Genomic DNA, 230686 nt, shown 5'->3' on the forward strand with positions numbered 1-230686 from the left:
ATCCATTGCTCTTCAAAGTATTGTCTTAAGATTGGAAAATCAGGGTTCAGCCAAATGGCCAGTGGGTAGCCTTGAAGCCAATCGGGGTTAAGTTTTGCGACCCCACCAAAGAAATACGGCACTGCTATAATGAATCGGATCAACCAAAGTGTCCAAAGCGGAGCCAGCGGAGTTCTAATTCGCTTCCATATGCGCATATCGATAGAGAAATTTCTGTGCGCAGGCAAAAATATCATCAGAAAGCTGATGAGTATTACCAAATAAAAGTGGTTTAAGTATCTGGCTTGCTCAAGTAAGTAGGTGTAAGTAAAAAGCAGAAAGAATAAAGTGGCCGAAACTCTGTAGAACAAGCCCAATGTTATACAGATCGCTAACAGACCAAGCAACAACCAAAGCACAAACATACCATCGCCCGGAAGCGGCTGAAAGTTGAAAGGAGCATAACTAAAGTTGAAGTAAGGCTCTATCCAGTAGCGGTTTATCCAACCGTATCGGAAGTAGCGAGTTACTTCCCAAAACATAATGGCTCCGAACAAAATTCGGAACAGCACCAGAAAGGAATTATCAACGGGTTGGAAGAGGTTTTGCTTCCAATTTCGAGTCCAGATTTCTGAAAAAGCGCCTGTTTTGAGCTGGTTCATTGTAGAGTTGAGAAGGATAAAATTAATTATCCTCTACAATCTTCAATAGCTTTCTCTAAAATACCGAGAATCTTATCGGCATTCATTCCGATCATGGTAGCCGGAAAACCAACTTCTAGATTCTCAATGGTTAAAGTTTGAGCACTTTCATCGAAAGCATAATCTAAAGAAATGCCATTCTTGCTTAGGTAACCTGAATTCCCTGCCATTTCTAACCCCTGACTTTTTAGCTTGGCGGCCAAACAGTCGAATGTAGATATTGATATGTTATTGTACTTCTTCGTCATCTTCTTCTTGTTCTACTTCTGCCACAGGTCTGAAATTACCTTCAGGTAATTTTTCTTCGCTAGTGTGGTGGAATACTTCTAAGATAGGAGATTCTTTAATTTCAGGCACGGCAAAGCTCACCAACATATTGTTCAAAGACTCATGGATTCTATCATAAGCCTCACTCACGTTTTTCGCGTGAATGATCATCATGTTCGTTACTTTCTTCTCCTTACCAGAATCGGCATCGGTAAGTAGGTAGGTAATTTTCACCTGATAGAATACATCGCCACCTGGATATTCAAAAACATCGATAATCTTACTTTTGGTAATACTAGTAACCAAGAATTCACCCATTACCCGCTGGCCCATCTCTTCATAAATACGAGCTTCCGCTTCAGTGAAAGAAAGAGCATCGGTTAAGTAGGCTTCGTTTACATTTTTAAGTCGACCCTGTTCGTCTTCTTTTTGATATTTTACTTTGCAGGTAAACCAGGTTTTCATTCGATGTATTTTAAATGGACTGCGAAGTTACGAGCGTAAGCATGAAAATGAAATCTTTTCTTAAGCTCTCAGGTGTTTTGTTGGTGAAGCTTTTATAGTCTCTCTTCTTTTCAGTCTAGCAAGTTTGTTCTGGTTACGTCACTGCTTCGCTCCGAGACTTCGGGGCGAAGCAGTCTCTTGGTCCTCCAAACTTGGAGATTGCTTCGGTCGTACCTTCCTCGCAAAGACGTTCCCGATATTATGCTGCTAAGCTCATATGGTTGTCAACTTGGTCCGGCTTTGAACTTAGAGCATAAGGTGGGTGTGTTTTAAGTTAGAATACAAGTGGCGTTAATTGACAGATATTCTCTGTTTTAACCCCTATGTTATTCCCTTTTCTACACTCAAGTATCGGCTTCGTCACTGCGAGCCCCGAGACTTTGGGGCGAAGCAGTCTCTTAATCTTCTAGTTTGGAGATTGCTTCGTCCTACGTCCTCGCAAAGACGTTACCGATATTGCACTGCTAGTCTTAGGAGGGGTACAAGTTAGTTAAAGAAGGAGAAAGCTTTAGGGTGTTTCCCATTTTAAGAAATAGCTTATGCCTTAAAGTTTAAGAGTAATTAAGCATCGGCTCCGTCACTGCGAGCCCCGAGACTTCGGGGCGAAGCAGTCTCCAAATCTCCAAAGTTTGAGAAATGCGAATATCTGCATTCTTGCAAAGACAATGACGTTGCATCATCGAAATGAAGAATTACCAATATTGAACTTCGGTGAGAAAAAGATTGTCCCAGTTAGGATTCATCTCATTAATTAGATCAAGTTTTTGTTGTCTTGACCCTCCTTTCAGCCTCTTCTCCTCAGTAATTGCAGATTCGATATGATCGAAAACTCTATAGTAAACCAGCTTAAAGCAATTGTATTTTGAAGTGAATGATTTTGGGAAATGTTGTTCGCGATGTTGAATGACTCGTGAGACCAAATCCGAAGTGACACCTACATAAAGAGTAGTGTGGTACTTATTGGTCATTATGTAGACGAATCCTCCTTTTGGCATTGTGTGAATGAAATATAACTAATTGAATTGGTTTACTTTCAAGCTGTACTCGATATGGCTCCGTCACTGCGAGCCCCGAGACATCGGGGCGAAGCAGTCTCAACTATTTAGGAGATTGCTTCGTTCTACGTTCTCGCAAAGACGTTACAGATATAGTTCAGCTAGGAAAAATTGTTGAGGATAGTCTCATTAGTTGAAAAATTTTTTAATCCACCTTTTCTTCCGAATTTCGCCCCAATGAGTTCAGTCTTTCCCTACAAATCGGCCATAGTAATTACATGTTTTCCACAGCAAAGCCCTTGGTTAGCCAAAGAGGTAGAAGCCCTCGGCTTTGAGGTGAAATCAACCGCCATTTCAGAAGTAGAAACTGAAGGCTATATGGATGATTGCCTTCGGCTGAACATGCAGTTGAGAACAGCTAGTAGGGTGCTCTTCCAAATTCAGAGGTTCAAGGCACACGATGCTAATGAACTCTACAAGAGAATTAAGGCTATTCCGTGGGAAAACTACCTGGATAATGATGGCTACTTCTCCATCACTTCTTATGTGAAGAACGATACCATCCTTGATGATAGATTTGCCAATGTTAGGGTGAAGGATGCCATTGCCGACCGAATGACCGAGAAAACTGGCAGTCGTCCTAACTCTGGCCCGAATAGAGATAAAACGGTGATTCATATTTATTGGAAGGATGAAAAAGTACGCGTGTATTTCGATACTTCTGGAGAAACAATTGCCAAGCACGGTTACAGAAAGTTGCCGTTTAAGGCCCCTATGATCGAATCTTTAGCGGCTTCAACTTTATATGCAACTGAGTGGGATAAGGCTTCTCCATTTATCAATCCAATGTGTGGTAGTGGAACTTTGGCCATTGAAGCGGCTTTGATAGCCATCAACAAAGCTCCAGGTTTGATGAGAGATAACTTCGGCTTTATGCACATTAAAGGATATGACGCTAACTCATGGGCAGATTATCAGCGTTTGGCTAAACTGCAAATCAAAGAACCACCAGCAGGTTTGAAGATTATTGCATCAGATATGAGCAAAAGTGCTTTGTTCTGCGCAAGAGGAAATGCTAAAACTGCCGGAGTTGAACACTTGATCGAATTTGAGCATGGCGATTTCAGAGAAACCACCGTGCCAGATACTGATGGCGTGGTGATGCTCAATCCAGAATATGGAGAGCGATTAGGAGAAGAGGAGCAACTAAAAGAAGTGTATCAGGCTATTGGAGACTTCTTTAAAAACAAATGTCAGGGATACAATGGGTTTATCTTTACTGGTAACATGAACCTAGCTAAAAGTATTGGACTAAGAACATCGGCAAGAATTCCTTTCTTTAATGCCAGAATTGAATGTAGATTACTGAAATACGAGTTATATAGAGGTTCTAAAAAGGCAAAAGCTTGAAAGCATTAAATGCATTTTATAATTCATTCCCAATCAAGCTTCTGCTGGTTCATGTAAAGTATAATCAGTTTCTCCTTCTTTATTGGTTTTTCCTTTTTTCGATTGTTGCCGGAGGTTTCGGCAAGGCCCTAGGGATTCCATACTTGTTTCTCGACCCCATTTACTTAGACTCAGTAGGGTTTAAAGGCTTTTTTATTGTTGGTGTAACCTTAGGAGGCTTTGCCATGGCTTTCAATATTACCTCCTATATTCTAGATGGTTTTCGCTTTCCTTTTTTGGGTACATTACCGCGTCCTTTCACCCACTTTTGTCTAAATAACTCAGTAATTCCATTCGGCTTCCTCATCTTTTATGTGGTAAAAGTAGTAGAGTTCGCGAGAGATTACGGCCTCTACAGCGATAGACAGATACTGTATTCTGTATCTGGTCTGCTGGCTGGGTTTATAGCTATGCAAGCCCTATTATTTATCTACTTTACCATGACTAATAGAGATATTAGGGTGGTGATGAGAAGAAGAGCGAGAAAGCAGGTTAAAGCTGGTGCTAAGCAAAAACAAAATGCTTTTAGAAGACTACAAAGACTAAAGAGGTCGACAGTGCCTTGCAACAATTATCTATCTATCAATTTGCGTTTTTATTCCACTAGGCGCTATGAAAAGTATTACGATAGGGTGGCCATCTTAGGTATTTTCAGGCAGAACCAGAGGAATGCTATTATTGCTGAATCGTTTTTGTTGATCGTCATATTTGCTTTAGGCCTATTTCAGCAATCTCCATTATTTCAGATACCCGCAGCAGCTTCGAGCATAATCTTGCTTACTGTGATCATTCTGGCTACTGGTGCCTTGAGCTTTTGGTTGAGGTCTTGGGTGGTTTCTGCGGCTTTTCTGCTTTTGCTATTTGCTAACGTCATTTCATCGGCCTTGAACTTGGGCTACGAGTACCCTGCCTACGGATTAGATTATTCTCAGGAAAAGACACCATATAATATTAACAGCATCAGGGCAATTTCTGAGCAATCCGATGTAGATGTTTCTACAGACTATTGGCTGCAAATGCTTAAGAATTGGAAGGCTAAAACTGGGGAGGAAAAGCCAGAGATGTTTTTGGTTGCGGTAAGTGGAGGAGGTCAACGTTCTGCGCTTTGGGCAACAAACGTAATGCAACATATCGACTCAGTGAAGCAAGGCACGCTGATGAAGAATACCTTTTTGATAACAGGTGCTTCTGGAGGCTTGGTGGGAGCTGCTTTTTATAGAGAGTTGTATTGGAAGTCGGAAAACCCAAGGCGCAGAATTCACAGGTCGGAGATTGGGAGTGAATTATTGAACCCACTGATATTTAAGCTCTTGGTGAATGATATTTTCTTTAAGGTGAAGAATTTTGATTACGCAGGGCAAACTTATAAGGTAGAGAGAGGTTACACATTCGAACAAAACCTTTCTAAGAACCTTAATGGAGCTCTAGATAGGCCTTTGGCTGCTTATCGCGACCCTGAGTTTAACGGTGAGATTCCCGCCTTGCTTTTAAGTCCCCTGATTACCAATGATGGCCGAAAACTATATATATCGCCACACCCTGTGAGCTTTTTGAATTACAGTACTGAGAAGAATACGGTTATTCAAGGGGTAGACTTTAGGGCTTTACTCAAGAATCATCAGCCAGATAGCTTGAGATTTCTAACGGCTATTCGAATGAGTGCTACCTTTCCTTATGTGGTGCCAACAATTACGCTACCAACTGAGCCGCCAATTCAAATAGCTGATGCTGGAATTTCCGATAACTATGGAATTGTAGATGCGCTAATCTTTCTCAATGTTTTTAAGGATTGGATTAAGGAGAATACTAGTCAAGTAACATTGATTACCATCCGTGACTCAGTGAAAGAAGAAGAGCTTTCTGCACCAGAACCTCAAAATATTATGGAGAGATTCTTTTCACCTATCCAGTCTGTTTATAAGAGTTGGGATAAAGTGCAGACCATCAAAAACGACCAATGGTACGAATTAACTAAAGAGATTTTTAAGGATCACCTCAATCGGGTAGAATTCGAATATACCAATGGAGATGACGATCGGGCTTCGCTCAGTTGGAGACTTACTGAGTTTGAAAAGCAGAACATTATTGAATCTATTCATCAGGTGGATAACCAACGCGCTTTAGAGAAGTTGAAACGTTAGCCTAGTCTGGAATCAATTTCCAAACTGCACTTCCTAACAACTGTTAGGAAAAAACTGTTTTATACATAAATTTGCAAGCTGAGATAAGAAATACCTATGGAACAAGCAGCTCCTTATACACCAAAAAACAAAGTTAGAATTGTAACTGCCGCTTCACTATTCGATGGCCACGATGCTGCCATCAATATCATGCGTAGAATTATTCAGGCCACTGGTTGTGAAGTAATTCACCTTGGTCATGATAGAAGTGTGGAAGAGGTAGTAAATACTGCTATTCAAGAAGATGCTCAGGCAATTGCCATGACTTCCTATCAGGGTGGTCACAACGAGTATTTTAAATATATGTATGACTTGTTAAAGGAAAAAGGGGCTAGTCATATCAGAATCTTTGGTGGAGGTGGAGGAGTAATTCTTCCTGAAGAAATCAAAGAATTGATGGACTACGGAATTACCAGAATCTATTCTCCAGACGATGGCCGTTCAATGGGCTTGCAGGGAATGATTAACGACATGGTAGAGCGTTGCGATTTCCCTACGGGTGAAAACCTTAATGGTGAGGTTAATCATCTGAAAGACAAAGAAGCCAAGTCAATTGCTAGGATTATTTCTGCTGCAGAAAACTTCCCAGAAGACTCTCAAACTGTTCTGGAAGAGGTTCATAAAATTGCTGACCAGGTTAAAACACCAGTTTTAGGAATTACAGGAACAGGTGGTGCTGGTAAATCTTCATTGGTCGATGAATTGGTAAGAAGATTCTTGATCGATTTCGAAGACAAGAAAATCGGTATCATCTCGGTAGATCCATCGAAAAGAAAAACAGGCGGAGCTTTACTAGGAGATAGAATTCGTATGAATTCCATCAACAATCCGAGAGTGTACATGCGCTCTTTGGCCACTCGCCAGTCTAACTTGGCGCTTTCTAAGCATGTTCGCGAAGCTGTTCAAGTGCTTAAAGCTGCTGAATATGATTTAATAATCCTTGAGACTTCAGGTATTGGACAGTCAGATACAGAGATTCTAGATCACTCAGATGTTTCTCTATATGTGATGACTCCAGAATACGGTGCAGCAACCCAATTAGAGAAAATCGACATGCTCGATTTTGCTGACATCATTGCGCTCAATAAGTTCGATAAAAGAGGTGCTCTTGATGCCTTGCGCGATGTTAAGAAGCAATATCAGAGAAACCACGGTTTGTGGGATGCCAACATAGACGATATGCCAGTATTTGGCACTATAGCTTCTCAGTTCAACGACCCTGGAATGAACTCTCTTTACAAGTCTATCATGGATAAAATTGTAGAGAAAACAGAGGCCGATCTGAATTCAACTTTTGAGATCACTAATGAGATGTCTGAGAAGATATTCGTGATTCCTCCAAAGAGAACTCGCTACTTGTCTGAGATTGCAGAGAGTAATCGTTCTTATGACGAAACGGCACTTTCTCAAGCAGAAGTAGCAGATAAACTTTATGGACTTCAGCGCTCAATAGATACATTAAAGGAGTCTTCAGTAGCTGATAAAGACAGACTGATTAAGGGAATTCAAGAGTCTTTTGAGCAAGTTAAAATGGATCTCGACCCTTATAACTGGCAAATTATTGAGCAGTGGGAAGAGAAGAAAAAGAAATATAGCGATCCTGTATACAGCTTCAAGGTTCGAGATAAAGAAATTAAAATTAAGACTCACACTGAGTCGCTTTCACATACTCAAATTCCAAAGGTTGCTTTGCCTAAGTTTAGAAGCTGGGGAGATGTAATTCGTTGGTCTTTGCAAGAAAATGTTCCGGGAGAATTTCCTTACACTGCCGGAATCTATCCTTTCAAAAGAGAAGGTGAAGATCCGACAAGGATGTTTGCTGGCGAGGGAGGCCCAGAAAGAACGAACAGACGTTTCCACTATGTGAGTTTAGGAATGCCTGCGGCACGTTTGTCTACGGCTTTCGATTCAGTAACGCTTTACGGAAACGACCCAGATTACAGACCAGATATCTACGGTAAAATTGGTAACTCTGGTGTAAGTATTTGCTGTTTAGATGATGCTAAGAAGCTCTATTCTGGCTTCGATCTGTGTGCCCCATCTACTTCAGTTTCCATGACAATTAATGGTCCTGCACCAATGTTGTTGGGCTTCTTTATGAATGCTGCTATCGATCAGCAATGTGAGAAATACATCAAAGAAAATGGACTTGAAAAAGAGGTAGAGGCGAAAATTGCTAAAATCTATAAAGACAAAGGAGTTGAAAGACCTCATTACCAAGGTGACTTGCCAGAAGGTAATGATGGTTTAGGTTTGATGTTACTTGGTGTAACAGGAGATCAGGTGCTGCCTGCTGATGTTTATCAAGAAATTAAAGCCAAAACACTTTCAGTTGTAAGAGGAACCGTTCAGGCCGATATCTTGAAGGAAGATCAGGCACAAAATACCTGTATTTTCTCCACTGAGTTTGCTCTAAGATTGATGGGTGATGTTCAGGAATACTTCATCCAGAAAGCGGTTAGAAACTTCTACTCTGTATCTATTTCGGGTTATCATATTGCTGAAGCTGGGGCTAACCCAATTACACAGTTGGCATTCACTTTGGCTAACGGGTTCACTTATGTAGAATACTACTTAAGTAGAGGAATGGACATCGATAAATTCGGTCCGAACCTTTCATTCTTCTTCTCAAACGGTATAGATCCAGAGTATGCTGTGATTGGTAGAGTAGCAAGAAGGCTTTGGGCGAAAGCGCTGAAGAATAAGTACGGAGCCAATGCCAGAGCTCAGATGCTGAAGTATCACATTCAGACTTCTGGCCGTTCGTTACACGCTCAAGAAATTGACTTCAATGATATTAGAACTACTCTACAGGCACTTTATGCCATTTACGATAACTGTAATTCGCTTCACACCAATGCTTATGATGAGGCTATTACCACTCCAACTGAAGAGTCAGTAAGAAGAGCCATGGCTATTCAGCTTATCATCAATAAAGAGCTTGGTCTGGCTAAGAATGAAAACCCAATGCAAGGCTCGTTCATCATTGAAGAATTGACAGACTTAGTGGAAGAAGCGGTACTAACCGAGTTCGATAGAATTACCGAAAGAGGTGGTGTGCTAGGCGCTATGGAGACAATGTATCAGCGTAGCAAGATTCAGGAAGAGTCGCTTTACTATGAAACGCTGAAGCATACTGGTGAATTCCCTATTATTGGAGTGAACACCTTCTTGAGTTCTAAAGGGTCACCTACCGTATTACCGAAAGAGGTGATTAGAGCGACAGAAACGGAGAAGGAATATCAGATCAATATGTTAGGTAACCTTCAGAAGGGGAATGAAGATAAAGCTTCTGAAATGCTGAAGAGAGTACAACATGCAGCTATTCAGAACGAAAATATGTTCGAAGAGTTGATGGAAGCTTGTAAGTACTGCTCATTGGGTCAGATTACTTCTGCCTTGTTTGAAGTAGGCGGGCAGTACCGCAGAAACATGTAATGTTTCCACGCAAGTGATCAGTTAATCGGTGATCAGAAATCAGGGGCTAAAACTTCATTGTTGGGCATCCCTTTAGGGACTGAGGGTAATTATGTTGGAAATCAGGAATCATGTCTTCGGTACGTCATTCTAGCGTCCCGAGGCACCGAGAGCGGCAATCTCCTCATCCTAAATAGAAAAGTAGGAAGCCGATCGATTAGGAAACGTTCAAAATGCACTACTGGTCAGACCACTCGAAGTGGTCTGACCAGTATAAGGGTGACAAGCTTAACCTTATTCTGTCATCGTAACGTAGCAATATGCTAGTTTGTTAGTGCCCACGGAGAAACTCCGACTAGGTTGGCACTTAAGTCAAAATTCGATCATTACTTTTCCACTTACTTGCCCTTTTTCTTTCAGCACTTTACCAAAGTTTGGTTTGCCTTGTTCTTGGTTGATTCTAGAAATGGTATCAATATCACGATCGTCATAATAAAGTTCAGCATAGCCTGAGAAACTCATTTCAAACCGTGATTCATTCATTTTAGTTATAGTAACAGAACCATGTTTAATATCTAGCATATACTCCATATGAGAGTCTTCATAAGGGAGAAAGAAAATCAGAGAGAAATATGGCTTTTTTGATGTTGGCGAATCTGGGATATTACCAATCATTTGTTCACTTGCGTTCTCTGCTTTTTCAAGCTCGGAATTCAGTAGAGCCTCAAGTTCGGCCAATGCTTTTTGATCTCCTTTGGCTACTTTTTCTGAAAGTTCTTTAATCTTTTCCTCTTTCGATTTGTAAGACTCACGTATCGCCTGACCAGTTTTAGCAGAGTTTTTGAATTCGCTAGAGTTGGCAAATTTTTCATTGTACTCTTTCTCATCTTGCCCATACTGCAATGCTGAATAGCTTATGGTTATAGGGTTTTGAGTTGAAGGAGTAGGGAGTTCATGGTGGTTTTCAACAGAAAAAACCATTCTCAATCCGAATTCTGGAAATGTTCCTGGCGGAACTTCTTCAGGTGAAGGAATTCGTAATTCACTTGTGGAGATAAGAATGTGAGGGTGAGAATTGCTGTAGTTCTTTTCTTCAATATCGGATTTATTGACTTGTGTAGAGTTAAATGAAAATTGAATAAGGTCCTGAGCATTGAGTAAAGAACTAAATAGTAGCAAGAGGGTCAAGAAGCCAATTTTTTGATGTACCATGATGTTTTGTTCTGTGAATCATTATCAATATAGCCAGATGTGAACTTTGAATCAATTGCTGTTACTAAACGATAAGGCAGCTAAGAAGTGCTGGGTTTGTTAAGTCTCAGTCAGTATGCTTTTATTGTGAGCAGATGATCAAAGTAGGTAACCAATCGATTAGGAATCTGTCAATAATGCACTACTGGTTAGACCACTCGAAGTGGTCAGGCAAGTATGTTACTGCATTGACACCAACATTTAACTATTGGTAGAGTTAATCCTTTATGTCGAAAGATTTTTCAGATCAGTTCTACGATTTTTTAACTGAAGAGGACGAGCCAAGGGCTTGCAGTGCTATTCCTGATGAAGCATGTGAATCGAGTCCAAAAAACTTCACCCTTAACGTATTTAACGGGACGCTCACAAAGCTTGCGGAAAAGATCATCAGCCCTGATTTAACGCTCAGTTGGGTGATGCAAAACCTGGGGGCTTCTGCAGGGCTAATAGGAATGCTAGTTCCTGTAAAAGATGCAGGTTCACTGTTACCTCAGCTTATTGTTTCTGGTGAAATCAGATCATATAGTATTCGAAAGTATTTCTGGGTAGTTTCTGCCATTGTTCAGGCCGTTTGTTGGGTTGTGGCTGCATTTCTCGTTTATAAGGAAGTAGATAACCTACCTATTCTTTTAGTCGCTTTGTTGGCGGTGTTCAGCATGGCCAGTGGGGTTGCGTCTATCAGTTTCAAAGATGTATTGGCTAAAACCATAGATAAGAAGGTGAGGGGACAGGCCTTGAGTTACAGATCGACCTTCGGTGGCGTAATGGGGCTTGCGGCTGGTGTATTGCTTATTCTCTACGTAAAAGAAAAAGCCAATACGGAGGTGTTTGCATTACTGTTTTTGGTGGCAAGCATATTATGGTTTGCTGCTGCCATGCTGTTCTATTTTATCGATGAACCCAAAGGAGCCACAGAGGGCGGACGCAACCCAATCGATGAATTAAAAGAAGGTTCTAACCTGATTTCTAGAGATGTAGATTTTAGAAGGTTCCTGATTGTCAGGGCTATGTTAATGGCTATTCCTTTGATCCAGCCGTTTTATGTGCTTTCTGCTGAAAAGTTTGAGGCATCAACCTGGAGCTTGTTAGGCTTGTTGATGCTGGTTAGTGGTTTGGCACAGATTATCAGTAGTCCTATATGGGGAAAGGTTGCAGATCAATCTTCCCCGAGATTAATGAGGTTGTCGGCATTGGTAGGTGTGCTGGGGATTGTAGCAGCTATTGTAATGCGCAATTTCACGGAAGATCTAAACGTACTCTATTTCTTGCCCGTATTGTTTATTAACGGTGTAGCTTATGCCGGAGCGCGTTTAGCCAGAAAGACCTACCTCGTAGACTTCGCACCAGAAGATGATAGACCAACATACGTGTCCATAGCCAATACATCTATTGGAGTATTCACCTTGATTGCCGCTAGCTTTGGACTCATAGGTAATTACTTTGGCTTAAACGCTCAGTTTGCCTTTTTCTTTGCCATGCTTATGGTAGCCTTTTTCTTATCCTTTAAGTTAAAGAATGTAGAAGGGGAGTAGTACAAGTTACATTCAGAAGTTTTAAGCCTTACTGATAATGATAGAAGTGGAAAATCTCTCCTGATGAATCAAAGTTTAAAGTTAATTCATTTTCTTTTATTGAATAGGTCATGGTGTTACCTCTCAACTTGGCAATAAGTTCGTTTTGAAAGTTGATTAAGGATTCCGAGGTGGCAGTGCTTTGATTCACATTAAAGTCTGAAAAAGTAACAGAATTTCCATCAACACTTAAACCCATAACAATTTTAGTACCTGGGCCTAATATTTGTAATTGATTGTTTTGAGTGGTATATCTCAATGTAATTACCCTATCGCATGGGGGTAAAAGAGTAGGGTCATTATTGGAATCTAATATTTCTGCTAGTGCCCAATAATTATCTTCCAAATCAAGGCTTTCGCTCTGCTTTACAATGGAGTAATTTCTAGAACAAAACGGATCCAAAGAGATGTCTATGCCATTAACTGCCCCATCATAAATAGTTGCTTCTGCATCACCCGATGGAGTACTTGCTGTAAAATGAAAAAATGCCTCAAACTCAGTGCTGTTAATGTCAAACTTATCTATTCTTAAAGCACCGCAATTAGCAGACATGTACTTTAAAGTAGAGTAGTCTAGAATTGTGGCCTCTACAGTGCTTGTGTTTGATATTTCGTGCACTCCTAATTCAGGTGATGGAATCATCATTTGGAAAGCATAAAACTTGTTCTCTCCACCAACATATAATGTGTCGTTAATATACATGCTGAAATATCCTTCATTTAGGTTCTGTGATGAATTATCAACCTTAATGCTCAAAGGAACGGATGTTACCGGATTACGAATAGAGCTACTGCAATCACTTTCCAAATCTTCAAACAGATTGGTGTCCTCCTCGTCTCCACACGAGACCATTAGAGCGAAAAAGAAAAATGCTAAAGTAGTTTTAAGGATATTTTTACTCATGTTATATGGGTTATTCGGACATAAAGAATTTAAACACTACTCCATCATCAATTCTTGAAAGAGTAAGCTCGTTGTGATTAATTGTATAGGAATAAGAATTGCCTTTTAGGTTACCAATAATTGAGCTTTTTAGCTCTGTCTCGGCAGGTGTTTCGTTAACAAAATGGGTAAGATGGTTATCAGCAAAATCTATTGTGCCGCCATCTATATTGTAGCCTAATGTTTTGACGTTTTTAATACCGAAAATATTCATTTGCTCATCACCTTCAGAGAATGAAATACTCACACCGCCAGACCAAGAGGTGCAAAGTGGTGAGGCAATAATTTCTCCTGAGCTATCATAGGCGGCTGAAAACTTCCACCAAGTGTCGTTTAACTGGATGTTTTTTACTGAAGTATCCACTTCAAAATCCATTTTACAAAAGTTGGAAGTGGTGATGAAAACATCGTTAAGTATTCCGTTGGATATAGCGATGCTCGGTTGGTTGTTCACAGAGGTAGTTGTAAAGTGGAATAGACCCGAGAGTGTTTGGCTGGTTAAATCGAACGAGGTTACTTTGAAAACTCCACAGTCAATTTGTGAAGAAGTTGAGTTTTTCAAATCTGTAACTTCTCCAGAAAATTCTAATTGATCTACTCCATCATTTTTGTAGAGCGCCTGTGAAGGGTTTGGAATAGTTACTGAAACACTGTAATCGCTATTAAAAGCTCTTATGTGGAGATTGTTGTCGATGAATTGGGTATGAAATTGCCCGTTTTGAGGAGTTATTTGTGTGCCTTCTAATTCTAGAGAGAAATTAGAATTTGCTTGAGTAGTGTTGATGTAGCTTGAACAAGAGCTTTCTAACTCCTCGAGCTCATTTATGTTTTGTGTTTCGCTCTCATCGCATGCTGCTAAAAGAAAAAACAACCCTATTCCAATGAGTACATAGTGCGTTTTCATAATTAGTTTAGTTTAAATAGGTTGGTTTATATACAGTTGAAAATTGTGTAACCCCTTAGTTTTAATTGTTTAAAGTACTGAATGTTTGATGAAAACAGAAATTATATATGTTTCTGATTGATAACGATAAATGGTGAAATAGAAACAGTTCCTAAGGCTTGGTTACGCTTATCATTTCTATATACTTTAATCAATATCGTATTTTAGATACCTTAACCTATCATTTGCCAGCCATTAAGCTCGCGAAATTGGCTCTTTAGATATACCTTATTTTGATTCTCCAATTGAAAAAGCGACCAACATCAAAACCATCGAAGTAGCCAAACGCTTCTAAGTACATCTTTAGTCGATGGTCACGCTGATGTAGGGTACCGACCCTCCAGGGTGAGATGTTCTTTAGACTGATAATGTCCATACAGATGTCATCATTGCAGGGATGAAAAGTGACACAATTTTTTGATAGACAGTAACCTCTTTGTTGCTGGCAAGTAGTCATGTCGATTGCAAATCGACTTCTCAGCAGTCATTGTTAAAAATGAGGAGTTGGTTGGGTAGTTCACTTAGTTGGTAAGAAACCAGTCAATTAGAAATTAAGGGCGACACAAATCAGTGATCTAGCCAGTGTATTTTGAAACAGTTTCAAGTTCTAAATCTTCTAGCCTTGCTTCAGGAATCCCTCACTAACTCGATATGTCGATCTAGTTCTTCAAAAGTAAGCCCACTTTGATCAAATAGCTTTTTGATTTCAGGAAGTGAATCTTTTAGGCTTTTATATTCCCCACTGAAGTTCACTTTATCCTCAATTTTCGAACGATCCATATTTCTAACTTCATTTCTAAAGTGCTTACCGATGCAAAAAGTCATATAAATGTGAGTATAGTAGAGAATCGTAAAGTCGTTGTCAAAGGTCAGTGTATTGATCTCAAGAGTAGTATCAAGGTCAAATATAGACTCTTTACCTTTGATTCTTAAATTATGAGCAACAAGTGTGTTTCTGTGAGTTCTTCTGTCAGTCCATCTGCGAATAATTTTAGAGCTGGTTTTATTTCATTCTTGAACTGGAGTATTCTTTCTCTGTGTTCAGGAAAAATCTGTGGATTGAGTATCTGATCGTACTCTTCAATAACAGATTCACTCTTAATGAACATTAATTCAAGAGAGGCTTGGGCTAAGGAGTCTCCCAACGGTATCTCTTTGTCAAAGTCAGAGATGTTGATCCGGTTAAGCATAGGTCGGAGCTCAACTCTGACTGTAACAAATTGCGTGTATAAGATTTTTATCTGTGTGACTAAGGTGAGTATGTTTTTCAGGGAGTTTTCAAAAGTTAAATTCTAAATTGATTTTGGCTTTTACACTTTAACCCTCAATTAAGTTATGCTTACAATTTGAGTTCAAAACTAAACCCTTAAAATAGTTTCAATAATTATAATCAATGTAAGAGCCATTTTTTCACTTGTGGCTGTATAGAGAATCAGAAGTAAATTGGTTAGTTGTTTCATTCTTTTGTGAATTTTAGCCAATAAAAAAAGGCCACTTGAATCCTTTCTTTTTAAGGATTCCGGTGGCCTTTAAGGGCTTATTTATAATTTTTTCTATCAGGGTGTTAATACCCGATCACTGACAATCTTAAATTATTTTTCGGTAAGAACAATGTGAAATCTTACAAAATTTTAGATGATCGAATAATTAGTCCCAGCCCCAGCCCCATGCTTCTCCACCAAATTGGCTTTTACCATTTGAGCCAATAATCTTTTTACCGTTGATTTTGGGAAAATGATACGATTTGTATAATCTCTATTCCAAGTCGCATTACGCAATACTTATGTCTCAATACATATATCCCAATACCCTTTACCCCCGCTTCACCGAATTATTCGAAAACCTAAAGTTCTTTGCTGATTCTGGTTCGGCTAAACCCGGTTTGTTGTCTGAGTTAGCTACTAGTTTTCCAGGTTGAACCTCTAGTTCCAAAACTCCAGCCCAGATATCTAAATCCATGTCGGCTGCTTCATCTGCAGCTTCTACTTCTCTGACTTTAGCAGAAGCATCCTCAATGTCTATTGCCATCACTAGTGTAGCATCCAATTCTTTTTGGTTCGGGATTCTGGCTTCATTCCATCTTCCAGCAATGATGTTTTCGGTGATAATCTCCAAAGCTTCCATTTTTTCATCATCAGCTTCAATTAATCTGGCTTTCCCAAAAACATTGACCGAGCGGTAATTTACGGAGTGATGGAAGACTGATCTAGCCAACACCAAGCCGTCTAAGTGAGTAACATTCAAGCTTACTTTTTCTTGTTCCAGAAGAGCAAGCATCATTCGGTTTTTGAGCGATCCATGAATAAGTATAGAATCTTCTTTTCTGCCATAGGCGGTTGGAATGACAATAGATGTTCCTTCGAAAACATACGGAATATGGCAAATGAAGTGTGAGTCTAAAATTTTATAGACTTGCTCCTGATCATATCGGGCTCTTTTCGAACCACGAACAATTTTATTGATGGGCTTCTTTTCGAATGTTTTCATGTATTGACCTTTCTCTCATAAAGTTGAAAAGTTTTCTCTAATTTCTGTCCCGAATACTCAAAACGTTCGTCAAACCCACAAATCGCGATTTTTAAAACGAATTATCAACTCATAATTTTTAGAACAATGCAAAAGTATTTATACCTGTTTAGAGGTGGTGACGCCAGAATGGCGGAAATGTCTCCTGCCGAAGTAGAAGCTCATATGGATGAGTGGAGAGTTTGGATGGAAGGCCTAGCCGAAAAAGGTCAACTCATCGATGGTCTTCCATTGAAAGCTGAAGGTAAACAAGTCTCTAAAGGTGGTTCAGTGGTAACTGATGGCCCATTTGCCGAAGGTGCTGAAATAGTTGGAGGTTATCTTATGGTCAATGCTACTTCACTAGAAGAAGCGACTGAAATGTCCAAAGGTTGTCCGATCCTCGATGCTGAAGATGGCCACGTTGAGGTTAGGGGAATTGCTGATATGTAAACTCAATTTTTCAAGTCATTCCTGGGTTTGGCTAAAAAGCTGCAAATTGACTTCGGGAATGACTTTTTTTATGCCTACTGCAGTCAATCAAAAGCTAGATCATCTTTTTCGCCATGAGTATGGTAAGCTGGTTTCCATGTTCGCTAATAAGTATTCGCCTGAGCTGATTGACACCATAGAAGATGCGGTGCAAGAGTCGCTGTATAAAGCGGCTAAGCTTTGGTCTTTTCAGCCCATGCCAGATAACCCTTCGGCTTGGCTGTACAGAGTTGCGAATAATCAAATTATCGACTATCTGAGGAAGGACAATCGGTCTGTTTCATACGACTTAGCCATTTCTACCAATCATATTGAGGAGGAGGAAAACGTACTTCCGGAGGAGAGGGCAATTGTTGATGATCAGCTGAGAATGATTTTCGCTTGTTGTCATCCGACCATGAAACCAACGGAGCAATTGATGCTCAGCCTTAAACTCCTTTGCGGTTTGTCTGTGAAGGAAATCGCTCGGGCTTTTTTGAAGCAGGAGGAAGCGACTAAAAGAGCCATTACTCGAGCTAAAGTTAAGTTTAGAGAGGAAGTGGGGGAGTTGAAAGTACCAATTGGTGCCGACTTGGAACAACGTTTGGAAGCGGTGTTGCAAGTCATTTATCTACTTTTCAACGAAGGTTACAAGGCAACAGAGGGGAACCAACTGATAAAGCAAGAGCTTTGCGAAGAAGCAATACGACTAGCCTTCTTACTAACCAATGAGCCAAGTTGTGACAATGGAGAACTGAAAGCACTCATTTCTATGATGCTGCTCAAAGCAGCTCGTTTCCCTGCTAGAATAGATGAAGCAGGAAATCTCCTGACTTTGGAAAAACAGGATAGAACCAAATACGATGAAGACCATATCAAATGGGGCTGGCAGTTTTTGCACGATTCATCAAAGTTTGAGGGCTCATCGGTTTATCAGTTGGAGGCGGCTATCTCTTGCTATTACACCACTGCGGCATCCCATGAAAAGACAAACTGGAAAGCTATTTTAAGCTTATACGACACACTTGTTAAGTTGAAGCCAGTGCCTGTGGTTCAAATGAGCAGAGTCCTTGTTTTGAGTAAGGTGAAAGGAGCAAGTTTCGCTCTAAACGAAATGGAAGGTCTAGAAGAAATTATAAATGGGAATCAGTCTTTTCTGGCTCTTAAGGCTGATTTATATGCTGAAATTGGTGATTGGTCTGCTGCCAGAGTTCATCTGCAAAAGTCCATCAGTCAGGCTTTGAATATTACAGAAAGAAGGTTTCTGGAAAAGAAGCTCCAGAGTTGGATTGGTAAATAGCCTTCTGTCATTCCCACGTAGGTGGGAATCTCAGTCGTTTGCGGAATAATAGGGAGATCCCTGCCTGCGCAGGGATGACAGCGTAAACCAAAACTACTTCTTCCTCACACTCTCCAGCATAGCATCCATATCAGACTTTGTATAGACCTTACCCTGAAGTACCATACCACTAATGTTCTTGCTGTTGCTAATGTCTTCCAGCGGATTGTCATTCAGAATTAGCAAATCGCCAGACTTGCCTGTTTTTAGACTTCCATAGAAACTATCCACTTCAAGAAATTTTGCGCCATTTATTGTAGCAGCTTTGAGAGCTTCAATTTCTGGAAGCCCCGCATCTACCAAAGCTTTGAGTTCCCCATGAAGTGATTCGCCCGGATAAACGTAACTATTCGAAGCGCCACAATCGGAGCCAGCTAGCAGTGTCACACCAGCCTTATGCAGTTTCGGCACAAGATTTACGAAAGTATTGTTGAGATCAATTCGCATTTGAGTGAACTCTTCATTGGCGTTCAACGCACTTCTAATTCTTCCCTGATAGGTGTCGATAATACCATCGCCAACATAGTTCAAATATTGGTCATTGGCGTGGTCTACTTCTTTTAAATAAGTGAGAACATTGCCGATATAAAGCGTAGGAGTAACATAAGTGTTGTTATCTCTTAATAGGTTAAAAGCAGCCTGCTCTTGCTCCTTAGTTGTAGTAGCCATTAACCTGTTCATTGAGCCCCAGAAACTTGCTTTGCCAGCAATCACATCATCGGTGACTTCCTGTTCTTCGGTAGATGTCCCCTTAAGTACATAATAAAGGTGCTCCACTGAGCCTAAACCGGCTTCAACCGCTTCATTGAGCAAGACGCTGAATGGCATGTGGCCAGAGGTTTTAATGCCTCTTCTTTTTGCCTCTTCCAAAATCCAGATGTAAGCATCGCGAGATATTCTGCTGTCGTAAAGTTTTACAAAGTCGGAACCCAGGTCGATTAATGAATCCACTGCCTCAAAAGCTTCTTCTTGGGTGGTTACGGGGATAGATCCTGCCCATGTACCACCAGGCCCATCTAGTTTAGGGCCAGAAGTGAAAATCTTCGGGCCTTTCATAGTTCCGGCTTCGATAGCATCTTGCCATTCGAAAATCTTTTGAGTCATATCGCCACCAGCCTCACGTACACCAGTAATGCCATTAGCGAGAAAGAGTGGAATAAGACTTTTGTTCTCTTCAACCAATTCTTCTCCACCCCGGAAATGAATGTGCATATCCCAAAGTCCGGGGATTACATAGTTGCCATCGGCTTCAATGGTTTCTTTTGCATTGTAGTCTTTTGCGTCATCATCCGAGATGAAGACAATTGTTCCATCATTGATTCCAATCATCTGATCAGACCAAATTTCACCAGTTTCGACATCAATTACTTCTGCATGAGTAATCAGAATGTCTACAGATTCTTTAGGCTGGCAAGCAATAATGGTTAATGCGAAAAGGAGAAAGAAAGTTCTGGTTTTCATTAGGGTGATGTTCTTAAAAATAGTTGAATTCTCATTTCCATTCAGACTGAATTTTTTGAGTGGAGGAAACAGAATTAATATTCTTTAGAACGTCATTCCCGTGAAAACGGGAATCTCATTGTTGCCATGTTGTAGAAGATCTCTGCCCATGGCTGCGGCATGTAGATGCCCAGGGGATGAAAAATTCTTAATTAGGATTCTGATTTGAGTCTCTTATAACTAGTTTCAAATTCATGTTTAAAGTCATTCTTCGTTTTGGGTTAATTATAGCAGCTTTGCTTATACTTTTTCAGCTGAGCAAAATGTCTTTATTTATCCCAGAGATGTCTCAAGATCTAACCATTGGTCTTGTTGGGGCGGCATTCATTGGGCTAGGGGTTTATCTCGGTTTGAAATTTAGGAAAGTGGAGATTATAGAAGTAAGTCCATCGATAGAAATAGATCATGACAGAATTCAAAGTCTTGGTCTTACCGAACGTGAGATGGAAGTGTTACATCATATTGCTGAAGGTTGCTCTAACATTGAGATAGGAGAGAAGCTCTTCGTTTCTGAAAATACTATCAAAACGCATGTATCAAATCTATTTGTAAAGCTCGATGTAAAACGCAGAACACAAGCGGTTACTAGGGCTAAGGAGTTGAGGATTATACAATAACTCCGGTTATGCGTCATTCAGAGCAAAGCGAAGAATCTGTTTGTTGGGTGCGCAACTAGTGGAGATTCTTCAGTCGCTCATTTTCGATTAACATCAAAATGTTCTTCTTCTGAATGACGAGAATTCTGTAATTTCATACTAAAGTATGAGCCTTAATTACAGCAGAAAGGGCTGTTTTGAGAACAAAAAAAATATCTGATGAAAAAACTGATAATTAAATTCGGACTTATTGGAGCCTCTTTAATAGTAGGTGTTCCGCTTCTTTCAATTGCTATTGTAGGGCTCGGCCCAGACAGTTTTGCAGTTGGTGAACTTATAGGCTATTCTACGATAGTTATTGCTATGCTGTTAATCATTGTAGCCCAACTTAATTATAGGAAGGAGCAAGGTGGGCAGCTATCATTTGGAGACGCTTTCAAAATTGGTCTAGGAATTTCAACCATTGGTGGCTTGGCATTCGGTTTGTATAATACGGTATATGTTTTGTTCATCGACCCTGAGTTCAACGAGAAGTATTTTGCGTATTCCATGGGTTTAGAAAGAGGGACTCCAACATTTCAACAGCAATATGCCGAGGCGCTTTCTGGCAATAACTTTATGTTTTCCATAGAAGGGCAAGCTTTGTTGATGTTCTTAACTGTTTTTCTGATAGGCTTCGTGATAAGTATAATTGGAGGTCTTATTTTGCAACGGAAAGGAGTTGTTAAAACTGTATAGAGGCTTGAATAGATTAATTTTGATGATATCGCTAATCGCTATTCTTGGTGTGGCTCACGCTCAGGAAGCTGATTATTTAAAGGAGATTAAGGTTTGGCAGGAAGATTTGAATAAAGAGTATCTAGACCCTGTTAAGTCACCTTTATCTAAGAAGGAAAGAAAGGATTTTACGGGTCATCTATTTTATCCTGTCCAGGAGAGTTATAGGATTGAGGCGAAATTTGAGCCGACTCCAGATTCGAAACCTTTTCAGCTTGCTACCAGTACTGGTGGTGCAAAAATCTACAAGCGAATAGGGATTCTTCATTTCGAATTACTTGGCGAAAACCGCACTCTTGAAGCTTATGTTGAGCAGAAGAGGTTCAGTTTACCTGGTATGCCGACCTATGTTTTTCTTCCTTTAGTAGACGAAACTACTGGCAATGAAACCTATGGTGGCGGACGTTATATGCATTATGAAGGAATTCCTGAAGGAACAATCTGGACAGTAGATTTCAATAAGCTATATAACCCTTACTGCGCTTATAATGACAAATATGAGTGCCCTAAAGTACCTGATGCCAACTATCTGCCTATAAAGGTAGAGGCAGGAATAAAGGGGTATTAAATAGTACAAAGTATTGAGACTAATTACCTTCGAGTGCCTTTGCAATTTTATGCACCTTCTTTCTTTCGAATACTTTAATAAAAGCAGCAACTACTCGAAGGAACCTGCCGGGTTTCATAATGTCCTTACCTAGCCATGCAATGGAAAAATCCCGCTTTGATATCAAGGTTGGTCTTTGTGAAGCTTCTGCCTGATTATACTCATTGGCAAAATCCCAAGCACCGTCACGTGCGATTTTGATAGAAAAATCTACTAGTCTTTCATCTAGCTTGCCAGCTAGCAGGTCCAATATTCCGATAACTGGAGAAATTCTACCAATTTCTTGCTGAACTCCTTCTGCCATAGAAGCCAATAGAGAATTGATTTTGTAAAAGTCCGCTTTTAGAGAATGCAAATCAGAGTCCGCAATTTCCGCTGCTGCAATGCCAAGGTCTAGGTTAATGTGAGCATTGATGCCAATTAATAGGTGTTGTAGGGCTATGGGCCAAAAAGCATGTGCCTCATCAAAGGCTATTTGCCAAGAGTCTGTTGGTTTTTCTCCTGCTTTAAACTGCTGGTAAGCGGTTAGGTAACGATTAGCAAAAACTACATCGAGCTTTTCCATTCGCTCGTTGTCATCGAAGTCTTTTCTTTCAATGCCCTCTTTTACCGCAATGGTTACCTTTCTGTAGAGGATGGGGAAGAAGGCTAGTTTAGAATCGTCCGCCAGACACTCTTCGATTATCCTGTCTAGTTGATCAATTACTTCATCAATTGATTGTGCGTGCATGATTCAAATTAGTCAATCTCTTAATATTTATTAATTAAACTTTCAGAAAGTATTGAAAGTTAAAAATAAACTATTACCTTAGCACTATGCAATACGACAAAGCAAAAGATCAGTTCATTCAGGCATGGGGTACACTAGGGTCGGCCTGGGGTATTAATAAAGCCATGGGGCAGATTCATGCACTTCTACTAATTACAGAAGAGGCTTTAACCACTGAGGATATTATGGAAGAATTGAAAATATCCAGAGGTAACGCCAATATGAACCTGAGGTCTTTGATGGATTGGGGTATTGTTCAGAAAGTCTTAAAGCCTGGAGAGAGGAAAGAGTACTTCACCACAGGAAAGGATATTCTAGAACTGGCCAGGCAGGTATCGAGAGAAAGGAGAAGGAGAGAGATTGAGCCAGTGATGCGAGTTTTGAATGAAGTACAAGAAATAGAAGGGGATACTCCTCAAGTAGAGCATTTCAAGAAAGTAACGGGTGATTTATCAGGTTTTACCAAACAAGTAGATGGGGCTCTGGATAAATTTATTCGCTCAGACAAAAATTGGTTCTTTCAAGTTCTGATGAAGATGATGCGCTAAAAAATTTGATTCAAACTTTCATAAAATATTGAAAATAATAAAAGTATGAGAAATTATAGATTTTATACTGCGGTTATAAAGATCGTTTTCGGCCTAGTTTGTCTTTTGTTTTTGCTGGCTTTTTTCAATGAAGATTTTAGTCAATTAAAGCTTGTAGCCTTAATCATGATGCCATTGGGGATATTTCAATTAGCTGTAGGGTTTCATTTTATAACTACTCTAGAGAGAAGGAGTGAGGTAGTAAGAGCAGGTGTTCGAGTTTATTGGTTTTCAACGTTGGGGTATTTCTTGGGTCTTTATATAGCAGTAGATTCAAAGAAATTCATGAAGACTTTTACTGGGTTTACTTATTGGTAGTGCCTTGGTTTATAGTGGCTTATCAATGTTTTGTGGTTCAAAAATCTTACAAGGAAAGAACTAATTCTCAGATCAAATCGACTATGTCATGAAAAGGAAGGTCGTCATTTTCGGAGGTACTGGATTCCTTGGGCTTTCACTGGCTGATTACTTGACAGACAGAAGTTTTGGAGTCGTTTTGGTTGCCAGAAAAAGAGTGGTTACTCAACACAAACTTCTACTGTGGGATGGTCACAGTCTCGGTGATTGGGCGGATGAGTTTAATGATGCCTTTGGGATTATTAACCTTGCCGGAAGGAGTGTTGATTGTGTAAAGACTCCTGATAACTGCGATTTGATTCTCCGATCTCGGGTGGAATCTGTCAGAATAATTGGGTGTGCTTTAGCCAAAGCAAAAACGTGTCCCAAGGTCTGGATTCAAATGTCTACGGCACATATCTATGGAGATCCACCATTCAGGTTTTGTGATGAGGAGGCTCCATTAGGGTACGGATTGGCTCCGCAAGTAGGAAAAGCATGGGAAACAGAATTTGACAAATATTTGAATAAAGAGACAAGAGGGGTAATTCTAAGAACTGGTTTCGTGATCGGTAAGAATGGAGGAGCGCTTCAAAGCTTGTCCAGATTGGTGAAGTTGGGTTTGGGAGGAAAAGCTGGCGAGGGTAAGCAAGGCATGAGCTGGATTCATCAGACTGACTTTAACGAAATTGTATTTCAAGCTTTGATGAATTCTGGTTTTAGTGGAGTTTATAATATTACTTCACCTAACCCTGTTTCTAACAAGGAATTCATGAAATCCTTGAGGAAGACGATGAAAGTTCCTTTTGGGCTTTCAGCACCAGAATTCATCACTCGTTTGGGTGCTAAATATATTTTTAAAACTGATCCAGAATTGGCTCTCTATGGCCGCTTTGTTACACCGGATCGGCTTCTCGCAGAAGGTTTCAAGTTTAAGTTCCCTGATTTGAATCAGGCCTTACAAGATCTTCTGATGCAATAATTTCTAATCATCCATTTAAACAATACAATCATGAGTTACGCAATTACATCTTACGTTCTGTACTTAGTTTTAACCATTGGACTAACCATTTGGGTAGCATCAACTTTGTTCAAAAGTGGCAGAGTTTTTTTGGTCGATATTTTCTCCGGTAACCAGGAGTTTGCCAATAGTGTTAACAGGCTGTTGGTAGTTGGGTTCTACTTAATCAACTTAGGTTTCGCGGTATCATCTCTAGATGCAATAGGCTCTGTAAATGATCTATCAGACCTTTTCATTCGATTGTCTAAAAGAGTGGGGATAATCACATTGATTTTAGGCGGAATGCACTTCCTAAATATTTATGTATTCTTCCAAATTCGAAAAAGCGGGAAGGAAAACAGGCTTACACATGTCTAAGGTTGGGTTTAGGCATATTTGGGCAGACAGAAGCTTCCGTGTCTCAATAATTCAAACTACCGTTTTCCTTGGCCTAGGTATGTTGTTTTTGCATCAGGGTTGGGCAGCATATGGTTGGGTAATGTTTCTGTGCTTTCCCGTGATCCTCGGGCTTAGCTTAGGGGTTCATCCGAATAAAAAGGCAATGTTTTATGGGGTCATTTTGGCCCTTGCCCTCTTTCTGTTTTTCATCATTATAGCGGGAATTGAAGGAATGGTTTGTGTGATTTTTTTACTTCCTCTGATTATTGTACCGTTATTTCTGGGTGTAATTATTGTTCACCTGATAGAGAAATATCATAAAGTTAAAGAGGAGGTAAGGGTAAGAGTAATTTGGTCTCCACTACTCATTTTCATTCTAGCAGTGCCTTTAGAAAATGGCATGCTTCAAAATGAGCAACATATAGAATCGGTTTCTACCGAAATCATATTGCCATACTCTGCCATTGAAATTTTTGATGCCATCAAATCGGTAGATACGCTGTATGGTGCAAAGCCTTTTCTTATGAAACTTGATTTGCCCGTTCCCTTCAAGTGCATTTTAGAAAAGGAAGAAGTTAATGCACTTAGAGTCTGTTACTTCGAAGGAGGTCGAATTATTGAAAAAGTTACTGCCTATGAACCTGGCGAGCTGCTACAAATGGATGTGATAGACTATGAGTTGACGGGAAGAGTATGGTTAGGCTTTAAAGAGGCTATTTACACTTTTGATTCACTTGCGCCCGCCAAAACTAAAATGACCAGAACTACCACTTATACTTCTAAGCTGTATCCTAGAGCTTATTGGAGAGTTTTCGAAAAACTAGGCATTTCTCAAGAACACGATTATGTATTTCAAAATGTGCAAAGGAGCCTTATAGAACCTTTCTAAGTATGTAATCTATTTCTGGCAATAACGCTCATTTCTTTACATATTAAAGAATGTAATTTTCTATTATTGCCAATGCTCGAGCTCCTCCGACACGTTTTTGAGAACGACTTCATGCCTCATGGCCATTGCTATTTCTGGGAAAAAGACATCCTAATTCCCATAGTAATTGGTGATTTACTCACCTTTTTATCCTACATGACCATTCCAATACTACTTTGGAAGTTTGTTAAAAACAGAGAAGATCTGAGGTTTGGAGTGGTATTTAAAGCCTTTGCTGCCTTTATCTTTTTTTGTGGAATAGGCCACCTTATTGATGTTATCAATATTTGGGAGCCCTACTATAGGGTTTCTGCTATTGCAAAAATGTGTACGGGCTTGGTTTCTTTAGGTACAGTTTTAATGCTTTTCAAACTGTACCCGAAAGCCTTAAAGCTTCCTAGTGTTTCTCGACTTGATAATATAAATGATGAGCTGAAGAGAAAAAACAAGGAACTCGTTGAACTGAATGAGATGTATGACGATACGATGAAGGCAGTTCGGTTGGGCTATTGGCATCTTGATGTAGAATCAAATGAACTGTATTGGAGCGATGTAGTGTATGATATTCACGAGATGGAAAGAGGTTGTAATGTAGATGTAGCCTCAGCGTTGAACTTCTATCATCCAGACCATAGAGAGGTGATATCAGAGTTAGTTACAAATGCAATTCAAAACAGTGAACCTTTCGATGTTCAACTGAAGATAATAACCGCTTCACAAAATGAACTATGGGTAAGAGCTATAGGTAAGGCCGAATTGAAAGATGGAAAGCCTGTAAAGCTTAAGGGACTCTTTCAAGATATTGATGATTTAAAGAGAAAAGAAGAGCAGTTAACTCAGAATGAATCTGCTCTTAAAGAGGCAGAAGATTTGGCGCAATTGGGTAATTGGAGGTGGAGTTTTGATAGGCAAGAGCGCTATTGGTCCGATGGCCGGTTTAAAATATTGGGCTACGAACCAGGGGAAATCGAACCTTCATTGCAAGTAGCTTTGGATTCGGTTCATCCTGAAGACAGAGAGCGGGTAGAAGGTACCATTAAGCAGGCAATTGAGAAAGATGAAGATTATGAATTGAGCTATAGAATTATCAACCAAAGTAATGAGGTGAGAATAGTCAAAGACAAAGGGGTCTTTGTCAACCTGCCACACACCAAGGGGCAATATTATGCTGGTATTGTAATGGATATTACAGATGAGTCTTTGAAGGAACAAAAGCTACAAGAGTCTCTTAAGGCACTAGAACGTTCAAACCGAGAGCTTCAAGACTTCGCCTATGTAGCTTCTCACGATTTGCAAGAGCCTTTACGTGTTATTACTAGCTATCTTCAGCTCATAGAGATGAGTTATGGTCATTTGCTCGATGATGAAGGCAAACTCTTTATAGAAAGTATTATTAAGGCCTCGGCCCGAATGAAGACTTTGATAAATGACTTACTAGTACTTTCAAGGTTAGAAACAAAACAGAGAGATGCCGTTCCTGTAGACTTAAATAAGGTAATCAATGTAGTGAAGGAAGACCTGAGTCTAAAGATAATTGATTCCAATGCAGAGATAAAACACCCCGAGTTGCCAGTAGTTTATGGTGATGAAGGTAGAATGAGACGACTGTTCCAGAATTTTATTGGGAATAGCATTAAATTCAGAAGACCTGATGTTGATCCGAAAATAGAAATTGAGTGGTCTGATGTGGGGGAGAAATATCAATTCAAGATAAAAGACAACGGAATTGGTATTAAAGAGGAGTATTTTGAAAGAATTTTTACCATTTTTCAGCGATTACATACTCGAGAAGAATATGAAGGTACGGGTATTGGTTTGGCTATTTGTAAGAAGATTGTGGGTAAACATGACTCAACCATTCGAGTTGAAAGTGAATATGGTAAAGGAAGTTCCTTTATCTTTGAGCTAAATAAGAGCAAAGGATGAAAGAGGAGTTTAGAATCTTATTGGTTGAAGACAGTAAAGAAGATGTAATGCTCACAAAAATGGCATTTGCTAAATCTAAGGTAGATGCAATTATAGATGTGGTGAATGATGGTGAACAATGTCTGAAGTTTTTGAAAAAAGAACCGCCTTATGAAAAAGCCGTTATTCCTGGGCTTATTTTGTTAGATCTTAACATGCCAAAGGTCGATGGTAAACAGGTGCTCGAAAGAATTAAATTCGATAAAAACCTGAAAACAATTCCCGTTGTAGTGCTTACCACAAGCCAAAACGAAAGAGATGTGGAAGAAAGCTACGAACGCTTTGCTAATAGCTACATTTCCAAGCCAATGGATTTTATTGAATTTCTTGACTTAGTTAAGCAGATTGAAAAATTCTGGTTTAAAACCGTTAAGCTACCGAAATCTTCTGAGTGAACTGGGCTAATTAGTTAAGCCCAGTTAAATTATTTTTGAACGAACTCATCAGCAAGAATGTCCGAAAAAGTTAGAATTCTCATTGTTGACGACCATACAATGATAAGGGTCGCCATTAAGAATTATTTCGTTAATGACGATCAGATCGAAATAGTAGAGGAGGCTGTTAATGGGGAGGAGGCATTGGCTAGGCTTGTAGATACCCAAATAGACTTAGTGCTTACCGATATAAGTATGCCAGTAATGGATGGTTATGAATTGGTTGGTAAGATTAAGCTTAAATATCCAGAGCTAAAGGTTGTTGCTTTAAGCATGATTAACGAATCTCAGCAGGTCAAGAAAATGCTGGAGACTGGTGTGCATGGTTACATTCTAAAAAACTGTGATAAAGAAGAGCTTAAGGCTGGCATTATTCAGGTAATGAATGGTGAGGACTATTTTAGTAATAGTGTTGCTCATGAAATTGTAGAATCATTGGCTAAGCGTAAGGGAGCCGAAGGTGCTTTAGTTGAAATTCCTCTTTCTCAGAGAGAAAAAGAAGTTTTAAGGTTGATGATGAAGGAGTATAGTAATGGAGAAATAGCTAACGAGCTTTCCATTAGTACAAGAACAGTAGACGCCCATAGGCGTAATCTAATGGAGAAAACAGGTTCTAAAGGGGTTGTAGGTCTTGTAATTTATGCTATTGAGAAAGGGTTAGTTTAGTCCTTTGGTTCATTTGATAGATTCTTCTCAAAAGAGATAAACACGTTTGTTCCCTTTCCTGGTTTAGAGTCTACTTCTATACTACCGTTATGCGCACTTACTCTGCTCTCAAGACTGGAGAGTCCGAAACAGTTTTTGTTTTCTTGCACTAAAGATTTGTCGAAGCCTTGTCCGTCATCTTCTACCATTAGTGAGATGTAATCTGGGTACTCTATTAGTTGAATAAAGATTGAATTAGCTTGAGAGTGTTTTAGCGCATTATTTACTAGCTCTTGCACTATTCTAAAGATGGCCAACTTTAGATTTACTTCAGGTTCATTTTCCAGATTTACTAAATAGTGAAAATGAATATTGGAGGCCTGCTCCATATCCTCCACTAAAGACTCAAGAGATTCTTGAAGTCTCATCTCAGTAATCACCCTCGGCATTAGACTATGAGAGATGTTACGAATTTCGTCTATGGTGAGTGATAGGTTTTCGGAGCATCTGTTATAGTGTAGAAGGCTTTTTTCATCAAACTCAGAAATGGTTTTTTGTAGCATGCCTAAACTCATGGATACCACCGTAAGGCTCTGAACTACTCCATCGTGTAGTTCTTTGGCTATTCTCGCTCTTTCGCTGTCTTGGGCTTCCAGCACCGAATCGATAAGGCGCTCCTTAGATCTGTTGTTTTCCAACATGAGCTTGTGTCTTTCAATAGAATATTGAATGGATTTCTCCAACAGCCTCGGATTGTATTCTCCTTTTACCAGATAGTCTTGAGCACCTTCTTGAATGAGCTTTCTACTGAGTTTTACATCAGATAAGCCTGTAAGAATTATTATTGGAATATTCCCTGCATTACGTTTAACCTTAAAAAAACTTTCTTCACCATAAGAATCGGGGAGAGATAAGTCTAGTAAAATAATGTCCGGAGTCTGTTGCTGAATTAGATCTAATGCTTCGGCAATTCGCACAGCCTCAAGTATCTTCCAGTCTCTCAGACTACCAAAAGACAAGAGCTTTTTGAGCAAAAACCTGTCATCGGAATTGTCTTCAATTAAGAGGATGGATTTATCTGACATTACTATTTGGAGTTGTTTTTTGGAAGGATAGCCACTTTTAACCAGAAATCCACAATGCTTTTGGACATATTTGTTAATTCCGATAAGTTTTCTGGTTTATTAATGAAGCAACTAGCATGTCGTTGGTAGCTTTCGTCAATACGACTTTCATCAAAACTCGAGGTAAGCACAATTACTGGAATGGTTTTTAGTGTGCTATCGGCTTTTACAAATTCAAGTAACTTCAAACCGCTGTCTTTTGGTAGGTTCAAGTCTAATATAATTAGGTTTGGGTTAAGGGCATCTTCAAAACCATTTTCTTTACGCAAATAATTAATCCCTTCCTCTACTGTTTCAACCACCTCAATATTCACTTCTAGGCTCTCGGCTTCAATGCCTTTTTTCAGAAGTACTATGTCCGTTTGGTTATCTTCTACTAATAAAATCTCTAAGTTCTTAGCCATTGCCTGCGTGCATTAAATTAAAGCAGATAAAAAAATAAAGCTTGAATTACTGTGACTCACAGAAGTCTACAATTTTAGCTGTAATAAATATAAGATCATATCTTAAACTATCATTATGTATGTGTATAGCGTATTGTTGCGTGCAAACCACTTATCCCTGATTTTAACCTTGTGGATCAATTTAAGTCCATGTAAATGAAGGAATAGGACAATTTATGGATACTTTCAGAATTCTATGATGGTATTCAAGATCTAATTCTAATTCATAATCCATATCCTTCATTTACATTAAGATAGTTTTTTGTAGGTGTATCACCTAATTTACGTATTCAAGATGGTTTTTTATATCTGATAAATAGGAAATGTTCTGAGCATCTTTTTCATTCAATAAGTCAAGATGAGAGTTTAGTGCTCATCATTTGTATTATCTGGGGAAGAAAATGAGGGCCATGGAACAACCAAATATCAATCAGTCAGCAGGAGTAGACACTGGGATATTTTCCTTGCAGCGTCAGTTTCAAGAGATGGAAGAGCTGAATGCAGCAATGAAGTGCGTAAAGCTGGATCTGCATAGTGTTAATACTATTCTTCAGTTTCTAAGTACCAATGGAGTGTCGGTGACCAAAAGGGGAGAGTTGACCTCCGTGGTTGGGCTTGTTAAAGTAGATATGAGCTTGTTAGAGAAAGGCTTGAGAGCTCTAACTAGGTGTTTAAACAGAAGGTCTCAAGGTGTACTTACTATTGAAGTAGAAAGCACTGAAAACGATATTAGTTTAGTGATTCCCACCTACGACTCCAGCGTAATAGAGAATTCTATTGTAGCTACTTATGCTGTTGAGGTTATAGAGAAGATGGGTGCAAAGGCTCACTTAAAGAAAGAAGCCATTTCCCTTACTTTTCCTATGAGCAAAGGGCAATAGGCTTCACTTAATCACTTTTATTGGTCACAAAAAGAGTTAAAACTATACACTTTAGTGCATTTCGCTTTAGCTTCTAAAAAGCACCCTGGAATTTATCATGTACAAATTTTGTTTGACGTCAATCGTAAATCTAATCCCGAAACTTTCGGGACGTACCTTTTCTAAGTCCGCCATTCAAAGTGACTTTCAGCTGCTTCTAAAACTATGGTGCTTTCAGTCCATGATGGTTTATTCTAGACTGCAACTTCCGTTGAAATCCGAAGCATCAAAAAAGGTGTTTGAACTACCTTTTAAGGCCCCTTTGTTAGCTTCAATTGTCAGCTGATTGCTTCCGTTTCTTTTGGGTGAGCAATATTCTAATAAATAATAGCTGTTCGCTTTTCCATTAATCAAGTCTCCTATTTCCTTAAACTTGTCTAATAGCTCTCCAATATTTACAGCCGAAACAAAGCTTGTTTTTCCAATAGACTTGAGTGTAGGCTCGTCAATCTCTTGTCCTAGCCCTATGGTGTAGATAGACATGTCTCTGTCGGCCTTTTTTACGGCTTCTAGCGCTTGTCCTTTAGTGTTTCTGTTTGCTTGGTCTGTTCCATCCGTGAAAATGACCACAGCGCTGCTGGCGATTTCATCTAATTGACGGGTTTGAGACAGCTTTTGCGAGGCCACTCCTATGCCCTGTATTACAGCACCGTAAAGGTTTGTTGAATTATCTGAGCTCATTTGAGCACTGATGTTATCAATGGCAGCTTTCAGCGTAGTTCGGTTGGTAGATGTGCCCTGTAACTGCTTAATGTTCTCTGAACCATCGAACCACCAAATCTCCATTTTTACCGCCTGAGCATTAACAGCACCTTCGCTAGGTACAACCTCATCTATAAAGCTCTTGGCGGCTGTTTTTAGTCCACTTAAACTTTCTCCTCCTAAAACACTTCCACTCAGATCTAACAACAAAGTGATGTGGTAGTCAAAAACTTGTTCATTGGGTTGGATCTTTCTTGTGGCTTCAAACTCAGAGATTTTCGCCCCGTTTTCATAAATGGTAAAGTCACTTTCCGATAAACCGGCAACTCCATTCCCTGCCCCATCTTCTACCCTGAAAAATACAGAGACGTTAGAAGGTAGGTTAACAAATTGATCTTCAATGGTTACCACTAGACCTGTGCTGGTATCGTCATTCCCTGAGCAGGAATAAACAAGGCATAAAAGCCCTGCTAGAAGTATTTTGAGGTTCGACATTTTCATGGTTCTTAGGTTTTGAGTATACCGCAAGAACAGAGAAACTTATTTCCGTATTGTGTGGTTGGGTGTGAAAATGATTTAATTTTGCATCCGTTTAGCAATTCAGCAATATGAAGACAACCACCACGTTACTTGGAGATTACGAGTTTGAATCGGTTAACCCTAATGGCAATAAGGTGCATATAGATATGCGTCCTGCAGATGAGAAGAATGGGCAATCGCCAACCGAATTACTTCTTTCTGCTTTGGCAGGCTGTGCCTCTGTAGATTTAGTGCAAATGCTAAAGAAGAGAAAAAAGACCGTGAATGGGCTTAGAATTGAGACTGAAGGTACTCGTCAAGAAGAGCAACCACGCTTTTTTACCCACATCAAATTGCATTTCATTCTTGAGTCTCCAGATGCTACCATGGAAGAGTTTACTAAGCTCGGACATTTGGCAGCCACAAAGTACTGCTCTGTTGCCGGAACATTGAAGAGTGAAGTTGAACACTCTTTCGAGATTATAAGAGACTAAGGGCTCAAAAAAGACTTATTTAGGAATTTCACCTGAGATTACCCTACCTTCAATAGTAGAATGGCTTCCTGGGTGTTTTTTGCCTAATACCTCATAGGTTAAGCCAGTAGGTGACCTTTATAACAAGCGCTCGGTTTTTATTGATGAAGTCATCTGGGAAATAGTTGTCTGTATAGGCTATGAATACATCAGATACTGGTTTGAATCTCCACTGAATTCTTGAGTTAATGTTCAGGTTGTCTATTTGATTATTGTATTGAATAAAGGTAGTCCAGAACAGTTTCTTGGTGAAGGTGATATCCAATCTTGGGCCAATAAGGAATAAATCTGCTTCTCCGTATGGTTCTGGTAGCCTAATCCTATTGTAATTAAAGTCCATAGTAATGAGGCCAAGGGGTTGGATTCTGTAATTCAGGCTTCCTCCTAGTCCAATTCTGTTGCCGTTGAAATATTGACCTGCATTTGCATTTAAGTTAAGATAAAACGGATTACGGGTGTCTCCTCTATAGTTAAGCCGTAAGTTGGTGTATCGGTAATCTGTACCTTCAGGGAGCTTCTGGTTACCATTTCTTGTAGGGTCAAAATCATTGAAAAGATAGAGGTAGGTTTGGTTTACTTGAATGCTGAAAGAACTAGTGTTTAGCATAGAAAAGTCAGTGCCAATACCTATTTGATAATCAGTTAATCCTAGTGACTCGTTAGCATAACCTTCATAAGATATTGTAGGGCTGATTCTTTGAATCGATTCGGATTGAGGGTAGAAGTTTTTCTGGAGACTTAAACTATTTCGGTCATATCCGTTTCTTCTAGCAAAACCTACCTCAGGACTATAGCCATCGCCAACTGACTGCAAAAGTGCTTCTATTTGCCAGTTTATTGTAGAGTAAAGTATGTTGCCAGAAGCTGCGTATGAATCGTCAGCCCCACCTTTCTCAAAGCTCCTGTGATAAAAGAACTTGCCGTTCCACTTATTGTCTGCTGAAGCTAAGTTGTAGTCTAGTCCTAATACCCTATTATATTGGTTGAAGCTAGAGTTGCTTTCATTGGCTAGGTCTTGCTTATTTACGAAAATAAAACCCAGATTAGACCTAGAAAATACTTTCCGTTGAAGTGCTGTAACCGTGTAATTGATCTCTGGTAAGTCGATATTCTCAAGTGCTGCAGCTTGCATGTTCAAGACTCCAAGTCGCCAATTGTTGTTCAGCTTCCCGCTCAAGCGAGCTCCAAAGTTGATTTTATTTTGAACGTTTACTCCTGTGCTTTCATCTCTGCTAACCCCAATTCTGCGTGAGAAAAAAGGACGTAAGCCTTGTGCTCCGAATTCACCAAAAAGGTCAGCATTTTCAAGAAAGAACTGTCTTCTTTCCGGGAAGAATATCTCGAACCTGTCAAGATTGGTTACTTGCTGATCTACCTCTACCTGAGAAAAGTCTGGATTTACAGTAATGTCTAAATTCATAGATGGCCCAAGGGCAATCTTTGCATCGAAGCCAGCATCAAATCCCGACTCCGTATCTCTAGGCAGCTCAACGCCATCATCTCTATTAAGAAACCCACCAGAAGCGGCAGCATTGGCCGAAATGTAAGGGATCACCGAAATATTGGCTCCAGGTTTTTTGGGTGCTTTATCCCAAATGAGTTGACCAGTATGCGCTTGTGAGTACAGCGCAAAGTTTTGTGGAACAGGATTCCAAATAGATCGTTCGCCAGTGTTAGAGTCAATTCTATATGAGTTAATATTCCAGACTAAGTTCCCTTCCTTATACCGGATACTTTTAAAAGGAATTGCAAGTTCTGCTACCCAGTATGCATCGGTTCGGGTTACTTCTCCATACCATTTGTTTTCCCAGTCTAGTGATAGATTCCCTCTCTGTGCGCCACCATTTACCACGAGCCCTTCTCTTCTTACCCCAAACGGATTAATGCCAAACTGAAAGGCATTGGTGTTGTCGTCAAATGTATCGAACGAAATGGTGAACATGTCATTCCCTGCTCCCCTAAAGTCTCGCCTTAAAGAAGGGGTTACATAGCCTGGGTTTTCTACATTATACATCTTCGCACCAATGTAAATGAACTTATCATCATAGGTGAACATGAGTACGGTTTGGGTAGAGGCTAGGAGGGTGTCTGTAGGAAAGTTCATCCAATAATCAGAACTCTTTTCGGCTTCAAGCCAGCTTTGTTCATTCAGCACTCCGTCAAGCGTTATTGGGGTAGAAGCTTCTCTGATATGAATGCTCTTTTGTTCTTGTGCCAGTATTCCGCTGTACACCAAGAACCCTAGAAGGGTGAAAAATTTTAGTCTCAAGGTTGAAGAAAGTAACTCAACTTTAAGCTTATTTATTTAATTATGAAAGAGTTAGGTTTTCTTTCTGATAAATGGCCATTTGTTTTCTAATACTTTTGGTTCTTTATTCGCAACTATGAGAGTTGTTAAGGAGTATTTGGACAAGCCTTGTAAAGTGACTGTGTTTTCTTGGAATGGTAAATACATAATAAAACTAGAAGAAGGGCCTTTTGAACAAACCTTTAAGGTGAGTGAGTTAGATGTGCTTGAAGAAGAATTGGAAGATATTTTGAATGAAAATTTTTTAAATCAGGCTTTAGATCGATTTAAGGAGATGGGAAGCTCTTTAAAAAGTGCCATGAATTACTAAATTGAGCGTCCGTTACAACTACACTCAACTAACATGACCTACGCTCTGATTTTTGCAGGTGCGCTCATTATTTTTTTAGCTGTTCTTTTGTTCATTGAGAGAAACCGTAAAAATCGACTTGAGCAAGAGAATGAAATTATTACGAAAAGGAAAGATTCCCTCCGACAGTCATGGGAATTGCTCATGGGGCATTCTTCAGACTTCTACTTTCGATATAACAAAAATGGCGAAGTACACTATACATCTAGCAATGTAGAGAGATTGCTAGGGTATAAGAAAGAAGGTGGCCCATTACACTTTCGGCAGTTTATTACTGAAAATCCTGTTAATCAGAATCTCTACCATCATATTGAAAAACTCTTCAATCTAGAGTTTGACGAATTGAAACCCTATTTTCTAGAGATTAAGGATGGTAACGGTGAAACACATATGCTGGAGGTTTATGAAACCCCACAATTAGACTCCGAGGGCAATGTAGATTACATTAATGGAATAGCCAGAGATTTAACCAGTGTATACAAGGCTCAGCAAGAGCTTAAAGAAAGTGAGCGACAACAGTTGCTGGTATTGGATTCAATTCCTGACCCCATGTTCACTATCAATAGAGATTTATGCTATAGCGATTATCAGGTGGTTAAGGAAGATGACCTATGGTTTAAGCCTAGCGAGTTTATTGGAAAGCGGGTTAAAGATGTGGTGCCTGAACAAAAAGGAATCTATTTTGAAGAGGCCATACAAAAAACGTTTGAGAGCGGTCAGGTTCAAACCTTGGAATACGACTTTGGGGAAGGAGATGAGCAGGAGTTCTTCGAAGGCAGAATAATTAAGCTGGACGAGGAAAGAGTACTTGTTATCTCTAGGGATATTACCCCACAAAAGAAGCTTGAAAGGGAGCTACGAAAGGCTAAAAGCGCTGCAGAGTCTGCTGCTCAGGCCAAGAGTAATTTCTTGGCTACTATGAGTCATGAAATTAGAACACCAATGAATGGTGTGGTCGGTATGATTAGCCTTTTGGCAGAAACAGACTTGAATGAAGAGCAAAAAGAGTTTGTAGAAACCATTCAGTCTAGCAGCGATACCTTATTGAGAATAATCAATGATATTCTAGATTACTCTAGAATTGAATCGGGTAAACTTGCCTTTGAAGAGTCTCTTTTCTACCTGAAAAAGGTAATAGATGATTCCATTGGGCTTATTAAGTTCGAAGCACAGCGTAAAGGAATTCTCATGAATGCTGTGGTAGATGAAGATGTACCTAACTTCATTCGTACCGATAGGGGAAGGTTGCGTCAGGTGCTGTTAAACCTGCTTTCCAATGCTGTAAAGTTTACTGAGCATGGCTCAATTGTATTGAGGGTGAGTGTTGAAAGGCTTACTGATAAGAACGTAAACCTGCTATTCAAGATTAAAGATACCGGGATTGGCATTCCTAAAGATAAGCTTCAAGGATTATTCCGTGAGTTCACTCAAGTAGACTCTTCTCATACCAGAAAATTTGGTGGCACAGGCTTGGGCTTAGCTATTGTAAAGAAGCTAGTCAAAATGTTGAATGGCAAAATAAGCGTTGAGAGCGAAGTAGGGGTTGGTTCTGTGTTCACCTTCAGTATTCGAGCAAAATTAGCGAGTAAAATGCCGGCTAAGCCAGAAGATCAGGCTGAAGAAGAGGCTCAACAAGATTTTATTGGAGAAGACTACCCAATGCGTGTGTTGATGGCGGAAGACAATTCCGTAAACAGAAAGCTAACTACCTTGTTCTTGGAGCGAATGGGGTATGTCCCTGAAGTGGTGTCTGATGGTTTAGATGTAATTAAAAAGCTTAAGACAAAGACCTTCGATGTTATTCTCCTAGACATTGCCATGCCTCAGATGGATGGTTATGAAGTGCTAAAACTAGTGCGCCAAATGGACTTGGAAAACCAACCTAGAGTCATTGGAGTTTCCGCCAATGCGTTTAAGGGAGACATTGAAAAAGGAATGTCCTTGGGCTTAGACGATTACCTGGTAAAACCTTTGCGCTTCAACGAACTGAAAGAAAAACTCATAGCTTCTTATAAGACCATTCACAATTCTAAGCCTTAATTTTGAGGCATGAATTACTTTGTTACCGCCATTGGCACCGATAGTGGCAAAACACTAGTGTCTTCCATTTTGGTAGAAGCCTTAAAAGCAGACTATTGGAAGCCTATTCAAGCTGGTTTTCCTACAGATACGGAAGAAGTTAAGAAACTGGTGAGCAACTCTATAACACAGTTTCATCCAGAAACGCATCAGTTAAAGTTGCCAGCCTCTCCTCATGCAGCGGCTCGTTTCGAGCATCTTCATATTCAACTGGATGATTTTGTGGAGCCAGAAACTACTAATGAAATTGTGGTAGAAGGAGCTGGCGGAGTATTGGTGCCTATTAACCAAGAAGACTTTGTAATTGATATTGCGAAGGAATTGGAGATGGAAATTATTCTGGTAGCCAATTTGTATCTGGGAAGTATCAACCATACACTGCTCACGGTAGACTATTTAAAGCGAAATAACTTTAACGTGAAAGGCATCATTTTCAATGGAGATGGTAACCCAGAAAGTGAGCAGATTATTCTAAAGCATAGTGGGTATAGGCCGCTATTGCACTTGCCAAAACTTGGTAAAGTTACGCCAGAAGTAATTCAGTATTGGGCAGATCAATTGATGTTAAGCTGGTATGAGTAGTTGGTTAGAAAGAGATAAGAGTGCTATCTGGCATCCTTTTACTCCACTTAAAGGCATGACCGAACCGGAGATGTTAGAGAGGGCCGAGGGGGTGAATTTATACACCAAAGATGGAAAGAAAATTATCGATGTAATTTCTTCTTGGTGGGTTAATATTCATGGGCATAGCCATCCTTATATTGCTCAGGCTATTGCAGAGCAAGCCAATAAGCTTGAACATGTGATCTTTGCTGGTTTTACTCACGAACCAGCTATTCGATTAGCGGAGAGACTCCTTGATATTTTGCCCGATAACCAGTCTAAAATTTTCTTCTCAGATAATGGAAGTACAGCTACTGAGGTGGCCATCAAAATGGCTTTTCAATACTTTCATAATCAAGGGATTGAAAAGAAGAAAATCATAGCAATTGATGGTGCCTACCATGGAGACACATTTGGTGCCATGTCGGTGGGTGATAGAGGGCCATTTACAGCTCCTTTCGATCCGTATCTATTTGAGGTAGAGTTCATTGATTTTCCGGATGCTGATAAGGAAGATGAGGTGTGGAAACATTTCAAGGGGCTTGTAGAATCTGGAGATGTAGCTTCTTTTATTTTCGAACCAATAGTACAAGGAGCTTCTGGTATGAAGTTCTACTCTGCCGAGTTGCTCGATCGTATGATCGCTTTGGCTCAGGGGCATAATGTGATTTGCATTGCAGATGAGGTAATGACAGGCTTTGGCCGATTAGGACCCCTCTTTGCGGCAGACCTGCTAGAGCATAAGCCAGACATTATATGTTTGTCTAAAGGACTTACTGGAGGTGTTTTACCAATGGGTGTAACTTCTTGTACTGAGAAAATTCAAGAGGCATACCGGTCAAACGATCTGATGAAGACTTTTTTTCATGGGCATTCATTCACTGGTAACCCTATGATCTGCGCAGCAGCCAATGCTTCTTTAGACTTACTGTTAACGGATGATTGTAATAATAATCGCGAGCGGATCAATCAAAGGCATTTGGCTTTTCTGAAACAAATAGAGAATCACTCTATGGTTAGAAACGCGAGGGTAATCGGTACCATTTTGGCCTTCGATATCAATACTGAAAAAGATACATCATATTTCAACGAGGCCAGGCATCACCTTTACCCTTACTTTATTGAAAAAGGGCTCTTAATTCGTCCATTGGGGAATGTGATCTACTTAATACCACCATACATTATTTCTGATGATGATTTGGACTACGTTTACACTACAATTTTAGAGTTTTTGAATAGCTACTAGTGTGTAATATTACTGATAGCGTTTAATGGGTTTACTACAATAGCTTTCCACGATTGTTTGATGATAAGACCCGCAGAAAGAATGCAGAGAATTAAGATAGGCACAATGAGCATTAAGGGTTGTAGTTCTATTCGGTAAGTGAAGTTACTCAGCCAGTTTCTGACTCCTATAACTATTAGAGGAATGGAAATGGTGCTGCCTATAAATATGAGTCTTATAAAATCATAGATTAAAATATACAGTACTTGGGTAACTGTAGCCCCAAGTATTTTTCTCATTCCTATTTCTTTAGTGCGTTTTTGTGCTGTAAATGCAGATAGCGTGTATACTCCAATGCAAGCAATGAAAATGGCTACAGCAGTGAAGAGTACGAACAGACTTAGTAAGTTCTTTTCCAATTTAGACTGGTTTTCAAAACTCCTTGTAATGAAGTAGAACTTTGGTAAATCATACTGCAAGTCATTTTGAAATTGAGTTAATGCGGAGTTTATTTTTTCAGCAGAACTTCCTTTTACATTTAGGGAGATGTTAAAGTAGGTTGGATACCTAAAGCCTGTAACATAGACCATAGGCGGTTCATTTTTAGTCTCATTTTGGACAACTCCTTTAATAGTAAGCATGCTATTATACTTGCCTACTTCAGCTCCAATTGCACTTTCTGGGTTGTGAAAGTTCATCTTCTCTAAAGCCGACTCATTAATAATAATGCCTCTATAATCTTCTCCGAATTTTGAGCTAAAGTTAGTCCCGCTAATAAAGTGGGTAGTGTCGTTCTTCCAGTAATTGTGATCTATTAAAGAAAGGATAAACTTACCCTGAAAAGAGCTTGAGTCACCTTTTTGATACAATGGTTCAATTTCTTGTCTCATATTAATTTGACCATTGTATAAATTGGACACTTTGAACGAGTTAATTTTCTCCTCTAGAACTGCCTCATAAAGGTAACTCATGTTTAAGTCGGCAGCATATTCGTTTGCCCCAGTGAGCCCAGGAAACTTCCCTAGTACCTCTATCACTATGTTTCTATTATCCTTCTCTTTAAGAAACTCAAGTTGCTTATAAACTACATAGGCTCCTGAAATAAATATCAGACACATTGCTAATTGAAAGACAAGCAGGCCTTTCATAACTCGAGCTCCACGAGACGATTGTTTTGATTGAAAAATTAAATTCTTGCCTTTTAAAGCTTGAGTTAGCTTCAAAGAATTTAGTAGATATGAAGGGTAGGAGGCCGTGAGAAAGGTGCTAATGGCTACTAAAAATGCAACAATCAATACCAGAAGCGTAATCCGTTCAGAGTTTAAACCCACAGGGTAGCCTATATCTATAAAAAGGTCAGCAGACTTTTGGCCAATCATAAATATAACTGTACCGAGAATTGCGGCAACAAGGTTAATGAGCAGGGCTTCGTAAAAAATGCTTTTGCGTAAGCTGTTAGGTGTTACTCCTAGTAATTTTCTTATGCCAACCTCTTTTGCTCTGCCTAATGCTTTTATGATGGAATTATTGGCATAATTGGTTGTAGAAAGCAACAGCACGATAATGCCAATAGCCCCTAAAAAGACTAGAAGAATTGAGCTTGTAGGAGGGGAGGGTTGATTGGACGTTTGGTGACCAAGGTGTATTTTTTCAAAAGGGAAAAGCGCTGAGCTGCTAAAGAACGCACTTGGATTTTGGGTGTCTGTTTTTTCTTTATACAGTTGACTATTTAGGGTTCGATAGTCTACATTTTCATTTAGTAATACATAGGTATGTGTGTCTAGTATCTTGGTGTCTACTTTATAAGGATGACTGCTTTCAATAGAGAAAAGTGCATCGAAATGTAGGTGTGAGTTTTTAGGTAGCTGATTAAAGACGGCCACTACTTCATAAGGCTCAGCAAGTTTATCGAGAGATTCGGGTCGAACTTTTTCACCCAAAATGGATTGTCCAGAGTTGAATTTTTCTGGAAACAGCATTTCTGCCACTTGGGCTGAAATGGCAATGTTATTTGTTTTGGCTAGAAGGTGTTCTCTTTTTTCAATTATATCTATGTCTAGCAAGCTAAAAATGCTAGGGTCAGCAAAGTATGCTGTTTCAACATAATTGGTTTTCTTCTTGATGTTGGGGTGGGTTTTTAAGAAGACTGAGCGATTTTCAGAGTAAGGGATTAGTCTAAAATATCCCGATATTTCATTGAATTCATCAGTTAGCTTAGGTCCTTCTTCAAAGGGTGTTAGTGCATCTTTTTTGGTGATGTCTTGAAAATGATAACTATGGGTTTCTACCCTGTAGAGATTACTTGAGTTAGCATGAAACCTATCGAAGCTAAGTTCATGTATAATGAAGTTTGAAATGAAGAGGCAACTAGCAATCCCCAAAGCTAAACAGGTGATGTTTAACAGTGTAGTGCTATTCTTGCTCCACATACCTCTTAGAGAAATAAGGAGAAAGCTTTTAAGCATGTTTATTGTTTTCTATCCAACTACTATGCTTTCAAGCATTGTGCCAGCAACAAAATGCTTGAATTCATACAATATGATGAGGTTTTGTGTTTTTTTACTGAACAGTTTCGAACTCTAGAATGTCCATTATTGTGACAGATCAATAATGCGCTATGGCTTTTACAAGCTCTGGTTGTTGATATTCGTGTTTGGTTCAGATTGAGCTTGCTTGGGGTTCACCGCAAATATCTCCACAGTTTCTGTTTTTCCTCTCAAGGGAACATCACCTATTAATTTGAACTCAAAATGGCTCGATTTAACTAGTCTTCTTAAGTTTTCAGAGATAAGGATCATTTCATTAAACTCATTGCATTTGGCCAATATTCGGGCAGCTGTATTGAGTGTGTCTCCATGGTAGGCAATTTCCTTTTTATATCGCCCAACTTCGGTTGCGGTAACTCGTCCACAGTTAAGAGCAGCTTTAAAAGACGGAGCGGTATCGTACTTCTTTAAGTAATAGTCTTTTTTTCGTTCAAGAGTCTCTATAAAAGCAAAGTAAGAGTTGAGACATTGGTCTTTATTTAGCCCTTTGTTTAACTCCCAAGTAAGCACGGCTTCATCGCCTACATACTGATAAATTTCAGCTTCATATTCGTCTACCACCCCTAAATCATAAAAGCAATCTTGTATTAGCTGACTGTATTTAATATGGCCTAGTTTTTCTGCAATTGAGGTAGAAGACTGAAGGTCTAAAAACATAAATATTCGCTCTTCTTCATGCGGAATGTACAGCTTAGCAGTCAGGAGTTTGGTGAGGTTGCCTTCTCCTAGCATTAGGTTTACCTGACGAAGCCGGGTCATAAATATGTCTACCGTTATAATATAAAAGTATACTGGACCACTTCCTTCGTCCATTACAAATGTCCAAAATGCTATGTTATGTTTAAATACCACTTTGGTGACTATAAAAGCCAAAACAATAAACAGTACCAGGAAGAGAATTATGAAAGCCCCTTTGGCCAAACCGAGCTTAAGCACAGAAGCTTTACCGTAAATTTTCTCTTCTAGTATATACTGAAGACTACCAGAAATTATACCTCCAATTACTCCAAAAGTAGCAGCCAGAATAATAGACATTGTAATGCCTGGGTCGAAGGAGCCAATTTCTTCGGTACCAATACTTCTAACTATAGTAAGAAAAACAAGAGCGGGAGGCCAAAACAGCGCATACTGACGAATGATTCTTTTCTTTCTTCTTTTTTGCGCGCTGTCAAACTTACTTTTCATTGACCTGTGTTGTGACAAGGCGAAATTAGGCCTTTTCGTTTAAAAGACTCCCGTAAACACCCTCTAATTGCCCCTTTTGAGGCTTTAATTCTGCCTTTTAGATGTGTTTTCTGTGCTTATAGCTCTTAGGTTCTAAAACGCGTGGATAATTGATAAATATAAGGGCATGCCTAGTGTTATGTTGAGTGGAAAAGTAATAGCCAGAGCCATAGGCAAATAAAGGCTAGGGTTGGCCTTAGGTGCTGCCAACTTCATGGCTGCTGGCACTGCAATGTACGAGGCGCTTGCCGCTAAAATGGCAAATAGAAACTGATTGCCTTCTGAGCTGGTAACCCATTGACTGATAACCGCCACAACACATCCGTTGATGAGTGGTACTATGATGGCAAAAGCCAGAGCAAACCATCCGTTTTGCAGAAACGAGGCTAACTTCTTTCCGCTGGTAATACCCATGTCTAGTAGAAATACCGCTAAAAACCCTTTGAAAATGTCTGTAGTAAATGGCTCTATTCCTTGTGCCTGTGCATCATTTGCCAAAAAACCAATAATCAAACTACCAATAATTAGTATAACACTTCCATTGGTTAGCGCATGCTTTAATACATGTCCAAAAGACACTTTGTGCTCAACTTCTTTATTGAATAGGTTGAGTAATAGAACACCAACAATAATTGATGGGGCTTCCATTAAGGCCATAACTGCCACCATATGACCGCCAAAGTCTATTTCTAGCATTTCTAGAAATGAAACTGAAGTAACAAAGGTTACAGCACTCACCGAGCCGTAAGAGGCAGCAATGGCACCAGCATTCCAGACGCCCAGTTTTCTTTTCAGAAAAAAGAATGTGTACAGCGGTATTACTAAGGCCAATAGAATGCCGAAAAGTAAAGACCACATAATTTCTGAGTCTAGCTGGCTGTGAGCTAGTTCTTGCCCGCCTTTAAAGCCAATGGAGAATAAGAGGTATAAAGAAATGAATTTGGAAGAAGTACCCGGAATCTCTAGATCTGACTTAAGTTGAACCGCTAAAAGACCAAGAAAGAAAAAGAGAAGAGCCGGGTTTGTAAGGTTGTCTAGTAAAAGCTGTAATTCCATTTTGCTGCTACGGCAGTTTTACTTGATAAGATTGAGTTCGAACTTCAGGCTAAACTGAACATCGCAACCAAGGCCTTCTGCCTGACCGATTCTGTCGTTGAGCTCTTGCTGTTGTACTTTTAGCTGAGAGAGTTGGGCTTGAAGAGAAGAGGCTGCTTGACCGTTTACGCCTTTTTCAAATTGCTCCAGACTCTCCTGATTCAATTGTTGATTAATTTTTGAAATTAAACCATTGATACTCGCTTTGGCTTTTGCTGGAGAAAGCTCTCTACTAAGAAGCTCCACCTTGTTTTTTTGTTCTTTGATCATTTTACTTCTGTTTAGGACTGATTACATAATTGATTGCTACTAAGAATATGACAGCAGCTGCCGATAGTGCTGGGCCAATAAGAGCGCTGCTTAGCCTGCTCACTGGTACTAGCCAGCAGCCTAACGCCATAATTACTATGCCCAGAAATAAGACTCTTGCAGAGTACTGCTGAACACTTTGGTCTAGTCGGCTAGAAGCCTTCTGATCGGCCGCTTTTTGTGTAAGTTTTGAAGTAGAACTATTCATCTGCTATTCTTTGGTTTCGGGCACAAAGATGTGTAGCGACATTGATTAATTTTTATTTATATTTGATATGAAAAGCATAAATAAAATTTATGGATTACACACTTCATCAACTCAGGATATTCCATAAAATAGCTCAGGTTCAGAGTGTTACAAAGGCTGCGGAAGAGCTGTTTTTAACCCAGCCAGCCATCTCAATTCAGCTTAAAAAATTTCAAGAACAGTTCTCTGTACCCCTGTTTGAAATAGTAGGAAGGCAGCTTTATATCACTGATTTTGGAAAAGAAATTGCAGAAACAGCAGAGAAAATTCTAAACGAAGTACAGGCCATAAACTACAAAACACTCACTTATAAAAATCAACTGGCGGGAAGACTGAAGGTGTCGGTTGTATCAACTGGCAAGTATGTAATGCCCTACTTTCTATCTGAATTTATGAACCACAATAGGGGAGTAGATTTGGTGATGGATGTTACCAATAAAACACGAGTTATTGAGAGTTTGGAGCGCAATGAAGTAGACTTTTCGTTAGTGTCTGTGGTGCCAGATCAGCTAAAGGCCGAGCGGGTGCCACTGTTAAAAAATAAACTCTATTTGGTGGGTAGTCCTCAGTTGAAAGTAGAGGCTAAAGACAAGAAGATGGGCTTCCTTAAAAAGTATCCTCTCATATACAGGGAGGAGGGCTCAGCTACAAGAAATGCAATGGAAGAGTTCATTCAGTCCAGGTCAATTTCTACCTATAAGAAACTAGAATTAACTTCCAATGAGGCCGTTAAGCAGGCGGTTATTGCGGGATTGGGATATTCAATTATGCCATTAATTGGCCTGAAAAATGAACTTAAAAGCCATCAGTTGGAAATTATCCCCTTAAAAGGCCTACCAATAATTACTCAGTGGAACCTCATTTGGATGAAGTCTAAGAACCTATCGCCAGTTGCTAAAGCATATTTAGAACATATAGAGCAGAACAAAGATCAATTGATCGGTCAGCATTTCGATTGGTACGAGAAGTATTAGTATATAAGCTTCTGCTAGTAGATATATTCCACCTACCTATGGTCTTTTAGTGGATAATTCGATTCATGAAAAAATGTATCTTTTTGGTTTTCAGTGATGTGTGGTGCAGCTGCACTAAACAAATCTTGACCTTTCATTCTTAATAGTGTAAATTCTAGTTCATAATTAAGTCCGATAGAGTATAGATTATATAAATATGAATGACATGTTTATTGTCTTTTTATATCGGATCTTTAATACTGTTGAACGTAAAAGAAAATTATCAATATGGAAAGTAACAAACCTCATGGTAAGCTGGGCGATATAAACGATTGCCCATTTTTTGGTGGTACAGCGCCTAAACAAGCAGCAGGCGGTGGTACGAGAAACAAAGACTGGTGGCCCAACCAGTTACCCGTGAATATCCTTCGTCAAAATTCATCTTTATCTAACCCAATGGGTGAAGATTTTGACTATGCAGAGGAATTCAAAAAGCTCGATTACGAGGCACTTAAGAAAGACTTGACAGATTTGATGACCGACTCTCAAGAGTGGTGGCCAGCCGATTTTGGTCATTATGGAGGTTTGTTTATTCGCATGGCTTGGCATGCTGCCGGAACTTACCGTATTGGTGACGGTCGTGGTGGTGCAGGTACCGGTCAGCAACGGTATGCGCCATTAAATAGTTGGCCAGATAATGCCAACCTAGACAAAGCAAGAAGGTTGCTTTGGCCTATTAAGCAGAAGTATGGAAACAAAATTTCTTGGGCCGACTTAATGGTGCTTACTGGAAACGTTGCCTTAGAATCTATGGGCTTTAAGACTTTCGGTTTTGGAGGTGGTAGAGCCGATGTATGGGAACCAGAAGAAGATGTTTATTGGGGTTCGGAAACCACTTGGCTTGGAGATAAGAGATACTCGGGAGAGAGAGACTTGGAAGATCCGTTGGCTGCTGTGGTTATGGGGCTTATTTATGTAGACCCAGAAGGTCCTAACGGAAACGGAGATCCTGTTTCTGCTGCTAAAGACATTAGAGAGACCTTTAAAAGAATGGCCATGAACGATGAAGAGACCGTAGCGTTAATTGCAGGTGGTCACTCTTTCGGTAAAACCCACGGAATGGCAGACCCAAGCAAGCATGTAGGTTCTGAACCTGAAGGAGCTTCTATTGAACTTCAGGGGTTTGGGTGGATGAGCTCACATAAAAGTGGCTCTGGTCCTGATGCTATTACTGGTGGTCCAGAAGTTACTTGGACGCAAACGCCTACTCAATGGAGTAATAAGTTCTTTGAAAATCTTTTCGCTTATGAGTGGGAAATGGAAAGAAGCCCAGCAGGTGCTAAGCAGTGGGTTGCTAAAGACGCAGAGGCTACAATTCCAGATGCTTTCGACCCAAACAAGAAGCATAAGCCAACTATGCTAACTACAGACCTTTCGCTCAGAATGGATCCTGAGTATGAGAAAATATCGAGGAGGTTTTTAGAGAATCCTGATCAGTTTGCAGATGCTTTTGCTCGAGCTTGGTACAAGTTGACACACAGAGATATGGGGCCAATCTCTAGGTATCTTGGGCCTGAAGTACCTAGTGAAGAACTAATTTGGCAAGATCCGCTTCCTGAAGTAGATCATGAGCTGGTAGATGATAAAGATGTAGAAGAACTAAAAGGGAATATTTTAGCCTCAGGGCTTTCAATTTCTGAACTAGTTTCTACTGCGTGGGCATCTGCCTCAACCTTTAGGGGTTCAGATTTTAAAGGGGGTGCGAATGGCGCTAGGGTGCGTTTAGCTCCACAAAAAGATTGGGAAGTTAATAAGCCTGAGCAGTTGGCTAAAGTGTTAGATACTTTGGGCAGCATCCGAGAAGAGTTTAATGCCAATCAGTCTGGAAATAAAAAAGTTTCTCTGGCAGACCTCATAGTGCTAGGTGGCTGTGCTGCAATAGAAAAAGCGGCTAAAGATGGTGGATACGATGTAAGCGTACCATTCACGCCAGGCAGAACCGATGCCTCTGAAGAACAGACGGATGCTGAAGCTATGCAATACTTAGAACCATATGCCGATGGTTTCAGAAACTATAGAAGAACAAGGTTTGAGGTGTCTACAGAAGAGCTTTTGGTAGATAAAGCTCAATTATTGACCCTCACTGCTCCTGAAATGACGGTATTAGTTGGTGGTATGAGAATGCTAGATACCAACTACGATGATTCTAAGCACGGTGTGTTTACCGAAAATCCTGGTCAACTTTCAAATGACTTCTTTAAGAACTTACTGGATATGTCTACTGAATGGAAGCCTAAAACAGATGACAATGAGGTCTTCGAAGGTAAGGATAGAAAGACTGGTGAGGTGAAGTGGACTGGCACCCGAGCCGATTTGATTTTCGGTTCTAACTCAGAACTTAGAGCTTTAGCAGAAGTTTATGCTCAAAATGATAACGAATCGAAATTTGTTAATGATTTTGTAGCAGCATGGAATAAGGTTATGATGGCTGATAGGTTCGATTTGGCCTAGCTGCTTGAGTTATAAATAGTTTAGAGGCTGTCTCAAAAAAAACGCTTGTCTTCATCATTCCCAGCTTGGCTGGGAACCTCCATCGGGCCTGAATGCCGACTTGGTATGCTCAAGATTTACCTAAGTGGAGGAGAGAATGACTGTTAGCTTTTTGAGGTAGCCTCTTTTTTACTTAAGCTTTAAGTGCAAAATAGGGTAAGGCTTTCCTTGCGGGTCGGTTTCAGACCTGCCTATCACAGCAAAACCCTGCTTAAGGTAGAAGGCCGTGGCCTCAGGGTTCTGTTCGTTAACATCAACCTTCTGAATTCTTAATTGCTCTATGGCGTAGTTAAGCAATAATTTCCCCAAACCTTTTCTTCGTAAGTCAGGGTGAAGAAAAAGCATTTCTAAATTTCCTTCGGCTGCTCCCAAGAAGCCGACAATTTTACCATCCGAATTTTTTAGACTTCTAAGTTCTACCAAGTCAAGGTACTGGTTGAGAATCAGTGGTTTGAAATACGCGATATCTGCTTCAGATAAAAAGTGATGTGTAGCTCTTACAGATGCCTCCCATACTTCAATAATGCTTGTATATTCGCTTTTATCAACGGTGTTAATGATGTAGTTCATTAGAGGTGTTCTTTAATTGGAGGCCGAAATTATTTTGTCCTTGTTGAGTAGAAGCTTAACCGTTTCTCCTTCAGGATCAATGAATTTTAAGGTGATATAGGTGTAACCTTCTTCGTGCTTATCTCCAAGGCTAGCCGAGAATAGCCCTAGCCTGTTTGTACTTCTGTTAATACGCGAAAGTGCTTCTTGAATTTTAGGGAATATCGTGTCCTGATGGTCTATTAGATGGTCAATAGCTCTCACTTCTTCTTCGAGCGCATCGTGAACAAAGTCGGCTGATTTTCCATCGATGTAGAGTATAACCAATCCGTTTGTTGGCTCATCTAGGTTTATGGAGTATTCATTTCTATCTACTAAACGTAAATCTGTAGAACCAAAAATGGAAATGGTACTGTCAAATTCTCTCATGTTCTTGCCATCCTATTAGAAAGGGCAAAGTACAACAAAAGCAAACTTCATATTGTCTGAAAAAGTTTATTGTTAAACCTGGTTGTAAAAGAAAATGACAGTAAGCCTGTTTTAGGATGTTCTGCCTCAAAGGTCTGAGGCAGAACAATTATTCTAATGTTTATACTGTAGTACTTTTGAAGGCTTATTCCAAATACCGGTTCGTGCTGTTTTTTCTGCGTAGCTTCTAAAGTTGGTTGCTTCCCTACCTAAAACCTCATTTATGTCGTGAGATATGGTCTGGTTTTCCGCGTTGCCTAACACTTCTTTAAATAGGTAGGAGAAGAGCCAAATGTAATCTTGCGGCAAGCCTGCCTCTTTCATCATTTTTGCGTAGGCTTCTATGCTCACTCCTTGAAAAGCGATGTTTCTACCCGTGGTATTGGCAATTTCTTGCACAACCTGTTTGAAGTTCAGTTTTTCTGGGCCAGTAACCGTTAAGGTTCGGCCATTCCATTTGTCGTTGAGCAGCGCTTGTACAGCTACTTCTGCAATGTCGTTGGCATCTACAAAGGGTACTTCGGCTTCGGCCATGGGTAGTGCCACTTCGCCTGCCAAAATTGGGTCTAATAAAAAGCTCTCGCTAAAGTTTTGGTTGAACCAAGAGGCTCTTACCAAGGTGTGTTTCAACCCTGAGTTGGCCACTATTTGTTCACAAGCCTCAGCTTCTTTTTCGCCTTTTCCGGAAAGTAGAACCAGTTTTTCTACATTCGCTCGTTTGGCTGCTTCAGTTAGTTGCTCAATAGCTTCTTTGGCTCCAGGTACGGCCAAATCTGGATAGTAAGAGATGTAGACGGCATCCATTCCGGCCAATGCAGCCTCGTAAGATTCTGTTTTTTGCCAATCGAATGATGGGTTTTCAGACCTGCTTCCATTTCGAACGGCATGCCCTTCTTCTTTCAATAGCTTAGCTACTCTACTTCCTGTTTTACCAGTAGCGCCAATAACCAAAATTTGTTTTTTCATAACCTTGTTGTTTTTGAGTTTTAATGAACCTTTCGGCTCAGGTATAATTGATTTTAATTTTTATTCTGAGTGAGTAGAGCTACTAAGAGAAGTGAAAAGGAGATTACCGAAAACACTGTTCGTATGAGGTGATATCTATTCCACTTAACCTCATAATTGGCTCTAATTTCTACTAGTCGTAAGTCGATTAAAGCAGTGAGATTAATGGAGTCTAACCAATTGTTAAGCGGAACATTTCCTGCGGCAGTCACTGCGAACGTACCTCCTGCATAACTTAGTGTGGCCAAAAGGAGTAGTATGAAAACACCTTTATCTACCATCTGATAATGGAGGTATGTGCTCCAAATTAAAAAGGCCAAAGCACCAATAAAGATGAACATGAACCAAGGGTTAAGAATGGCTCTGTTAATATGCTGCATGGTTTCTAGATAGCTCTGATCTGAAACTCTTTTGGTGCCAGAAATTACCGAAACCTGCCATGCATAAAATAGCCCGGCCGATAGCCCTGTGGTGAGTAGGGCTAAAAAAGTGATGATTGTTCTAAGAGGTAGCTCCATGCTGCTTGCTTTTTAACAGCAGCAAAATTGGGGCTGATATAGATGGTTTTATTGATTTTTCGCGCCAGCTTTTTGACACTTTGTGCCAACTGGATATTTCTATTGCGATTTTCTAAACTCTACTGGTGAAGTACCAGTCCAGCGTTTAAAGGCCCTGTTGAAAGCACTTTGCTCTGAAAAGCCTGTTCTAAAAGCTATCTCTCCAACTGAATTGTCGGTATTTCTTAGTAGGTCCTCTGAAATCTCTTGCTGTGTCTGGCTCACCAGGTTTCTATAATTATAGCCACTTTCTGATAGTCTTCGGTTTAAAGATCTTTTACTCAGGCCTAAGGCCTCGCTTATTCTCTCTATGCTTGGTATGCCACTGGGAAGGGCGTTTGTCACCAGTTTTTTAATATCTGCCAATAGTTTGTATGCACTAATTTCTATTCCTTTTGCTTCTTCGTCCATACGCTCACTCAAAAACCGATTAATACTTTCGTCAGCTTTAGCGGTTCTGGTGTTTAGGTCGGTTCTGCGGTATGTGATGTAATTATGAGGCTGCTCAAAGTTTATCGGACAGCGAAAGGTTTCGTTGTATAGGGCTAGGTTTTCGTGTGGTTGGTGTTGAAAGGAAACCTCAACGGGAAAGAATTTTTCCCCCGTTATGGCCTGAACAACCGTAACTGTGGCAGAAAAAGTGGCCTCGTTAGATCTTGCTACTCCCATTCTGTAGGGTTCTCTATGGAGATAGATCCGAGAGTGTTCTCCAATGTCTTCAACTTCAAATACATAAGTATTCGTGAGCAGGTTAAAATACCTGACGCTTCTATCGAAGAGGTCGCGTGCTTTAGAGCATGTCTTCCAAGAGAGGCCTAATACTCCATAGTCATCCATTTCCATATTAGACCCAACCCTGAGGGCACACCCGGTTGGTAATTTCTCATGAGCTATTTCATGAAGCTCAAAGAATAGGTCTGCTGGCACTGCGTCCGGTCTTTCATTACCTTCCACCAAAGGAATACTTGGTATGGCCTCTTTGGGCAAGCCTTCGCTTAAGACTTGCTTTACCATTTTGTCGTATAGTTTGATGGAAGTAAACTTCATTTTCCTGCTTTTAGTAGGAGCCAAATAGCAAATGCCATTTCTCCCAAAATACTCGGTATGGCTACTAGCATTAAGAAGACATCAGCATATTCTGAGTAGTTGGGCATAATAAAATGTGCAACAGTATCTACCATATACATGATTCCCGCGAGCGTAAGAAAAATCATGATCCACTTAGGTGGCTTGGCAATTCTAGCTAAGAGAATGAGGTGGCCTCCAAAGAAAAATAAACCAATAAGCCACATGTTATTGAATGCTTCAACCTGATGTAAAATGGCATCGGCAGTTGTTGCTTTTAGAGCTAAAGGAAGAGCAAAGATGGCGGCTCCCATTATAGCCGCATGCATTATTCTTAAATAGGTACTTAACCTTGTAAATACATGCTCTTTGTACATTTCAAAAAGTGCCCAAGCGACTATAACATCAAAAAAGACAGTGAGAAGAAAGGCTACTATTCCGAACCTTACGGTTATCTCGTTGTTCTGAACGGTTTCTAAGGGAGTAGCTAATAGTGCCTCCAAAACAAAGAAGTTGGCAAAAATGGCAGCAAAAAATATTACTATATAGCTTATGCCAGCGGTTTTGGCTAAAAATCTGATATTCATGATGTTGTATTTGTGTTGAAGAAAAAATCCAATGAAAATAACCAATGAATGTAGCCTATGCAAATACATGATTTAGCCAGGATGAGCTGATCAACAGTGATGAGAAACACAACCTGAATTACAAATGAGAGCCTTATTCTTTAGGGATTGGGAGGCCATGCATTCTTAAGAAAGAGAGTTTGTCCCAGTAGCCCCTTTGCAGTTTAATTTTGCCATTTTCAATCTGAAAGAAACCACACCCTCTTAGTCCTAAAGGATCTTTCCATTCTAAAATGGCCAATCTTCATCTTCAAAGATGTTTTCTACAATGCAGGTCATTTCTGCATTGTCAAATTCAGACTGAAACATGGTACGGATATGCTCTCTACCTTTTACTGGTGAGTTGGCTACCTGATGGTTTATTGCGTCTTCTGTATAGAGCGCTGCGAGCGCATTGGCATCTGCTTGGTTAAAGTGTTCAACAAAACGCTCAACAATCTGCTTAGGGGGCATAGTGGGCTTTTGGGTAAAAGTGATCAATTAGCCATTGTAAATCAATACAATACAAGCTTGATTGAATTCAGTCTAAATTGAGATTGCTTGATAGTCAAACAATTACAAATTTCTGGGCGTATATTGAATAAACTAAAAAGGAAAAAAGATATGTCAATAAGATTAGCCTCTAATTGTTCTCATTGCGAATCGTTATCTACTGAGAACATGTGTTCAGTTCATAAACTGAAAGTAAATGAAAATTATACCTGCGATAGATTCTCGCTTATTTTCAAGCTAGATTTAGATAGAGATTGTAATAATTGCTTAAGGAACAATACAGACTCTTGTGCTCACCCTCAAAAAGCTGCAGAAGGCATGTTGTGTAGCAGTTGGGCTCCTCAGGCAGACTAGGCTAAAATCTTCCTATAGATAAAGGCTATCTCAAAAGCTAATATTTCGTTGTTCCAGATTGCAATCGAGAATGACAGTTAGCCTTTGAGGTAGCCTCTTTTTTTGCTACTTCTTCTTGTCTGAAAGGTATTGTTTATAAGGCAGTGCTTCTTCAAGTTCTTGCATAATCGGTTCGTAGAACTCTTCTTTGGGCACACCTAGTTTTCTTGCCATTTCTATGTTGCTCCAAGCCGCTTTATATTCTTCTAGTCTAATTTTCACCAATGCCCTTTGGTAATAATGATATCCATGATCTGGCGAAAGCTTTTGAGAAATCTCAAAGACAGAGTCGCTTTTTAGCATCAGTTCCCTGTTGTCTGGAAATCCTTCACTGTAATAATTATATGCAATTACTGCATGATTTCGACCATCAGTTGGGTCTAATTCCATTAGTTTATATATACAATTTAGGCCATTTTCTTTGCGTCCTTGGTTCAGGCTTTCTAGTGCTGTTTCCCATAGGTATTCATATTCATCCGATCCGTAAGAGTTGATTCCAAAAAACCATTTGGTGTCATTGTCTTTTTTTAATGCACCATAGGCCCTGATTCTAACGGCCATTTGGTCACCTTTTTTTAGTTCTTGTTTCCAATAGGTAATCAACGACTCCTGAATAGGAAGGTAAATGGGGCCTTCAGGCGTATTTAAAAGTACCTCATGTTTAAATAAGCCTTTAGCATCTTGGCCAAAAAAGCTACTTAAAAGCTTATTGAAATATTCTAGGTCAGTTTTTTCTATAGCTCGAATAGTTCCGCCATACTCGGCTAAGAGCATATAGCCAAAAGTGCCAGCATAAGAAAAGTGAGAAGCCTCAGTATCATTAAGAGAATTGGCTTTTTGGTAGTAAGAAATTACGTCTGTCCATTCAGCAAAAGTGTCTGCATTTCGGTTGTGTGCTACTTGGCTAAAAACAGAAATATTTAGTGCTATAATAAGTAATAGAGTGAAGCTCGATTTCATTTGTGTGTGCTTTGATATTGTAATTAAGGGGTTGAGTTTAATTCTTTAACTCTGAAAATCACAATCTGCTTGATCAAATCCAAGGGTAATTTTTCTTCTATCTTAAACTGCACTGTGCCTTTGCCTGTAGTGTATGGAGCGAGCTCTTCTTTAAATGCATCTATTGCCGTGGGGAATGGGTAAAACGAAATATGGTTTTTATAACCTGCCATCATTACCTGTTGATCGCGCTTGCCATTTTCAATAAGAGCATAACAGGGAATGCCGTAGTTTATTTTTTCTTCAGCATGTGGGGCAGCTTCGAGAATGCACTGACGAAGCTGCTGTAGTTTGTTAAGTACTTCACTAGACTGATCGGCAAAGTACTCTTCTACAGTGTTGTACGATTTCATTTTTCCCATTACGGAAGTTAGTAAATTAAGGTGAGCTTTAAGTTGAAGGTTGGGCTGCCCAGTAGCTCCGATCAATTTTCACCAACAATTTTTTATTAGTTGAACGATTGCCTGAAGTCAGAAGGAGAAAGGTTAACCTTCTTTTTGAAAAACCGACTAAAAGATTGACTGTGCTCAAAGCCTAGTTCATAGGCTATTTCGCTAATGCTCAACTGACTGGTAGAGAGCCTCTCTTTGGCCGCTTCTATAAGTTTAGTCTGTATGTGCTGTTGTGTGTTTTGTCCAGTTTGAGCTTTGAGGAGGCTACTTAGGTAGTTGGGAGACATATTTATGGCTTCGGCTAGCTGATGCACAGAAGGTAAGCCTTCATTCTGAATGTTCTTTTGCTGGAAATAATCGTTCAGCCAGTCTTCAACCTTGGTTAATACGGCATGGTTACTGATTTGTCTGGTGATAAATTGTCTCTGATAGAACCGATCAGCATAGTTTAATAGTACTTCAATGTGAGAGATAATGATGTTCTGACTAAACCTATCAATATTGGAGTGGTACTCTTCTTCAATGCTCTTTAGAATACCAATCATTGACTGTTCTTCTTTGTTAGATAAAAAGAGCGCTTCATTGACCTTGTACCCAAAGAATTCATACTGTTTGATTTTCTTGGCTAAAGCCGTATTCCATAGAAAGTCTGGGTGAATAAAAAGAAGCCAGCCCGATGGTTTGCTGCCATTTTCATAATTGGCTTTTACGCTGATTACTTGGCCAGGTGAAACAAATGACATCAGGCCTTCATCGAAGTCATAAGGTTGATGGCCATATTTCATTTTGCCTTGTACTCCATGCTTCATAGCGATGGAATAGTAGGGAGATACCATGCTGATCTCATCATTTTCTGTTTGATAATTTACCTGACTGTAATCAACCAGGCTAACTAGAGGATGTTCTGGCTTTGGCAATCCGGCTAGCCGATGGTAGTCGCTTATGGATTTGATGCGATGCATATTACTTATGTAATTTACTTTTATTGGGCTATTTCTCCTTTTGAAAGGGGCATTTTAACTTTCTTAGAGTCTCTTTAGCTCGCTGAGGTTTCTCTTGCAGACTCTGAGCTGATCTTTTTCACCAAAGCCCTATGTTGGAGACTCTGATAGAGTTGAGATTCCTGATAAATCTTTTGATTGGAAAATTTATCAAAAGATTTTCCGGAATGACGTTCTATTTTTAAATCAACGTTCCACCAGAAGCTTCAATTCGCTGAGCAGTGAGCCAGTGAGCATCGTCTGTGCATTGAAAAGCCACTTATCTCACTCAGAGTCTCTCTTTTGAGGACTCTGAGTTGATCCTTTTATCAGAGTCCCATACTGGAGGTATTACCCCTAACCCCGATGTCTTTGGGCCCTGAAGGGGACTTTGTCGTCAGTCGACAAGTTTTCATCTCTCACCCTTTAGGGCAGGGGTAGAAACTGCCTTTATTAAATCAACGTTCCGCCAGAAGCTTCCATGCGCTGAGCAGTGAGCCAATGTGCATCGTCTGTGCATAGAAAAGCCACTTATCTCACTCAGAGTCTCTCTTTTGAGGACTCTGAGCTGACCCTTTCATCAGAGTCCCATACTGGAGACTCTGATGGGGTTGAGATTCCGGATAAATCTTTTGATTGGAAAATTTATCAAAAGATTTTCCGGAATGACGTTCTACTTTTAGATCAACGTTCCACCAGAAGCCTCAATTCGCTGAGCAGTGAGCCAGTGAGCATCGTGAGTGCAAAGAAAAGCCACAATGCTGCCAATATCTTCTGGTTCTCCTACACGGCCTAAGGCTGTGAAATTAGAGATTAACGATCGTTTCTTTTCATCGTCTCTGTTCGACCCACCTCCGAAGTCTGTGGCTACCGCTCCTGGAGCTACTACATTGGCTCTAATGCCTCTTGGTCCTAATTCTTTGGCTAAATACTTTGTGAATGTCTCAATGGCACCTTTCATGGAGGCATAAGCCGATGAACCCGGAAGAGTAAATCTTGCTAGGCCAGATGAAATATTGATAATGCCACCACCATCGTTCAAAAATGATAGCGCCTTTTGAGTGAAGAAATAGACTCCTTTAAAGTGAATGTTCATTAAGTCGTCAAAGTCTGCTTCTGTGGTTTCTGCGAAAGGTTTGTAAATGCCTGTTCCGGCATTGTTTACCAAGTAGTCAAAGTGCTTTTTTCCATATTCTGACTCTAGTATGCTTCCTAATTCAGTATAAAATGAATCGAATGAGCTAATGTCTCTTGTGTCGAGTTGAAGGGCAAAAGCCTTTCTACCTGTTTTGACTACTTCCGCTACTACTTTGTTAGCAGCTTTTTTATTGCTGTGGTAGGTGATTACTACATCTAAACCTTTTTGAGCAATATTGATGGCCATATCTCGGCCAAGGCCTCTGCTGCCACCAGTTATTAAAGCTATTTTTCTCATTGTCATGGTCTTTCTATTTGTTCATAACAAAGGTGGTGGAACTCAGTTCAGCCCAAGTAACCCAATCTCAGGATGTTGTAACCGGATAGGGGAAAGGAGTAAATTCAGACCGTCATTACGAGGAATTAAAGTTGCGAGAGCGAACTTTTATGACGAAGTAATCTGCTTGTTTTTTGCATTATTGCTCTTATCGAACAGATTACCACGTCACAACTTTGGCAAGTGTCAAGCTTTTTCCTCGCGATGACGATAATCTATAGGGTAACTTCATATCTTGATTTCTGACATTATCTCAGAGAAAATCTGGTAAGATCGAAGTCTGTCTTGATGATCGAAGATGTGAGAAGCCACCATAATTTCATTGATGCCAGTTTGTTTGATGAACTCTTCTGTTTTCTCTTTTACCGTCTCTTTCGATCCAACAAAAGCATATTTCAGCATGCGTTGAAAAGCTTCGTGTTCAGCTAATGCTTTTAAGTCAGCCGTCATTTCTGTTGGCGGCTGCATATAATCAATGTTGTTTGTTAACACGCCATACATCATTCTGATTAAAGAAGTGGACAGCTTTTCTGCTTCTTTATTGGTATCGGCTGCAATCACATTCACACAGGCTATGGTGTATGGTTCTTTCAGGTATTCTGAGGGTTGAAATTCATTATGATAAATACTGAAAGCTTCAAAAAGCTGTGCAGGTGCAAAGTGGCTAGCAAAGGCATAAGGGAGTCCCATTTTGGCAGCCAAGTGAGCGCTATCGGTGCTTGAGCCTAGAATGTATAAAGGAACGTTGGTGCCCTCTGCCACATAAGCCCTAACGTGTGATGAGCTATTTTCTGGTGAGAAATACTGCTGAATTTGAGCGACCTCTTCTGGAAACGACATCACAGATTTCATTCTATCAGGTCTTATGGCATGCGCTGTTGCTTGGTCTGTCCCTGGTGCTCGGCCTAAACCCATATCTATTCGGTTCGGATAAAGTGAGCCTAAGGTTCCGAATTGTTCTGATACAATTAGCGGGGAGTGGTTTGGAAGCATGATACCACCTGAGCCTACTCTTATTGAGTTTGTACTTTGTGCAATGTGGCCTATTAATACTACTGTGGCAGAGCTAGCAATGCTAACCATGTTATGATGCTCGGCTAACCAGAAGCGATGGTAGCCCCAGTTTTCTGCCTTTTGGGCTAGTTCTACGCTATTTTTAAAAGTCTGATTATGGGTTGAACCTACTCCCATAGAGGCAAGCTCTAAAATGGAATATTTGAATTCTTTCGATTGTTCTGTCATAACTATTTACTAGAAATATCTACTAGTGCGTACATAACAGATTTGATGTCTAAAAATTCCATTTAGATAGAAAAGAAGAGCTTCATGTACAGGAATTGTTGGAGTCATTTTAATGGGAATGAGCTCTAAAAAAGAAACTACCGATTTGAGCAAGCAGGTTGGTGTTTGTCTAACGGTTGGTAAGCTAAAGCTGTAATTTGATTTTAAGTTATACATTTTTAAAAAGCAAAGCCCAGCTTTAGCGGGGTGTACGCACAGAAGCTTCGGCACCACCACAGCCGCATTGCGTATAGGTTATGTTAGTCGTAGTTTTTTAAGCAATTCAATATAATTATTGATTCCTTCAAAGGAGTCTTCAGCATGGTACAATCGAATAATGATATCCCTATTTGATCTTTTAATCCATCCGAAATTGGGGTATTCGCTTATATTAAGATCAATTAGCTTATCCAATTGTTCTTTAGAATCTGCATAATAGATAAAGCCATTCAGCAATTTTGTTTTTTTGAATCCGTTAAAAGGATTAAACAAGAGTCTTAGCCAATTCTTTGACTTTATCTTAAAAGGCTTTTGTGATTTTGTAATGGGTTTTTCGAACTTGATTGTAGTCACATAAGTGTAGGTGTCGTTCATCAAATTTCCAGCATTTACATCTGCCAATCTTTTTAAAACCTCAAATGATATTGAATCAAATTTAAAATCAATCTTAGATTCTAAATGAATCCCGTATGCGCTCAAATTCCCAGAAATAGAACCATTGTAAGTTTTTGTAAATGTCTCCCATGCGCTACCTATTTTGATGAAGCTTTCAACCCATTCTGTATTCAATGGGCTTTCAGGATCTACTTTAATAAACTCTAAATTCTGACTGTTCAATTTCTTAGTGTGTGGTCTTTATAAGGTCAAGCAATTACGACTAACGGTCTCGGCTATGAGTAGTTGCGTGGGTTAGCACTTAACTTTGCAAGTACACACCAAACTGAAAATCCGCGAGGATTTTCAGAAGTAGGCAAGAACAAGCAATTACTTATAGCCATTGTTGTGGTTAGTGTTTTTTTATTTATTTACTCAATTTTAAAATTCTAAAAGCACCTTGAATTACCAAAACAAAAACTATTGTTCCGATAATCAAATCAGGTTTGCTTGAACTCAACCAGTTTACCAAAAGTCCAGCTGTTATTACTCCTAAATTTATAATCACATCGTTTGAAGTGAAAATCATACTTGCTTTCATATGTGCCTCTTCCTTACTTTTTGACTTTTGTAAAATGTAAAGACAAATTCCGTTTGCAATAAGTGCGAAAATTGAAACGATAATCATTGTCGAAAAGTTTGGTAATTTCTCGTCTCCGAAAAATCTCCTTAAAACTTCTACAAATCCGATAATTGCAAGTGTTATTTGAAAATATCCAGCAAGTTTGGCAATCCGTTTTTTCTTTATTACTGTTCCACCAACCGCAAACAAGCTAATTCCGTAAACGAAACTGTCCGCAAGCATATCTAAACTGTCGGCAACCAATCCCATTGATTTTGAGATTATTCCTGTTGTCATTTCAATTATGAAAAACGCAAAATTTATGGCAAGTACAGACCAAAGTAGTTTTTTTTGGTTTGCATTTTCATTAAATTCTGTTTGGTCGGTTTGTTCAGTCGAGATTTTCTTTCCGCCTAAATTCAGTTCGATAACTGATTTTTCGATTTGGTCAGTTTCTCCGCTGTGAAAAACGGTCAGTTTTCGGTTGGGAATGTCAAAGTCCAAATTCGCAATACTTGGAATTCCGTCCAATTTCATTCGGATTAGATTTTCCTCTGAAGGACAGTCCATTTTAGTAATCTCAAATATTGTTTTATTCATTTAGTTTCTCGGTTTATTTACATTAACCACAACGGTCTTGTATAACAATCAGTTGCGGGTTGTTTGGAAACTAAGATAGCTAAAATTAATGACTTTTATGCTTGCGCGGTTGTGTCCGCAAGACACAGAGCCGCAATTGTTGTTATACGGTGTTGGCAGGCGTATTTTTATTCTGTTTTACAAATTGAACAATTCGATTCTCCAATTAACTTACCATTTTTATCAAATTCATATTTGCAACATTCGTTGAATTTTTTCTTTAAAATATCCTTTGCTCTCCTAATTCTTACTTTTACATTTTCAAGGCTAATTCCTAATTCTTTGGCAACATCCTTTTGTTTTAGTCCTTTTATATAAATCAGTTCGATTACTTGTCTGTAAATTTTGGGTAAATCATTTATGAATTTATCAAAGCAACATATATATTGAAATTTTTGTAAAGGAATTTCCTTATTTATATCTAATTTTCCTACATAAATGGATTCTTTGTTAAAGTAATTAATCGTTTCGTTACGGGCAATTTGGAAAATCCACGCTTTTGCTTTTTCTTCTTTTTCGAGCTTAGGTAAATTTTTGTGAATTTTTAAAAATGTATTTTGGAAAATATCGTTTGCGGCATCTTTATTTTTAACTTTTTTGAGAATGAAGAAATATAATTCATCATTAAAGTTGTCCCATATTTTTTGAGTTTCCATAATCAAAAATAAATAAAGGTTAGTCAAGAAACCAACCTTTATTGAAATTAACAACAATTACATTTGTCACACTCACATTTAGAGCAAGGACAATTATTTTCCAAACAATTTCCACAATTACATTTAGTGCAATCGCAATTAGTGCATTTACAATTATTCATAACTTTTAAATTTTATCGTTCATTAAGTAGACTGATAAACATCATAAAAGATACTTTTTTTCGTGTTTTTTTTCAATATGACTGCCAACGTTAGCTATCGTGCACTTTTATGCACGATATAAATCATATAATTTAATATTTATGCACGATAGCCATGCATTTCTGATGGCTATCGTGAGTTTTCAATTTAGTCGTCCAGGTTTAAATTATCTAAAGGTGACTGTATTTTTTCCCAACCCTTATGTGTTATATGTGTATAAATTTCTGTGGTCTGACTTGAGTTATGTCCCAATAAAACTTGGATATACCTGATGTCCACTCCTTTTTCTAAAAGATGTGTAGCAAAGCTATGGCGCAAAGAATGTAGAGTAACTCTTTTCGAAAGCTTGGCTCTTTGAATAGCCGAAATAAAAACTCTCCTTAAACTAGAGTCAGAGTATTGCCCGCCATTTTGTCCTTCAAATAGATACTCCTTTGGTCGGTACTTTTTAAAATATTCGCGCAACACCACCAATGCCTTTTGAGAGAGGATCGTTACTCGGTCTTTTTTGCCTTTCCCACCTCTTACAAATACACGCATCTGTTCACTGTCTATATCACCAATATGTAATTTGATCAACTCACCTGCTCTCAGACCTGAACTATATACCATGAGTAGCATTGCCTTGTGCTTTAGGTTATGAACGGAATTTAGAATAGCAGAAACTTCTTTTTCTGTCAATACCTTTGGCAACCTGAACTCTTTGATTGGTCTTTCAATATGGTAGTACCCTCTTTCTCTTCCCAGTACTTTTTCAAAGTAGAATTTTATCGCATTGATATATTGATTTTGACTACTAGTAGATACCTTTTTTTCTGACACTAAATAGGTTTGGAATTCGGCCACGTGGCTATCGTTTAATTGCTCAGGTTCAATTGAATTGAAATGACTCAGAAATTTTTCAAAGAGCGATAAGTAGGTTTGAATGGTGTTGGGGCTGTAACGCCTTCGCTCTAGCTGCTCCAAGTATTCTTTCGGGACTTTAGATTTCTCTTTTAGAATTAGTGTTTTTGACTTATTCGAGCTCTGCAAATTGAAGGCTCTAATAAGCTTTTCTTTTCGCTCAGGTGTAATTGGAAATAGCCAAAGCTTTCTTTTCGGGTGCCACCTTCCTTTGAGTTTTTTTGCCTTTGCAATAAGGTCTGTATCATAGGGCATGGCTATACCAAAAAATGACTTTCCCTCAATATCTATGGTTTCTAGTCTCATGCGTGTTTTGTACAATTTAATAAAAAAGAAAACCCCGACCTGATCGCTCAAGTCGAGGTTTAGTCTTTTATCTAAAATCTAATGTCTACAATCTGAAGCCTTCCGAATCAGAAGCCTCTGTTCAAGTCGAATCTCTCTAGATAGTCGGCTACTCTACGAACAAACATTCCGCCTAGTGATCCGTCTACCACTCTATGGTCATAAGAGTGAGAAAGGAACATTTTGTGCCTGATGGCAATGGCATCTCCGGCAGGAGTTTCTACCACTGCTGGTTTTTTCTGTACCGCACCAAGGGCCATAATGCCTACTTGAGGCTGCATAATGATAGGTGTACCCATTACATTGCCAAATGAACCAACGTTAGATACGGTGTAGGTTCCGCCCTGAAGATCGTCTGGAGTTAGCTTGTTTTCACGAGCTTTTCTAGCCAATTGGTTTACTCTTTTTGTGAGGCCTACAAGACTAAGCTGATCTGCATTGTGAATTACAGGAACAATTAGGTTGCCCGATGGCAATGCTACGGCCATACCGATGTTGATGTCTTTCTTTTTGATAATTCTGTTGCCATCAACCTGCACATTCATCATCGGGTAATCTTTCATGGCTCTTACAATAGCCTCAATAAAGATTGGAGTGAAAGTAATAGGCTCGCCTTCTCTTTCTTTGAATTGATTTTTAACTCTATTTCTCCAGTAAACTACATTGGTTACGTCAGCTTCTACAAATGAAGTTACGTGTGGAGAAATGCGCTTACTGTCAACCATGCGCTCAGCAATCATTTTGCGCATTCTATCCATCTCGATGATCTCGTCTTCACCTGAAATAGATACTGGCATTGGCTGAGGAGCTCTTTGCGTACTTGCCTGAGCTGTTGCTGGAGCAGGGCTTGCCGCAGGAGTTTGAGTGGCTTGACCACCAGCAGGTCTATTCTTCACATAAGAAAGAATGTCGCTTTTGGTTACTCTGCCTTCTCTACCTGTGCCAGGAACGGTTTCTAGTTCGGCCATAGGAATGTTCTCTTGGCGAGCAATGCTCATTACCAAAGGAGAATAGAAGCGATCTGAAGCTACTTGAGCTGTTTGTCCGTTGTTGTTTGCCGCTGTTGCTGCAGGAGCAGCAGGCTCTGATTTAGTTTCTTCTTGTGCTTTGCCACTGCTAGTAGGAGCTTCAGGTGCAGGAGCCGCAGAGGTAGACTCGCTTGCTTCTGTCTCTATTTTGGCTATTGGTGCGCCAACAGCCACCACATCGCCTTCTTTTACCAAAATTTCTTTCAGAACTCCTCCATGTGTGGCAGGTACTTCCGTGTCCACTTTATCGGTAGCCACCTCAAGTACAGATTCATCTGCCTCAATAGTGTCGCCTTCTTGTTTAAGCCAAGATAGTACAGTACCCTCCATGATACTTTCCCCCATCTTTGGCATTACCATTTCTACTATAGCCATTTCCTTGTTTTTAGCGAATTATAACGTTTGCACTAATCCACAAAAGTAAGTGAATTACCAAATATTATCAAAGTTTTAGCGACTCAAACTTTTCCTTACCAAATTTAATACGGAAATTTGTGTCAATTCAATATTTAATAGTCTATTCTGTGTTAGTTGCAGTTTTTTAGTGATGGTTTCTTTTCCATCAGCAAAAGCAATCCAAACTGTACCAACGGGTTTCTCTTCAGAACCACCTCCAGGTCCGGCAATTCCACTAGAAGAAGCGCCAATATCAGCATTAAATAACTTTCTAGCACCTTCTGCCATTTCTTTTACGCAGGCCTCACTTACCGCTCCATGCACTTCTAATGTCGCAGGTTTAACACCTAGTAGGTTGACTTTGTGGTTGTTGTGGTAAGGAACCACTCCTCCCTGAAAGTACTCTGAAGAACCAGCAATGGTTGTGATTTTATGCTGAACGTAACCACCAGAACAACTTTCGGCCAAGGCGATTGTTTTTCCCTTTGCTTTTAGAAGTTGCCCCACGGCTTCTTCTAATGTAGTATTGTCGTAACCGTAAATATAGGAGCCAGCCAAAGGCATCAACTCGTCAATTAACTCTTGAACATCTTTTTTTAGGTGTTCTCTATTGTCTCCAATAGCGGTGAGTCTAAGCTTTACTTGACCTACGCTTGGCAAGTAGGCCAGAGAAATATGCTCGGGGAGGCTTTCTTCCCAGTCTTTGATTTTGTCGGCTAGGAAAGACTCACCAATCCCAACTGTTTTGATCAGCTTGTGATAGATAACTGGGGTTTGAAAGAACGAAGCCAGTTTGGGAAGAACCAAAGTCTTCATCAGGTTCTTCATTTCATGCGGTACTCCAGGCATAGAAACGAATACTTTGCCATTTTTTTCATACCAAGTTCCGGGGGCTGTCCCTAGTTCATTATGTAGCACTTCGGCTGCTTTTGGAGCCAAAGCCTGTCTTTTGTTTAGCTCTGTAAAAGTTCGGCCTCTACTTTCGAAGAAATGTTTAACGTGAGTCAAAACACTCTCATTCATGACGATCTCACTGTCGAAGTATTGAGCAAGCATTGGCATGGTGAGGTCATCGTTTGTGGGACCCAGGCCGCCTGTAATGAGCACCATGTCTGCTCTTGCTTCGGCTTCAGCGAAAGCACCAAGTATGGCTTCTTCAGTATCGCCAACAGTCGTTTTGCGAACGACCTTTATTCCTAGTTGGTCTAGTTCAGAGCTGATCCATTGAGAATTGGTATCAGTTATTTGTCCGTAGAGTATTTCATCACCAATGGTGAGAATTTCAGCCAAAATTTGCTTCATTTTATCACTCAGTGTAAGCCGCTGTTTAATGAGTTTTAAACAATCGTACTTTCTTTTTTATATTCTTCGATTCGATCTTTTAGTTTTCCTGTCCCAATCATAATGTCGTGATGATTTATTATTAAAATCCACTCGTATTTTTTTGAGACAATTAATACTTCATCAGTCCAGATAGATTCCCTGAACAACTTTTCGAAAGCTTTAACGGTTCCTTCATAAATCCAAAATTTTGTTTTCTCATTCACGGTGTCGTCAAGTAAAAACCAGACTCTTTCCGTTGGATTTATAAAGTTTTCCAATTTAAGAGTCTTATAGCTAACTGGAGCAGTGGCATAGGAATCTACTAAGGTTTCCCAAATCCATTTGGAGTTTTTGCTTGAAGAAAACCTTGTCCAAATTTTCGGCTCAATTTTCTTCCATTCTTTGATGTTTAATTCTGAAAATTCATCGGTTGAGATGTTTAGATTTTCACAGAGTCTTTTTATCACGGCACGTAAATCTGTCCAAGTTTCCTTCTTCTTTGATTTTACATGTCTCTCTTTACTCATTATAATTTTAGGCAACTTCAGGTTAAAGCCTGTTGTATGTCATTAATAATATCATCAATATGTTCTAAACCTACGGAAATACGAATGAGTTCTGGAGTAATGCCAACTTTCTGACGTTCTTCTTCAGAAAGTTTCGCATGAGTGGTAGATGAAGGGTGGGTAGCAATAGTTCTGCTGTCTCCAAGGTTGGCAGTGAGGGAGCACATTTTAAGATTGTTCAAGAAGCTGCGTCCTTTTTCCAGTCCACCTTGAACGCCAAAAGCTACTACAGCACCACCAGCAATCATTTGCTTTTGGGCAATACCGTACTGCGGATGACTCTTTAAGCCCGGATATTTTACCCAACTCACTTCTGGGTGGGTAGAAAGAAACTCTGCTAGCTTCAGGGCATTCTCACAATGTCTGTCCATCCGAACTGCTAGTGTTTCTAAGCTTTTAGAAAGTACCCAAGCATTGAAAGGAGATAGTGCTGGGCCTGTGCTTCGGCTGAAGGCATAAATTTCTTCGATCAGTTCTTTCTTGCCCACCGTGATTCCACCCATTACTCGGCCTTGACCATCAATAAATTTGGTGGCAGAATGAATCACCAAATCAGCTCCGAATTTGATGGGCTGTTGCAGATAAGGTGTAGCAAAGCAATTGTCTACAATCATTAACAGGCCGTGCTTTTTGCAGAAAGTAGAAGCAGCTTCTAGGTCTACCAGGTCTACTCCAGGGTTAGTGGGTGTTTCTAGGTAGAAAAGCTTAGAGTTCGGTTGAACAGCCTTTTCCCAACTGGCTGGATCGTCTACTTCAACATAAGTGGTCTGAATATTCCACTTCGGTAGAATTTTGGTGAATACTGTGTGTGTGGAACCGAATATTGAGCGACAGCTGATGATGTGGTCACCAGTTTTGCTTAGAGCAGCAAAACTTGAAAAAACAGCCGACATACCAGTTGCAAAAACGTAACCCGCTTCGGCATCCTCCATTAAGCATACTTTATCGATTAGCTCCTGATAGTTAGGGTTGCTGAACCGACTATAGATATGCCTGTTGTTCTCGCCAGCAAATGAAGCCCTCATTTCTTCTGCGTCATCATAAATAAAGCTAGAAGTAAGGTACATGGGAGTAGAATGCTCCTTGGCATGGGTAGGCTCAATTTGAGTTCTAACGGCTTGGGTTTCGAATTTCTGCTCTTTATTCATATAAATCTGCTTAGCCCAAAGTTAAATGTCTTTCTGACTTTTTGTAAGGCTTTTAAAAGCTCATTGGTATTTTAATTTTTGTAATAGGCACTGCTGCCTGCATCGAGGAATTTGTAAAAGCTGACTAAGTAATGCACTGAAATGTTCTTAAACTGACAGTATTTTAAATTCTTTAATTTCACCTTTGTACAAAAAATGCCATCATGAAAGAACTCATAGCACTTTCACTATTGATGTTTTTAATGGCCTGTGAAGGCAAAAAAGACAATCAAGAAGTTTCAGAGGTTGTAAAGCCGAGCAATACAGCACATCATATTCCTGAAATAACTGCGGTTTTCGATGCTCACGGAGGCTTCGATACGTGGACTTCATTAAAATCTCTTTCCTATAATAGTGGAGGTAGTAAAACACTTGTAGAGTTGCAGAATAGGTATACTCGAATTGAGTCAGAAAATCAAACTGTGGGCTTTGATGGAGAGCAAGTTTGGGTTTATCCTGCTTCTGAAAATGCCGATAGGCAGCGTATGCGTTATAATCTTATGTTTTACTTCTACGCTTTTCCTTTTGTGGTAGGAGACCCTGGAGTGAATTATGAGGTGATGGAACCAATGGAGTTGGCTGGCAAAACTTATAATGCTGTGAAGGTGTCTTACAATAATGGCGTGGGAGATTCTCCTAACGACTCATACATTATTTGTTCGGATCCTGATACCAATAAAATGCATTGGTTGCTCTATACAGCTACTTTTGGTGGTGGGGCAAAAGACAGATATAGTCTGATAAAGTATGAAGGGTGGCAAAATTTTGAAGGCGTGATGTTGCCAACTTCTTTGCAGTGGTATAGCTATGCAGATGGTGAAGTAGGAGAGCCAAGGGGTAATGCTACTACATTTGAGAACATTCAAGTTTCAAAAGAGTATCCGGCTATGAGTAACTTCCAAATGCCTGAGGGAGCGTCTGTGGCAAATATGCCAGAGGGTAATTAATCAAGGAAGTTATTAACTAGAAGTTTACTGGGTTGTTTAGAGCAATCTTCTGTTAAGGAGGTTGCTTTTTCGTTTTTTAAAAAAGGGTAGTTGTTAAATCAAGCTGATGAGGGGGGCTTGTCAATTTCAGCTTACACTTTTATAGCTCCGTCATTAAGAATTTACTTGCCATTTTGAGAGGCTTTTTCTCAATTCAAAAATTATTTTTGCCGAACATATCCGCGTTCAACGGTTTTACGTTAAACGCTCGAATTGGAACACTATTTGTCCAATCAGTTCGAAAATGAAAAAAGAGCAACTTAAACAATGTTAATCCAGATGAACAAATCAATTAAATCATTAGCTCTCTTTATGGTTTTAGTTTTAGTATTGGCTTCGTGTAAAAGCAAGAAAGCACTTGTAGATGCACAGCCTGAGCCAGAACCTATGGAAGAGCCGGCTCCTACTCCAGAACCTGAGCCAGAGCCAGAACCTGAGCCAAGAGATGTAAGAAGCGCACCAGAAGCTACTTTAGATACTCGTCTTAATAATTACTTCGCTGCTATTGCTTCTGCTTCATCTAACGATGTAGCCAACAGAAACATCAGAGAGGCGCTAGGTCTATTTAGCAATGGAACGGCACCTGTTCTTATTATAATCTATGCTGCTAATGGCACTGAAGATTACGATGAGCCAACAGATATCACTAAATACCTCAACTACATCAAAGACACAGGAAACAATGTGCACAGAGTGAAAGAAGTAGTGAGAGACCCAAGCGGTAAGATTAAGGAATTGGTATTGGTGAAAAAATAAGAAGAAAATGAACAGAAGATATATTCAATTATTAGCTATCGCCTTCATTGCAGTTTTCACTAGTACTGCGGTAATGGCTCAGAATGCAGTAGATCCGAACAGAGAAAAAGCCATCGATTCATTGGCTTTGGAAAAGGTGAAAGATCTCGGTAAGTACATTAAAATTATCGGAAATAAGAGCACTCCATACAACGAGGCTACTCGCGTAATGGATAGGGCTGAAGAGCTTTTCGCTCCAGGTTCTGAAATGGGTGTTTCATCATTGGCTAAAGAAGAAATCGAATACTACAAGGTAAGAGAGTACTTCCGTAGGTTGATGGCCCTGAATTATGATAAAGTAACCATTGAGTGGTACGATGTACACTACATTTCTGACCTTGAAAGACAGCCTGATGGCAGGTATGTTGGTGTAGTAACTATTTATCAGAAGTTTGAAGGTACTAATGGTGATAAGTTAGCGTATAAGGATACAACCAAAAAGGACATCACTATATACGTAGAAAAGAAAGAGACTCAGATTGCAGGTAGAACTATTGAGTTCTGGGATGTAATTTTGGGTGATATTCGTGTGTCTGAAACTTCGATATGATCAAAAGATTTTTGCTGCTTTCCGGCTTATTAGTTCTAGTAATTCAAGGTAATCTACAGGCGCAGATCGTCTCAGAAGACGATGAAATTGAGCGTCAGCTTTTGGCTAGTACAAAGCAACTGAACCAATTTTTTAGCAGGTTCAATGGTGAAGAAGATACCAAGGGGAGAGAGTTTGAGCCAGAAGACAGGCAATACAGAAATTCAAGATTAAGAAAAAGATTCCTGAGCATTCTCTTCGATGAGGAGAATGCCGGGTTTTCTGAATCTTTATTCGAAGAGTTTGTAAATAAAGTTACCAGTGATGATCAGCCTATTTTTCTAGACCTGCAGGCAAAAGAATGGTTTGCGGTGGTCAATACCACTTTCAGGTATAAAGGAAGGTCTATGCCGCTAACGCTATATATGCAAATCCAAGAAGAGGGGTTGGGTTATGAATGGGTAATTGCTGATATCTCCTTCGAACCATACAAAACACTCTTCGATAAGCAGAGAGGGCAAACTAAAGAGTTTCTGCATCCTATGAGCCATGAGTTAGATTTTATGAACCTGAGAAAAGCAATGGTGAAAGATGGGAGTCCGGAATCATATACATTGGCCGATTTCGAACCAGATTTACTGACTGTGTTCCTTTACGATGTAAAAATGGGGAATCTGACTTTTGAGACGGTTAATAGATTGAATTATCATTTTTTCTCGGTAGACGGATGGTATTTCTCTCTGAATAATTTCAATCGTCCTGGCTACAATACAGGATGGCTCATCTCAGATCTGGTGAAAATCAATGCACAACAAAAAGAAGATCTGTTAAAGCTGCTTTATGATAAGAAATAAACTCATTATTGGGTGTTGCTTCCTGCTGGTTTTCTTTCAAGCTAAAGCACAGGAGTTTGATGCATCTGCTGATCCGAAGATGGAGCAGGCCAAGGGAATGGTAGAAACATTGGCCTATTATTTCAATCTTTTGGGTGGAACCCGTACCTCGGTTTCTGAGAAAGAGACTATAATTAACAGCAGTTACTTAAAGCTTTTTGCCAATGAGAAGGTGCAAGTAGAAGATGACTTGCAAGAGAACAGGTCAACAGTAACTTACAAAGATATTCAGGCTTACTTGAAGGATATAGATTTCTTTTTTGAGGAAGCCGTTTTCGACTTTGAGGTGGAGAAAGTAGAGAAGCTTCAGAAAGATGATCAGAAGCCTTATTACAGAGTAGAACTCATCAGAAACCTGGAGGCAGTAAGTCTAGGAGGAGAAGAGATTAACTCAACTAAGAAGCGCTATATAGAATTGAATGCTGACGCCAACAATGAGTTGAAAATTGCTAGCATCTATACTACTAAAATCAGTAAGGAGAAACAGTTAAGAGAGTGGTGGAGTGGACTGACTTTAGAGTGGAAAAAGGTATTTAAAAAGAAATTAGGCTTGGTGTATGACAGTCTTTCTAAAGATGAGTTATTCAACTTAGCCACCATAGATTCTCTAGACCTGAAAGGCAACGACCTTATATTGGACTTGGAGCCAATCTATCAACTGACCTCCTTAAAGCACTTAAGAATCAGCAATACTTGGGTTAATGACCTAAAGCCGTTGCTGTCTATCAATAAATTGCAGTCGCTAGATGTATCCAATACATCGGTTTTCGATCTACAATATCTAAAATATCACAAAGACATTAGGAAGCTCAATTTGAGTAATAGCCATGTGGAAGATTTCTCAGTGCTAGCAGGTTTTGATAAACTCACAGAGCTGAATCTGAATGGCATAGCAGGTACTGATCTTTCATTTTTAGAGGGGCTGAATGCCCTTGAAGTATTAAGCTTAGAAGATGCCAAAGGTATAGATGAGGTGAGTTTTGGTCAGATAAAAAGCTTAAGGTCGCTTCATTTAAAGAATAGCGATATTTCTACTGTTCAGGGGATAGCTGCCATGAGCCAGCTTAGTTTGTTGGATCTTTCTGCAACAGAAATCACTTCTTTAGCAGGTTTCGAGAACCTTAAAAGTTTGCAGACCCTGAGAATAGACAATACTGAGATTTCTGATTTGTCTCCATTATTAGATCTGGCTCAACTGAAGATGGTATACGCCAATGGAGCGGCATTGACAGATGAGGCAATTGATAAATTCAATTCGGCTAGTAGAGCGCTACTTATCACCAATTCAGATCAATTAATGGCTTGGTGGAATGAATTGCCGAGCCCATTGAAGAATAAGTTGGGAGATGTGATGGGCACTTTCAGCCCAGAGGTTGAAGATTTATCGGCATTAGTTAGGCTAGACTCTCTAGACGCGAGTCAGTCTGGATTGAAGAGCCTATCTCCACTTACTAGGTTCCAGTCATTGAAATATTTGAACTTAGATGGTAACCGAATCAGTGTGCTAAACGGTCAAGAGCTTTCTTCTCGCCTAGTGACGCTTAGTGTAAATAATACAGACATCAATACGTTGTCTAATCTGTCTTCGCTTAGAAATTTGGAAAGACTTGAAGCCAAGAATACAGCCATTCGTAATCTAGACCAAGTAGCTGAATTACCTAAGTTAGAATTGCTAGATGCCGATGGAAGTAATGTTTCTGCTGAACAGGTTGCCGACCTATTAAAGAAAAGGCCGAAGGTGAATATTCGTTTTATGTCCGATAAATTGCTTACGTGGTGGGCAGATCTTCCTCCAAACTTGAAGCGAGCATTCGGAGACAATGTAAGGCTGTCTTCTCAGCCAGATAGAGATGAACTTCATACGCTAGTTGCGCAAGAATCTTTAAGTTTTAATGGAGTCAATCTTAATTCTGAGTTTGAAGCATCTCTTCAGCTATTTTTTAGATTGAAAGAGTTAAAACTTCAGCAGGTGAGAACGAATTTGATTACAGACCTGCCTGAATTGCCTGAGTTAGAAAGCTTAGCCTTATTACAAATGCCTATGGCTGATTTAACAGGAATTTCCTCAAAATACCCTAGTCTAAAAAGGTTGAATATTACCAATACGGCTGTTGAGGATTTAAGACCGCTTTCTGGGTTAACTGAACTAGAAATGCTCAATTGCTCAGGAACTAATGTAAAGCGCTTTAGAGGGTTAGAGAACCTTCAGAACATGAAGGAAATTGATTGTTCAAATACCAAAGTATTTAGGTTAGATAGACTTTCAGGACTGCAGAATCTTGAGAAAATCACCTGTTTCAACACAGGCTTGCGTCAGAATGATATTGATAAGTTGCTGGAGAGTCTTCCTAATGTTGAGATTGTTTTCTATTAAGTTCTCTGCCAACTACTCGGGGTCAATTTTTCTGTAAAAATATAACCGTCATTCCCGCGCAGGCGGGAATCCCCTAAAGAATTGCAAGAAGCTTGAAATCCCCGCCTACGCGGGGATGACATTCATTATTGATTACTCAAACCTTTTGAAAATGGCTGTAGCAATATGACCGCCAAAACCGAAGGTGTTACTCATAGCGTAACGTACATCATGTTTCTCTGCGGTGCCCAAAGTCAAGTCGAATTTATCTCCCCAATCTGAATCAACCTCTTTAGTATTGATTGTTGGCGGAATGACACCCTCTTGAATAGCCATTATGCTAGCAATAGATTCAATGGCTCCTGCTGCTCCTAGTAAGTGGCCAGTCATAGATTTGGTAGCCGAAAGCTTCAGGTTTTCGCGCTTACCGAAAACTCTTTCCACGGCTATTAATTCGCTCTGGTCGCCAATAGGAGTGGAGGTAGCGTGCATATTAATGTAGTCAATGTCTTTTGCTGTTATACCTGCATCTTCCAGTGCCTCATTCATTCCTAGAAAAGCGCCTTCCCCTTCAGGGTGAGTTCCCGTTAAATGGTATGCATCTGCAGCCATTCCACCTCCTGCAACTTCAGCAATGATGTTAGCACCACGGGCTTTGGCATGTTCATATTCCTCTAGAATTAAGGCTCCGGCTCCTTCGCCAACAACAAACCCATCTCGAGTTTTGTCAAACGGTCTGGATGCAGTAGAGGCTTCCTCATTGTTAGTGCTTAGGGCTCTAGAAGCGTTGAAACCGCCCAATCCAGCCGCAGTTATTGGTGCTTCGGAACCGCCAGTAATAACCATATTGGCTTTTCCCCAACGGATGTAATTGAAGGCGTCAATAATTGCGGTTGTACCAGAGGCGCAAGCAGATATGCAGGTGAAGTTGATGCCTCGGAGACCGTACTTCATGGAAATAACGCCAGAGGCAATGTCTGCTATTATTTTAGGAATAAAGAATGGATTGAATTTAGGATTCTCATCTCGCTTTACGTAGTCAATCATTTCCTCGGTAAAGGTTTCTATGCCTCCGTTTCCTGAGCCCCAAACCACTCCAATTTTGTTTCTGTTTAAACTCTCAAAATCGATATTAGCATTTTTAACAGCCTCTTCTGCCGCAATTAAGGCATAAGAAGTAAAGCGGTCGTATTTGCGCGATTCGCTTCTCGGGATATGATCATCGATATTAAAGTTCTTTAGTTCACACCCAAAGTGCGTTTTGAATTTACTTGTGTCGAACCGAGTGATTTCTGCCGCTCCACTAGTACCAGCCTTGAGGTTGGTCCAATAGTCGTTGATATTGTTTCCGATGGGAGTCAATGCCCCCATTCCAGTGATTACAACTCTTTTCATTGTTTTAATTGCTTTTCTATTATGCTTTTCAAGTAGTTGAGGGTAGTGCCAAAGCTGTTTTTGTTTTGAGTGCTTTTGGCTATTAATATGGAGCCCTCAATTCCGGCTATAATTAAATTTGCCATTTCACTGGCATGGACTTCAGCTTTAAATTCACCAGACATTTGCCCTTCAGTGATTACAGCTGCTAGTTCTTTCTTCCAATTAGTAAAGGTCACGCTTACGCGTTCCTTCAGTAACGGGTAACCATCATCGGCTTCTACTGAGCTATTCATCAGAGCACAGCCTCCATTCTCATACACCTGTTCAAAACCCTCTTCATAAAAGTTGAAGAACCTTTCCAGTTTATTCCAAGAGTTATCAGTGGTAGTCAGGGCCTTGAAAAGGCCTTTCTGAAAGAACTTAAGGTTATGTTCAAAACAGGCTACGGCCAAGTTGTCTTTGTCTTTAAAGTTGCCATATATGGCTCCTTTGGTAAGTCCAGTGGCTTCAGTGATATCGGAGAGAGACGTACCGTAAGCTCCTTTCTTGTTGAAAATAGGCGCTACACTTTCTACTATAAACTGTCGGGTTCTCTCTGCTTTGGTCATTTACAAAAATATACCAATTGGTATATAATTGCAAATAAGTAGTCTCTGAACCTAAGTAAATGCTCAGTTGTGTTCTTGATTAGGACTGTAAGGGCTTGGGTTTTGCAGCTATGGCTAGCCTTATCTTTTCAACGTTTTATCTAGCGCTTTTTCCAATATAGGTTCCATTACTAAGTAACCAGCGGTGTTCGGGTGAACGCCATCGCTCCCTAGTTCGGCTTTAAGACCGTTTTGTTCGTTAACCATAGCAGAGAAATAATCTACGTAAGTTATCTTATGCTCTTTGGCAAAAGCTTTTAGCTCATCATTAAGATCGATTACTTTTTGAGCAGGCTCTAAACCTGGCCTCCAAGGAAAATCATTTGCAGGAAGAACAGAGCATAGCAGTACTTTGATATTATGTGCTTTGGCTAGTTTGGCCATGGCGAAGATATTGTCGGTAATCATTTTTTGGGTAGTAGGCCCCGTGTTGCCAGCAATGTCATTGATGCCAGCTAAGATTACTACAGCTTCTGGTCTCAGGTCAATAACATCTTGCGTGAATCTTATGAGCATTTGCGGTGTGGTTTGACCACTAATTCCTCTGTTTACGTAGGGCTTTCCTTCAAAAAACTCAGGCCTAATATTTTTCCAGCCTTCGGTAATTGAGTTGCCCATAAAAACCACACTCTTTTCTCCCTGAGTTAATGGAGTTAATTGACTGTTTTGCTGTTGATACTTTTTAAGGTTTGCCCAGTCTTGAGCTTGTGCCGCCTGAATGAACATAATGAATGATAGTAGTATTAGGGTTGGTTGAAGTCTTTTCACGTCTATAAGTATTTACTTTTTAATAGCCTTAGCGTAGGCCTCGTCATAGTGGATTCTTAGTTTATGCCAATCAAATGTTCTTGAAAACTCCTCTAAAGTGTTTCTCATTATAGCTCTGTAATTGTAGTTGGTTTTAGAGAACTGCAACAACATTTTAGCTAAGTCTTCAACCGATTGAGCTTCAGTTTTATCTTTTCTTTTTAATACGTAAACTCCTGTTTCTTGCGAGTTGGCATTAATGTTTTCTGTGTAAGAGCCAAAGCCAGAAAGGTCACTGGTTATTGTTGGTACGCCTCTGGCAATACATTCTAAAGGAGTGTAACCCCATGGTTCATAGTAGCTTGGGAAAATACCCATATGGCAACCGCGAACAAATTGAGAGTATTCTAAACCAAATAGTGGATTGGTTGGAGAGATAAACTCAGGGTGAAACACCACTTTTACTTTGTCTATCGGACTGTTGAACAACTGCTCCTCTCTCAGCCCTTTTAAGATGGCATCGTTATGATCATCTTGTAGTAAGTGGGTCACAATCATAGGCCACTCATCTGTTTTCCATGACTGTAATGAGCGCCTAAATCTGAGCCTCCAATAATCTGAGACAAACTGATTTAGGTCTGGAAGCTTAAAATCGTCTTTCGAAGATGCTGCATTGACCAAAAGTTGAGCAGCAATTTCCCCCTCAATAGATTTGCAAGTGTTTTTAACCTCTTCTAACAAAGCTTTGGAATGGAGTACCGCAGGGTTGAAAGATTTTACTGGAGCATTGGTTATAAAAAACATTACCACTGTAACATCAACCTTCTCTTGTATAAGCTTCTCATTGAGCTTTTTGAGAGCTTTTACTATTATATCGAAGCCTTTGTTTTCGTATTCATATCTACCACTTGTAAATAGAAACAGCGTTTTGTTAAGGTCGAATGGAGTAGCGTTGAAGAAGTGTCCGATTACAAAATTTTCAATCTGTTTCTTATACTTCTCGTGCCTGATCTGAATACGATGCGGATCTTGAAAGCGCTCAATATTGAGGCCATTGGGTGTTATCTGGTCAGGCAGTTTACCCAGTAGGGCTTCACATTCTAGACCGGTAATTTGACTTACGGTAGTAAAGCAATCGGTTTTGTTAGCCCCTTGTCTTTCAAGTTGATGAATGGATGGAATTCCGAATTGCTTAGCAAGCTCTTGATCGTCCACTTCATACATCATGTCGTAGAAGTTTTTATGGTTTACGGCAAGTACTCTTCCAAGCCTAGTGGCATGCGTAGTAAATATGGTTTTTACATTGCTATGAGCGCCAGTCGTATTCAATAATGCAGGGCAAACCATCCATTCATGGCCATGAAATAGAATGGTTCTTTTCTCATGCTTACTGAATAACGTAAAGAAAGTATCTACTAAGTCGCACCACTGTAGGCTTATGTCGTAAAGAGAGTCATCAGTGCCAATGGGAATCTGATGATCTTCCCAAAGCTGTTTCTTTATATGCTGAAGTTTGCCAATGTTGTGGTCGGGGTTCAGAAGAACAGTTTTGGGCCTGCCAGACACTAACCAAGTGCCATACCTTACTTCGATGCCCATGTTTTCTAGGGCTGCCACAGTTCTGCCAAGTGTCGACTCTCTTTCGGCAATATCTTCAAATTCGGCATTCAGGCCTTTGTTCACCAATGGGCCAAGCAAGCAATAGTTTTTTCCCCAAGCTTCAATATTAGCTGGGAGCTTAGAGCGTATAACTGTATAAATTCCTCCCAACTGATTACATATTTCCCAAGAGGTTTCAACTAGAAAGTGTTTCTCGTAATCAATGGGTTGTGAGGTCATGGAGCTAAGTTTTTCTCAATATAGATTCAGCATGTTTTTAATCAAACCATCAGCTAGCTATACTAGGTTTTTCTTTTGTTAAATCTGCCTTTTAACATTTCTAGGCTTTATAAAAGCGTCAAAATTTGTTACTTGAGATAAATTAGATCCTCATGAAAAAGTATATCCTATTCATATTTTTAATCAGCTCTATTGGAATAAAGGCTCAGGAAATGGTGAACCCCGTGGTGAAAGGCTTTGCTGGTATTATGGATGCTCCTCACGCTACAGAAAAGCCAGACTCTAATATGGAATATAAAATAGTGATAGATGTAGCCACAGGGAGCAATAACCCTAAAGAGCCGATGTATTCTTTAGTGAATGTAGGAAGGCTGCTGAATTTGCATGCAATGGGTGGTGTGCCCGAAGAAAATATGCATGTGGTTTTGGCTATCCATGCAGGGGCAGTTTGGTCTGTTCTAGACAATGAAAGCTATAAGGCTAAGTATGGAGAAGATAACCCTCATATCAAAATCTTTAAGGAACTTGAAGAAGCTGGAGTAAAGATTTTTGCTTGTTCCCAATCACTTATGGGCAGAAGCATAGACCATAATAAGCTAGCACCTGGGGTAGAGGTGGCCACATCAATGCTTACTACCATGACTACCTATCAGTTGAAAGGCTATGCAGCATTAAAGTTTTAAGAACTACAAGCCTTGAAGAACCCAGAGTGGAAGAAAAACGCCAACAATTAGGTATCTCAAGTAATTCTATAGTTTATTTGTGCTAACAATCATTCGCTTATGTATTCAGGACTACTTCATGCTCACTCAGGCCTCAGATGGCTAGTATTAATCTTCTTAATTGTTGCCATTGCCAACGCATTTTCAAAAAAGAAATCTGGCGTATGGACCCCAAAAGACAGAAAGCTTTCTGCCATGGCTATGGGGATGGTTCACCTCCAATTCGTAATTGGCTTGGTGCTATATTTCATTAGTCCAAAAGTAAGTTTCACTGAAGGCTTCATGCAAAACGATGTGCTTAGATTTTATGCGGTTGAGCATATCTCAATGATGATTGTTGCCATTGCCCTCATCAGCATAGGCCACAGTAAAGCCAAAAAAGCAGCCATCGATTCAAAGAAATTTGGCGCTATTGCCACCTTCTACCTAATCGGACTAATCATTATGTTAGCCTCAATTCCATGGCCTTTCCGCAACTTAGGCGGAGCATGGTTTTAATCGATTTTTCTTAAGAGTTTTAAAAGCCTTTGGTAAATGCCAAAGGCTTTTTCTTTTTTGGGCGTGCCCCTAAAGGGTCGGGCTATTCGCTTTTACTCCTCGGCTTCGTACCTCAGCCTGTGGGGTAATCGCTACTATCCCTCACGCAGTATCCGCTACTGATTGCTGTTTAAAATTAACTGACGGTAGAATCTAATAGCATTCTTATAATCTTCCACCAAAATATGCTCATCAATACCATGGAAGGTATTGATGTTCTGCTCGTTGATGTGATAAGGCACAAACCGATAAATGTTTTTGCTGATAGGACTGAAGTGTCTAGAATCTGTAGCCGCAATTACCAAGTTAGGAGCAGTAAAAGTAGCCTCAAAAACCTGTTTTATACTTCTGTTGATGGTTTCATAACCCCAACTATCCATTGGCGAAACCGGTGAAGGGTTAGTATTGAATCCGTAAAACTTAGCTTTTACTCTTTCATCATCCATCACCGCCAAACAATGCTCCATAACATCTTCCGCTGTTTGGCCTGGAATAATTCTGAAGTTCACCAAAGCCCTTGCCGTAGTTGGAATTACGTTCTCTTTAATGCCAGCCTCAAAAATAGTGGGTGCTGTGGTGGTTCTTATCAAGGCGTTGCCAGCATTACTAGCACCTTCATAAGTAGCAATAATGATCGGCTTAAAGAGCGACTTATTAGCGAATGCCATTTTATTCACAAAGCCCATCTCTGGTCCTAACTGATTCATAAAGCCTTGCATAGCTTCAGAAAGTGTAGCTTCCATGGGTTCTTCTTTCAACCTTGAAATGGCCTTTGCCAAAACATCTATGGCCGTTTCAGGAGAAGGCTGAGAAGAATGGCCACCCTCCATGTCTACTGTAAATTCTATGGTAGTTGAGCCTTTCTCAGCAATGCCAATCATGGCTACGTCTGTGTCAATTCCGGGAATCAGTTTTTGGGTTATGGCGTAGCCTTCGTCCAAAACATACTCTGCTTCAATACCCTTAGATTTTAGGTGCTCTACCATGGCTACAGCGCCAAAATCACCACCTACTTCTTCATCGTGCCCAAAGGCTAGGTAAATAGTTCTTTCTGGCTGAAAGTCCTCTTTGAGAAGCATTTCAACAGCTTCCATAATTCCGATAACAGAGAATTTATCGTCAATTGTGCCTCTTCCCCAAATCTTGCCATCCTTAATTTCTGCTCCAAACGGTTCAACCGACCATTTATCAGGAGAGGCTATAGGTACCACATCAATATGACCCATCAGAACGATTGGCTTCAGTTCTGTATTGCTTCCTCTCCATTCATACAAATGGCTAAACTCATTGAATATTCGATGGTTCAATAGACTGTCTGATAAAGGGTATTCATCCTTCAGAAAGGTGTTGAATAGGTGGAATTGAGATGAATCGAATTCTGCCGGATCTTCAAATGAGATGGTCTTCAGTCTAAGGGCTGTCTGCAGGTTTGTTACTGAATTATCCTCAATCTGTAATTTGTCAATCACAGCAACCTCAAGCTGCTGAGATTTAAAGGTGAACGTTTTAATCAAAACGTAAGCTACCAGTAGTACAACTAGAGATAGTAATAGCAGGGCGACTTTCTTCATACTTCCAAAGTATCACATAATCGGTGTTGAATGAAAAGAAAAAAGCCGGTTTAACCGGCATTTGTTATTTTTTTAGTAGATCTCTAATTTCTGTAAGCAGTACTTCTTCTTTAGTTGGTTTTGGGGGAGCAGCTGGCGCAGCTTCTTCCTTCTTCTCCCACCTTTCCTTCATTCTATTGTAAGACTTTACAATCATAAATACGGCAAAAGCAACGATGACAAAAGTAAGCACCGTGTTGAAGAAAATACCATAGTTGATTGCAACCTCAGCAGTTGCTCCATCGGCAGAAGCTTCTTGTAGCACAACTTTCATTGTAGAAAAATCGACCCCACCTAACAAGAGCCCAATCGGAGGCATAATTACATCGTTAACTAACGATTTGGCAATGGCTCCAAAGTATGTAGCCATAATCAAACCAACGGCAATTTCTACCACGTTGCCCTTGGAGATAAATTTCTGGAATTCTTTCATGTTATTAGTATAGTTTAAGATTGTCGGTTGGCTCCATTAAGGAGAGAAGAATAATGGGGAACAATCTTTGGGAGGAATAGCAATATAGCTACTTTTTTCCTTTCCTAAAAAACAATCAGAATTGGGTTAAGTGGAAGTTACGACCCTGACATGAGCTGGGCAATAACTCTTGTGTTCTTATACTGTTCCATTAAAATTTTCAAGAATACAGTAATTGGAATAGACATGATGAGCCCTGGGATTCCCCAAATGTAGCCCCAAAGCATCAGCGCTACTAGTATGGTTACCACATTTATTGAGAACGATTTTCCCATAAAAATAGGCTCTAATACTCCTCCAATCACTGCTTGAACCCCTGTGGCGCTTAAGAAAAAGAAAAACAACATGGAAGAAGATTCTATTTCAACAAAAGCAAATATGGTGACTACCAGAACGCAAATTACTGAGCCTACCATTTGCACAAAGTTGATTAAGAAGGCAAACAAACCCCAGAATATTGGAAAGCTCACACCAAAGAATAAACAGATGAGCCCTGTTCCAAGACCTGTCAAAAAGCTTACAAAGAATTTAACTTTAATGAAGGTTAGAAGGTCTTTTTCGATCTTTCTAAATGCTTTTACCGATGTGAATTGTTGCTTAATTACGGTTGAGCGTAATACTTTCTGAACATCGAAAGACTCGGCCAATAGAAGCAAAACAAAGAAGATTGTAGTAAGTATTCCAGAAATTGTTCCGCTTACAAAATCTACGGTAGGCATAAAGTTTTTCATCACTGCCTCCTTACTTATCAGGCCTTTTAGGGTGTCTTCACCTTTTAAGAAGTCTACCCCGAAAAACCTTTCTAAGCTCGCTACAAGTTGACTTAGTTTTATTTTTGCTGCATCGAAATATTCGTTGTCAGTTTGGTTAAACTCTAAGCTAGATAATTGGATTACAGCTCCAAGCACTCGAAATGAAGCCGCCATAATCAGCACAACTAAAAGTATGTTGATGAACTTTGGAACTCTCTTTTTCTTTAACCACCTCATCATTGGCAAGAATATCAATGCCAAGAACATGGATGAGACCAAAGGAATGAAAATGAAAGAAAGTGTTTTGAGAATGTAGAAAACCAATGGGACTACTATAAAAAGTAGCAGAATATTGGTGGTTTTACGGTCGTTCATAAAGTTTTAATACTAATCGTAAAGGTATACTCAAAAGATGAGGAATAGTTTGAATTAGTATTAATAAGTCTTTGTCATGTTATTATCTACACAGATAATAAAGTCTGCTTCTCCCAAAAACTCATCTTTTAGGCTGGTTATATCGGCCTGTTCTACCGTAGTAATGGTGAGCATGTTTAGACCAGGTTTGTATTGGTTCAAATACCATAATATGCCTTCGTGATAACCGGAATGATAAGAACCATTGTAATGCATAAATAATTTTCCAGGCTGAAAATTGGAAGCAATGAAATGTCCCATAGTAGCATCTTTTGAGGCTTGAGCCATCACCATTTTCGGAGTGCCGTGGCCAGCCATCATCTCTAGAATATTGGTATATCGTGGTAGATTAGCATCGTAAGGAAAGGGTTGAGGAGCGATCCACCTTTTATCTTCTGCGCTTAGCTTTTCCAATGCCTCAAAACCTTTTCGGTTTACCATGCTGGCATACCGCCTCGGAATGTTAGTGGCAATGAATTCTAGATTATTGTCTTTCGCATAGTCTACTAAAGGTTTGTAGTCGGTTGCGTAATTGTTCCAAAGTCTGGCTAGGGTATCCAGAGCTTTTTGGTCAATCTTTCCACTGAGATAATCATTCAGTTCATCCTGATTATCAGCTTCCATCATTTCAGCTCCAAGAATTAAATCTCTTTTTGTTCCTAACTCAGCAGTAACTTCGTACTGAAGCCAATGCGAAATAGGGTTATTGTGTAACTCCCCGAAGAAGACCACATCTTGCTTGGCCAACTGCTTCATCATTTTCTTATAGCTAACCTTCTTTCCTTTTGCATTATAAATAATATAAGGGCCATTGTTTTGGGCCAATGAAAGAACGGTAAAAAGTGATAGGCTCAGGGTTAGTAAAAGTCTTTTCATGCTATTAGTTGGATACCCTGAAATATAGCTGATCTACTCCAGTATTCTTTGATATTCTGTGGTAGGCGGTGATAATTACTTCGTGATTTCCAGTTTTCTCTAAAGTAAGATTGGCTGTGAATGTGTTTTCTGAAGGGTTTTGCATGGGGATGTTTTTCCAGAATTCACCATCTACATAAACCGATGCTTTAACATCCATATCGTTTGAATCCCATAGACCACCATCAGAAATAGTACAGCCACACATCATTACAATGTTGGCCTTCAATTCTACCGTCTTGTCCTCTTCAATGGAAAAGCCTTGATGTGTTTGAGGGTAAAGGCCATCTACTACAAAACCAGGGATCTCCAGAATCAGTCCCTCACCGTCAATATGTTTACCCGGAATAAGCCAAAGCTGTGTTTGGGCTGCCACTTTGGCTTCCTTGTGTGCAACAGGGCTGAGTGCTTCTACGGTCACGAATAAAGGTTTTTGCAGGCTGATATTCGCTTCAAAGGCCGCTGCTCCGTAGGCAATTGGAGTATACCTTTCATGAGCAGTTTTCATGATGGCGTCTGTGTTTCCCGTGCCACCTTCAGTGAGTCCCTTGGCCAATATCTCATTGGTCTGAGCATCTCTAATAATGATCATTGAACCACCCATGCTGGAGCCTATGAATTTAGCATCCTTGGCCTTGGTTCGAACAATGATTTTAGTGTCTTGAGGCTCCTGGCTGTATACAGTGAAACAGGAAATTAGAAAAACAGTGATCAGTAGATTTCGCATGGTTGAAGTTAACATTCTTGCCTAGAACTGTCGATCTCTTTTTTCTGAAAAGGATATTGGTTGATTTTGGAGATTCCCAGTCAAGCTCACTGTTGTCCGGGGAATGACGAATCCGCATCCTTTACGTCATCCCCGACCTGATCGGGGATCTCCTTAACGTACCAATAATTCAAGAGGGAGTATTGAAAAGATGGAATAGGCGATGGAAGGAAGAATTGATTACAGCTTTTAACCCAAAGTTGAGGGATTTGTGGGAGGAAATTGATGGCTTTAATTAAGCTTTAGAGATTCCCAGTCAAGCTGGGAATGACGGATCCGTTAGGCTTGGCTCTCTAAGTTTGTATTGCATAAACAGGCAGCAGGGTAAAAGATTTAGATTCTGTATCGGTCACGTCATCCCCGATTTGATCGGGGATCTCATTCAGTTTTCGTATTTTCAATATAAATACACAAATGCCAAAAGGTGGATACGTATATATCATGTCTAATAAGACTCGAACGGTTCTTTACATCGGGGTCACTTCTGATTTAGAATCGAGAGTTTATCAACATAAAAATGGAGAAGGGTCAAAGTTTACCAAACTCTATCGTTGCTACTTTTTAGTCTATTACGAAGTGTTTGATCATATCGAGTCAGCAATTGCTAGAGAGAAGGTGCTGAAAAAGTGGAATAGGCGATGGAAGGAAGAATTGATTACAGCTTTTAACCCAAATTTGAGGGATTTGTGGGAGGAAATTGATGGCTTTAATTAAGCTTTAGAGATTCCCAGTCAAGCTGGGAATGACGAATCCGCATCCTTTACGTCATCCCCGACCTGATCGGGGATCTCTTTAATGTACCAGCAATTCAAAGGAGAATATTGAAAAGATGGAATAGGAGCTGGAGGAAGAATTGATAACAGCTTTTAACCCAAAGCTGAGGGATTTGTGGGAGAAAATTGATGGTTTCAATTAAGCTTTGGAGATTCCCAGTCAAGCTGGGAATGACGGATCCGTTAGGGTTGTCTCTCCAAGTTTGTGTTGCACGAAAAGGCAGTAGGGTACAGGTTTTAGATTCTGTATCGGTGACGTCATCCCTGACCTGATCGGGGATCTCTTTAACGTACCAGCAATTCAAGGGAGAGTACTGAAAAGATAGAAGGAAGAATTGATTTCAGCTTTCAACCCAAAGTTCAGGGATTTCTGGGTGGAAATTGATGGTTTCAATTAAGATTTGGAGATTCCAGTCAAGCTGGGAGTGAGGAATCCGTTAGGCTTGGCTCTCTAAGTTTGTATTGCATAAACAGGCAGTAGGGTACAGGTTTTAGATTTTGTATCGGTAACGTCATCCCCGACTTGATCGGGGATCTCTTTTACGTACCAACAATTCAAAAGAGAGTAATGAAAAGGTGAAACAGGACATGGAAGGAGGAGTTGATTACAGCTGTCAGCCTAAGGCTTAGAGATTTGTGGGAAGAAATTGATTGCTTTAATTAGGTTTTGGAGATTCCCAGTCAAGCTGGGAATGACAAATCCGCATCCTTTTCGTCATCCCCGACCTGATCGGGGATCTCAGTTTGAAAACTCACCTCACCTTCGCTTTCTTAATCATTCTTGCAAATAGGCCTGGTAAGAAACGCTTCACAAAAGCACCATAAGATTCTCTACCGATATAGACTTCTCTTTTTTCTTTCACCATTGCCTTAACAATGGCCTTCGCACATTCATCAGCCGTCAGACCATTGGCTTGAGCATTGTCCATGCTACCCAATGCTGAGCCATCACCAATAAAAGCATTCACGCTGACATTGGTTTTTACAAAACCTGGAGCTGCGATGGTTACTTTGATTCCACTGTCCTCCAGTTCTGCTCGCATGCTGTCGTAAAATCCGTGCAGAGCATGTTTGCTTGCTGCATAACCAGATCGATAAGGAGTGCCGAAAACCCCAGTAAGGCTGGTGACTACCACGAATTGACCGGAACCTCTTTCCAGCATATGAGGGAGAAGTGCCTTTGTAAGTCCAACTGACCCAAAGTAGTTGACTTCCATCAGGTCTCGATCTACTTGAAGAACCGTGTCTTTGACTAAAGATCTTTGGCTGCGTCCTCCATTGTTAATTAGAATGTTTACTTGGTCAAAGGCAGAAATGGCTTCCTGAACCTTCTTCTCGAAGGTTCCTGACTCTATCAAATCTAGTGGTAGAACTTTGATTCTGTCTTGGTTAGCACACTCTAACTTTACCCTTTCCAGTTCATCTTCTCTTCTTGAAGAAAGGATGAGATTAATTGGAAACAGGGAAAGCTGTTTGGCGAGTGCTTCGCCAATGCCTGAAGATGCGCCTGTGAGCCAGATGGTTTTGTTTTGAAGATTCATATCGTTTATTGTCATTCCTGCGAAGGCAGGAATCCCCCCTTTAATTTGGCTAAATTTAATCATGGGTAAAAACGGTTATGTATACATCGTGTCAAATACTCATAGAACTATGTTCTATATTGGAGTCACTTCCGATTTGGAAAGCAGAGCTTATCAACATGAAAATGGTTTAATGAAGGGGTTTTCTAAGAAGTACAATTGTGTTGACCTGATTTACTACGAGGTTTTCAATCATATTGAGCCTGCAATTGCTCGAGAGAAAGTACTCAAGAAGTGGAAGCGGGAATGGAAAGAGAGAATCATTCTAGAAATGAATCCGGAAATGAGAAGGTTAAATGATGAGGTTTTTCGTTTCAATTAGGATATCCCTGCCTGCGCAGGAATGACAGGCCGGGAGTTGGTCACGTGCCGATAGTTGCCTGATGTTGGATCCCCACGCGCGGTTGTACCCAGACTTAAGTGAATCCATGTTTGCTTTTGATGCAGCACACAGATGGCACGAACTATCTCCCTCTTTGAAGAGGGAGTGCCGAAGGCGAGGGAGTAGATTTATTTCCTCAAATAAGTCACAAAGTCAAAAGCAAATTGATGCTTTTCGTCTGCAGGGTGGTGAACACGAGTTTCCTCTTTCCAGTTTTTGTGATCGAACTCGGGGAAGAATGTATCTGCCTCATCAATAATGGCGTTGACTTCCGTAATATACATTTTGTCTACCAAGCCTTTATCTAGTGAGTCTTTGTAGATTACCCCTCCACCAATCACAAAGACCTCTTCCACTTTAAGTTCATCTTTGGCTAATTCAAATGCAGCTTCCAGACTGTTGACAGCAAAGTGACCTTCAGGAGCTTGATAATCTTCTTGTCGGGTGACAATGATGAAGGTTCTTTTCGGAAGAAGTCCAGGTAAGGAATCGAAGGTTTTTCGACCTAAGATCACAGCATGATTCAGAGTGACTTGCTTGAAGAAGCGGAAGTCATCTGGTAATCGCCAAAGTAGGTCATTATCTTTTCCAATGGCATTGTTTTTCGATTTGGCTACTACTATAGTCCTGATCATAAGCTATTTCCTCTTAAGAAGTCCTCTATATTCATGCGCTTTTTACCCTGCATCTGCAGCTCTTTGATAGACAAAGCACTACCTCCCGTTTGAATATGCAAATAGCTTTTGTTGTCCGTAGCGTAATCGCCTGGTTTTTCTCCTGCAGAAGTTAACTCGAGCTTTTCTGCTTTGTAAATCTTGAACTGTGTTCCGTTGATCATGGTCCAAGCCGCTGGATATGGAGAAAGCCCACGAATGAAGTTGTACACTTTTTCAGACGTTTTACTCCAGTCGATTTCACAGGTTTCTTTGAAGATCTTTGGTGCGTGCTTTATTTCTCCGCTTTGGTCTTGAGGGTCCTGCGGATAGTCATCTTCCTGAATGGCTTGAACTGTTTTGAGAACCAAACCGGCCCCTCTTTCCATCAATCTGCCATACAAGTCTCCCACATTATCATCTTCCTCAATAGGCTCTTTTTCTTGGAAAATGATATTTCCCGTGTCGATTTCATGTTTGAGGAAGAAGGTGGTTACTCCGGTTTCTTTCTCTCCATTAATAATCGCCCAGTTGATAGGTGCTGCACCTCTATACTGAGGTAGGAGAGAAGCATGTAGGTTGAAAGTTCCGATTTCGGGCATATTCCAAACCATTTCTGGCAGCATACGGAAGGCTACTACAACCTGTAAATTAGCATTGTAGCTTTTCAGTTCTTCAATAAACTCAGGTGATTTTAGATTGGTAGGTTGAAGCACCGGAATATCTTGAGAAACCGCATAGTCCTTTACTGGAGAAGTGGCCAGCTTTTGTCCTCTGCCCTTCGGTTTGTCTGGTGCAGTGATGACGGCCACTACATTGAAGCCATTTTCAACTAGTATTTGCAAGCTTGGTACCGCAAATTCTGGGGTGCCCATATATATAATTCGGAGGTCTTTCATTCAGAGATTTTCTGGTGATAAAAATAGAAACAGAAAAAAGAAATGACTACTATTGAGTGTTAAAACCTCAAGGACTTCAATTGAAAGACTAGTTTCTCGAAGTCCTAATTTTATTTTCATTCATGGTTGCGAGCTTTGTTTTTAGTTCAGCTAATTCTTTGTTAACTTTTATTAACTCTTTGTTTTGCTGTATCATGTGTAAGGTAAGCTCTTCAATTTTTTGGAGGAGTCTTTTGTTCATATCACCTAATTCAATCCCACTGTTTATAACATCATCTTCCTTTGGGATATTTGGTAGATGCCCCTCTAACTCTATAAATGCTTCTAGTTCCTCAAGGCTCATTAAGTTATAGGTTTTCCCAAAAACGAAGTCAGGCCAGCTTGTCATCTCAACTTTAATCTCTCTTGCACCAATAGATCCATTTACAGCAAGTTTATGAGAACCGGTGGTAGTAGTTCCTATTCCAATATTTCCATTTGGTAAAATTCTCATTCTTTCCGTGACACTGCCTATTGTGCCCAAAGGAGATGTCCAAAAACTGATCCCGGTACCTTGCGAAGAAGTAGTAAAGTCTTCTGCCGCATAGCCTACAATAGCGGCTGCAGTGTAGTTAGAGAATGAAGACCCTGCATATCCAGTGAAGTTCAGGCTTCCGAGCCAATCACCAGATAAGTTGGCACTTGGGGAGTTGAAGCTACCTCTTGCCGTTCTATATCTAAATGCTGCAGCGATAAAGCCATTACTCCCGACATACCTATCCATATAGTTTAGGGTATTGCCAGAGATATGCAATTGTGAATTAGGAGAGCTTGTTCCAACTCCTACAAATCCGGATGATGGGAAATGGTTGGATTGGCTTTTACAAATTGATGTACTTACCAATAATAATAATAATAAGACTATTTGTTTAATTGGTTTGAGTGATGTCATTGTAGATGATTAGTATAGTTTGATATGAATGAAGGAAATTTCAGATAGTATAAACTAAGTTGCTAGAATATTTTTTTGTTAAAGTGTGATTGCAAGCCCAACAAAGTGAAATTAATCACTTTTATTTTATTTTTCAGAGTATTAATTGTGTTTTTTTTAGAAATCCTCATACAACAAATACTCCTTACGCATAGCCTTGTAAGCATCAAGCTTCGGTTGCCAGGTGGCTCTAATTTGCTCTTCGCTTAAGCCAGACTCTACTTGCTTCCGGAACTCTTTGGTGCCAGCTAATAAGTCGATATAGTCTCTGAAGAAGGTGGTGTCATCTTTCAGTTCATGGTGATACTGAAGCAAATATTTGAGGGTAAATTCATAAGATGCCTCAGTACCCACAAAACTCTGCCCGAAGCATTCTTTGCCTTCCATTGGGGGGTATTTCGACCCAGCATTAGGCTGTGGAGTAAATGAGTAAGACCCTAGCGTGTAGTTTGGATGGCCAATAACCTCAAAGGGATGGTCAGTACCTCGGCCTACGCTTACCACAGTGCCTTCAAACAGGGCTAGGCTAGGGTATAGGATAATAGAATTATCTGTTGGAAGATTAGGCGATGGACTAATTGGCAAGGAATAAGTCTGAGAATGATCCCAGCCTTTCATGGGGATGACAGTCAAATCGGCCTTAACTCCACCTTCTAGCCAGCCTTCTCTGTTGATCATATTGGCCAATTCTCCAACGGTTAGGCCGTGAACCACTGGGATTGGATGCATTGCCACAAAGCTGTTGATGTCGTCATCTTTGACGGGACCATCTACATACATACCGTTGGGATTTGGCCGATCGAGAACCAAAACTTTTTTGCCGTTTTCTGCTGCAGCTTCCATTACATAATGCATAGTGCTGATGAAAGTGTAGAAGCGCACGCCAACATCTTGAATGTCGAAAAGGAGTATATCTACATCGGCTAGCATTTCGGCCGAAGGCTTTTTGGTTTTGCCATAAATAGAAATAATGGGTAAGCCAGTTTTAGCGTCTTTCGTGTTGTCTATGGTTTCTCCGTCAGGTGCTTCTCCTCTAAAGCCATGTTCCGGAGCCATTACCTTTACCACGTTTACGCCTCTGCTCACAAGGGTGTCTACTAAATGCGTTTTTCCTATGGTTGAGGTTTGGTTTACCACTAATGCCACTCTTTTGCCCTCTAAAAGTGGTAGGTATTTGTCCATTTTTTCGGCACCAAGCTTCAATTCTTGCGCTTCAGAACAGGCAAAACATGAAAAAATGAGAAGAGATAGGAATAGGCGAATCATTTGCTTCGTTTATCTTTGAGAATTGGGGCTAAAATAACCATAATCTTGAACCTCCCTTACTTCGTTTCCAAAAGAATCAATAGTACCGAAAAAGGCAGCTTTTCTGGTACTATTCATAAAATAGCCATTGCCAGTGTGGCTTTGGGTATCGCTATTATGGTGGTGTCTTTTATGATTCTGGGAGGTTTCCAGAACAGTATCAAGGATAAAATTTACAGCTTTTCAGGTCATATTCAGATCAAGAAATTCACTCTGACCAATTCTTATGAAGAAGCGCCAATTGTGCTAGATGATGAACGAAAGGAGATGGTGCTCGCAGACCCTCATGTTCGGCATATCCAAGAATTTGCCCATAAGCCAGGGCTTATTTCTATGAACGATGAAGTCTTTGGACTGCTGTTTAAAGGCATGGGGCCAAGCTTCGATACCACTGCTTTTAAGCCTTATATGGTAGAAGGTACTTTCCCCGTGTTGTCTGATACAGGTCGGTTCACCAATGAGGTGATTATTAGTGAAAAGCAAGCCAGGCAAATGCAGGTGGGTGTGGGAGATAGAATTGTGTCTTACTTCATTATGGATCCGCCAAAAACGAGAAGTCTAACTGTTAAAGGAATCTTTAGTTCGGGGTTGGAAGACTTCGACTCTCAGATTGTTATTGGTGATATCAAGTTGATCAGGAGCCTCAATGCTTGGGAAGATAATCAGGTGGGAGGCTATGAAGTGTTTATCAATGACCTCGATAAAATAGAGGAGGCCGATGATGATCTCGTTCAATACTTAAGCGTTGAGCACTATACTGAACGAATGGATGTTAAGTTTTCCAATATTTTTGATTGGTTGAATTTACTGGCTCAAAACGTCCATATCCTTATCGGACTGATACTTTTTGTAGCATGTTTCAACATGATTTCGGTGTTGTTCATTCTTATTATGGAACGCACTTCAATGATCGGTTCTTTCAAAGCATTCGGAGCTACTAACAAACTCATCCGTAGAATTTTCACCTTTAACGGGGTGAGGTTGGTTTTGAAAGGCCTTTTGGTCGGAAATGCAATTGCCCTGCTATTTGGCTGGGTTCAGTATACCTACAAAGTAATTCCTTTAGAAGCTTCGACTTACTACATGGATCATGTACCGATTGATTGGGATTGGGTAAAGTTTGCTGGTCTCAACCTACTTACTTTGGTGCTTGTAGGTCTTACCCTGGTATTGCCTACCGCAATTATTTCAAGAGTTAGTCCCGTCAAGGCCATTCGCTTCGACTAGCCGAGGCTCTAGATTCATTTCTTTGCGGAAGTTTCTAAAGAGGCTATTCAGCTTAATCTGAACAACTCCAAGCACTGCTTCTTTGATGATTCCACCACTCATTTTTGACTGACCACGAGTTCTGTCAGTAAAGATGATAGGCACTTCGGTAATGTTGAAACCGTACTTCCATGCCAAGAACTTCATTTCAATCTGGAAAGCATAACCCATAAAACGAACCTTGTCTAGTTCAATGGTTTCTAGTACAGAACGATGATAACACTTGAAGCCAGCGGTGGTGTCATTAATTGGCATTCCAGTGATGATTCGAACATAATGGCTAGCAAAATAACTGAGCATTACTCGGCTCATTGGCCAGTTTACCACATTTACCCCAGTCACGTATCGCGACCCGATAGACATGTCGTTTCCAACTTCGGTACAAGCCTTATAAAGTCTCAGTAAGTCTTCCGGGTTGTGAGAGAAGTCGCAGTCCATCTCAAAAATGTACTCGTAGTTTCTCTTCAATGCCCACCTAAAGCCATGAATGTAGGCTGTGCCTAAACCAAGTTTGCCTTTTCTTTCTTCTAGATGAAGCCTGTCTGGGAATTGAGCTTGCTTCTCTTTTACAATTTTGGCTGTGCCATCAGGAGAATTATCATCAATGATGAGCACATGGAAGTCTTTTTTGAGACTCATCACCTTGTCAATCATCAGGGCGATGTTCTCTTTTTCATTATAAGTGGGGATTATTACGATACTATCACTCATAGGAAGCTGCAAAACTAAACGATTTCCAATAATGAGCGATTCAGGGATGGAAATTAACTTTCCTTATTTTAGCTCAAAATTGAATATAAAGAGAAACGACTGTTTGTACATAGAGTTAGACAGTGTTTCTGTAAAAGATGTTAAGATGGGTGTGACGAAATGCGTTTTTCTTGATAGAGACGGGGTCTTGAATGAAGAATTGGGGTATCAAGTAACCAAGCCAGAAGAATTTAAGGTGAAGGAAGGAATTGCAGAGCCTTTAAAACAACTGAAGGAAGCCGGTTATTTGCTTATAGTAATTACCAACCAAAGCGGAATTGCTAAAGGCAACTATACGGAAGACTTTGTTTTGGAGTGTCATGAGCGAATTCAGCAGGCTTGTGGAGGAATATTGGATGACTTGTATTTCGCGCCAGGGCATGAGTCGGTAAGTAAGAGTTTGCTGCGCAAACCAGATTCTTTGATGTTCGAGAAAGCCATTGCGAAGTACAACATCGATCCGGCTCAGAGCTGGATGATAGGAGATAAGGAAAGAGACTTAATTCCAGCTAAAAAGCTTGGTATAGGTAGCATTCATTTGACAGACAAGGAAGTTTCTGAGTATGCCGACTTTAAGGTTTCTGACCTTACTGAAGCAGTCGCTGAAATTTTGAATGTTAAGGTTGAAGGATGAATTGGTGTACTTTTTTCTATTTAAGTTTTTACCCCTGTCCCCTAAAGGGGCAGTACAATTTCAGTACAGATGCGCTCCATGAAAAACAGCTGCAGCAAAAGCGCAATACTCAATACCCACTACGCAATACCGGCTTTAGCCATGTTCATCCCGAAAATCACCTTGTTCACCGATAAAATTTGAGTAGACCTACGAGTTCAAACACATTTGGAGCATGAAAACGAACAACAATCAAAAACTCAAAATCATGAAAAAGTTAAAAGTGTTTGTAGCCTTTGGGGCGCTATGTTTCTTAATGAGCTCTTGTGTGTATTCTCTGTTTCCAATTTATACCGAAGACACTTTGGTGTATTTGCCAGAGCTGCTGGGAAAATGGCAATTAGATGCTAATGACCCGAATTCGTATATAGAATTTACACCTACCTCTGAAAAAGAAGATGCCACTGTTAAGTTAAACAATGTCACATCTAAGTTTGAAATGAATGATGATAGTGATGGCGATAAAGAAACTTACTCTTACCAGCTTAGTGGTGACAGTTGGAGCATAAAGTCCGATGATCCAATCACAATCAAGAAAAATGGGGAAATTATCTCAGACCAAGCGGAGGTTAAGGCTCATTATGATTCATTGTTTGGAACGCTGAATTCTGACATGAAAAATGGACTAGGGAAAATGGTCAAAGAGCTAGATTCTGCGGCTAATTCTGAAGGATCTAAATTAAATAAGGCCTTGAACGATTTAGGTGACGGACTGGGTAAATTAGGTGATGCTTTAAAGAAAGCGGAAGCTAAGTTTAAAGGAACGGCCTACGTGAGTACTGAGGAGAGCTACAGAATGACCGTGTCTGATGATGGTACAATTCAGTCATATATGGTTCATATCGTAGAAATTGGAAGCGAATATTTCATGGATATGTATCCACTACCAGAATTTACTGATAACACCTTCAGCGAAAACTTATTTCCTGTTCATACCTTCATGAAGTTAGATGTACAAGGAGATCGATTAAGCTTAATTCCATTTGACTTAGAAAAGTTGAATGAGCTCTTCGAAAGCAATCTTATCAGGCTTAGACATGAGTACGTGGATGGCAACGTTGTAATCACAGCACAGCCGAAAGAGATTCAAAAGTTTCTGTCTAAATATTCAAATGATGAGACTGTCTTTGAAGAAGTAGAATCTTATAACAGACTTGTTCAATGAGAATTTTTCTAAAGGTCATCAACTCAAAATGGTTTCAGCACCCGGTCTTCTGGGTGTTGTCCATTTATGCGATTGGGAATTATTTTGCCATTTCCAATCTCTTCAAGTTTATAGATTTTTTCTACTCGCTCCTCTTTCATATCCCTTTGGTGTTTTTGGTTTACATCAATCTGAGGCTACTAATCCCTAAGTTTCTTCAAAAGGGTAAATACTTGTTATACGGACTTGCAGGGCTTCTGCTTCTTGCGGCTACTTATGGCATTCATGAGTTCACTTTTGAGCTTTTACTTCCAGTTTTGCCCACAGAGTTTTACATGGTGTCTTTCACTGATTGGGAAGTGCTACTCACCATTTTTTCAATCTATTTAGTGTTGACCACGCTACTTACACTTTCTAAATCGTGGTACAGGCTACAGCAGGTCGAAAAGGAAAAGCTTTCTATTGAACTGAACTCTTTAAAAGCTCAGGTAAACCCACATTTCCTGTTCAATAGTCTCAACAGTATTTATTCTTTGGCTCTCGCGAAAAGTGAGCAAACCGCAGAGACGGTGCTTGAGCTTTCCAACTTACTCAGATATATGCTTTATGAGGTTTCTGAGGAAAAAGTTGACTTGAGGAAAGAGGTTGAAATGATCGAAAATTACATTGAACTTCAAAAGCTTCGGGCCGATGATTCTACCGAAGTGAAGTTTGAAATAATGGGTGACCTAAACGAAACTAAAGTGGCGCCATTGCTCTTCTTCCCATTGATTGAAAATGCATTCAAACACGGAGTGAAAGGTGTTTCTGAGTCCGCTTTTATTCACTTGATGTTGAATGTAAAAAGAGGCATTGAGTTCACTATCGTTAATAACAAAGGTCAGGTTGACGATATGGAAAAAGGTAAGTTTGGTGGAATAGGTTTAGAAAATGTGAGGCGAAGACTGGAGTTGATTTATCCTGATGCTCATGAATTTGAAGTGATAGAAACGGAAGATGTTTTTGAAGTTAAATTGAAGCTGATATGATCAAGTGTCTAATCGTTGATGATGAACCATTGAGCCGTCAGGTGCTGAAAGGCTTTGTATCTGATCATCCAGATTTGGAGTTAGCCGGAGAATGCAAAGATGCTCTGGAAGCAATGAGCTTTCTGCAGAAGCATGGGGTGGATTTATTATTTCTGGATATCAATATGCCTAAACTCTCAGGGGTGAATTTCTATAAATCGCTACAGAATAAGCCGGAAGTAATCTTCACAACAGCCTATTCTGAGTTTGCGGTAGAAGGTTTTGAACTGAATGCCATTGATTACCTAATGAAGCCAATTGCTTTCGAACGGTTTATCAAGGCCATACAAAAGGTAAAAGACAAGTTAGGGCAGAATAGCAGTAGTTCTCCAGTTCAGGATTATATCATGCTCAAGGCCGATAAAAAGATGTACCGAACCCCTTTTGAAGACATCCTCTTCTGCGAAGCTTTGGGTGATTATGTGAAAGTCCATTTGAGCGATAAGGTGCTGATTGTAACCACCACCATGAAGAAATTACTTACTGAATTGCCAGAGCAAATATTTCTTCGAACCCATAAGTCATACATCATCAATAAAACCAAGGTGGAGTATATTGAGGGCAATCAGATCAAGATCGGTGAGGGCATGGTCTCTATCGGGCAGAGTTATAGGGATGAAGTGATGAGGGCTTTGGGCTAGTTTTATTCAAGGCTTGACTTTGAGTCAAACCCTGATTATGTCTCATCAAATTTCGGTGCACCGTCATTGCGAGAAGTGAAACCTACGTCAGCAAGGTTTCATGACGAAGCAATCCGCCTGTTGCTTGCACAAAGGAGTGTCTATTGCAAATCGACTGCTCCAACATCATCGTTGCAAACGAAGATGAGTTAGGGGTGAGTAGTAGAACCAATCTATCTATCGGTTCCGTCATTACGAGGAACAATTAATGTGTAAACAATTAATTGTGACGTGGTAATCGATTAGTAGTGAAATACAAGTGCTGAAAACATTCTGACAATCTCTGTCTTAGGTTCGTTTCACTTACTTTTCTTTTGATTCTCCAAAAGAAAAGTAACAAAAGAAAAAGCGACCAACATCAAAACCATCGAAGTGACATTGACAATCTTAGTTGTTATTCCAGTCGATGGTCACGTCCCGAAGGTTGTCGGGATTTGATCCCAGCCCTCTCGAGCATAGGTCAGTAGTTGTTAGCAATTAATGCCAGTCATAATTACAAAATCTACATTGCTTAGCATATGGAGTTCGAGCGAGTTTCCCACATTTTGGACACTTGTTGATATATACCTCCCTCGGGCTTTCAGACATTACTCTTTCACACACTTTCCTCTTAAAATTATCGTAACCACCTTCCAATAATTTTAAGGCATCTTTATTTGTTGTCCTCCATTTACTCATTAACATTTCTCTCAGCTTATGGCTAGAATCCATAGGTTTTTGCTGAGTCATATAATGTTTGTTAGCTAGGTTTTCTTCAAAAGTGAGAAGATTAGAATAGTAGGTTATTATATAGTCTTCAAGTGCTATCTCTTTCATGTATCAGATGACATTATGAGATAATCCCCAACTCCTTAGTCTCTTTCCAGCCACCACGGGTGAAGTCTGGGAAGGCTTGAGGTATACCGTCTTCAGCAACTGATTTTTCACTAAGTGGCCCAACGGCACTCCAGAAACAACCTTCATACAGATTTTGGTCTAGTGGGGTTCCTGTTCGAAGTGACTCTACAATGCGATAACGCATAATGCCGTCCATGCCGCCATGGCCTGAGTTTTTAGTGCTTTCGTTCAGCTTTTTGTACAGCGGGTGATCGTATCTCTCATACAATGCAGCCAAAGCTTCCTGACCTTGTGCCCAAGAGTGGTGATTATAGGTAAATCCTTCAACACCACCTTCTAAAGCCACTCTTGTTGGGAAGCCAGCCAAGCAACCTGTTGTTCCTTGAATAAGGTTCAGTCGAGAGTAAGGTCTTGGACTGGTTTCATCCCACTGCACCATTACAGTTCTCCCTAATTGGGTTTTGATGATGGAGGTGTTCAAATCTCCGCCTTTATAATCCAGTTGGTTCCACTTATGATCTTCAGCATAATTCTCTTTGGCATATTTAGCTCTGCCCATTGCTGGGGTCGAATAAGAAACTAAGGTTCCAAATGTGTCATCTTTTCTGGCCAAGTTCATGTATTGAGCAACAGGGCCTAAACCATGGGTAGGGTAGAGGTTACCGTTTCGATTAGCATAGTGATGGGTTCTCCATGAACCTGTTCCACGCTCTTGCTCTTCCATCTGAAAGCGTAGTTCGTGAATGTATGAAGCTTCACCATGAAGAATGTCTCCAATCAATCCCTGACGGCACATATTGAGGAACATCAATTCATCCCGACCATAGTTCACATTCTCCATCATCATGCAGTGCTTTCCTGTAGCTTCTGAAGTGTCAACAATAGCCCACATTTCATCAAGTGTGGTGGCTAGCGGTACTTCTACAAATGCATGAGCACCTTGTTTCATTGCTTCAATGGCCATAGGTGCATGGTTTGCCCAGTTGGTAGATATAATTACTGCATCAGGTTTCGTCTCAGAAAGCATCTGCTTCCACTTGTTTTCATCACCATAATAGAGTTTGATATTCTGATGCCTCCCCTCGCCAACTTCCTTGCAGCGATCGGCAGAACGTTGAGCCCAGTCTTCGTATAAGTCGCTGATGGCCACTATTTCAGTCCCTTCTAACGAGGCAAAGTCTCTAGCGTGGCCACTACCTCTAGCACCAACGCCAATGAGGGCAATTTTTACTGTTTCGAGTTTAGGAGCGGCAAAGTCTCCCATGTATTGAGAGCCTGTAGGTCTTTCTTGTTCTTGTTCGGCACAGCTATCGAAAGCAGTGGCTGTGGCTAAGGCAGCTGCGGTAAGTGAGGTCTTCTTTAAAAAATTCCGTCTGTCTAGTTTGGACATAGTTAGTGAGTTATGCTTGAAGAAGCATATTGAAACCTTTTTTTCTGAAAGTCAAATAGAAGCTTACTTTTGGTGAATCGTATGATTTAAAGCCTATGAAACTGAACTCTAAAATTTTGATTTTGGCACTTTTGCCAATCCTTTTTTCTTGCTCTTCTGAAAAGGAAGAAACACTAGCTGCCTTTGAAGTCTATTGCGAGATGGTAGCAAATACTGCTAAACCCATAGCACTGAGCCCTATTTTTGAACCTGACGAAGCTGATGAATTGCAGGCCGATTTTAATCGAATAGCGGAAGCTAGCGGACTGAAGATTTTTCGTGAAGATGCCTTCCCTGTTACAGCTTTGTATGCAGGAGAGTTTACCGAAGGGAAAACCATTTTCGGTATTTATAAAGATGAAAATCGGTTTGTTCAGTATAAGCAACTTAAGGAAGACGTAGTCAATGAAAACGGAACTCCTGTTGAGTTGGGTAGAAGAATGGGGAGGTTGCTTGGTTACAGCCCTCAAGGAATCAATGAGTTGTTAATGGATAATTCTGAAGTCGAAGTCTATTCAGCTTATCAAGTGGAGGAACAGATTACTCATTTGTACTACCAAAATGTAGAAAGAGCTAAAGCCTTTTATGCTGAAAAGCTAGGTTTACAAGCGAGAGGAGATAATCAATTCTTCATTGGTTCTTCCGCTTTAATACAAATTAATCCGGTTTCTGATGCTCACCCTGCTGGTCAGCCGAAGTCTACCGCTATTGCACTTTTAACTGATCAGCTACCAGAGTGGTACGCCCATGTTCAAGAGCAAGGAATTGAAATAAAGTATACTTACAAACCTAAAGAGGGTGGTCCGCACGATGGCTTTGTTGCTATTGACCCTGAGGGCTATTTGCTAGAATTCGAACAGTTTAAACAACATCCAGAAAATGAATTGTTTATGGCCGCTTTAGCTCAAACTCCTAAGATGGAAACTAAGATTGATGGATTAAACTTCTATGCTTCTATTACTTGGACTTATCATCAAGATTTACTCGCCATGGAAAACTTTTACAATGAGGTTTTTGGCTATCAGATGGTTGCAGATCAGGGCTGGACAAAGATTTATCAGACGTCAGCTGACGGTTTTATTGGTTTGGTAGATGAAAGAAGAGGCATGGAAAACTATGCTGATGAAAAAGCGATAGAACTAGAGTGGGTAGTGAAAGACAAAGAACTTTTACAGAATGCTAAGCTTGAACAAGTTCTAATTGGTCCAGAAAAATATAGGTACACATTCAAGTAAGTTGATTAGTTGGCTCTTTCTAAGAGTGCTAATTATTCACTTTTAGCGTCATTCTGCTTTGAGGCCTCAAAGCAGAATGACGAACTCTATGCTGTTGACTGGCTTCAATCTTCCATTAAGTAGGAGATAGTGAATTTAGAGCCTTTGTCTATTCCCTCACTTTCAGCCTTAATTTCTCCCCCAATTCTCTTCATTAAATTCTGACACAGAAACATGCCTACTCCAGAAGAAGCCTCGTTGGCAGTTCCATTTCTCTGAAGAGGAGAGTTGTATTTAAAAATCTGGCTGGCCTCATCAGGTGGAAAACCTTTACCTGAATCTTCTACTATTATGTCTAATAGTCTGTCACGTTTTTCAATCTTTATCTCAATAGTGTCTCCATTATGAGAGAACTTAATGGCATTGTCTAGCACGTTATGCAAAACCCGTTGCAACGAATGTTTAGGAATATTGGCACATTGTTGATAACCGCTAACTTTCAGCTTGATGTTCTTTTCTCTGAATGCACCTTTTAGTTCATCGGTTGTTTCTTTAATTAGCTCAGGTATTCCGATAGTGGATTTTTTGATGTCCCGATCTAGCTCTAGCTTTTGTTCCTTAATTAGGTTTAAATAGTACCTGAGCTGATTCAATTGGTTCTTGAGAGATTCCTCTAGCATAGATACAAGCTCATGATCGTCTATCTGAGATTTTCCCTCTTTCATTAATCCTGTAACTCCCAAGGCTGTTCTTACTGGACTTTGTAAGTCGTGAGATAAAATCTGAAGAATATTGGTTCTTTCTTCTTCACTTCGCCTTAATTCCTCTATAGATTTTTGAACATCTGCCATTAAAACTCCGGCTTCGTCTTTAAAATGTATAGGAAGCTTAGGCTCTTTGTTATACTCTATATAATCGTTCAGAGCCCTTTTTGCCAACATAACTGGTTTTAGCAGTTTGGTAAGGATTAATAAAGTGATTCCCGTGGCAATTAATGTAAACAGCAAAGTCAAAATAGCAATTGGTGTAGCTGTTTCAGGCGGCAGGTGAGTAATGAGTAGGTAACCAATAATTGCAAAAAGTGGAATATGGATACCCACAAAAGCCACTGCCAAGATTTTCAGAGTGAACCTGTTTTGTAAAACTGGAACCCTCGACAAAAAAGTATAGGTACGCATCATGGTTAATGGATTGGTTTGAGTTGAACATAGTAAACATATTCAATCGCATCAACACGAATCGAAGAAAGATAATATTGAAATCATACTATTATATCTCCTCAGTCAGCGTATTGTTTAAGCTAAAAGTTGGTTTGTATATAGGGAAATGAAATTAGTACTCGGGTAATTGTAGTTGGTCTTTTTACGTGTTTTATGTGGAGGTGATCTCTGCGAATTTTATGAACGGAAGAAGGTTCACAGCTTTCAGTATTGAAAATTTAGAATGGGTAATTACTGCTTAGTGTGTTCCGTTTTTAGAATTTGTCACCACTAATATAGACCTCATCTATCCAGTCTACTCCAAAGTTATAACTAATTGAGTTGAGGTTTTTACCAGCTTTAGCAATTATGAAATTGGCTCTTTTACCTTTAGTAATGCTACCAACTTCGCTTTCTAGCTCTAGCGCAAAGGCCGCGTTAAAGGTGGTGGCATTAAAGGCTTCTTCTGGTTGGAGCCCCATTTTAAGGCAACCCAAACTATTGGCAAAGCTGAGGTTGAAAGAAGGGGCTGAACCTGGATTGAAATCAGAAGCAATAACCAATGGCAAGCCATTGTCTATTATTTTGCGGCCAGGTGTGTAAGGAATTTTGATGAAAAATGAGCAACCAGGCAAAGCCACTGGTATGGTGTCAGAGTCTTTCAGTAGGCTTATTTCCTCATCAGTTAACACTTCCAGGTGGTCTACAGAAACAGCTCCATGCTCTATGGCTTTTTCAATGCCTCCAATAGAATTGAACTGGTTCACGTGAACTTTCCCTTTTAAGTCGAACTTTTCTCCAGCCTCCAATATTCTGTCCATTTGTTCAACAGTATAATAGCCTTCTTCACAAAAACAGTCTATGTAATCAGCTAACTGCTGAGAGTAGACCTCAGGGAGCATTTCCTGAATCATGGTGTTCATGTACTTCTCTTGGTCTCTATCTGGAAAAGCATGAGCGCCTAAAAACGTAGCCTTTATTGGTATGGTGAATATCTCTGAAAGCCTACTGATTACCTGTAGCATTTTTATTTCTGCTTCCATGGTGAGCCCATAACCACTCTTTATCTCAATAGCACCTGTGCCAGAACGAATTACCTCGTTAAGCCGAATTGCTGCACGTTCAGTCAATTCTTCTAAACTCATGCGCTGCAGTTTTCTGGCAGAATTGAGTATGCCGCCCCCAGCTTCCGCAATAGACTGGTAGTCCATTCCTTTTATTTTCATCACATACTCTTCATCTCTATCTTCTGCAAAAACCAAGTGAGTGTGACTGTCCACAAAAGTTGGCGTAACCATTCTGCCTTTTAGATCAATTACTTCTTCACCAGCTTCAGGTTGAAAGGTATCCATTGTACCGAAGTCTGAGATTGTACCATCTTCTACCTTAAGCCAGGCATTAGCAATGCTCGGAACATCGGCCATCATGGCGCCACGAAGAATATTGGTTCCTTGTTCTCTTACCTGAACAAGCTGCGAAATATTGATAAAGGTTTTGGTCATGTTCTGGGTTTGTAGTTTATTTCTTCAATTTTTTCTGTACCGTGGATTGAACAATTTCTTTCTGTTTGGTGGCCGAATTGAGTTCTTTCATGTTCTTATGTGTCACCACTTTTTTGCCCGTCTCCTTTTCAATTTTCTCAACGGCTTCTTTTGTGATCTGACCTGCGATATGAATTTGATTTTGTGTTTCAACAAAACCTTGAGCGTCCGATTTGTCTATTAGTTCTTTAGCAGCAGTTTCACTAAAAAGAGTGGTGGCCAATTCCATTGGGGTCATATTATCGCGTAAGCTCTCTTTGGATGAAAGGCCTTTATGCTCTTTATATTCTTTAGCAGTGTAACCAGACCATGATTTGTACATTTCGTTGGTCAGCACAGCGTATTCGTATCCTGGCTTAATGCCTCTTTCCTTTAATGAATCTGTTAGGCTTACCCTGGTATCAATTCCAGCAATTCTTGTTTGAACCCACTCTTGGGTATATCCCTTCTGTAAATAATAACCTTTTGCTCTCTCTATTGCTTTTGCAGGTTGTTCGATCTCTTCAATTCGCTCAGCCCCAAGTCTGGCTAGCCACCTTTTGAATGGCTCTGCTTTTTTGGAAGGGATTTCTTGAATTATTCGAAGTAAGCCTTCATTATTAGCACAATTGACAGCTTGCCTGCCTCCTGTTGTTAAAATAGGAAGGGGGTGTACAATTTGTACCCACCCTTCTTTTAATGCCTCATTTCTTTGTCTTAGCTTTTTAATATACTGTTTTGGATCCTTTGAATCGGTTAAAGCCTTAACTACATCCTCGATGGAATAAAACCATTCTTCATCGAAAAGAACCCTTCTGATTTCCGTGTCTTCAAAAATTGCCAGCTTGTTGGAGTCTGCTGTTTTCGATAAACCTGTTTTCTTAGTCATTTGGCTAATGAGTGTGTGATGGATAAACTGCTTGTCTCAATTTAGAGTTTTCAAGCGTTAATTCTAAATCAAAACAGGTCGTTCAGCAATTCCTCATCTACCAAATTAGGCGTTGTTACTTTAAGTTTTGGTTCGGCTTTCATAGCCCTCTCAATACTACTCATAGCATGAGGGTTTCTGGCCCAATTTCTACGGGCAATACCGTTGTTAACATCCCAAAAAAGCATGCTTTTGAGCTTTGCTTCTGCGTCTTCAGAACCATCTAGTAACATGCCGAAACCACCGTTAATGACTTCACCCCAGCCAACACCGCCACCATTGTGTAACGAAACCCAGGTGGCACCTCGGAAAGCATCTCCCACAAAGTTCTGTACCGCCATGTCTGCCGTAAATTGAGAGCCATCGTAGATGTTAGAGGTCTCTCGGTAGGGCGAATCTGTTCCAGAAACATCATGATGATCTCTACCCAAAACAACTGGGCCTATGGCGCCTTGCTTGATAGCATCATTAAAGGCAGAGGCTATGCGCATTCGGCCTTCAGCATCGGCATAGAGTATTCGAGCCTGAGAACCGACTACTAGCTCGTTTTTCTTGGCCTCTTTTACCCAATGGAGGTTATCAGATAGTTGCGGTTTGATTTCATCTGGGGCCTCATTGAGCATTTCTTCTAGAACCGATGCGGCAATGGCATCAGTTTTGTCTAGGTCTGCTGGTTTGCCAGAGGTGCAGACCCAACGGAACGGCCCAAAACCATAATCAAAACAGAGTGGCCCCATAATGTCCTGCACGTAACTCGGGTACCTGAAATTTCCTTCATCAGTCATTACTTCTGCACCTGCTCTACTAGCTTCTAGCAAGAAAGCATTTCCGTAATCGAAAAAGTAAGTTCCTTTTGCTGTGTGTTTATTAATAGCCTTAGCATGTCTTTTTAGGGTGGTTTGAATTACATTTTTGAAGGTTTTAGGGTCTTCTGCCATTAGTGTGTTTGCTTGGTCATAGCTCATGCCCATTGGGTAATATCCGCCTGCGTAAGGATTATGCAAAGATGTCTGGTCTGAACCAATATCTATTTTCACGCCAGCCTCATCAAAGGCCTCCCATACCTCCACAATGTTGCCTATGTAAGCGAAAGAGATGGCTTTTCCTTCAGATACAGCCTTGCGTACTTTAACAATCAAATCTGAAATGTACTCAGTAACTACATCTACCCAGCCTTGCTCATGTCGTTTATAAGCAGCCTTTGGATTGATCTCAGCAGTAACGGAAACCAACCCTGCAATTTTAGCAGCTTTTGGTTGAGCTCCGCTCATGCCACCTAGCCCTGAAGTCACAAATAGCAAACCCTTGAAGTTTCCATCAGGTCTCTTCATTCTAGCTGCATTGAGCACAGTAATAGTAGTGCCATGAACAATACCTTGAGGCCCAATGTACATGTATGAACCAGCGGTCATTTGTCCGTATTGTGTTACGCCAAGCGCATTGAATTTTTCCCAATCATCTGGTTTAGAATAGTTCGGGATCATCATGCCATTGGTGGCCACTACACGAGGCGCATTTTTAGTAGAAGGAAATAAGCCCATTGGGTGACCTGAATACATCACTAAAGTTTGCTCATCGGTCATTTCTGCTAGGTATTTCATGGTGAGCCTATATTGTGCCCAATTTTGAAACACGGCTCCATTTCCACCATAGGTAATCAATTCATAAGGGTGCTGAGCAACTTGATGATCGAGGTTGTTTTGAATCATCAACATAATGGCCTTTGCCTGCTCCGACTTCCCTGGGTATTCACTGATGCTTCTCGCCTTAATTTCGTGTTGAGGCATAAAGCGGTACATATATATCCGCCTGTGAGTCTTTAGTTCTTCTAAAAATTCTTGAGCCAACTCTTGGTGCCATTCTACTGGAAAGTATCGCAAAGCATTTTTTAGAGCAAGCTTTTTCTCTTCTGGGCAAAGCACCTCCTTTCTTTTAGGCGCTCTATTTGTTTTAGGATCGAACTTTGGTGGCTGGGGTAATTCCGAAGGTATTCCTTCTAATAGTTCCTCTTGAAAAGTCATACTTTGCTGATTTAATACTGTTCAAATTCTGCCTCGAAAGGACTTTCGATTTGGCTCATTTCAGCCGTGGTGCTCGAGCTTAATTTTCGCTCTACAATAATTTTGTGCGCTTTTTGAATGTCGTCTGCAAAAATTCTATCTACATCCGCATGGTCAATTTTAGTCCTTACGTAGGCATGGCAGGCTTCTAAAATTGGTCCTGATTTTAAAGGTCTTCGGAAGTCGAAGGCCTGAGCGGCACAAAGCAATTCAATGGCCAGTATGTTTTCCAGATTACCGATAATCTGTAGAGCCTTTCTTCCACTGATAGAACCCATGCTGACGTGATCCTCCTGCCCAAGAGAGGTCGGAATGGAGTCTGCACTAGCAGGAAAACAAAGGCTCTTATTTTCAGACACCAAGGCTGCTGAAGTGTATTGCGGAAGCATAAAGCCTGAGTTGATTCCCGTGTTGTTCATCAGCAACTGTGGAAGGCCTTCCACTTTGCCTTCAAGAGAAAGGTATATTCTCCTGTCGGAAATATTGCCAATTTCGGCAGCGGCCAAAGCAGCATAGTCTAATGGCAAAGCCATTGGCTGACCATGGAAATTTCCTCCGCTAATAGTTTCTTCAGCACTTAGGATAATTGGATTGTCTGTGACCGAGTTAAGTTCAATTTCCAGGAGCTCTTTTAGGTGTAGCCAGGCGTTTCTAGAGGTTCCGTGTACTTGAGGAATACAACGCAAGGAATAGGGGTCTTGCACCCGCTCGCAGTTTAAGTGTGAATTGAGAATTTCCGAACCCTGCAATAGGTTTCGTACTCTCAAAGCCACATGCTGATTACCCTTGAAAGGTCTAATCTCATGAAGCTTAGGGGAGAATGGCTTGGCGCTTCCCATGAGTGCTTCAATCATCATAGCACCAATAATATCGGCATGGCTCAGGCAATTGTGCAGTTTGTCAACCACCATTACGGCATGAGCAGCAATGAACTGAGTGCCATTGATTAATGCCAGACCTTCCTTCGGTCCTAAAGCAATTGGACCGAGATTGGTCTTCTGAAAAAGCTGTTCGGTGGTGATTCTTTCTCCCTCAAAAAATACTTCACCTAACCCGATTAGAGGGAGGAAGAGATGAGCCAATGGAGCCAGATCACCTGATGCCCCAACTGAGCCCTGCTCTGGAACTATGGGGGTTGCATTATTATCGATATGCCAGATAATTCTCTCTAGTGTAGAAAGCTGAATGCCGGAAAATCCTTGAGCCAAAGAATGCACCTTTAGAATTAGCATCAGTTTGGCAATGGTTTCATCTATTGGCTTGCCGACTCCTACACTATGGCTTTTGAGGATGTTGTATTGAAGTTCTTTGGTGTCTTTAGCCGAGATTTTGGTGGTGCAGAGTGGCCCAAAACCAGTGTTGATACCATAAACGGTCTCGCTGCCGGAAACTATTTCTTCTACTGCTTGGGTACTTTTCTTGACTTGCTCAATGGAGGCTTCTGATAATACTCCTTTGATTTTCCCATTGGCTATCTGCAGCGCAATGCCTGTGGTTAGTTGATCTATTCCGTACCTGAATTGGTTCATATTTTTTCCTTTAACTCGTTTTCTCAAAAGTCCATCAGGAGTACGTCATTCCCGCGTAGGAGGGGATCTCCATGGATTTGTACCAAGGCCGATAAGGATTCCCGTATTCAGGGGAATGACGGCTTAGTGGCTTTGAGGTTAAAACCAGTTTCAATCAAAATTACCGCTCTCGTTTAATTCATATAAATGATTTATTATTATTGAATAATAACTTTTGGTGATTAATGGAATTGAGACATTTGCGATATTTTGTGGTCTTGGGCAGGGAGCTTCACTTTGCCAAGGCAGCCGATAAGCTTTTTATAACACAGCCTGCTTTGAGTAAGCAGATTCAGCAATTAGAAGATGAGCTGAGTGTAAAGCTTTTTGAACGAACCAAGCGGAATGTAAAACTCACTGAAGCAGGAAGGTACTTACTAGACGAATCTCAATATATTCTTAATCATTTGGAGCAGGTGGTGGAGGCTACACAGCGCAAAGCTGAGGGAGAAGAAGGGGAGGTGAGGATTGGATTTGTTGGTTCGGCTATGCAGAACGTTATCCCCGATTTATTAGAAAGATTGAATACAAAACATCCTAGCATTCATACCTCGTTGCAAGAGTTGAACAATAAGGATCAGCTAGATAATTTGTTGCATTATAAGCTCGATATCGCTTTTGTAAGGCTAGAATCTGTGCCACGTGAACTAGAAAAGAAAGTGGTTTTTGAAGATTCTTTCTCCTTGGTTGTTTCAAAGGAGCATCCGATTGTAAGTAGCAATTTTGAGAGCTTAAAACAGTTTCAGCGCGAAAAATTCATTCTCTTTTCCAACGACTACAGTCAGGAGTATTACGATAATATCATGAGCATATTTATTGATCATGGTTTTCAACCGAAGGTTTCTCACAGATCAGTTCAGGCCAATAGTATTTTTCGTTTGGTAGAAAAGCAATTGGGTGTTGCCATTGTACCGAGTGCCATGCAAGACGGTGTAAACCTAGATATTGAGTTTATCTCATTAGCTCATCTCCGCCAAAGAACTCAACTGATGGCCGTTTGGCATAAGAAGAATAGAAACGAGGCTTTGGTGAAGTTTTTGGGGTTGATGGATAAGAACTAAACCTCTAAATTCTCATCTATTTTCTTTAAGAAAAACGTTCAGATCTTTTACCATATGCGTAATATTTAACTTGAGACTTTCAGAGGCAGCTTCGACAAGGCTAGTATTGAAGTCTTTTCTTAATGCCTTACTAGTCTGATACATACTTTGTAAGATATCTGTTTGCATCGTTAAGTCTTTGTGGTTTTCGTATACTAATGTTCCCTTTTTATATAGCTTGTAACTAATCTTTGAAGATCCATTTCCAGGACCTGCATGTTGATTTTCAGAAATAGAATAAACTAAAAAAAGATATAAGAACATTCCATCAACCTTTAAAGGGCCTGAGGCTCCAAAACTATCGAGGGACACAGATAGTTCGTAGTCTGAAATATCACTTTCTTCAAGAGTTAGATTGAAAACTCCGCTTCTTTGAATTTCTCTTTCAACATTTTCTTTAAAGAATAACTCGATGTTTTCCCTGTAAGAGTTACTTCCTATTTGATAATTAAAAGTGTAATTCCAGCTATTAAAGAAAATAGCAGGTACAACTTTAGATTCAGTCTTGTCCAGTTTAGCAAGACTGTAAACTTCATACCAAACAGAAGATGAGTCAAGTTTTACCTTTATAGGTAGTTTGTCTAATTCCTTGGCAGATTCATTAAGGTAAGAAAGAGTGGCAGGTTCCTTGGTTAAATGTTTGTAAATAGATTTAGAGGAAGTACATGAAAGGCATGTTAAAAAAAATAGGGTGCAGCCTGCAAAAAGAATTTTAGTTTTCATACCGGGCAAATTTAAATCTTTCTACCAGTATTTTGCCCACAGTTTCATTGCTTGTGCGATCATAAATTTTCTGATATTCTGACAGATAATTCAATGACTTTTTGAGCTCCATATAACAGTCAAGTTCCAGCATTCTTACTTGGTAATCGAATTTTGAGTCTTCTAAATTTTCTAGATATGACAAGGCATCCGCATACTTTTTTTTCCTCATTAGAAAAATAGCATTAATAAAGTCGCCCATTTCCTCTTCCTCTGAAAACATCGGGTCGTTTAGTATAAGCCTGTTTTGATTTATATGCTGAACTACTATGTTAGCATCAAGGTCATTTTTGAAGTAAGCATCTATTATTAATACTTCTTTATTTCTTTGAACCTGTGCCTTTTGAAAAGTATTACCATTGTATGTTACGGCTTCATAAACACTTTTCTGACAACTAGCCAAGGTTAAAAAACAAATGATCAAAATTGCGGGTGTTTTTGTTATAGTTTTCAACTGTGTCAAAATGGATTTTGACCGCAAATATGATTAATGCTATGCTTAAATTCCCTATCGAGGGTAAGTTTTTAAAAGCCCTTTCAAATCTTCCAGCGTATTCGCTTCTTCTTTAGGTTTGTCTTTTCTCCAGCGACTGATTCTTGGAAAACGAAGTGCAACCCCAGACTTATGCCGAGTTGATTCATTGATGCCTTCAAAGGCAATTTCAAAGACCAATTCAGGGGTGACGCTTCGCACAGGCCCAAAACGGTCGATGGTATTTTTCTTGACAAAGCTGTCTACTTGACGCATTTCGGCATCGGTAAGGCCAGAGTAGGCTTTAGTAAAAGGAACGAGCTGCTCACCATCCCAAACCGCAAAGGTGAAGTCGGTGTATAAGTTAGCCCTGCGTCCGTGGCCTTTTTGAGCGTATATCATCACGGCATCTATCACCAGCGGATCAACTTTCCATTTCCACCAATCGCCTTTTTTTCTACCGACTTGATACGCTGAATCTTTTCTTTTCAGCATTAAACCTTCGCAAAAGTGCTCGCGAGAATGTTCTCTGACTTCAGCGAGGTCTTGCCAATCATTAAAGTCTACCAACTCAGATAGGAGAAGCCTTTCAAACTTTCGCTGACTTAGCAGATCTTCGAGTAATTCGCGCCTTTTGTGCATAGGCTCTTGCCGAAGGTCTTTGTCGTTATGTTCCAATAAATCATAGGCAATGAGGTGAATAGGAACCTCTTCCAATATTTTTTTCGAAACGGTTTTTCTACCTATTCTCTTCTGCATTAGGCCAAATGGCAAAGGGTGACCGTCTTTAATGGGGATGATTTCGCCATCGAGTACGGTGCCATCGGGTAGAATTTCTTTCAGTGGTTCGAACTCAGGAAATCGGTCTGTGACTAGTTCTTCTCCTCTCGACCAAACGAAGAGTTCTCCACCCCGAACAATGAGTTGGCCTCTAATGCCATCCCATTTTCTTTCAGCAAACCAATCTTTAGTATTACCTAATTCTTGGGGTTCACCTTCCAGTTGATAGGCTAGGTAAAAAGGGTAGGGTTTGGATAAATCTGCAGCTGAGTCTTTGGAATAGATCAACTCATGGAAGCTGGTGGAGCTTGGTTCCCAATTTCCCATCAGCCGGTGAGCTAGTTCACTTTCTTCAATTTCTGTATGCTGAGCGAGTGCTCTAGTCATTAGTTTTTGAGAAACACCCATCCTGAACCCACCAGTAATCAGCTTATTAAATACAAAACGCTCGCTTGTATTCATGCTATTCCAAGCATTTAGGATGGTATTTTTCTTAGTTTCATCAGGTGCTTTATCTAGCGATTTGATGGTGTCGATCCACTCGCTGAGGCTTTTGCTATTGCTAGACTCAGCTTCAGGAACAATAAGAGCGATAGACTCTGCCAAATCGCCCACGGTGTGGTAAGCATCTTCAAATAGCCAATCGGGAATGCCTCCCAGTTCTGCTGCCCATTGGCGCAAGAAAGTGGTTTTTACGGTTCGCTTAGGTCGTTTGTGACTAAGAATGGCGATGGTCCAAAGCTTATCAGAATCATCGCTCTTGTCGAAATATTCTTTCAGTGCGGCAACTTTTTTCAGCGTGGAGTTGGTCTGATCTAGCGCATTGAAGAGTTGGGCGAAGTCTTTCATGCGGCTTCTCCTTCTAGCTTGTCTTCTTCAGTACTGTCTATAGACTCACCCGTAAAGAGCGTTTTTTCTTCCATAGAACGAATACCAATTTCATTGAGATATTTACTGAAAACATTGGTATAGCCGTGGGTGGTGATCACGGTTTCGGCTTCAGTGGCCTTGATAGCCGAAAGCAAACCATTCCAGTCGGCATGGTCTGAGAGTGCAAAGCCTCGGTCTGCAGCTCTCCGCCTTCGGGTTCCGCGCAATTGCATCCAGCCTGAGGCGATACCGAGTGAAGCAGGCTTGAATTGTTTCATCCAAGGAGAGTTAATGGCCGAGGGTGGTGCCACAACGAGGCTGCCTTTGAATTGGTTTTTGTCCATTCCTCGCTCCACTCTTATGGTTTCTGGAAGCTTCAAACCACCAACTCTAAGTGCTTCATTGGTGTTTTCTACTGCTCCATGAGTAAAGATTTTCCCGATTGAAGCATCTATATTTTTAATTACTCGTTGCGCCTTGCCTAAGCTGTATGCTGTAATGAAAGTTGTTAGGCCTTCTTCCTTGTTTTTTTTCCACCAAAGGTTAATCTCATTAAAGATTTCCTCTTGAGGCTTCCAATGATAAACGGGTAAGCCAAAAGTACATTCAGTAATAAAGGTGTTGCATTTCACTGGTTCGAACGGGGTTGAAATACCATCTGCTTCGGTCTTGTAATCGCCAGAGACTACCCAGGTTTCACCTTTGTAAGAAACTCTAATTTGTGCCGAACCCGGAATGTGCCCCGCAGGGTGTAAGCTAAATTCTACTCCATTGATAATCAGCTTCTCGCCATATTCAATGCCTTGAACAGAAATGTCCTGACCCAGTCTAAGCTTCATTACAGGAATACTCATGTGATGCGCCAAGTAATGCTTCATTCCCCACCGTGAATGGTCGGCATGGGCATGTGTGATAATGGCTCTATCTACCTTCTTCCATGGATCTATGTATACATTTGCTTGCTCGCAGAATATTCCCGAATCATTAAATTGAAGTAATGGCATGGGGTTATAACAATTGCAAAGAACATGAGGTTTTCAGTTTCTAAATATTAAAGGGTTGATCAGCAACCTTATGTGATTGGTGAGTTTCTTTGAAAACTAATATTGACCAAAAATCAAATTTTGGTCGTGATGAATGGAATCAACTGGCTAAATTTGCTGTTGACATTACTGACAGAATACAAATAAGAATTACCCCGCTACATGCAGCATTCACCTTCGGAAAGAATTGAGTTGGCGAAAGAGAAAATCTTAGCACTCAAAAAGTACGCTCAGGAACACAAAGCGAAAGCTACAATTCAAATCATTAATTCCTTTTTACCCTTCATTGGAATCTGGACATTAATGTACATTAGCTTAGACTATAGCTATTGGATTACACTTGGTCTAGGCTTAGTCAATGCCTTTTTCTTAGTGCGAATTTTTATTATTCAGCACGATTGCGGCCATCAGTCGTTTCTCAGAAACAGAAAGGCACAGAAGATTATCGGTTATGTATGTAGCTATTTCTCTGCTATTCCATTCAATTATTGGTCTAAATCTCACAACGTGCACCATAAGCATAATGGTCAGTTAGAGATGCGAGATATTGGAGATGTTACCACCATTACTGTGGAAGAATTCAAGAAATTGAGCCGTTGGGGCAGGTTTAAGTATAGAGTTTACAGATCGCCAATAGTGATGTTCTTAATTGGTCCTGTTTACTACCTATTCATACACAACCGTATAGCATTTATTAAGATGCCTGCCTTTCAGAAAGCTAAAAAATGGTTGGTGTTGAATAACTTCGTTATGCTGGCCATCTTTCTATTCTTTGGTTTTTTACTGGGCTGGGAGAAGTTTTTGATCGTTCATCTCACCATTTTGGTGCTTTTTTCAATTATCGCCATTTGGTTCTTTTATGTGCAGCATCAGCATGAGTATACCTATAAACAATGGATGAAGAACTGGGACTATGTGACTTCTGCATTAAGGGGAAGTACTTATTACAAAGTGCCAAAGATGTTCAACTGGCTAACGGGAAATATTGGGATTCATCATGTTCACCATTTGAATCCGTTCATTCCAAACTATAACCTGAAGAAGTGTATTGAAGAGAACCCTTGGTTGAACAAATACACTACAACCATCAATTTCAAGCAGAGTTTATCTTTAATTACAAATAAGCTTTGGGATGAAGCAGAACAAAGAATGATCAGCTTTAGAGAATTCTACAGGAAAGAAAAAATGCAACCAGTCAGAGTGAGGTCTTAATAAGACCTCTTTCTTTTTGTACCGAATTTAGTCTGGAATCACGGCTATGCATTCTACCTCAACCGCTGCACCTAAAGCCAAGCCCTCAACACCCAAGGCAGATCTTGCTGGTTTTTTGTTCGGGAAATATTCTACGTAAACTTTATTGAAATCGCTCCAGCGATTAATGTCATCTATAAAGATTGTGAACTTAATGGCATTTTCTAGTGAGCTGCCATTCGCTTGCAAAACCTTCTGGATATTCTCCATAATCTGTCTAGATTCTGCTTCTAATCCTCCTTCAACCAATTCCATTTTTCCTGGAATCATACCCACCACTCCGGACAGGTAAAGCATGTTGTCTACCCGAACGGCATCGCTAAAAGGCAGCCCCAAAGAAGCCATTTCATCCGACTGATAATATGTTATTTCGGTTTGATTTGGCTTATCACCGCAAGAGCATAAAAGTGTTACAATCACTAAGATAGAGTAGATAGTCTTTCTCATTTTGCTGGGTTGATCCGATAAAAATGATAATTTAGGAAACTCACCAATTGGAAACTATCCATGTCTAAATATATCATTACCATCGATGCCGGAACAACCAGTGAAAGAGCTATTCTTTTTAACAGAAAAGGAGAGTTAGTAAACGTTTCGCAAAGAGAATTTGAGCAGTTCTATCCCAAGCCTGGGTGGGTTGAACATAGCCCCTTAGAGATCTGGGAGACCCAAAAGTTTACCGTTAATGAAGTACTGGAGAAGCAAGGTGTTCATGCATCTGATATTGCGGCCATTGGTATTACAAATCAGCGGGAAACTACTATTGTTTGGGATAGAAAAACAGGTAAGTCTATTCACAAAGCTATTGTTTGGCAAGATAGAAGAACGGCTAAGTTTTGTGAAAAATTAAAGGCTGATGGTCATGCTGAAGCCATTCAAGATAAAACTGGGCTTCTGATTGATGCCTATTTTTCTGCCTCTAAAATTCGCTGGATTCTAGACCATGTTGATGATGCTCAGGAGAGAGCTGAAAAAGGAGAACTAGCTTTTGGAACGGTTGATAGTTGGTTGTTATGGAAGCTCACCAATGGGCAAGTTCATGCTACAGATGTAAGCAACGCCAGCAGAACTATGCTGTATAACATTCATGATCTGCAATGGGATAATGAGCTGTTGAAGCTTTTCAATATACCTGAATCAATGTTACCAGAAGTCAAGGAAAGCAGCGCACTGTATGGGCATACAGATGCTGGCCATTTTGGTGCTGAAATACCTATTTCTGGGATAGCGGGCGATCAGCAATCTGCCTTGTTCGGGCAAATGTGTACAGAGCCAGGTATGGTGAAGAATACTTACGGAACGGGCTGTTTTATGGTGATGAACACAGGTGATGAAGTCATTAAGTCGAAACATAAATTGCTCTCAACCATTGCTTGGCAAGTGAATGGTAAGGTGCAGTATGCATTGGAGGGAAGTATTTTTATTGGTGGAGCTATTGTTCAATGGCTTCGAGATAATGTCCACTTTGTTGAGAATTCACCTCAGATAGAGGCACTCGCCAGAACAGTTAAGGACAACGGAGGTGTATATTTTGTTCCAGGATTCGTAGGTCTTGGCGCTCCGCATTGGGACCAATATTCAACGGGCTTGATGATCGGGTTAACGCGAGGTACTCAAAAGGGGCATATTGCTAGAGCTGCACTTGAAGCCATGGCCTTGCAGAGTATGGACGTAATCAATACCATGGCCAAAGATTCTGGAATTGAGTTAAAAGAGTTGAGAGTTGATGGTGGAGCTTCTGCCAACAATTTGTTAATGCAAATACAATCGGATGTTACTGATTTAGACATTGTTCGTCCTGAAATTGTGGAGACAACCGCTCAGGGCGCTGCTTTCTTGGCAGGTCTGGCTGTTGGTTATTGGGAGGATATGGAGGAAATCAAATCCATCTGGAAAGTTGATAAGAAGTTCAGTCCTTCGGGCAAAGACATTAGCCAATTAAAACACAATTGGGCGCGCGCTGTTGAAAGAGCAAAGGCTTGGGTTGAAGAAGAGTAATTATGTGGAGATACACGTTGATTTTGATTTTTCTTACTACGTTTTCTGTTCATGGACAGACAATTGAGGCTGAAAAATTCAAATTTGGAGACTTGGGTTTTCGGTCTTCTAAAGAAGAAATAGTTAAAGTGTTTGGAGAACCAAAGCGGATCAGTGAGCCTAATTATGAGTGCGGATTTCTGTCTAGTTCTGAACAAGGCAAGACCTTTTATCTCTTAGATTATAAAAAAATACAGTTTGTAGGTAATGAAAAGGATGGCTACGTTATAGACAAATTTAATCTGACTTATGGAATGTCATTTACCTATGATGGTGTAAAACTGGATATGGATAGTGATCTCGATAAACTTATTGAGGTTTTTGGAATGGAATTGTTTGGTTCGTTTCATGACTCTTCAACGGATAGTAAGCTCATAAGATTTCAAGACTCTGACGATGGAATTATATTCTATTTAAAAGATGGAAGGCTTAGTAAATTAAGTTATTGGTCACCTTGTTAAGGAGATGATATGAAAAGAGAGAAAATGCTGAAAAGGCTCAAGAAAGAAAAAGGGCCATGGGATATAGTTGTTATTGGAGGAGGAGCCACTGGATTGGGGATAGCGGTAGATGCTGCCTCACGTGGTTACAAAACGCTTTTGCTTGAACAGCATGACTTTGCTAAAGGTACTTCAAGCAGAAGTACTAAACTGGTACATGGTGGAGTGCGATACCTGCAGCAAGGCGATATTTCTCTCGTGCTAGAAGCCCTAAAAGAAAGAGGGCTGATGATTAAAAACGCTCCCCATTTGGTGAAAAATCAGGCTTTTATCATTCCGAACTATGAGTGGTGGGATGGCCCATTTTATCAGGTAGGCCTCAAGGTTTACGACCTCATGTCTGGTAAGCTGGGTATTGGTTCGTCCAAAAAGCTATCTAAAGAAGAAACCATTGAACATATTCCGACAATCGATCAGAAAGGCCTTAAGGGTGGAGTAGTTTATTACGATGGGCAGTTCGATGATGCTCGAATGGCACTTTCATTGGCCAAAACCGCAAAGCAGTTCAACGCAGTAGTACTCAATTACTTTGAGGTGATAGAGCTTAAGAAAAATGAAGAAGGCATTATTTCAGGTGTTAAGGCGAAGGACCTAGAGAGTGGCAAGGTTCATAATATAGAGGCCAAAACGGTAATAAATGCGACAGGTGTTTTTGCCGATCGGATCAAGAAAATGGATGAACCTGACATTAAGGAGATGATTCAGCCAAGTCAGGGAATTCACTTGGTGGTTTCTAAAGAGTTTTTGCCAGATAAATATGCCATAATGGTGCCTCAGACCAAAGATGGACGTGTGATGTTTGCTGTGCCTTGGCACGACAAAGTAGTTTTGGGAACTACGGATACCATGAAAGAAAGGCCTGAACTTGAGCCAGAAGCTTTGCCAAGTGAAGTAGATTTTATCCTAGAAACAGCAGGTCAGTATTTGGCCAAACAACCTACTCGAGAAGATGTGTTGGCGGTGTTTTCTGGGCTTCGGCCTTTGGCTAAACCAGAAGGGGAGGGCAAGTCTACTAAAGAGATATCTAGGCACCACAAGGTGATGATTTCTCAGTCTGGACTAATTACAATTATTGGTGGTAAATGGACTACCTACCGAAAAATGGCAGAAGATACTGTAGACAATGCTATTTTAATTGGTGCATTACCAGAAAGAAAATGTATTACCTCTAACCTGCCAATTTATGGGTATGATCAAAATTTAGATATCACAACTGATCACTTGGCTGTGTATGGTACGGAAAAATATCAATTATTAGAGCTAGAAGAAGAGGAGCCAGCTTTGGCAGAGTTCTTAAGTGAAGATATTCCTCTGAGAAAATCTCAAGTAGTTTGGGCTGTAAGAAATGAAATGGCCAGAACTGTTGAAGATGTTCTGGCCAGAAGGGTAAGGGGTTTGTTTTTGAATGCTGAAGAATCACTCAGGATTGCTCCAGAAGTAGCATCGATTATGGCTGCTGAGCTGAATAAAGAAAAAGACTGGGTTGAAGATCAGCTAGCATCTTTTAAAGAGGTAGCGGCCCATTACACAATTGATGTAGGTTATTAATTACTCTTTGATTTCTACTAGATTCACCATGTCTGTAGTGCCAAGCCTTTTCACCGTTATTTGATCTCCTTCAAATTGTAAAAGAACAATTACTGAGATTTTATCCTCTTGGCCTTTCCACTTTAAGTTGTTGTCAATGTTTTCATTGAGTTTCATCTTTTTGAGCTTCATGTTCGTGTCGTTTCTCACACTCATTAGGCAAGATTTCCCTCTTCTGTCTACCAAAATTTGAAGTCCTAAATAACCCTCAGCTTTTTTGAGCATTTTATCGTCCCAACCCTCAGTAATTACTTGAGTTAGAACTTTGTCTTCTATCTCGGCAATAATGCTGGTCTCTTCAAATTTGAATTCATCCAAATAGCAATTGTCGAATTTTTCTGGATAAACATGCTGCGCATTTAAGCTTCCTGTTGCTATAAATGCAATTAGCATACAAATTACAGTAGTTGGTCTCATGATATGAATTTCAGAAGAATCAGTAAGGTCACAAAATCATCAACCGATTTTCTAGCTGGCACGATTGTATTTTTCTACTAAAACCTGTCCCCTTAATAAAACTCAAATCGCTCATGGTTATGATTTTTATAGGTGATATAAAATTCTTTGTTCTGTCAGTTAAACATTAGGAATAGGTGGTCTTTTCCTGTTTTTATTTTATTGAGGAGTGTTTTTGTTGCGTGGATAAGAATTATGTATGGCTGTAGAAAACGTTTGCAAAGAAAAATTTTGAAAAAAAATCTTGAAGTCTTTGAACTATTTATGACTTCGTTACGTCTATCTTGCAGTCGGAAACTCCGAGTAATTCTAAAGTTTCCTCGGTTTAATTAGGATGGAAGTAAGAGATAAAATAATTGAGAAGGCGGGAGAACTAATGCTTCAGTATGGAGTGCGGACGGTAACCATGGACGATATTTCCAGAGACCTCGGTATTTCCAAAAAGACGATCTACCAGTATTTCAAAGACAAGAAAGACCTTATAAATCAAATTACTGACTCTTTTTTGAGTATGGAACGCGATAGGTTCGGTTCTGTAGAAACTGAATGTGTAGACAGCGTGCATTCACTCATGCTCATTTCACAGTGCCTGAGAGAGTCTATGAAAGACATGAAGCTGAATGTGCTCAACGACCTTCAAAAGTTTTACCCAGAAGCGTGGAAAATGTATGAGTCTTTTAAGAAAGACACCATGCTTTGCTCTATTACTAGGGTAATTATTAGAGGTCAGGAAGAAGGATACTTCAGAAAAGAACTAGACCCTGAATTGATGGCTTATGTGAGGATTGAGCAGGTTCAGGCAGTAATGTTAAATCAACACTCTCTTCCGAGAGAAAAATATACCCTTACAGAGGTGCAAATGCAGTTGTTCGATCACTTCGCGCACGGTTTGTTCACCATAGAAGGTCATCAACTTTTTAACCAGTATACAAAAGAAAAACTCAAACAAAATGAAACGCTCAATTAGGAGAGTAAACGCTTTACTTCTGTTGCTGCTAACCACAGTTTCGGTTAGTGCTCAGGAACTATTTTCTCTTGAAGAGGCCATAAAGTATGCGCTTGAAAACAACGAGAATGTAAAAATAGCCAGAGTAAACACCAGTGATGCAGAGTCTCAGGTTGGGGAAACCCGAGCTGACGGACTTCCACAGATCAATGCTCGTTTTGGCTATACGAATAATCCTACTTTGCAAAGTTCAATTTTAGATATCAGTAGGTTCGACCCTACGGTTCCTGAAGGAACTGAAGGCCGAATCGCTTTTGGAATAAAGAATCAAGGAGACTTGAATATAAATGCAACGCAAATGATTTGGGATGGATCATTCTTTATAGGATTAAAAGCCGCCAAAATGCTCAGAGAAAAAGTTTTGGTAGACGAACAAAAGGCTGAACAAGACGTGCGTGAGCAAGTAATGAAGGCCTACTATATGGTTTTGGTGAATCAGGTGAGAACCGAGCTTATCGAGATCAACATGACTACGCTCGATTCAACTTTAAGAGATACAAGGTTGCTTTATGAAAACGGATTTGCAGAGAAGATTGATGTGTCTCGTCTACAAGTTCAGTTAAACAATTTGGAGTCTGAAATGAGTGGGGTAGAACAGGCCATTTTGGCTAGCAAGAATATGCTAAAGCTTACAATGGGTATGCCTGTTGACTCTGAAATTGAATTGTCAGACGACCTAGAGACTTTCGACTTTAATTACTCTGCAGCAGAGATAGATGCTTACACTGTAGCCGATAGGTTGGAGGTTCAGCAGCTTGAATATTTGAAGCGACTGGCCGAACTGGATGTGAAGAACGTAAGGTCTCAGTATATCCCTAAAGTAAACTTAAGTGCTGCTTGGGGTAGAAATACTGGTAGTTCAACGTTTAGTGGTGTTTGGGAGTCTGACAGGTGGTTTTCGTATTCCAGTGTTGGGGTCAATGTTAGTATTCCGGTTTTCGATGGTTTGAGAAAGAAGTACACTGTTGAAAGAAAGCGCTATCAATTAGAAACGCTCAACTATCAATCTTCACTATTAACTAATAGCCTAAGACAGCAACTAATAGACGCTAAGAAGGCCCTAGATGTGAACCTTGAGAGACTTTCTGTTCAAGAAGATAATATGGAACTGGCTCAAGAAGTAGCTGATGTAACACGTGCAAAATTTACGGAAGGAGTAGGTTCAAACTTAGAGCTGATAGATGCCGATCAGGCCTATAAAGTAGCTGAGATCAACTACTTAACCGCTTTATACGATGCCATTGTAGCAAAAATAGATTTAGACAAAGCCCTGGGCAAACTCAACTAAAACAACAACTAGAAAAACTAAAGAAATGAAATCATTAAAAATCTCCACGCTAATCATGCTAGCCACTCTAGTTGTAGTGAGCTGCGGAAAAGATACCGACTCTTTGGAGGGTAAAAAAGCTAGACTTGAGGCTGCTCGTACTGAAATGAGGGCTTTAGAAACTGAGGTAAAGGAGCTAGAAAAGGCTATTGCGGCTGAAGATCCTTCTTTTGGAAAAGCTGAAGAGGCTTCTGAGCTTGTAACCACAGTGCCAGCAACAAAGACCGATTTCGAACATAAAATTGAGGTAAGAGGTAATGTACAGTCTAGAACCAATGTTTACATCAGTGCGGAAACAATGGGCCAGCTTACAGCACTCAATATTGTAGAGGGACAATACGTGAACAAAGGTCAGGTATTGGCAACCATAGATTCAGAGTCTATAGAAAAGAATATAGCAGAGGTTGAAAATCAGTTGGAGTTTGCTACTACAGTTTTCGAAAAAAGAGAAAGACTTTGGAAGCAAAATATCGGTACCGAGATAGATTATCTGCAAGCCAAAAACAATAAAGAGTCTTTAGAAAAGTCTCTCGAAACGTTAAATACTCAATTAGATAAGACTAAGATTAAAGCTCCATTTTCTGGAACCGTAGAAGAAGTGCCTGTAAGTGCGGGTCAAATTGTTCAGCCAGGAACTCCAGTAGCATTCTTAGTGAGTAATCAGAATATGTATATCAACGCAGAAATTTCTGAGGCTTACATCGGCAAGTTCGAAAGAGGCGATGAAGTAACTGTTTCATTTCCGTCTCTAGGAAAGACATACCAGTCTACTATTGCTTCAATTGGTAGTGTTATCAATCAGGCTAGCAGAACTTTTACTGTAGAAGTAAAGCTGCCTAACGATAAAGATTTGCTTAAAACTAACTTGGTAGCAGTACTAAAAATGACCGACTATGAGGCAGAAGATGCTGTGGTAATTCCATCTAGAATTATTCAAGAAGACCTAGACGGCAACTTCGTTTACCTAGTAGAAGGTGGTAAAAAGGCCAAGAAAGTACACGTAAAACTTGGTTACTCATATGACAATAAAACCGAGGTACTTTCAGGATTGTCTGGTGGAGAAGCTGTTGTAGATAAGGGCAATAGAATTATTGCAGACGGAACGGTTGTAAGTGTTCAAAACTAATTGGGAGTTAACCATTAAAGTATGTCAAACGAAAATCAAAACAGAGTCGTAGACAAAGAGTTTGGCTTAACCTCCTTGTCTTTAAGAAATAAGATTACGGTCTATGTGCTGACTCTTATTATTGTGGCTGCTGGTGTGTATTCATACATTACTCTACCAAAAGAAAATTTTCCGGAAGTAGAGCAGCCAACTGTTTACGTGAGTACAGCTCACCCCGGTAACTCTCCAGAAGATATTGAAAGTCTCATTACTAGAGAGTTAGAGAAAGAAATCAATACTATTGAAGGAGTAGATAATATTCAATCTACTTCAGTTCAAGATTTCTCCGCCATTGTTATCGAGTTCCAAGTGGGAGTAGATGTAGATGAGGCCGTAATAGATGTGAAAGATGCGGTAGATAGAGCAAAGTCTGAGCTTCCGAGCGATTTGAAAACTGACCCTTCAGTAATCAAATTTAGTTTTTCTGAGAACTTCCCAATTCTGAATATCAACCTAACCGACCCTAGCAAGAGCTTAGATGAGTTAAATGATATTGCTGAATATCTGGAAGATGAGATTGAGGAGCTAGGTGAAGTGTCTAAAGCTAACATTGTTGGAGTAGATGAGAAGGAAGTTGAAATTAAGGTAGATCCATTCAAGCTTGAGGCAAGAAAAGTAACCTTTGCCGATATTGAGAATGCCATTTCTGCTGAAAATCTTACGCTTTCTGGTGGTAATGTGGTTGCCGATGGCTTAAGGAGAAACGTGAGAATTATTGGTGAGTATGATGATCCATATGAAATGGAGGATCTCATTATCAGTAATGAAAACGGGAATATTGTATACCTAAAAGATGTGGCATCAGTTGAGTTTGGTTATAAAGACAGACAGAACTATGCTCGTTTAGATCTTAACCCTGTAGTGAAGGTTGACGTGATGAAGAGAAGCGGTGAAAACCTGCTTACTGCTACAGATAAAATCATGGCTATTATTTCCGATGCGCAGGAGAGTGGCCAAATTCCTGAAACAACAACGGTTACCATCACAAATGATCAGTCTAAAGATACAAGGGAGCAAGTAAGTAGTTTGGGTAATAACATCATTTTCGGTGTTATTCTAGTAGTAACTGTATTGCTTTTCTTCTTAGGAACTAAGAACTCACTCTTTGTGGGTATGGCCATTCCGTTGTCAATGTTCATGGCCCTAATGATCTTAGGTCTTGCCGGAATTACCATTAACACCATGACGCTCTTCGGTCTTATTATGGCCCTTGGTATGTTGGTAGATAACGGTATTGTGGTTGTAGAGAACGTTTACCGTTTGATGGAAGAAGGACTAAGCCCAATGGCTGCTACAAGACGTGGTGTGGGTGAAGTGGCACTTCCTATTATTTCATCTACTGCAACAACTTTGGCGGCCTTTATTCCTTTGGCGTTCTGGCCAGGTATTATCGGTGAGTTTATGTTGTACTTACCATTGACGTTGATTATTACTTTAGGCTCATCATTGTTCGTTGCCCTGGTAATTAACCCAGTGTTCATCTCAAGCTTTATGAGGCTCGATGGTAAGAGGGTTTATAATCATAAGAAAATTATTATCAGGTCGGGTATAGCTATTGTTGCTGGTTTAGTATTCGCATTTGTAATAGGTGTTATTCCATTCGGAAACTTGCTAATGCTAATTGGTGTCATTACCCTTCTAAATGTTTACGTCTTAGGGCCTATTTCTAGAAGGTTCCAAGCGGGTTTCTTACCTGCTATTGAATCTAGATACGAGAAAATTCTTAAGTCAGCAGTTAGAAATCCAGGGTGGTATTTGTCAGGTTCATTTGTGTTGCTTTTTGTATCACTGGGAATTTTTGCGGCTAACTCGCCAAACGTGTTGTTCTTCCCTGAGAATGAGCCGAAGTATGTAAATGTTTTTGTTGAATTCCCCGTAGGAACCGATATTGAAACCACTAACGATTTCGCTAAAGACATAGAAGCTCAGGTAATTGAGATTGTAAAGCCTTATGAAAGCGTAGTAGAGTCAGTGTCTACAAACGTAAGCCAAGGAGCTGCAGACCCGAACGACCCAACCGCAGTTGGTCAGTCGGAAGAGCCTCATAAGGCGAGAATCACTGTGAACTTTATTGAGAGTAAGCTAAGAGGTGATATCGATACGAAAGACGTAATGAACGATATCCGATCTCAGGTAGACCTTCAGCCAGGTGTTACCTTAACGGTTGATAAAGATGCGGCTGGTCCACCTACAGGTAAGCCAATTAACCTTGAGCTAATTGGTGAAGACTTAGAAACTCTCATTAGACTAAGTGAAGATATTCAGCAAGAAATTGCAGCTTCAGGCATTAGAGGAATTGAGAGACTAAAGAGTTCTCTTGAGTTAGGCAAGCCTGAGCTTATCGTAGATATTGATAGAGACAATGCTAGAAGATTCGGCCTGTCTACTTATTCAATAGCCAATGAAATTAGAACAGCTCTTTTTGGTAAAGAGGTTTCTAAGTTCAAAGAAGGTGAAGATAGCTATGAGGTAAATATTCGATTGAATCAGGACTACAGATATGATATCGATGCTTTAATGAACAAAAATATCACTTTCCGTGATCAAGGTTCAGGAAAGCTAGTACAGGTGCCAATTTCTTCTGTTGCCGATGTTCGTTATGGTTCTACTTACGGTTCAATCAAAAGAAAGGACTTAGACAGAGTGGTAACCTTGAGTTCAAACGTGCTAGCTGGTTACAACGCAACTGAAATTACTTCAGAATTGGAGGTGCTAATGGCCGATTACGATATGCCTTCTGGTTATAGCTATGCCTTTACTGGTGAGCAGCAAGAACAGGCAGAGAACATGGCCTTTCTTTCGAAAGCACTTTTAATTGCAGTGTTCATGATCTTCTTAATCATTGTTTCTCAGTTTAATAAGATCACCGCTCCTTTCATTATTATGGTTTCGGTACTATTGAGTACAGTTGGTGTATTCCTTGGCTTGGTTATCTTCAATATGGAATTCGTAGTGATTATGACTATGGTTGGTATTATCGCTCTGGCAGGTATTGTGGTAAACAATGCTATCGTACTTATTGATTTTATTGAGCTAACAAGGAAAAGAAGACGTCAAGAATTGGGGCTTGAAGAAGATGCGAGACTACCAATGAATGAGATATTAGACTCTATTATTATTGCAGGTAAAACAAGGCTACGTCCGGTAATTCTTACTGCAGTTACTACAATTCTTGGTCTAGTGCCTTTGGCAGTAGGTTTGAATATAGATTTTATAGGCGCTTTCATGACCTATAATGCCGATTTCTATGTTGGTGGAGATAATGTGATCTTCTGGGGTCCAATGTCTTGGACTATAATTTTCGGACTTACGTTTGCCACTTTCTTCACACTAATTATTGTGCCTACAGCTTATTTAATAGCAGATAAAATGATGGTACGAATTGATAAGTGGAGAGGAAAAGTAACGGTTGTAGATATGACTGATCATTCTGGCGACTCGAAAGAGGTTTTGGCCTGATGTTTGTAACTAAAAATAACGTGGTGATTAGATTCCCTGAAAATGGGAATCGTTCATAGTTAAGGTTGATTTGGTGGCTCCTGGGGTGGTTCCCAGGAGCTCTTTTTTTGCTTTTTAAGCCTTACTTATGAAGATATCTCAGATTTGACCAGATTAGGATTTGGTTTGGAGTGAGGATTTAGGGTATATCACTTCTTAGCCTTTTGTTCTAAAGCTGCTAGTGGCTTCCAGTGTCTATTAAGTGAAGTGCTAGAAATGAATTTTTACAGTGATGTCAGTTCTTTGTTGATCACTCACTATACTTCTTCCTAAACTCTACTTTAAGTAACTGGCGCTCAATAATCATTTTAGTGATAACAGATGCCGGGTTGTCTGTTGAGGCTGCCAAAGCTTCTTTTAACTTGTCTTCAGAGACATCTATCCTGTAAAGTGCGTTAACCAATTGCGGGAAGTCTTTTGCTAATAAGTTTTCTACCACACGCATAATGCTTAGAAAAGCTTCATCGTAGGTATAGTCTTTCTTATTTGCCAATTGCAAATAGTCTTTATCTAGCTGAAAATCTTTCTCAAAAAGCTTGAGTCCTTGTTTGATGTCTTTAGGATTGTGCATTTCCAAAATTAGGCGATAGGTCTTTTTTGTTGATTAGGTCTGTATTAAGAAAACGAAAAATGCCACCGATTGAGGTGGCACTTGCTGATTTTTCTTTTTTAAGTGACCTTAAATTTGCTTTAAGGTATGAGGTATTACTCCGCTTCTTTCTCTTTAGAAGCTTCTTGATTCTCTTCATCTTTCATGAAAGAGTCTGGGTCAATCTCAGCCAAAAGGTTATACCAAGTGATCAATTTCTTGATATCAGAAACATACACCCTGTCCTCATCATAATCAGGTAAAATGTGCTTAAGGAATGACTTTAACTCCTCTGCATCAGAGTTTTTAGTCAAGCCAGTGTCACCATCAAACTCCTCATGAATCTTTCTCATTACATCAATAAGTGGGGTAGAACCCTCTTGTGTATGAGTGTAGATCGAAATCTCAGAAAGAATTGAAACTCGGGCATCGGCACCAACTACCAATTTGGTCTTTTTACCGTCTAACGATTCTAGAATAACTCCGGCTTTCGATGGTTTCAGTACTTTAAACAATCCACCTTTTCCGGCAACTGCTGCTATCTCTCCAAAATTCATATTATATATATTTTGCGGCAAAGTAAGTTTTAGTCTTTCCGAAATTCAAACAAAAACTCAATTTTCAAGAAGAGTCTGAATGTATTCGGTCAATTCATCTTTACCATGTCCTGTTTCTGAGGAAGTTAAGAAGAACATAGGTAACTCTTCCCAGGTCTGTTTCATCACTTTCCTAAACTTAGCCATGTTCTGTTGGCCTTTGTTTATAGACTGCTTGTCGGCTTTAGTGAAAACCAAAGCGAAGGGTACTCCATTTTCTCCCAACCAATTGATGAATTCCAGATCAATCTTCTGAGGGTCTAATCTTGAATCTATCAATACAAAAACGATTTGAAGACTTTCTCTATGTACCAGATAATCTTCGATCATAATGGCCCATTCGCTACGAGTTTTTTTGCTCGTTTTAGCATAGCCATAACCAGGTAAATCAACCAAGTACCACTCTTCATCTATCAGAAAATGGTTTATTAACTGTGTCTTTCCAGGTTTTCCAGAAGTTTTGGCCAAGCCTTTTCTTCCCGCCAACATGTTAATGAGTGATGATTTACCCACATTCGAGCGGCCTATAAAAGCTATTTCGAACTTATCTGGTTTTGGGCATTGGTTGTAGCTCGGGCTACTGATTAGGTATGTTGCTTTTTCAAACATGCTGCAATTTAGGGCTATTAATCGTTTTAAATGAATAATTGTACTCCGATAGCTTTGAGGAACTCTATTCATAATGCATTCTATAGAAAAGCCTTGATTCAAAGCTGCTATACAGGTCTGGCAGAGGTAGATAGAAATCTATCGGGCTGACGTCTCCCAAAGAGGTCACAGCCTTAATCGCTCTCAGTTTTGCTTTCCTTCTTAAACCTGTACCTTTGCAAATCCTTGATATTGAGGAGAAATCAAAAACAGATAATTATGCCTAAAGCAAAAGCAGGTGATAGTGTTAAAGTTCACTATACCGGTAAGTTAAAAGACGGAACCGTTTTCGATTCATCAGAAGGAAGAGAGCCATTGGCTTTCCAGGTTGGCGCTGGTCAGATGATTAAGGGATTCGATGCCGCAGTAGACGGAATGGAAGTAGGAGATACCAAAACAGCTGAAATACCTGCAGCTGAAGCATATGGCGAGGCTCGTCAAGATTTAATCTTTGATGTGCCGAAGAGCAATTTGCCTGAAGATTTAAAGCCTGAAGTAGGTCAGCAATTGGCAATGAGCCAGCCAAATGGTCAGCAAGTACCTGTTACAGTAAAGGAAGTTGAAGAAGATAAAGTAATCATTGATGCTAATCATCAATTAGCGGGTAAAGACTTGATTTTCGATATCCAGTTGGTGGAAATTGGTTAAGTCTAGCTTAAAACAGATATGACTAAAGCTGCTATTTTATGGCAGCTTTTTCTATGCGCTTCACTTATACTTTTTTTGAAATTCGCTAATCATGGTGTGAAGCGTTTCCTCTTGTCCAACCATCTCATTTATAATTAAATTCAATTGAATTAGGGTGGTTTCTAGGTTTTCAATTTTGTGAGTGTCTCTGTCCATATAAATGTCAAGGAATTTACCCGTTATGTTCTCCATCAGAATATCTTGGAGGCTATAAATTCTGGTAAGCTGTTGAACTTGTTCAAATTCAATTTCAGAGGCTATGTTTGTGGACTTTGCTGCCTCCCAAGCGGTTTTGGTAAGTAATACGTCTATCAAATTATTGCCATCAGTTATAATTTCAAAGTCTATTCTGCCAGAGGCCTTCAACTCACTTCTAACACTATCATTTGGATCAGATACCATTTTTCTTAGCCTCTCTCTTGCTTTGCCGTGATAATATATCCAGCTAGTAAGTATGTCTTTATTATCAGATAATTCTTGGTGTATGTATTCCAAGGCTTTTTCTTTCTCTTTTCTAGTTTTTTGATTTTCAGCTACTTGGCTTAAGAATAGGGCAAAAAGAACACTGAAAACAATAAGCACTCCTTCGATAAACAGCTTTTTGGTCTGAACTTTCATGTACCTGAATATAATATTAATAGAGGAATGCATTCAAAGATATTCCGTCTAATGGCATTTTACCTTAAGCTTTTCCTAACAATCTTCTTAATCCCCCTGTTTCCTTCGTATTATTGCATCCTAATTTGAGGCAGATGGCGGTTGTACCCTACAAAGAGAAAGAAACAGGTAAAAAAGAGCAGGTAGCAGAGATGTTTAACAACATCAGCAAACGCTACGATTTTCTTAATCACTTCTTGAGTTTAGGTATCGATATTCTTTGGAGAAAGAAGGCCATTCGTTTGCTCAAAAAAGATCAGCCAAAGCAAATTCTAGATGTAGCTACTGGAACAGGTGATTTTGCCATTGAGGCACTAGCCCTTAATCCTGATAGAATTGTGGGTGTAGATATTTCTTCTGGTATGCTGGAAATGGGTAGGCAGAAGATGAAAAAGAAAGGGGTAGACCACATCATCGATATGCAAATGGGTGATAGTGAAAAGCTACTTTTTGATGACAATACCTTCGATGCTGCAATCGTTGCTTTTGGTGTAAGGAATTTCGAAAACCTTAAAAAGGGGCTCAGCGATATGTGCAGAGTGCTCAATACGGGAGGTAAAATTGTGGTCATTGAGTTTTCTAGGCCAAGACGCTTCCCAATGAAGCAACTTTACAATTTTTATTTTAAGTCGATTCTGCCGATCATTGGCAAGGTAATTTCCAAGGATCAATCGGCTTATACGTATCTGCCAGAGTCTGTGGAGGCTTTCCCTGACGGGCAAGACTTTCTCGATATCCTTACAGAAGTTGGATTTAAGAATGTAGAATGCATACCACTGACGTTTGGCATCAGCTCAATATACATCGGGCAAAAGTAATTTTTCTCTTAGTTTTTCTTGGCGCTACTAGCCTTTATGCTCAAACTAGAACTCCTGGTGTAACACTCCATAGGTTGGATAGTGATAAGAAGAAAATTCAATACGGGTTCTTTTTAGGCGCTCATCAGAATTACTATGGGGTGAAATATTCAGAGGCCTTCGATACACCTCAGTATGAGGAAATTTCCTCAATTACTTCGCAGAAAAGCGCTGGTTTTAACTTAGGTTTTATGGTGAATTTTAGGCTAGACGATCAGTTTACCATTCGAACTGTTCCGGTCAAAATTGGTCTATATCAAAATACCATGGAGTATAATTATACGGATGGGACTGTAGATGAACAATTGATTGAGTCCACCAGAATTGAGCCAGGTATTTATCTGAAGTATAGATCCATTAGAAGGAATAACTTTAGAATGTACATGGTCTTTGGTGGTAGCGCATCTTTAAGAGCCGGTAAAGACGATTTAGTAACTAGCTCCGACAGATTAGAAATTAGAAGAATGAACGCCAAAATTGAGTTTGGAATTGGCTTAGAAAGGTATTTTGAGTTCTTCAAATTTGCTCCAGAAATACGGTATGCAAGAGGTTTAATGAATGTAATGAACAACTCTAGCAATATTTACCATGATGGGCTTACTCGAATTACAACCCATAACTTCACCTTATACCTTCACTTCTCGGACTAATCATTTTCTAGGATAATTTCTTTCTGCCATCTGTCCGATTTCTTTTAACTTGGCTTTTCCGAAAAAGTAGAAGAAATGCAAAAAATAGCTTTGGTAACAGGTGCAACGTCTGGCATTGGCTGGGCAACAGCAGAGGCACTTGCCGATAAAGGGTTCGACCTGATTATTTGTGGAAGAAGAAAAGAGAGGTTGGAAGAGTTGGCTTCTAAACTTTCCGTAAAAACACTTCAGTTGACTTTTGATGTACGCGACAGAAAAGCAGTAGATGAGGCTTTGGGTTCCATTCCAGAAGACTGGAAAAGCATAGACGTTCTCATCAATAATGCTGGTAACGCCCATGGCTTGTCTAAAATTCAAGATGGCAATGTCGATGATTGGGATGCCATGATAGACATCAATGTAAAGGGATTATTGTATGTTACTAAGGCCTTGGTGCCTCAAATGATTGAGAGAGGATCTGGTCATGTAGTGAACGTGGGGTCTATTGCTGGCAAGGAGGTTTATCCGAACGGAAATGTTTATTGTGCTTCTAAACACGCTGTAGATGCCATAAATAATGGCATGCGTTTAGACCTCATGGGTACTGGAGTAAAAGTTTCTCAGGTTTGCCCAGGATTGGTTGAGACTGAGTTTTCTTTAGTTCGCTTTAAAGGTGATTCGGGTAAGGCAGATACGGTGTACCAAGGTTATGATCCTCTTACAGCTCAAGACATTGCAGATCTTATTCAGTTTATTGTTACCCGACCGGCTCATGTAAATATTGCCGATACGCTAATCTTACCAACAGCCCAAGTAGCATCAACCATGGTGCACAAAACTCTTTAGAATGGAAGAAAATCAACAGCAGGAGGGTTTGCCAATCCCTTCAATTTTTAAGAATACCGATACTGGAGCACCTTTAGATAAATGCATTGACTGTGAGTACCCAGTTTTGGAAGGCGACAGGTACTACATGATTGAGAAGGTTTTCAAAAAGTATCCTGAACTAGATAAAACCGAAGTGCTTTTCGAATATGCTATTTGCTCTAATTGCTATGAGAAAATGAAAGATGCTATGTCGCAAGAAAGCATGCAAAATCTTTCCATGTACATGATGGAGAATACCGATTTTCAGAAGCTTCAAGATAGAATTGAAGAAAAGCCAGATGATCCAGAGCATTGGTTGTCGCATTGCCTTATAAAAGGAACGGCTCAAGATGAAATGAAGGAGTACCAGATGGGTGCTTGTTTTAAAGGAGATAAGCTAGTGACCAATTTTATGCCTCCATTTATGGTGGGTGAATTGGCTATGGAAGAAATGAACGCACTACTCTCTAAGGAAACTAAAGATGAAATGGATGGCTTTATGGACGATCATTTTGGTATTCCTCCTGAACTAAGAAAAGACTTAATACTAATCTAAATGAGAAGATTTGCGCTACTCGCCACTTTAGTGGTTTTAATGTTTTCGTGTAATTCTGAAAAGGAAACTACGGCTATTGAGCCTGGTGTGGCCTTAGATATGGCCGAATACAGGAAGTCGGTGATATCTATGGTCAATTATAGGCTGGAGTTTAGAGTTCCAGAAAATTTCGACCAGAAAATTCAGGCTTTAGAAGAGTTGACCTTCAATTTGATGGACAATTCGAAAGACATTCCACTAGATTTTAAAGTAGCGCCAGATCACTTAAAGGGAGTGATTGTTAATGGAAAGAGTCAGCCTACAGAGTTGGTCAACGAACACATTATTCTCAAAGCGGAAAACCTGAAAAAGGGATTCAACCGAGTAGAGGTGAACTTTTGGGCGGGAGAAACATCCCTCAATAGAAAAGAGGAGTTTCTCTATACATTATTTGTTCCAGACAGAGCCAGAACGGCTTTTCCGTGCTTCGATCAACCTAACATCAAAGCAAATTTTGAGCTAATATTAGACTTGCCGAGTGATTGGAATGCGGTGTCAAACGCACCAGTAACTTTGGCGAAGGTGCTGAACAATCGCAAGAATATTCAATATGAAAAGTCTGACCTCATCAGTACCTATCTTTTTTCTTTTGTGGCTGGTGAGTTCGAAACCATTAGTCAAAGCGTGGAAGGAAGAACGTTTACCATGCTTCACAGAGAAACTGATGAGGAGAAAGTTCAGAGAAATAAAGACTTCATTTTCTACCTACACAACGCTTCAATTAAGTGGTTGGAGGAATATACAGGGATTAAGTACCCATTCAAAAAGTTAGACTTTGCTCTGATTCCTAGTTTTCAATATGGAGGGATGGAGCACGTTGGTGCTATTCAGTATAGGGCGAACTCATTGTTTCTAGATGAAGATCCTTCACAGAGTCAATTATTGAGTAGAGCTAGTCTCATTGCGCATGAAGTAGCTCATATGTGGTATGGAAACCTAGTAACTATGGACTGGTTCAACGATGTGTGGACCAAGGAAGTGTTTGCCAATTTTATGGCCGCCAAAATGGTGAATCCTAGTTTCCCTGAAATCAATCACGACTTGAATTTCCTTGTTCGTCATTACCCTTCGGCTTATGGGGTAGATAGAACTGAGGGAGCTAATCCAATTCGTCAGCATTTACCTAACCTCAACGAGGCTGGTCAGATGTACGGTGCCATCATTTACAACAAAGCACCAATTATGATGAGGCAATTAGAGTCGCTTTTGGGTGAAAGAGCCTTTCAAAGTGGTATGCAGGAATACTTGAGTACTTTTTCTATGAAGAACGCTACCTGGCCAGATCTGATTAATATTCTAGACAAACGAACACAAGTAGATCTAAAACGCTGGAGTGATGTTTGGGTGAATACGCCTGGCAGACCTGTTTTCGACCTGAAAGTAGAAGAAGGCTCTGAGGGTGTCACTGCTTCATTGAAGCAGATTGATATGAGTGGAGAAGGAAGGTCTTGGCCGCAAAGCTTTAGGTTGAAACTATATAACACAACCAAGAAAGATAGAAAGGAATTGCAGGTGGTTTCTGCCGATCAGGTTTATGAAGTTAAAATGGATGAGTCTTGGAAGGACTTCAATCTGCTGGCCAATTCCAATGGTATGGGCTACGGACTTTTCCCTGTTTCTTATGACTTGCTGGCTAGTCAGTGGGCAGGGCTTTCTGAGCTTGAAAAGGGAGCTCAACTCATCAATATGTATGAAGCACTGTTGGAGCCTAGAAATGTAGGTCAGGAAGGACAGTACACTCCAACAGAATACCTTGAACTGCTCAAATGGGTTTTGGTGAGAGAGAAAAATCAGTTACTAATTAGCCAGGTACTAGGTCAGCTGAGGTCAGTTTATTGGAATTTACTTTCAGCAGATCAAAGACAAAATGTAGCTCCAGATTTAGAGAGGACACTTTTCCACTGCTTGAACGATTTGCATGATGATCCTTCCATCAAGAAAACCTTTTTCGGAACATTGAGCAGTGTAGCAATCACTGATGCCAATCTTAAAAGACTGTATAGCATTTGGGCTGAAGAGTTGTCTATTGATCAATTGAAGCTGTCTGAAAATGATTTCATTGGTTTGGCATCAAATCTAGCGATTAAGATGCCGGAGAAATCTGCTGAGATAGTGGACAGTCAGATGGGACGCATTCAGAACCCAGACTCAAAGAGAAGATTCGAATTTATTGCTCCGACTTTGTCTAATGAGCAAGCAGTCAGAGATGACTTCTTTGAAACACTGAAAGACGAGAAAAACAGGGAAACTGAATCATGGGTACTCGGTGCTTTGGGTAATTTACATCATCCGCTGAGAAGAAAAGAGTCAATTAAATACATTGAACCAAGCTTAGAGTTGCTACAAGAGATTCAGCAAACAGGAGATATTTTCTTCCCAACGCGTTGGCTAGATCAAACCTTAGGAGATCACAACTCTGTGGAAGCGGTAGAGATTGTCGGGAACTTTCTAGTGGATAACCCTGATTACAATGCCCAGTTGACTATGAAGATTCTTCAGTCGGTTGATATGGCTAAGAGAGCGAGCAAGATACTTGAGAAAACGGCAAAAAAATAAGCCCTATTTCTAGCGGCTCTTTTGTTCATCTGATTTTTCTGACTAGATGATGTCTCTTATTTATACTATTGCCCCATTTTATAGCGACTCGGGTTTGTCATTTCGGTTGTAAAACTAGTAGGAAGAAAGATTAGTTCAATGCAGTTAGCATTAATTATTTGTGAATAGATTATTTCCTCAGAGCGGAGTATTTAAATGTCGCTCCGCTGGAGCTTAGCTTTCGGAGTGCTTGTTTGTTATGACATTAGGCTCCTCTGGAGCCAGGTCAAAGAGATTTTTTATCTTGCGATACTAGGCTTCGATAAAACGAATTTGTCTGTTCTGTTTCTAAGGATAATGCCATGGTTTAGCCACAGCGTGGCGAAATGACGTAACCAAATGCTGCCTCGGAATAGTTAAGCTTCATTGTAGCAAAATGGGCAATTAACCCAAATACCCTGTTCATTTCTACATACGATCTCTTCTTTTGATTCTGTCGTTCAAAGTGAGATAGTGGAGTGTAATCAAAATCCTTAATTCGAGATTTTGTTGATGTTCTAGAGGGATGAATGAAGCCATGGTACCGGCCATTGAAGGGCTAATATCTCCAGCAGCCTCAAGTGTATCTAAGTATTTGGTGACTACTTTTACTTTTTTTGATCTCTTTCTTAAGTATTTAATTAGTGGACTGTTTGCTTTTAAATTGATAGAGATATAGGTTGTCTGATCTTCCCCTCTCGTTAAAAGTCCATAGCTCCAAGTCTGAATAAAGAAATACGTTCTTAATTTTTGATATAGTTCTTGTTGTGCGGTAAAATCTAGAGGTATCTCAAAGTCAGGGTAATTCTCTTCTGTATACTCTATAAACTTGGCTATTGGGTCTTCGTCTGAGTTTTTACTGAGGTTGAAAAATGTCTTAAGTTGGTTTTCAAAGAACTCCATACAAAGCAGTATGCTTTCCACGTCATCATCTTTAAATTCTGTAGAAAGACTTTCTCTCAACTCTTTTTCCATGAGTTGTGCAGAGGCCTGAAAGGAGGTAATTGTTAAGAGTGTGATTATTAGTATGCGATTGATCATACACCAATATAATAAGGCTAAGGGGAATTTTGCTCCGCTAGAGCTTGCTTTTCAGTGATATAGAGTTTTTATGACATTAGGCTCCTCTGGAGCCAAGGTCAAGGTGGTTTTTTTGTCTTGCAATACTAGGCTTCGATAAACAAGCTATCTGTATTGTTTTTGAGGATAATGCCAGACTTAAGCCACAGCGTGGCGAAATGTTATAACACAATCTTTGTAACAAATCAAGCTTCGTAGAAGCGACATGAGCTTTGACATTCTTAGCAACAAAAAAAGCCTTGACGTTTCCACCAAGGCTTTCTAATGAAATTATCTTTTAATTATCCACCGATCTTAACGATCAAGTCAGCAGCTCTGTTAGAGTAACCAGCTTCGTTATCGTACCAGCCAACTACTTTCACTAAAGTACCAGCGGCAGCAGTTAATTTAGAATCGAAGATGTTAGAGTGAGGGTTTCCAATGATATCAACAGATACAATTGGATCTTCAGTGTACTCTAAAATGCCTTTCATCGGGCCTTCAGCAGCAGCTTTCATAGCAGCGTTTACTTCTTCCGCAGTTACTTCTTTATTTACTACAACAGTAAGGTCAGTCAATGAACCATCTGGCACAGGAACTCTTAAAGCAATACCATCTAACTTACCAGCTAGGTGAGGAAGTACCAAACCAACAGCCTTAGCAGCACCAGTAGAAGTAGGGATAATAGAAACCGCACCAGCTCTAGCTCTTCTCAAGTCACCGTGAGGTGCATCTTGAATTCTTTGGTCAGCCGTGTAAGCGTGTACAGTAGAGATGTAACCTTTTTCAATACCGAAGGCATCATCTAAAACTTTAGCCATTGGAGCCAAGCAGTTGGTAGTACAAGAAGCGTTAGAAACGATCTTCTCATCGCCAGTTAAAATTTCTTCATTTACACCCAATACAACCGTAGGGATGTTACCTTTTGCAGGAGCAGAAATTACAACCTTCTTAGCACCAGCTTCAATGTGTCCGCCAGCACCGGCTTCGTCTACGAATCTACCAGTAGATTCTAGTACAACATCAACACCTAAAGTTCCCCAAGGTAAGTTCTTAGGTTCTTTCTCTGCGTAGATTTTAATTTCTGTTCCGTTGACAACGATACCGTCTGCAGTAGAAGATACTGTTCCATCAAATTTGCCATGTACTGAATCGTACTTCAATAGGTGGGCAAGGGTAGCAGTGTCTGTCAAGTCATTGATAGCAACTACTTCAACATTTTCTTTGCTCAATAATGTTTTGAAAGTCAATCGTCCGATTCTTCCAAAACCGTTAATGGCTACTTTTATTTTAGACATGTCCTTTTACGGTTTTATTAGTGATTGTTGTGCCGCAAAACTAGTAAAGCCCGGCACCATTTCAAATATAAATGAATGCTTACAGAAAAGGGTTCCCTGGGAAACGTTTGAAATAATTCGTTCAAAAAGTTTTTGGAATTAAAAATGTGAAATCTATATTTGCACACCGTAAAAAATGGTCCGTTCGTCTAGGGGTTAGGACGCCAGGTTTTCATCCTGGTAACAGGGGTTCGATTCCCCTACGGACTACGAAAAAAGCTCGACTGTGTCGGGCTTTTTTTATTTCATTTGAAGACTGATTCTAGTCTGAAATATCCCTTATAAGGTGTTGATAGATAGATGTTTGCCTGTAGGTTTTTAGGCTCAAAAATTGAATCCTTAGTAAACCTTATTCACATGGTTTTGAATAATTCCCTATCTTTTATCTATGATCCAGAATCCGCTGTACATTCTCACAGTGCTTTGTGGGCTGATCTTTGTCAGTGAGTGGTTAACAAAGAACACCTTTCTTAAACATATCAGTGGTTCGTTATTGGTGATTATTTTAGGAGCCATTTTAGCCAACTTTGGTTTCATACCTTCGGCATCTAATGCTAGCCCTGTTTACGATTCCATTTTTACATACGTAGCTCCAGCAAGTATCTTTTATTTATTGTTAGGGGTAAACCTAAAGGAACTAAGGAAGGCCGGACTTCCTATGCTTATCACTTTTGTGCTAGGGTCTGTTGGGACCACATTGGGGGTGTTGTTGGCATCACAGGTAATAGACTACCAAGCTGTGTTTGGAGAAAACTACCAAGCCATTGCCGGAATGATGACTGGAACCTATACGGGTGGTAGTGCAAATTTCAACGCAGTGGCACTGCATTACGATGTGGTAAGAGAGGGAGCGGTTTATACGGGAATAGTTGTGGCTGATAATATTGTTACTGCTATTTGGATGTTGGTAACCTTGAGTCTTCCTGCACTGATGATGAAGCTCAGGCCACATAAGGAGTTAAAAATGAAAAATGGGGGAGAAATGAACCAATATGCTGAACGAGAGCATGTTGGTCCATTGCGACTTGGTTTGATGCTTTTTATAGGATTGGCAGCAATGATGGTGTCCGATTTGCTGGCTGAGCAAACCGCTATTCCTTCCGTTCTGATTTTAACAACCATAGCTTTAATTCTCGCCCAGATAAAGGCAGTTCAAGACATTCCTGGAGCTAAAATGTTAGGAATGTTTGCAGTCTATTTGTTTTTGGTGGTAGTAGGAGCTTTCTGTGAGGTAACCGCTTTGGTAGAAGTAGGTGAGCATGCGGTGAGTATTCTTCTGTTTACCGTCACCATTGTATTGGTTCATGGCGCTTTTCTGCTGTCGATGGCCCTCATGCTGAAATTTGACTGGTCTATGGTGGCTATTGCGTCACAGGCTAATATTGGAGGAGCAAGTACTGCACTGGCTCTAGCAAAGAGCTTTAAGCGAAATGATTTATTGCTTCCAGCGATTTTAGCGGGTTCACTCGGAACTGGCTTAGGAACTTATCTGGGCTTTTTGATAGCAGGATTGGTTTAGTTATTCAATAATCTCAAAGATCATCCTTATGCCAACTGCCGCAGAGGCACCTTCGTACGAAAAACTTTGGGCGAAAGCTTTTGTTGAATTCGGAACTTTCCAACTGCCGCCCATGGCTACACCTTCGGTTGATGTCATTTCTGCTACGTTTCCGAATACGTTGTAAAAGCCAATGTCTTCAGCAGCCTCGAAGTATACAGGTTTAATTTTTGGATTGTCTTTTAGTAGGTCGCTTTTAGAAAGCTTGAAGGATGATTCGTTGGTCTTGGCAATTTTCTCAAGTTGCTTAAGCATTCGCTTGTCTTGAATTAAAAAGCGGATTCTTGCCCACTCATTTTCCGAAGGCAATCTGAACTTGAATTTTTTCGGAAATGCAGCGCGATCATTTTTGCTCATCTCGTTTAGGTAGGTGTGCATGGTTTCGGTTCTCCAGGCGGCAAAGTTCTTGGCCTGTTCATAGCTTATCCCCATAATTGGCATTAAAGCCAGTTCGTCCGAAGCAATAAATTTTTCCTTTAATTCCTCTTCTGAGTGTCCTTCAAATACTTCTGCCCAAAGTGAGTAGTTAGGTTCGGCATTTTTAAATTCAACGCTTTCTCTTCCGTGTTTTTGAGCTAATGAGGCCAGATAGTCTTTATATACGTAGGCTGGTACTTCAGTAATATCTATGCACAACCTTGAATTTACTGGTAGCGTGTTAGAGGCACATAAATATTGAGTGTCTTGTCTGTTGCAGGGAGCACACTCTTTGAAGTCTCCAGCGAAAAACATAGGTACTAGAGAGAAAAACCATAAGGCAATAGCTTTCATGAATAGGAAATTAGGGTCATGAATTTATGCTTTTAAACCTATAATAGAAAATATCCGCTACTCGTGCTCAAAGAGGGTGCATACCGCCCCAGCTGGGTCTTCAATCATGCAGAATTTGCCATAACCCGTCATGCTTTTTACTTCTGTAAGAAGCTTACCGCCCTTTTCTTTTACAGCCTTGCTACTGGCTTCAATGTCAGCAACATTAATGTACATCATCCATTGAGAAGGGATGTGCGCATTAGGTCCCTTCTTATGGCAGATGCCTGCTTTGGGAGTGCCTTCCATTGTCATATTAAAGTCTTCATAATCTCCCATAGAGAGTCCTTCAGGTTTCCACCCAACTACTTCAGCATAAAAGTCTTTGACTTCTTCTGCATTATTGACGGTTAGGTCTATCCAGCCAATTGATCCTACTGATTTATCCATGTTCTTTTATTTCAAATGAAGTCTTTTCAAGGAATAAGGTACTCATACTTTAGTATGATATTGCGATTTAGTACTGTCGGTATGAGGTTCTTTTAAATATTTACTTCACTATAAGTCCCAGTAATCGAACATCGAATTAAGGAACACTCTGCCCTTTTGAGGCTACCCAAATCTCAAACCATTCTTGGCGGCTAAGTTTAATTTCTACAGCATCGGCTGCAGCCTTTATTCGTGCCAATTTACCGGAGCCAATAACTGGAATAATACCTGCCGGATGTGCCAATAGCCAGGCGTACATTACTTGGTCTATAGTTGCTCCATGATTATCTCCAATTTTATGGAGTACATTTTTCAACGTCATCATTCTGTGTGTCTGAGCATTGAAAATACTACCGCCACCTAATGGAGACCAAGCCATTGGGTGCATGTTGAGTTCTTGGCATAAGTCTATGCTACCGTTGTCGAATTCGTGTAGTGCAATTGCCGATATTTCTATCTGGTTGGTAACTAATTTGAAATCTAGAGCGGCTTGAAGTGCCTTGAATTGTGACGGAAGAAAATTACTAACACCAAAGTGTTTTACCTTTCCTTGAGCTTTAAGTTGGGAGAATGCTCTGGCTACCTCATTTGGATTTATAAAAGGATCGGGTCTGTGAATGAGCAGTACATCTATAGCCTCAATGCCCATAGCTTTTAAGGAGTTTTCGGCAGACCAAACTATGTGTTCAAAACTAGTGTCGTAATGCTTTACATAGTGATCTGGTCTTTTGTCAGAAACCAGCTTGATGCCACATTTGGTGACAATCTTAAGTTTTTGCTTCAGGCTGCTTGGTAAGGCTTTGCCAAAAAGTTCTTCGCAAGCATAATCTCCATATATATCTGCATGGTCAAAGGTGTCAATACCTAGCTCTAGGCACCCCTCAACAAGCTCTTCAACTAGTTTCTTAGAATAGTCCCAATCGGCTAATCGCCAAACACCTTGAACCAACCGGGAAATACTTAACTCATTATTCAACTTGATTTGCTCCATCTGAATCGTTTAGTTTGTCAATCTCTAGAAATGCCCAATTATAACAAAATACAGAGTTAGATATGTTGAAAATTCTTCACAATCCGAGATGTCAAAAGAGTAGACAAACCCTTCAGCTGATAGAAGAGAGCGGTGAAATGGTAACCGTAGTAGAGTACCTAAAAACAGTTCCAACAAAAGATGAGCTAAAAGGTATTATCAATATGTTGGGAATAGAGCCTTTAGATTTAGTGAGAAAAGGGGAGGCTGTTTACAAGGAAGAATTTAAGGGTAAAGACTTAGATAATTATCAGTGGATTGAAGCAATGGTTCAAAATCCGAAGTTGATCGAACGCCCTATTGTTATCAAGGGTGATAAAGCTATTATTGGCCGACCGCCAGAAAAGGTAAAGGAGCTATTGGGGTAATTGGCCGGTCTGGCTTTCATGCTTGATAATTTGAATAATCGCTCTGATTGAAGGGTGAAGCTTAATACTCCGTTTGTATGGTCATAAAAAAGAAAGGCTAATTCTCACCAAGCGAGGATTAGCCTTTCTTTATTCGATTTAATTTAGTCTCAAATAGTACTGAGTTTACTAGGTTGTTCAGTGTAGCTTGGCTCAATTTTTCCACGCTTCTTTCTAGACTTCTTTTTCTTTAGCTTATTCACCCAAATAATGGTGCCAGTTACTGGCAAACTAGTGGCAATTAAACAGGTGATAAAGTAGATGATTTTAGAGAAGGTACCGAAAACATAACCCATGTGAAGTGCCTTTATAGAGCTACCTACGCGTTCATTAAATGGTTTCTCAGAGAAAATATTTTTTTGTTCAACTGTGCCAGTGTATTTGTTTAATGTGATTCTGTCGCTGCCAGATGGTGCAAAAAAGCCAACTTTAGCTTTAGAAATAGATATGGAAGTTGCATCATCGTTTGGAATTGTGATGCTGTAGTTTCCATCGTAATCTAGCACTTCGCCTGCTTTGGCCAAAGTAGCATCTATGGTTAGAGGAGTTTGGCCTTCATAAGAAACTTCTGGTTTCTGTTCTTCCTGCGGTGCTTGTCTAGACCTGTCTACGCCAAGAACATTGTACAAGCCAGTACGGTACCAGTCGAACGACCACTGCAATCCGGTTAGTCCCATAATGAGCAAGAATATGGCAGAATAGAAACCAAGGGCATTGTGCAAATCATGATTGAATCTTTTCCAATTGCCGTTCCATTTAATTTTTAGGCCTTGCTTCCATGCCTTAACTTTTTGCGGAAACCAGATCACCATTCCAGTTATGGTCAGTAGTACAAAAATGATGGTGGCCCAACCAACAATCGGCCTTCCTATGCTGGAATCTAGCATTAACCAGCGGTGAAGACGAAACATGGTCATAAAGAATTCTGAGCTGGAAGTTGAGGTGTCGCCTAGTATTTCTCCATTATATGGGTTAATCAAATAGTTTGTGCCTCGTCTTTCTCCTTCTTTTCTAATGCTGATGGTGTATGCCCTTTTTTCGTTGGCAGGGATAGAAATAGAGGATACGTTTTGCTCTGGAAACTCATTCTTAGCGATGCTAATTAGTTCATCGGAGCTAAGTCTTTGACCATTAGCTGGTACCTCTACAAAGAATTTGTCTCTTTCAATAAACTGTTCAATTTCCGTTCTGAATGTATAGATGGTTCCAGTTAGGCAAACCACAAATAGAATAAGTCCTGCTGCAATTCCCATCCATAAATGAATGTCGTTAAATAATTTTCGAACTCTTTTCCAGGTAGATTTGGGCTTCATAATAAGAGAAAGACTTCCTTGATGGCTGTCTTTATTTAGACTTAGTTTAATTAAAAGACAAATGTAATAGGAGAACTTTTAATAGGCAATCACTAGTACTAGTGAGTGTGAATTAGCTGATGTGATTACAGGTTGATGTTAATCCTAAGGTTTTCAGGTGCTTAGGTGTTTGTGCTAAGAAACCTGTAAGAAGCAGATCAATTTTTCTTGGGAATAGTGAAGTGGAAGGTACAGCCTTCTATTCCATCAGACTCTACCCAAATCCTTCCATCATGATGATCGATGATTTTTTTGCTGTGTGCCAAGCCAACACCAGTGCCATCATACTCGCCTTTGTGAGATAGTTTCTGAAAAATCTGGAAGACTTTAACTTGATATTCAGGAGCAATGCCAATACCGTTGTCTGTAACAGAAAATGACCAATGCGTATCATTCTCTGTGGAGTCTATACTTACCAGAAGTGGTCTGTTCTTGTTCTTAAACTTAATGGAGTTACTAATTAGGTTCTGAAAGAGTAAGCGTATTTCGGTTTCGTAGCCATAGATTGTAGGGAGTTTGGTTGATTCTATAGTAGCCTTATTCTCAGAAATGATTTGTGCTAAATCTACCTTTATAGATCTCACAATTTCATTACAGTCTATTTTTGAGATCTCTTTAGTTTGCCCCACTTGGTTGAACATCATTAAGTCTTTAACCAAATCGCTCATTCTTTGACTAGACTGAGTAATGTAGCCTAGAATTTCTTCTCCCAGCTCATCGAACTTACCTCCATATTCCATTTTAAGAAGGTCGCACATACTTACTAGCGTACGCAGTGGTTCTTGCAAATCGTGCGATGTGGCATACGAGATTTGATTGAGTTCTTTGTTTTTGGCTTCCAGCCTGTTTCTGGCAAGTGCAATTTCTCGAAGTCTTATTTTTTGAGTTCTGTATGTAGAAAGATAGTCAACGGTGATGCCTACAAAAGGGACTACATAAGAGATGGTTTTTAAGAAGTGCGCTATATTAAAGTGTGAGTCGTGAAGTTCGGAAGACCCAAATACCATATGCAACTGAGTGGCTATTGCAGGAACCATGCTCCAAATAAGTGCTTGGCTGAATATGCTTTTCTCCTTTTTCTGAAATTTTGGAAGTGCCCATAAAGCCAATACTATAAAGAGTACCAATGGAGCTACATCAAACGGTCTTGTAATCCATTGATTAGGGAATTGTGTGCTTGGTAAATGGCTGCTAGTGGCACAAATACGAATAAGTATATATGAGCTTATTAAGAAACCCAGGCTAGAAATAAGAACTAGTCTATTTCTTCTTCGCCTCTTTCTATAGAGACCTAATATAAAGATGGCTACTCCAACTAGTAAGATGAGTGCTTTAAAGGTTCTAGAGAGACCCCATGTAAAGGGGATGAAATCGGAATTATCGCTGACTGAGTTAATGATTTGTGTTGCGGAAAGTGCATGAAAGGCGTCTATAAAGCCTGCTGAAAGCAAAGCCATGCCGATTATAGGAGTTGCAGAGTTGCCTGTAATTCTATATTGAACAAATGCCAATACTGCCGTGGCCATGGCAATAATTACTCCCGACCATTCAAGAATTAAGTGTACAAAAGCTCCGGTAAATGCTCGAAGTAACGTGTCATGAATGGCGTCTTCTGGCAAATTTGTAAGACCCTCCAGTTCTGCTGTTCCTATTGGGCTAGCAAAGTTTACTCCAGATAATAATAGAATTAAAGGTAATACGCTTATTAGAATTGTACCGAGTAAAATGCCTTTAGTAAGTGGCTTCTCGTGTGTATCGTGTATCCATTCCATAAAAAGTACCTTTAATATAATGGTTTGCAATTACTTATATTAAATACTGTCATGAAATGTGAACCGCATCAACATAAAGATTGCTGAGGATGGCTCAAATTGAGATCGAATTTCTACAAAAAGAAAGCCTACTTCCTGTTAGAGAGTAGGCTTCTATATCTTTTTGAGCTATTGTTTAATAGCCAAGTGTGTTGAGCATGGTTTGCTCTACTTGCTCCTCGGCAAACACCCGATTAACCAAATTTCCGTTTTCATCATGATCAATAAGTACGTGCTTAGGGGCAGGAATAAGGCAGTGCTGAATTCCTCCATATCCACCTAGAGATTCTTGATAGGCTCCCGTATGGAAGAATCCTACATAAAGATTTTCGTCTTCTTCAATAAGAGGAAGGAACACTTCAGAAGAGTGAGCCTCAGAGTTGTAGTAGTCCATGCTGTCGCAGGTTAATCCACCCATGTTTACTTTATGGAAAGGATGGTCCCACTTGCTGATTGCCAACAAAATATACTTCTGATTCAAGCCCCAAGCATCTGGTAAATGCGTAATGAAAGAGCCATCAATCATATACCAAAGCTCTTTGTCGTTTTGCAGCTTTTGATCCAGGATTGAGTAGATGTGCGCACCACTTTCACCAACGGTGAAGCTTCCAAATTCTGTAATGATGTTTGGTACAGGTACATTGCTTTTGTTGCATATCCACTGAATGTTTTCAACAATCTGCTCTACCATGTACTCATAGTCATACTCAAAGGTAAGAGAGGTTTTTATGGGAAAACCACCACCAATATCTATTGTGTCAAGCGTAGGACAAACCTTTTTTAGTTCGCAATATTTATAGATAAAGCGGCTCAATTCACTCCAATAATAAGCAGTGTCCTTAATGCCAGTGTTAATAAAAAAGTGAAGCATTTTCAACGAAGCCTTACTGCCTTCAATATGCTCTTTGTAGTAGTCTTTAATGTCGCCATATCTAATCCCTAACCTTGAAGTGTAAAATTCAAAGTTTGGTTCTTCATCGGCTGCTACTCTTATACCTACTTTAAAGTCTCCTTTAATGTCTTCTTTATAGGTGTCTAGCTCATTCATGTTGTCAAGAATTGGAATGCAATTCTTGAATCCATCATTGATCAAATCGCTGATGTATTGTTTATAGAGAGGTCTTTTGAATCCATTACATACCACCAAAATGTCTTTGTTTATTTTCCCTTTTTGGTGGAGGCTTCTAATAATAGGAATGTCAAAAGCAGATGATGTTTCAATCTGACAACCATTTTCAATCACCTTATCTAGTACAAAACTGAAATGGTTAGACTTTGTGCAATAGCAATAAGTATAAGAGCCTTCATATTTATGCTTCTTCATGGCCTTTTCGAACCAATTCTTAGCACTTTGAATGTTCTGAGATATTTTAGGTAAATAGGTGATCCTCAAGGGAGTGCCATGTTCTTGGATAATGTCCTTTAAGGGTACATCGTGAAATTCCAGGTACTTACCATTTACTTTGAATTCGTTGGTAGGGAAATCGAAAGTTTGGTCAATCAGGTCGTAATAACTCTTCATCTAAATGGATTCTCTAATGATAGATCGCAAAGATTAAAACAAATTATGAAATGCGAATAAGCTTAAAATTAAAAAACATCGAAGAAATTCCGAACCTTGAAATAGCAGCTTTATTCTTAAGCTAAATGACCATAAATTAGCATTTTTGCAAACACAGGAAAAAGATACAATTATGTCGAACAAACCGATTAGCTCATTCATTGAAAAACACTATCGCCATTTCAATGCCGCAGCACTGGTAGATGCTGCTAAAGGCTATAAACTACATTTAGCCGAAGGCGGTAAAATGATGGTTACTTTGGCCGGAGCCATGAGTACGGCAGAGCTTGGAATGAGTTTAGCCGAAATGATTCGTCAAGATAAAATCGATATCATCTCCTGCACAGGTGCCAACCTAGAAGAAGATATTATGAATTTGGTGGCTCACTCGCACTATGAAAGAGTGCCAAACTATAGAGACTTAACTCCGAAAGAAGAGTGGGCGCTTTTAGAAAAAGGGCTCAACAGGGTAACGGATACATGTATTCCGGAAGAAGAGGCCTTCAGAAGATTGCAGAAACACATTTTTCATCAGTGGAAAACTGCAGAAGATGCAGGAGAAAGATATTTCCCTCATGAGTACATGTACAAAATGTTGCTTTCTGGCGATCTAGAAGAATACTATGAAATTGACCCGAAAAACAGTTGGATGCTCGCAGCTGCAGAGAAGAATATTCCTATTGTAGTTCCAGGTTGGGAAGACTCTACCATGGGGAACATATTTGCCTCTTACTGCATAAAAGGCGAGTTAAAGCCTTCTACAATGAAGTCGGGAATTGAATACATGACTTGGCTAGCTGGTTGGTATAAAGATAATTCAGCAGGCAAAGGAGTCGGGTTCTTCCAAATTGGTGGAGGTATTGCCGGTGACTTCCCAATCTGCGTAGTACCAATGATGTATCAAGACTTGGAAATGCACGATATTCCTTTCTGGAGTTATTTCTGTCAAATTTCAGATTCAACCACCAGCTACGGTTCTTATTCAGGTGCGGTTCCGAACGAGAAGATCACGTGGGGTAAACTAGATATAGATACGCCTAAATTCATCGTAGAGTCTGATGCTACAATTGTAGCACCATTGATTTTCGCTTACTTATTAGACTGGTAATTAGCATTAAATAGAATATGAGGAAGATAAGACTAGTGGAGGTTCGCTCAGAAATTGCTGCGGGCACTAGAGGGGCAAGCATGGGAGTAGACGCCATGAAAATTGCCAGTATTAAAAGGCACTCAAATTTCTTTATGCGTTTTGAGCCTGTAAGTATTCAGGATGAAAACCAACTGCTGTTTGCACAACCACAGTTTAAGTTTGCCAAATATGCCGAAGGTGTTTTTACCATGGTAGACAGGGTTTGTGAAACTATAGGTGGCCTGCGTGAGCAAGAGCTTTTTCCTATTGTTTTAGCGGGAGATCATTCAACTGCAGCCGGAACCATTTGTGGCATTAAAAAGGCTCATCCAGATAGAAGGCTAGGTGTTATATGGATAGATGCTCATGCCGATTTTCATTCGCCATATACTACGCCATCAGGAAACATGCATGGCATGTCTTTGGCAATGGCTAGCGCAATGGATAATGAAGAGTGTGAAGTAAATGATGTAGAAGAGGAAACCGAAGCTATTTGGGAAAAAATAAAGCAAGTAGGCGGAAATGGTCCGAAAATAGACCCTCAAGATATTGTCTACATTGGCGTTCGAGATACTGAGGCACCAGAAGATCACCTAATTGAAAAATACGGCATCAAAAACTTCACTACTGAAGAAGTAAATAAAATTGGGGTTGCCAAAGTAGCCAGTCAGGCTTTGGAAATTCTTAAAGACTGCGACCAAATTTATATCTCTTTCGATGTAGACAGTTTAGATACAAGTGTGTCTACAGGAACAGGAACTCCAGTTCCAAACGGGCTGCAGAAAGAACAAGCTTTTGAGCTAAACCGTGAGTTAATTAAAGATAAAAGGGTTTGTTGTTGGGAAATTGTAGAGGTGAACCCAACTTTGGACACTGAAAATAAAATGGCCGAGCATGCTTTCGAAATTTTGGAAGCAACTACCGACTCATTGATCGAGAATTTCTAATACATGGAGCAACAGATTAAACAAGGGATTTCGGAAGCCCTGAAAGCACTTTATTCACATGAGCTTTCTGCTGATGATATTGCCTTGCAACCCACCCGAAAAGATTTTGAAGGAACCTATACATTCGTAACCTTTCCATTAGCCAGAGTTTCTAGGAAAAATCCTGAAGAAACTGGCAATGAAATAGGACAGTATTTGGTTGAAAACACCTCGGTTGTTTCAGGTTTCAATACAGTTAAAGGCTTTTTGAATCTTTCTATTTCTGAGGGTTCTCAGGTGCAACAGTTTGCTCAAATGTTCGATGGAGCAAATGTTTCTGAATCACCAGCATTTAGTATTCCTTCTACGGGTAAAACGGTGGTGGTAGAATATTCATCTCCAAATACCAACAAGCCTCTTCACTTGGGTCACCTGAGAAATAACTTCTTAGGTAACTCAGTGGCCAGAATTCTAGAAGCTGCCGGAAATGACGTGAAAAAGGTGCAGATCATTAACGATCGAGGCATTCATATCTGTAAGTCTATGCTGGCTTGGCTTAAGTTTGGCGAGGGCGAAACCCCAGAAACATCAGGCCTTAAAGGCGACCACCTAGTAGGCAAATATTATGTAGAGTTCGATAAAGCATATAAAGCTGAAATCGCTCAGCTGGTAGAAGATGGAATGGAGAAGGAGCAAGCAGAAAAAGAAGCTCCGATCTTACTAGAAGCGCAAGAAATGCTTCGCAAGTGGGAAGAAAAAGACCCTGAAATCTACGCCCTTTGGGAGAAAATGAACGGTTGGGTTTACAATGGGTTCAATGCCACCTACGAGCGAATGGGGGTTGATTTCGATAAACTCTACTATGAAAGTGATACCTACTTAATAGGAAGAGATAGAGTGCTTGAAGGTCTTGAAAAAGGTGTGTTCTTCAAAAAAGAAGATGGTTCTGTTTGGGTCGATTTAACCGATGAAGGGCTTGATGAAAAACTGCTTCTTCGAAAGGACGGTACTTCAGTTTATATGACTCAAGACATTGGAACGGCTTTAATGCGTTTCGATGATTTTCCTGGTTTAAGTCAGTTGATTTATACGGTAGGAAATGAGCAGGAGTATCATTTCAAGGTTCTATTCCTTATTCTGAAGAAGTTAGGCTACGAGTGGGCCGATGCTTGCTATCACCTTTCTTATGGAATGGTAGACTTACCAACTGGTAAGATGAAGTCGCGTGAAGGAACGGTGGTAGATGCCGATGACCTGATTCAGGAAATGGTAGATACGGCTAAAGCTAGAACCGAAGAGCTAGGCAAGATAGACGGGTTCTCTGCCGAAGAGGCAGCTGAGCTTTACGAAAAGCTTGGATTGGGTGCAGTGAAGTACTACCTCATGAAAGTAGACCCAAGAAAACGTATGCTTTTCAACCCTGAAGAGTCTATCGAATTTCAGGGGAATACAGGGCCGTTTATTCAGTACACTTATGCCAGAATTAGTGCAATTCTTCGCAAGGCGAGCCAGCTAGGGGTGAGCATAGAGAATATTGATTTCGATCAGGTGAGTGAAGTGCATCAGACGGAAAAGGATTTGATTTTTGCCATCGGTCAGTATAAAGAAAAACTGCAATTGGCTGCAGAAACTTACTCTCCAGCCATTATTGCACAGTTCGTATATGATTTGGCTAAGGAGTACAACAGGTTCTATACGGAGATTTCAATTTTCAATGAAGATGATGCTGTGCTGATGCAATTCAGAATAGCCCTATCTGCCCTTACTGCAGAAACAATCAAAGTAGGCATGAGGTTATTGGGAATTGAAGTGCCAAACAGAATGTAGAGCTATGAATCTGGAGAGGATACCAGATTTGGCGCTAGTTTAGATGCCAGTTGTGGTCTCCTCACAGCAACTAAAAACACCGCTGTGTCTTCTCAGAGGTGTTTAGATGTCAGTTTTTACAGCGATGCATAAAGTGTCAGTTTCGGTGTCCTCACCAAAACTAGAAACCTGATAAGACAACGAGTTTGGCGATAAAAGAATTAGTACTATGAAATACCTAAGTCTGTTTTTATTGCTCTTATGGCCACTAAAATCAAATAATATGAACTTTTACGATTTTGAACTGAAAGGAATAGATGGTGAGCAAGTGGATTTGAATGCCTATAAGGGCAAGAAAATCCTTATTGTGAATGTGGCTTCAGAATGTGGCTATACGCCTCAGTATGAAGACTTACAGAATCTACATGAGCAGTTCGGTAATAAGGTAGCGGTGTTTGGTTTTCCGGCAAATAACTTTGGAGGGCAAGAGCCTGGCACTAATCAAGAGATAGTAGAATTCTGCCAAGCCAACTATGGCGTTTCGTTCCAAATGTTCGAGAAGATATCAGTGGTAGGCAAAGACAAGCATCCACTCTATAAGTGGCTCAAAGAGCAAAGCGGAGAAGAGCCTAACTGGAACTTCTGTAAATATTTGCTCGATGAGAACGGAAAGGTGTTAGCTTTTTACCCATCATCAGTTAATCCGCTAGACGAACAAATTACAGCTAAGCTTTAATCATGAAAAAGTGGCTCGAAGCATTCCGTTTAAGAACCTTGCCTTTGGCCATGGCCTCCATTGGTATGGGCGCTTTTTTGGCGGCTTCTTCGGGTAATTTTGATTGGAGTATTTTTGGGCTTTGTGCTTTAACAACACTCTTTCTTCAAGTGCTTTCTAATCTGGCCAACGATTATGGAGATTCCATTCATGGTGCAGATAGTATTGACCGAACTGGGCCACAACGTGCGGTACAAAGTGGAGCCATTACCAAAGGCGCAATGCTCAGAGCAATCATTGTATGTTCGGTGCTAGCACTGGCAAGTGGAGTGGCTTTAATCTTGCAAGCCTTTGGTGGTTTTGGAGAGGTCTTTTGGTATTTCTTAGGCTTAGGGGGGCTCAGTATTCTGGCTGCTATAACCTACACAGCTGGTAAAAAGCCCTACGGATATGCTGGTTTGGGGGATATTAGTGTAATGATTTTCTTTGGTTTTGTTGCAGTGATGGGTAGTGCCTATCTCTACGAGCAAACCATTAATTGGCTTTATGCTCTTCCTTCAATAAGTGTTGGTTTGTTCTCTGTTGCAGTATTGAACTTGAACAATATCCGTGATATAGAATCTGATAAAAAGGCAGGAAAGAAATCTGTGCCAGTGCGCATTGGTAGAGATGCTGCTGTTATTTACCATTGGCTGTTATTAGTACTTGGTGTTGCAGCTTCCATTGTATTTGCTGCAATACAATTTGAAGGTGCCCAGCAATTACTGTTTTTGCTTGCCTGTCCATTGCTCTTCATTAATGCTAGGGCTGTGAAAATTTACACCTCTTCAGACCGATTGGATCCATTCCTGAAGCAAATGGCCTTAAGTACTTTACTTTTTGTGTTATTATTCGGAATTGGGCAAATTATTTAATGCTCATCGGTGTTCCTTCCTTGACTTTCATGTCCTACTTATTAATTTTAAGTAATTCCAATCTGAGCTTATGAGTTCCAGAAAATCTAACCATATAGACCTCCAATGCCAGTTTTGTCAGAGCAGAGGAGATAGTCATTTTTCAGAGTTACCTACGGACGACCTAGAAGTACTTTCATCGCATAAATCGTGTGTTACGTACAAAAAGGGGCAAACGCTTTTCTATGAAGGAACCAGGCCTATGGGTATTTTTTGTATCAATCACGGAAAGGTGAAAGTATACAAAATGGGCTCCAATGGTAAAGAGCAGATTCTATTCATTGCTCAGCCAGGAGATTTTCTGGGGTATAGGTCTTTGCTAAGTGAAGAGTTTTATGGGGCTACCGGAACGGTGCTTGAGCAAGCTGCAATATGCTTTATACCTAAGAGCGACTTTCTATCTATTTTAAGTAAGAACCCAGCATTCTTTCAAAAGCTAATGAAAGCGGTTTGCCATGAACTTGGTGTTATGGAGGAGAAATTGGCGCAACTAGCTCAAAAGTCGGTAAGAGAGCGACTGGCTGCTACCATCATTATGCTGAAAGAGACCTACGGAATGGAAGGTGAGGGTAGTGATGTAATCGATATAGCACTTTCTAGAGAAGATTTAGCCAATATAGTGGGCACCGCAACGGAGACAGTTATTCGCCTGCTTTCCGATTTTAAATCAGATGGACTCATCGGTTTAAAAGGGAAGAAGATACAAGTGCTAGATGCTCAGCGATTAATTCACGAAGCAGATTTCTACGCATAAGGCTTTTGTAAAAGCCAATTTCGAGTTTAAGAGATAACAAGACTCTATAGATGTTTTTGGTCGCTTTTACCCAGACCTTTTAAGGAGAGTCCTAGTTGATCTGTTATGCCCTTGGGGAAATTTAAGGAGGGATAAGCTTTCTGGTTTCTGCCATTAGCTTACTCTAAATGAATGGTAAACATGATTTTAATCATGTTTTAGTCTGATGGCCATCAATCACAACTTTTAGCGGTCCACATACCTTTGATTACCAATTAAATCTAAGGTAGTGAAACAGACCATACTCTTAGCTTCAGCCTCACAGGCTAACTTAATTCCTCTGCTAGAAAGCACTGAGGGTGTGTTAGCTCCAATCAATCAGAAGTATTGTAAGGTGTTTTTCATTGAGCAATTGGAAAAGGCTCATGTGTCTTCTGGGGCTCAGACTTCTAAGAAAGTTTCGGAGAGTCTAGATTCTCAGGTAGAGTATGAGATGGGTGTTGAAGAGTACACCAAGAGCCATGGAATTGAGGTGGAAACCTTAAAGAAAGTAGAAACGGAAACTTTGATTAGTGAAAGTTCTGTGGCCGATTTAATGGTGATTGATCTTCAAAGTGCACAACATAAAAGTGCACCTGATTGGCTGAATTATCTTATTGAGTTTTCTGCTTGCCCATTGCTACTGTTGCCGGGTAATGTTGATGTAGAATGCTTGGTAGCTGCCCACGATGCCAGTCAAGAGACAGTGAAAATGATGAAGGGTTTTCTTAAACTTTTCAATGAAGACTTAAGAAATCTGCCGCTTTCATTGCTTATGTCTGACCCCGAAAGCGAGTTAGAGATGGAGCGTGAAAAGGTGTTCATTAAATACCTAAAAGTTTACTTTCAGAATATTGGTGCCCAACACCTATACGATGAAGCTTTTCCAAGCCTATTCAGGTATGTACAGAATGAATGCGATAAACCAATGCTTATTGTCAATACCGATTTGGGGCGACAGATTTTAGAGAGCACCGAACAGTTCGAGACTCAAATTCTAGAACATCCAATTTTCATCTTCAAAGACTGAGCATGCGAGAGACCATTGAAAAGCAACAAACCACTTGCTATCACTGTGGAGATGAATGTTACACAGGCCAGATAACGGCCGATGAAAAAGATTTTTGCTGCACTGGGTGCAAAACAGTTTATGAGATTTTATCTGAAAATGAGCTTTGCGATTACTACACCTTAGAGCAGAACCCAGGGATAACACAAAAGAATAAAACCGCTCTTTTCGACTTTTTAGACAATGAAGAAATTGTCAGGTCTTTGCTAGAGTTCTCTGATGGAAAGCATGAGCGAATCACTTTAAGCATTCCTAATATCCATTGTAGTAGTTGTATCTGGCTGCTAGAACATTTGGACAGGCTAAACCCTGGGGTGTTAGATTCTAAAGTCAATTTCAGTCAGAGAAGGCTGACAGTTCATTACAACTGTCAAGAAATTTCATTGCGCCAACTGGCAGAAGGACTAGATAGAATTGGCTACACACCAGTTTTTAACTTAGAGAAGAAGGAAGAGTCTAACAGTGTTTATCAGCAGTTCGATAAGCAATTGCTCATAAAAATGGGTATCGCAGGCTTTTGCTTTGGTAATGTAATGCTACTGAGCTTCCCCGATTACCTCGGAATAACTTCGCTTGAGTATAATTATCAGGTCTTTTTCAGGTGGTTAAATGCGGTATTGGCTTTGCCTGTGGTTTTCTACAGTGGTTGGGATTACTTCGTTTCGGCCTTCAAATCTATCCGTCAGAAATATGCCAATATAGATGTGCCAATTGCCCTAGGGCTAGTGGTGCTGTTTTTACGCAGTGTCTATGAGGTGGCTTCAAAAACGGGTTCTGGCTATTTCGATTCACTCGTTGGCTTAGTGTTCTTTCTGCTCATTGGTAAATGGTTTCAGAACAGAACGTATCAGGCGCTTTCTTTCGACAGAGACTATAAGAGTTACTTTCCGCTGGCTGTACTAAAGTTGGTAGGTAAAGAGTATAAACCTATCATTGTGAATGATCTGGAGAAAGGTGATGAAATGCTTATTCGCAATGCCGAGCTGATCCCTGCCGATTCAATCTTAATCGATGATCAGGCTTTTATCGACTATAGCTTTGTAACGGGTGAGGCAGAACCTGTGCAGAAAAGCAAGGGGCAATACATCTATGCTGGTGGACGAATTGCAGGAAAACAGGCTAGGTTCATCATTCAAAGGCCAGTTTCTCAAAGTTACCTGACTTCGCTTTGGAATGAAGAAGGCTACGAAAGGAAGGAGAAATCGCTCAAGCTAATAGATAGAGTGAGTCAGTATTTCACCATTGCCATAGTAGCTATTGCCATTGTGTCGGCAGTTTACTGGCAGTTTACTGATCCATCAAAAACATGGCTGGTCTTTACTTCAGTCTTAATTATTGCCTGCCCATGTGCTTTGGCACTTTCAACACCGTTTACCCAAGGCAGCATTCTCAGAGTACTTGGAAAGCACCATTTGTTTCTTAAGAATGCTGATGTAATTGATGATCTACAAAAGGTTGATACCATCATTTTCGATAAAACAGGGACTATCACAGATCCGAAAGCAAAGCAAATCGAATTTGAGGGCGAAGAATTAACAGCTGCCGAGGCTTCTTTGGTTGTGGCAGCCGTTTCGAGCAGTACCCACCCATTAAGCAGGTATGTCAAAGAATTTTTGAATGCCGAGCCAGATGTCTATCAGATTGAGTCGTTTGAAGAAGTTACTGGCAAGGGCATTTTGGCTGTGGTAAGTGGGGTAGAGGTGAAGCTAGGTTCGGCAAAGTTTATAGGAATGGAAAGCCTTGAAGAAGCCAAATCTAGTGCTGTTTACTTAACCATAAGCGGTAAGTACAGAGGGGTATTTAAGGTGAATAACACCTATAGAAATGGATTGAAAGAGGTGATTGAAGAGTTGTCTCTGGCGAATGAGCTCAAGCTGCTCTCAGGAGATAATGATCAGGAAAGGGCTGCATTGACTGAATTGTTTCCAAAAGGAACCGAAATGCAGTTTGAACAAAAGCCTGACGATAAATTGAAGAAAGTGCAAGCTTTGCAAAAGAATGGTCATCGGGTAATGATGTTCGGTGATGGCCTCAATGATGCTGGAGCACTAAAGCAGAGTAATGTTGGTGTTGCTATTACAGAAGATATTTCATCTTTCAGCCCAGCCTGTGATGCTATTATGGATGCCAATGCTTTTAAGAAATTAGGTAGTTTACTGTCATTAATTACCGAAGGGAAAACGGTGGTTATAGCAAGCATGGCCATTTCATTGATGTATAACGTGGGTGGCATCACCTTCGCGGTATTGGGTATTCTTACTCCGCTTTTTGCGGCAGTGCTAATGCCTTTGAGTAGTATTTCTGTGGTGGCTTTTACCACCGCAATGGTAAGGTTAAGAGCAAAAAGAAAGGGATTGTAATATGTCGGTTATTCTAGTTCTAATTGTTACCAGCATTATTGTAGCAATTGTCTTTTTAGGAGCCTTTTATTGGGCAGTGAGGTCTGGGCAATATGACGATACCTATTCGCCTTCAGTGAGAATGTTATTTGAGGAAAAGAAAAAGAAGAAAAATGAAGAAGGAGCTGGAATTGCTGAAAAAGTATGATGTGCCCGTGCCTCGATACACCAGTTATCCAACGGTGCCCGATTGGCAGGTAAACACCTTCACAAAGAAGGGCTATAAAGAACTAGTTCAACAGTCATTTGCCAAGCATGGTAAAGATGGTTTGAGCCTCTACATCCACTTGCCATACTGTGAGAGCCTCTGTACTTACTGTGGTTGCAATACTCGCATTACGGTAAATCATGCAGTGGAAGGTCCATATATTCAAGCTCTTATTAAGGAATGGCAGCTTTATTTACAGGTTTTAGGAGAGCGGCCAACCATTAAAGAAATTCATTTAGGGGGCGGAACCCCTACCTTCTTTTCACCTAAACATCTGAAGGAGCTCATTGTAGGTCTGCTGGAATATGCAGACCTGCACGAGCGATATGAGTTTAGCTTTGAAGGACACCCAGGCAATACTACTTACGACCATCTGAAAGCCTTGGCCGAGGTTGGTTTTACACGAGTCAGTTTTGGCATTCAAGACTTCGACCCGAAGGTGCAAGAGGCTATCAATAGAAGACAGAGCTTTGAAGAGGTTGAACAAGTAACCCTATGGTCTAGAGAGTTAGGCTATAAGTCGGTGAATTTTGACCTTATTTACGGACTGCCATTTCAGACCCTTGAGAGCATTCAAGATACTATTGATTATGTGTCTGAATTAATGCCTGATAGAATCGCTTTTTATTCTTACGCACACGTGCCATGGCAACGCCCAGGTCAAAGAGCATATTCTGAAAAGGATTTACCAAAGCCAGAAATGAAGCGGAGGTTGAATCAATTTGGTCAAGAATGCTTAAAGAACTTAGGCTATAAACTCATTGGTATGGATCATTTTGCTTTGGCAGATGATTCGCTGCTCAAAGCCATGCATACTGAAGATCTGCATAGAAACTTTATGGGCTATACCACCAACCCGGGTAAAATACTCGTTGGCTTAGGAGTTTCTTCTATTTCAGATGTTCACTTGGCTTACGCTCAGAATGTAAAAACGGTAGAAGGCTATATGGAAAAAGTGAATAATGGCGAACTACCAGTTTTTAAAGGTCATTTTATGTCTCAAGAAGATATAGAAGTGAGAGAGCAAATACTGAAAGTAGCCTGTCAGAAGTATTTCGATTCGAGCGATATAAGTCTTGATCAATCTGTTTTACAGGAAACACTGCTAAACGATGGCCTTATTCAAAAAGAAAAGGGCAGGTATTCAGTAACCGAAATGGGCAACCAATACCTGCGCAATATCTGCTCACTTTTCGACCCCAATTATGGAAAGAAAAGAGAGGGGAAGGTGTTTAGTCAGGCGGTTTAGGTTAAACTTCAATAGAATCGTCTCATTTAAATGGGGAGATGCTGATATAAGGAGAGAATATTGTTCTGCCAATGTCAAAATTGAATGAATAATAGATATTCATGTCCAGGCCAATAAAGATTGAATTAGATAGTTTATGCTTAAGTCTAGCACCTGCTATCCAATTTCGAAATGGTTCCTTTTCCCCTTTATCGTAGTGAGTTGTACTTTTACTTTCAGGCTGTCCCGCAATCTGAGTTTGAATACTATTATATTGATTAAGGTTAGTTACCCCGAAACCCATTTGTGGAATTATCTCAGTGAATTCAGAGAGCTGAAAACCATATCCGGTTTTCAGCTCGTAATAGGAGTTCATATATCTTCTTTCCAAATCTCGATATTCGATATTATTAAGGCTGTATTTTAGATTTATTAAGACATCATTGCTTAGGGTATGATTTAACGCTAGTCCAAAACCATATCCATCATTATTGTTGTTTTGAAAATCATCTAGTTTACTCCAAGCATTGACGTTATTGTAGCTTATTTCAATATCAGTTTGCGGTAAAAATTGTGCTTGGAGATGGACTTGCGATGACATGAAAATCGCAATAATAAAAAGATATAAAGACTTTGTTGCTTTCTGCATAAATGTGTGTTTCCTACTCTCATAATAACCATTTCCTTATAATTATTCAAGCCTAAGTCTACACTACTGGATGTATAATTTGATTCATGATTAGCGACTTATATTCAAGAAATAGCTTAGAAATAAGCTATTTACTTTTCGACCCCAATTATGGAAAGAAAAGAGAGGGAAAGGTGTTTAGTTAGGCGGTTTAACTCCTAGTTTAAAAAAGGAAGCTTACGCCAACATTTACGGTGTTAGGGTTTAGGCTGAACCCAGTGAAAGTTCTTTCGTTTGCTCCTTCTTCTCGGTTCTCATAATTAAAGCCTTGTACCGACATATCCATTGAGATTTTGTCTGATAGGAAGTAAGAGAATCCAGGTCTGATACCAATGCTAAAGGCAGATATATCTGCTTCCGCTGCTGTCTCTCCTGTTCCAAAAGCAATTTGAGGTTGAGCAAAGAAATAGAATCTATCTGCAATAGGCTTATAGAACCTACTAAATACTCCAAAGCTAAAAAGCTTGTCTTTTGCATTGGAGTTACCAGCCGATTGGTAGCCTAACACTACCCCTAGACTTATATTGTCTGATAAAAAGTAACCTGCTTGTGGAGTCAGGTCAAAACGGTTGGTTTCTATTCCGTTAACCTCAATACTTGAGATGTTAAAGCTACCGCTTACCTGAACTTTCCCTTTTTCTATTTGAGCGTTTGCCGTTAAAGCGAAAAGACTAAATAGAATAATTGCACTTAATTTTTTCATGATTTTGAGTTTAATGTGAATATAGAGCATAGACTCCTTTTATTGATTTAAGGTTTAGCTAACCTCTATTAAATGATTTAAGTGGTTTTAGCCTTTGTATTAGTGGTTATATGGCCATTTTTCTAACTACAATCTAGAACATGATTTAAATCAGTTTTTTACCTAATGGCCATCAGGTCGCATTCTTCCCCGCACAGCTACCTTCGAATCATAATTTTTGAAAACCCAAGCTGTGACTATGGAACTGCAACAATTCAAGTATGACAACAAAATTGTCAAGTACTTTGCGATAGCAACCGTTGTATTCGGTGTTGTCGGTATGTTGGTAGGGCTCATTATTGCCACCCAACTATTCTTACCCCAACTTAATTTCGGCATTCAGTATACCACTTTCGGAAGACTAAGACCGCTGCACACCAATGCAGTGATTTTTGCTTTTGTGGGTAATGCCATGTTTGCTGGAGTGTATTACTCCATGCAACGCTTACTCAAAGCCAGAATGTTCAGCGATATGCTCAGCTGGATTCACTTCTGGGGTTGGCAACTCATTATTGTGGCTGCGGCTATTACGCTTCCACTAGGTATGACCACCTCTAAAGAGTATGCCGAGCTAGAGTGGCCAATTGATATTGCCATTACCTTAATATGGGTAGTGTTCGGTATCAACATGATAGGTACAATTCTTAAACGAAGAGAGCGCCACATGTACGTAGCTATTTGGTTCTACATAGCCACTTTCGTAACAGTTGCTGTACTACACGTGGTTAACTCATTCGAAATTCCTGTCACATTATTCAAAAGTTACTCATGGTATGCTGGTGTGCAAGATGCGCTTGTACAGTGGTGGTATGGACACAATGCGGTGGCATTCTTCCTCACTACACCATTCTTGGGCCTAATGTACTATTACTTGCCTAAGGCAGCCAACAGGCCAGTTTACTCTTACAAACTATCTATTATTCACTTCTGGTCGTTGATATTTATCTATATCTGGGCTGGTCCTCACCACTTATTGTACACCTCGCTTCCAGATTGGGCGCAATCGCTCGGAACGGTATTCTCAATAATGCTTATTGCACCGTCTTGGGGTGGTATGCTCAACGGTTTGTTGACACTTCGTGGTGCTTGGGATAGGGTTCGAGAAGACCCAGTTCTGAAGTTTATGGTAGTGGCAGTTACCGCTTATGGTATGTCTACTTTGGAAGGTCCTTTGCTTTCTATCAAGAGTGTAAACGCTATTGCCCACTTTACCGATTGGATTATCGCTCACGTTCATGTTGGTGGTTTAGGTTGGAATGGGTTCCTCACCTTCGGTATGCTTTACTGGTTGATACCAAAAATGTGGGGTACTAAGCTCTTTTCAACCAAAATGGCTAATACACACTTCTGGTTGGGTACACTGGGTATAATAGTGTATGCTCTGCCTATGTATACCGCAGGTGTTGTTCAAAGCTTAATGTGGAAGAACTTCAATGCTGAAGGCTTCTTGGAGTACCCGAACTTCCTAGAAACAGTAACTCAGATTATACCTATGTATATGATGAGAGCTATAGGTGGTCTACTTTACTTCTCAGGTGTGATTATAATGGTGGTGAACCTTATGAAAACTGCCAAGCAAGGTAAGTTCATGGCCGAAGAAGCTGCAGAAGCTCCAGCATTGGAGAAGAAGAAAGTGGTTGGTGGTCACTGGCACAGTGCTTTAGAAAGAAAGCCGGTTATTTTCACTGTACTAACCTTGGTAGCTATCCTTATTGGTGGGGTTATTGAAATGGTGCCTACTTTCTTAATCAAGTCGAATATTCCAACCATTGCTAGTGTTCAGCCTTACACTCCGCTGGAACTTCATGGTAGAGATATCTATATCAGAGAAGGTTGTAATAACTGTCACTCGCAGATGGTAAGACCATTCCGCTCAGAGACAGTCCGATACAAAGGTGAGTACTCTAAGGCTGGTGAATTTGTGTACGATCACCCATTCCTTTGGGGCTCTAAACGAACAGGTCCAGACTTACATAGGGTAGGGGGACTATACAACAATGTATGGCACTTCAACCACATGCTAGACCCAACATCTACTTCACCAGGTTCTATTATGCCGCCATATCCTTGGCTATACAGACAGCAGATAGATCCAGGCTTAACAGCAGGTAAAATCAAAGCCTTAAGAACGGTGGGAGTGCCTTACGAAGAAGGATATGAAGAAGTGGCCAATAATGATCTGAAGGAGCAAGCAATGGCCATTAAGAACGACTTGAAGGAAAACAATATCGACATTCCTGAAACGGCAGAAATCGTAGCCCTAATAGCCTACTTGCAGAGATTAGGGACGGATATTAAAGCAGAACCAACCGCAAATAAGTAAGCCATGTTTAAGTATTATTTCGAACAAGTTCATAATGTGGAGGTTTGGCCCATTATTTCGCTCATCATCTTCTTCGTGTTCTTTGTAGGGCTGATTGGCTACGTGTGGAAAATGCGCAAAGACTATGTAGAGCACATGGGAGATCTTCCCTTGTCAGACGAGAGTTTAAATGAGTTTCAGTCCCAAGAATAAATTCAGAAGCATGAACATTTTAAGAAAATTCAAACATAAAACTTCTGCCCTCATGGTAGCTATTTTGATGCTCTTGGGTACGAAATCTTATGCCCAAACCACAGCAGGTTCAGGCATAAGTCAAGAAACCATGTTATACATCACTTTTGGTTTGGTGTTTCTAGTGTCTCTTTTGGTGCTCTTGGTAGCTATTTATGTCTTACAGCTATTAAAAGGCTTTATCCGAAAGGAAATGACAGAAGAGCAATTGGCCAGACAAGAAGCCGAACCAGGTTGGTTTGCCAAGCTTTGGGCTAAGTGGAATGACTTCAGGCCAATGGAGGAGGAAGAAGAACTCTTGTTAGACCATGATTACGATGGCATCAAAGAGCTAGACAATCACTTGCCACCGTGGTGGAAGGGCTTGTTTTACGTAACCGTGGTCTATGCCGTTGTATACCTTCTCATTTTCCACGTTTTCAAAACCGCACCTCTTCAAGAGGAGCAATATGAAAGAGAGATTGCAGCTGCAGAAGCACTAAAGGCCAATGCAGAAGCAGACTTGGTGGTAGACTTTGATGAGAATACCGTAACGGCTACTACAGACGCTACAGAGTTGGCTGATGGACAAAAATTCTTCGAGGCTCAATGCGCAGTTTGTCACAAGGCAGACGGTGGAGGTTTGGCTGGGCCTAACCTTACTGATGAATATTGGAGAAACGGTGGAGGTATTTCGAACATCTACAAAGTGATTAAGAACGGTGTGCCGAACACAGCCATGATCTCTTGGGAGAGTCAGTTGAATCCGATAAGAATGAGAAATGTGGCTTCTTATGTAATGACCTTACAAGGAACGAACCCTCCTGGTGCTTTGCCTCCAGATGGAGAGCTCTATGAGCCGGAGAACGAATAGACGTAGCTAGTCCTAGTATTTCACTAGGGCTACGTCATTCCCCCTGAAAACGGGAGTCTCTAAATGGTCTGTACAAGTGATCATGAGGTTCCCGATCAGCTTGGGACTGACGATCATGTTTTGAAGTTGCCAGTCTCGGTGTCACACTGAGACAAAAAATGAAAGTCAATGGAGCAGGATAAAATAAAGGATCTCTACAATTACGATGAGCAATATCGCGATACTATTGCTACCGTAGACGAGAAAGGGAAAAGGGTATGGATTTACCCTAAGAAGCCGAAGGGCCGATATCACAACAAAAGGATAGTGGTTTCCATTGTCCTTTTGGCTATTCTTTTTGCTGGGCCATTCATTAAAATTGGTGGCGAGCCTTTCTTGCTTCTCAATATTTTCGAACGCAAATTCTCTATTCTTGGCGCTGTATTTTGGCCTCAAGACTTCTTTATCTTGGCCCTTATGGCCATCAGTTTTTTCGTATTCATCATTCTTTTTACCGTAGTGTTCGGTAGGGTTTGGTGTGGTTGGGCTTGTCCGCAGACTCTCTTTATGGAAATGGTATTCCGTAAAATTGAATACTGGATAGATGGAGATACTGGCCAGCAACGTAAACTCAAAAAAATGCCTTGGAATGCTGAGAAGATCAGGAAAAGGTTGCTCAAGCATAGCATTTTTGCCCTGATAGCCATTCTTATTGGTCACACCGTGATGGCTTATCTCATAGGAATTGAACAGGTGAAAGAGATTGTTTCTCAGCCTCCATCTGAGAACCTGGCAGGCTTTATAGGGCTAATTGCCTTTAGCGCTATATTTTATGGAGTCTTTGCCTTTTTGAGAGAACAGGCTTGTGTAGCTATTTGCCCTTACGGAAGACTTCAGGGTGTGCTTTTGGTCAAAGACTCAATGGCCGTAATGTACGATTGGTTGCGAGGTGAGCCAAGGGGTCGAATGAAGCGTAACGAAGATCGAAACACCAAAGGCGATTGTATAGACTGTAAACTTTGCGTTCACGTTTGCCCAACGGGTATAGACATTAGAAACGGAACGCAATTGGAGTGCGTAAACTGTACCGCTTGTATTGATGCTTGTGATGATGTAATGACCAAAATCGGTAAGCCAACTGGGCTTATTCGTCCTACCTCTTATAGCGCTATTGCTGAAGGAAGGAAGAAACTCTTCACCCCAAGAGTTGCTGGCTACACTGGAGTATTAGTAGTGCTAATGACATTGCTCACTATTTTTGTGTCGGGCAGATCTGATGTGGAAGCCACGGTTTTGCGCATGCCAGGTATGATGTATCAGAAGGTTGAAGGTGGCATGATTCAGAACATCTACAATATTCAGTTCTTAAACAAAACTGCGGAAGATATTCAGTTAGATGTATCGCTAATTGGTGTTGACGGAACCATTGAATCTGTGGGGGAGGGTGCCACAATTCTGCCAGCCAAATCTAAAGTAGACCGGGTGTTTATCATCAAGCTGCCAGAAGCGGATTTAACAGAAACGAAAACCAAAATAGAGCTAGAGCTGCGCTCTGGTGAGCAGATCATCGATAATATTACTACTAATTTTCTTGGGCCTGTAAAGTTTTAAATTATGAATTGGGGAAATAGAATTATTGTGGCTTTTGTACTCTTTTTTGGAGTGCTTTTCACGCTCGTCTATATCAGTATGAATACTGAATTCAGCCTAGTGGCCGACAATTACTACGAGCAAGAGTTGGCTTATGAAGATCAGCTCACTAGAATCAGAAACGTAAATGCTCTAGACCAAAAACCTGAGTTTTCAATAGACAGAACAGGCTTGAAGGTTTCGCTTGCTTTCCCCGAAGGTGTTGCTCAAAACATCAAAGAAGGAAAAGTGAAGTTTTACCGATCTAGTAGTGCAAGGCACGATAAAGAAATGGAGTTAGAGCTGAATGAAACCAATCAGTTCGAACAAGATATTTCTGAGTTTGTGGTAGGTGCTTGGAAACTACAGCTTTTCTGGACTGACGGAAATAAAGAATACTATAAGGAAATAGACTTTGTAATCTGATGTTGCTCTTGTGGACTGGCTTTTTATTTGGGTTACTAGGAAGCATGCACTGCCTTGGTATGTGTGCTCCTCTCATTTGGGCCTTACCACAACAAAAGGATAAACGTGCAGCTTGGTGGAGAAATAAACTGGCCTATAACCTCGGGAGAGCAAGTACCTATGCCATGCTTGGTTTAATTATCGGTTTGGTGGGAGAAACGATTTCCTTTGTCGGATTTCAGCAATATCTATCAATAGGTACGGGTGTTTTGATGATTCTTTTTCTGCTTTTTACTCGAGGCCGAATTCCACAGTCATTTTCCGTTAAGCCACTCAATAAGCTAGTGCTCAAGGTGAAGATGAGATTGGGTAAACTACTTCAAGGTAATACCTTCAAATCGAATGCTCTCATGGGGCTTTACAATGGGCTGTTGCCATGTGGTTTGGTTTATATGGCTTTATTAGCTTCTCTTTCTATGTCCTCTTTGGGAGGAAGCGCTCTTTACATGCTAGTTTTTGGTTTAGGTACATTCCCAATGATGTTGGCTGCTGCCTTTTTCGGTAACACAGTGAAACAATGGAATCAGAAAGTGTTCAGCCGATGGGTGCCTCGTTTTATCTTATTGGTTGCTGCGCTTTTGATATTCAGAGGGCTCAATTTGGGAGTGCCCTATTTAAGCCCTAAGCTCAGCGCGAATAATGACATTGTGGTTTGCGAAACTCCATAGAAACTCTTCTCCGTTCATGACCTAAATCATTCTTTTCTTCGGATATTTTTTCGTATTTAAAAGTAGACAGAAATAAGAAAGGAAATAGTCATGAAAACCATACTCGTACCAACAGATTTTTCGGAACAAGCCAGAAATGCCACTAAGTTGGCGGCTGAAATTGCCAAAAGAGGCAATGCCAAAATATTGCTAGTGAATGTTATTGAAGGTGCTAGAAACTTCTCTTTTAACACTATGGGCGAGGGAGCCGAGCCTGTAGGTGAAGAGGCCTTCTACATCAATAAGCTCATTGAAGTTCAGAAACAGCACTTGAAAGACTCCGCAGCAGATGAATTGCTAAAGGGACTAACGGTAGAAACCATTTTGGAAATGGGAAACCCTTATCAGGGAATTAGTAATGTAATTGCTGAACATAAGGCAGACCTACTAATAATGGGTACTCAAGGTTCTAGCGGATTAGATGAAATACTCATAGGCTCGAATACTGAAAAAGTTGTTCGTTACGCCAAGTGCCCTGTAATTACCGTGAAAGACGAAGTAAGTTTAAGCGATATTCAGAATATCGTTTATGCGACAGACTTAACTACAGATCAGTCTAAATTCATCAGCCATATTAAAAGCATACAAGCTTTAACAGGTGCCAAACTTCATTTATTAAAGGTGAATACGCCTAATCACTTCTACACTCAGCGGCAGATGAAAGATAAGTTCAAGAAATTTATCGATCAGAATGGGCTAGAAGAGGTAACGGTGAACATCTATAATGAGGCCACTGAAGAAGATGGTATTCTTTACTTTGCCGAAGACCTTGGTTCTTGCATGATAGCCATTGCCACTCACGGTAGAACTGGTCTCTTACATCTCTTAACAGGAAGCATTGCAGAAGACTTAGTGAACCACGCCACTATTCCGGTAATGACACTTTCAATGAAGAAGTAAATATTATAGCTAATTCGAAAAAGGTAAATCGGGAATTAGGTTGAATAGACTTGATTTCCGATTTCTGTTTTCTAAATACCTTGTCAATAGCTAATTTCGAATTATGTCTAAGAAGAATAAAAGAGATAAAGGAAGAACTGGGGTAGTCTATTCGACTAATCAAGATTATGACTATGACTATGAGGGTGAACTCGAGGAAGAAACCCTATCTCCTTCAGAGCAAAACCTGAAAGTTATGCTCGATAAGAAGAGTAGAGGAGGTAAGCAAGTGACCTTAGTGGAGGGCTTTGTTGGAACTGCAGACGACCTCAAAGAACTTGGCAAAATGCTTAAGTCTAAATGTGGTGTTGGAGGCTCGGCCAAAGATGGTGAAATCTTAATTCAAGGAGATTTTAGAGCAAAGGTGTTAGAAATACTACAGTCAGAAGGATATAGAGCTAAAAAAGTAGGTGGCTAAAATTTTGCGCTCATATAGCATTATACTTTTACTTCTCCTGCTCGGAGCATGTAAGGAAAAGCCGCTTGAGGTGGAAGAAGGCTATATGATAGTGAATGGCTCTGACGTCTATTACAAAACTATGGGTGAGGGCGAACCGCTACTGGTTATCCATGGTGGTCCAGTATTAGATCATTCGTATTTCCTGCCTCATTTTGAGCGCTTAGCTAAAGACTATCAGCTGATTTTCTATGACCAACGTGCTTGCGGGAAATCATCAATAGAAATTGATTCCGCAACAATGAATCTTGCTGGTTTTGTGGATGATATTGAGCAAATCAGGCAGAAGTTGGGTCATGAAAAGCTCAATGTCTATGGTCACTCATGGGGCGGTTTGATAGCCATGAAATACGCTATTGCTTATGATGACAAAGTGGATCATTTGATTCTTTCAAACTCTATGGCACCAAGTGCAGTCGACTGGCAGAAAGAGAATTTAGAAGCTGCTAAGAACATCAATGCAGCCGATCAGCGAAGGTTAGATGTTATTGTGAGCACAGGGCTTCTACGCTCGGCTAATGCTGTTCCATACATTAAGGAAATGATGCTCCTTTCCTTTAAATCTCAAATGTTTGACGCTAGAAACATTAACAAACTCAATCTCTTTATTCCAGAAGATTTTCAGCAGAGAAGTGCCGTGTTCGGGCTTTTAGGGCCAGATTTAGGTACTTACGATTTATATGCTGATCTATCTAAAATTAAATCACCCACCCTTGTTCTATTTGGGCAGAGTGAGGCTGCAGTCAATTTGCACGCCCAAAAAATGACGAAGGCCTTACCAAATTCAAGGCTAGAGGTAATCAAAAATTCAGGTCACTTTCCATTTATAGAAAACCCTACCGAGTTCGATAAATCAGTTAGAAGCTTTCTAAATCAGTAAGTATAAAGTGCTGTCATTCCCGCGCTGTCAAAGAACTCCATTAATTGCGTTTAACTACAGATTTTGCCTTCGCAGGAATGACAGGTTACCTACATCAAATGCTTCTTAAAGAAAACCCTCGATCCCTAAAACGGTGCCAACTCATTAAACTTTGAGTTTCTCTCCAAAATTTTATAAAACCGAACCTCTTACCCTCCCGATGCTTCGGGAAGGTCTGGGATAATGACTACTTGTCAAAAAGAGTCTTTGCGTTCTTAGCGCTCTCTGCGGTAATGTTTAATCGCTAAGGTTGCTTGACTCGCAAGTAATTACATCAAGTGCTTCTTAAAGAAGTCGAAAGTTCTGTCTTCAGCAAGTGTAGCAGCAGCTTCATCGTACCGAGGTGTGGTGTTATTATGAAAGCCATGGTTTACTTCCGGATAAACAAAGGCTTGGTGTTCTACTCCATTGGCCTTTAATGCTTTTTCGTAATCTGGCCACCCAGCATTTACTCTAGTATCAAGTCCTGCATATTGAAGCATCAAAGGAGCCTTGATTTTTGCTGCGTCTTCAGCAGAAGGCTGGCTACCATAAAAAGGAACTGCCGCACCAAGTTCTGGTAAACGAACAGCCATCATGTTGGAGATCCAGCCGCCAAAGCAGAAACCAACTACACCTACTTTGCCGTTGCTTTCCGGTCTTGCTTTCAACCACTCATAGGCTGCTATAAAATCTTCCAGCATCTCATTTCTATCGCGCTTGCGCTGCATGGCTCTACCTTCATCATCATTACCAGGGTAGCCACCAAGAGGGGTCAATGCATCTGGGGCAATGCTCATAAAACCAGCAACGGCACACCTTCTTCCAACATCTTCAATATATGGGTTTAGCCCACGGTTCTCATGTACCACTACTATACCTGGTAGCTTGCCTGAAGCATTCTCTGGTTTTGAGAAAAGGCCTTTTATCTCACCACCACCTTTGGGAGAATTGTAAGTGACGTAATCTGAGCTTAGTCTCTTGTCATCTGGGTTAACAGTAGCCGTAGTCACATAGTCAGGCATTATAAAATTGAGCAAAGAAGCAACTGTAAGACCACCTACAGCATAAATGGAAAGCCTTTCGAGAAATACCCTTCGGTCAATTTTATTATGAGCATATTCATCATATAGGTCGAATACCTCTTGGTTGATGTCTTGTTTTTGGAGTTTTTTCATAGTTAGAGTTGATTAGTTAATGAGTAAGTTACTCATTATAAGCTACTAATGTTTAGCTCTTTTTGTGAGCGGGCTGCATGGTAATTCGTTAAATTCAGACCTATGAAATTATCACGCAGAGATTTTAGCATGAAGACAATAAAAGGAGTAGGAGCCATGGCGGCCATGGGAGTTTTACCATTGTCCAATTTGGCGTGCCAAAGTCAAGGGAGAAAACTTGGAGTAGCCTTGGTGGGTTTGGGGTCTTACAGCACCTATCAGTTGGCTCCTGCGTTGCAAGATACACAACATTGCTACTTGGCGGGTGTAGTTACGGGGACTCCAGCTAAAGAGAAGGAATGGGCAGATAAATATGGAATACCTTCAGCCAATATTTATAATTATGAAAATTTCGATGCCATTGCCGATAATAAAGACATAGACGTGGTTTATGTTGTGCTGCCGAACGCCATGCATGCTGACTTTTGTATTCGAGCGGCAAAAGCAGGGAAGCATGTCATCTGCGAAAAACCTATGGCTATCAGTGTTAAAGAATGTGATGATATTATCAATGCTTGTAATGAAGCTGGGGTAAAGTTAGGAGTTGGCTACAGGTTGCAATCTGAGCCTTACACCAATGAAATTAAGCGAGTTGTTAGGGAGAAACCTTTTGGTGAGGTTCGTTATGTTTCTGCCGAAGCTGGCTATCGATCGAGAAGTAACCCAGACCAGTGGAGGCTGGATAAAGCACTTGCTGGAGGAGGTGCTCTCCTCAACATGGGTGTTTATGCTATTCAAGGTTCTATTTATGGTACAGGGCAGAATCCTATTTCAGTTTCTGCACAAGAATTCAGTACTGATCCTGAATACTTTAAAGATACTGATGAGTCGATCTCAGCTCAGTTCAAATTCCCGAATGGAGCCACTGGTAATATCTTTACCTCTCATAGTGCTAATGTAAACCGACACTATTCTGCCTTCGACAATGGTTGGCTGGAATTGAATCCTGCCAATAATTATGGGCCATTATCAGGAAGATTATCCACAGGAGAGGAAATCAAATTCCCTCATGAAAGCCAGCAGAAGCTACAAATGGATGACTTTGCTCTTCATGTTCTGGAAGGCGCGCCAAATAAGGCCCCTGGAGAAATGGGTAAGCGAGATATGATTATCTGCGAAGCCATTTATCAATCTATCGCTGAAGGAGGAAGGACAATCGACTTAGATTTGGGTAGAATGGGAATTGTAGACTAAATAGTCATGTCTACTTGAGCAATAAATCTTTAACGAAACTTGGGCTGGAATTTCCTTTTAGGTGCTCTTCCTTTGAGTTGAAAATAAAGAATTGAGCCTAATACTGGAAAGGCAATGATCAATAAGAAAAAGATAGATTTTTGAGATGGATCTTGTCTTCTGGTTTTCGCAATGTCAAACAAAGCCCAAGACCAAAGTACTACAGTTAAACCGATCGAGATCAATACTAAGAATTCCATTTAGTGTTCATTTGTTTTATTCTAAGTTAAGCCCTTTTCTTGTTAGAGACAAACCAAGCTAAATTTACGCTGGGACTGAGCAAGAGAAAATTACATTACAGAATCACTACTTTTACTCCATGAGCAAAAGAGCCCTCACCAAGTACTTACAATCTCTGCCCAAGGAGGAATTGGAAAATCAAGTACTTGATTTATATAGCCGATTTAAACCTGTTAAAGATTATTACAACTTCGTTTTTAACCCTAAAGAGGATAAGTTGGTAGAAGAGGCTAAGGCTAAAATTGCCAATGAGTACTTTCCTTTAAAACGTAAACGAGCAAGGGCAAGAAGGTCGGTAGCGCAGAAATACATTAAGCAATTTCTGTTGCTAGAAATGGATGCTGCCCTTATTGCAGATGTTATGCTCTTCAATATAGAAACAGCTCAGCGCTTCAATGAAGCCAAAAGAATCAATCAAGAAGCTTTCTATAAAAGTATGTATAACTCTTTTGAGCAGGTGGTTCAGTTTACTGAGGCCAATGGATTAAGAGCGATCTATCAAAAGCGAATTCACCAAGTGGTTGAGATCGCTTGGGAGCAAGAATGGTTCAATGCCGAAGGCTTGGATAGATGTTTGGAGGAAATGAAACTGGCTTAGTTATTCCGCTAAGCCAGTTTCATCCTTGCTCTATTCAGACCTTAAACTTCTAACAGGGTTAGCAATAGCTGCTTTTAGTGCTTGAAAGCTAACTGTGGCTAAAGTAACTACAAGTCCGCCAAGTCCGGCTACAGCAAATACCCACCAGTAAAGCTCGGTTCGTACCTCATAGCTATCGAGCCATCCTTGCAGTACATTATAGGATACTGGAATTGCAATAAGACAAGATAAAATGATAAGCAGAGCAAAGTCTTTAGAAAGTAACTTCCAAAGGTTAATGACGCTGGCTCCTAAAACTTTTCTTATACCAATTTCCTTAGTTCGCTGTTCAGCTAAGAAAGATGATAGTCCAAATAGTCCTAAGCAACTAATAAGAATGGCTAGTAGGGTAAAGAACTTCGCTAGACGACCAATGCGTAGCTCGGCCTCAAACTTTTGATTATACTGATCGTCAGCAAATTGATAGTCGAACGGAGCTTCTGGTAAAATTTGGCTGTAAACCTCACCAATGGCAGCAATAGATTCGCTCGTACTCACATTCGGGTTCAAACGAATGTACATATAGCTAGTATACTCCTGATCTAAAAACATAATCGACTGATCGGTTTGCTGAAACGGGGAGCCCTTTATCATGTCTTTTACTACGCCAATTATGGTGTAGTTTACCGCTTCTCGCCAACTTGGGTCATATTTAACCACCGTGCCTACTGGGTTCTCCAACTGCATGGCTTTCATGGCAGATTCGTTGATTATGATGGCGTTCTTGTCGGTCTCACGGTTCGGATCAAAGTCTCTTCCTGCAATGAATTCCATATTCACCGCATCTGCATAACCATTAGAAATTGTGATGGTGTTGAATGACTGGTCGAAACTTGGATCCATTCCTTCCCAAGTAAAACCACCATTCCACCCCAACCGACTTGTAACTGGGTAATTGGAAAAGCCAACAGCATCGGCCATCCCAGTATTCAGTATCTCCTGTTTCATCAGTTCTCTTTGCTGGCCAAATCGGGGCGAGCCAGGTGCTAAAGCGATCATGCCTTTGGGAGAATAACCGATAGGTCGGTTTTTGGCGGCCTGAATTTGATTATTGACTGTAATGGTACCAATGATCAAGGCAATGGAAATATTAAACTGAAAAACAACCAAAACCTTTCTAGATAAGGATGCTGCTTTACCTGGTTTTAGCCCGCCTTTGAGTGCTTTAATTGGTCTAAAGCTAGAAAGATATGTGGCTGGGTAAGAACCGGAAACTACTGTAGTAAAGAGAATGAAAGCCATACCTGCCAGCCAGAATTCGGTCAGATTCCAAGGAGCAACTATGCCTTTACCCGATGTTTCGTTAAACCAAGGCAATAGTGCCCAAAGCAGTACCAGAGAAAGTCCAAATGCGGCAATGGTGTAGAGGAATGATTCCATGTAAAATTGAGTGATCAGCTGCTTTCTAAGTGAGCCAAGTGTTTTGCGAATGCCTACTTCTTTAGCTCGTTTTTCAGACCTGGCAGTACTTAAATTCATAAAGTTGATGCACGCCAGTAATAGAACGAATACGCCAATGACTCCGTAGAGCCTAACGAATTTCTTTTCCTGACTTAACACATTCACACCATCTTTCCATTCAGAATTCAAGTGCCAATCTTTCATGGGGTGTAGAATAAACGTTTGACCTGCTTCTTTTGCCCAATCATCGTAATGGTCTTGAATTTTTTCGGTTACCAGCTCTGCCAGCTGTTCATGATTTACATGGTTGGCCAATTTTACATAGATATCTATGTTGTAGTTATTCCATACGTTCATAGACTCTTCATTTTCCCGAAAAAGCAATAGTAATCTTGAGAAGAATGCGGCTTCAGAGAACTTTGAGTTCTTGGGTAAGTCTTTATAAACTCCGCCAACCAATAGGTCTTTGTCTGAATTGAGCTTTACAGTTTTACCGACCGGATTTTCTTCGCCAAAGAGCTTTTGAGACAAAGTTTCTGATAGCAGAATTGATCGGGTTTCTTTCAGTCCGTTAGTACTGCCATAAATCATCTCTAGGGTGAGTACGCTTGGTCCGTTTTCTTCAAGAAAGATTCCTACTTCTCTAAACTTCTTTTCGCCATTACCAATAATAGGTGCTTGCTTTCTGGCTCTCACCATAAAAAGTTCTTCTATTTGATCGGGGAACGATTGGCGTACCAAGTTGCCCATGCCAGTAGTTAAGGAGTTGTTTACTGCTGTTCCGCCTAAGCCATCAGATTCCACACGAAGCATCTGCGCTATGTTATTGTAGTTTTTGTGGTTTTGGTTGAAGGTGAGTTCATCTTTTACCCATAAGCCAATAAGCATGGCCACTACCATTCCCATGGCTAAGCCTCCAATATTGATAAAGGAGTAGCCTTTGTTTTTGAGCATCTGCCGATAGCTCACTTTAAAGTTGTGATTGATCATAGTGTTGTAAGAGTTTTTGAATTTGAAATATCGAAGAGCAAAAGGGCGTAGATAGTTAATGACCTGAAACCAATAGTTGCGCTTTGCCTTTCGCGTAGAATGTTTTGCTGCCGTTGAATAGAACTTCTCGTCCAAATCGCCCAACACCTCTTCTGCCAGTTCATCTTTCAAGAACCAGAGCAATAGCTTTTCTGCTAGGCGAGGAGGGGTACCCCCTTGTATTCCCCCTGAAGGGGGAGAGTTGGATTCGGAATTGATATGGTTTTTAGAATTCTTCATCGTTTTTCGTCATTGCGAGGCGCAAAATAAACGCAGTGGAATTTTGCAACGCGGCAATCTCCTCTTCGTTGAGAAAGTCCCTAGGTACTGTGTTGAAGCATACTCTAAATCCAGGTAGAGAGATTGCTTCGTCACAACCTTTGCTCCCGATGCCTCGGGACGCGAAGCTTGCTCCTCGCAAAGACGTCTTGCGAGTTCGTCTGTCGCGGTTCGAATATCCGGAAGGGGAAGGTTGGATATAGAATTAATATGGTTTTTAGTTTTCTTCATCGTTTTTCTTCATTGCGAGAAAGAAGAGATGTGCAACAATCTTTTCAGACGAAGCAAACTCTCGAATGATTTGTGAGGTAGCATCGTTCACTTGTAGTGACGTTTCAGTTTCATTCAGACCTTAATTTTTCAGCCGGATTGGCTATTGCAGCTCTCACCGATTCGTAGCTAATGGTGAATAGGGCAATACCAAAGGCAACCAATGCCGACACCAAGAAAATTGACCAGTTCAAGTCTATGGTATTGGCCATTCCTTGTAGAATCTCTTCCGATAGAGCCCAGCCGACAGGTATTCCAATAACTATGGCAATAAAAATCAGCTTGATGAAGTCTTTAGCTAGCAATGTAAAAAGCCGGCTCACACTAGCTCCAAGCACTTTCCTAACACTTACTTCTTTGCTCCGTTGCTCAACAGTGTAGGCAGAAAGCGCGAAAAGGCCTAAGCAAGCCACGGTAATGGAAAGGATACTGAAGATAATAAAGATGTTCTTTGCCTTGAGCAGGCTTGTGTACATTCGCTCAAACCTATCGTCCATAAATGAATACCTGATAGGTTGATTAGGCTTAATGTTATCCCAAGTTTTACCAATGCTGCTAGTAACTTCAGCGAGTTCATTGGTGCTTATTTTAATCGAAATAGTATTAAAACCTTTTCCGCGAGTCATGGCCAAAGGTCTTACGTTAGTTGCCAGCGACTCAAAGTTGAAGTCTTTTACCACGCCAATAATGGTTCGTTTATTGTTGAACATGTCTACCACTTGCTTTCCTATGGGGTCATCTAAAAGCAGTTGATTGAGCATACTTTCATTAATAATAATGGCTGAACTGTCAGAGGCTTGTTTGGTGAAGTTTCTGCCTTGGGTCAGTTTCATGCCCATAGTCTCAATATAGTCTTCGTCAACCCGCCAAGTGGCAGCTTCAAAGCTTGGATCTAGCTCTTTTCTTCCTTCGTTCCAAAAGGCCGCATTGGTTATTCGGCCTCCAGAGACAGGTAAATAGTCAGCTAGAGTGGCGCTAGAAATACCCGGAAGTCTCAATAATTCTTCCTTCAGTAAATCACGCTCTGATGCTTCTATGGTGTTGAGGCCGAGAATATTAATTACTTGATCTTTTTCATAACCAAGCGATTGATTCATGTAATGGTTGAATTGCTTGTGTAGCACCAATGAGCAAATGACGAGAATAACCGTGGCGGTAAACTGAAAAACCACCATGCCATTTCGAACTAGAGAATTTTTGCCACGGGTTTTTGTTTTGCCCTTAAGGGCATCTATTGGACTAAATCTGGAAAGGTAAAGGGCAGGGTATATTCCTGAAATAAAACCAATAATGATAGCGGCCAGGGCCAGGCTAGGAATAAACCAGAAATTATTGACGGGCAATACTAAAGTTTTATCGGCTAATTGGTTGAAGGTAGGGAGTGCAATGCTAGCTATTGCTAAACCGAGGATGACTGAAATGAGACTGTAAAAAATTGATTCGACTAAAAACTGACGAATAAGTCCTGTTCTCACTGAACCAACTACTTTTCTTAAACCAACTTCTTTAGCCCTCTGTATAGATTTTGCAGTGGAAAGATTGATGAAGTTTAGGCAGGCTAGCACAAGAATGATGAGTGCAATGCCTCCAAAAATCCAAACTAAATCCTCTTGTCCATGCTGCTGGTAGTCGCCAATTTCTTCAGGATTCAAGTGTACATTGGCTATGGGTTGTAAATAGAACGACCTGTAGTTGCGCATGTCGTCTAATTCAGACACACCTTCCGCAGCCAATAGGTCCATTACATAAGTGTCTCTAATTTCAACCAGTTTTTGCTCGAGTGCTTTCTTATTTGCTCCAGCTATGGTTTTTATGTAGAAAGTATAGTTAGAACAGCACCATCCTGTAGAGCCAGGGCCCGATTTTCGATCTTTTAAAGTGAGAATATAGTCACCTTGCAAATGGGTTGTGCTGGGTAGATCTTCCATTACCCCGCCAATAGTGTAAGGTTGATTTGAGTTGTCGTTTAGAATAAGCTGCTCGCCCACTGGATTGGTACCTGGAAAGAATTTCTCGGCCTTGCTTTTAGAAATGACTATTGAATTAGGCTGAGAGAGTGCTGTCTTTTGGTCGCCATAGAGCAAGGGTATTTCAAGAATTTCTAACAGCTCTGGGTCTGCATAAAAGAAGCCACTTTCATAGATGTTGTTGACCGATTCTTGCTTTCTGACGTGGTTCTCACCTACATCGCCCCATTTCCAGAAAACTGTCTTTGCTACTAACTCTATTTCGGGGACATAGTCTTCTAGAATTGGCTTGAATGGTCCTTGTAAGTTAGTCCACCGACCAAAATCTCCCGCATTGGAGTATTGATTGGCAATTCTAAAAATCTGCTCCTGATGTCTGTAGTGTTTGTCGTAGCTCAGTTCGTGTCTCACAAAGAGTGAAATGAGAATACAAGCAGCAATGCCTATAGCAAAACCACCAATTTTAATGGAAGAGAAAACCTTTCTTCGAAGTAAAGTTCTCCATGATATTTTAAGAAAATGACCAATCATAAATGTTGCTGTTAAGTTTCTGAACTTTGTTGATTTGAGTGCAAAGGGGCGTAAGTAATGAATGACCTGAAACCAATAATTACGCTTTGCCTTTCGTGTTGAATGTTTTTCTGCTGTTGAATAGAACTTCTCGTCCAAATCGCCCAGTACCTCTTCTGCCAGTTCATCTTTCAAGAACCAGAGCAGCAGCTTTTCAGCCAGGCGAGGAGGGGTACCCCCTTTTATTCTCCCAGAAGGGGGAAGGTTGGATTCAGAATTGATATGGTTTTTAGAGTTTTTCATTTTTTTATGAGGCGTCATTGAGAGAAAGAAAAGATGTGCAACAATCTTTTCTGACAAAGCAATCTCCATATTGAAAGAGAGAGACTGCTTCGTTCCTCGCAGTGACGTTTAAAAATTGAACTTCAAATTCCCAGCAAAAGCAGGAAACTGATTCCAAAGCGACATTTTAAAGTCTCTAGATTCTTCCAAAACCCGCTGACCAGACGCTGTAATGGTATATATCCGTTTTCTTCTTCCGCCTCTTTCTGCTGTGGCTCCACTCATTTCAGAACTTAAAAAGCCTTTTTCACCAAGTCTGTTGAGCGTAGAATGCACCGCACCTATAGAGACTGCACGCTGAGTTTGCGATTCAAACTCTTCCGCAATTCTGAATGCATAGGCTTCTTTATCTAAGATTCCCACTAAAAGCAGTAGAGTCTCCTCAAAATCACCAAGTTTAGTTTCTTTCATACGTTACTTACTAAATTGTAGAACAAATATATAGATGTAAAATTGATATGTTCTACTTTTTAGTAATAAATCTGATTTAGTTAGTGGAAGCTTCGGAATAGATTAGGGTTTTATATATTTCGAACTGCAAATAAGAAAGCCTCAAGTATTTGTGAATAAGCACTATCCGTTCGACCCTTCTTTTAAACACCATCTGCTGATTGCTGCGGGCTTAACTATATGGGTTTTTGCCTTTTTGTTTTTTACTGAGCCTTTAGATGTTGGTGAGCTTACCGACAAAGAGAAGTTATTGTACTTGCCTGTTTATGGACTCTTTAACTCAGCTTGTTACGTACTGACTTTGCCGTTTCAATACTGGTGGTGGCGAAAGCAAAAACAGAAGTGGTCTCTCACTGCTGAAGTACTTCAGCTTGGGCTTTTAACCGTTACTTGTTTTCTGGTTTCTAGACTGGTCTACTATTATATAGTGATGGATGCTCATCCTAATGCCTATACTCTTGGATACTTCGCTACTCATATTTATTTACCTGCAATTGCGACTATTCTCCCAATAATTGCCATAGGTAGATGGTCATTTGGGAAGTACAAAGAGAAGCAGTTGGAAGATAAGAAGATTGAAATTCAGGGCGCAGGTAGCTATGAAGGTTTGCGGCTCCATTTAAGTGATCTCATTTGTATTCAGTCGGCCGACAATTATGTAGAAGTAGCTTATTTAGTTCAAGGCGAAGTGAAGAAACAACTGATCCGAAATAAGCTTTCAGAAGTGGAGGCGAATAGGCCAGAGTTGATTCGAACTCACCGTTCTTTTCTAGTAAATCCTACTCATTTTATACAGTGGAAAACGGGAAATAGAAAGTTGTTTATGATGCTTTCTTCAGATTTAGAAGTTCCTGTTTCAAAAACTTATCAGCAAGCGGTAGAAGTAGCCGTCAATTCTACCACAGAATAGTGGTGTTTCGCCCCAAAGCCTTCTAAATAGGTTTAAAGGGCGATTTCTGTTTGTACGTTTGAGTCATCAGTCAATCGAAGTTTCGCAACAAAAACAAACAGAAATGAAAAAGCTACTTACACTAATCGCATTATTTACCATCACTCTTTCGCTACAATCACAGTCCGAATGTGACTGTAAACCTGAGTTAGATTTTGTCTATGAACAGATGCAAGATATCTCGTCTTTTAAAGATCAGATAAAGGGGGATAGACGAGACGAATTTGAACAGACTTACCAGAGTTTGAGGACACAAATGTCAGGCTCGATGACGCTATCTGATTGCTTTTGGCAACTCAATCAATTGATGTCTTTGGTGAATGATAAGCACGCTGAAATTTTTGGAAAGAAGCCAGGTTTTGAGGCAGAGAGAATTTACGATTCAGCTTTTATTGAAGCGTACAGAGCTTCTGACAATTTTATCAATTTCCCTAAAATAAACCGTGACTTGGATGAGCTTCAAACCTACCTTAAGACGAAAGCGGTAGATGACATAGAGGGCATTTATAATATTGGTAGTAAAATGAAAATGGGTGTTTATCGAGTTAATGAAACGGATAGTTTGGTGGGAGTAATACTCAGTTCTGAATTAGGTATTTGGGAGCCTGGGCATATTTACGCTTACATTAAAGAAACAGATAGACCAGCTCATTATGATATGGCCGTTTATGGTCAAACCCGAAAGAATTTAATGTATGCTAAAGCTCAGTTTTTTGATAATGGAATGCTGCTTTCTAATGTGATTAAAGAAGACTTTGGGAAGAGCTATAGTTTGATCCAAAAGAATCAGGAAGAGGGCTATCAATTGGCTTACGTGGCAGACGATGTTCAGTACGTTTGGCTTACTAGCTTCAGCAGAACAAAGATGGCTCAAAAGCGAGATGCTCTGATCGAACAGATTAATAATGAGTTAAAGGCATCTAACCTGATCATCGATTTACGGAACAATGGTGGAGGAGCGGACAAAATATCTCTACCTATATTGAAGGCGCTCAAAAAGAAATCGGTTAGCATTTACGTGATTACCAACTTCTATACTGGGTCTAATGCTGAAATGACTACCGTAAGGTTAAAGGAGAAATTCGATGCTATTCAATTGGGTCAGAGAACTTATGGCGCTATTAGTTACGGTTCTAATTATGGCAAAACTTATCACTCACCTTCCGGACTGTTTAGCTTTTACCCAACCGATATGCGCCAAAAGCAATTCATAGACTATGAAGAAGTTGGCGTGGAACCCGATGTTCAGCTTACTCAGGAAAAAGACTGGATTGAGCAGACTTTAGAATTCATTGAAGGTCAGAATTATTAGAACGTCATTCCAGAATTTTTCTTCCAAAATTTCAGCAATGGAAGAAAAATATCAGGAATCTCAAGGAATAAATAATAGTTGTTTACTTGAGCACTATTTAATCATCCTTATAAAATTTCTGGTGAAACATGTTTGACTGATATGTTAGCTAGGTAAGAAGCCGCCCGTAAGGGTGGCTTTTTTAATTACTTCTAACTTCAATAATTTGATTTGAGGCATAGGAATCCTCTAGTTTCTTTTTTAATGCTTGCCAAGTCAAATTCATGATTGAGGAATTGTGAAGACTTGTTGTATCTATAAACTCTTTTAAGAACCAAGGCTCTACTACTCTAAAGTTTGGATGGTCAGACAATTCAACTTCAACTGTTTGTCCATTTCTCTTATAAAACCCACATTGAGTGCCATGAAATGAGTATTTCCACTCACTATTAAGTTGTCCAGTTCTTGGAATGTTTTTATTTCCCACCCATACCAACTCATCGTAGTGTTGCCTATCTTGGATATCCAAATCGAACTTGCCTCCTAATTCGAATATGAGTTTCTTACAAAGAACCCTAAAATCTGCAACAGCATTTATTAAGTCTTCATCTTTCATTTTCTAATGTGAGCTTTTAGTATATGATAAGTAGGGCAGTAGAAAGCAATAAACTTTCAAATTTGCACTAAGCCGAAACGTTGTATTTTGTTTTTATCTTATTCATATTAAAGGCCAAATCAAGGATTTGGCGGTGTTAGTAAATAGCAATGAACTTTCCTAAACCACAGAATGCCCTATTTGCTATATACAGTGTTATTTTCTATATTTTCCTTCATTCATTTGGCTTTCAATATATTCTTTCAGTGTACGAGAGATTTGTTTAAGTGCACCAGTGCTTGAAACTAATTGGTCTTTTTCATAAGCATATCTCCATTTGATGAAGTCTCCTTTTATTTCATCTAAATGCTCTGAAATTTCATTCTTGTATTTATGAGAGTATAATTTTGAAATCTCTGACTGGTCTGCATCAGGAAGCTTTTTAAATAGTTTCAGCAAGTCATGTTTATTATCTCTTATCGTGCTTATTGAGCGTTCATATTCAGGATATCCGGGCTTATCAATTAAGTTAAATTCAGTTGTTACGAATAAGCACTTGATATAGAGTTCTATTGAGAATGCATAGTTGACAATTAGTGCCCTGGTTTTATTTTCTTCTTGAATGAGTTCAGCAGTTTCATAAAACTCTGTCGCATCGAGATAAATCATTGGATCAATACCCCTAGATTTTATTTTTTTTGGTGGTTCATTCATAATTGAAGATAACGTTAGCTACCGCGCTCTTTTAAGCGCCTTTATCCTCAGTAATTTATAAAAAACTCACGTTAGCCAACCAATTTTCAAGGGCTAACGTGCACTTTCCCCAAAACACTAACCACTTAAAGAAAACCATTTAAGTCAACTCTATGGCTTGGAGTATCTTTAAGTCAATCATTCTTTGTTTTATGAAAATACTCAAGCTTTCTCTTTCTGTGTTTTGTCTGTTTTTGTTCAGTCTAGCGCAGGCGCAAACAGATCTTTCACTTTTCAAGTCAATGGAGCCTCGTTCTATTGGTCCTGCCGGAATGTCGGGTCGTGTTACTGCAATAGATGTGGTAAGGCACAACCGAAACGTCATCTACATTGGTACTGCCTCAGGCGGTGTTTGGAAATCTACCAGTGCTGGAACCGAATGGGAGCCCATTTTCGATGATCAGGAAGTAGCTTCTATTGGAGCCTTGGCTATCGACCCATCGAACCCAAGTGTAATCTGGGTAGGAACGGGAGAGGGAAACCCTAGAAACTCTCTGAATTCTGGCTATGGTTTATATCGAAGCTTAGATGCCGGAAGAACCTGGCAGCATATGGGGCTCGAAAAGACTCGTAATATCCACCGAGTAATTGTTCACCCAAACGACCCTAAAACTGTTTGGGTAGGCGCCATTGGTTCTCCATGGGGAGAGCACGAAGAGCGAGGAGTCTTTAAAACTACCGATGGTGGTAAAACCTGGAAAAAGGTGCTTTATGGAGGTCCTGGTGTAGGAACTGCCGATTTGGTCCTAGACCCAAGCAATCCAAATAAACTGATTGCTGCCATGTGGGAGCACCGCAGATATCCTTGGTTTTTCAATTCTGGAGGCCCTGCATCGGGTATTTATATCTCTCACGATGGTGGTGAAACCTGGGACAGAAAGACATCGGAAGATGGTTTGCCTAAGGGTGATTTAGGTAGAATTGGACTGGCTATTGCACCTTCTATGCCCGATAGAGTTTACGCTTATGTGGAGTCTAAAGAGAATGCAATCTACAGATCGGATAATGGAGGGGTAGATTGGTATAGAATCTCTAATAGAGGCGATAGAGGAATTGGTAACCGTCCGTTTTACTATGCTGAAATCTACGTTGACCCGAAGAATGAAAACAGAGTTTATTCCATTCATACTTATGTCACCTCAAGTGAAGATGGCGGAAAGAGCTTCAATACTTTCGTAAACCCAGGCTATGTTCATGTAGATAATCACGCCTATTACATTCATCCAGATGATCCGAATTTCATAGTACTCGGAAATGATGGCGGCTTGGTAATCAGTACCGATAGAGGAGGTAGCTGGCAGTATTCGGAGAACCTACCGATTGGTCAGTTCTACCATGTGAATTACGATATGGAAACGCCCTACAATGTAATGGGCGGCATGCAAGACAATGGTGCTTGGTTAGGCCCAAGCCAATTATTGAAGCAAGGTGGAATCAGAAATAGTTATTGGGAAAGAATTGTTGGTGGCGATGGTTTCGATGTGGTGCCTGACCCACTAAACCCAAGATACGGATACTCACTAAGCCAAGGAGCGAACATTCAAAGATACGATCGCGAAACCGGAGAAATGCGTGGTATTAGGCCAGAGCATCCAGAGGGTGAAGACTTAAGATGGAATTGGAATGCTGGAGTAAATGTAGATCCACACGATAAGAAGACGGTTTACATTGGTGCTCAGTACCTTTTCAAATCGAGTGATTATGGCTTGAACTGGGAAATCATTTCACCAGACCTGACTACTAACAATCCTGAAAAGCAAGATCAGATCAATACTGGTGGACTGAACTATGATAATACAGGTGCAGAAATGCATACAACCATCACCGTGATTGAGCCAAGCACAAAAACTGAAGGTATGATTTGGGTCGGTACAGACGATGGAAATGTACAGTTGACTAGAGATGGTGGTAAAACATGGGCAAACAGTGCCGGTAAATTCCCGGGCTTACCTGAGGCCACTTGGGTACAGCAAATCAAGGCAAGTACTTATGATGAAGCGACAGCCTTCGTAGTTTTCGATGATCACAGAAGAGATAATTGGTCACCTTACGTTTACCAAACAACTAACTACGGAAGAACTTGGAAGCGCATTGTAAATGAAGACGATGTGTTCGGTTTCGCTTTGTCTTTCGTTCAAGATCCAATTGAGCCAAACCTGATGTTCTTAGGTACCGAAGGCGGTCTGTATGTGAGCATGGACGGTAGTGAAACTTGGGAAAAATGGACGCATGGCTATCCAACGGTTCCAACAATGGATTTGGCTATTCACCCGAGAGAGCATGACTTAATAATCGGTACTTTCGGTAGGGCCATCTGGATTTTAGATGACATCAGACCTATTCGTGAAGCAACTACCATGGGGATGAAGAAACTGAAAGATCAGACAGTTCATTTGTTTGAAATTCCTGATGCCACTAATGCTATTGTAGGGCCTTATTGGGGTTACAGAAGTACTGGTAACGGAATGTTCTTTGGAGAAAATAAGCCATTCAGCGCAGCCATTAGCTACTACGTAAAAGAGAAAAAAGGTAAGGTGAAAATGGAAATTTCTGACCAGTCTGGTAAAGTGGTGAGAACCAGATACTACACTCCAGATGCAGGATTGAATAGAGTATATTGGGGTTTTGAGACTGATGGAATTCGAAGCCCAGGTTCTAGACAGCCGAGCGGAAACGAAGTGACTCCACCAAGTGGCTATGATGCTTTGCCAGGCACCTACAATGTAAAACTGACTTATAACGGTCAATCTTCCATTCAGTCAATAAACCTCTTAAGAGATGAAAGAGTAGAGGGTTGGGATACTGCTGCTTTGCAAGAAAAGCAGGCCTTTATTACTAAGTACTATAATTTATCGAACGAGGTAACTGAGGCCGTTGATAGGCTCAATGAGGCGCAGGAAATTGTTGGGAAGGTTCAGCAGCTAGATGAAGACAATAAAGAACTTCAGGCAAAGTCTAAAGAAGTAAAACAGAAGTTGGCTGAATTAAGAAAGCTTTTCTACTCAGAGCCTGTGCAAGGAAATCGTGGAGATGATAGCCCAATTACAAGTCAGCTTAGAAATGTAAGGGGAAAAGTAGGAGGGAGCTATACTCCTGTTTCTCAGGCTGCGGAATATGCTTACGCCAACTTTGTTAGAAACTGGGAGCCAGTGAAAGAGCAGTTAAACGCTTTCTTTAATGAAGATTGGAGTGAATACAAAAGCTTTGTTGAGGGCTTAAATTTGCAGCTAGTGAAGAGTTTTAACTAGGTTAGAGTTAGCCTGAATTTAAAAGTGCTGTCTGAAGAGGTAACGTCATACCCGACTCCGTCCCGATAAATCGGCAGGGAATCTCCCAACTTTGCCTCAAAGCTAATGGAGATTCCCTGCCAAGCGGAGACTGACGAAAGCGACTAACTTCAGACAGCACTTCTTATTCATTTCTCAAGTTATTGGCCGGGTTCAGTCTCGCTGCTTTAAAAGTTTGGCCAAAGACGGTAAGCCAAGCAATGACTAGCGTTGCTATTCCGGCAAGTGCAAAGAACCACCAGCTCAGACTTATTTTTACCGCAAAATCATTAAGCCATCGGTTGGCAGCCCAATAGCTAAAGGGTAATGCAATGAGGATTCCAATGGCTACCAGGGCAGAGAATTGCTTGGTTAAAAGGAATACAATTCGCCATATTCCTGAGCCTAATACTTTTCGGATGCTTATCTCTTTGATGCGTTTTTCTGTGGTAAATGCTGTAAGTCCAAAAAGCCCTAAGCATGATATTATTATCGCCAAAGCGGCAGCATATTTTGAGAGTGATGCTATCCGCTGCTCGGATGAGTATAAAGCCTGATAGTCTTGGTCCACAAAAGCAGGTTTAAACGGAAATTCGGGGTTGAATTCAGCGTACGCACTCTCTATTTCCTGCAAGGTTCGTGCGGTACTTGTTCCGTCTATTTTAACCATTATTAAGTTAGCAGATGCTGGTCGGTTAAGGAATATAGCAGGTTCCACATCTTGGTGTAGAGAGCCAATGGCAAAGTCTTTTACTACTCCAACTATCTTTTTATTTCCTGTATAATGGACTATAGATTTGCCAATAGGGTCATCCATTCCCATAGCCTTAATAGCGGTTTCATTGAAGATTACGACATCTTGATCTGTAGCGAATTCTTCGGAGAAATCTCTGCCAGAGATAAATTCAACACCCAGTAGGTCGATTGAATTCGCGCCTACATTATACTCCCAAAACTGTATCTGATCCTTTTCGGTCTTACCTTCCCAAGCTACACCTCCAGTCGAATTTAAGCCGCCTACCATAAATCCCGATATGGCTGCATTTTCAACTCCAGTAATATTCTTAATTTCATTGATAAAAGCGTCTGATTGGTCGGTTAGCTTGCCTTCCCTTTCGAAGTAGATCAGATTATCGCGATTATACCCCAAGTTCTGATTTTGAATCAATTGCATTTGCTGGTAAACAACCATCACGCTCACTATTAGAATGGTTGAAAGGGTGAATTGAAAAATAACCAATACTTTTCTGCCTATGCCGCCAGAGCTTTTGGCCAATTTAAAGCCCTTTAGAATGGAAAGGGCTTCCATTTTAGACAGGTAGAGAGCTGGGTAGCTGCCAGCAACTATGCCAACTAAGGTCACTAAACCAACAACTGATAGAACTAGAGTTAAATCAAATTGAAGTGCTATTTCTTTCTCTGTAATTTGGTTGAAGCCCGGAAGTAATAAAAGCGTAAGAAGGCCACTAATACCCAAAGCGATTAAGCAGATAAGAATAGACTCAGTTAAAAACTGATAGGCTAAAGACCTCTTACTGGCACCCATAGATTTTTTCACACCAATTTCCTTCATGCGTTGAGAGGCCTTAGCCGTTGCCAAGTTGATGAAGTTTATGCAGGCTATGAATAGTATCAATAGCGCTATGAAAGAGATCAGTCTTACGTATTCAATACGGCCTCCCGCCTGTATGCCGTTTTCATATTCTCCGTAAAGATATAGGCTTGAATAAGGGGTTAAGAATAAGTCTACATTGGTGTCTTCTAGGTTGTTTTTGAATATGGTGTCAACCTTTTCGGTAACCAATTGAGGATTGGCATTGGCTTGTAAAACCGTAGCAATTCTTGCGTAATAATTGCCCCACTGTTTAAAGGTGATGAGTTCATCGTGGTAAAAGTTCCATGGCAAAAGCAGCTCGAATTGTTCTGAGCTATGACTTGGGATGTTTTCCAGAATTCCACTTATGGTAAAAGCTTTTTTGTTGCCTCCAAAATGCCATTCAATAGTTTTCCCAATAGCATCCTCATTACTGAATAGCTTTTCTGCAAGTGCTTTGGTGATTACTGCTTCTGAATTATTAGCAAGAACAGAGCTGGCGTTTCCTCTAACCAACGGATAACTATAAACGCTTAAGAAGTGGTCGCTAGCAAACTTTCCTTCAACCTTTAATGAGATTGGAGTTTCACTTTTTGTGGAAATAGTGAACTCATGAGTGTCTGTATATGCCGTTGCCAGTTCTATTTCAGGTATTTGTGCTTCAATCTCTTCTAGCAACAAGCCAGGTGTGCCTTTCCAAGTTCTGGTTCCACTAGCATCGGTGTGGTTAGACATGATGTAGTGAAGCTGGTCACTGTTTTCATGAAACCGATCTGTTTTTAGCTCATCGTTTACCCAAAGAAGTATGAGTAATACGCAGGTGAGGCCAGAAGAAAGTCCGATGAGATTGATGATAAATGAGCTTTTTTGGCGCAAAAAGCTTCTAAAGGTAATGGTGATGTTATGCTTGAACATGTCGTAATAATTGAGTTTTTGTTGACCTTGAAATGAGCGGATCATGCTTGGCCTAAACAGCAATAGCACATCCTTTATGAAGAGTAGTTTGGCTCGAAACTGACCTTTGGTTGTTAACCTTATTTCGAACCTTTCTAACAAATCTCCTTCTATATCTTCTGCCATACGTGGGTCGCAAAACCAGCGGAAGAAGGTTAGGATTAAGTAAGGCGGGGTAGGTGATTTTTGCCTCATACCTTAAGCAAAATCTGGAATGGCACTCCAAAGGCTCATGCGTTGATCTTTGGTGGCTTTAAGTATCTCTTTACCTAAGTTGGTTACAGTGAAAAAGCGCTTGCGTTTTCCGCCCCTTACGCTGGTGGCTTCTCCTAATTCAGAGGCCAGATAGCCTTTGTCTTCCAATCGTTTAAGAACAGTTTGCAATGAGCCCATGCTGACCGAGCGTTTGAGCCTATTTTCTATTTCTTCAATGATAGAAACCCCGTAGGCTTCACCATGCAAAATGGCTACAGTGAGCATCACAACTTCTTCAAATTCACCTAAATGATGTTTCCCCATAATTAAGTATTTGCCTTAAATGTAGTTTTAATTGTTCGGGCAGAAAAGATAGTGGTGAATTATTTTTACCTTAATTGTAGTTAACACTTAGTTGTCACTTTTAATAAAGCTCCTTTGACGGGTTTCATTAGGTGTGCTTATGGATAGAAAATAGAGACCAGGGCTTAATGCTGATACGTCAAACTCATTTCTGGAAATTGCAGGAATAGTAAAAACATTGCCTTTTGAATCACATGCAGTGACCTGAGTGATTTCAGTTTCGGAAACTATATTAATTTCTCCGAACCCAGGGTTCGGGTAAATTTGTAGGAAGTCTTTTTTATCTATCCATATACTAATGGTCTCAAATGTTTCGGACAAGCCAGAAAAGTCTTGCTGAATCAGGCGATAAAATGACCTTTCTTCTAATGGAGCTTGGTCTGTGTATTGATAAGTCAATTCACTTTTACTAGAGCCGCCACCTTCAATGAAAGCAAGATGATTCCAATCGAATCCATCAGTAGATCTCTGAATTTCAAAATGACTATTGTTCTCTTCATTAGCCGTTGCCCACTCTAGCTTTACTACATTATTAATTTGCGCTCCTCTGAAGTAGAGCAATTTAACCGGAAGTGACTGAGTATTTGTTGGGTTACAGTCTGTATAGTTAGAGTATACAAAGGGTTCGCCTCCTCCGTTGTTCCAGGCAGCATAGTTACCATTGGTATTGGAAGGCCAGAGGTTTTGATAAGTGAAGTCTGTTGTAGCTCCATTAATGGTTGAGCGAAGGTGATCTGGAGAGCTTGGGTTGTTTGGAAATGCTCCGCTATTGGGCCAATTACTATCAGTTGAAATGAGTACATAAACATCGCCAATTGAAGACCCACACCAGCCGCTAAAGTCAAATTCATAAGTAGATCCGTCATTAACAATTAGAATATGACTGCCACTAGGGATGTTGGTTGTACCAGGTATAGTTGCGATAAAGTTTAGGTCAGAACATCCACTTACTGGTAAAAGACTGTTCAAAGCAGATACGTATGGAGATGAGTTTGTTGCGAATGAACCAGTGAGTAGATCGGAGGCTGGTGAGCTAGAGCCATGAAATACACGTATTGTAGTAGGTGAAGCTGTAAATGAATTAGCTCCGCTATACAGGAGAATAAATTCTCCTCGACCATCGGGAGAAGAACAGCCATTAATCATTGCGCTCACTAATTGAGCACTTTGGGCATAAGAAGTGTAGGGTATAAATAGAATAAAATAAATCACCCAAAGATTTTGAGGTCTCATTAACAATAGAAGTTGAGGACTGTGTTAGTGAAAGTATTTCTAAGGTAAATCATACTTTTTTGAGTAGAAAGTCTATTTGTAATTTATTTATTATCAAATAGTTAAACTTATTTAACTTACAGAATACTGTATGTTAAATGCGTGATTTTCAAACCTTAGTTTGCATACTTTCCCACATCGAGTATATTTGCAACACAATGCAAATGACAGTAGCCCATTTCCACGCTCATCATTTCCATCATCTCTCTTGAGAGAGATAATGCAACACCCCCTATGCGGCCTACGCGGCTGCTGTACTTTTCACAAATACTTTCAATCAATTTCTTAAATCACCAGTTGAATAATTCAAATGGAAACTAATCTGCGAATTGCAATTCAAAAAAAAGGCCGCCTAAGCGAAGACTCATTGAAGCTTATAAAGGAATGCGGTATTAAGGTTAATAATGGAACCGGTAAACTCATGGCAACAGCCACTAACTTCCCTATGGAATTCTTGTTCCTTAGAGATGATGATATTCCGGGCTATGTACAAGATGGTATTGCCGATATTGGCATTGTTGGAGCCAATGAGGCCGATGAAAAAGATAAAGATGTAGACTTAGTAAAAAGCTTAGGCTTTTCTAAGTGTAGACTTTCTCTGGCTATTGCCAAAAATGAAGAATACAACGGCCTGCAAGACTTTGAAGGTAAAAGCATTGCTACTTCTTATCCGAAAATTCTTGGAGACTATTTATCCGATAATGGCATTAGTGCAGATATTCACGAAATCAGTGGTTCGGTGGAAATTGCGCCTAGCATCGGTTTGGCCTACGGTATCTGCGATATAGTAAGTTCGGGCTCTACCTTGCTTAGTAATGGACTGAAAGAGGTTGAGGTTATTTTTAAGTCTGAAGCAGTAATGCTTGCCAATAAGGGGCTTTCTGCCGAAAAACAGGCTATCCTAGAAAAGTTGATCTTCAGAATCAATGCAGTTCAAGCTGCTAAGAACAGTAAATACATATTGCTTAATGCGCCTAATGATCAGATTGAGGAGATTATCAAAATTCTTCCTGGAATGAAAAGTCCTACAGTATTGCCATTGGCCATGGAGGGATGGAGTTCGGTGCATACCGTTATTCAAGAAGATGATTTCTGGCAAATTATTGAAGAGCTAAAAGAAGCTGGTGCCGAAGGGATTTTAGTGGTTCCAATCGAAAAAATGATTCAATGAGAGTCTTTGTAAATCCTGATAAAGCCACCTGGCCAGATTTGCTCAAACGCCCAACAATGGACCTTGAGGAAATAGAGCAGAGGGTAAGGCCAGTGATAGAAAAGGTAAAGCTCGAAGGTGATGCTGCCTTAAAGCAATTCACACAAGAGTTTGACGGTGTGGCTATTGATGAATTTCAAGTCTCCGAAGCTGAATTCACCGAGGCGGAAACACTAGTGGAGGCTGATCTTAAAACTGCCATTCTTACTGCTAAGTCTAATATTGAGGCTTTTCATAAAGCTCAAAAACAAGAAGAGCTTGTGGTGGAAACTATGCCTGGAGTAAAGTGCTACCGCAGGTCTGTAGGAATCGAAAAAGTTGGTCTTTACATTCCTGGCGGAACTGCTCCATTGTTTTCTACTGTATTGATGTTGGCCGTACCTGCTAAGTTGGCCGGCTGCCAAGAAGTTGTATTGTGTTCCCCACCAAATAAGGAAGGAAAGATTCACCCTGCCATTCTTTACACCGCCAAGGCAGTAGGAGTAACCAAGGTTTTTAAAGTTGGAGGTGCTCAAGCCGTAGCAGCCTTCACTTTTGGTACAGAATCTATTCCGCAGGTGAATAAAATTTTCGGGCCTGGTAACCAATATGTAACTGCTGCCAAGCAGCTTGCAACTCGATTTGGCCTAGCCATAGATATGCCTGCTGGTCCATCTGAAGTAGCGGTCTATGCCAATGCTTCTGCCAACCCAAGTTTCGTGGCGGCAGATTTACTCTCTCAGGCAGAGCATGGGGTAGACTCTCAGGTTGTACTCGTGGCTAGCTCAGAAGAGGTTGTGAAAAATGTTCAAGCTGAAATTGAAAGTCAACTAAAGGCGTTGCCTCGTGCAGAGTTTGCCGCCAAAGCACTCGCCAATAGTGTAGCGGTTGTTTTAGGTGAAATCGAAGCTATCGCATTGTTAAACGAATATGGAGCAGAACACTTGATATTAAGTGTAGATGAACCATGGAACATAGCCAATCAAATAATTAATGCTGGTTCTGTGTTCTTAGGCCACCTTACTCCAGAATCTGCTGGAGATTATGCTTCAGGTACCAATCACACTTTGCCAACGAATGGCTATGCTAAGATGTATAGTGGAGTCTCTTTAGATAGTTTCGTTAAGAAAATTACCTATCAGGAAATTACTCCCGAAGGATTAAAAGTGCTTGGCCCTGTGGTTGAAAAAATGGCTGCTGCAGAACAATTGGAAGCTCACAAAAACGCAGTTACTTTACGTCTTAAATCATTAAATAATGTTTAACCCTACTGATTTACTGAGGCCTCACTTGAAGCAATTAGTGCCTTACTCATCGGCTAGAGATGATTATAAAGGTAAGGATGGGGTTTTTCTCGATGCTAACGAAAACCCTATTGGTTCTATAACTGAGGAAAATTGGAATCGCTACCCAGATCCTTATCAGCTGGAGCTAAAAGCAAAGTTGGCAGAAATAAAAGGAGTAAATGCAGAACAGATTTTCTTGGGTAATGGAAGTGATGAGCCAATCGATTTGCTTTATAGGGCTTTCTGCGAACCTCAAACTGATGAGGTAATTATTAACCCACCGACTTACGGCATGTATAAGGTGAGTGCGGATATCAATAATGTCAAAGCTAAAGAAGTATTGCTAACCAATCAGTACGATTTAGATTCTCAGGCTTTACTCTCGGCTATTCAGCCTAATACAAAGATTATCTGGATTTGCTCACCAAATAACCCTACGGGAAATGATGTGAGTTTAGAGAAAATCGAAATCATTCTTAAGGGCTTTCAAGGTTTGGTTGTGGTAGATGAAGCTTATATTGATTTTGCTGATAGGCCTTCATTCACTACCCGACTCAATGAGTTTCCGAACCTTATCGTTTTGCAAACTATGAGCAAGGCTTGGGGCTTAGCTTCTTTAAGGTTGGGTATGGCGTTCTGTTCTCCAGAAATAGTGGCAATTCTGAATAGAATTAAACCACCTTATAACCTTAGCGGACTTACCCAAAGAACAGTGCTAAATGCATTGAATAATTTGGAGAAGAAAGACCAGATGGTTGCTGAAATCCTTGAAAATAGAGAGGGATTACAGAATGAGTTAGAAGCACTAGAAATTGTGAAGCGAGTATATCCTACAGATTCCAACTTCTACTTGGTGAAAATGAAGGACGCTAAAGAAGTTTACCTTAAGCTTATAGAGAAACAAGTTATCTTGAGAGATCGCTCAAAAGTAGTGCTTTGCGAAGATGGAATAAGAATCACCATCGGCACGAAAAAGGAGAATAAAAAACTGATTGAAGAACTGAAGAAATTGTCAAATTAGCCGTCATTGCGAGGAATGAAACCTGTGTTAACAAGGTTTCATGACGAAGCAATCTGTCTGTTCTGTACCCAGTGTCAGTTAATAAGCGGATTGCTTCGTCACAATCTTTTGCAAGTGCAAAGCTTGCTCCTCGCAATGACGCACTATAACCAACCATGAAAAAAGTACTTTTTATAGATAGAGACGGAACCATCATAGTGGAGCCGCCAACCGACTATCAGGTAGATTCATTAGAAAAATTAGAGTTCTTACCTGGAGCAATTAGCAACCTAAGAAAGATTGCAGAACAACTCGATTATGAGTTGGTAATGGTTACTAACCAAGATGGGTTGGGAACTGACTCATTTCCAGAAGAAACATTTTGGCCAGCCCATAATAAGATGCTCAAGACTTTGGAAAATGAAGGAGTTGTCTTCGATGAAATCTGCATAGATAAAACCTTTGAGCATGAAAATGCACCTACAAGAAAGCCAGGAACTGGCTTGCTTACCAAATACTTGGAAGGTGATTATGACTTAGCCAATTCTTATGTTTTTGGTGATAGAAAAACAGATATTCAACTAGCTGAAAACCTAGGAGCTAAGGCTATCTACCTCGCAGAAGAGGCAGATGAAAGAGCTGCATTAACTACGACTAGCTGGGACGAAATTTATCAATTCCTACGCTTGCCAGATAGAAAAGCCACTGTTCAGCGTACCACCAAAGAGACTGATATTCTTGTAGAATTGAACTTAGATGGTGAAGGTAAATGTGACAACAAGACTGGTTTAGGTTTCTTCGATCATATGTTAGATCAGTTAGGAAAACACTCGGGAGCTGATTTGAAGGTTCATGTGGAAGGAGATTTGCACATAGATGAGCATCATACTATTGAAGATACAGCCTTGGCACTGGGTGAAGCGTATTTGAAAGCTTTAGGAGATAAAAAAGGTATAAATCGTTACGGTTTCCTGCTTCCAATGGATGAAGCCCTGGCTCAAGTAGCAATAGACTTTAGTGGTAGGCCATGGTTGGTTTGGGACGCTGACTTCAAAAGAGAGAAAGTTGGAGATATGCCAACTGAAATGTTTATGCACTTCTTCAAGTCCTTTTCAGATACTTCTAAGAGTAATTTGAATATTAAGGTAGAGGGAGATAATGAGCATCATAAAATTGAAGCAATCTTTAAGGCTTTTGCTAAAGCCATTAAAATGGCTGTTTCTAGAAATGAAAATGAATTAGATAAGCTTCCTTCAACCAAAGGAACTTTATAATTTCGGCCTTCATTTAAGACTATGCGCAGGGCACTGGCCATTTTTTTTGTATTCATCAGTTTTCAAGTTTCAGGCCAAGGTGTTTTAGATTGGTGGGATCAGCTGCATAATTATCCTGATGCAGCAGGTCCTGATCGGTCTAGGTACATCAACTTATCTCCTGGGTATTTAGGGCCAAATGCCATGATTATGCCCTCTTTACCCAATATGACTATCGATAACGAGTTTTGGGTACAGGCCTTAGGGCAAACTCATGCTGGTAATGGAGATAAAACACAGAACTTCTTTCTTAAGGGGAATTTTCCGTTAGCAAGAGATAGGGTAATGCTTTACATCACTAGCGTTCCATATGAAACATGGGAGGTGACACCTGAGACTCGTGATGAAAGAAGAATGATGGGGCTCGGTGGAAAAGGTGGAAATACTGGTGATGTGGCTTACGGAGTGATATTTAAGGTTTTTCGAGAAAAACATTGGTTGCCGTTCAATTTTGGGTTTAGGCTACATACTAAAACCACCACTGGTGGAAACCTTACTAATGCGAGGTCTACCGATAACAGTCTTTACCAGTGGGAAGGAAATTTCTCTAAAACCATGATAGAAAAAGAAGAAGAGAAGTTACTGCTGAAGGCATCTTTGGGTTTTGTGACTTGGCAAACGAACAAGAACCGCCTTCCTGGTGGTTCTAACCATAATCAGAATGATGCGCCTTACTACGGATTTGGTGTGGAGTATTTAAACAGATCGTGGTTGTTAAGTAGCGATGTAGTAGGATATACTGGTTATTTAGGGAATAGGGACTACCCACATTTTTTTCGAACACAAGTTCAATACAGATTTAATAGACTGGCCTTGCGAACAGAGTATAATTATGGTTTGCAGTCTTGGGACTGGAATACATTTTCTTTAGGAGTTAGGTACTACATCCTAGAGCTTCTGGATTAGCACAAGAAAATAGAGGCCATCTCAAAAGCAACTAATTTGGTCATTCCTTGCTTGTCTGAGAATCCCTTCAGTTCTGCAAAGCCAGTCTAGGGAGGTTCCCTCCCGATATGTCGGCATGGAAGCTATAATGACAATTAGCTTTTAGATTATAGAAAAAAGCGAGCCGGAGCTCGCTTTCTTTAGTTGCCACCCTTAGTGGTGGAGGTTAATTGTTTAGTCATCGCTGCACCGATTAGTGCTTCTAGTGGTGTTCCGCCTCCATCATCTCCACCACCCATTATCATGGTAGTTGGGAATTTGATTTTAGCAATCTCCTTGGCTACACCAATGGCGATTTCTTTTTCTAACTCAGCCCTCTGCTGAGGTGTCAAACCTGCCGAAACTAGTTTGGCGTTTTGATAAGACTCGGCATCGGCTTTCACTTTTTGAGCGGTTGCTTTAAGTCGCTCAGTTTCTAGTGCTATGGCAGCAAGCTTCTTATTTGTCTCTTCCTGCTTCAACTTGGTCTCAATTGAGATCAATGCTTTCACCTGCTCTTTCTCCTGAGTTACTCTCTCTGCAGCCTTATCGCGCTCACCCTCTGCAATAATTCTGGCTTGGGCATCTTTCGCAGTCTTGATTTTTTGCTGCTCCAATTGCCTTTTGGCAGATTCATCTCTTTGGGCTTCAAGTCTTTGTTTGAAGACTTGCTCCAGAATCACATCGTCTACAATCACCTGTGCTACTATTATATTGTTCTCATTTATATCGTGAGGTATCCTGATGAATTTACCATTTCCATCTTCACGCTTTTTCACTTCGTAGCGAGTTTGTACTTCTTTGATCTCACGGTTTTCTTGCTCAATTGCTGTCACAACAGTGTCTCTATATTCCGTTTTTTCTACACTGTAAGCGCCATCTTTCAATTGCTCTTCTATGGCAACCCTAAAGTCTGAAGCCGAACCAGAGATGTAGTCTTGAGCTGCAAACATGTACCCGGTGTTAGAAACAACCTCTCTCACTGTAGGTATTAAGGTGTTTTGTGCGAGGTTTTGTAAGCTACGGAACTCGATAGCCAGCTCGATGAAAGACTCCTTGTCTGCAGGTAACTGAAAACGAGTTGAAAGCTTTGTTGTAGCGGTAACTTGGTCGATGAACCGGATGGGAATGGGATCCATTTCTCCTTCGATCTCATCGGTATCTTCTCCATCGCTGACCACTTTAACATCGATGAATTTTTGCCAGGGAGTAATTTTCGCAAACCCACGAAATTTGATTCCCTCGGTCATTACTGCATCTTTCTTACCGTTAGGATACACTACAAAATACTGGTAGCCGGGCTCTGCCCAAAAGAACAGATAAGGTACCATAATCATAAAAGCTCCAACAGCCACTATGGCTAAAGATATCCTTCTACTGAACATGAGTAGCCAGGGAGAAGCTTTAGATTTAGTTTTTATCATCTGACCGTCTTTCCCTTCTGAATATTTGTCTTCTTCAGAAAGAAATGGCCTGACAATGAGTGTTATAAGTCCAAGTAGGATAATGATTATTCCAATAAAGGTCATAGTAATAATTGGTTAAAGGTTAAACATAATTCTTCCATTCAGCCCGTACGGCTGGTGTATAGTATTCCTGAAATGTTGGGGTGGGTATTAGCGATTGGTTAGTCGGTACACAAACTTTAGTGCAGACCAGATGTCGTCAATCGCGCATACTTTTACATCAACTAGCCCTGCTTCTAGACCAGTGTGGCGAACAATCCTGTCGCTTAGGTCAGTGGGTACATTAGATGATTTCTTTGGCCAAGAAATCCAGAGCTGTCCCGTTTTCTTGAGTAAAGATTTGAGTTGTAGAATTTCCGCCCTCAGCGTATCGGCCGATTTGCAGAAGTAATGGATAGAATCTACCTCGTTTGACTGATTTTCGGAACTTACCTGAGCGTTATCAGGTAGCGGCCCTAGGTCATCCCAGTAATTGCTCGGTTCATGATAGGTTTGCAAAACAAAGCCTTCCTTGATACCAAGTTTTTTTAATAAGGGTGTTCCTGAATATCCTGCCATCTTTATTTGAGATACAATCAATTATACGAATAAAGTTCTGTAAAAGTTACATATTCAGAATAATATTTTACTTATGGATATATACAGAATATCGTTCTGATAACGCAGGTGCTGCCTATAGGCTCATTTTCAGTAAAATACAAGGGTGAGGGATTTTAGCTAAGAGAATAGAAATAGTTCTTTTTGTTTAGCGAATCATTGGGCTTTGTTATTTTTGCGCATGGCAGAACAGATCCTCATCCTTGATTTTGGATCGCAGTATACTCAACTAATTGCACGAAGAGTCAGAGAGCTCAACGTCTACTGCGAAATACATCCTTACAATAACCTTCCTGAAATTACAGACGATATAAAAGGAGTAATATTCTCCGGTAGCCCTTGCTCAGTGAGAGAAGAAGATGCTCCCGATGTTGATGTAGATATGTTCCGTGGCAAGGTTCCTGTTCTAGGGGTGTGCTATGGAGCGCAACTTATGGCTCAAAAGTATGGTGGTAATGTTTTGCCTTCTGAAATTAGAGAGTATGGTAGAGCGCGCTTAAGTCATGTGGACTCTCACTTCGACTTAATGAAAGAAATAAGCCTAGATTCTCAAGTTTGGATGTCTCACGGAGATACCATTAAAGAGCTTCCTAAGGGTTTCGATATTATAGCAAGTACACCAAGTGTTGCCGTGGCGGCTTACAAGGTTCAGAATGAGCTTACTTATGGTATTCAGTTTCACCCCGAGGTAACCCATTCGGAAGAAGGTAAAATACTTTTAAGAAATTTTGTGGTTCATATATGTGGTTGTGCCCAAGAGTGGACTCCAGATATTTTTGCAGAGACTACAATTGCTGAGTTGAAGGAAAAACTTGGGAATGATAAGGTTGTTCTTGGCCTTTCAGGCGGGGTAGATTCTTCAGTAGCGGCTGTTTTAATAAATAGGGCTATTGGCGATAATCTACATTGTATTTTTGTTGATAATGGACTGCTAAGAAAGAATGAGTTTGAGTCTGTGCTTGAGTCTTACAAGGGCATGGGTTTAAATGTGAAGGGGGTAGATGCCAAGCAGCAGTTCTACGATGCTTTAGAAGGTATTACCGATCCGGAAGGGAAAAGAAAGGCCATCGGTAGAGTGTTTATTGAAGTTTTTGACCAAGAAGCGCACAAGATTCAAGATGTAAAATGGTTAGGTCAAGGAACAATTTATCCTGATGTAATTGAATCTGTTTCTGTGAAGGGACCTTCAGCTACAATAAAATCGCATCACAACGTTGGAGGTTTGCCTGAGAAGATGAATCTAAAGGTGGTTGAGCCACTGAATACACTTTTCAAAGATGAGGTGAGAAACGTTGGTAGAAGTCTGGAAATTGACCCGAATATATTAGGTCGTCACCCATTCCCGGGGCCAGGGCTTGGCATTAGAATTCTCGGAGATATTACACCAGAGAAGGTAGCTATACTTCAGGAGGTTGATTACATATTTATCAACGGGCTAAAAGAAAAAGGGCTGTATGATGACGTTTGGCAAGCAGGAGCTATGTTGTTGCCAATTCACTCGGTTGGAGTAATGGGCGATGAAAGAACTTATGAACAAGTAGTGGCACTTAGAGCTGTTACTTCTGTAGATGGTATGACAGCCGATTGGGTAGATCTACCTTATAACTTCTTGCAAGACGTTTCAAATGATATTATTAATAAAGTAAAAGGAGTAAATAGAGTGGTTTACGATATCAGTTCTAAACCACCGGCCACCATAGAATGGGAATAATGCAGAGATTTTTACTGGCAGTTGTTTTTGTGCTAATGAGTTTTTCAACTGCATTAGCACAAAACATTAAGCAGTTATTTGAAGAAGGAAAACAGCTTTTCGACCAAGAGCAATATGCCTTGGCTTTTGGAAAGTTTGAACCATTGACCGCTCTTACTCAAGAGAATGACATGGTGAAATATGCCTCTTTCTATTATGCGGTTTCTGCCTATAAAACTGGTGATAGAGTAATAGCCAAAAATGCTTTTAAGCAGATTCAAGGCAAATATCCTAATTGGAAGATCGACAATGAGATCGATTACTGGTTGGGCTTAATCGCTATTGAGCAGGGGCAGATTGCCGAGGGTTTTGATTACTTGGCAAAGGTTGAAGATGATAACTTTAGCTTTTCAATTAATGCGCTTAAAAAGCAAGCTGTTGATTCAATTCGAGATATTGACCGCTTAAAGGCTTTGCTGAATGATTATCCAGAAAATCTGATTGCTTCTCAACTAGCATCTGAAATGCTCCGCTTAGATGTTCAAGATCAAGATTTGGAGCTATTGAACTCCCTTCAGGAGCAATACGACTTACAGATTTCTCTGACCTTAGACGATATTGAGGTTTCTCCAAAAAAGGAAGTTTACAATATCGGATTGTTTTTGCCTTTCGCTTATAGAGGTGATTCGGCCAGAATAGCTCAACTAGAGTCTAACTGGACTACTAGAATGTATCATGGTGCATTATTAGGTGTAGAAAAATTAAAGAGTGAAGGCATCAATGTAAATCTGATAACTGTAGATACTCGAGATGGCAGGCAAAGGCTTGATCAGATGATTCGATCTGGAGAGTTAGATGATTTAGACTTTATTATAGGCCCAGTAACTCAGGGGGCTGTAGAGCAAATGACGCCTTTTTCTAAGGAGAAGAGAATTAACATGATCAACCCTCTTTCTTCCAATAGTGAGATTCTAGTAGAAAACCCTTTTGCTTTTTTATACTACCCAAGTAATGAGTCAATAGCCATTAGGTCTGCAGACTATGCTGTTAAGCACTTTAGGAAAAATAAGAATGCAGCTGTATTCTATTCAGGAGATGCCGATTTAGAGCGAGCTCTATTGTATAAGGAACTCCTTGAGAAAGATTCTTTTAATGTGCCAATTTTTAAGCGTGTGCCTCCTAATGAGTCAGTAAAAATTCAACAGTGGTTGGTAGAGGAACAAGAGATTGACCAAGATTCTAGCTTAGTCAATCGAATGATTGAAGAAATGGACTCGCTGAAGGCTGCTGGGGTTCAGCGTTGGCAGAAGTACTCAGAGAGGGACTTTGTAAAAGACACGCTTAAAATATTACCAGATAGCATAGGCCATGTTTTTATAGCGTCTGACTATTCTCAGCTTTCTACTAGTGCGTTAAGCGGTATTGCAGCTAGGCCAGATACCGTAGGGTTTCTTGCTTCTTCTAGGTTTTTGACAGCGGAGCAATCACTTTCTTTCGATCAACTAGAGCGTTTGAATGCGATTTTAGTGGGTAGTAATTATATGAATTACTCTACTTCAAAAGTGGCTGAGTTTAGAGAGAATTATATAAACAGATTTCTTTCAAGTCCGGTTAAAGAAGAAAGACTTGGAGATGCCTATTTGGGCTATGATATTGTAGTAACCTTTGGAAAACTTTTGCAAGAATATGGAAAGTATTTTCAGGTAGGTTTAAGGCGAAGAGATTTGATTGAAGGAGAGCTTACCGAATACTTTAGATACAGGCTTTCTAACGATAACAGATACATGCCATATTTAAGGGTTAGGTCTGCGAAGGTAGAGAAGATAGAAGATCAGTAGTATGCATCAGATTACAAAAAGCAATAACCTCTTTGAAGAGGCTCAAAATTATATCCCTGGTGGTGTTAACTCGCCAGTGAGAGCATTTAAAGCAGTTGGTGGAAATCCGATTTTCATTAAAAAGGCAAAAGGAGCTTTTATTTATGATGAAGATGGAAATGAATACATCGAGCTGATTAACTCATGGGGGCCAATGATTTTAGGGCATGCCAATGAAAAAATAGAAGAGGCTGTTCATGAGGCCGTAAAAGGCTCTCTATCGTTTGGTGCACCTACCGCAAAAGAAATAGAAATGGCCAAGACCATCTGTGAGATGGTGCCAAGCATTGAGAAAGTGAGAATGGTTAACTCTGGCACAGAGGCAACTATGTCGGCTGTTCGTTTGGCTAGGGGGTACACGGGTCGTTCTAAGGTTATTAAGTTTGAAGGTTGCTATCACGGTCATGGAGACTCTTTTCTGATAGCTGCTGGTAGTGGTGCTATTACACTGGGAGAACCTAATAGCCCAGGAGTAACTAAAGGCACAGCTAGAGATACCATCACGGTGCCTTTCAATGATATTAATAAAGTTCATGAGGCCGTTATGGCCAATAAGGATAATGTAGCGGCTGTAATCATAGAGCCAGTTGCCGGAAATATGGGCTGTATTCTGCCTAATCAAGGTTATTTAGAAGCTCTTAGAAAGATTTGCGACTCTGAGGGGATTGTCTTGATTTTCGATGAGGTAATGACAGGCTTTAGGCTGTCTAAAGCAGGTGCTCAAGGTGTTTTTAATGTTCAGCCAGATTTGACTACCCTAGGAAAAATTATTGGTGGAGGAATGCCAGTAGGAGCCTATGGTGGTAAAAAAGAGATTATGGATTTTGTAGCTCCTGTAGGGCCTGTTTATCAGGCAGGTACATTGAGCGGAAACCCAGTGGCTATGGCAGCAGGGCATGCTATGTTGAATGAGATAACTAGTGATGAGAGCTTGTATAGCGACTTGGCATTAATCACTGCTAAACTAGAGAATGGTATTCAAGCTGGTTTAGATGAGCTTGGTTTACCTTACACTATCAATAGAATAGGTTCTATGATTAGTTTGTTCTTTACCTCTGAAAAAGTGACTGACTTTGAAGGAGCTAAGAAATGTGACTTGAAACTATTTGGACAATACTTTAGAGAGATGCTCAAAAGAGGGGTCTACTTACCGCCATCACAATTTGAGTCTTGGTTTATATCTAAGTCTATTACGCCAGCATTAGCCGATAGAATTATTGAGGCCAGTAACGAAAGTCTTAAAGCCATTCACTAGTATTTATTAGTAATACCAGAAACTAATAAGTACTTCTAGTGAGAAGAAAATCTGAAGAAAGAAAACGTAGATGAAGCCAACTATGTTAAACTTTATCAGTGTCTTAAACCATTGCTGCTTGTATACTTTTAGAAAGGAAATATAGGCGTACGTACTAGTGACAACAAAGACGGCAAAGCCTAAGATGCCTCTTAGGCCTACTGCTTGTCCATCTGGAAAACTACCTTCAGTAATTAGTTTGAACATAATCAGTAGCGTTAATCCGTAGATCAGATAGGCAAAGGAGTGTATGTGCAGTGCATGTACAATATGCTTAATATATAGATGCTTTCTCCTTACGTAAATCAGTTTCAAGATTCCTGCGAATAGAGGAATAAGAATAAACATCATTAGTGGTAGGTTACCAAGTACAAAGCCTTTAAAGCCCTCATCATTCTTAAATATCTTTCTTACCTGCTGTTGTAGATGGGCTTCATCACTGTTGGAGAATAACTTGAAGTTTGTTTTACCTCCTTGGGTCAGGGAGTCCCAAAAAACAGAGTCGGCAATTCTATTATCACGGGCCAATCGGTGCATTTTATTAATGTAGCCTTCTTCTTTTCTATCCGGAATGGAGACAGAGCTTAAGGAAACCTTAAAATCTTCTAAGAAGTCTTCTCCATAGTCTGCATCTAACGAGTCTACTAGTTGGTCGAAAGAGGCAATATTACTGTATCGGTCCACTAAAGAGTCTTCCAATAAAGCCATCCTGGTACTGTCGGATAAGAGTTGAAGCCTACTATTGTCTTTAAGAGCCTCAATGCTAGCGGTAGTATATTCGGCCTCTTCATCAAAAGTATTTAAGTTGATGTCTGACAATAAATAGCTTATTGTGAAAAAGTAAAAGAGACTCATTACCAAGTAAAGCCTTACCGGATGAATGAAGTGCTTCACTTTACCTTCATGAAACCTATTGGTAAGTGCTCCTGGGTTGAATAAAAAAGGAATGAAACTATGGGCTAGCTTTGAGTCTATTCCAAAGTAGTTATCCAAAAACTCTTTGAATAGCGTGGAGAAGGTGACATTGTTGTCTGAATTAGACTGACCGCAACTTGGACAATAGTTGTAATCTTCCTCTAAATGAGAACCGCAATTGTTGCAGGTTGTGCTTCTTCTTTGTTTGGCTTTCATGACTGGGCACTACTTGGAGCTTAAAGATAGCAGATGTAGCTATTAAGCGAAAGCACAAAAAAAGCTAATCCAGAAGAATAGCTTTTTTGTGAGTTGTGTTTAGGTGTAAGGGTACTCTAACTCCATCGTAGAGCAATTTGTGGTGTGTTGTATATTGAGTAGTTATTATTCTTTTCAACCAGATGGTTCAATTCATGATTAATGTTATTCCATAAAGCTTGGTTATGAGATACAAAGCTCACTTTAGGTGTAACATCATCCTTTAATATGATCCTATTTCCCGACTCATCCTTTACAGTCTGATTCCAATCAAGATTATGTAAAGCATGTTTGATTTTAAATAGGTTTAGAAAAATGTCTTTAAGCTGGTTGTTGTGACTCCTTAACTGAATTTGAGCAAAGAATAATTCATCTTCATAAAAGTGCATTTGAATAATACTCTTAATTCCTTTTATGCTGAATTTATAGAATAAGGTTTGTTGAGATTTGAGTGGTAGGTTTTTGTGCTGAATGAAATTTGGCTTACCAAAGAGCTTTTTGGCGTCCTTAACTGAAGCCCCAAATTCTAGTCTATAAAATCTAATTGGTTTTGCGGTGCTAAAATCTACATGACTAGTTTCTTTATTGAAACTAAAGGCCGAAGCTACATTAAGAGCATTTAGCGAGTGATAGAAATCCTCTTTTTCGAGATAGTATAGTTTTCTCTTCTTGCTTCTAAATATAGAGAGGCAAGGCCAATCGGCAGTCCGCATAGTATCTGAATGTTTAGGTGTCAATTTGTCCCTAAGGACTCTGTGAAGTTAGGTAAAGAACCTTAGAAATAACAGGAGCAGATAAAGCAAAACTGGCTTCTAATTTACTCTAGAAGCCAGTTTTTGGAGTTGATCAAACCATTATATAGTTTGAAATACGTTTATGTGTATGTGAAAAAAATGGAGGTTTCTAAGTCGATTTTTAAACTTCTATTCAAAGTTAAAATTCACATAGTAAATAGTCCTATCCCATAGCAGTTCAATGCTTCCGCCATTTTCTGTTTCTACCACTTGGATAGTAAAACCTTCAACTTCTTCGCTGTTTTCTTCCCTCATCATGGGTACTCGCATTAGGTCTCTACTTTCATCGTAAGACTGACCGTTTTGTCCTGTTTGTTTATTTATGATTAAGGTGCCCCCGTTTTCTTCAGGAATGCTGAACAAGGTGTATTCGCCTGCTGGTACTTTATTCCCTGCAATGTAAATGTCTTTGGTGGTAGAGAAGTGGCTAGCGCTATTGGCTCCCGTTCTCCAACGTTCACCATAAGGAACAATTCCACCAAAAATTGTTCTCCCTCTCTTTTGAGGCGAACCAAAAGTAACTTTGAAGTCGGATCCGCCAAAGCTAGTTTCCATCTCTTCAGCCGGACTAAGTGTGCCAAACGGAGAGCCTTTTTTGTCGATTTCGATGTACTTCTCTGTTAACTTCTCAAAGTCTAGATCAGATACTCTTTCAACTATCAGTTTTCTGGTAGTCTCTTTGGCATCTAACCAAGTCATGTTGCCCTTATCATCGGTTTGTACATACATATAACCTCTAGACGGGTGTCTCAGGGTATATTCGTTGTCTGCAGTTCTATGAATGATGAAATCAGACGCTCTCCTGCCAGTCAATAAGTATTGATGAATTGAATCTTCTGCAGATAGGTGCGCTCGGTTGAAGGCAATGTCATAAGGCCAATGTACCATATCAATAAATGGTAAATAAGTATTGTCATTGAGCATTGAGCTTCTCACCATTCCGTTTCTTCCTTCACTTTCAGAGACTAAGCTGTCTCCTTCGGCTTCAATATTTTGTTTTACAGAACCGCCTACAGGGAATTCTCCAAACAGGCCTTCGTAAGCTACGGCAGTCAGTGACTTTAACTTATTATTGGTGTCCCAGCTAATGCCGTAAGAGGTTAGGCTAATTCTTGGGCTTCTTAAGACTACATCTGCCCTAAGGCTGTTTTCTTGTTTTTCTACTCTTTCAATTGCTAGAGTGTCGCTTCCTAGCCTGGTTACATAGTAGAAAGTGTTGTCTATAGATTGCTCTTTTGGGCTGCAAGTGCAAAATGCAAGTCCTATAAGCAAGTAAGCTGCTAAATGCTTCTTCATAAGGTCAATGGTTTTTTATGAAGTTAGCAAGTAGGTTAAATTCGACTAAACGCTTTTATTTCAGCGGTTAAAGCTTTGTTTTCACTTTTGCCCAATCTTTTATTTGCCAATAAATATGGCCTGTAGTTAGGTGGTTTCCATCCTTATCATAGGCTTTGGGTTCACAGCAAACCACTATAGATTCTTTATCTTTTAATGGCTCTATCACTTCATTATTGAGCCATTCTTCAGAAATTTCAAATTTGACAACCGTATCCATTTTTGCCTGATAGTGGTAGTCCATTTCCATTCTCTGCATAATGATTCTATATTTTTTGGAATCTAAGCTGTTGAGCAATACCAAACCCGTAGAGTACTCGGAAGCCGTGGCCAAGGCACAGGCATGAATACCTTTAATGTGGTTGAAGTTGGCTTTCTTATATGGAATGGATACTTCTACAGAGTGGTCTCCAATGTTTTTGATTTTAAAACCATGCGGTTTATTAAATGGGATCATTCTGGCTAAGCCAAAGTTTAATAATGCCAAATGCCGCTTAGATGATTTTGCGCGCTCTAATAAGGTAGATGTGTCTAACATATTTTCTGTTTGTTTGAATTTATTGATTCTTCACTAATTTCCCGTCATGCTAAGTTTTTGGGAAAAGGATTTTTTCATTGCCTATGATCATATTGTGGTGGGTAGTGGAATTGTGGGGTTATCTACTGCCATAGCTATTAAGGAAAAGCAACCGAATAGCCGAGTGCTTGTGCTAGAAAGAGGGATTTTTCCTACAGGAGCGAGTACAAAAAACGCTGGTTTTGCTTGTTTTGGTAGCTTATCTGAAATAGTGGCCGATTTAGAGAAGCTATCAGAAGAAGAGGTTTTCAATCTAGTAAAGCTTAGATGGGATGGTCTGCAGCTACTCCGCAGCCGTTTAGGTGATGAAAAAATAGACTATAAGAGCTATGGTGGTTATGAGTTACTGCGTAATGATGAACTCAAGGCACTTGATCAATTAGATAGAGTTAATAACCTGCTTCTTCCGCTTTTTGGTAAGCCAGTCTACTCTGTTGAAAACAATAGAATTAGTGACTTTAACTTCCCCAAGGAGGCCGTAGATGCTATGGTGTTTAACCCTTTAGAAGCTCAAATTCACTCAGGCATGATGATGAAAAACCTTTATCAGTATGCAGCCGAAAAGGGAGTGGAAGTTATAACAGGGGCTCAAGTAGTAGCTTTCGAAGAAAAAGGCGATGTGGTAGAGTTAGCGGTTGCAGACGGCCCAACGTTTAAAGCTCAGCAAGTTGCCTTTTGTACCAACGCCTTCTCCAAGTGGTTTTTTCCTACTATGGATATTGAGCCTGGTAGAGGTGCGGTTTTGGTTACTAAACCTGTCGATGGACTCAAAATAAAAGGTACTTATCATTATGATGAAGGCTATTACTACTTCAGAAACTATCAGGATAGGGTCATATTCGGAGGAGGAAGAAATGTAGATTTCGAAACGGAAAAGACTACCAATTTTGATGTGAATCAGCGCATTCTTGATAAGCTATTAAATGATCTGGAGCAGATGATATTGCCTAACCAAAAGTTTGAGGTAGACCACGCTTGGTCTGGTATCATGGCTTTCGGCCCCAATAAGAAACCAATACTACAAAAACAGTCAGATAGAGTAAGTGTTGGTGTGCGATTAGGCGGAATGGGTGTTGCCGTTGGCAGTAAAATCGGTTCCGAACTGGCCGATTTAATGCTCCAATAATTAAATATTGTTATCTTCAAAGCTTACCAAATACACTTATGAGTTATAAGTTTCAGAAGCCATCTCTTTTTCAGGCACTTATCCCTATTATCTTTCTTGTCATTGCACTTTTTATCAATGTTCGGATTTTTGGCGATGCAGCTCTGGATGGTTCAAATCAGATTATATTAATTCTATCTGCCGGAGTAGCTTCACTAGTTGCTCTAAAGTTAGGCATGAAGTGGAATCAGATTCAGAATGGCATTGTAAAGAGCATTAGTTCTGCCATGGCATCCATCATTATTCTACTGCTAATAGGTTCTTTGGCTGGTACTTGGTTGCTTTCTGGAATTGTGCCTGCCATGATTTACTATGGTCTTCAGATTTTGAATCCGACAATATTTCTATTTGCAGCTTGTATAGTGTGTTCTATTGTTTCCTTGGCCACAGGTAGCTCATGGACCACTGCAGCAACAGTGGGTATAGCCCTGATTGGAATTGGTAAAGCTTTAGGTTTACATGAGGGTATGATTGCCGGTGCTGTGCTTTCTGGAGCATACTTTGGCGATAAAATGTCTCCGCTTTCAGATACAACTAACTTAGCTCCAGCAATGGCTGGTACTGATTTGTTCACGCACATCCGATACATGGCCTACACAACTGTACCATCTATTAGTATTGCGCTTATTCTCTTTTTAATCATTGGGTTTACAACAAATAGTACTGAAGGCATAGGGCAAACGGAAGCCATTTTAATGGCTATAGACTCTAAGTTTAATATTAATGGCTGGTTGTTCTTAGTTCCGCTAATGGTCATTATCCTTATAGTTAAAAAAATGCCTGCTATACCAGCCATTCTAATAGGTGCGCTACTCGGAGGAGTGTTTGCGCTTATTTTTCAGCCAGATATTGTTAAAGAAGTTTCTGGTTGGGAAGGCACAAGCAATGAAATGACATTTGTAGGGATTATGAAGTCTCTCTATGGATCCATTTCCATTGTTACAGGAAACGAAATTGTGGATGAATTACTTTCGTCTGGAGGAATGTACGGTATGCTAAATACAGTTTGGCTTATTGTTTCTGCCATGATTTTTGGTGGAGTAATGGAAGCCAGTGGTTTGCTGATGAGAATTGCTGAAGCTGTAATTTCTAAAGTAAAGTCTACAGGTTCATTAGTGGCTTCAACTGCGGCTACTACTATCTTTTTTAATGGTACTGCTTCAGATCAATATTTGGCTATTGTGGTTCCGGGAAGAATGTATGCCGATATTTATAAGAAGAAGAAATTGGCTCCGGAGAATTTAAGTAGAACCTTAGAAGATTCTGGAACAGTAACTTCGGTACTGTTTCCTTGGAATACCTGTGGAGCTTATCACAGTGGAGTATTGGGAGTAGCTACAGGAAGCTATTTCTTCTACGCTTTCTTTAACTTGATAAGCCCAATTATGACTATTGCATTTGCCTATTTTAATATTAAAATCAGAAAATTAACAGACAAGCAAGAAGCTGAAGAGCTAGAAGTTGCCTAATTATGATGTTTCCACTTTCCATAAGTAAGAATGAGGTCATGGAATTTCCCCTAAGTCACTACACGGGGAAAATAGTGGTGGCTGCAACAGAAGAACAGATAGAAAATGCTGTTAGAGAAATCAATCAGGCTGAAATAGTAGGTTTCGATACAGAAGCAAAACCTACTTTTCAAAAAGGACAAATTCGAAATATTGGATTAATTCAGGTAGCAACCGAGAATAAGGTCTTTCTACTTAGAATTCATAAAGTAGGAGTTTTAGACTGTATTCATGACCTGCTTCAGAATGAGAACATTCTAAAAATAGGGATAGGACTGAAAGATGATTATAACCTTTTAGACCGACTAAGATCTTTTGAGCCGAAAGGCTTTTTAGACCTCAATGACACCATGGAAGAGCTTGGAGCCGAAAGCATTGGAGCTAGAAATTTAGCTGCAATGATTTTAGAGATTCGGATTTCCAAATCGGCCCAAACGTCTAACTGGGAGGTGGAAGAGCTTACCCAAAAACAGCTCAATTATGCGGCTACAGATGCTTGGATTTGTCTGGAGATATACAAGAAGCTAGAGGGCTGGGGGTATATCTAATCCTAAACCTTTAGAATACTTACTTTTTCGTTTTAACTTTTTCTTATGAGAACAACAGTGCTTTTTCTTTTCGCCTTAATGGTGAGTTTATCTGCCAACGCCTTTCAGGTCGATGATTTTCAAGAACGATACATTGATCTGGTTGATAAGACCTTCAATAAAAATGAGGCTTATAGCACAGTGGCCTTTGTAGAAAAGTACTTCAGAGTAGTAGGTAACGAGGGGTTTGATGCTAGCATTTACCATGTAGCCAAAAAACTAGAAAAGGCAGGTTTTGTAAAGGAATCTGTTGCAAAAGCTAATGACAGACTTACTTATAGAATAGAGAAAAGAGCTTTAGAGCGAAAAACTTGGGAGCCAGTTTCTGCAAGTCTAAAGTTAGCTTCTGGTCAAGAGGTGCTAAACTTTGAGACCAACCGAAATATGATAGCCATCAACTCCTTCAGTACGGGAGGAGAAAAGAAGTATGAAATGCTGTTTGTTGGAGATGCAAAACCCAGCCAGTACGATGAATTCGACATGAAAGGCAAAGTTGTGGTTGGTTCAGGCTCGGCCAGAATGCTCTTTCAAGAAGCAGTGGTGAAAAGAGGCGCTTTAGGCGTGATGGCCTACAGTATTCCAAGCTATAACCAACCAACTAAACACGTTAACTCTATATCGTTTTCAGGAATCGGTTTAAATGAAGAAGCAAAATCATTTGCCATTCTGCTATCGCAAAAAGCTTATCAAACCATAAAAGAAGCTGCGTCCAAGAATCAAAATGAGATTCTTCTCAATGTGGAGACTCGTATTTATGAGTCTGAAGAACTTACCTTGGTTGCAGAACTGAAAGGAAGTAAAATGCCAGAAGAACGCTTTGTTTTCAGTGCCCACGTTCAAGAACCTGGAGCCAATGATAATGCCAGTGGGGTAGGTGTTTTAGCTGAAGTGGCAGCTTCTAGTGCCAGATTACTTCAGGCTAATCAAATAAATCCGGAAAGAACAATTACCTACCTTTTTGGAGATGAGATAGTGTCTACCAGAAGGTATGTACAAGAAGATAAAGAACGAGCCAAGGGTATTAAGTGGGGAATGAGCCTCGATATGGTAGGTGAAGACACTGAAAAAACGGGCGGAACATTCCTAATAGAGAAAATGCCTGACCCAGGTGCTATTTGGGTAAGAGGAGTTGAAAAGCACTCAGAATGGGGTGGTAGACCGCTTACTAAAGAACAATTGAAGCCACATTACTTTAATGATTTAGTTATCTCCGTCTTCAAAAATATAGGCGAGCAAAAGAATTGGGAGGTCAATTTCAATCCTTTCGAAGGAGGTAGTGACCATGTTCCTTTCCTTCAGGGTAATATCCCTGGACTTTTACTCTGGCACTTCACCGATCAGTTTTACCATACTGATGGAGACAGATTAGATAAAGTTTCGAAAGAAACAATGCATAATGTTGGAACAGGTGCTTTGGCCATAGCGCTTATGCTTACTGAGAACGAAGATAATTTAGCCAACATGATTTTGCTGAATACTACCACCAAGGCCACAATTCGGTTACAGCAAGAAATGAACTTGAGTAAGAGTAATATTGCAAGTGGTGCAGATAAAGCCATTGAGCTAGATATACTGAATACTTGGGTAGACTATTACAGCAAAGTTTTCAATACGGTGTTAGATATCGACCCGAAGAATATGGAGGCTTTCAAAAAGAATTTAGAGGAAAGCCAAAGTGCGTTAGCCACTTATGCTAACATGCTTAGAAGCCAGCTTAAGGACTAATTAGCCACAGCCGCTTTATGAGAGAAGGCTGACTACAAAGACGTAATTACGGTCATTCCTGGTAGGGGCCGGGAATAACAATCAACATTTAAGACAGACTCTTTTTTTATTTCTGTGCATCCTTTCAAAAACTAAGGTGTCTCTATGACAAACCTTAATATGATGCATAAACTCAAATCAACATTAACAACCTTAATTTTCTTTGCTGCACTTGTAACTGTTCAGGCTCAGGAGAAAGTAGAGAAAACCTTCACAGGTATTAAAAGCATACGCCTTACTACCGCTTCAGGAAATGGGACAATCAAAAAGAGTACTTCCAATCAGGTAAAAGTTACCGTAGAATATACCTACGATGAGGATGATTATACGCCTGAGTTCGACCTAAGTGGTGACAGACTTTACATTGAAGAAGATTTCCGCAGAAGCCGTTGGACAAAGGGATACTCTGAATGGACTCTAGAAATACCTGATGGACTGGAGTTGGAGTTTAAAACTGGCTCAGGAAATATAGAAGTATCGGGCATAAATGTAGAGCTGAATTCAAACACCGGTTCGGGCAATATTGAAGTAGATAGGGTGATAGGAGAGGTTCGAGCGAATACCGGTTCGGGCAATATTTCTTTGAGAGATATAGATGGAAGAACAACGGCTAACACCGGTTCTGGCTCTATCAGGCTTGAAAATATAAAGTTGAAAGATGGCGCGCGTTTCAATACTGGTAGTGGAAACATAAGAGCCAGAGAAGTTGAAGGAGAACTAGACTTTAACACAGGTAGTGGAAATATAGAAGTTGAAGAGGCAACCATTACTGGTCCCTCATCATTTAACACAGGCTCTGGTAATGCACGTGTTATTCTGGCAAGTCCATTAAGCAACGACCTTTCTCTCAACACAGGTTCAGGAAACGCAACCTTAGATTTCAATGGTCAAGAAATTGAAGGTGTGTTCTACATGAAAGCTGGAGATAAAGATGACATCAGCGCTCCTTTTCGTTTCGATAAGGAATATGAAGAAGATAGAGGCTGGAGAGGTAGAAAAAACTATGTAAAAGAGGCCAAGGTTGGCTCCAAAGACATACGAATTAGAATCTCTACAGGGTCGGGTAGAGCAGTGGTTAGAAAATAAAGTAAAGACTTTGGTGTAACGAATTGCTTGCACCAAAGTCTTTGTTTAACAAATCAACTCAAAGGTCAAAATGCTCAAGAACTTCATAGTGGTTGCTTTTCGCAGCCTTCGTAAAAACTCACTTTACTCTGTAATTAACATCTCAGGTCTTTCTGTAGGAATTGCCTGCAGTATTCTCATACTGCTTTGGGTAAGAGATGAAACATCGTTTGACAGGTTTATTCCAAAAGTAGATAAGCTTCATCAGGTATGGGTAAATGCCAGCTATGATGGGAGTGTTCAGTCCTGGAACTCGGTTCCTCTACCTACTTATTTAGAGCTGAAGTCTGCTCACGCCAAAATTGTGAATTCTGCAGTAACTGGCTGGGGTGGTAAGAGGTTAGTGGCTAATGGTGACAAGAGAATCAATATTCAGGGCTATTATGTAAGTGAGGAGTTTCTGGATATGTTTGAGTTTCCTATGGTTGAAGGAGACAGAAGTATGGTATTAGATGACCCTTCTTCTATTGTTATCTCTGAGAAGTTAGCCGCTACCATGTTTGAAGAGGGCGAAGACCCAATAGGAAAATTCCTAAAGGTTGAAGATGCTAGTACACTTCAAGTAACAGGCATATTCAAAGATATTCCTCAGAACTCAACTTTTCAGTTTGATTATCTGATTCCGTGGAAACACAGGGCATCTATACAGCAGTGGGTAAGAGATAATGAACAGAACTGGGGAAATTATTCATTTCAAGTCTTTGTAGAGCTGGCCAATACTACCGATGAAACAGAAGTAGAAGCAGGCATTAAAGACATACTCACTGAAAAGGGACAAACCGATGTGCCAAGAGAGTTCTTTTTACACCCAATGCCACGATGGAGGCTTCATACCAGCTTTGAAAATGGTGTTGAGTCGGGCGGTCAGCATGAATATGTAACTCTATTCTCCATAATTGCCTTGTTCATTTTGATAATAGCGTGCATCAACTTTATGAACTTGGCGACCGCCCGCTCCGAAAGAAGGGCCAAAGAAGTAGGGATTAGAAAGACTTTGGGTTCAAAACGAGGTCAGTTAATTATGCAGTTTTATGGAGAGTCTGTCCTCATCTCCCTAATTTCTTATTTGTTCGCTTTACTACTAGTTTTTGTGGCTTTGCCTTCTTACAATAATTTGGTAGATAAGCAGTTGAGTATTGATTTTGGAGCTTCTCAATTTTGGGTGTTCTCATTGGCTATTATTTTAGTTACTGGTGTAATTTCTGGTAGCTACCCTTCTCTTTACCTTTCTTCCTTCAATCCGGTAAAAACCTTAAAAGGAAAAATATCTGTAGGCAAGAATGCCAACCTGCCGAGAAGAATACTTGTTATGCTTCAGTTTGGATTTGCTATAGTTTTGATAATCAGCACTATTGTAATTCTCAAGCAGATCGACCTAGCTAAGAGCAGAGATATTGGCTACAGTCAAGAGGGTTTGATTTCAATGACCTTGACCGATGCTATATCCGAGAACTATGATGTTATAAAGAATGAGCTTAAGCGGAAGAACCTGATTGTTAATATGACACGATCTAATAGCCGTGTTACCAGTATTAATTCAAACAATTTTTTGGGGTGGCCAGGTAAGCCAGAAAGTCAAAAGGTGATGTTTGTTACCGTTGTGCGAGGCTATGACTGGGCAGAAACCATGGGGGCAGAAATGCTTTTTGGTAGAGACTTGAGCAAAGAGTTTGCTACCGATTCTTCAGCTATAGTGATCAATAAATCTGCTTTAGATTTGATGGGCATAGAAGGTGACCCTGTAGGAACTCAGTTAGACTTGTGGGGAGAAAAAAGAACCTTAGTAGGTGTTGTTGATAATGTGATGATGGGCTCTCCTTATGAAGAAGTTAGGCCAATGTTTATGGTAATAGATGACTGGGGCGGTTCAGTTACACTTCGTTTACCAGCAACTAATAATATGCAGTCTTTATTAGCCGGGGTTCAGGAGGTTTTTGAAGAATACAATCCTGCTTATCCGTTTGAATATGAGTTTGTAGATGTAGCTTTTGAAAGAAAGTACACAACTATAAACCTGACCCGGAAACTGTCAATGATTTTTGCTTTGCTTACCATATTTATTACGGGTTTAGGCTTGTTCGGACTGGCTTCTTATACCGCACAACAGAGAATTAAAGAGATTGGAATAAGAAAGGTGCTTGGAGCGTCAGTTACAAATTTGGTAGGGCTTATGTCTCGAGATTTCGCAAAGCTTGTACTAATGTCGTTTGTAATATTTGCTCCCTTAGCGTATTTCTTACTTAGCAGCTACCTACAGCGCTACACCATTAGAACCTCTTTAGATTGGTGGATTTTCGCGTTAACAGGACTAGTTGCACTAGTTTTTGCTATAGCCGTTGTGGTCAATCAGGCGAGAAGGGCAGCACTGGCAAATCCTGCTCGCTCATTAAGGTCTGAATGACCACCCTCTAGCCCCTCTTAAATCAGGAGGGGATTGGCTAGTGTCTAAAACCAATATTATCAAGGGCTATTAGCCCTTTTTCTGTTTGGTTGAATATGAATCTAATGGACTTCACGGTAGTAGAATCAGCTCCAAAATCAGATAGTGGTATGCTTACTGATTCAGTAGCAATCTCCCAGTTTCCTCCAAAGGAGTTATTCATTCCTTCGAGTTTCATATACCTTACTTTAAGCTTTGGAGCAAGCCTTTTGTGTTGTAGTAAGCTAGTAGCGAAGGTGTCAGAATCGGTAATCAGTTGTATTTGAAAGTCAATGTCTGTAGTGTCAGCAACCTCCAAGTCTTTGTCACTAGCTCGCCCCAAGGTGAGCAGTAATTCCGAGTAGTTAGCCATATCTAAACTATCGTTTAATGAAAGCTGATAAGCAGCGGTGGCGCTGATAGAGTCATTGTCCCAGCCTAAGATTACAGCATTGGTGCCTTGTGTTTCTCCACCGCGCATCATCAGTGGTTGCTCTCTCCAAACCATTAAGTTATTGCCTGCTGCTTTACCAATAGACGTTGAAGTAAGGTCAATATCTTCTTCGTAATTCACTAAAATAGAATCTTTTGAAGTAGAGTAGTTATTTAAGAATACCGTGTTAGGAAGCCAATCCGCAGCAGTTGCAGAGTTGACAAACAATGGTTCTAGGTCTTCTCTTTGATTAAACACTCGTTCGGCAAAAGCAGAAATGTATACTTTGGCAGCTTTTCTTTGTTCTTCACCGCTTATTAATGCTCCAGTATTTAAAAACCAGCCATAAGGTTCTCCGAAATCTCTTCTCCCCCAAATAGAGTTAAACTGACCATGGTTTGCTCGGTGAATCAGTACTCCTGCTTTAAAGTATTCTAAGGAGTCGGTATAGTTAATGCGTTGATATTGCCTCAAGCCAAAGAAACTAACTTCATCGGAATCGTATGAGCCCTGAAGAGAAAGATAGTTGATGTTTTTGAGCTCCATTCTTCTAAAATATCGCTGATCTGTAGGAGCAATGGTTACCAAACCTTTAATGCCAAAATTAAAGTCGAACTTAACGTTTGCATTATCTGGAAAGTAGGCTAATTCATTGAACTGTGCGGCAATGCTTACCGCTTCGCCACCTCTAGAATGACCTATGAGTATCACATTTTCCAAATCGGCCCGTTCGAAGAAATCTGAAGAAGTGTCTTCAGTCCAATTTTTCCATTGTTCTAAATGCTTCAGAAGCAACCAAGCACGTATTGGCATTTCTTTTCCCCTGAAGTCTCCAGACCACGTTCCGTTAATGTAGTTTTCATCTACAGATACGGTTATAAAACCTCTGCTAGCTAATAATTCGCCCAAATAGGCATAGCCAGGGTCTGAGAAGTGCTCCATGCTATGGTTACCATGAACAATAAGTACTATAGGTGATTTCCCCTCTTTTTCAGGCATCCAAAACCTGCCATTTATAGGGGCTTCTTCAATTCCAAATCCCCAAAAGCGCTCTCTCCATTTTTTCTTTTTGCCACTCCAATCAGGGAGCAGCAGGCTAGCGTCTACGGTTTCCGTCTGGTAATCTACACTATCTCCAAACTCAGGTCTTCTATCGTTATTCCCGCTGCCATAAGTAAAGTACTTGAAGCTATAGTCTCCATTTTCTGAATGGTTACTAATGCCAAGGTCTGTTAAGCTATTTTTAATTACAGGTTGAAAATCTACTGGATACGAGTCTTCTCCAGAAGGAATAACCTGACGAAGAGGGAGGTAAAAACAAACAAGGCCTAGAACAACTGAGAAGGTACAGAAGGCAATGGAACCTTGCTTTTTAATGAGTGAATAAATAGCTCCTCCAATAAAAATGGCACCAATAATAAATGCGGCTAAAGTATAATTGAGCACATCGTTTGGCCAGCTCAGCCTCAGTTCTTGTGCTAATAAAACAATACCAATGACAGCGAGAATTATGGACAAATACCGAATGGGGAAATGATCGGTAATAGCTTTAAGTACAGAAGCTACCCATCGGAACAGGTAAAAAGCTAAAATACCAAGTAGTACATAGGCAGATACTTGAAGTGCTATAGGGAGGCCAGTTCTGAAGTAAAAACCGGCAAAGGCCATTATAAAAAGTGAGAGTAGGAGTAGACCCCAAAAAGCACCGCGTAAAAAACTGTCTTTAGCGGTTTTTATTTCTCCAGATTTAGGGATCCGATTTTGTTCTTTAACGCGTTGAACAAAATTTTTCATAAGCTAAGGTTGAAAAAGTTGGCTTATGAATTACGCTGCTTGACTGCTAGAATCAAAGGAAGATCATTGATTATTTATTGATTTTTCTATCAGTGGTAATACACTTAGGTGTTGTTAATGAATGAGTTAGTTTGTGTGTAGTATGTTATTACTTACCTATTATAGGTGCGTTCGTAAATATAACATGGTGTGTTTAGGAATTCGAACTCACACTTTCTTGACATCCCGTTATTCATAGCCACTTTTTGCGAACCGATGTTGTCAATATTAATGATGGAAATAACACTGCTGTCTATTTTGTGTTCTTCAAAATACCCTCTCAGTCTGATAGCCATTTCAGAGGCATAACCTTGTTTCCAGTATTTGGGAATAACAGAGTAACCGATTTCGAAACGCTCTTCACCCAATACATCTTCACGCCAGATAATACCGGCATTGCCAATCAATTCTCCTGTTTCTTTGAGGCAAGCCGCCAAAATTCCAACTCCAGTTTCACCATAGCGCTTCATTTGCCTCTCCACCCAAATCTTAGATTCTTCTTCAGGAGTTTTTGGATCTAAAACGCCTACATAGTGCAGATATGGGTTGTCAGTAAAGAAAGCTTCCCAAGCTTTGGTGTCTACTTTGGTTAATAATCGAAAGCTAATGCGTTCGCTTTCTATCGGGAATTGGTATCGGTGTTTCATTCAGGAATATCAAATTGAATTGGGTGGCTTAAGTTCTGCAGCAAAGTTACTTTGTTTCTAAGCTCTTCTGTCTTAGAAACAATGACTTCCGTCTTTAATTCACACTCCATTTCAAAATTTTGGCTGACAATTTCCAACTCAAAATCACTCACCAGCTTCATCACCTCATTCATTTCTTCATAAGGGAAGATGAACTTTACTGAATTAGTAATTAGTTTTTCGACTACTTTATTCTGCTCTAAAGCCTCTGCTGCAGCAATCTTATAAGCATTAATGAGTCCGCTTACTCCGAGCTTGGTTCCGCCAAAATATCTTACAACAACCACTAAAGTATTGGTCAGCTCCTTCGACCTAATTTGCCCTAGAATCGGGTCGCCTGCAGAGTGGTTGGGCTCACCATCGTCATTGGCTCGGTATTGAGCACCATCAGCGCCTAAAATGTAGGCATAGCAATGGTGACGGGCATCATAATACGTTTTCTTTATCTCTTCTAGTTTCTCCTTTACATCATCTTCAGTTCTGGCAGGCAAGGCAATACCAATGAACTTACTGCCCTTTTCTTTGTATAAGCTTTCTGAGGTTTTGGAAATGGTGCGGTATGAATCCTGCATTTTACAAAGCTTTCAAAATCTCTTGATAGCTCAAAAGAAAGATGACCACTAATGCCAATAATACACCAATGTAATTCAGTTTAGATAGCTTTTCTTTGAACAGCACAATAGCGAGCAGAGTAGAGCAAATAATGATTCCGATGTTGAGGGCAGGATAAACTATGGCTCCATTGTTATCAAAAGCAGATAGCGCTTTTAGGTTGAAGTAAATGGAGAAATAATTAGGTACGCCTAGGCATAAGCCACCTATTAATTCTTTTCTGCCAAACTTAACGCCCTTAACCAAACAAACAATACAGCCCGTTACAAAGGCAGATGCAAACACAAAAATGGGATATATTGACTCTATTTCTTCAGTAATGAAGTGATGGTTTACGTAGTTAAGGTAGGTATCTATAAGTCCGCCTAAAAAGAAAATAGACATGGGTAGAAGTAGAAACTTGAAAGTAAGTCTTACCTCTGCCGTCTTGTTGGCTTTTCTACTAACTAGCCAAATGGAAACAAATGCTAGCCCTATGCCAATATAATTCCAAGTGTCTAGCTCGTTTAGTGCATATTTAAATACGAAAAGGCTAAAGACTACCGGGATAGCCAAACTCATTTTACTTGCAACAGTAGCCACAGAAACACCTCTAACCTGTGTGGTATGTGCCATTAAAAAGAAGGTGCTTATAAATATGAGCCCAAGTATTATGGCCGAAATAAACCAAGAAGAGTTAGGAGCAAATTCGCTACTAATGGCAGTTGTACCTACATATAATGTTCCTGTGATAACACAAACCCCATAGTTGACCACTATGGCCGGAAGCGTATTGATGTTGAACTTGCTGAATGACCGAAAAGCCATGAAAATGGCCACATTGGCAAGAATAGTTAGCAAGAGATATAGCATAGCCCGCGAATTTACTTGTTCTTATTGAGCTTTTCTTTATGAAGCTCAAAAGACTAATTGCTATCTAAGTTATTGCCAAACTTCCTGATGTCCGTTGTCTATAAGTTGTGCGAGTGATCGTAGGTTTCGTCATAGGTAATTACTGCTTTGAGCGTCCATACTTCTAACATTTCGGAGTTATTCAACGCCTTTTTTAGTTCGAATTTCTTGAGCAGCTTCACTCCTTGATCTTTCCATATAGTAATGTAGCACAGTACATTTTCATCTATGGTAGCTAACTCATTTCTTTCACCTATCAATACATCGCCATACTTAATAATCATGTTGGCAAACAGATGCTCCATATCCGATGGAAGCTGAAAGGCTCTGAGCTGTTTTTCGTTGTTGTATGGCAGCTTTATAGTAGGGAGTGTTGCTATATAAGCTAGGTTAGAACTATTTTTTGCATAGAAATAATGCTCTTTAGTAGAGATATATTTAACTTCACTTATTACAGGAGAAGAATCTCTAGAATTTTTTGAAAATGAGTCAGCCGACTCTTTTCTAAAAGTCGCCTCAACTACTTTTTCATTAGCTGCCGTTTCCAAGGGTTTTTGACCTAACCTAGATTTTCGGGGTCTTTTAGAGATGCCTAACAGGTTGTCACTTGTGGTGTCAAGAATTTTGACTAAGGTGGTTAGCTTTTGGTAGTCTGGGAAGCTTATGCCCCTTTCATAGTTGGATATGGTATTACGTTTGAGTTGACTGGTGCATAGTTTATTCATCATGTTAGCCAGCTCTTCCTGGCTTAACCCTCTGGCTTCTCGAAGCTTTCTGAGTTTTTCTCCAAATGACATGGGTTATAGGTGTTGTTCGAATTGATGGACATTTTCAGTTAAATCCTAGGTGTGTAACGCGATATCGTGACGAATATGAGTAGCTTTAAAGAAATAAAAAAGCGTAAGAGAGATGGGGATTATGAGCTTGTTGCTGAGGCTTTAGGGCTCAGTAAGGCCACAATCCGATCTATTGTTAATGAAAGAAGAGGTGATAGACACCATGTTTTAGTGGCTTTTGACATACTGTTCAGGTTAAGAGATATTTATCCCAAATTGGTGCAACAGTATATAGAGGGTGAGCTGAAGGAGGAGGTTGACATCAAGTTTTTTGATGTTGATATAGATAAGTAATAAATCTTGAACGGATCACCTGATTCATAACATCGAATCAGGCGTATAGAATTTGATAGAAATGTCAATATTCTTTGACAGGATAAAGTGCAGAAATTGAGCTTCTTATAGGAGTCTTTATTCCCTTGAAAACAGGCGGTAGATACTAGCTCAGTACCTAGTTTTATTTTGTATAATCGGTTATTTAGCTTTACTAATGGCAACGAGAAATAGCTGTTGAATTTAGAGTTATAGCTCATAAACTGAACTAGTTTCTTGTCGCTGAAAAGTAGATGAGTTACTTTCCCTAGAGAGATTTTAATCAATGAATAAAGAGCCAGCTTTTCTTATGTTTTCGGGTGTTTCAGAGGCACGAGGACAACTGAACTATTTAGAGGGACTAAGAGATATTCCTTTTGAGGTGAAACGTGTCTACTGGCTTACGGAAGTGCCAGATCAACAGGTACGTGGCGGTCATGCTCATAAAACTGGCGAACAAGTGATTGTATGTACTAATGGAATAATTGAGGCAGTATTGGATGACGGAAAAGGTAGGGTACTGAATTATACCTTAGATAAGCCAAACCAGGGCTTATACATTCCTGCCATGTGGTGGGGGAAAATGCTGTTTAGCAGAGGAGCTCAATTACTCGGTTTGGCTTCAGATGAGTTTTCTGAAGAAGACTATATTCGAAATAAAGAAGACTTTAATGGAGCAGTTTGAGCTGCATAATTCCGCAATAGATGGGGGAGAGTATAATTACCCTCAGCTGCTTTACAGCACTCCAGCATTTTTGAAGGCCAATAATAATCTGCCACAAAAGTATTTCTATTTCTTTAATAAGAGCAGTAATAAATATCTAGCACATTTGGCTGTGAGCGTTGATGGTGATATCGCTGTCAGTCCGCTAAAGGCTCCTTTTGGAGGGGTTGAATTTGAAGATTCTTTATCTGCCGCAGATTTAAAAAACTTCATCAAAGCTGTAGAAAGCACACTGGCCAGTGAAGGAATTCAGGAAATCAGGTTACATCAGCCACCAGAAAACTATCAGCTACAGGATACCATCAACGATGTCTTACTAGAGTTAGAGTATGACATTATTCAAGAAAGGGACTATCATGGAATTGACATTGATGGCTTACCGTTGTCAGAGAAAATGGTAGATATGCAAAAACGGAGACTCAAAAAGTGTGAGAAATCCGGTTTTACTTATAAGAAATATAGGAAGAGCGAGCTGGCCGGGGCTTTCCATCAGATAGATAGATGGAGAACCGCAGCTGACAAAGGCCTGTCAATGACATGGGCCGATTTGCATAATTCTAACAAAAGAAACCCAAAAGCATATCACGCGTTCGGCATAGAGAACGAACATGGGTTGATGATAGCTGGGTCTATTGTAGTAAAGGTGAGTGATAGGGTATTGTATAATTTCTTTCCCGCCAGTTATGACGCGTATAATGCGTATAGCCCTATGGTTATGTTGACCAATAAAATCTACGAATGGGGTCAGGCTAATGGGTTTACTCACTTGGACTTAGGTACCTCATATGTGCATAAAAATGTAAATACAGGGTTAAGATTGTTTAAGGAAAGATTAGGCGGAAAGGTATATAGGGCATGGAGTTGGAGGAAAAAGATAAGCTAGAAGGAAAGACACAAATATTGAAGTCTAATTTTCTGAGAAGTTCTTCTTGGTCTTTCACAGCCGTGGTTTTTAGAGCTTTAGGAGGGCTAACAATAAATAAACTCTTCGCAGTACTGCTAGGTACTTCTGGCATTACCTTACTCTCTCATTTTCAGAATTTAACAGCGCTGTTTACGCTACTTCCTAATGAGGGTGTAAACAGAAGTATAATGAAATATTGGTCGGATGCGGAGATGACAGAAGACCAAAAGAAGAGAATCTTTAAAACCGGCTTATGGGTTACACTCTTCATCTTTGCCCTTTCTTTTGGTTTGCTTTACTTCTGGCAAGGAGAGTATTTTTTCAATCGGTTCATTGTTGAATTGACCACCCAGCAATTTCTACTGCTGTTTATTCCATCCATCTTACTAATGCTAATGTCAGGCTACCTGAACTCGGTTATTCTGGCACTACGGAAGGTAAAAGTTTATGCGATAATCAACATCACTAGCCTATTTGTGCTGGTTGGATTGGTGTACTTGGGGGTGAAGCATGGTTCGGTAGATGAGGCTCTTTTGAGCTTTGCTGCTGGTTACGGTTTAATGGCAATTGTGGCTTTTGCTTACCTAATGTTTAAAAGGCGAAGCATTAAGTTAAGTTTTGGCAGCCCAGATGCCGAATCGCTTAAGAAAGTGGGGAAGTTCGTGGCAATGGCCATAAGCGCCATCATATTTGGTAGGCTCTTAGACTTTGGTGTTCGCGATTACGTCATTGATTTATACGGACTCGATAGAACTGGCCTTTGGCAGTCTGTTGCAAAAATGTCTACCAGTTATCTATTGGTGTTTACGGGTACTGTAGGTGTGGTTTATTATCCTAAAATGGCTTCTCTCATTCATAATCAAGTAGCACTTAAAAGCTATGTATTGAAGGTGATGGGCTTTGTAGCCTTTGTTTCGGTATTGTGTTTAGGGGTTTACTATTTAAATAAAGAGTTTATTCTCAAACTATTCTTCGACAATGGTTTTGAGCGAGCTGCATACCTGGTGCAATATCAAGTAGTGGGAGATTTCTTCTGTATTTTGGCTTACCTCTTGGCCTATTTGCTTAGCGCGAAAGTGCAGACCATGAAGTACATAGCGGCTCAGCTTATTTCGGCACTCATTTACGTGAGCGTGATTTCTTTACTGTTAAAAACTCACGACTTAGAAGCACTAACTTTAGGCTACATGTGGAGGTACATTGGCTTTTTCATAATTCTGCTCATCTTTAATAGAAGAACCCTCTTTAGATGAACCCTACGGTATCTGTAATCTGTATTTCATTTAACCATGCCTTATATGTAAACGAGGCCTTAAACTCCCTATTCGGTCAGACTTATGACTCCGTAGAGGTGATTATTTTGGATGATGGAAGTACCGATGAAAGCGTGAAAAACATAATGAGTGCTATTGAAGGGAAAGATGTTAAAACGGTTTTTCATGGTAAAAACCAAGGTTATACTAAAACCTTCAATGAGGGGCTCGCCTTAAGCTCTGGCAATTACATCGTAGACTTTGCTTTAGATGATGTAATGAAACCAGACTTTTTAAAAAAGAGTATTGAAAAATTCGAAGCTGTTTCAGACAAAGTGGGTGTGATTTTCTCCAATGCGGATTATATAGATGGAGCAGGAAAAGTAATTGAAAACCACACTGAGAGCCTGATGAAGAAAGGCATGATCAAGGAAGTGCCGACAGGTGATGTTTTCGAGTGGATTCTTAAACGTTATTTCATTTGCACTCCAACTATGGTTATCAAAAGAGAAGTGTTTGATAGGTTGGGGGGGTATGATGAAAGCTTGGCTTATGAAGACTTTGACTTTTGGGTAAGGTCTAGCAGGTTTTATGAGTACGCTTATCTAAACGAAGTGCTCATGAACAAGCGGAAGCTCCAGAGTAGTATGAGCAGTCAACGATATAGATTTCATTTCAATGAGCAGATGAATTCTGTGTTTAAAGTTTGTGAAAAGGCATTTCACCTAGTTCGGACTAAGAGTGAAAGAAAAGCGCTACAGGAAAGGCTCAATTATGAGTACCGTCAGTGCATCAGGCTTGATAACCATGTTTTGGCAGAAAAGTACAGGTTGCTCATGGAGCAAGCAGGAGTGAATTTTAACCCACTCTCTCAATTGGTCAAATTTATCAATCGAGCTTAAGCAGAGCGAAAGCATGACCAGAGGTTAATACCTCTAAGCCTTTTTGTAATAATTGTCAGCTAGACCTTTAGCGTAATTCCAGAGCGATTCAGAGCCATCTTTAATTCGTTTCTTTTTCTCTATTACAGTTTCATAAGAAACATTATGCTGTGCCCAAGTACCACCATTGTTTGTAGCATTTTGCATCATTGGGGCTAGTCTGTCTATGGCTTTAGCAAATTTAGCTTCTGCTGTTTCAGCGGCTTCAAACTCTTGCCATACTTTTATCAGTTCAACCCCTTGTTCTTCAGGGAGCATTCCGAAGATTCGCTTAGCTGCTTTTAGTTCTTCTTCGGTGTTGTCATGATTTTTCTTGGTGTCGAAGAGAAAGGTGTCACCGGCATCAATTTCAACAATATCATGAATGAGAAGCATTTTCAAGACTTTCAACAAATCGATCTTTTCATTTGACTGACCATGAAGAACCAGGGCCATCATGCACAAGTGCCAGCTATGCTCTGCATCATTTTCATTTCTGGTGCTGTTGAAAAGGCAGGTCATTCGCTCTATGTACTTGAGCTTGTCTATTTCGTATATAAAGTCTAATTGTTTTTCCAGATCTGTCATACGCTCAGAATATTCTTGTGTTTGATTTTAAGTTTATAAGACGGCTTATTGGTTCAACTCCCTGATCTTTAATCTTCTGAAGGCTACCTTGCCACCATGTTCTTGAAGAGAAATATGACCCTTTTTAGATGAGCCGAAGCCCTCCCAAGCGCTAAAAGGTGACTGCTCAATCAGGTTTTTCCATTCAGAGCCATTCACGGGAAATTCCAACACCCTTTTGCCATTAAAATCGAGAAAACCTTCATTTTTGTCGTGGTCTATATGTAGCAGGTAGCTGTTCCATTCGCCTGCACCTTTGCTTACCACTTTGCTTGGTGGCATCAGGTTGTAGAGAGAGCCTGCTCTATTGATATCTCCTCTTTCGTTTACATATTCCGACCAACCATCATCTAAAATCTGAATTTCGGCACCAGTTTGGTAAGGGTGCTCGTAGCTGTCAGCTTCAACCACACCCCACATTAAGCCTGAATTACCATGTTCGGAGATCATCCAATCTAGAGAAAGTTCAAAGCTACTGTACTGTTTGTCTGTAGTGAGGTTGGCATTAAATGCTTCTGTTCTTTCTTCGGGATCGAACACGAGAACGCCTTCATCTACATACCAACCGTTATAGTTTTTACCATGACCATAAATATGCCAGCCCTCTAAAGTTTTTCCATCGAATAGTGTTTCCCAGCCCTCGTTCGACTGGCAGCTCCAAACGGATGTACAGAGCAAAATGAATAATAGCGCGTTTCTTTTCATTTTGTTAAGTGTTAGTAAAAGCGAATTATTATAGATTTTGGCAGTTCAGCCCTATGTCTTGTAAAAAATGCAGGATTGAAGCTTCCAGAAAAATTCGAGACTTCTAGTTAATGATTTTTTTTGAATCTGATTTCTAGTTTCTTGTGAACCTTAAACTTGAAACGCGAAGCTTATGAAAACTATTTTCAACCTTATTTTACTAGCTGTAGGGCTGTTATTAGCCAGTTGTTCTGGTCAAAAGGACAATACAGACAATTTCGATATCAATAAATCTACAAGAAAAGAGGACGGTCAGGTAAAGGCTTCTGAGCGTATTGATTTGGAGAATAAGGGAGTAGGTCCAATACAGGACGTAATGTTGGCCGAAGAAATAGACTTAGATAGAGCGAAGGAAGGCGAGGTACTTTTTAATCAGTATTGTGTTATCTGTCACAAAGTGAACGATAAGTTTATAGGGCCAGCCATGAAGGGTGTATTAGATAGAAGGAGCCCTGAGTGGGTAATGAATATGATTTTAGAACCAGCGAAAATGCTCAAAGAAGATCCATTGGCGAAAGATTTGTTCATGGAATTTAACGGATCTCCAATGTCTGATATGGGTCTTTCTGAGGCACAGGCCAGGGCGGTGCTAGAATATTTCAGAACCTTATAAAAAAAGGAAGCCATTTCTGACTTCCCCTAACATTTACAACAATTTGAAATATCACCAATAAATAGTTAATACATTGTATTGGGATTTTTTGAAGACTCAGGTATCTGTTGGATGGAATCCCAGTGCTCAACTATTTTACCGTCAGCATCGAAGCGAAAGAAATCCATAGTTACATACTGGTCATTGTCAGGCCATACTTGGTGAGTATGTAGAGCTACTAAGTTTCCTTCTGCTATACAGCGAACAAACTCAATGCTTTTATTCGGATACTCGCGCTGCATTCGCTCAAAGTATTCAATAAAGCCTTCTGTTCCGTTGGCAACATCGGGGTTGTGCTGAATGTATTCGGAGCCAACGTATTTCTCTACAGCCAATCGAGGGTTACCTTCATAAGCCGTTTTGTAGAAAGCTATAGCATTTTGCTTGTTCTGGCCTGAGTCCATAGTTCTTATATTTCAGTAATTATTTCTTCTTCTGCTAGTCTAGACTTTGGCAGTTTAGCATTAAAGTCAGAGTCGGCCCTGTAGCCTAATGAAACTACAGCAAAGGCAGTGAACCCTTTCTCTCTTAGGTTGAACTCTTCGTCTAGTGCTTTAGCATCTACGCCTTCCATAGGTACAGCGTCAATTTCCATTAGCCCAGCGCCTAGAAGTAATGAGCCCATGTTTAGATAAACTTGTTTTTCCAGCCAATGGGTCATGTCTTTAAGGTCGTAGCGATGAATGTTGGCGAACATATTTCGGCCGTTGTTCATTCCGTCTTTGTGTTCTGTGGTAGCAAATCGACCGTCTTGATCTTCTTTCTCCAGCACTTTGGCCATATGCTTTGGGTCTGCATCTATTTTGGTACAGAAAACCACTACATGCGATGCATTAACCACTTTGGCTTTGTTAAACTGATAAAAACCTTCAGTGGCTTTGGCTACTCTGTTTTTTCCTTCTTCAGTAGAGGCAATTACAAAATGCCACGGCTGCAAGTTTGTACTAGAAGGGCTTTTTCTAAGTAAATCTTTAATGGTTTGAAAGTCTTCGTCAGAGATTTTCTTTGTTGGGTCGAATTCTTTGGTGGAGTATCTCCAATCCAATGCTTCAGTAATATTCATTATATTGTTTTTGTAGTAACTATAAAATATATAGTAGCAAAACTAAGTATCGTTAGATATGATTACAATAACTATCAAAAGGGATAGGTTCAAAAAAACTGAAGAAATCTGAGGGTTTGGGTGAGATTTTCTAGCCAAAAGGGTGAAATGAAAGGCGTACTTTACTAAAAAGCGAATCCAGTATGGCTAGCTGCTGCGAAGGAGGGGAGTTGTAAAGACTTAATGCCAAATAATAAAGAGGCTATCTCAAAAGCTAATTGACATTCTATCCCGCCCCCATTTACGATAAATGGCGAGAGAATCTAACTAATCCTGCTTCATAGGTTGAGCTTCCTAGTGAAGCAGGAAATGACGAGCTTCATTACTTTTGAGATAGCCTCTTGCTGCTACTGAATCTCTTCTACAAACTGTCGAAATACTTGTCGGTGCTTTTCCAAGTCCATATTTGGAGAGCACGATACACGAGCAATGTAGTCTTTGTCTTCTTCTTTGGTAGTGCCTTGTGTAGACGTAGCCGGAATAGTCCAATAAACGCCTTTCAGCTGACCGTAGCTCACGCAGTATTTACTTTCTGCAATTTGACCAATCATCATGTTGATGAGTTTGTTGTTTAAACCGCGTTTGTAGGTTTCTCTTTCTTCAGCCGTATCTCCCTTGGTGGGAAGATCCAATGAAAACACGGAAGGAGTGAAGCTTTGTTGAGCCAGCTCTTCAGACACAAAATTAATCTTGGCTTCAGGCAGTTGCTCTTTTATGAAATTCACAAAGGCCCTAGTGTTCACATAAGCATCTGCAATTCTTTGAATCATAGAAGGCATTTGCTGCGCCAGCAACGCAAGTTGAAGGTCAGTAGCCTCATTATTGCATAGCAGCAGATGCTCCTCGATTTTATCCATTAGCGCTGCGCCTCTTTTATTGGCTAAGCCATAACCAGCGGTACACAGTCCTCCGCTAGGGAATTTAGAACCGCTTACGTATGAGATGGTTCTAACTTCTGAAAGAATATCCTCTTCACCTAAGAAAGAAACATTCGGGCAAAATGTCTGATCGATAATAAAAACTGGATCAACAGCTTGCTCGCCATTAGCTGTTTTTCTGCTCTCTGTGAGTACCTGCTTTAACTTCTCTAAGTCTGGAACTTCAACCCTAGGGTTAGTAGGAATCTCAACTATAATAAACGCAACAGCATCTTCTTGAGCAATTTTGCCTAATACACTATCTAGGCTGTCTACCATGTTATTGCCACTGTCTACCAAAAGGTCTACAACCTCAATGTTTTCAGAGCATGCGGCAACACGTCTTGCTTGGTCGTTAGTGCCTCCGTAACAGTTTGGAGGTACCACAAACTTGATGGCTTTGCCCGCATATTCTGTTTGAGAATAGTCAATGAGTCCCATCATTAGGGCATATTGAACGGAAAGGCCACTAGAACCGACAATGGCTTTGGTATTGGAGCCTGTAATGTCTTTAATGCAGCTCAAGACTGCCTGTTTTTGTTCCGAAGGATTCGCAATAGATTCTTCAGTTTGTTGCTCAGTCAGCAGTTGCAGTGCTACTTGACAGTTAGAAGGTGTCATAGCGATGGATTCCCTTCTTCGAACATGTTGAATCTCACCAATGTATTCTTGGTTGGCTTCTCCATTCACTAAAATCAAACTCCCTAAATGAGGGTGAATGCTCACAAAGAAGTCTATTTCATCAGTTAAAGAAATGTCGAATAGTGCTTCTTGCTGACAAAGGAAAATGGTATTTCCCTGAAAGGCGGAAACTTCATTGATGGAACCTACCTTTTGCAATTCAAAGTTGTAGCCGTAAACGGTTTTAATTCGTTCCGCATCGAAGTGCTGTGGAAGGCTATCGGTATAAACAATTCTGGTGGCCTTTTGGGTAAATAGATTTTTGCGCAAAATGGCCATTATTGGCATGGTTGAAGAAGCAAAGCTAATGACTCCATCGGTTGGCAGGTTATTGAATTTAGCTACGGCCCACTCTAACACACATGAAAGTGGATGGCCTAAACGGATATAGTCGAAGGCCGTAGGCAAGGCAGCCAATGACTCTTTATTGGCATTTATATTATTGAAAAGCCCTTCGAATTGTTCAATGAATTGCGTTTTGGCTTTCGATTCATCATAAATATCTAGGCGATGTGTGGTTAGCCTCACCCAATCGTCAGGCATATTTTTTAACACATCACTTAAATAGGCTTTTATATTGTTGTTTTCCATAGGTTCGATTCTACTCTTAAGTATAATTCATTGCTTGTCTTCCGATGCTTAACACCAGCTGCAAAGATATGAGTTCAATAGAGCTGCAAAACGAAGAAAGTAGATTTGTAGAGTTATAATTCTCGATTTGAAGTCTTTTATTGGATACAATAAAACCTTTTGGTATAAGTAGATAATCATGGCAAACATTCTCAAGGCTTAGACTAGGCGAAAGATTCTAGAAGTAGTGGAAACTTCTCTTTTCAAAGCCTATAAGCATGCCTTGGGCATCAAAAACTAAAGGTTCGTTCTAGTCTTCTCATTCTCATATCTATAAAAATACCAACACCTACAATGAATAGAGCCACCGAAGCTACACTTAATTTTAAGTAAGCATCAATGTTTGATTGAATAGCGAAGGCTATGGCAAAAGAAAGGGAAAAGCTGGCTGTCCAAGTGGTGTAATGGTTGTTTGGAACGAACCCCAACTTGCTCCTAAGGTGCCTTTTTAGCTTCGCTAGTTTCTGCTTATAGATCTCGTTGTTGAAAGAGGGGATTTTTTCTAGTTCTAAGTATCGAAGATAACTTTCAATTGACTCAGTTTGCTCTATGCTTAAATCCTTATCCTTTAGTCTTTCAAGAAGCACAATGAATTTTTCAAAAACCTTGATTTCGGGTTTTTCATTGGTTTTAGAAAGCTGTTTCTTGAGGTAGATAATTGTTGCTTTTAAATCGCTTGTTTCTGTTACAGCTCCAGAATTGGTAAGCTCGGTTATTGGCACATCTAAAGCATTGGCAATTCTTTTTATTGTTTCTCCAGTAGGCTCAGATTCGTTACTTTCAATTCTTTGGATGGTTCTCAGGCTCACTCTAGATTCTTCGGCTAAATACTCTTGAGACATTCCTCTAGTGGCTCTTAGTTCCTTTAATTTCTGTCCTAACTTTTTTGTTTTCATGTTCAACGATGTTTGATATTTCAGCAAATCTAGTTCTGAACAATAATTGCTGAACACGCCAAGTTAACGACATCCTTACGTCAATGGCATGAAACCAGTTTTACTAGGCATAAACTAGCAAAAAGAGCTTAGAAAATTCTGATGAGCTATTATCAAAAAAGTAAAGGCCTGATTCGATGAACCGCCCAGTATCTTACTAAATTCGGAAGAACGAAAGTACCGAAATAGTAGCTCACACAAGCTGGGTGGTGTACCCCGAGGCATCGGGAGGCGCACCGTGGGCTTATCGCTCACGGCCGTCTACTCGATTGTGGCTTGTTTTTATTTTTTTTCAGTTCGGAAAGTTAGCCATACTTATTTACAATTTTTGTTTAGCGCGTTGGGTGTGAGCGAATTGGAAATGTGTATGGCGGGTATAAATCACCGAATTTAATAGTTTACTTGCTGTTTATGATAATAAGTCGCATATTTGGCGATTATAAACTTAAATATGATATTTTGAAGCCTTGGAATGAGTATGTTAAGCGAAAATTGAAGTCCGAGATGGTCAAACGAGGAGTCGGGAATGATGAGCTCGTTCAGAGGTTGGATAGAATCGGTGTTGAATTGTCCAAGACGAGCCTTGTTAATAAAATCAGTCGAGGGTCTTTTTCTGCTGTTTTTTTTATTCAATGTTTATATGTTATCGGTTGTTATGAGTTTGAGATTGAAGAGCCAATAAGCATGGTTGCAGAGAATCCTGTAGAATATAAAAAATTAAAAAAGAAGTCATGAAAAATCTGTTTTGCAATTCAACTGATTTAAAGAATGAAGCAGATGTTGAGGCTTTGTTTGTTGAGCGACTTTTAAACTATTTTTCTTTTCCTGATGATAGGGTCAAGCGGAAACGCTCCCTTGATGAAATGGTCATTGGTCAGGGTTCTAAGAAAGAAAAGTATAAGCCTGATTATGTTTTGTTTGATTCTGCTGGTGATCCAATAATTGTCATAGATGCTAAAGCACCGTCAGAAAAGATCGAAGATTATCAGTATCAAGTATCGTCATATGCGCTTGGTCTAAACCAAAAGTTTAAGGATAAGAATCCCGTAATATTCACTGTTCTTACGAATGGGTTATACCTTATTGTCTACCCTTGGGATAACAGTCAACCTGAGCATTTCTTAAAGTTTGAAGATTTTGCTCCGCACAATGAGAGTTTCATTGAACTAAGGTCTAAGCTTTCCTATTCAGCTTTTGAGCACGCAAAGGCAACAAAAGGTGTTTTTGAACATGATAGACCAACGCTACACACACTGTTGAAGGCTTTTAATGACTGTCATGATTTGATTTGGAAAAAAGAGAAAATCAGTCCTACAGATGCGTTCTATGAGTTCTCTAAAATCATGTTTATTAAAATCCGAGAGGACAACAAAATCCATGATAAGTTTTCAAACGGTGATTCATTGACAAAAGACGATTTTGTTTTCTCAACCCACTGGTTGGATGCGATGGCTAAGAATGGAATCGAACATCCTTTTGATAAGATTCTTTTTAGTCAAGTTCAGGAAGACCTTGAAGAGCAGATAAAACGGAACAAAAAGAAAAGAGTATTTGAAAAAGACGAAGGTCTAAATCTAAAGGCTTCAACAGTTTATGAGGTTGTGAAGAAATTACAAAACTTTGACCTTTATGGAATAGATGAAGACCTTAACGGTAGAATGTTTGAAACATTCTTGAATGCCACCGTTCGAGGAAAGGGCTTAGGTCAGTTTTTTACTCCACGAGGAGTTGTCCATTACATGGTCGAATCTACTCCATTAACCATCAATGTGAGCAAGGGGAAATCACTGGAGGAATCAATTCCTTATGTTTTTGACGGATGCTGTGGTAGTGGTGGGTTTTTAATTGATGCAATGGCTCAGTTCGTTAGGGATATAAACAATAAAACAAATCTAACGGATAAACAGAAGGAAGCATATTTAGAAGAAGCAAAGAACAATCACCTATATGGCATAGACGCAAACCCAAAAATTTCTCGAATTGCCCGATTAAATATGTACCTGCATGGAGATGGTGGAAGCAAAATATTTAAAGCAGATGCCCTTGATAAGTTAATTCAATCAGAGGCTGGAATTTCGAAAGAAGAAGAACAAGGTTTGAAAGAGCTAAGAGACGAGTTCAATAAAAATCACTTGAAATTCGATGTCATTCTTTCGAATCCACCGTTCAGTATGAAGTATGACTCTAAAGACCCAAATGAAAAGGTTGTGTTAGAGCAATACTCAAAAGTGAACAGGGTCGGCACGAAAATGACAAATTCTGAAAAATCAAATGTACTGTTCTTAGAAAGGTACTTTGATTTGTTGAAACCTGGGACAGGCGAATTGTCTACCGTTATTGATGATACGGTAATTAACGGTCAAAAAAGTCAGAGATACCGAGATTTTTTACTTGACAATTTTATTCTTGTGCAGGTGATTTCCTTGCCGTTTAATACTTTTTTCGGTGCAGAGGCCAATGTAAAGACTTCAATCGTTCATTTGAGGAGGAAAAGTGAAGGTGAAAAGCAAGGTCATGTCTTTATGGCGATTGCAAACAATGTTGGCCATGACGACCATAAAAAGCCTACTCCTGATCGAAACAACCTTCGTGAAATAATTCGATATTATGAAAGGTGGCAAAACGGAGAAGATATTGATGACGTAATAATCGATAATCAGTCAAATGATGAACCGCTTGGTTGTCCCATGCAGATTTTCACTGTTGCTCCAAACAAACTTAATAAAGAGCGTTTGGACGCCTTCTATTATGCTCCTGAATTAGTTAAAGCGAGAGAAAAGTTATTTGAACTGAGAGATACTGGTGAAATTGATCTTTTTTATGGTCGAGACTTTGAAGTTATACCTGAGATTAAAAAGAGACAGGAAAAAAACTTTGGTGGAAATAGCTATAAGTATTTTGAAATTGGAGATGTAACAATTGATGGAACTATTGTAAAATATCGTGAAGAGCCTTTTGAATCATTACCTACGAGAGCAAGGCTTCAGGTTCGCAAAGATGATGTGATTTTTGCCAAGAATAATAGTAGCCGAGGAACTACAGTAATTATTCCGAGTGAATTTGACGGTCAACTTGTCACTACAGGCTTTATAGGTCTAAGACCGAAAAGTCAAGATGAAAAATATCTATTGTGGGGTATTCTTGAATCAGAGTTTTTCAGAAAGCAAATCTACTATCTATCAATTACTGCGTCTCAACCTGAAGTCAGAGAGACAATATTTAAGAATGAAATAATAATTCCTATTCCAAAGGACAAGAAAGCAAAACAGAACATTATCGACAGTGCGGTTCAAGCTGAAAAAGCA

General features: G+C 40.1%; 211 protein-coding genes and 1 tRNA gene (2 of these 212 cut by a window edge). 103 read left to right on the forward strand and 109 right to left on the reverse strand.

Features of this window, described 5'->3' with window-relative positions:
* The 4 genes from AWW68_RS08630 to AWW68_RS08645 form a co-directional block, all read right to left on the reverse strand.
* A protein-coding gene (locus AWW68_RS08630; protein ID WP_068219475.1) for an HTTM domain-containing protein crosses the window boundary here: on the reverse strand, nt 1-641 show its beginning. Its footprint begins 751 nt before the window's first position; the window shows 641 of its 1392 coding nt (coding positions 1-641); the start codon lies at nt 639-641; its stop codon lies off the left edge, out of view.
* Between the two features lie 26 nt (nt 642-667).
* Nucleotides 668-928: a hypothetical protein gene (locus AWW68_RS08635; protein ID WP_068219478.1), complete on the reverse strand. Its 261-nt coding sequence runs from the start codon at nt 926-928 to the stop codon at nt 668-670.
* On the reverse strand, nt 909-1412 hold the full coding sequence (locus tag AWW68_RS08640; protein WP_068219481.1) for a DUF4494 domain-containing protein: 504 nt from the start codon (nt 1410-1412) through the stop codon (nt 909-911). The genes AWW68_RS08635 and AWW68_RS08640 overlap by 20 nt, the downstream gene beginning before the upstream one ends.
* A gap of 731 nt (nt 1413-2143) precedes the next feature.
* Nucleotides 2144-2446, reverse strand: a complete 303-nt coding sequence (locus AWW68_RS08645; RefSeq protein WP_068219483.1) for a GIY-YIG nuclease family protein — start codon at nt 2444-2446, stop codon at nt 2144-2146.
* Between the two features lie 237 nt (nt 2447-2683).
* Here AWW68_RS08645 and AWW68_RS08650 point away from each other — a divergent pair, with 237 nt between their 5' ends.
* The 3 genes from AWW68_RS08650 (at nt 2684) to AWW68_RS08660 (ending at nt 9513) form a co-directional block, all read left to right on the forward strand.
* The gene (locus tag AWW68_RS08650) at nt 2684-3856 is read left to right on the forward strand and encodes a THUMP domain-containing class I SAM-dependent RNA methyltransferase (protein ID WP_068219486.1); all 1173 of its coding nucleotides are present in this window, start codon (nt 2684-2686) and stop codon (nt 3854-3856) included.
* Nucleotides 3853-6036, forward strand: coding sequence for a patatin-like phospholipase family protein (locus AWW68_RS08655; protein ID WP_068219489.1), 2184 nt, complete (start codon nt 3853-3855; stop codon nt 6034-6036). Before AWW68_RS08650 ends, AWW68_RS08655 begins: the two co-directional genes overlap by 4 nt.
* A gap of 96 nt (nt 6037-6132) precedes the next feature.
* Nucleotides 6133-9513 (forward strand): methylmalonyl-CoA mutase family protein, encoded by a 3381-nt coding sequence (locus AWW68_RS08660; RefSeq protein WP_068219495.1) that lies wholly within the window; start codon nt 6133-6135, stop codon nt 9511-9513.
* Between the two features lie 351 nt (nt 9514-9864).
* Here the strand turns inward: AWW68_RS08660 and AWW68_RS08665 are convergent, their stop codons facing one another.
* Entirely contained in the window at nt 9865-10704 is an 840-nt protein-coding gene (locus AWW68_RS08665) for a hypothetical protein (RefSeq protein WP_068219497.1), read from the reverse strand.
* Nucleotides 10705-10970: 266 nt separating this feature from the next.
* Between AWW68_RS08665 and AWW68_RS08670 the strand changes: the two genes are divergently transcribed.
* Nucleotides 10971-12275, forward strand: coding sequence for an MFS transporter (locus AWW68_RS08670; RefSeq protein ID WP_068219501.1), 1305 nt, complete (start codon nt 10971-10973; stop codon nt 12273-12275).
* 28 nt (nt 12276-12303) lie between these two features.
* On the opposite strand, the gene AWW68_RS08675 is transcribed toward AWW68_RS08670, so the two are convergent.
* The 4 genes from AWW68_RS08675 to AWW68_RS08695 form a co-directional block, all read right to left on the reverse strand.
* The gene (locus tag AWW68_RS08675) at nt 12304-13218 is read right to left on the reverse strand and encodes a hypothetical protein (protein ID WP_068219504.1); all 915 of its coding nucleotides are present in this window, start codon (nt 13216-13218) and stop codon (nt 12304-12306) included.
* A gap of 10 nt (nt 13219-13228) precedes the next feature.
* Nucleotides 13229-14161 carry a DUF6252 family protein gene (locus AWW68_RS08680; RefSeq protein ID WP_068219506.1) on the reverse strand — a complete coding sequence of 311 codons (933 nt, stop codon included), beginning with the start codon at nt 14159-14161 and terminating at the stop codon, nt 13229-13231.
* 968 nt (nt 14162-15129) lie between these two features.
* The gene (locus tag AWW68_RS08690) at nt 15130-15390 is read right to left on the reverse strand and encodes a hypothetical protein (protein WP_068219508.1); all 261 of its coding nucleotides are present in this window, start codon (nt 15388-15390) and stop codon (nt 15130-15132) included.
* A 622-nt stretch (nt 15391-16012) separates the two neighbouring features.
* A complete protein-coding gene (locus AWW68_RS08695; RefSeq protein WP_068219509.1) occupies nt 16013-16687 on the reverse strand; it encodes a pyridoxamine 5'-phosphate oxidase family protein in 675 nt (224 codons plus the stop codon).
* Between the two features lie 126 nt (nt 16688-16813).
* Between AWW68_RS08695 and AWW68_RS08700 the strand changes: the two genes are divergently transcribed.
* Together AWW68_RS08700 and AWW68_RS08705 are read left to right on the forward strand one after the other, a co-directional pair.
* On the forward strand, nt 16814-17158 hold the full coding sequence (locus AWW68_RS08700; protein ID WP_068219512.1) for a YciI family protein: 345 nt from the start codon (nt 16814-16816) through the stop codon (nt 17156-17158).
* A gap of 58 nt (nt 17159-17216) precedes the next feature.
* A complete protein-coding gene (locus tag AWW68_RS08705) occupies nt 17217-18476 on the forward strand; it encodes an RNA polymerase sigma factor (RefSeq protein WP_068219515.1) in 1260 nt (419 codons plus the stop codon).
* A 93-nt stretch (nt 18477-18569) separates the two neighbouring features.
* Here AWW68_RS08705 and AWW68_RS08710 read toward each other — a convergent pair whose 3' ends face one another.
* Nucleotides 18570-19976, reverse strand: a complete 1407-nt coding sequence (locus tag AWW68_RS08710; protein WP_068219517.1) for an amidohydrolase family protein — start codon at nt 19974-19976, stop codon at nt 18570-18572.
* A 233-nt stretch (nt 19977-20209) separates the two neighbouring features.
* Here AWW68_RS08710 and AWW68_RS20395 point away from each other — a divergent pair, with 233 nt between their 5' ends.
* From AWW68_RS20395 to AWW68_RS08725, 3 genes are all read left to right on the forward strand, one after another.
* Complete coding sequence (locus tag AWW68_RS20395) at nt 20210-20632, forward strand: response regulator transcription factor (protein WP_068219519.1); 423 nt, start codon at nt 20210-20212, stop codon at nt 20630-20632.
* Nucleotides 20633-20830: 198 nt separating this feature from the next.
* Nucleotides 20831-21349 carry a DUF4199 domain-containing protein gene (locus tag AWW68_RS08720; RefSeq protein WP_068219521.1) on the forward strand — a complete coding sequence of 173 codons (519 nt, stop codon included), beginning with the start codon at nt 20831-20833 and terminating at the stop codon, nt 21347-21349.
* A gap of 4 nt (nt 21350-21353) precedes the next feature.
* On the forward strand, nt 21354-21956 hold the full coding sequence (locus AWW68_RS08725) for a DUF1684 domain-containing protein (protein ID WP_157717582.1): 603 nt from the start codon (nt 21354-21356) through the stop codon (nt 21954-21956).
* 19 nt (nt 21957-21975) lie between these two features.
* Here the strand turns inward: AWW68_RS08725 and AWW68_RS08730 are convergent, their stop codons facing one another.
* Nucleotides 21976-22725: a DUF5995 family protein gene (locus tag AWW68_RS08730; RefSeq protein WP_068219526.1), complete on the reverse strand. Its 750-nt coding sequence runs from the start codon at nt 22723-22725 to the stop codon at nt 21976-21978.
* A gap of 86 nt (nt 22726-22811) precedes the next feature.
* On the opposite strand from AWW68_RS08730, the gene AWW68_RS08735 reads away from it, so the two are divergent.
* From AWW68_RS08735 to AWW68_RS08770, 7 genes are all read left to right on the forward strand, one after another.
* Nucleotides 22812-23312: a GbsR/MarR family transcriptional regulator gene (locus tag AWW68_RS08735; protein WP_068219528.1), complete on the forward strand. Its 501-nt coding sequence runs from the start codon at nt 22812-22814 to the stop codon at nt 23310-23312.
* 445 nt (nt 23313-23757) lie between these two features.
* Nucleotides 23758-24669 (forward strand): TIGR01777 family oxidoreductase, encoded by a 912-nt coding sequence (locus AWW68_RS08745; RefSeq protein ID WP_068219540.1) that lies wholly within the window; start codon nt 23758-23760, stop codon nt 24667-24669.
* Nucleotides 24670-24699: 30 nt separating this feature from the next.
* Nucleotides 24700-25065: a hypothetical protein gene (locus AWW68_RS08750; protein WP_068219543.1), complete on the forward strand. Its 366-nt coding sequence runs from the start codon at nt 24700-24702 to the stop codon at nt 25063-25065.
* Nucleotides 25058-25975 (forward strand): hypothetical protein, encoded by a 918-nt coding sequence (locus AWW68_RS08755; protein WP_068219544.1) that lies wholly within the window; start codon nt 25058-25060, stop codon nt 25973-25975. The genes AWW68_RS08750 and AWW68_RS08755 overlap by 8 nt, the downstream gene beginning before the upstream one ends.
* Nucleotides 25976-26047: 72 nt before the next feature.
* On the forward strand, nt 26048-27940 hold the full coding sequence (locus AWW68_RS08760; protein ID WP_084375634.1) for a sensor histidine kinase: 1893 nt from the start codon (nt 26048-26050) through the stop codon (nt 27938-27940).
* The gene (locus AWW68_RS08765) at nt 27937-28374 is read left to right on the forward strand and encodes a response regulator (protein WP_068219548.1); all 438 of its coding nucleotides are present in this window, start codon (nt 27937-27939) and stop codon (nt 28372-28374) included. Before AWW68_RS08760 ends, AWW68_RS08765 begins: the two co-directional genes overlap by 4 nt.
* 57 nt (nt 28375-28431) lie before the next feature.
* The gene (locus AWW68_RS08770; protein WP_068219552.1) at nt 28432-29079 is read left to right on the forward strand and encodes a response regulator transcription factor; all 648 of its coding nucleotides are present in this window, start codon (nt 28432-28434) and stop codon (nt 29077-29079) included.
* Here the strand turns inward: AWW68_RS08770 and AWW68_RS08775 are convergent.
* Both AWW68_RS08775 and AWW68_RS08780 read right to left on the reverse strand, forming a co-directional pair.
* Nucleotides 29076-30143: a hybrid sensor histidine kinase/response regulator gene (locus tag AWW68_RS08775; RefSeq protein WP_068219557.1), complete on the reverse strand. Its 1068-nt coding sequence runs from the start codon at nt 30141-30143 to the stop codon at nt 29076-29078. The genes AWW68_RS08770 and AWW68_RS08775 overlap by 4 nt on opposite strands.
* Nucleotides 30144-30145: 2 nt before the next feature.
* Nucleotides 30146-30586 (reverse strand): response regulator, encoded by a 441-nt coding sequence (locus AWW68_RS08780; RefSeq protein ID WP_068219560.1) that lies wholly within the window; start codon nt 30584-30586, stop codon nt 30146-30148.
* Between the two features lie 449 nt (nt 30587-31035).
* Here AWW68_RS08780 and AWW68_RS08785 point away from each other — a divergent pair, with 449 nt between their 5' ends.
* On the forward strand, nt 31036-31506 hold the full coding sequence (locus tag AWW68_RS08785; protein ID WP_157717583.1) for a hypothetical protein: 471 nt from the start codon (nt 31036-31038) through the stop codon (nt 31504-31506).
* A gap of 228 nt (nt 31507-31734) precedes the next feature.
* Here the strand turns inward: AWW68_RS08785 and AWW68_RS08790 are convergent, their stop codons facing one another.
* Nucleotides 31735-32742 carry a VWA domain-containing protein gene (locus AWW68_RS08790; protein ID WP_157717584.1) on the reverse strand — a complete coding sequence of 336 codons (1008 nt, stop codon included), beginning with the start codon at nt 32740-32742 and terminating at the stop codon, nt 31735-31737.
* A gap of 113 nt (nt 32743-32855) precedes the next feature.
* On the opposite strand from AWW68_RS08790, the gene AWW68_RS08795 reads away from it, so the two are divergent.
* Nucleotides 32856-33260, forward strand: coding sequence for an OsmC family protein (locus AWW68_RS08795; RefSeq protein WP_068219568.1), 405 nt, complete (start codon nt 32856-32858; stop codon nt 33258-33260).
* A 91-nt stretch (nt 33261-33351) separates the two neighbouring features.
* On the opposite strand, the gene AWW68_RS08800 is transcribed toward AWW68_RS08795, so the two are convergent.
* Nucleotides 33352-35568, reverse strand: a complete 2217-nt coding sequence (locus tag AWW68_RS08800; RefSeq protein ID WP_068219571.1) for a DUF5916 domain-containing protein — start codon at nt 35566-35568, stop codon at nt 33352-33354.
* A gap of 115 nt (nt 35569-35683) precedes the next feature.
* Here AWW68_RS08800 and AWW68_RS08805 point away from each other — a divergent pair, with 115 nt between their 5' ends.
* The 4 genes from AWW68_RS08805 to bioA are packed head-to-tail and all read left to right on the forward strand — an operon-like array spanning nt 35684 to nt 39884.
* Entirely contained in the window at nt 35684-35917 is a 234-nt protein-coding gene (locus AWW68_RS08805) for a hypothetical protein (RefSeq protein WP_068219575.1), read from the forward strand.
* A 33-nt stretch (nt 35918-35950) separates the two neighbouring features.
* Nucleotides 35951-37996: an ATP-binding protein gene (locus AWW68_RS08810; RefSeq protein WP_068219578.1), complete on the forward strand. Its 2046-nt coding sequence runs from the start codon at nt 35951-35953 to the stop codon at nt 37994-37996.
* 9 nt (nt 37997-38005) lie between these two features.
* On the forward strand, nt 38006-38617 hold the full coding sequence (gene bioD, locus AWW68_RS08815; protein WP_068219581.1) for a dethiobiotin synthase: 612 nt from the start codon (nt 38006-38008) through the stop codon (nt 38615-38617).
* A complete protein-coding gene (gene bioA / locus AWW68_RS08820) occupies nt 38610-39884 on the forward strand; it encodes an adenosylmethionine--8-amino-7-oxononanoate transaminase (protein WP_068219584.1) in 1275 nt (424 codons plus the stop codon). Before bioD ends, bioA begins: the two co-directional genes overlap by 8 nt.
* On the opposite strand, the gene AWW68_RS08825 is transcribed toward bioA, so the two are convergent.
* The 5 genes from AWW68_RS08825 to AWW68_RS08845 all read right to left on the reverse strand — a co-directional run bounded on the left by AWW68_RS08825 (nt 39881) and on the right by AWW68_RS08845 (nt 45245).
* On the reverse strand, nt 39881-42328 hold the full coding sequence (locus tag AWW68_RS08825; RefSeq protein ID WP_068219587.1) for an ABC transporter permease: 2448 nt from the start codon (nt 42326-42328) through the stop codon (nt 39881-39883). The genes bioA and AWW68_RS08825 overlap by 4 nt on opposite strands.
* 159 nt (nt 42329-42487) lie before the next feature.
* The gene (locus AWW68_RS08830) at nt 42488-43594 is read right to left on the reverse strand and encodes an adenylate/guanylate cyclase domain-containing protein (protein WP_068219590.1); all 1107 of its coding nucleotides are present in this window, start codon (nt 43592-43594) and stop codon (nt 42488-42490) included.
* Between the two features lie 132 nt (nt 43595-43726).
* Nucleotides 43727-44689 (reverse strand): sodium-dependent bicarbonate transport family permease, encoded by a 963-nt coding sequence (locus AWW68_RS08835; RefSeq protein ID WP_068219593.1) that lies wholly within the window; start codon nt 44687-44689, stop codon nt 43727-43729.
* Between the two features lie 18 nt (nt 44690-44707).
* The gene (locus tag AWW68_RS08840) at nt 44708-44998 is read right to left on the reverse strand and encodes a hypothetical protein (protein WP_068219596.1); all 291 of its coding nucleotides are present in this window, start codon (nt 44996-44998) and stop codon (nt 44708-44710) included.
* 1 nt (nt 44999) lies between these two features.
* On the reverse strand, nt 45000-45245 hold the full coding sequence (locus tag AWW68_RS08845; RefSeq protein WP_068219599.1) for a hypothetical protein: 246 nt from the start codon (nt 45243-45245) through the stop codon (nt 45000-45002).
* Nucleotides 45246-45334: 89 nt separating this feature from the next.
* Here AWW68_RS08845 and AWW68_RS08850 point away from each other — a divergent pair, with 89 nt between their 5' ends.
* Complete coding sequence (locus AWW68_RS08850) at nt 45335-46258, forward strand: LysR family transcriptional regulator (protein ID WP_068219601.1); 924 nt, start codon at nt 45335-45337, stop codon at nt 46256-46258.
* 267 nt (nt 46259-46525) lie between these two features.
* Nucleotides 46526-48748, forward strand: a complete 2223-nt coding sequence (gene katG, locus AWW68_RS08855) for a catalase/peroxidase HPI (protein ID WP_068219604.1) — start codon at nt 46526-46528, stop codon at nt 48746-48748.
* A gap of 168 nt (nt 48749-48916) precedes the next feature.
* On the opposite strand, the gene AWW68_RS08860 is transcribed toward katG, so the two are convergent.
* The 20 genes from AWW68_RS08860 to AWW68_RS08960 form a co-directional block, all read right to left on the reverse strand.
* Nucleotides 48917-49357 carry a GNAT family N-acetyltransferase gene (locus AWW68_RS08860; protein WP_068219607.1) on the reverse strand — a complete coding sequence of 147 codons (441 nt, stop codon included), beginning with the start codon at nt 49355-49357 and terminating at the stop codon, nt 48917-48919.
* Between the two features lie 12 nt (nt 49358-49369).
* Complete coding sequence (locus AWW68_RS08865; RefSeq protein ID WP_068219610.1) at nt 49370-49765, reverse strand: hypothetical protein; 396 nt, start codon at nt 49763-49765, stop codon at nt 49370-49372.
* Nucleotides 49766-49918: 153 nt separating this feature from the next.
* The gene (locus AWW68_RS08870) at nt 49919-50770 is read right to left on the reverse strand and encodes an NmrA family NAD(P)-binding protein (RefSeq protein WP_068219612.1); all 852 of its coding nucleotides are present in this window, start codon (nt 50768-50770) and stop codon (nt 49919-49921) included.
* Between the two features lie 53 nt (nt 50771-50823).
* A complete protein-coding gene (locus AWW68_RS08875; RefSeq protein WP_068219614.1) occupies nt 50824-51327 on the reverse strand; it encodes an anthrone oxygenase family protein in 504 nt (167 codons plus the stop codon).
* 99 nt (nt 51328-51426) lie between these two features.
* Nucleotides 51427-52413 (reverse strand): helix-turn-helix domain-containing protein, encoded by a 987-nt coding sequence (locus tag AWW68_RS08880; protein WP_068219617.1) that lies wholly within the window; start codon nt 52411-52413, stop codon nt 51427-51429.
* Nucleotides 52410-53018, reverse strand: a complete 609-nt coding sequence (locus AWW68_RS08885; protein ID WP_068220782.1) for a DUF4386 domain-containing protein — start codon at nt 53016-53018, stop codon at nt 52410-52412. The genes AWW68_RS08880 and AWW68_RS08885 overlap by 4 nt, the downstream gene beginning before the upstream one ends.
* Nucleotides 53019-53285: 267 nt before the next feature.
* Nucleotides 53286-53510 (reverse strand): YybH family protein, encoded by a 225-nt coding sequence (locus AWW68_RS20305; RefSeq protein ID WP_245660224.1) that lies wholly within the window; start codon nt 53508-53510, stop codon nt 53286-53288.
* A 498-nt stretch (nt 53511-54008) separates the two neighbouring features.
* Nucleotides 54009-54902 carry a tetratricopeptide repeat protein gene (locus tag AWW68_RS08900; protein WP_068219623.1) on the reverse strand — a complete coding sequence of 298 codons (894 nt, stop codon included), beginning with the start codon at nt 54900-54902 and terminating at the stop codon, nt 54009-54011.
* Nucleotides 54903-54925: 23 nt separating this feature from the next.
* Nucleotides 54926-55294: an iron chaperone gene (locus tag AWW68_RS08905; protein WP_221405981.1), complete on the reverse strand. Its 369-nt coding sequence runs from the start codon at nt 55292-55294 to the stop codon at nt 54926-54928.
* Nucleotides 55295-55389: 95 nt separating this feature from the next.
* Nucleotides 55390-56295 carry a helix-turn-helix domain-containing protein gene (locus AWW68_RS08910; protein ID WP_185101240.1) on the reverse strand — a complete coding sequence of 302 codons (906 nt, stop codon included), beginning with the start codon at nt 56293-56295 and terminating at the stop codon, nt 55390-55392.
* A 697-nt stretch (nt 56296-56992) separates the two neighbouring features.
* The gene (locus AWW68_RS08915) at nt 56993-57748 is read right to left on the reverse strand and encodes an SDR family oxidoreductase (protein WP_317038753.1); all 756 of its coding nucleotides are present in this window, start codon (nt 57746-57748) and stop codon (nt 56993-56995) included.
* Between the two features lie 267 nt (nt 57749-58015).
* On the reverse strand, nt 58016-59029 hold the full coding sequence (locus tag AWW68_RS08920) for an LLM class flavin-dependent oxidoreductase (RefSeq protein WP_068219635.1): 1014 nt from the start codon (nt 59027-59029) through the stop codon (nt 58016-58018).
* Nucleotides 59030-59323: 294 nt separating this feature from the next.
* Nucleotides 59324-59905, reverse strand: a complete 582-nt coding sequence (locus AWW68_RS08925; RefSeq protein WP_068219640.1) for a hypothetical protein — start codon at nt 59903-59905, stop codon at nt 59324-59326.
* A 184-nt stretch (nt 59906-60089) separates the two neighbouring features.
* Complete coding sequence (locus tag AWW68_RS08930; protein WP_068219644.1) at nt 60090-60884, reverse strand: cation transporter; 795 nt, start codon at nt 60882-60884, stop codon at nt 60090-60092.
* Between the two features lie 167 nt (nt 60885-61051).
* Nucleotides 61052-61579: a sigma-70 family RNA polymerase sigma factor gene (locus tag AWW68_RS08935; RefSeq protein WP_068219648.1), complete on the reverse strand. Its 528-nt coding sequence runs from the start codon at nt 61577-61579 to the stop codon at nt 61052-61054.
* A gap of 348 nt (nt 61580-61927) precedes the next feature.
* Entirely contained in the window at nt 61928-62989 is a 1062-nt protein-coding gene (xerA, locus tag AWW68_RS08940) for a site-specific tyrosine recombinase/integron integrase (RefSeq protein WP_221405982.1), read from the reverse strand.
* 107 nt (nt 62990-63096) lie between these two features.
* Nucleotides 63097-64431, reverse strand: coding sequence for a dihydrolipoamide acetyltransferase family protein (locus AWW68_RS08945; protein WP_068219651.1), 1335 nt, complete (start codon nt 64429-64431; stop codon nt 63097-63099).
* A gap of 75 nt (nt 64432-64506) precedes the next feature.
* Nucleotides 64507-65754, reverse strand: a complete 1248-nt coding sequence (locus AWW68_RS08950; RefSeq protein WP_068219653.1) for a competence/damage-inducible protein A — start codon at nt 65752-65754, stop codon at nt 64507-64509.
* Between the two features lie 35 nt (nt 65755-65789).
* Nucleotides 65790-66302: a DUF6756 family protein gene (locus AWW68_RS08955; protein WP_068219656.1), complete on the reverse strand. Its 513-nt coding sequence runs from the start codon at nt 66300-66302 to the stop codon at nt 65790-65792.
* Nucleotides 66303-66319: 17 nt separating this feature from the next.
* The gene (locus AWW68_RS08960; protein ID WP_068219659.1) at nt 66320-67489 is read right to left on the reverse strand and encodes a trans-sulfuration enzyme family protein; all 1170 of its coding nucleotides are present in this window, start codon (nt 67487-67489) and stop codon (nt 66320-66322) included.
* Nucleotides 67490-67692: 203 nt separating this feature from the next.
* On the opposite strand from AWW68_RS08960, the gene AWW68_RS08965 reads away from it, so the two are divergent.
* The 5 genes from AWW68_RS08965 (at nt 67693) to AWW68_RS08985 (ending at nt 73105) form a co-directional block, all read left to right on the forward strand.
* Nucleotides 67693-68475 (forward strand): DUF6503 family protein, encoded by a 783-nt coding sequence (locus tag AWW68_RS08965; RefSeq protein WP_068219663.1) that lies wholly within the window; start codon nt 67693-67695, stop codon nt 68473-68475.
* 318 nt (nt 68476-68793) lie between these two features.
* Nucleotides 68794-69270 carry a nucleoid-structuring protein H-NS gene (locus AWW68_RS08970; RefSeq protein ID WP_157717585.1) on the forward strand — a complete coding sequence of 159 codons (477 nt, stop codon included), beginning with the start codon at nt 68794-68796 and terminating at the stop codon, nt 69268-69270.
* Between the two features lie 73 nt (nt 69271-69343).
* A complete protein-coding gene (locus AWW68_RS08975; RefSeq protein ID WP_394364969.1) occupies nt 69344-69859 on the forward strand; it encodes a hypothetical protein in 516 nt (171 codons plus the stop codon).
* Entirely contained in the window at nt 69856-70692 is an 837-nt protein-coding gene (locus AWW68_RS08980) for a hypothetical protein (RefSeq protein WP_089082284.1), read from the forward strand. The genes AWW68_RS08975 and AWW68_RS08980 overlap by 4 nt, the downstream gene beginning before the upstream one ends.
* Complete coding sequence (locus AWW68_RS08985; protein ID WP_068219674.1) at nt 70679-73105, forward strand: leucine-rich repeat domain-containing protein; 2427 nt, start codon at nt 70679-70681, stop codon at nt 73103-73105. The genes AWW68_RS08980 and AWW68_RS08985 overlap by 14 nt, the downstream gene beginning before the upstream one ends.
* A gap of 132 nt (nt 73106-73237) precedes the next feature.
* On the opposite strand, the gene fabF is transcribed toward AWW68_RS08985, so the two are convergent.
* The 4 genes from fabF to AWW68_RS09005 all read right to left on the reverse strand — a co-directional run bounded on the left by fabF (nt 73238) and on the right by AWW68_RS09005 (nt 77694).
* The gene (gene fabF, locus AWW68_RS08990) at nt 73238-74479 is read right to left on the reverse strand and encodes a beta-ketoacyl-ACP synthase II (protein ID WP_068219677.1); all 1242 of its coding nucleotides are present in this window, start codon (nt 74477-74479) and stop codon (nt 73238-73240) included.
* Nucleotides 74476-75069, reverse strand: a complete 594-nt coding sequence (locus AWW68_RS08995; RefSeq protein ID WP_068219681.1) for a TetR/AcrR family transcriptional regulator — start codon at nt 75067-75069, stop codon at nt 74476-74478. The genes fabF and AWW68_RS08995 overlap by 4 nt, the downstream gene beginning before the upstream one ends.
* Before the next feature lie 120 nt (nt 75070-75189).
* Entirely contained in the window at nt 75190-75876 is a 687-nt protein-coding gene (locus AWW68_RS09000) for an SGNH/GDSL hydrolase family protein (protein WP_221405983.1), read from the reverse strand.
* 12 nt (nt 75877-75888) lie between these two features.
* On the reverse strand, nt 75889-77694 hold the full coding sequence (locus AWW68_RS09005; RefSeq protein WP_068219685.1) for a glycosyltransferase: 1806 nt from the start codon (nt 77692-77694) through the stop codon (nt 75889-75891).
* Nucleotides 77695-77846: 152 nt separating this feature from the next.
* Between AWW68_RS09005 and AWW68_RS09010 the strand changes: the two genes are divergently transcribed.
* Entirely contained in the window at nt 77847-78377 is a 531-nt protein-coding gene (locus AWW68_RS09010) for a DsrE family protein (protein ID WP_068219687.1), read from the forward strand.
* A 99-nt stretch (nt 78378-78476) separates the two neighbouring features.
* A complete protein-coding gene (locus tag AWW68_RS09015; RefSeq protein WP_068219690.1) occupies nt 78477-78914 on the forward strand; it encodes a cytochrome B in 438 nt (145 codons plus the stop codon).
* Nucleotides 78915-79069: 155 nt separating this feature from the next.
* On the opposite strand, the gene AWW68_RS09020 is transcribed toward AWW68_RS09015, so the two are convergent.
* The 5 genes from AWW68_RS09020 to AWW68_RS09040 all read right to left on the reverse strand — a co-directional run bounded on the left by AWW68_RS09020 (nt 79070) and on the right by AWW68_RS09040 (nt 83843).
* Complete coding sequence (locus AWW68_RS09020; RefSeq protein ID WP_068219693.1) at nt 79070-80524, reverse strand: M20 family peptidase; 1455 nt, start codon at nt 80522-80524, stop codon at nt 79070-79072.
* 64 nt (nt 80525-80588) lie between these two features.
* Nucleotides 80589-80996, reverse strand: coding sequence for a large-conductance mechanosensitive channel protein MscL (gene mscL, locus AWW68_RS09025; protein ID WP_068219696.1), 408 nt, complete (start codon nt 80994-80996; stop codon nt 80589-80591).
* A 137-nt stretch (nt 80997-81133) separates the two neighbouring features.
* Entirely contained in the window at nt 81134-82162 is a 1029-nt protein-coding gene (locus tag AWW68_RS09030) for an AI-2E family transporter (protein ID WP_068219698.1), read from the reverse strand.
* A 60-nt stretch (nt 82163-82222) separates the two neighbouring features.
* Entirely contained in the window at nt 82223-83077 is an 855-nt protein-coding gene (locus AWW68_RS09035; RefSeq protein WP_068219701.1) for a ChaN family lipoprotein, read from the reverse strand.
* Nucleotides 83078-83081: 4 nt separating this feature from the next.
* Nucleotides 83082-83843 (reverse strand): hypothetical protein, encoded by a 762-nt coding sequence (locus tag AWW68_RS09040; protein ID WP_084375662.1) that lies wholly within the window; start codon nt 83841-83843, stop codon nt 83082-83084.
* 453 nt (nt 83844-84296) lie between these two features.
* On the opposite strand from AWW68_RS09040, the gene AWW68_RS09045 reads away from it, so the two are divergent.
* A complete protein-coding gene (locus AWW68_RS09045; protein WP_068219708.1) occupies nt 84297-84596 on the forward strand; it encodes a GIY-YIG nuclease family protein in 300 nt (99 codons plus the stop codon).
* A gap of 811 nt (nt 84597-85407) precedes the next feature.
* Here the strand turns inward: AWW68_RS09045 and AWW68_RS09050 are convergent.
* Nucleotides 85408-86259 (reverse strand): SDR family oxidoreductase, encoded by an 852-nt coding sequence (locus tag AWW68_RS09050; RefSeq protein ID WP_245660225.1) that lies wholly within the window; start codon nt 86257-86259, stop codon nt 85408-85410.
* Between AWW68_RS09050 and AWW68_RS09055 the strand changes: the two genes are divergently transcribed.
* Entirely contained in the window at nt 86258-86557 is a 300-nt protein-coding gene (locus tag AWW68_RS09055; RefSeq protein WP_068219711.1) for a GIY-YIG nuclease family protein, read from the forward strand. The genes AWW68_RS09050 and AWW68_RS09055 overlap by 2 nt on opposite strands.
* Nucleotides 86558-86745: 188 nt before the next feature.
* On the opposite strand, the gene AWW68_RS09060 is transcribed toward AWW68_RS09055, so the two are convergent.
* The 4 genes from AWW68_RS09060 to AWW68_RS09075 all read right to left on the reverse strand — a co-directional run bounded on the left by AWW68_RS09060 (nt 86746) and on the right by AWW68_RS09075 (nt 90405).
* Nucleotides 86746-87252, reverse strand: a complete 507-nt coding sequence (locus tag AWW68_RS09060; protein ID WP_221405984.1) for a dihydrofolate reductase — start codon at nt 87250-87252, stop codon at nt 86746-86748.
* Nucleotides 87249-88169 carry a methionyl-tRNA formyltransferase gene (gene fmt, locus AWW68_RS09065; RefSeq protein ID WP_068219714.1) on the reverse strand — a complete coding sequence of 307 codons (921 nt, stop codon included), beginning with the start codon at nt 88167-88169 and terminating at the stop codon, nt 87249-87251. The genes AWW68_RS09060 and fmt overlap by 4 nt, the downstream gene beginning before the upstream one ends.
* A gap of 88 nt (nt 88170-88257) precedes the next feature.
* Nucleotides 88258-89100 (reverse strand): hypothetical protein, encoded by an 843-nt coding sequence (locus tag AWW68_RS09070; protein ID WP_157717586.1) that lies wholly within the window; start codon nt 89098-89100, stop codon nt 88258-88260.
* Nucleotides 89101-89256: 156 nt separating this feature from the next.
* A complete protein-coding gene (locus AWW68_RS09075) occupies nt 89257-90405 on the reverse strand; it encodes an exo-beta-N-acetylmuramidase NamZ family protein (protein WP_068219719.1) in 1149 nt (382 codons plus the stop codon).
* Between the two features lie 45 nt (nt 90406-90450).
* On the opposite strand from AWW68_RS09075, the gene AWW68_RS09080 reads away from it, so the two are divergent.
* Complete coding sequence (locus AWW68_RS09080; protein WP_068220796.1) at nt 90451-91671, forward strand: ABC transporter permease; 1221 nt, start codon at nt 90451-90453, stop codon at nt 91669-91671.
* Here AWW68_RS09080 and AWW68_RS09085 read toward each other — a convergent pair.
* Entirely contained in the window at nt 91633-92421 is a 789-nt protein-coding gene (locus AWW68_RS09085; protein ID WP_068219722.1) for a polyprenol monophosphomannose synthase, read from the reverse strand. The genes AWW68_RS09080 and AWW68_RS09085 overlap by 39 nt on opposite strands.
* Before the next feature lie 31 nt (nt 92422-92452).
* On the opposite strand from AWW68_RS09085, the gene AWW68_RS09090 reads away from it, so the two are divergent.
* The 4 genes from AWW68_RS09090 to AWW68_RS09105 all read left to right on the forward strand — a co-directional run bounded on the left by AWW68_RS09090 (nt 92453) and on the right by AWW68_RS09105 (nt 95985).
* Nucleotides 92453-93094: a D-glycero-alpha-D-manno-heptose-1,7-bisphosphate 7-phosphatase gene (locus AWW68_RS09090; RefSeq protein ID WP_245660226.1), complete on the forward strand. Its 642-nt coding sequence runs from the start codon at nt 92453-92455 to the stop codon at nt 93092-93094.
* A gap of 247 nt (nt 93095-93341) precedes the next feature.
* Nucleotides 93342-94298, forward strand: coding sequence for a hypothetical protein (locus AWW68_RS09095; protein ID WP_157717587.1), 957 nt, complete (start codon nt 93342-93344; stop codon nt 94296-94298).
* Nucleotides 94295-95305 carry a sensor histidine kinase gene (locus AWW68_RS09100; RefSeq protein WP_068219728.1) on the forward strand — a complete coding sequence of 337 codons (1011 nt, stop codon included), beginning with the start codon at nt 94295-94297 and terminating at the stop codon, nt 95303-95305. Before AWW68_RS09095 ends, AWW68_RS09100 begins: the two co-directional genes overlap by 4 nt.
* Nucleotides 95302-95985 carry a LytR/AlgR family response regulator transcription factor gene (locus AWW68_RS09105; RefSeq protein WP_068219733.1) on the forward strand — a complete coding sequence of 228 codons (684 nt, stop codon included), beginning with the start codon at nt 95302-95304 and terminating at the stop codon, nt 95983-95985. Before AWW68_RS09100 ends, AWW68_RS09105 begins: the two co-directional genes overlap by 4 nt.
* 516 nt (nt 95986-96501) lie before the next feature.
* Here the strand turns inward: AWW68_RS09105 and AWW68_RS09110 are convergent.
* Both AWW68_RS09110 and AWW68_RS09115 read right to left on the reverse strand, forming a co-directional pair.
* The gene (locus AWW68_RS09110) at nt 96502-96840 is read right to left on the reverse strand and encodes a hypothetical protein (protein ID WP_068219736.1); all 339 of its coding nucleotides are present in this window, start codon (nt 96838-96840) and stop codon (nt 96502-96504) included.
* Nucleotides 96841-96853: 13 nt separating this feature from the next.
* On the reverse strand, nt 96854-98251 hold the full coding sequence (locus AWW68_RS09115) for a Gfo/Idh/MocA family protein (RefSeq protein WP_068219739.1): 1398 nt from the start codon (nt 98249-98251) through the stop codon (nt 96854-96856).
* A gap of 95 nt (nt 98252-98346) precedes the next feature.
* Between AWW68_RS09115 and AWW68_RS09120 the strand changes: the two genes are divergently transcribed.
* Nucleotides 98347-99525, forward strand: a complete 1179-nt coding sequence (locus AWW68_RS09120; RefSeq protein WP_068219741.1) for a VOC family protein — start codon at nt 98347-98349, stop codon at nt 99523-99525.
* Nucleotides 99526-99629: 104 nt separating this feature from the next.
* Here the strand turns inward: AWW68_RS09120 and AWW68_RS09125 are convergent, their stop codons facing one another.
* The 5 genes from AWW68_RS09125 to hutH all read right to left on the reverse strand — a co-directional run bounded on the left by AWW68_RS09125 (nt 99630) and on the right by hutH (nt 106740).
* The gene (locus tag AWW68_RS09125) at nt 99630-100685 is read right to left on the reverse strand and encodes a sensor histidine kinase (RefSeq protein ID WP_068219744.1); all 1056 of its coding nucleotides are present in this window, start codon (nt 100683-100685) and stop codon (nt 99630-99632) included.
* A gap of 293 nt (nt 100686-100978) precedes the next feature.
* Nucleotides 100979-102205: an imidazolonepropionase gene (gene hutI, locus AWW68_RS09130; protein WP_068219747.1), complete on the reverse strand. Its 1227-nt coding sequence runs from the start codon at nt 102203-102205 to the stop codon at nt 100979-100981.
* 16 nt (nt 102206-102221) lie between these two features.
* Nucleotides 102222-103112, reverse strand: a complete 891-nt coding sequence (locus AWW68_RS09135) for a BRO family protein (protein WP_068219749.1) — start codon at nt 103110-103112, stop codon at nt 102222-102224.
* 68 nt (nt 103113-103180) lie between these two features.
* A complete protein-coding gene (locus AWW68_RS09140; protein ID WP_068219752.1) occupies nt 103181-105172 on the reverse strand; it encodes a urocanate hydratase in 1992 nt (663 codons plus the stop codon).
* An 11-nt stretch (nt 105173-105183) separates the two neighbouring features.
* Nucleotides 105184-106740, reverse strand: a complete 1557-nt coding sequence (hutH, locus tag AWW68_RS09145; protein WP_068219755.1) for a histidine ammonia-lyase — start codon at nt 106738-106740, stop codon at nt 105184-105186.
* Nucleotides 106741-106964: 224 nt separating this feature from the next.
* Here hutH and AWW68_RS09150 point away from each other — a divergent pair, with 224 nt between their 5' ends.
* Nucleotides 106965-107840, forward strand: coding sequence for a LysR family transcriptional regulator (locus tag AWW68_RS09150; protein WP_068219758.1), 876 nt, complete (start codon nt 106965-106967; stop codon nt 107838-107840).
* Nucleotides 107841-107852: 12 nt separating this feature from the next.
* Here the strand turns inward: AWW68_RS09150 and AWW68_RS09155 are convergent, their stop codons facing one another.
* From AWW68_RS09155 to AWW68_RS09170, 4 genes are read right to left on the reverse strand one after another with little or no spacing between them, the layout of a single operon-like run.
* Nucleotides 107853-108602 (reverse strand): hypothetical protein, encoded by a 750-nt coding sequence (locus AWW68_RS09155; protein WP_068219761.1) that lies wholly within the window; start codon nt 108600-108602, stop codon nt 107853-107855.
* The gene (locus AWW68_RS09160) at nt 108592-109095 is read right to left on the reverse strand and encodes a hypothetical protein (RefSeq protein WP_157717588.1); all 504 of its coding nucleotides are present in this window, start codon (nt 109093-109095) and stop codon (nt 108592-108594) included. Before AWW68_RS09160 ends, AWW68_RS09155 begins: the two co-directional genes overlap by 11 nt.
* A gap of 54 nt (nt 109096-109149) precedes the next feature.
* Nucleotides 109150-110742 (reverse strand): ATP-dependent DNA ligase, encoded by a 1593-nt coding sequence (locus tag AWW68_RS09165; RefSeq protein ID WP_068219769.1) that lies wholly within the window; start codon nt 110740-110742, stop codon nt 109150-109152.
* The gene (locus AWW68_RS09170; RefSeq protein ID WP_068219772.1) at nt 110739-111767 is read right to left on the reverse strand and encodes a ligase-associated DNA damage response exonuclease; all 1029 of its coding nucleotides are present in this window, start codon (nt 111765-111767) and stop codon (nt 110739-110741) included. The genes AWW68_RS09165 and AWW68_RS09170 overlap by 4 nt, the downstream gene beginning before the upstream one ends.
* Nucleotides 111768-111968: 201 nt before the next feature.
* Here AWW68_RS09170 and AWW68_RS09175 point away from each other — a divergent pair, with 201 nt between their 5' ends.
* Entirely contained in the window at nt 111969-113018 is a 1050-nt protein-coding gene (locus AWW68_RS09175; RefSeq protein ID WP_068219775.1) for a fatty acid desaturase, read from the forward strand.
* 27 nt (nt 113019-113045) lie between these two features.
* Here the strand turns inward: AWW68_RS09175 and AWW68_RS09180 are convergent, their stop codons facing one another.
* Nucleotides 113046-113504 (reverse strand): RidA family protein, encoded by a 459-nt coding sequence (locus tag AWW68_RS09180; RefSeq protein WP_084375636.1) that lies wholly within the window; start codon nt 113502-113504, stop codon nt 113046-113048.
* A 60-nt stretch (nt 113505-113564) separates the two neighbouring features.
* Between AWW68_RS09180 and glpK the strand changes: the two genes are divergently transcribed.
* Genes glpK through AWW68_RS09195 form a run of 3 tightly spaced genes read left to right on the forward strand, consistent with a single transcriptional unit; the run spans nt 113565 to nt 117142 of the window.
* Nucleotides 113565-115055 (forward strand): glycerol kinase GlpK, encoded by a 1491-nt coding sequence (gene glpK / locus AWW68_RS09185; RefSeq protein WP_068219777.1) that lies wholly within the window; start codon nt 113565-113567, stop codon nt 115053-115055.
* A 2-nt stretch (nt 115056-115057) separates the two neighbouring features.
* Nucleotides 115058-115555 (forward strand): hypothetical protein, encoded by a 498-nt coding sequence (locus tag AWW68_RS09190; protein ID WP_068219780.1) that lies wholly within the window; start codon nt 115058-115060, stop codon nt 115553-115555.
* Between the two features lie 9 nt (nt 115556-115564).
* Nucleotides 115565-117142 (forward strand): glycerol-3-phosphate dehydrogenase/oxidase, encoded by a 1578-nt coding sequence (locus AWW68_RS09195; RefSeq protein ID WP_068219783.1) that lies wholly within the window; start codon nt 115565-115567, stop codon nt 117140-117142.
* On the opposite strand, the gene AWW68_RS09200 is transcribed toward AWW68_RS09195, so the two are convergent.
* Nucleotides 117143-117598, reverse strand: a complete 456-nt coding sequence (locus AWW68_RS09200; RefSeq protein ID WP_068219786.1) for a hypothetical protein — start codon at nt 117596-117598, stop codon at nt 117143-117145.
* Between the two features lie 373 nt (nt 117599-117971).
* On the opposite strand from AWW68_RS09200, the gene AWW68_RS09205 reads away from it, so the two are divergent.
* The 4 genes from AWW68_RS09205 to AWW68_RS09220 are packed head-to-tail and all read left to right on the forward strand — an operon-like array spanning nt 117972 to nt 124594.
* A complete protein-coding gene (locus AWW68_RS09205; RefSeq protein ID WP_068219790.1) occupies nt 117972-118604 on the forward strand; it encodes a TetR/AcrR family transcriptional regulator in 633 nt (210 codons plus the stop codon).
* Entirely contained in the window at nt 118588-119931 is a 1344-nt protein-coding gene (locus AWW68_RS09210) for a TolC family protein (RefSeq protein WP_068219793.1), read from the forward strand. Before AWW68_RS09205 ends, AWW68_RS09210 begins: the two co-directional genes overlap by 17 nt.
* Before the next feature lie 25 nt (nt 119932-119956).
* Nucleotides 119957-121096, forward strand: coding sequence for an efflux RND transporter periplasmic adaptor subunit (locus AWW68_RS09215; protein ID WP_084375637.1), 1140 nt, complete (start codon nt 119957-119959; stop codon nt 121094-121096).
* 21 nt (nt 121097-121117) lie between these two features.
* Nucleotides 121118-124594 carry an efflux RND transporter permease subunit gene (locus AWW68_RS09220; protein ID WP_068219800.1) on the forward strand — a complete coding sequence of 1159 codons (3477 nt, stop codon included), beginning with the start codon at nt 121118-121120 and terminating at the stop codon, nt 124592-124594.
* A gap of 289 nt (nt 124595-124883) precedes the next feature.
* On the opposite strand, the gene AWW68_RS09225 is transcribed toward AWW68_RS09220, so the two are convergent.
* From AWW68_RS09225 to yihA, 3 genes are all read right to left on the reverse strand, one after another.
* Entirely contained in the window at nt 124884-125204 is a 321-nt protein-coding gene (locus AWW68_RS09225) for a hypothetical protein (protein ID WP_068219803.1), read from the reverse strand.
* Between the two features lie 134 nt (nt 125205-125338).
* A complete protein-coding gene (locus AWW68_RS09230; RefSeq protein ID WP_068219806.1) occupies nt 125339-125779 on the reverse strand; it encodes a DUF5606 family protein in 441 nt (146 codons plus the stop codon).
* A gap of 57 nt (nt 125780-125836) precedes the next feature.
* Complete coding sequence (gene yihA / locus AWW68_RS09235; RefSeq protein WP_068219809.1) at nt 125837-126427, reverse strand: ribosome biogenesis GTP-binding protein YihA/YsxC; 591 nt, start codon at nt 126425-126427, stop codon at nt 125837-125839.
* Nucleotides 126428-126685: 258 nt separating this feature from the next.
* On the opposite strand from yihA, the gene AWW68_RS09240 reads away from it, so the two are divergent.
* Nucleotides 126686-127114, forward strand: coding sequence for an FKBP-type peptidyl-prolyl cis-trans isomerase (locus tag AWW68_RS09240; RefSeq protein WP_068219813.1), 429 nt, complete (start codon nt 126686-126688; stop codon nt 127112-127114).
* Between the two features lie 60 nt (nt 127115-127174).
* Here the strand turns inward: AWW68_RS09240 and AWW68_RS09245 are convergent, their stop codons facing one another.
* Nucleotides 127175-127771: a hypothetical protein gene (locus AWW68_RS09245; RefSeq protein ID WP_068219816.1), complete on the reverse strand. Its 597-nt coding sequence runs from the start codon at nt 127769-127771 to the stop codon at nt 127175-127177.
* Between the two features lie 134 nt (nt 127772-127905).
* On the opposite strand from AWW68_RS09245, the gene ubiE reads away from it, so the two are divergent.
* The 5 genes from ubiE (at nt 127906) to AWW68_RS09270 (ending at nt 133314) form a co-directional block, all read left to right on the forward strand.
* Complete coding sequence (gene ubiE / locus AWW68_RS09250) at nt 127906-128628, forward strand: bifunctional demethylmenaquinone methyltransferase/2-methoxy-6-polyprenyl-1,4-benzoquinol methylase UbiE (RefSeq protein WP_068219819.1); 723 nt, start codon at nt 127906-127908, stop codon at nt 128626-128628.
* The gene (gene porT, locus AWW68_RS09255; protein ID WP_068219822.1) at nt 128577-129317 is read left to right on the forward strand and encodes a type IX secretion/gliding motility protein PorT/SprT; all 741 of its coding nucleotides are present in this window, start codon (nt 128577-128579) and stop codon (nt 129315-129317) included. The genes ubiE and porT overlap by 52 nt, the downstream gene beginning before the upstream one ends.
* A 75-nt stretch (nt 129318-129392) precedes the next feature.
* Nucleotides 129393-130142 (forward strand): SDR family NAD(P)-dependent oxidoreductase, encoded by a 750-nt coding sequence (locus AWW68_RS09260; RefSeq protein ID WP_068219825.1) that lies wholly within the window; start codon nt 129393-129395, stop codon nt 130140-130142.
* Nucleotide 130143: 1 nt separating this feature from the next.
* Complete coding sequence (locus AWW68_RS09265; protein WP_068219828.1) at nt 130144-130719, forward strand: hypothetical protein; 576 nt, start codon at nt 130144-130146, stop codon at nt 130717-130719.
* Complete coding sequence (locus tag AWW68_RS09270) at nt 130720-133314, forward strand: M1 family metallopeptidase (RefSeq protein WP_068219831.1); 2595 nt, start codon at nt 130720-130722, stop codon at nt 133312-133314.
* Nucleotides 133315-133761: 447 nt separating this feature from the next.
* Here AWW68_RS09270 and AWW68_RS09275 read toward each other — a convergent pair whose 3' ends face one another.
* Nucleotides 133762-134307, reverse strand: a complete 546-nt coding sequence (locus tag AWW68_RS09275; RefSeq protein ID WP_068219834.1) for a hypothetical protein — start codon at nt 134305-134307, stop codon at nt 133762-133764.
* A gap of 386 nt (nt 134308-134693) precedes the next feature.
* Nucleotides 134694-135689, reverse strand: coding sequence for a type I glyceraldehyde-3-phosphate dehydrogenase (gap, locus tag AWW68_RS09280; RefSeq protein ID WP_068219836.1), 996 nt, complete (start codon nt 135687-135689; stop codon nt 134694-134696).
* 177 nt (nt 135690-135866) lie between these two features.
* Here gap and AWW68_RS09285 point away from each other — a divergent pair.
* Both AWW68_RS09285 and AWW68_RS09290 read left to right on the forward strand, forming a co-directional pair.
* Nucleotides 135867-135938 (forward strand) — tRNA-Glu (locus AWW68_RS09285).
* Between the two features lie 178 nt (nt 135939-136116).
* On the forward strand, nt 136117-137247 hold the full coding sequence (locus tag AWW68_RS09290) for a DUF819 family protein (protein WP_068219838.1): 1131 nt from the start codon (nt 136117-136119) through the stop codon (nt 137245-137247).
* Here AWW68_RS09290 and AWW68_RS09295 read toward each other — a convergent pair whose 3' ends face one another.
* The 3 genes from AWW68_RS09295 to AWW68_RS09305 all read right to left on the reverse strand — a co-directional run bounded on the left by AWW68_RS09295 (nt 137248) and on the right by AWW68_RS09305 (nt 139516).
* Nucleotides 137248-138057, reverse strand: a complete 810-nt coding sequence (locus AWW68_RS09295; protein ID WP_068219841.1) for an SUMF1/EgtB/PvdO family nonheme iron enzyme — start codon at nt 138055-138057, stop codon at nt 137248-137250.
* A gap of 57 nt (nt 138058-138114) precedes the next feature.
* Nucleotides 138115-138486: a VOC family protein gene (locus AWW68_RS09300; protein WP_068219844.1), complete on the reverse strand. Its 372-nt coding sequence runs from the start codon at nt 138484-138486 to the stop codon at nt 138115-138117.
* A 136-nt stretch (nt 138487-138622) separates the two neighbouring features.
* The gene (locus AWW68_RS09305) at nt 138623-139516 is read right to left on the reverse strand and encodes an aldo/keto reductase (protein WP_068219847.1); all 894 of its coding nucleotides are present in this window, start codon (nt 139514-139516) and stop codon (nt 138623-138625) included.
* Between the two features lie 62 nt (nt 139517-139578).
* Here AWW68_RS09305 and arsC point away from each other — a divergent pair, with 62 nt between their 5' ends.
* Nucleotides 139579-139923: an arsenate reductase (glutaredoxin) gene (arsC, locus tag AWW68_RS09310; RefSeq protein WP_068219850.1), complete on the forward strand. Its 345-nt coding sequence runs from the start codon at nt 139579-139581 to the stop codon at nt 139921-139923.
* A 149-nt stretch (nt 139924-140072) separates the two neighbouring features.
* Here arsC and AWW68_RS09315 read toward each other — a convergent pair whose 3' ends face one another.
* The 3 genes from AWW68_RS09315 to AWW68_RS09325 all read right to left on the reverse strand — a co-directional run bounded on the left by AWW68_RS09315 (nt 140073) and on the right by AWW68_RS09325 (nt 144647).
* The gene (locus AWW68_RS09315) at nt 140073-141275 is read right to left on the reverse strand and encodes a PepSY-associated TM helix domain-containing protein (RefSeq protein WP_068219853.1); all 1203 of its coding nucleotides are present in this window, start codon (nt 141273-141275) and stop codon (nt 140073-140075) included.
* 197 nt (nt 141276-141472) lie between these two features.
* On the reverse strand, nt 141473-143086 hold the full coding sequence (locus AWW68_RS09320; RefSeq protein ID WP_068219857.1) for a sensor histidine kinase: 1614 nt from the start codon (nt 143084-143086) through the stop codon (nt 141473-141475).
* A gap of 175 nt (nt 143087-143261) precedes the next feature.
* Entirely contained in the window at nt 143262-144647 is a 1386-nt protein-coding gene (locus AWW68_RS09325) for a type III PLP-dependent enzyme domain-containing protein (RefSeq protein WP_068219861.1), read from the reverse strand.
* A 172-nt stretch (nt 144648-144819) separates the two neighbouring features.
* Here AWW68_RS09325 and AWW68_RS09330 point away from each other — a divergent pair, with 172 nt between their 5' ends.
* From AWW68_RS09330 to hemN, 10 genes are all read left to right on the forward strand, one after another.
* The gene (locus AWW68_RS09330; protein WP_068219863.1) at nt 144820-145794 is read left to right on the forward strand and encodes a deoxyhypusine synthase family protein; all 975 of its coding nucleotides are present in this window, start codon (nt 144820-144822) and stop codon (nt 145792-145794) included.
* A 17-nt stretch (nt 145795-145811) separates the two neighbouring features.
* The gene (locus AWW68_RS09335; RefSeq protein WP_068219866.1) at nt 145812-146762 is read left to right on the forward strand and encodes an arginase; all 951 of its coding nucleotides are present in this window, start codon (nt 145812-145814) and stop codon (nt 146760-146762) included.
* A gap of 3 nt (nt 146763-146765) precedes the next feature.
* Nucleotides 146766-148568 (forward strand): arginine--tRNA ligase, encoded by a 1803-nt coding sequence (argS, locus tag AWW68_RS09340; protein WP_068219870.1) that lies wholly within the window; start codon nt 146766-146768, stop codon nt 148566-148568.
* A 208-nt stretch (nt 148569-148776) separates the two neighbouring features.
* Nucleotides 148777-149283 carry a glutathione peroxidase gene (locus AWW68_RS09345; protein WP_068219874.1) on the forward strand — a complete coding sequence of 169 codons (507 nt, stop codon included), beginning with the start codon at nt 148777-148779 and terminating at the stop codon, nt 149281-149283.
* A gap of 2 nt (nt 149284-149285) precedes the next feature.
* Complete coding sequence (locus tag AWW68_RS09350; RefSeq protein WP_068219877.1) at nt 149286-150176, forward strand: 1,4-dihydroxy-2-naphthoate polyprenyltransferase; 891 nt, start codon at nt 149286-149288, stop codon at nt 150174-150176.
* 70 nt (nt 150177-150246) lie between these two features.
* Nucleotides 150247-150969, forward strand: a complete 723-nt coding sequence (locus AWW68_RS09355) for a Crp/Fnr family transcriptional regulator (RefSeq protein ID WP_068219880.1) — start codon at nt 150247-150249, stop codon at nt 150967-150969.
* 268 nt (nt 150970-151237) lie between these two features.
* Nucleotides 151238-152017: a hypothetical protein gene (locus tag AWW68_RS09360; protein ID WP_068219883.1), complete on the forward strand. Its 780-nt coding sequence runs from the start codon at nt 151238-151240 to the stop codon at nt 152015-152017.
* A 2-nt stretch (nt 152018-152019) separates the two neighbouring features.
* Complete coding sequence (locus AWW68_RS09365) at nt 152020-154416, forward strand: heavy metal translocating P-type ATPase (protein ID WP_068219887.1); 2397 nt, start codon at nt 152020-152022, stop codon at nt 154414-154416.
* A gap of 1 nt (nt 154417) precedes the next feature.
* Complete coding sequence (gene ccoS / locus AWW68_RS09370; RefSeq protein ID WP_068219891.1) at nt 154418-154603, forward strand: cbb3-type cytochrome oxidase assembly protein CcoS; 186 nt, start codon at nt 154418-154420, stop codon at nt 154601-154603.
* Complete coding sequence (gene hemN / locus AWW68_RS09375; RefSeq protein WP_068219894.1) at nt 154569-155912, forward strand: oxygen-independent coproporphyrinogen III oxidase; 1344 nt, start codon at nt 154569-154571, stop codon at nt 155910-155912. The genes ccoS and hemN overlap by 35 nt, the downstream gene beginning before the upstream one ends.
* A gap of 22 nt (nt 155913-155934) precedes the next feature.
* Here the strand turns inward: hemN and AWW68_RS09380 are convergent, their stop codons facing one another.
* Complete coding sequence (locus tag AWW68_RS09380; protein ID WP_068219896.1) at nt 155935-156540, reverse strand: hypothetical protein; 606 nt, start codon at nt 156538-156540, stop codon at nt 155935-155937.
* A 202-nt stretch (nt 156541-156742) separates the two neighbouring features.
* On the reverse strand, nt 156743-157282 hold the full coding sequence (locus tag AWW68_RS09385; RefSeq protein ID WP_157717590.1) for an outer membrane beta-barrel protein: 540 nt from the start codon (nt 157280-157282) through the stop codon (nt 156743-156745).
* A gap of 238 nt (nt 157283-157520) precedes the next feature.
* Between AWW68_RS09385 and ccoN the strand changes: the two genes are divergently transcribed.
* The 9 genes from ccoN to AWW68_RS09430 all read left to right on the forward strand — a co-directional run bounded on the left by ccoN (nt 157521) and on the right by AWW68_RS09430 (nt 165784).
* Nucleotides 157521-159644, forward strand: a complete 2124-nt coding sequence (ccoN, locus tag AWW68_RS09390; RefSeq protein ID WP_068219901.1) for a cytochrome-c oxidase, cbb3-type subunit I — start codon at nt 157521-157523, stop codon at nt 159642-159644.
* A 3-nt stretch (nt 159645-159647) separates the two neighbouring features.
* Nucleotides 159648-159836 (forward strand): hypothetical protein, encoded by a 189-nt coding sequence (locus tag AWW68_RS09395; protein WP_068219904.1) that lies wholly within the window; start codon nt 159648-159650, stop codon nt 159834-159836.
* Between the two features lie 10 nt (nt 159837-159846).
* Nucleotides 159847-160728, forward strand: coding sequence for a cbb3-type cytochrome c oxidase N-terminal domain-containing protein (locus AWW68_RS09400; protein WP_068220804.1), 882 nt, complete (start codon nt 159847-159849; stop codon nt 160726-160728).
* Between the two features lie 168 nt (nt 160729-160896).
* Nucleotides 160897-162318 carry a cytochrome c oxidase accessory protein CcoG gene (gene ccoG, locus AWW68_RS09405; protein ID WP_068219907.1) on the forward strand — a complete coding sequence of 474 codons (1422 nt, stop codon included), beginning with the start codon at nt 160897-160899 and terminating at the stop codon, nt 162316-162318.
* Between the two features lie 3 nt (nt 162319-162321).
* A complete protein-coding gene (locus AWW68_RS09410; protein WP_068219910.1) occupies nt 162322-162762 on the forward strand; it encodes a FixH family protein in 441 nt (146 codons plus the stop codon).
* Nucleotides 162762-163469 carry a sulfite exporter TauE/SafE family protein gene (locus AWW68_RS09415; RefSeq protein ID WP_068219913.1) on the forward strand — a complete coding sequence of 236 codons (708 nt, stop codon included), beginning with the start codon at nt 162762-162764 and terminating at the stop codon, nt 163467-163469. Before AWW68_RS09410 ends, AWW68_RS09415 begins: the two co-directional genes overlap by 1 nt.
* A gap of 90 nt (nt 163470-163559) precedes the next feature.
* Nucleotides 163560-164408, forward strand: coding sequence for a universal stress protein (locus AWW68_RS09420; RefSeq protein WP_068219916.1), 849 nt, complete (start codon nt 163560-163562; stop codon nt 164406-164408).
* 103 nt (nt 164409-164511) lie between these two features.
* The gene (locus AWW68_RS09425; RefSeq protein ID WP_068219920.1) at nt 164512-164865 is read left to right on the forward strand and encodes a translation initiation factor; all 354 of its coding nucleotides are present in this window, start codon (nt 164512-164514) and stop codon (nt 164863-164865) included.
* Nucleotides 164858-165784, forward strand: a complete 927-nt coding sequence (locus AWW68_RS09430) for an alpha/beta fold hydrolase (RefSeq protein WP_157717591.1) — start codon at nt 164858-164860, stop codon at nt 165782-165784. The genes AWW68_RS09425 and AWW68_RS09430 overlap by 8 nt, the downstream gene beginning before the upstream one ends.
* 308 nt (nt 165785-166092) lie before the next feature.
* On the opposite strand, the gene AWW68_RS09435 is transcribed toward AWW68_RS09430, so the two are convergent.
* Entirely contained in the window at nt 166093-166980 is an 888-nt protein-coding gene (locus AWW68_RS09435) for a dienelactone hydrolase family protein (RefSeq protein ID WP_068219928.1), read from the reverse strand.
* A 102-nt stretch (nt 166981-167082) separates the two neighbouring features.
* Here AWW68_RS09435 and AWW68_RS09440 point away from each other — a divergent pair, with 102 nt between their 5' ends.
* Complete coding sequence (locus tag AWW68_RS09440; RefSeq protein WP_068219930.1) at nt 167083-168213, forward strand: Gfo/Idh/MocA family protein; 1131 nt, start codon at nt 167083-167085, stop codon at nt 168211-168213.
* A gap of 29 nt (nt 168214-168242) precedes the next feature.
* On the opposite strand, the gene AWW68_RS20470 is transcribed toward AWW68_RS09440, so the two are convergent.
* Entirely contained in the window at nt 168243-168452 is a 210-nt protein-coding gene (locus tag AWW68_RS20470; protein ID WP_068219932.1) for a PLDc N-terminal domain-containing protein, read from the reverse strand.
* 119 nt (nt 168453-168571) lie between these two features.
* On the opposite strand from AWW68_RS20470, the gene AWW68_RS09450 reads away from it, so the two are divergent.
* Nucleotides 168572-169090, forward strand: coding sequence for a DUF6155 family protein (locus tag AWW68_RS09450; protein WP_068219933.1), 519 nt, complete (start codon nt 168572-168574; stop codon nt 169088-169090).
* Between the two features lie 30 nt (nt 169091-169120).
* On the opposite strand, the gene AWW68_RS09455 is transcribed toward AWW68_RS09450, so the two are convergent.
* The 3 genes from AWW68_RS09455 to AWW68_RS09465 all read right to left on the reverse strand — a co-directional run bounded on the left by AWW68_RS09455 (nt 169121) and on the right by AWW68_RS09465 (nt 175338).
* On the reverse strand, nt 169121-171799 hold the full coding sequence (locus AWW68_RS09455) for an ABC transporter permease (RefSeq protein ID WP_068219934.1): 2679 nt from the start codon (nt 171797-171799) through the stop codon (nt 169121-169123).
* Between the two features lie 380 nt (nt 171800-172179).
* Nucleotides 172180-174888: an ABC transporter permease gene (locus tag AWW68_RS09460; RefSeq protein ID WP_185101243.1), complete on the reverse strand. Its 2709-nt coding sequence runs from the start codon at nt 174886-174888 to the stop codon at nt 172180-172182.
* A 108-nt stretch (nt 174889-174996) separates the two neighbouring features.
* Nucleotides 174997-175338: a PadR family transcriptional regulator gene (locus AWW68_RS09465; RefSeq protein WP_068219939.1), complete on the reverse strand. Its 342-nt coding sequence runs from the start codon at nt 175336-175338 to the stop codon at nt 174997-174999.
* A 151-nt stretch (nt 175339-175489) separates the two neighbouring features.
* Between AWW68_RS09465 and AWW68_RS09470 the strand changes: the two genes are divergently transcribed.
* Both AWW68_RS09470 and AWW68_RS09475 read left to right on the forward strand, forming a co-directional pair.
* Nucleotides 175490-176287, forward strand: a complete 798-nt coding sequence (locus AWW68_RS09470; protein WP_068219942.1) for a LytTR family DNA-binding domain-containing protein — start codon at nt 175490-175492, stop codon at nt 176285-176287.
* A 103-nt stretch (nt 176288-176390) separates the two neighbouring features.
* Entirely contained in the window at nt 176391-177638 is a 1248-nt protein-coding gene (locus tag AWW68_RS09475; protein ID WP_084375639.1) for a S41 family peptidase, read from the forward strand.
* 181 nt (nt 177639-177819) lie between these two features.
* On the opposite strand, the gene AWW68_RS09480 is transcribed toward AWW68_RS09475, so the two are convergent.
* Nucleotides 177820-178233 carry a DUF6896 domain-containing protein gene (locus AWW68_RS09480; RefSeq protein WP_068219948.1) on the reverse strand — a complete coding sequence of 138 codons (414 nt, stop codon included), beginning with the start codon at nt 178231-178233 and terminating at the stop codon, nt 177820-177822.
* A gap of 195 nt (nt 178234-178428) precedes the next feature.
* Nucleotides 178429-178926: a hypothetical protein gene (locus tag AWW68_RS09485; RefSeq protein WP_068219951.1), complete on the reverse strand. Its 498-nt coding sequence runs from the start codon at nt 178924-178926 to the stop codon at nt 178429-178431.
* A gap of 191 nt (nt 178927-179117) precedes the next feature.
* Here AWW68_RS09485 and AWW68_RS09490 point away from each other — a divergent pair, with 191 nt between their 5' ends.
* Nucleotides 179118-182213, forward strand: a complete 3096-nt coding sequence (locus AWW68_RS09490; RefSeq protein ID WP_089082285.1) for a VPS10 domain-containing protein — start codon at nt 179118-179120, stop codon at nt 182211-182213.
* A 163-nt stretch (nt 182214-182376) separates the two neighbouring features.
* Here AWW68_RS09490 and AWW68_RS09495 read toward each other — a convergent pair whose 3' ends face one another.
* The 3 genes from AWW68_RS09495 to AWW68_RS09505 all read right to left on the reverse strand — a co-directional run bounded on the left by AWW68_RS09495 (nt 182377) and on the right by AWW68_RS09505 (nt 186570).
* Nucleotides 182377-184974: an ABC transporter permease gene (locus AWW68_RS09495; RefSeq protein WP_084375641.1), complete on the reverse strand. Its 2598-nt coding sequence runs from the start codon at nt 184972-184974 to the stop codon at nt 182377-182379.
* 3 nt (nt 184975-184977) lie between these two features.
* Nucleotides 184978-185298 carry a PadR family transcriptional regulator gene (locus tag AWW68_RS09500; RefSeq protein ID WP_068219957.1) on the reverse strand — a complete coding sequence of 107 codons (321 nt, stop codon included), beginning with the start codon at nt 185296-185298 and terminating at the stop codon, nt 184978-184980.
* Between the two features lie 87 nt (nt 185299-185385).
* Nucleotides 185386-186570 (reverse strand): T9SS type A sorting domain-containing protein, encoded by a 1185-nt coding sequence (locus tag AWW68_RS09505; protein ID WP_068219960.1) that lies wholly within the window; start codon nt 186568-186570, stop codon nt 185386-185388.
* 349 nt (nt 186571-186919) lie between these two features.
* Here AWW68_RS09505 and hisG point away from each other — a divergent pair, with 349 nt between their 5' ends.
* From hisG to AWW68_RS09530, 5 genes are all read left to right on the forward strand, one after another.
* Complete coding sequence (hisG, locus tag AWW68_RS09510; RefSeq protein ID WP_068219963.1) at nt 186920-187780, forward strand: ATP phosphoribosyltransferase; 861 nt, start codon at nt 186920-186922, stop codon at nt 187778-187780.
* Nucleotides 187777-189063 (forward strand): histidinol dehydrogenase, encoded by a 1287-nt coding sequence (gene hisD, locus AWW68_RS09515; protein ID WP_068219966.1) that lies wholly within the window; start codon nt 187777-187779, stop codon nt 189061-189063. Before hisG ends, hisD begins: the two co-directional genes overlap by 4 nt.
* The gene (gene hisC, locus AWW68_RS09520; RefSeq protein ID WP_068219969.1) at nt 189053-190105 is read left to right on the forward strand and encodes a histidinol-phosphate transaminase; all 1053 of its coding nucleotides are present in this window, start codon (nt 189053-189055) and stop codon (nt 190103-190105) included. The genes hisD and hisC overlap by 11 nt, the downstream gene beginning before the upstream one ends.
* A gap of 155 nt (nt 190106-190260) precedes the next feature.
* Complete coding sequence (gene hisB, locus AWW68_RS09525; RefSeq protein ID WP_068219972.1) at nt 190261-191358, forward strand: bifunctional histidinol-phosphatase/imidazoleglycerol-phosphate dehydratase HisB; 1098 nt, start codon at nt 190261-190263, stop codon at nt 191356-191358.
* Nucleotides 191359-191379: 21 nt separating this feature from the next.
* Nucleotides 191380-192303: a hypothetical protein gene (locus AWW68_RS09530; protein ID WP_068219974.1), complete on the forward strand. Its 924-nt coding sequence runs from the start codon at nt 191380-191382 to the stop codon at nt 192301-192303.
* Nucleotides 192304-192482: 179 nt separating this feature from the next.
* On the opposite strand, the gene AWW68_RS09535 is transcribed toward AWW68_RS09530, so the two are convergent.
* Nucleotides 192483-193850, reverse strand: coding sequence for an SPFH domain-containing protein (locus AWW68_RS09535; RefSeq protein WP_068219979.1), 1368 nt, complete (start codon nt 193848-193850; stop codon nt 192483-192485).
* A gap of 87 nt (nt 193851-193937) precedes the next feature.
* The gene (locus AWW68_RS09540; protein ID WP_068219981.1) at nt 193938-194345 is read right to left on the reverse strand and encodes a DUF3052 family protein; all 408 of its coding nucleotides are present in this window, start codon (nt 194343-194345) and stop codon (nt 193938-193940) included.
* Between the two features lie 220 nt (nt 194346-194565).
* Between AWW68_RS09540 and guaA the strand changes: the two genes are divergently transcribed.
* The 3 genes from guaA to hemL are packed head-to-tail and all read left to right on the forward strand — an operon-like array spanning nt 194566 to nt 199206.
* Nucleotides 194566-196095 carry a glutamine-hydrolyzing GMP synthase gene (gene guaA / locus AWW68_RS09545; protein ID WP_068219983.1) on the forward strand — a complete coding sequence of 510 codons (1530 nt, stop codon included), beginning with the start codon at nt 194566-194568 and terminating at the stop codon, nt 196093-196095.
* Nucleotides 196095-197912 carry a hypothetical protein gene (locus AWW68_RS09550; protein WP_157717592.1) on the forward strand — a complete coding sequence of 606 codons (1818 nt, stop codon included), beginning with the start codon at nt 196095-196097 and terminating at the stop codon, nt 197910-197912. Before guaA ends, AWW68_RS09550 begins: the two co-directional genes overlap by 1 nt.
* Before the next feature lies 1 nt (nt 197913).
* On the forward strand, nt 197914-199206 hold the full coding sequence (gene hemL, locus AWW68_RS09555) for a glutamate-1-semialdehyde 2,1-aminomutase (protein WP_068219989.1): 1293 nt from the start codon (nt 197914-197916) through the stop codon (nt 199204-199206).
* A gap of 6 nt (nt 199207-199212) precedes the next feature.
* Here the strand turns inward: hemL and AWW68_RS09560 are convergent, their stop codons facing one another.
* The 4 genes from AWW68_RS09560 to AWW68_RS09575 form a co-directional block, all read right to left on the reverse strand.
* Nucleotides 199213-200376, reverse strand: a complete 1164-nt coding sequence (locus AWW68_RS09560; protein WP_068219993.1) for a DUF3667 domain-containing protein — start codon at nt 200374-200376, stop codon at nt 199213-199215.
* 116 nt (nt 200377-200492) lie between these two features.
* Nucleotides 200493-201128 (reverse strand): hypothetical protein, encoded by a 636-nt coding sequence (locus tag AWW68_RS09565; RefSeq protein WP_068219996.1) that lies wholly within the window; start codon nt 201126-201128, stop codon nt 200493-200495.
* Nucleotides 201129-201338: 210 nt separating this feature from the next.
* Nucleotides 201339-202505 (reverse strand): DUF2911 domain-containing protein, encoded by a 1167-nt coding sequence (locus AWW68_RS09570; protein WP_068219999.1) that lies wholly within the window; start codon nt 202503-202505, stop codon nt 201339-201341.
* Nucleotides 202506-202572: 67 nt separating this feature from the next.
* On the reverse strand, nt 202573-203082 hold the full coding sequence (locus AWW68_RS09575) for a DUF4442 domain-containing protein (protein ID WP_068220001.1): 510 nt from the start codon (nt 203080-203082) through the stop codon (nt 202573-202575).
* A 46-nt stretch (nt 203083-203128) separates the two neighbouring features.
* Here AWW68_RS09575 and AWW68_RS09580 point away from each other — a divergent pair, with 46 nt between their 5' ends.
* From AWW68_RS09580 to AWW68_RS09605, 6 genes are all read left to right on the forward strand, one after another.
* Nucleotides 203129-204247 carry an NAD(P)/FAD-dependent oxidoreductase gene (locus tag AWW68_RS09580; protein ID WP_068220003.1) on the forward strand — a complete coding sequence of 373 codons (1119 nt, stop codon included), beginning with the start codon at nt 203129-203131 and terminating at the stop codon, nt 204245-204247.
* 38 nt (nt 204248-204285) lie between these two features.
* Nucleotides 204286-205755: a Na+/H+ antiporter NhaC gene (nhaC, locus tag AWW68_RS09585; RefSeq protein WP_068220006.1), complete on the forward strand. Its 1470-nt coding sequence runs from the start codon at nt 204286-204288 to the stop codon at nt 205753-205755.
* A gap of 38 nt (nt 205756-205793) precedes the next feature.
* Nucleotides 205794-206342 carry a 3'-5' exonuclease gene (locus AWW68_RS09590; RefSeq protein WP_221405985.1) on the forward strand — a complete coding sequence of 183 codons (549 nt, stop codon included), beginning with the start codon at nt 205794-205796 and terminating at the stop codon, nt 206340-206342.
* Between the two features lie 45 nt (nt 206343-206387).
* Entirely contained in the window at nt 206388-208106 is a 1719-nt protein-coding gene (locus AWW68_RS09595) for a M28 family peptidase (RefSeq protein ID WP_068220012.1), read from the forward strand.
* A 144-nt stretch (nt 208107-208250) separates the two neighbouring features.
* A complete protein-coding gene (locus AWW68_RS09600; protein ID WP_068220015.1) occupies nt 208251-209231 on the forward strand; it encodes a DUF4097 family beta strand repeat-containing protein in 981 nt (326 codons plus the stop codon).
* Between the two features lie 70 nt (nt 209232-209301).
* Nucleotides 209302-211671 (forward strand): ABC transporter permease, encoded by a 2370-nt coding sequence (locus tag AWW68_RS09605; protein ID WP_068220019.1) that lies wholly within the window; start codon nt 209302-209304, stop codon nt 211669-211671.
* Nucleotides 211672-211708: 37 nt separating this feature from the next.
* On the opposite strand, the gene AWW68_RS09610 is transcribed toward AWW68_RS09605, so the two are convergent.
* The 5 genes from AWW68_RS09610 to AWW68_RS09630 form a co-directional block, all read right to left on the reverse strand.
* Entirely contained in the window at nt 211709-213916 is a 2208-nt protein-coding gene (locus tag AWW68_RS09610; protein WP_157717593.1) for a hypothetical protein, read from the reverse strand.
* Nucleotides 213917-214068: 152 nt separating this feature from the next.
* Nucleotides 214069-214602 carry a GNAT family N-acetyltransferase gene (locus AWW68_RS09615; RefSeq protein WP_068220024.1) on the reverse strand — a complete coding sequence of 178 codons (534 nt, stop codon included), beginning with the start codon at nt 214600-214602 and terminating at the stop codon, nt 214069-214071.
* A complete protein-coding gene (locus AWW68_RS09620) occupies nt 214599-215213 on the reverse strand; it encodes an IMPACT family protein (protein ID WP_068220027.1) in 615 nt (204 codons plus the stop codon). The genes AWW68_RS09615 and AWW68_RS09620 overlap by 4 nt, the downstream gene beginning before the upstream one ends.
* A 1-nt stretch (nt 215214) precedes the next feature.
* Complete coding sequence (locus tag AWW68_RS09625; RefSeq protein WP_068220030.1) at nt 215215-216105, reverse strand: hypothetical protein; 891 nt, start codon at nt 216103-216105, stop codon at nt 215215-215217.
* Between the two features lie 98 nt (nt 216106-216203).
* The gene (locus tag AWW68_RS09630; protein WP_068220033.1) at nt 216204-216941 is read right to left on the reverse strand and encodes a helix-turn-helix domain-containing protein; all 738 of its coding nucleotides are present in this window, start codon (nt 216939-216941) and stop codon (nt 216204-216206) included.
* 75 nt (nt 216942-217016) lie between these two features.
* On the opposite strand from AWW68_RS09630, the gene AWW68_RS09635 reads away from it, so the two are divergent.
* The 5 genes from AWW68_RS09635 to AWW68_RS09655 all read left to right on the forward strand — a co-directional run bounded on the left by AWW68_RS09635 (nt 217017) and on the right by AWW68_RS09655 (nt 221075).
* Nucleotides 217017-217274 carry a hypothetical protein gene (locus AWW68_RS09635; protein WP_157717594.1) on the forward strand — a complete coding sequence of 86 codons (258 nt, stop codon included), beginning with the start codon at nt 217017-217019 and terminating at the stop codon, nt 217272-217274.
* Between the two features lie 304 nt (nt 217275-217578).
* Nucleotides 217579-217977 (forward strand): sugar 3,4-ketoisomerase, encoded by a 399-nt coding sequence (locus AWW68_RS09640; RefSeq protein ID WP_068220038.1) that lies wholly within the window; start codon nt 217579-217581, stop codon nt 217975-217977.
* On the forward strand, nt 217964-218899 hold the full coding sequence (locus AWW68_RS09645; protein ID WP_068220041.1) for a GNAT family N-acetyltransferase: 936 nt from the start codon (nt 217964-217966) through the stop codon (nt 218897-218899). Before AWW68_RS09640 ends, AWW68_RS09645 begins: the two co-directional genes overlap by 14 nt.
* Nucleotides 218872-220173 carry an MATE family efflux transporter gene (locus AWW68_RS09650; RefSeq protein ID WP_068220043.1) on the forward strand — a complete coding sequence of 434 codons (1302 nt, stop codon included), beginning with the start codon at nt 218872-218874 and terminating at the stop codon, nt 220171-220173. Before AWW68_RS09645 ends, AWW68_RS09650 begins: the two co-directional genes overlap by 28 nt.
* Complete coding sequence (locus AWW68_RS09655) at nt 220170-221075, forward strand: glycosyltransferase (protein WP_068220046.1); 906 nt, start codon at nt 220170-220172, stop codon at nt 221073-221075. Before AWW68_RS09650 ends, AWW68_RS09655 begins: the two co-directional genes overlap by 4 nt.
* A 33-nt stretch (nt 221076-221108) precedes the next feature.
* Here AWW68_RS09655 and AWW68_RS09660 read toward each other — a convergent pair whose 3' ends face one another.
* Nucleotides 221109-221681 carry an HD domain-containing protein gene (locus AWW68_RS09660; protein WP_068220049.1) on the reverse strand — a complete coding sequence of 191 codons (573 nt, stop codon included), beginning with the start codon at nt 221679-221681 and terminating at the stop codon, nt 221109-221111.
* A gap of 45 nt (nt 221682-221726) precedes the next feature.
* A complete protein-coding gene (locus AWW68_RS09665; protein WP_068220052.1) occupies nt 221727-222425 on the reverse strand; it encodes a 3-keto-disaccharide hydrolase in 699 nt (232 codons plus the stop codon).
* A gap of 172 nt (nt 222426-222597) precedes the next feature.
* On the opposite strand from AWW68_RS09665, the gene AWW68_RS09670 reads away from it, so the two are divergent.
* The gene (locus AWW68_RS09670) at nt 222598-223077 is read left to right on the forward strand and encodes a c-type cytochrome (RefSeq protein WP_068220055.1); all 480 of its coding nucleotides are present in this window, start codon (nt 222598-222600) and stop codon (nt 223075-223077) included.
* A 65-nt stretch (nt 223078-223142) separates the two neighbouring features.
* Here AWW68_RS09670 and AWW68_RS09675 read toward each other — a convergent pair whose 3' ends face one another.
* The 4 genes from AWW68_RS09675 to AWW68_RS09690 all read right to left on the reverse strand — a co-directional run bounded on the left by AWW68_RS09675 (nt 223143) and on the right by AWW68_RS09690 (nt 227342).
* Nucleotides 223143-223520, reverse strand: coding sequence for a nuclear transport factor 2 family protein (locus AWW68_RS09675; RefSeq protein WP_068220057.1), 378 nt, complete (start codon nt 223518-223520; stop codon nt 223143-223145).
* A 5-nt stretch (nt 223521-223525) separates the two neighbouring features.
* A complete protein-coding gene (gene nfsB / locus AWW68_RS09680) occupies nt 223526-224179 on the reverse strand; it encodes an oxygen-insensitive NAD(P)H nitroreductase (RefSeq protein ID WP_068220060.1) in 654 nt (217 codons plus the stop codon).
* A 386-nt stretch (nt 224180-224565) separates the two neighbouring features.
* Entirely contained in the window at nt 224566-226407 is a 1842-nt protein-coding gene (locus tag AWW68_RS09685; RefSeq protein ID WP_068220063.1) for a PLP-dependent aminotransferase family protein, read from the reverse strand.
* A gap of 269 nt (nt 226408-226676) precedes the next feature.
* Nucleotides 226677-227342 carry a helix-turn-helix domain-containing protein gene (locus AWW68_RS09690; protein ID WP_068220066.1) on the reverse strand — a complete coding sequence of 222 codons (666 nt, stop codon included), beginning with the start codon at nt 227340-227342 and terminating at the stop codon, nt 226677-226679.
* A gap of 450 nt (nt 227343-227792) precedes the next feature.
* On the opposite strand from AWW68_RS09690, the gene AWW68_RS20475 reads away from it, so the two are divergent.
* Together AWW68_RS20475 and AWW68_RS09700 are read left to right on the forward strand one after the other, a co-directional pair.
* Nucleotides 227793-228116 (forward strand): DUF6471 domain-containing protein, encoded by a 324-nt coding sequence (locus tag AWW68_RS20475; protein WP_221405986.1) that lies wholly within the window; start codon nt 227793-227795, stop codon nt 228114-228116.
* On the forward strand, nt 228113-230686 hold the 5' portion of the coding sequence (locus AWW68_RS09700; protein ID WP_068220070.1) for an N-6 DNA methylase. 66 nt of this gene lie beyond the right edge of the window; only the first 2574 of its 2640 coding nucleotides appear in the window; it begins with the start codon at nt 228113-228115; the stop codon falls past the right edge of the window. The genes AWW68_RS20475 and AWW68_RS09700 overlap by 4 nt, the downstream gene beginning before the upstream one ends.

Source organism: Roseivirga spongicola (genome assembly GCF_001592965.1).
Taxonomy (GTDB): Bacteria; Bacteroidota; Bacteroidia; order Cytophagales; family Cyclobacteriaceae; genus Roseivirga; species Roseivirga spongicola.

Coding starts and splice junctions, on each gene's coding strand:
- AWW68_RS09040 (WP_084375662.1), bottom strand. CDS start 83,843: ATGCGAAATCTACTGATCACTGTTTTTCTAATTTCCTGTTTCACTGTA.
- AWW68_RS09435 (WP_068219928.1), bottom strand. CDS start 166,980: ATGAAAAAACTCCAAAAACAAGACATCAACCAAGAGGTATTCGACCTA.
- AWW68_RS09420 (WP_068219916.1), top strand. CDS start 163,560: ATGAAAACCATACTCGTACCAACAGATTTTTCGGAACAAGCCAGAAAT.
- ccoG (WP_068219907.1), top strand. CDS start 160,897: ATGGAGCAGGATAAAATAAAGGATCTCTACAATTACGATGAGCAATAT.
- katG (WP_068219604.1), top strand. CDS start 46,526: ATGGAAAGTAACAAACCTCATGGTAAGCTGGGCGATATAAACGATTGC.
- AWW68_RS08805 (WP_068219575.1), top strand. CDS start 35,684: ATGAGAGTTGTTAAGGAGTATTTGGACAAGCCTTGTAAAGTGACTGTG.
- AWW68_RS09645 (WP_068220041.1), top strand. CDS start 217,964: ATGGAGCAGTTTGAGCTGCATAATTCCGCAATAGATGGGGGAGAGTAT.
- AWW68_RS09225 (WP_068219803.1), bottom strand. CDS start 125,204: ATGCACAATCCTAAAGACATCAAACAAGGACTCAAGCTTTTTGAGAAA.
- AWW68_RS08750 (WP_068219543.1), top strand. CDS start 24,700: ATGAGTTACGCAATTACATCTTACGTTCTGTACTTAGTTTTAACCATT.
- AWW68_RS08970 (WP_157717585.1), top strand. CDS start 68,794: ATGAACAAATCAATTAAATCATTAGCTCTCTTTATGGTTTTAGTTTTA.
- AWW68_RS09205 (WP_068219790.1), top strand. CDS start 117,972: ATGGAAGTAAGAGATAAAATAATTGAGAAGGCGGGAGAACTAATGCTT.
- AWW68_RS09195 (WP_068219783.1), top strand. CDS start 115,565: ATGAAAAGAGAGAAAATGCTGAAAAGGCTCAAGAAAGAAAAAGGGCCA.
- AWW68_RS08840 (WP_068219596.1), bottom strand. CDS start 44,998: ATGATCAAAGAACAAAAAAACAAGGTGGAGCTTCTTAGTAGAGAGCTT.
- ubiE (WP_068219819.1), top strand. CDS start 127,906: ATGGCGGTTGTACCCTACAAAGAGAAAGAAACAGGTAAAAAAGAGCAG.
- AWW68_RS08900 (WP_068219623.1), bottom strand. CDS start 54,902: ATGAAATCGAGCTTCACTCTATTACTTATTATAGCACTAAATATTTCT.
- AWW68_RS09600 (WP_068220015.1), top strand. CDS start 208,251: ATGACAAACCTTAATATGATGCATAAACTCAAATCAACATTAACAACC.
- AWW68_RS09565 (WP_068219996.1), bottom strand. CDS start 201,128: ATGCGGACTGCCGATTGGCCTTGCCTCTCTATATTTAGAAGCAAGAAG.
- AWW68_RS09325 (WP_068219861.1), bottom strand. CDS start 144,647: ATGAAGAGTTATTACGACCTGATTGACCAAACTTTCGATTTCCCTACC.
- AWW68_RS09245 (WP_068219816.1), bottom strand. CDS start 127,771: ATGAAAGTTCAGACCAAAAAGCTGTTTATCGAAGGAGTGCTTATTGTT.
- AWW68_RS09035 (WP_068219701.1), bottom strand. CDS start 83,077: ATGAAAAGACTTTTACTAACCCTGAGCCTATCACTTTTTACCGTTCTT.
- AWW68_RS08825 (WP_068219587.1), bottom strand. CDS start 42,328: ATGCTTAAAAGCTTTCTCCTTATTTCTCTAAGAGGTATGTGGAGCAAG.
- AWW68_RS08735 (WP_068219528.1), top strand. CDS start 22,812: ATGCAATACGACAAAGCAAAAGATCAGTTCATTCAGGCATGGGGTACA.
- AWW68_RS20305 (WP_245660224.1), bottom strand. CDS start 53,510: ATGCCCCCTAAGCAGATTGTTGAGCGTTTTGTTGAACACTTTAACCAA.
- AWW68_RS08870 (WP_068219612.1), bottom strand. CDS start 50,770: ATGAAAAAACAAATTTTGGTTATTGGCGCTACTGGTAAAACAGGAAGT.
- AWW68_RS09135 (WP_068219749.1), bottom strand. CDS start 103,112: ATGACTAAGAAAACAGGTTTATCGAAAACAGCAGACTCCAACAAGCTG.
- AWW68_RS09335 (WP_068219866.1), top strand. CDS start 145,812: ATGAGGAAGATAAGACTAGTGGAGGTTCGCTCAGAAATTGCTGCGGGC.
- AWW68_RS09240 (WP_068219813.1), top strand. CDS start 126,686: ATGCCTAAAGCAAAAGCAGGTGATAGTGTTAAAGTTCACTATACCGGT.
- gap (WP_068219836.1), bottom strand. CDS start 135,689: ATGTCTAAAATAAAAGTAGCCATTAACGGTTTTGGAAGAATCGGACGA.
- AWW68_RS09050 (WP_245660225.1), bottom strand. CDS start 86,259: ATGATTAAATTTAGCCAAATTAAAGGGGGGATTCCTGCCTTCGCAGGA.
- AWW68_RS09270 (WP_068219831.1), top strand. CDS start 130,720: ATGAGAAGATTTGCGCTACTCGCCACTTTAGTGGTTTTAATGTTTTCG.
- AWW68_RS08950 (WP_068219653.1), bottom strand. CDS start 65,754: ATGAAGCAAATTTTGGCTGAAATTCTCACCATTGGTGATGAAATACTC.
- AWW68_RS09480 (WP_068219948.1), bottom strand. CDS start 178,233: ATGAAAGATGAAGACTTAATAAATGCTGTTGCAGATTTTAGGGTTCTT.
- AWW68_RS08670 (WP_068219501.1), top strand. CDS start 10,971: ATGTCGAAAGATTTTTCAGATCAGTTCTACGATTTTTTAACTGAAGAG.
- AWW68_RS08795 (WP_068219568.1), top strand. CDS start 32,856: ATGAAGACAACCACCACGTTACTTGGAGATTACGAGTTTGAATCGGTT.
- AWW68_RS09365 (WP_068219887.1), top strand. CDS start 152,020: ATGCGAGAGACCATTGAAAAGCAACAAACCACTTGCTATCACTGTGGA.
- AWW68_RS08700 (WP_068219512.1), top strand. CDS start 16,814: ATGCAAAAGTATTTATACCTGTTTAGAGGTGGTGACGCCAGAATGGCG.
- AWW68_RS09300 (WP_068219844.1), bottom strand. CDS start 138,486: ATGGATAAATCAGTAGGATCAATTGGCTGGATAGACCTAACCGTCAAT.
- AWW68_RS09530 (WP_068219974.1), top strand. CDS start 191,380: ATGCGCAGGGCACTGGCCATTTTTTTTGTATTCATCAGTTTTCAAGTT.
- AWW68_RS08915 (WP_317038753.1), bottom strand. CDS start 57,748: ATGAGAAAAATAGCTTTAATAACTGGTGGCAGCAGAGGCCTTGGCCGA.
- AWW68_RS08860 (WP_068219607.1), bottom strand. CDS start 49,357: ATGAACTACATCATTAACACCGTTGATAAAAGCGAATATACAAGCATT.
- AWW68_RS08930 (WP_068219644.1), bottom strand. CDS start 60,884: ATGAATAAAACAATATTTGAGATTACTAAAATGGACTGTCCTTCAGAG.
- hemL (WP_068219989.1), top strand. CDS start 197,914: ATGCATCAGATTACAAAAAGCAATAACCTCTTTGAAGAGGCTCAAAAT.
- hutH (WP_068219755.1), bottom strand. CDS start 106,740: ATGAACCAATTCAGGTACGGAATAGATCAACTAACCACAGGCATTGCG.
- xerA (WP_221405982.1), bottom strand. CDS start 62,989: ATGAGACTAGAAACCATAGATATTGAGGGAAAGTCATTTTTTGGTATA.
- AWW68_RS08645 (WP_068219483.1), bottom strand. CDS start 2,446: ATGCCAAAAGGAGGATTCGTCTACATAATGACCAATAAGTACCACACT.
- AWW68_RS09215 (WP_084375637.1), top strand. CDS start 119,957: ATGAAATCATTAAAAATCTCCACGCTAATCATGCTAGCCACTCTAGTT.
- guaA (WP_068219983.1), top strand. CDS start 194,566: ATGGCAGAACAGATCCTCATCCTTGATTTTGGATCGCAGTATACTCAA.
- AWW68_RS08695 (WP_068219509.1), bottom strand. CDS start 16,687: ATGAAAACATTCGAAAAGAAGCCCATCAATAAAATTGTTCGTGGTTCG.
- ccoN (WP_068219901.1), top strand. CDS start 157,521: ATGGAACTGCAACAATTCAAGTATGACAACAAAATTGTCAAGTACTTT.
- AWW68_RS20395 (WP_068219519.1), top strand. CDS start 20,210: ATGTTTAAAGTCATTCTTCGTTTTGGGTTAATTATAGCAGCTTTGCTT.
- AWW68_RS08680 (WP_068219506.1), bottom strand. CDS start 14,161: ATGAAAACGCACTATGTACTCATTGGAATAGGGTTGTTTTTTCTTTTA.
- AWW68_RS08995 (WP_068219681.1), bottom strand. CDS start 75,069: ATGACCAAAGCAGAGAGAACCCGACAGTTTATAGTAGAAAGTGTAGCG.
- AWW68_RS08910 (WP_185101240.1), bottom strand. CDS start 56,295: ATGCATCGCATCAAATCCATAAGCGACTACCATCGGCTAGCCGGATTG.
- hisD (WP_068219966.1), top strand. CDS start 187,777: ATGAGAGTCTTTGTAAATCCTGATAAAGCCACCTGGCCAGATTTGCTC.
- AWW68_RS08660 (WP_068219495.1), top strand. CDS start 6,133: ATGGAACAAGCAGCTCCTTATACACCAAAAAACAAAGTTAGAATTGTA.
- AWW68_RS09410 (WP_068219910.1), top strand. CDS start 162,322: ATGAATTGGGGAAATAGAATTATTGTGGCTTTTGTACTCTTTTTTGGA.
- AWW68_RS09100 (WP_068219728.1), top strand. CDS start 94,295: ATGAGAATTTTTCTAAAGGTCATCAACTCAAAATGGTTTCAGCACCCG.
- AWW68_RS09120 (WP_068219741.1), top strand. CDS start 98,347: ATGAAACTGAACTCTAAAATTTTGATTTTGGCACTTTTGCCAATCCTT.
- AWW68_RS09200 (WP_068219786.1), bottom strand. CDS start 117,598: ATGAGACCAACTACTGTAATTTGTATGCTAATTGCATTTATAGCAACA.
- AWW68_RS09455 (WP_068219934.1), bottom strand. CDS start 171,799: ATGAAGAATTCTAAAAACCATATCAATTCCGAATCCAACTCTCCCCCT.
- AWW68_RS09635 (WP_157717594.1), top strand. CDS start 217,017: ATGAGTAGCTTTAAAGAAATAAAAAAGCGTAAGAGAGATGGGGATTAT.
- AWW68_RS08775 (WP_068219557.1), bottom strand. CDS start 30,143: ATGTCAGATAAATCCATCCTCTTAATTGAAGACAATTCCGATGACAGG.
- AWW68_RS08830 (WP_068219590.1), bottom strand. CDS start 43,594: ATGAAAAGTAAGTTTGACAGCGCGCAAAAAAGAAGAAAGAAAAGAATC.
- AWW68_RS08965 (WP_068219663.1), top strand. CDS start 67,693: ATGAAAGAACTCATAGCACTTTCACTATTGATGTTTTTAATGGCCTGT.
- AWW68_RS08945 (WP_068219651.1), bottom strand. CDS start 64,431: ATGGCTATAGTAGAAATGGTAATGCCAAAGATGGGGGAAAGTATCATG.
- glpK (WP_068219777.1), top strand. CDS start 113,565: ATGTCTAAATATATCATTACCATCGATGCCGGAACAACCAGTGAAAGA.
- AWW68_RS09085 (WP_068219722.1), bottom strand. CDS start 92,421: ATGAGTGATAGTATCGTAATAATCCCCACTTATAATGAAAAAGAGAAC.
- AWW68_RS08955 (WP_068219656.1), bottom strand. CDS start 66,302: ATGAGTAAAGAGAGACATGTAAAATCAAAGAAGAAGGAAACTTGGACA.
- AWW68_RS09030 (WP_068219698.1), bottom strand. CDS start 82,162: ATGAACGACCGTAAAACCACCAATATTCTGCTACTTTTTATAGTAGTC.
- AWW68_RS09685 (WP_068220063.1), bottom strand. CDS start 226,407: ATGGAAAACAACAATATAAAAGCCTATTTAAGTGATGTGTTAAAAAAT.
- AWW68_RS08835 (WP_068219593.1), bottom strand. CDS start 44,689: ATGGAATTACAGCTTTTACTAGACAACCTTACAAACCCGGCTCTTCTC.
- AWW68_RS09580 (WP_068220003.1), top strand. CDS start 203,129: ATGCTAAGTTTTTGGGAAAAGGATTTTTTCATTGCCTATGATCATATT.
- AWW68_RS09385 (WP_157717590.1), bottom strand. CDS start 157,282: ATGAAAAAATTAAGTGCAATTATTCTATTTAGTCTTTTCGCTTTAACG.
- AWW68_RS09165 (WP_068219769.1), bottom strand. CDS start 110,742: ATGAAAGACTTCGCCCAACTCTTCAATGCGCTAGATCAGACCAACTCC.
- AWW68_RS09060 (WP_221405984.1), bottom strand. CDS start 87,252: ATGATCAGGACTATAGTAGTAGCCAAATCGAAAAACAATGCCATTGGA.
- AWW68_RS09655 (WP_068220046.1), top strand. CDS start 220,170: ATGAACCCTACGGTATCTGTAATCTGTATTTCATTTAACCATGCCTTA.
- AWW68_RS08765 (WP_068219548.1), top strand. CDS start 27,937: ATGAAAGAGGAGTTTAGAATCTTATTGGTTGAAGACAGTAAAGAAGAT.
- AWW68_RS08850 (WP_068219601.1), top strand. CDS start 45,335: ATGGATTACACACTTCATCAACTCAGGATATTCCATAAAATAGCTCAG.
- porT (WP_068219822.1), top strand. CDS start 128,577: ATGCATACCACTGACGTTTGGCATCAGCTCAATATACATCGGGCAAAA.
- AWW68_RS20470 (WP_068219932.1), bottom strand. CDS start 168,452: ATGGAATTCTTAGTATTGATCTCGATCGGTTTAACTGTAGTACTTTGG.
- bioD (WP_068219581.1), top strand. CDS start 38,006: ATGAATTACTTTGTTACCGCCATTGGCACCGATAGTGGCAAAACACTA.
- AWW68_RS09675 (WP_068220057.1), bottom strand. CDS start 223,520: ATGGACTCAGGCCAGAACAAGCAAAATGCTATAGCTTTCTACAAAACG.
- AWW68_RS08810 (WP_068219578.1), top strand. CDS start 35,951: ATGACCTACGCTCTGATTTTTGCAGGTGCGCTCATTATTTTTTTAGCT.
- AWW68_RS09150 (WP_068219758.1), top strand. CDS start 106,965: ATGGAATTGAGACATTTGCGATATTTTGTGGTCTTGGGCAGGGAGCTT.
- AWW68_RS09380 (WP_068219896.1), bottom strand. CDS start 156,540: ATGCAGAAAGCAACAAAGTCTTTATATCTTTTTATTATTGCGATTTTC.
- AWW68_RS08935 (WP_068219648.1), bottom strand. CDS start 61,579: ATGGAAACTCAAAAAATATGGGACAACTTTAATGATGAATTATATTTC.
- ccoS (WP_068219891.1), top strand. CDS start 154,418: ATGTCGGTTATTCTAGTTCTAATTGTTACCAGCATTATTGTAGCAATT.
- AWW68_RS09020 (WP_068219693.1), bottom strand. CDS start 80,524: ATGAAGAAAGTCGCCCTGCTATTACTATCTCTAGTTGTACTACTGGTA.
- AWW68_RS09450 (WP_068219933.1), top strand. CDS start 168,572: ATGAGCAAAAGAGCCCTCACCAAGTACTTACAATCTCTGCCCAAGGAG.
- AWW68_RS09220 (WP_068219800.1), top strand. CDS start 121,118: ATGTCAAACGAAAATCAAAACAGAGTCGTAGACAAAGAGTTTGGCTTA.
- yihA (WP_068219809.1), bottom strand. CDS start 126,427: ATGTTTGAAAAAGCAACATACCTAATCAGTAGCCCGAGCTACAACCAA.
- AWW68_RS09570 (WP_068219999.1), bottom strand. CDS start 202,505: ATGAAGAAGCATTTAGCAGCTTACTTGCTTATAGGACTTGCATTTTGC.
- hutI (WP_068219747.1), bottom strand. CDS start 102,205: ATGACCAAAACCTTTATCAATATTTCGCAGCTTGTTCAGGTAAGAGAA.
- AWW68_RS09210 (WP_068219793.1), top strand. CDS start 118,588: ATGAAACGCTCAATTAGGAGAGTAAACGCTTTACTTCTGTTGCTGCTA.
- AWW68_RS08720 (WP_068219521.1), top strand. CDS start 20,831: ATGAAAAAACTGATAATTAAATTCGGACTTATTGGAGCCTCTTTAATA.
- AWW68_RS08790 (WP_157717584.1), bottom strand. CDS start 32,742: ATGTCGAACCTCAAAATACTTCTAGCAGGGCTTTTATGCCTTGTTTAT.
- AWW68_RS09460 (WP_185101243.1), bottom strand. CDS start 174,888: ATGAAAAACTCTAAAAACCATATCAATTCTGAATCCAACCTTCCCCCT.
- AWW68_RS09540 (WP_068219981.1), bottom strand. CDS start 194,345: ATGGCAGGATATTCAGGAACACCCTTATTAAAAAAACTTGGTATCAAG.
- AWW68_RS09355 (WP_068219880.1), top strand. CDS start 150,247: ATGAGTTCCAGAAAATCTAACCATATAGACCTCCAATGCCAGTTTTGT.
- AWW68_RS08675 (WP_068219504.1), bottom strand. CDS start 13,218: ATGAGTAAAAATATCCTTAAAACTACTTTAGCATTTTTCTTTTTCGCT.
- AWW68_RS09330 (WP_068219863.1), top strand. CDS start 144,820: ATGTCGAACAAACCGATTAGCTCATTCATTGAAAAACACTATCGCCAT.
- AWW68_RS09415 (WP_068219913.1), top strand. CDS start 162,762: ATGTTGCTCTTGTGGACTGGCTTTTTATTTGGGTTACTAGGAAGCATG.
- hisG (WP_068219963.1), top strand. CDS start 186,920: ATGGAAACTAATCTGCGAATTGCAATTCAAAAAAAAGGCCGCCTAAGC.
- AWW68_RS09190 (WP_068219780.1), top strand. CDS start 115,058: ATGTGGAGATACACGTTGATTTTGATTTTTCTTACTACGTTTTCTGTT.
- AWW68_RS08745 (WP_068219540.1), top strand. CDS start 23,758: ATGAAAAGGAAGGTCGTCATTTTCGGAGGTACTGGATTCCTTGGGCTT.
- AWW68_RS08780 (WP_068219560.1), bottom strand. CDS start 30,586: ATGGCTAAGAACTTAGAGATTTTATTAGTAGAAGATAACCAAACGGAC.
- AWW68_RS09180 (WP_084375636.1), bottom strand. CDS start 113,504: ATGAGAAAGACTATCTACTCTATCTTAGTGATTGTAACACTTTTATGC.
- fmt (WP_068219714.1), bottom strand. CDS start 88,169: ATGAAAGACCTCCGAATTATATATATGGGCACCCCAGAATTTGCGGTA.
- AWW68_RS08635 (WP_068219478.1), bottom strand. CDS start 928: ATGACGAAGAAGTACAATAACATATCAATATCTACATTCGACTGTTTG.
- AWW68_RS09650 (WP_068220043.1), top strand. CDS start 218,872: ATGGAGTTGGAGGAAAAAGATAAGCTAGAAGGAAAGACACAAATATTG.
- hemN (WP_068219894.1), top strand. CDS start 154,569: ATGAAGAAGGAGCTGGAATTGCTGAAAAAGTATGATGTGCCCGTGCCT.
- AWW68_RS09670 (WP_068220055.1), top strand. CDS start 222,598: ATGAAAACTATTTTCAACCTTATTTTACTAGCTGTAGGGCTGTTATTA.
- arsC (WP_068219850.1), top strand. CDS start 139,579: ATGTTGAAAATTCTTCACAATCCGAGATGTCAAAAGAGTAGACAAACC.
- AWW68_RS09475 (WP_084375639.1), top strand. CDS start 176,391: ATGAAAAAGCTACTTACACTAATCGCATTATTTACCATCACTCTTTCG.
- AWW68_RS09260 (WP_068219825.1), top strand. CDS start 129,393: ATGCAAAAAATAGCTTTGGTAACAGGTGCAACGTCTGGCATTGGCTGG.
- AWW68_RS09345 (WP_068219874.1), top strand. CDS start 148,777: ATGAAATACCTAAGTCTGTTTTTATTGCTCTTATGGCCACTAAAATCA.
- AWW68_RS09275 (WP_068219834.1), bottom strand. CDS start 134,307: ATGGAAAAAGAGTTGAGAGAAAGTCTTTCTACAGAATTTAAAGATGAT.
- AWW68_RS08875 (WP_068219614.1), bottom strand. CDS start 51,327: ATGGAGCTACCTCTTAGAACAATCATCACTTTTTTAGCCCTACTCACC.
- AWW68_RS09425 (WP_068219920.1), top strand. CDS start 164,512: ATGTCTAAGAAGAATAAAAGAGATAAAGGAAGAACTGGGGTAGTCTAT.
- AWW68_RS09295 (WP_068219841.1), bottom strand. CDS start 138,057: ATGAAAGCTATTGCCTTATGGTTTTTCTCTCTAGTACCTATGTTTTTC.
- bioA (WP_068219584.1), top strand. CDS start 38,610: ATGAGTAGTTGGTTAGAAAGAGATAAGAGTGCTATCTGGCATCCTTTT.
- AWW68_RS09110 (WP_068219736.1), bottom strand. CDS start 96,840: ATGAAAGAGATAGCACTTGAAGACTATATAATAACCTACTATTCTAAT.
- AWW68_RS08755 (WP_068219544.1), top strand. CDS start 25,058: ATGTCTAAGGTTGGGTTTAGGCATATTTGGGCAGACAGAAGCTTCCGT.
- AWW68_RS08690 (WP_068219508.1), bottom strand. CDS start 15,390: ATGCTTAACCGGATCAACATCTCTGACTTTGACAAAGAGATACCGTTG.
- hisB (WP_068219972.1), top strand. CDS start 190,261: ATGAAAAAAGTACTTTTTATAGATAGAGACGGAACCATCATAGTGGAG.
- AWW68_RS08880 (WP_068219617.1), bottom strand. CDS start 52,413: ATGAAGTTTACTTCCATCAAACTATACGACAAAATGGTAAAGCAAGTC.
- AWW68_RS09350 (WP_068219877.1), top strand. CDS start 149,286: ATGAAAAAGTGGCTCGAAGCATTCCGTTTAAGAACCTTGCCTTTGGCC.
- AWW68_RS09395 (WP_068219904.1), top strand. CDS start 159,648: ATGTTTAAGTATTATTTCGAACAAGTTCATAATGTGGAGGTTTGGCCC.
- AWW68_RS09505 (WP_068219960.1), bottom strand. CDS start 186,570: ATGAGACCTCAAAATCTTTGGGTGATTTATTTTATTCTATTTATACCC.
- AWW68_RS09605 (WP_068220019.1), top strand. CDS start 209,302: ATGCTCAAGAACTTCATAGTGGTTGCTTTTCGCAGCCTTCGTAAAAAC.
- AWW68_RS08770 (WP_068219552.1), top strand. CDS start 28,432: ATGTCCGAAAAAGTTAGAATTCTCATTGTTGACGACCATACAATGATA.
- AWW68_RS08980 (WP_089082284.1), top strand. CDS start 69,856: ATGATCAAAAGATTTTTGCTGCTTTCCGGCTTATTAGTTCTAGTAATT.
- AWW68_RS08640 (WP_068219481.1), bottom strand. CDS start 1,412: ATGAAAACCTGGTTTACCTGCAAAGTAAAATATCAAAAAGAAGACGAA.
- AWW68_RS09170 (WP_068219772.1), bottom strand. CDS start 111,767: ATGCCATTACTTCAATTTAATGATTCGGGAATATTCTGCGAGCAAGCA.
- fabF (WP_068219677.1), bottom strand. CDS start 74,479: ATGAAAAGAGTTGTAATCACTGGAATGGGGGCATTGACTCCCATCGGA.
- AWW68_RS09290 (WP_068219838.1), top strand. CDS start 136,117: ATGATCCAGAATCCGCTGTACATTCTCACAGTGCTTTGTGGGCTGATC.
- AWW68_RS08845 (WP_068219599.1), bottom strand. CDS start 45,245: ATGAATAGTTCTACTTCAAAACTTACACAAAAAGCGGCCGATCAGAAG.
- AWW68_RS09610 (WP_157717593.1), bottom strand. CDS start 213,916: ATGAAAAATTTTGTTCAACGCGTTAAAGAACAAAATCGGATCCCTAAA.
- AWW68_RS09465 (WP_068219939.1), bottom strand. CDS start 175,338: ATGAAAGAAACTAAACTTGGTGATTTTGAGGAGACTCTACTGCTTTTA.
- AWW68_RS09010 (WP_068219687.1), top strand. CDS start 77,847: ATGAAAAAGTATATCCTATTCATATTTTTAATCAGCTCTATTGGAATA.
- AWW68_RS09595 (WP_068220012.1), top strand. CDS start 206,388: ATGAGAACAACAGTGCTTTTTCTTTTCGCCTTAATGGTGAGTTTATCT.
- AWW68_RS09500 (WP_068219957.1), bottom strand. CDS start 185,298: ATGGGGAAACATCATTTAGGTGAATTTGAAGAAGTTGTGATGCTCACT.
- AWW68_RS09665 (WP_068220052.1), bottom strand. CDS start 222,425: ATGAAAAGAAACGCGCTATTATTCATTTTGCTCTGTACATCCGTTTGG.
- AWW68_RS09175 (WP_068219775.1), top strand. CDS start 111,969: ATGCAGCATTCACCTTCGGAAAGAATTGAGTTGGCGAAAGAGAAAATC.
- AWW68_RS09230 (WP_068219806.1), bottom strand. CDS start 125,779: ATGAATTTTGGAGAGATAGCAGCAGTTGCCGGAAAAGGTGGATTGTTT.
- AWW68_RS09535 (WP_068219979.1), bottom strand. CDS start 193,850: ATGACCTTTATTGGAATAATCATTATCCTACTTGGACTTATAACACTC.
- AWW68_RS08975 (WP_394364969.1), top strand. CDS start 69,344: ATGGCTCAGAATGCAGTAGATCCGAACAGAGAAAAAGCCATCGATTCA.
- AWW68_RS09400 (WP_068220804.1), top strand. CDS start 159,847: ATGAACATTTTAAGAAAATTCAAACATAAAACTTCTGCCCTCATGGTA.
- AWW68_RS08705 (WP_068219515.1), top strand. CDS start 17,217: ATGACTTTTTTTATGCCTACTGCAGTCAATCAAAAGCTAGATCATCTT.
- AWW68_RS08960 (WP_068219659.1), bottom strand. CDS start 67,489: ATGAATAAAGAGCAGAAATTCGAAACCCAAGCCGTTAGAACTCAAATT.
- AWW68_RS09490 (WP_089082285.1), top strand. CDS start 179,118: ATGAAAATACTCAAGCTTTCTCTTTCTGTGTTTTGTCTGTTTTTGTTC.
- AWW68_RS08905 (WP_221405981.1), bottom strand. CDS start 55,294: ATGAAATCGTACAACACTGTAGAAGAGTACTTTGCCGATCAGTCTAGT.
- nfsB (WP_068220060.1), bottom strand. CDS start 224,179: ATGAATATTACTGAAGCATTGGATTGGAGATACTCCACCAAAGAATTC.
- AWW68_RS09630 (WP_068220033.1), bottom strand. CDS start 216,941: ATGTCATTTGGAGAAAAACTCAGAAAGCTTCGAGAAGCCAGAGGGTTA.
- AWW68_RS09125 (WP_068219744.1), bottom strand. CDS start 100,685: ATGATGCGTACCTATACTTTTTTGTCGAGGGTTCCAGTTTTACAAAAC.
- AWW68_RS09640 (WP_068220038.1), top strand. CDS start 217,579: ATGAATAAAGAGCCAGCTTTTCTTATGTTTTCGGGTGTTTCAGAGGCA.
- AWW68_RS08650 (WP_068219486.1), top strand. CDS start 2,684: ATGAGTTCAGTCTTTCCCTACAAATCGGCCATAGTAATTACATGTTTT.
- AWW68_RS09615 (WP_068220024.1), bottom strand. CDS start 214,602: ATGAAACACCGATACCAATTCCCGATAGAAAGCGAACGCATTAGCTTT.
- AWW68_RS09440 (WP_068219930.1), top strand. CDS start 167,083: ATGAAATTATCACGCAGAGATTTTAGCATGAAGACAATAAAAGGAGTA.
- argS (WP_068219870.1), top strand. CDS start 146,766: ATGGAGCAACAGATTAAACAAGGGATTTCGGAAGCCCTGAAAGCACTT.
- AWW68_RS09315 (WP_068219853.1), bottom strand. CDS start 141,275: ATGAAGCCCAAATCTACCTGGAAAAGAGTTCGAAAATTATTTAACGAC.
- AWW68_RS08665 (WP_068219497.1), bottom strand. CDS start 10,704: ATGGTACATCAAAAAATTGGCTTCTTGACCCTCTTGCTACTATTTAGT.
- AWW68_RS09560 (WP_068219993.1), bottom strand. CDS start 200,376: ATGAAAGCCAAACAAAGAAGAAGCACAACCTGCAACAATTGCGGTTCT.
- AWW68_RS09590 (WP_221405985.1), top strand. CDS start 205,794: ATGGAATTTCCCCTAAGTCACTACACGGGGAAAATAGTGGTGGCTGCA.
- AWW68_RS09090 (WP_245660226.1), top strand. CDS start 92,453: ATGAGCGATTCAGGGATGGAAATTAACTTTCCTTATTTTAGCTCAAAA.
- mscL (WP_068219696.1), bottom strand. CDS start 80,996: ATGAAAGAATTCCAGAAATTTATCTCCAAGGGCAACGTGGTAGAAATT.
- AWW68_RS09660 (WP_068220049.1), bottom strand. CDS start 221,681: ATGACAGATCTGGAAAAACAATTAGACTTTATATACGAAATAGACAAG.
- AWW68_RS09265 (WP_068219828.1), top strand. CDS start 130,144: ATGGAAGAAAATCAACAGCAGGAGGGTTTGCCAATCCCTTCAATTTTT.
- AWW68_RS09495 (WP_084375641.1), bottom strand. CDS start 184,974: ATGAGGCAAAAATCACCTACCCCGCCTTACTTAATCCTAACCTTCTTC.
- AWW68_RS20475 (WP_221405986.1), top strand. CDS start 227,793: ATGATAATAAGTCGCATATTTGGCGATTATAAACTTAAATATGATATT.
- AWW68_RS08785 (WP_157717583.1), top strand. CDS start 31,036: ATGGAACAACCAAATATCAATCAGTCAGCAGGAGTAGACACTGGGATA.
- AWW68_RS08730 (WP_068219526.1), bottom strand. CDS start 22,725: ATGCACGCACAATCAATTGATGAAGTAATTGATCAACTAGACAGGATA.
- AWW68_RS09015 (WP_068219690.1), top strand. CDS start 78,477: ATGTATTCAGGACTACTTCATGCTCACTCAGGCCTCAGATGGCTAGTA.
- AWW68_RS09115 (WP_068219739.1), bottom strand. CDS start 98,251: ATGTCCAAACTAGACAGACGGAATTTTTTAAAGAAGACCTCACTTACC.
- AWW68_RS08920 (WP_068219635.1), bottom strand. CDS start 59,029: ATGACAGAACAATCGAAAGAATTCAAATATTCCATTTTAGAGCTTGCC.
- AWW68_RS08760 (WP_084375634.1), top strand. CDS start 26,048: ATGCTCGAGCTCCTCCGACACGTTTTTGAGAACGACTTCATGCCTCAT.
- AWW68_RS08865 (WP_068219610.1), bottom strand. CDS start 49,765: ATGAGAGAATTTGACAGTACCATTTCCATTTTTGGTTCTACAGATTTA.
- AWW68_RS09625 (WP_068220030.1), bottom strand. CDS start 216,105: ATGCTATATCTCTTGCTAACTATTCTTGCCAATGTGGCCATTTTCATG.
- AWW68_RS09075 (WP_068219719.1), bottom strand. CDS start 90,405: ATGATTCGCCTATTCCTATCTCTTCTCATTTTTTCATGTTTTGCCTGT.
- AWW68_RS08885 (WP_068220782.1), bottom strand. CDS start 53,018: ATGAATATCAGATTTTTAGCCAAAACCGCTGGCATAAGCTATATAGTA.
- AWW68_RS09140 (WP_068219752.1), bottom strand. CDS start 105,172: ATGACTTTTCAAGAGGAACTATTAGAAGGAATACCTTCGGAATTACCC.
- AWW68_RS09550 (WP_157717592.1), top strand. CDS start 196,095: ATGCAGAGATTTTTACTGGCAGTTGTTTTTGTGCTAATGAGTTTTTCA.
- AWW68_RS09620 (WP_068220027.1), bottom strand. CDS start 215,213: ATGCAGGATTCATACCGCACCATTTCCAAAACCTCAGAAAGCTTATAC.
- AWW68_RS09105 (WP_068219733.1), top strand. CDS start 95,302: ATGATCAAGTGTCTAATCGTTGATGATGAACCATTGAGCCGTCAGGTG.
- AWW68_RS09070 (WP_157717586.1), bottom strand. CDS start 89,100: ATGACATCACTCAAACCAATTAAACAAATAGTCTTATTATTATTATTA.
- AWW68_RS09095 (WP_157717587.1), top strand. CDS start 93,342: ATGAAAAAGTTAAAAGTGTTTGTAGCCTTTGGGGCGCTATGTTTCTTA.
- AWW68_RS09575 (WP_068220001.1), bottom strand. CDS start 203,082: ATGTTAGACACATCTACCTTATTAGAGCGCGCAAAATCATCTAAGCGG.
- AWW68_RS08985 (WP_068219674.1), top strand. CDS start 70,679: ATGATAAGAAATAAACTCATTATTGGGTGTTGCTTCCTGCTGGTTTTC.
- AWW68_RS09485 (WP_068219951.1), bottom strand. CDS start 178,926: ATGAATGAACCACCAAAAAAAATAAAATCTAGGGGTATTGATCCAATG.
- AWW68_RS09045 (WP_068219708.1), top strand. CDS start 84,297: ATGCCAAAAGGTGGATACGTATATATCATGTCTAATAAGACTCGAACG.
- nhaC (WP_068220006.1), top strand. CDS start 204,286: ATGAGTTATAAGTTTCAGAAGCCATCTCTTTTTCAGGCACTTATCCCT.
- AWW68_RS09055 (WP_068219711.1), top strand. CDS start 86,258: ATGGGTAAAAACGGTTATGTATACATCGTGTCAAATACTCATAGAACT.
- AWW68_RS09005 (WP_068219685.1), bottom strand. CDS start 77,694: ATGACCTCACAACCCATTGATTACGAGAAACACTTTCTAGTTGAAACC.
- AWW68_RS09155 (WP_068219761.1), bottom strand. CDS start 108,602: ATGAAAACTAAAATTCTTTTTGCAGGCTGCACCCTATTTTTTTTAACA.
- AWW68_RS09305 (WP_068219847.1), bottom strand. CDS start 139,516: ATGGAGCAAATCAAGTTGAATAATGAGTTAAGTATTTCCCGGTTGGTT.
- AWW68_RS09320 (WP_068219857.1), bottom strand. CDS start 143,086: ATGGAATGGATACACGATACACACGAGAAGCCACTTACTAAAGGCATT.
- AWW68_RS08710 (WP_068219517.1), bottom strand. CDS start 19,976: ATGAAAACCAGAACTTTCTTTCTCCTTTTCGCATTAACCATTATTGCT.
- AWW68_RS09690 (WP_068220066.1), bottom strand. CDS start 227,342: ATGAAAACAAAAAAGTTAGGACAGAAATTAAAGGAACTAAGAGCCACT.